Annotated in this window: 203 protein-coding genes and 4 pseudogenes; 91 read left to right on the forward strand and 116 right to left on the reverse strand. The window is 72.1% G+C overall.

The features are described 5' to 3' along the window. On the reverse strand, positions 1-1,058 hold a 1,058-nt coding region (locus tag ACIQPT_RS20760), incomplete at its 3' end, for a heavy metal translocating P-type ATPase (RefSeq protein ID WP_401157353.1). Positions 1,059-1,332: 274 nt separating this feature from the next. On the opposite strand from ACIQPT_RS20760, the gene ACIQPT_RS20765 reads away from it, so the two are divergent. Then, entirely contained in the window at positions 1,333-2,022 is a 690-nt protein-coding gene (locus ACIQPT_RS20765) for a copper homeostasis protein CutC (protein WP_401157354.1), read from the forward strand. Between the two features lie 91 nt (positions 2,023-2,113). Here the strand turns inward: ACIQPT_RS20765 and ACIQPT_RS20770 are convergent, their stop codons facing one another. Continuing rightward, on the reverse strand, positions 2,114-4,240 hold the full coding sequence (locus ACIQPT_RS20770) for a HelD family protein (protein WP_401157355.1): 2,127 nt from the start codon (positions 4,238-4,240) through the stop codon (positions 2,114-2,116). Positions 4,241-4,625: 385 nt separating this feature from the next. On the opposite strand from ACIQPT_RS20770, the gene ACIQPT_RS20775 reads away from it, so the two are divergent. After that, entirely contained in the window at positions 4,626-4,817 is a 192-nt protein-coding gene (locus tag ACIQPT_RS20775; protein WP_401157356.1) for a hypothetical protein, read from the forward strand. A 22-nt stretch (positions 4,818-4,839) separates the two neighbouring features. Here ACIQPT_RS20775 and ACIQPT_RS20780 read toward each other — a convergent pair whose 3' ends face one another. The 3 genes from ACIQPT_RS20780 to ACIQPT_RS20790 form a co-directional block, all read right to left on the reverse strand. Then, complete coding sequence (locus tag ACIQPT_RS20780) at positions 4,840-6,483, reverse strand: DNA repair helicase XPB (RefSeq protein ID WP_401157357.1); 1,644 nt, start codon at positions 6,481-6,483, stop codon at positions 4,840-4,842. A 279-nt stretch (positions 6,484-6,762) separates the two neighbouring features. Further along, positions 6,763-7,101, reverse strand: a complete 339-nt coding sequence (locus ACIQPT_RS20785) for a hypothetical protein (protein WP_401157358.1) — start codon at positions 7,099-7,101, stop codon at positions 6,763-6,765. Between the two features lie 20 nt (positions 7,102-7,121). Further along, positions 7,122-7,361 (reverse strand): hypothetical protein, encoded by a 240-nt coding sequence (locus ACIQPT_RS20790; protein ID WP_401157359.1) that lies wholly within the window; start codon positions 7,359-7,361, stop codon positions 7,122-7,124. A 16-nt stretch (positions 7,362-7,377) separates the two neighbouring features. Here ACIQPT_RS20790 and ACIQPT_RS20795 point away from each other — a divergent pair, with 16 nt between their 5' ends. Then, positions 7,378-7,788, forward strand: a complete 411-nt coding sequence (locus ACIQPT_RS20795) for a hypothetical protein (protein WP_401157360.1) — start codon at positions 7,378-7,380, stop codon at positions 7,786-7,788. A gap of 32 nt (positions 7,789-7,820) precedes the next feature. On the opposite strand, the gene ACIQPT_RS20800 is transcribed toward ACIQPT_RS20795, so the two are convergent. Then, on the reverse strand, positions 7,821-8,588 hold the full coding sequence (locus ACIQPT_RS20800; RefSeq protein WP_401157361.1) for a YqjF family protein: 768 nt from the start codon (positions 8,586-8,588) through the stop codon (positions 7,821-7,823). Positions 8,589-8,745: 157 nt separating this feature from the next. Between ACIQPT_RS20800 and ACIQPT_RS20805 the strand changes: the two genes are divergently transcribed. Further along, positions 8,746-9,855, forward strand: a complete 1,110-nt coding sequence (locus tag ACIQPT_RS20805; protein ID WP_401157362.1) for a hypothetical protein — start codon at positions 8,746-8,748, stop codon at positions 9,853-9,855. 22 nt (positions 9,856-9,877) lie between these two features. Here ACIQPT_RS20805 and ACIQPT_RS20810 read toward each other — a convergent pair whose 3' ends face one another. Then, entirely contained in the window at positions 9,878-12,367 is a 2,490-nt protein-coding gene (locus tag ACIQPT_RS20810; RefSeq protein WP_401157363.1) for a helicase C-terminal domain-containing protein, read from the reverse strand. Between the two features lie 54 nt (positions 12,368-12,421). Between ACIQPT_RS20810 and ACIQPT_RS20815 the strand changes: the two genes are divergently transcribed. Then, positions 12,422-13,681, forward strand: coding sequence for a hypothetical protein (locus tag ACIQPT_RS20815; protein ID WP_401157364.1), 1,260 nt, complete (start codon positions 12,422-12,424; stop codon positions 13,679-13,681). Between the two features lie 10 nt (positions 13,682-13,691). Here the strand turns inward: ACIQPT_RS20815 and ACIQPT_RS20820 are convergent, their stop codons facing one another. From ACIQPT_RS20820 to ACIQPT_RS20840, 5 genes are all read right to left on the reverse strand, one after another. Further along, the gene (locus tag ACIQPT_RS20820; protein ID WP_401157365.1) at positions 13,692-15,947 is read right to left on the reverse strand and encodes a protein kinase; all 2,256 of its coding nucleotides are present in this window, start codon (positions 15,945-15,947) and stop codon (positions 13,692-13,694) included. 105 nt (positions 15,948-16,052) lie between these two features. Further along, on the reverse strand, positions 16,053-17,036 hold the full coding sequence (locus ACIQPT_RS20825; protein ID WP_401157366.1) for an ABC transporter substrate-binding protein: 984 nt from the start codon (positions 17,034-17,036) through the stop codon (positions 16,053-16,055). Positions 17,037-17,039: 3 nt separating this feature from the next. Continuing rightward, the gene (locus ACIQPT_RS20830) at positions 17,040-17,966 is read right to left on the reverse strand and encodes an ABC transporter ATP-binding protein (protein WP_401157367.1); all 927 of its coding nucleotides are present in this window, start codon (positions 17,964-17,966) and stop codon (positions 17,040-17,042) included. Continuing rightward, the gene (locus ACIQPT_RS20835) at positions 17,963-19,057 is read right to left on the reverse strand and encodes a FecCD family ABC transporter permease (RefSeq protein ID WP_401157368.1); all 1,095 of its coding nucleotides are present in this window, start codon (positions 19,055-19,057) and stop codon (positions 17,963-17,965) included. Before ACIQPT_RS20835 ends, ACIQPT_RS20830 begins: the two co-directional genes overlap by 4 nt. Further along, positions 19,054-20,103, reverse strand: a complete 1,050-nt coding sequence (locus ACIQPT_RS20840) for a FecCD family ABC transporter permease (protein WP_401157369.1) — start codon at positions 20,101-20,103, stop codon at positions 19,054-19,056. Before ACIQPT_RS20840 ends, ACIQPT_RS20835 begins: the two co-directional genes overlap by 4 nt. A 151-nt stretch (positions 20,104-20,254) precedes the next feature. Here ACIQPT_RS20840 and ACIQPT_RS20845 point away from each other — a divergent pair, with 151 nt between their 5' ends. Next, positions 20,255-20,902: an HAD family hydrolase gene (locus tag ACIQPT_RS20845; protein WP_401157370.1), complete on the forward strand. Its 648-nt coding sequence runs from the start codon at positions 20,255-20,257 to the stop codon at positions 20,900-20,902. Between the two features lie 24 nt (positions 20,903-20,926). Here the strand turns inward: ACIQPT_RS20845 and ACIQPT_RS20850 are convergent, their stop codons facing one another. Beyond that, complete coding sequence (locus ACIQPT_RS20850) at positions 20,927-21,163, reverse strand: hypothetical protein (RefSeq protein WP_352239484.1); 237 nt, start codon at positions 21,161-21,163, stop codon at positions 20,927-20,929. A gap of 166 nt (positions 21,164-21,329) precedes the next feature. On the opposite strand from ACIQPT_RS20850, the gene ACIQPT_RS20855 reads away from it, so the two are divergent. Beyond that, a complete protein-coding gene (locus ACIQPT_RS20855; protein WP_401157371.1) occupies positions 21,330-21,713 on the forward strand; it encodes a cold-shock protein in 384 nt (127 codons plus the stop codon). Positions 21,714-21,732: 19 nt separating this feature from the next. Here the strand turns inward: ACIQPT_RS20855 and ACIQPT_RS20860 are convergent, their stop codons facing one another. The 4 genes from ACIQPT_RS20860 to ACIQPT_RS20875 form a co-directional block, all read right to left on the reverse strand. Next, positions 21,733-22,605: a 1,4-dihydroxy-6-naphthoate synthase gene (locus tag ACIQPT_RS20860; protein WP_401157372.1), complete on the reverse strand. Its 873-nt coding sequence runs from the start codon at positions 22,603-22,605 to the stop codon at positions 21,733-21,735. Further along, a complete protein-coding gene (locus ACIQPT_RS20865; protein WP_401157373.1) occupies positions 22,595-23,338 on the reverse strand; it encodes a futalosine hydrolase in 744 nt (247 codons plus the stop codon). Before ACIQPT_RS20865 ends, ACIQPT_RS20860 begins: the two co-directional genes overlap by 11 nt. 64 nt (positions 23,339-23,402) lie before the next feature. After that, a complete protein-coding gene (locus tag ACIQPT_RS20870) occupies positions 23,403-23,879 on the reverse strand; it encodes a DUF2771 domain-containing protein (protein WP_401157374.1) in 477 nt (158 codons plus the stop codon). A 27-nt stretch (positions 23,880-23,906) separates the two neighbouring features. Further along, positions 23,907-25,367: an MFS transporter gene (locus ACIQPT_RS20875; RefSeq protein WP_401157375.1), complete on the reverse strand. Its 1,461-nt coding sequence runs from the start codon at positions 25,365-25,367 to the stop codon at positions 23,907-23,909. A gap of 485 nt (positions 25,368-25,852) precedes the next feature. Here ACIQPT_RS20875 and ACIQPT_RS20880 point away from each other — a divergent pair, with 485 nt between their 5' ends. After that, complete coding sequence (locus ACIQPT_RS20880; protein WP_401157376.1) at positions 25,853-26,785, forward strand: DUF3027 domain-containing protein; 933 nt, start codon at positions 25,853-25,855, stop codon at positions 26,783-26,785. 339 nt (positions 26,786-27,124) lie between these two features. After that, complete coding sequence (locus tag ACIQPT_RS20885) at positions 27,125-30,328, forward strand: sacsin N-terminal ATP-binding-like domain-containing protein (RefSeq protein ID WP_401157552.1); 3,204 nt, start codon at positions 27,125-27,127, stop codon at positions 30,326-30,328. A 42-nt stretch (positions 30,329-30,370) separates the two neighbouring features. Here the strand turns inward: ACIQPT_RS20885 and ACIQPT_RS20890 are convergent, their stop codons facing one another. Together ACIQPT_RS20890 and ACIQPT_RS20895 are read right to left on the reverse strand one after the other, a co-directional pair. Further along, positions 30,371-32,839 (reverse strand): HAD-IC family P-type ATPase, encoded by a 2,469-nt coding sequence (locus ACIQPT_RS20890; RefSeq protein ID WP_401157377.1) that lies wholly within the window; start codon positions 32,837-32,839, stop codon positions 30,371-30,373. Positions 32,840-33,013: 174 nt separating this feature from the next. Next, a complete protein-coding gene (locus ACIQPT_RS20895) occupies positions 33,014-33,316 on the reverse strand; it encodes a DUF2530 domain-containing protein (RefSeq protein WP_401157378.1) in 303 nt (100 codons plus the stop codon). Positions 33,317-33,603: 287 nt separating this feature from the next. Here ACIQPT_RS20895 and ACIQPT_RS20900 point away from each other — a divergent pair, with 287 nt between their 5' ends. After that, positions 33,604-35,058, forward strand: coding sequence for an NCS2 family permease (locus ACIQPT_RS20900; protein ID WP_401157379.1), 1,455 nt, complete (start codon positions 33,604-33,606; stop codon positions 35,056-35,058). On the opposite strand, the gene ACIQPT_RS20905 is transcribed toward ACIQPT_RS20900, so the two are convergent. Next, entirely contained in the window at positions 35,051-35,290 is a 240-nt protein-coding gene (locus ACIQPT_RS20905; RefSeq protein ID WP_401157380.1) for a hypothetical protein, read from the reverse strand. The two genes, ACIQPT_RS20900 and ACIQPT_RS20905, sit on opposite strands and share 8 nt — an antisense overlap. A 134-nt stretch (positions 35,291-35,424) precedes the next feature. On the opposite strand from ACIQPT_RS20905, the gene ACIQPT_RS20910 reads away from it, so the two are divergent. After that, positions 35,425-35,865 (forward strand): MarR family winged helix-turn-helix transcriptional regulator, encoded by a 441-nt coding sequence (locus ACIQPT_RS20910; RefSeq protein WP_007452526.1) that lies wholly within the window; start codon positions 35,425-35,427, stop codon positions 35,863-35,865. A 138-nt stretch (positions 35,866-36,003) separates the two neighbouring features. Further along, the gene (locus ACIQPT_RS20915) at positions 36,004-37,338 is read left to right on the forward strand and encodes an MFS transporter (RefSeq protein WP_401157381.1); all 1,335 of its coding nucleotides are present in this window, start codon (positions 36,004-36,006) and stop codon (positions 37,336-37,338) included. Positions 37,339-37,410: 72 nt separating this feature from the next. Here ACIQPT_RS20915 and ACIQPT_RS20920 read toward each other — a convergent pair whose 3' ends face one another. Next, on the reverse strand, positions 37,411-37,995 hold the full coding sequence (locus tag ACIQPT_RS20920) for a Uma2 family endonuclease (protein WP_401157382.1): 585 nt from the start codon (positions 37,993-37,995) through the stop codon (positions 37,411-37,413). A gap of 102 nt (positions 37,996-38,097) precedes the next feature. On the opposite strand from ACIQPT_RS20920, the gene thpR reads away from it, so the two are divergent. Together thpR and ACIQPT_RS20930 are read left to right on the forward strand one after the other, a co-directional pair. Beyond that, complete coding sequence (gene thpR, locus ACIQPT_RS20925) at positions 38,098-38,694, forward strand: RNA 2',3'-cyclic phosphodiesterase (protein ID WP_401157383.1); 597 nt, start codon at positions 38,098-38,100, stop codon at positions 38,692-38,694. Positions 38,695-38,908: 214 nt separating this feature from the next. Next, on the forward strand, positions 38,909-39,898 hold the full coding sequence (locus tag ACIQPT_RS20930; protein ID WP_401157384.1) for an aldo/keto reductase: 990 nt from the start codon (positions 38,909-38,911) through the stop codon (positions 39,896-39,898). A gap of 81 nt (positions 39,899-39,979) precedes the next feature. On the opposite strand, the gene pip is transcribed toward ACIQPT_RS20930, so the two are convergent. Then, positions 39,980-40,954: a prolyl aminopeptidase gene (pip, locus tag ACIQPT_RS20935; RefSeq protein ID WP_401157385.1), complete on the reverse strand. Its 975-nt coding sequence runs from the start codon at positions 40,952-40,954 to the stop codon at positions 39,980-39,982. A 90-nt stretch (positions 40,955-41,044) separates the two neighbouring features. Between pip and ACIQPT_RS20940 the strand changes: the two genes are divergently transcribed. Continuing rightward, complete coding sequence (locus ACIQPT_RS20940) at positions 41,045-41,506, forward strand: VOC family protein (protein WP_401157386.1); 462 nt, start codon at positions 41,045-41,047, stop codon at positions 41,504-41,506. A 66-nt stretch (positions 41,507-41,572) separates the two neighbouring features. On the opposite strand, the gene betT is transcribed toward ACIQPT_RS20940, so the two are convergent. Further along, positions 41,573-43,708 carry a choline BCCT transporter BetT gene (gene betT, locus ACIQPT_RS20945; RefSeq protein ID WP_401157387.1) on the reverse strand — a complete coding sequence of 712 codons (2,136 nt, stop codon included), beginning with the start codon at positions 43,706-43,708 and terminating at the stop codon, positions 41,573-41,575. Positions 43,709-44,107: 399 nt separating this feature from the next. On the opposite strand from betT, the gene ACIQPT_RS20950 reads away from it, so the two are divergent. Continuing rightward, a complete protein-coding gene (locus tag ACIQPT_RS20950) occupies positions 44,108-44,608 on the forward strand; it encodes a hypothetical protein (RefSeq protein ID WP_401157388.1) in 501 nt (166 codons plus the stop codon). A 7-nt stretch (positions 44,609-44,615) separates the two neighbouring features. Here ACIQPT_RS20950 and ACIQPT_RS20955 read toward each other — a convergent pair whose 3' ends face one another. Together ACIQPT_RS20955 and ACIQPT_RS20960 are read right to left on the reverse strand one after the other, a co-directional pair. After that, complete coding sequence (locus ACIQPT_RS20955) at positions 44,616-46,697, reverse strand: serine/threonine-protein kinase (protein ID WP_401157389.1); 2,082 nt, start codon at positions 46,695-46,697, stop codon at positions 44,616-44,618. Between the two features lie 135 nt (positions 46,698-46,832). Beyond that, on the reverse strand, positions 46,833-47,633 hold the full coding sequence (locus tag ACIQPT_RS20960) for an SDR family oxidoreductase (protein WP_401157390.1): 801 nt from the start codon (positions 47,631-47,633) through the stop codon (positions 46,833-46,835). A gap of 225 nt (positions 47,634-47,858) precedes the next feature. Here ACIQPT_RS20960 and ACIQPT_RS20965 point away from each other — a divergent pair, with 225 nt between their 5' ends. The 4 genes from ACIQPT_RS20965 to ACIQPT_RS20980 all read left to right on the forward strand — a co-directional run bounded on the left by ACIQPT_RS20965 (position 47,859) and on the right by ACIQPT_RS20980 (position 51,858). Then, entirely contained in the window at positions 47,859-48,635 is a 777-nt protein-coding gene (locus ACIQPT_RS20965) for an SDR family oxidoreductase (protein ID WP_401157391.1), read from the forward strand. Between the two features lie 40 nt (positions 48,636-48,675). Further along, on the forward strand, positions 48,676-49,584 hold the full coding sequence (locus tag ACIQPT_RS20970) for a LysR substrate-binding domain-containing protein (RefSeq protein WP_401157392.1): 909 nt from the start codon (positions 48,676-48,678) through the stop codon (positions 49,582-49,584). A gap of 207 nt (positions 49,585-49,791) precedes the next feature. After that, the gene (locus ACIQPT_RS20975; protein ID WP_401157393.1) at positions 49,792-51,420 is read left to right on the forward strand and encodes a flavin-containing monooxygenase; all 1,629 of its coding nucleotides are present in this window, start codon (positions 49,792-49,794) and stop codon (positions 51,418-51,420) included. A 108-nt stretch (positions 51,421-51,528) separates the two neighbouring features. Further along, entirely contained in the window at positions 51,529-51,858 is a 330-nt protein-coding gene (locus ACIQPT_RS20980) for a nuclear transport factor 2 family protein (protein ID WP_401157394.1), read from the forward strand. A gap of 59 nt (positions 51,859-51,917) precedes the next feature. On the opposite strand, the gene ACIQPT_RS20985 is transcribed toward ACIQPT_RS20980, so the two are convergent. The 3 genes from ACIQPT_RS20985 to ACIQPT_RS20995 form a co-directional block, all read right to left on the reverse strand. Continuing rightward, a complete protein-coding gene (locus ACIQPT_RS20985) occupies positions 51,918-53,387 on the reverse strand; it encodes a helix-turn-helix domain-containing protein (RefSeq protein ID WP_401157395.1) in 1,470 nt (489 codons plus the stop codon). Positions 53,388-53,460: 73 nt separating this feature from the next. After that, on the reverse strand, positions 53,461-54,267 hold the full coding sequence (locus ACIQPT_RS20990; protein ID WP_401157396.1) for an SAM-dependent methyltransferase: 807 nt from the start codon (positions 54,265-54,267) through the stop codon (positions 53,461-53,463). Continuing rightward, positions 54,242-55,111 (reverse strand): helix-turn-helix domain-containing protein, encoded by an 870-nt coding sequence (locus tag ACIQPT_RS20995; protein WP_401157397.1) that lies wholly within the window; start codon positions 55,109-55,111, stop codon positions 54,242-54,244. Before ACIQPT_RS20995 ends, ACIQPT_RS20990 begins: the two co-directional genes overlap by 26 nt. A gap of 318 nt (positions 55,112-55,429) precedes the next feature. Between ACIQPT_RS20995 and ACIQPT_RS21000 the strand changes: the two genes are divergently transcribed. From ACIQPT_RS21000 to ACIQPT_RS21010, 3 genes are read left to right on the forward strand one after another with little or no spacing between them, the layout of a single operon-like run. Further along, the gene (locus ACIQPT_RS21000) at positions 55,430-55,825 is read left to right on the forward strand and encodes a hypothetical protein (RefSeq protein WP_401157398.1); all 396 of its coding nucleotides are present in this window, start codon (positions 55,430-55,432) and stop codon (positions 55,823-55,825) included. Between the two features lie 29 nt (positions 55,826-55,854). Beyond that, a complete protein-coding gene (locus ACIQPT_RS21005; RefSeq protein WP_401157399.1) occupies positions 55,855-56,487 on the forward strand; it encodes a class I SAM-dependent methyltransferase in 633 nt (210 codons plus the stop codon). 38 nt (positions 56,488-56,525) lie between these two features. Continuing rightward, entirely contained in the window at positions 56,526-56,759 is a 234-nt protein-coding gene (locus ACIQPT_RS21010) for a hypothetical protein (protein WP_401157400.1), read from the forward strand. A 36-nt stretch (positions 56,760-56,795) separates the two neighbouring features. Here ACIQPT_RS21010 and ACIQPT_RS21015 read toward each other — a convergent pair whose 3' ends face one another. The 3 genes from ACIQPT_RS21015 to ACIQPT_RS21025 all read right to left on the reverse strand — a co-directional run bounded on the left by ACIQPT_RS21015 (position 56,796) and on the right by ACIQPT_RS21025 (position 60,640). Beyond that, entirely contained in the window at positions 56,796-58,562 is a 1,767-nt protein-coding gene (locus ACIQPT_RS21015; protein ID WP_401157401.1) for a DUF4157 domain-containing protein, read from the reverse strand. A 138-nt stretch (positions 58,563-58,700) separates the two neighbouring features. Next, a complete protein-coding gene (locus tag ACIQPT_RS21020; protein ID WP_401157402.1) occupies positions 58,701-59,879 on the reverse strand; it encodes an alpha/beta fold hydrolase in 1,179 nt (392 codons plus the stop codon). A gap of 95 nt (positions 59,880-59,974) precedes the next feature. Further along, a complete protein-coding gene (locus ACIQPT_RS21025; protein ID WP_401157403.1) occupies positions 59,975-60,640 on the reverse strand; it encodes a class I SAM-dependent methyltransferase in 666 nt (221 codons plus the stop codon). A 130-nt stretch (positions 60,641-60,770) separates the two neighbouring features. Here ACIQPT_RS21025 and ACIQPT_RS21030 point away from each other — a divergent pair, with 130 nt between their 5' ends. From ACIQPT_RS21030 to ACIQPT_RS21045, 4 genes are all read left to right on the forward strand, one after another. Further along, a complete protein-coding gene (locus ACIQPT_RS21030; protein ID WP_401157404.1) occupies positions 60,771-61,487 on the forward strand; it encodes a DUF6333 family protein in 717 nt (238 codons plus the stop codon). Between the two features lie 281 nt (positions 61,488-61,768). Then, positions 61,769-62,200 carry a hypothetical protein gene (locus ACIQPT_RS21035; RefSeq protein WP_401157405.1) on the forward strand — a complete coding sequence of 144 codons (432 nt, stop codon included), beginning with the start codon at positions 61,769-61,771 and terminating at the stop codon, positions 62,198-62,200. Then, positions 62,197-64,029, forward strand: a complete 1,833-nt coding sequence (locus ACIQPT_RS21040; protein ID WP_401157406.1) for an alpha/beta hydrolase — start codon at positions 62,197-62,199, stop codon at positions 64,027-64,029. The genes ACIQPT_RS21035 and ACIQPT_RS21040 overlap by 4 nt, the downstream gene beginning before the upstream one ends. Then, complete coding sequence (locus ACIQPT_RS21045; RefSeq protein ID WP_401157407.1) at positions 64,026-64,616, forward strand: hypothetical protein; 591 nt, start codon at positions 64,026-64,028, stop codon at positions 64,614-64,616. The genes ACIQPT_RS21040 and ACIQPT_RS21045 overlap by 4 nt, the downstream gene beginning before the upstream one ends. Positions 64,617-64,669: 53 nt before the next feature. Here ACIQPT_RS21045 and ACIQPT_RS21050 read toward each other — a convergent pair whose 3' ends face one another. Together ACIQPT_RS21050 and ACIQPT_RS21055 are read right to left on the reverse strand one after the other, a co-directional pair. After that, a complete protein-coding gene (locus tag ACIQPT_RS21050) occupies positions 64,670-65,086 on the reverse strand; it encodes a DUF6336 family protein (RefSeq protein WP_401157408.1) in 417 nt (138 codons plus the stop codon). 138 nt (positions 65,087-65,224) lie between these two features. Then, the gene (locus ACIQPT_RS21055; RefSeq protein ID WP_401157409.1) at positions 65,225-65,803 is read right to left on the reverse strand and encodes a hypothetical protein; all 579 of its coding nucleotides are present in this window, start codon (positions 65,801-65,803) and stop codon (positions 65,225-65,227) included. Between the two features lie 187 nt (positions 65,804-65,990). Here ACIQPT_RS21055 and ACIQPT_RS21060 point away from each other — a divergent pair, with 187 nt between their 5' ends. After that, positions 65,991-67,094: a sensor histidine kinase gene (locus tag ACIQPT_RS21060; protein WP_401157410.1), complete on the forward strand. Its 1,104-nt coding sequence runs from the start codon at positions 65,991-65,993 to the stop codon at positions 67,092-67,094. Between the two features lie 32 nt (positions 67,095-67,126). Here the strand turns inward: ACIQPT_RS21060 and ACIQPT_RS21065 are convergent, their stop codons facing one another. Both ACIQPT_RS21065 and ACIQPT_RS21070 read right to left on the reverse strand, forming a co-directional pair. Beyond that, positions 67,127-67,366 (reverse strand): DUF397 domain-containing protein, encoded by a 240-nt coding sequence (locus ACIQPT_RS21065; RefSeq protein WP_401157411.1) that lies wholly within the window; start codon positions 67,364-67,366, stop codon positions 67,127-67,129. Then, a complete protein-coding gene (locus tag ACIQPT_RS21070; protein WP_401157412.1) occupies positions 67,363-68,181 on the reverse strand; it encodes a helix-turn-helix domain-containing protein in 819 nt (272 codons plus the stop codon). Before ACIQPT_RS21070 ends, ACIQPT_RS21065 begins: the two co-directional genes overlap by 4 nt. An 82-nt stretch (positions 68,182-68,263) precedes the next feature. Between ACIQPT_RS21070 and ACIQPT_RS21075 the strand changes: the two genes are divergently transcribed. Beyond that, on the forward strand, positions 68,264-68,689 hold the full coding sequence (locus ACIQPT_RS21075) for a hypothetical protein (RefSeq protein WP_401157413.1): 426 nt from the start codon (positions 68,264-68,266) through the stop codon (positions 68,687-68,689). A 118-nt stretch (positions 68,690-68,807) separates the two neighbouring features. Here the strand turns inward: ACIQPT_RS21075 and ACIQPT_RS21080 are convergent, their stop codons facing one another. The 3 genes from ACIQPT_RS21080 to ACIQPT_RS21090 are packed head-to-tail and all read right to left on the reverse strand — an operon-like array spanning position 68,808 to position 69,953. Then, positions 68,808-69,353 (reverse strand): GNAT family N-acetyltransferase, encoded by a 546-nt coding sequence (locus ACIQPT_RS21080; protein WP_401157414.1) that lies wholly within the window; start codon positions 69,351-69,353, stop codon positions 68,808-68,810. A gap of 39 nt (positions 69,354-69,392) precedes the next feature. Further along, entirely contained in the window at positions 69,393-69,671 is a 279-nt protein-coding gene (locus tag ACIQPT_RS21085; protein WP_401157415.1) for a type II toxin-antitoxin system RelE/ParE family toxin, read from the reverse strand. Between the two features lie 3 nt (positions 69,672-69,674). Further along, positions 69,675-69,953 (reverse strand): type II toxin-antitoxin system Phd/YefM family antitoxin, encoded by a 279-nt coding sequence (locus ACIQPT_RS21090; RefSeq protein WP_401157416.1) that lies wholly within the window; start codon positions 69,951-69,953, stop codon positions 69,675-69,677. Positions 69,954-70,150: 197 nt separating this feature from the next. Here ACIQPT_RS21090 and ACIQPT_RS21095 point away from each other — a divergent pair, with 197 nt between their 5' ends. After that, positions 70,151-71,260, forward strand: a complete 1,110-nt coding sequence (locus ACIQPT_RS21095; protein ID WP_401157417.1) for a hypothetical protein — start codon at positions 70,151-70,153, stop codon at positions 71,258-71,260. Here ACIQPT_RS21095 and ACIQPT_RS21100 read toward each other — a convergent pair. Beyond that, the gene (locus ACIQPT_RS21100; protein ID WP_401157418.1) at positions 71,233-72,018 is read right to left on the reverse strand and encodes an SAM-dependent methyltransferase; all 786 of its coding nucleotides are present in this window, start codon (positions 72,016-72,018) and stop codon (positions 71,233-71,235) included. The two genes, ACIQPT_RS21095 and ACIQPT_RS21100, sit on opposite strands and share 28 nt — an antisense overlap. 404 nt (positions 72,019-72,422) lie before the next feature. Between ACIQPT_RS21100 and ACIQPT_RS21105 the strand changes: the two genes are divergently transcribed. Beyond that, a complete protein-coding gene (locus ACIQPT_RS21105) occupies positions 72,423-73,325 on the forward strand; it encodes a lysostaphin resistance A-like protein (RefSeq protein ID WP_401157554.1) in 903 nt (300 codons plus the stop codon). Positions 73,326-73,391: 66 nt separating this feature from the next. On the opposite strand, the gene ACIQPT_RS21110 is transcribed toward ACIQPT_RS21105, so the two are convergent. Next, positions 73,392-74,084, reverse strand: a complete 693-nt coding sequence (locus ACIQPT_RS21110; protein ID WP_401157419.1) for a hypothetical protein — start codon at positions 74,082-74,084, stop codon at positions 73,392-73,394. 402 nt (positions 74,085-74,486) lie between these two features. Here ACIQPT_RS21110 and ACIQPT_RS21115 point away from each other — a divergent pair, with 402 nt between their 5' ends. The 3 genes from ACIQPT_RS21115 to ACIQPT_RS21125 are packed head-to-tail and all read left to right on the forward strand — an operon-like array spanning position 74,487 to position 78,807. After that, positions 74,487-75,938 carry a DUF4331 domain-containing protein gene (locus ACIQPT_RS21115; protein WP_401157420.1) on the forward strand — a complete coding sequence of 484 codons (1,452 nt, stop codon included), beginning with the start codon at positions 74,487-74,489 and terminating at the stop codon, positions 75,936-75,938. Next, positions 75,935-77,233 (forward strand): tetratricopeptide repeat protein, encoded by a 1,299-nt coding sequence (locus ACIQPT_RS21120; RefSeq protein WP_401157421.1) that lies wholly within the window; start codon positions 75,935-75,937, stop codon positions 77,231-77,233. Before ACIQPT_RS21115 ends, ACIQPT_RS21120 begins: the two co-directional genes overlap by 4 nt. Further along, positions 77,230-78,807, forward strand: a complete 1,578-nt coding sequence (locus ACIQPT_RS21125; RefSeq protein WP_401157422.1) for a nickel transporter — start codon at positions 77,230-77,232, stop codon at positions 78,805-78,807. Before ACIQPT_RS21120 ends, ACIQPT_RS21125 begins: the two co-directional genes overlap by 4 nt. 93 nt (positions 78,808-78,900) lie before the next feature. Here the strand turns inward: ACIQPT_RS21125 and ACIQPT_RS21130 are convergent, their stop codons facing one another. After that, positions 78,901-79,500, reverse strand: a complete 600-nt coding sequence (locus ACIQPT_RS21130; RefSeq protein ID WP_401157423.1) for a TetR/AcrR family transcriptional regulator — start codon at positions 79,498-79,500, stop codon at positions 78,901-78,903. Between the two features lie 156 nt (positions 79,501-79,656). Between ACIQPT_RS21130 and ACIQPT_RS21135 the strand changes: the two genes are divergently transcribed. Beyond that, a complete protein-coding gene (locus ACIQPT_RS21135) occupies positions 79,657-81,939 on the forward strand; it encodes a glycoside hydrolase family 3 N-terminal domain-containing protein (RefSeq protein ID WP_401157424.1) in 2,283 nt (760 codons plus the stop codon). Between the two features lie 121 nt (positions 81,940-82,060). Here ACIQPT_RS21135 and ACIQPT_RS21140 read toward each other — a convergent pair whose 3' ends face one another. After that, complete coding sequence (locus ACIQPT_RS21140) at positions 82,061-82,783, reverse strand: hypothetical protein (protein WP_401157425.1); 723 nt, start codon at positions 82,781-82,783, stop codon at positions 82,061-82,063. A gap of 195 nt (positions 82,784-82,978) precedes the next feature. After that, positions 82,979-83,905 carry a hypothetical protein gene (locus ACIQPT_RS21145; protein WP_401157426.1) on the reverse strand — a complete coding sequence of 309 codons (927 nt, stop codon included), beginning with the start codon at positions 83,903-83,905 and terminating at the stop codon, positions 82,979-82,981. Between the two features lie 360 nt (positions 83,906-84,265). Between ACIQPT_RS21145 and ACIQPT_RS21150 the strand changes: the two genes are divergently transcribed. Next, complete coding sequence (locus ACIQPT_RS21150) at positions 84,266-84,919, forward strand: TetR/AcrR family transcriptional regulator (RefSeq protein WP_401157427.1); 654 nt, start codon at positions 84,266-84,268, stop codon at positions 84,917-84,919. Between the two features lie 59 nt (positions 84,920-84,978). Here the strand turns inward: ACIQPT_RS21150 and ACIQPT_RS21155 are convergent, their stop codons facing one another. Next, positions 84,979-85,770 (reverse strand): GDSL-type esterase/lipase family protein, encoded by a 792-nt coding sequence (locus ACIQPT_RS21155; protein WP_401157428.1) that lies wholly within the window; start codon positions 85,768-85,770, stop codon positions 84,979-84,981. Here ACIQPT_RS21155 and ACIQPT_RS21160 point away from each other — a divergent pair. Further along, positions 85,769-86,824, forward strand: a complete 1,056-nt coding sequence (locus ACIQPT_RS21160; protein ID WP_401157429.1) for a WD40 repeat domain-containing protein — start codon at positions 85,769-85,771, stop codon at positions 86,822-86,824. The two genes, ACIQPT_RS21155 and ACIQPT_RS21160, sit on opposite strands and share 2 nt — an antisense overlap. Positions 86,825-86,906: 82 nt before the next feature. On the opposite strand, the gene ACIQPT_RS21165 is transcribed toward ACIQPT_RS21160, so the two are convergent. After that, entirely contained in the window at positions 86,907-87,308 is a 402-nt protein-coding gene (locus tag ACIQPT_RS21165) for a PPOX class F420-dependent oxidoreductase (RefSeq protein WP_401157430.1), read from the reverse strand. Between the two features lie 31 nt (positions 87,309-87,339). Continuing rightward, the gene (locus ACIQPT_RS21170) at positions 87,340-88,176 is read right to left on the reverse strand and encodes a TetR/AcrR family transcriptional regulator (protein WP_401157431.1); all 837 of its coding nucleotides are present in this window, start codon (positions 88,174-88,176) and stop codon (positions 87,340-87,342) included. Positions 88,177-88,334: 158 nt separating this feature from the next. Here ACIQPT_RS21170 and ACIQPT_RS21175 point away from each other — a divergent pair, with 158 nt between their 5' ends. The 3 genes from ACIQPT_RS21175 (at position 88,335) to ACIQPT_RS21185 (ending at position 90,822) form a co-directional block, all read left to right on the forward strand. Further along, positions 88,335-89,366: an ATP-binding cassette domain-containing protein gene (locus ACIQPT_RS21175; RefSeq protein WP_401157432.1), complete on the forward strand. Its 1,032-nt coding sequence runs from the start codon at positions 88,335-88,337 to the stop codon at positions 89,364-89,366. After that, the gene (locus ACIQPT_RS21180; protein WP_401157433.1) at positions 89,363-90,214 is read left to right on the forward strand and encodes an ABC transporter permease; all 852 of its coding nucleotides are present in this window, start codon (positions 89,363-89,365) and stop codon (positions 90,212-90,214) included. Before ACIQPT_RS21175 ends, ACIQPT_RS21180 begins: the two co-directional genes overlap by 4 nt. A gap of 86 nt (positions 90,215-90,300) precedes the next feature. Beyond that, complete coding sequence (locus tag ACIQPT_RS21185) at positions 90,301-90,822, forward strand: GNAT family N-acetyltransferase (RefSeq protein ID WP_401157434.1); 522 nt, start codon at positions 90,301-90,303, stop codon at positions 90,820-90,822. Here ACIQPT_RS21185 and ACIQPT_RS21190 read toward each other — a convergent pair. The 3 genes from ACIQPT_RS21190 to ACIQPT_RS21200 all read right to left on the reverse strand — a co-directional run bounded on the left by ACIQPT_RS21190 (position 90,819) and on the right by ACIQPT_RS21200 (position 94,064). Next, a complete protein-coding gene (locus ACIQPT_RS21190; RefSeq protein ID WP_401157435.1) occupies positions 90,819-91,922 on the reverse strand; it encodes a methyltransferase domain-containing protein in 1,104 nt (367 codons plus the stop codon). The genes ACIQPT_RS21185 and ACIQPT_RS21190 overlap by 4 nt on opposite strands. Positions 91,923-92,481: 559 nt before the next feature. After that, positions 92,482-93,324, reverse strand: a complete 843-nt coding sequence (locus tag ACIQPT_RS21195) for a helix-turn-helix domain-containing protein (RefSeq protein WP_401157436.1) — start codon at positions 93,322-93,324, stop codon at positions 92,482-92,484. Then, positions 93,321-94,064 carry a DUF6879 family protein gene (locus tag ACIQPT_RS21200; protein ID WP_401157437.1) on the reverse strand — a complete coding sequence of 248 codons (744 nt, stop codon included), beginning with the start codon at positions 94,062-94,064 and terminating at the stop codon, positions 93,321-93,323. Before ACIQPT_RS21200 ends, ACIQPT_RS21195 begins: the two co-directional genes overlap by 4 nt. A gap of 605 nt (positions 94,065-94,669) precedes the next feature. Between ACIQPT_RS21200 and ACIQPT_RS21205 the strand changes: the two genes are divergently transcribed. Beyond that, complete coding sequence (locus tag ACIQPT_RS21205; RefSeq protein WP_401157438.1) at positions 94,670-95,815, forward strand: MarR family transcriptional regulator; 1,146 nt, start codon at positions 94,670-94,672, stop codon at positions 95,813-95,815. 48 nt (positions 95,816-95,863) lie between these two features. Here the strand turns inward: ACIQPT_RS21205 and ACIQPT_RS21210 are convergent, their stop codons facing one another. After that, positions 95,864-96,328, reverse strand: a complete 465-nt coding sequence (locus tag ACIQPT_RS21210; RefSeq protein ID WP_401157439.1) for a MarR family winged helix-turn-helix transcriptional regulator — start codon at positions 96,326-96,328, stop codon at positions 95,864-95,866. A gap of 146 nt (positions 96,329-96,474) precedes the next feature. Here ACIQPT_RS21210 and ACIQPT_RS21215 point away from each other — a divergent pair, with 146 nt between their 5' ends. The 3 genes from ACIQPT_RS21215 to ACIQPT_RS21225 all read left to right on the forward strand — a co-directional run bounded on the left by ACIQPT_RS21215 (position 96,475) and on the right by ACIQPT_RS21225 (position 98,321). Then, a complete protein-coding gene (locus ACIQPT_RS21215; RefSeq protein WP_401157440.1) occupies positions 96,475-97,131 on the forward strand; it encodes a hydrolase in 657 nt (218 codons plus the stop codon). Between the two features lie 78 nt (positions 97,132-97,209). After that, positions 97,210-97,881: a class I SAM-dependent methyltransferase gene (locus ACIQPT_RS21220; RefSeq protein ID WP_401157441.1), complete on the forward strand. Its 672-nt coding sequence runs from the start codon at positions 97,210-97,212 to the stop codon at positions 97,879-97,881. Between the two features lie 26 nt (positions 97,882-97,907). Beyond that, complete coding sequence (locus tag ACIQPT_RS21225; RefSeq protein WP_401157442.1) at positions 97,908-98,321, forward strand: DUF4259 domain-containing protein; 414 nt, start codon at positions 97,908-97,910, stop codon at positions 98,319-98,321. A 28-nt stretch (positions 98,322-98,349) separates the two neighbouring features. Here ACIQPT_RS21225 and ACIQPT_RS21230 read toward each other — a convergent pair whose 3' ends face one another. From ACIQPT_RS21230 to ACIQPT_RS21270, 9 genes are all read right to left on the reverse strand, one after another. Further along, positions 98,350-98,874, reverse strand: coding sequence for a DinB family protein (locus ACIQPT_RS21230; protein WP_401157443.1), 525 nt, complete (start codon positions 98,872-98,874; stop codon positions 98,350-98,352). Positions 98,875-98,909: 35 nt separating this feature from the next. Beyond that, a complete protein-coding gene (locus tag ACIQPT_RS21235) occupies positions 98,910-99,527 on the reverse strand; it encodes a Uma2 family endonuclease (RefSeq protein WP_401157444.1) in 618 nt (205 codons plus the stop codon). A gap of 101 nt (positions 99,528-99,628) precedes the next feature. After that, entirely contained in the window at positions 99,629-100,747 is a 1,119-nt protein-coding gene (serC, locus tag ACIQPT_RS21240) for a phosphoserine transaminase (protein WP_401157445.1), read from the reverse strand. Between the two features lie 96 nt (positions 100,748-100,843). Continuing rightward, the gene (locus ACIQPT_RS21245; protein ID WP_401157446.1) at positions 100,844-102,073 is read right to left on the reverse strand and encodes a cytochrome P450; all 1,230 of its coding nucleotides are present in this window, start codon (positions 102,071-102,073) and stop codon (positions 100,844-100,846) included. After that, on the reverse strand, positions 102,070-103,332 hold the full coding sequence (locus tag ACIQPT_RS21250; protein ID WP_401157447.1) for a cytochrome P450: 1,263 nt from the start codon (positions 103,330-103,332) through the stop codon (positions 102,070-102,072). Before ACIQPT_RS21250 ends, ACIQPT_RS21245 begins: the two co-directional genes overlap by 4 nt. Next, complete coding sequence (locus tag ACIQPT_RS21255; RefSeq protein ID WP_401157448.1) at positions 103,329-104,003, reverse strand: GTP-binding protein; 675 nt, start codon at positions 104,001-104,003, stop codon at positions 103,329-103,331. Before ACIQPT_RS21255 ends, ACIQPT_RS21250 begins: the two co-directional genes overlap by 4 nt. Beyond that, on the reverse strand, positions 103,984-104,355 hold the full coding sequence (locus tag ACIQPT_RS21260; protein ID WP_073740608.1) for a DUF742 domain-containing protein: 372 nt from the start codon (positions 104,353-104,355) through the stop codon (positions 103,984-103,986). The genes ACIQPT_RS21255 and ACIQPT_RS21260 overlap by 20 nt, the downstream gene beginning before the upstream one ends. Then, positions 104,352-104,771 (reverse strand): roadblock/LC7 domain-containing protein, encoded by a 420-nt coding sequence (locus ACIQPT_RS21265; protein WP_401157449.1) that lies wholly within the window; start codon positions 104,769-104,771, stop codon positions 104,352-104,354. The genes ACIQPT_RS21260 and ACIQPT_RS21265 overlap by 4 nt, the downstream gene beginning before the upstream one ends. Further along, the gene (locus tag ACIQPT_RS21270) at positions 104,768-106,387 is read right to left on the reverse strand and encodes an ATP-binding protein (RefSeq protein ID WP_401157450.1); all 1,620 of its coding nucleotides are present in this window, start codon (positions 106,385-106,387) and stop codon (positions 104,768-104,770) included. Before ACIQPT_RS21270 ends, ACIQPT_RS21265 begins: the two co-directional genes overlap by 4 nt. A 280-nt stretch (positions 106,388-106,667) precedes the next feature. On the opposite strand from ACIQPT_RS21270, the gene ACIQPT_RS21275 reads away from it, so the two are divergent. Genes ACIQPT_RS21275 through ACIQPT_RS21285 form a run of 3 tightly spaced genes read left to right on the forward strand, consistent with a single transcriptional unit; the run spans position 106,668 to position 111,919 of the window. After that, positions 106,668-109,508, forward strand: a complete 2,841-nt coding sequence (locus ACIQPT_RS21275; RefSeq protein ID WP_401157451.1) for an FAD-binding and (Fe-S)-binding domain-containing protein — start codon at positions 106,668-106,670, stop codon at positions 109,506-109,508. Between the two features lie 48 nt (positions 109,509-109,556). Then, positions 109,557-110,642, forward strand: a complete 1,086-nt coding sequence (locus ACIQPT_RS21280; RefSeq protein ID WP_401157452.1) for a hypothetical protein — start codon at positions 109,557-109,559, stop codon at positions 110,640-110,642. Continuing rightward, positions 110,639-111,919 (forward strand): hypothetical protein, encoded by a 1,281-nt coding sequence (locus tag ACIQPT_RS21285; protein ID WP_401157453.1) that lies wholly within the window; start codon positions 110,639-110,641, stop codon positions 111,917-111,919. Before ACIQPT_RS21280 ends, ACIQPT_RS21285 begins: the two co-directional genes overlap by 4 nt. Before the next feature lie 61 nt (positions 111,920-111,980). Here ACIQPT_RS21285 and ACIQPT_RS21290 read toward each other — a convergent pair whose 3' ends face one another. Both ACIQPT_RS21290 and ACIQPT_RS21295 read right to left on the reverse strand, forming a co-directional pair. Then, positions 111,981-113,141 carry a serine hydrolase domain-containing protein gene (locus ACIQPT_RS21290; RefSeq protein ID WP_401157454.1) on the reverse strand — a complete coding sequence of 387 codons (1,161 nt, stop codon included), beginning with the start codon at positions 113,139-113,141 and terminating at the stop codon, positions 111,981-111,983. A gap of 85 nt (positions 113,142-113,226) precedes the next feature. Then, positions 113,227-114,123: a LysR family transcriptional regulator gene (locus ACIQPT_RS21295; protein WP_401157455.1), complete on the reverse strand. Its 897-nt coding sequence runs from the start codon at positions 114,121-114,123 to the stop codon at positions 113,227-113,229. 184 nt (positions 114,124-114,307) lie between these two features. Here ACIQPT_RS21295 and ACIQPT_RS21300 point away from each other — a divergent pair, with 184 nt between their 5' ends. The 3 genes from ACIQPT_RS21300 (at position 114,308) to ACIQPT_RS21310 (ending at position 117,455) form a co-directional block, all read left to right on the forward strand. Further along, positions 114,308-115,282, forward strand: coding sequence for an EamA family transporter (locus tag ACIQPT_RS21300; RefSeq protein WP_401157456.1), 975 nt, complete (start codon positions 114,308-114,310; stop codon positions 115,280-115,282). A gap of 141 nt (positions 115,283-115,423) precedes the next feature. Then, entirely contained in the window at positions 115,424-116,389 is a 966-nt protein-coding gene (locus ACIQPT_RS21305; protein WP_401157457.1) for a tetratricopeptide repeat protein, read from the forward strand. Positions 116,390-116,399: 10 nt separating this feature from the next. After that, complete coding sequence (locus ACIQPT_RS21310) at positions 116,400-117,455, forward strand: hypothetical protein (RefSeq protein ID WP_401157458.1); 1,056 nt, start codon at positions 116,400-116,402, stop codon at positions 117,453-117,455. A 54-nt stretch (positions 117,456-117,509) separates the two neighbouring features. Here the strand turns inward: ACIQPT_RS21310 and ACIQPT_RS21315 are convergent. After that, a pseudogene (locus ACIQPT_RS21315) lies at positions 117,510-118,430 on the reverse strand (oxidoreductase); the annotation flags it as partial. Positions 118,431-118,486: 56 nt separating this feature from the next. Between ACIQPT_RS21315 and ACIQPT_RS21320 the strand changes: the two are divergent. After that, positions 118,487-119,137 carry a TetR family transcriptional regulator gene (locus ACIQPT_RS21320; RefSeq protein ID WP_401157459.1) on the forward strand — a complete coding sequence of 217 codons (651 nt, stop codon included), beginning with the start codon at positions 118,487-118,489 and terminating at the stop codon, positions 119,135-119,137. A 21-nt stretch (positions 119,138-119,158) separates the two neighbouring features. Here the strand turns inward: ACIQPT_RS21320 and ACIQPT_RS21325 are convergent. After that, positions 119,159-119,868: pseudogene (locus ACIQPT_RS21325) on the reverse strand (NUDIX domain-containing protein). Between the two features lie 122 nt (positions 119,869-119,990). Here ACIQPT_RS21325 and ACIQPT_RS21330 point away from each other — a divergent pair. From ACIQPT_RS21330 to ACIQPT_RS21370, 9 genes are all read left to right on the forward strand, one after another. Then, entirely contained in the window at positions 119,991-120,551 is a 561-nt protein-coding gene (locus ACIQPT_RS21330) for a DinB family protein (RefSeq protein WP_401157460.1), read from the forward strand. A 136-nt stretch (positions 120,552-120,687) separates the two neighbouring features. Continuing rightward, complete coding sequence (locus ACIQPT_RS21335) at positions 120,688-121,509, forward strand: TIGR03084 family metal-binding protein (RefSeq protein WP_401157461.1); 822 nt, start codon at positions 120,688-120,690, stop codon at positions 121,507-121,509. Beyond that, complete coding sequence (locus ACIQPT_RS21340; RefSeq protein WP_401157462.1) at positions 121,506-123,272, forward strand: acyclic terpene utilization AtuA family protein; 1,767 nt, start codon at positions 121,506-121,508, stop codon at positions 123,270-123,272. The genes ACIQPT_RS21335 and ACIQPT_RS21340 overlap by 4 nt, the downstream gene beginning before the upstream one ends. Next, complete coding sequence (locus ACIQPT_RS21345; protein WP_401157463.1) at positions 123,269-124,867, forward strand: acyl-CoA carboxylase subunit beta; 1,599 nt, start codon at positions 123,269-123,271, stop codon at positions 124,865-124,867. The genes ACIQPT_RS21340 and ACIQPT_RS21345 overlap by 4 nt, the downstream gene beginning before the upstream one ends. A 7-nt stretch (positions 124,868-124,874) precedes the next feature. Continuing rightward, a complete protein-coding gene (locus ACIQPT_RS21350; RefSeq protein ID WP_401157464.1) occupies positions 124,875-126,860 on the forward strand; it encodes a biotin carboxylase N-terminal domain-containing protein in 1,986 nt (661 codons plus the stop codon). Beyond that, entirely contained in the window at positions 126,857-128,035 is a 1,179-nt protein-coding gene (locus tag ACIQPT_RS21355; RefSeq protein WP_401157465.1) for an acyl-CoA dehydrogenase family protein, read from the forward strand. The genes ACIQPT_RS21350 and ACIQPT_RS21355 overlap by 4 nt, the downstream gene beginning before the upstream one ends. A gap of 145 nt (positions 128,036-128,180) precedes the next feature. Beyond that, on the forward strand, positions 128,181-129,788 hold the full coding sequence (locus ACIQPT_RS21360; protein ID WP_401157466.1) for a 4-coumarate--CoA ligase family protein: 1,608 nt from the start codon (positions 128,181-128,183) through the stop codon (positions 129,786-129,788). After that, positions 129,785-130,519: an enoyl-CoA hydratase family protein gene (locus ACIQPT_RS21365; protein WP_401157467.1), complete on the forward strand. Its 735-nt coding sequence runs from the start codon at positions 129,785-129,787 to the stop codon at positions 130,517-130,519. Before ACIQPT_RS21360 ends, ACIQPT_RS21365 begins: the two co-directional genes overlap by 4 nt. Next, positions 130,507-131,112: a TetR/AcrR family transcriptional regulator gene (locus ACIQPT_RS21370; protein ID WP_401157468.1), complete on the forward strand. Its 606-nt coding sequence runs from the start codon at positions 130,507-130,509 to the stop codon at positions 131,110-131,112. Before ACIQPT_RS21365 ends, ACIQPT_RS21370 begins: the two co-directional genes overlap by 13 nt. A gap of 28 nt (positions 131,113-131,140) precedes the next feature. Here ACIQPT_RS21370 and ACIQPT_RS21375 read toward each other — a convergent pair whose 3' ends face one another. From ACIQPT_RS21375 to ACIQPT_RS21390, 4 genes are read right to left on the reverse strand one after another with little or no spacing between them, the layout of a single operon-like run. Beyond that, complete coding sequence (locus ACIQPT_RS21375; RefSeq protein WP_401157469.1) at positions 131,141-131,767, reverse strand: CGNR zinc finger domain-containing protein; 627 nt, start codon at positions 131,765-131,767, stop codon at positions 131,141-131,143. Between the two features lie 55 nt (positions 131,768-131,822). Further along, positions 131,823-133,478: an AMP-binding protein gene (locus ACIQPT_RS21380; RefSeq protein WP_401157470.1), complete on the reverse strand. Its 1,656-nt coding sequence runs from the start codon at positions 133,476-133,478 to the stop codon at positions 131,823-131,825. After that, positions 133,475-134,239 (reverse strand): class I SAM-dependent methyltransferase, encoded by a 765-nt coding sequence (locus ACIQPT_RS21385; protein WP_401157471.1) that lies wholly within the window; start codon positions 134,237-134,239, stop codon positions 133,475-133,477. Before ACIQPT_RS21385 ends, ACIQPT_RS21380 begins: the two co-directional genes overlap by 4 nt. A 27-nt stretch (positions 134,240-134,266) precedes the next feature. Continuing rightward, positions 134,267-135,166: a helix-turn-helix domain-containing protein gene (locus tag ACIQPT_RS21390; RefSeq protein ID WP_401157472.1), complete on the reverse strand. Its 900-nt coding sequence runs from the start codon at positions 135,164-135,166 to the stop codon at positions 134,267-134,269. 273 nt (positions 135,167-135,439) lie between these two features. Here ACIQPT_RS21390 and gap point away from each other — a divergent pair, with 273 nt between their 5' ends. From gap to hisC, 3 genes are all read left to right on the forward strand, one after another. Beyond that, positions 135,440-136,450 carry a type I glyceraldehyde-3-phosphate dehydrogenase gene (gap, locus tag ACIQPT_RS21395; protein WP_401157473.1) on the forward strand — a complete coding sequence of 337 codons (1,011 nt, stop codon included), beginning with the start codon at positions 135,440-135,442 and terminating at the stop codon, positions 136,448-136,450. 13 nt (positions 136,451-136,463) lie between these two features. Then, entirely contained in the window at positions 136,464-137,378 is a 915-nt protein-coding gene (locus ACIQPT_RS21400; protein WP_401157474.1) for a pyridoxamine 5'-phosphate oxidase family protein, read from the forward strand. Between the two features lie 142 nt (positions 137,379-137,520). Beyond that, positions 137,521-138,588: a histidinol-phosphate transaminase gene (gene hisC, locus ACIQPT_RS21405; protein WP_401157475.1), complete on the forward strand. Its 1,068-nt coding sequence runs from the start codon at positions 137,521-137,523 to the stop codon at positions 138,586-138,588. A gap of 39 nt (positions 138,589-138,627) precedes the next feature. On the opposite strand, the pseudogene ACIQPT_RS21410 reads toward hisC, so the two are convergent. The 16 genes and pseudogenes from ACIQPT_RS21410 to ACIQPT_RS21485 form a co-directional block, all read right to left on the reverse strand. Next, positions 138,628-138,813: pseudogene (locus tag ACIQPT_RS21410) on the reverse strand (3-phosphoshikimate 1-carboxyvinyltransferase); the annotation flags it as partial. 44 nt (positions 138,814-138,857) lie between these two features. Then, positions 138,858-140,042 (reverse strand): chorismate synthase, encoded by a 1,185-nt coding sequence (aroC, locus tag ACIQPT_RS21415; protein ID WP_401157476.1) that lies wholly within the window; start codon positions 140,040-140,042, stop codon positions 138,858-138,860. Positions 140,043-140,091: 49 nt separating this feature from the next. Next, positions 140,092-141,219 carry a prephenate dehydrogenase gene (locus ACIQPT_RS21420; RefSeq protein WP_401157477.1) on the reverse strand — a complete coding sequence of 376 codons (1,128 nt, stop codon included), beginning with the start codon at positions 141,217-141,219 and terminating at the stop codon, positions 140,092-140,094. After that, a complete protein-coding gene (aroH, locus tag ACIQPT_RS21425; protein ID WP_401157478.1) occupies positions 141,216-141,596 on the reverse strand; it encodes a chorismate mutase in 381 nt (126 codons plus the stop codon). The genes ACIQPT_RS21420 and aroH overlap by 4 nt, the downstream gene beginning before the upstream one ends. Before the next feature lie 41 nt (positions 141,597-141,637). After that, on the reverse strand, positions 141,638-143,047 hold the full coding sequence (locus tag ACIQPT_RS21430; protein ID WP_401157479.1) for a class II 3-deoxy-7-phosphoheptulonate synthase: 1,410 nt from the start codon (positions 143,045-143,047) through the stop codon (positions 141,638-141,640). A gap of 131 nt (positions 143,048-143,178) precedes the next feature. After that, positions 143,179-144,453: a multidrug effflux MFS transporter gene (locus tag ACIQPT_RS21435; RefSeq protein WP_401157480.1), complete on the reverse strand. Its 1,275-nt coding sequence runs from the start codon at positions 144,451-144,453 to the stop codon at positions 143,179-143,181. Between the two features lie 28 nt (positions 144,454-144,481). Beyond that, the gene (locus tag ACIQPT_RS21440) at positions 144,482-145,132 is read right to left on the reverse strand and encodes an NAD(P)-dependent oxidoreductase (protein ID WP_401157481.1); all 651 of its coding nucleotides are present in this window, start codon (positions 145,130-145,132) and stop codon (positions 144,482-144,484) included. Positions 145,133-145,222: 90 nt separating this feature from the next. Further along, on the reverse strand, positions 145,223-146,032 hold the full coding sequence (locus tag ACIQPT_RS21445; RefSeq protein ID WP_401157482.1) for a class II aldolase/adducin family protein: 810 nt from the start codon (positions 146,030-146,032) through the stop codon (positions 145,223-145,225). 63 nt (positions 146,033-146,095) lie between these two features. Beyond that, entirely contained in the window at positions 146,096-147,634 is a 1,539-nt protein-coding gene (locus ACIQPT_RS21450; protein ID WP_401157483.1) for an FAD/NAD(P)-binding protein, read from the reverse strand. A 59-nt stretch (positions 147,635-147,693) separates the two neighbouring features. Continuing rightward, entirely contained in the window at positions 147,694-148,740 is a 1,047-nt protein-coding gene (locus ACIQPT_RS21455; RefSeq protein WP_401157484.1) for a hypothetical protein, read from the reverse strand. Next, the gene (locus ACIQPT_RS21460) at positions 148,737-149,234 is read right to left on the reverse strand and encodes a flavin reductase family protein (RefSeq protein WP_401157485.1); all 498 of its coding nucleotides are present in this window, start codon (positions 149,232-149,234) and stop codon (positions 148,737-148,739) included. Before ACIQPT_RS21460 ends, ACIQPT_RS21455 begins: the two co-directional genes overlap by 4 nt. 80 nt (positions 149,235-149,314) lie before the next feature. Further along, positions 149,315-150,799 carry a 4-hydroxyphenylacetate 3-hydroxylase family protein gene (locus ACIQPT_RS21465; protein ID WP_401157486.1) on the reverse strand — a complete coding sequence of 495 codons (1,485 nt, stop codon included), beginning with the start codon at positions 150,797-150,799 and terminating at the stop codon, positions 149,315-149,317. 399 nt (positions 150,800-151,198) lie between these two features. Further along, entirely contained in the window at positions 151,199-151,483 is a 285-nt protein-coding gene (locus ACIQPT_RS21470) for a LysR family transcriptional regulator (protein ID WP_401157487.1), read from the reverse strand. Between the two features lie 105 nt (positions 151,484-151,588). Continuing rightward, positions 151,589-151,969, reverse strand: a complete 381-nt coding sequence (locus ACIQPT_RS21475; RefSeq protein ID WP_401157488.1) for a hypothetical protein — start codon at positions 151,967-151,969, stop codon at positions 151,589-151,591. After that, positions 151,966-153,579, reverse strand: coding sequence for an AMP-binding protein (locus ACIQPT_RS21480; RefSeq protein ID WP_401157489.1), 1,614 nt, complete (start codon positions 153,577-153,579; stop codon positions 151,966-151,968). Before ACIQPT_RS21480 ends, ACIQPT_RS21475 begins: the two co-directional genes overlap by 4 nt. A gap of 231 nt (positions 153,580-153,810) precedes the next feature. Next, positions 153,811-154,494 (reverse strand): ScbR family autoregulator-binding transcription factor, encoded by a 684-nt coding sequence (locus tag ACIQPT_RS21485; protein ID WP_401157490.1) that lies wholly within the window; start codon positions 154,492-154,494, stop codon positions 153,811-153,813. A gap of 160 nt (positions 154,495-154,654) precedes the next feature. On the opposite strand from ACIQPT_RS21485, the gene ACIQPT_RS21490 reads away from it, so the two are divergent. From ACIQPT_RS21490 to ACIQPT_RS21505, 4 genes are all read left to right on the forward strand, one after another. Then, positions 154,655-155,638 carry a ScbA/BarX family gamma-butyrolactone biosynthesis protein gene (locus ACIQPT_RS21490; RefSeq protein ID WP_401157491.1) on the forward strand — a complete coding sequence of 328 codons (984 nt, stop codon included), beginning with the start codon at positions 154,655-154,657 and terminating at the stop codon, positions 155,636-155,638. A 184-nt stretch (positions 155,639-155,822) separates the two neighbouring features. Then, positions 155,823-156,989 carry a cytochrome P450 gene (locus ACIQPT_RS21495; protein ID WP_401157492.1) on the forward strand — a complete coding sequence of 389 codons (1,167 nt, stop codon included), beginning with the start codon at positions 155,823-155,825 and terminating at the stop codon, positions 156,987-156,989. Positions 156,990-157,115: 126 nt separating this feature from the next. Beyond that, positions 157,116-157,880, forward strand: a complete 765-nt coding sequence (locus ACIQPT_RS21500; protein WP_401157493.1) for an SDR family NAD(P)-dependent oxidoreductase — start codon at positions 157,116-157,118, stop codon at positions 157,878-157,880. 183 nt (positions 157,881-158,063) lie between these two features. Then, positions 158,064-163,268, forward strand: a complete 5,205-nt coding sequence (locus tag ACIQPT_RS21505) for a hypothetical protein (RefSeq protein WP_401157494.1) — start codon at positions 158,064-158,066, stop codon at positions 163,266-163,268. Positions 163,269-163,287: 19 nt separating this feature from the next. Here the strand turns inward: ACIQPT_RS21505 and ACIQPT_RS21510 are convergent, their stop codons facing one another. The 10 genes from ACIQPT_RS21510 to ACIQPT_RS21555 form a co-directional block, all read right to left on the reverse strand. Further along, positions 163,288-164,553: a serine hydrolase domain-containing protein gene (locus ACIQPT_RS21510; protein ID WP_401157495.1), complete on the reverse strand. Its 1,266-nt coding sequence runs from the start codon at positions 164,551-164,553 to the stop codon at positions 163,288-163,290. 148 nt (positions 164,554-164,701) lie between these two features. After that, a complete protein-coding gene (locus ACIQPT_RS21515) occupies positions 164,702-165,100 on the reverse strand; it encodes a DUF4440 domain-containing protein (protein WP_401157496.1) in 399 nt (132 codons plus the stop codon). A gap of 32 nt (positions 165,101-165,132) precedes the next feature. Beyond that, the gene (locus tag ACIQPT_RS21520) at positions 165,133-166,179 is read right to left on the reverse strand and encodes a hypothetical protein (protein WP_401157497.1); all 1,047 of its coding nucleotides are present in this window, start codon (positions 166,177-166,179) and stop codon (positions 165,133-165,135) included. A gap of 107 nt (positions 166,180-166,286) precedes the next feature. Beyond that, positions 166,287-166,670: a VOC family protein gene (locus tag ACIQPT_RS21525; RefSeq protein ID WP_401157498.1), complete on the reverse strand. Its 384-nt coding sequence runs from the start codon at positions 166,668-166,670 to the stop codon at positions 166,287-166,289. Positions 166,671-166,731: 61 nt separating this feature from the next. Further along, on the reverse strand, positions 166,732-167,967 hold the full coding sequence (locus tag ACIQPT_RS21530; protein WP_401157499.1) for a lipase: 1,236 nt from the start codon (positions 167,965-167,967) through the stop codon (positions 166,732-166,734). Positions 167,968-168,106: 139 nt separating this feature from the next. Further along, entirely contained in the window at positions 168,107-169,219 is a 1,113-nt protein-coding gene (locus tag ACIQPT_RS21535) for a MarR family transcriptional regulator (protein WP_401157500.1), read from the reverse strand. 805 nt (positions 169,220-170,024) lie between these two features. Further along, positions 170,025-170,585 carry a GNAT family N-acetyltransferase gene (locus ACIQPT_RS21540; protein ID WP_401157501.1) on the reverse strand — a complete coding sequence of 187 codons (561 nt, stop codon included), beginning with the start codon at positions 170,583-170,585 and terminating at the stop codon, positions 170,025-170,027. A gap of 191 nt (positions 170,586-170,776) precedes the next feature. Next, a complete protein-coding gene (locus ACIQPT_RS21545) occupies positions 170,777-170,947 on the reverse strand; it encodes a hypothetical protein (protein ID WP_401157502.1) in 171 nt (56 codons plus the stop codon). A 160-nt stretch (positions 170,948-171,107) separates the two neighbouring features. Then, on the reverse strand, positions 171,108-171,689 hold the full coding sequence (locus tag ACIQPT_RS21550; RefSeq protein ID WP_401157503.1) for an HD family hydrolase: 582 nt from the start codon (positions 171,687-171,689) through the stop codon (positions 171,108-171,110). A gap of 12 nt (positions 171,690-171,701) precedes the next feature. Further along, positions 171,702-172,823, reverse strand: a complete 1,122-nt coding sequence (locus ACIQPT_RS21555) for a helix-turn-helix domain-containing protein (RefSeq protein WP_401157504.1) — start codon at positions 172,821-172,823, stop codon at positions 171,702-171,704. Positions 172,824-172,954: 131 nt separating this feature from the next. On the opposite strand from ACIQPT_RS21555, the gene ACIQPT_RS21560 reads away from it, so the two are divergent. The 3 genes from ACIQPT_RS21560 to ACIQPT_RS21570 all read left to right on the forward strand — a co-directional run bounded on the left by ACIQPT_RS21560 (position 172,955) and on the right by ACIQPT_RS21570 (position 174,901). Then, positions 172,955-173,107: a hypothetical protein gene (locus tag ACIQPT_RS21560; RefSeq protein WP_401157564.1), complete on the forward strand. Its 153-nt coding sequence runs from the start codon at positions 172,955-172,957 to the stop codon at positions 173,105-173,107. A 562-nt stretch (positions 173,108-173,669) separates the two neighbouring features. After that, positions 173,670-173,801 carry a hypothetical protein gene (locus ACIQPT_RS21565; RefSeq protein ID WP_401157505.1) on the forward strand — a complete coding sequence of 44 codons (132 nt, stop codon included), beginning with the start codon at positions 173,670-173,672 and terminating at the stop codon, positions 173,799-173,801. Further along, positions 173,798-174,901 (forward strand): methyltransferase domain-containing protein, encoded by a 1,104-nt coding sequence (locus tag ACIQPT_RS21570; protein WP_401157506.1) that lies wholly within the window; start codon positions 173,798-173,800, stop codon positions 174,899-174,901. The genes ACIQPT_RS21565 and ACIQPT_RS21570 overlap by 4 nt, the downstream gene beginning before the upstream one ends. A gap of 199 nt (positions 174,902-175,100) precedes the next feature. Here ACIQPT_RS21570 and ACIQPT_RS21575 read toward each other — a convergent pair whose 3' ends face one another. Beyond that, positions 175,101-176,222, reverse strand: a complete 1,122-nt coding sequence (locus ACIQPT_RS21575) for an NADAR domain-containing protein (RefSeq protein WP_401157507.1) — start codon at positions 176,220-176,222, stop codon at positions 175,101-175,103. 146 nt (positions 176,223-176,368) lie between these two features. Here ACIQPT_RS21575 and ACIQPT_RS21580 point away from each other — a divergent pair, with 146 nt between their 5' ends. Further along, entirely contained in the window at positions 176,369-177,244 is an 876-nt protein-coding gene (locus tag ACIQPT_RS21580; protein ID WP_401157555.1) for an aminoglycoside phosphotransferase family protein, read from the forward strand. Positions 177,245-177,319: 75 nt separating this feature from the next. Here ACIQPT_RS21580 and ACIQPT_RS21585 read toward each other — a convergent pair whose 3' ends face one another. The 7 genes and pseudogenes from ACIQPT_RS21585 to ACIQPT_RS21615 all read right to left on the reverse strand — a co-directional run bounded on the left by ACIQPT_RS21585 (position 177,320) and on the right by ACIQPT_RS21615 (position 182,533). Further along, entirely contained in the window at positions 177,320-178,489 is a 1,170-nt protein-coding gene (locus tag ACIQPT_RS21585; protein WP_401157508.1) for an alanine--tRNA ligase-related protein, read from the reverse strand. A 311-nt stretch (positions 178,490-178,800) separates the two neighbouring features. Next, a complete protein-coding gene (locus tag ACIQPT_RS21590) occupies positions 178,801-179,244 on the reverse strand; it encodes a GNAT family N-acetyltransferase (RefSeq protein WP_401157509.1) in 444 nt (147 codons plus the stop codon). 108 nt (positions 179,245-179,352) lie between these two features. Then, the gene (locus ACIQPT_RS21595) at positions 179,353-180,084 is read right to left on the reverse strand and encodes a uridine kinase (protein WP_401157510.1); all 732 of its coding nucleotides are present in this window, start codon (positions 180,082-180,084) and stop codon (positions 179,353-179,355) included. Beyond that, a pseudogene (locus ACIQPT_RS21600) lies at positions 180,071-180,226 on the reverse strand (XRE family transcriptional regulator); the annotation flags it as partial. The pseudogene ACIQPT_RS21600 and the gene ACIQPT_RS21595, both read right to left, overlap by 14 nt. A 69-nt stretch (positions 180,227-180,295) precedes the next feature. After that, positions 180,296-181,150: a hypothetical protein gene (locus ACIQPT_RS21605; protein ID WP_401157511.1), complete on the reverse strand. Its 855-nt coding sequence runs from the start codon at positions 181,148-181,150 to the stop codon at positions 180,296-180,298. A 70-nt stretch (positions 181,151-181,220) separates the two neighbouring features. After that, entirely contained in the window at positions 181,221-181,457 is a 237-nt protein-coding gene (locus ACIQPT_RS21610) for a hypothetical protein (protein WP_401157512.1), read from the reverse strand. 416 nt (positions 181,458-181,873) lie between these two features. Further along, on the reverse strand, positions 181,874-182,533 hold the full coding sequence (locus ACIQPT_RS21615) for a helix-turn-helix domain-containing protein (protein ID WP_401157513.1): 660 nt from the start codon (positions 182,531-182,533) through the stop codon (positions 181,874-181,876). A 122-nt stretch (positions 182,534-182,655) separates the two neighbouring features. Here ACIQPT_RS21615 and ACIQPT_RS21620 point away from each other — a divergent pair, with 122 nt between their 5' ends. The 3 genes from ACIQPT_RS21620 to ACIQPT_RS21630 are packed head-to-tail and all read left to right on the forward strand — an operon-like array spanning position 182,656 to position 184,345. After that, positions 182,656-183,318, forward strand: coding sequence for an SAM-dependent methyltransferase (locus tag ACIQPT_RS21620; protein WP_401157514.1), 663 nt, complete (start codon positions 182,656-182,658; stop codon positions 183,316-183,318). A gap of 21 nt (positions 183,319-183,339) precedes the next feature. Beyond that, entirely contained in the window at positions 183,340-183,957 is a 618-nt protein-coding gene (locus ACIQPT_RS21625; RefSeq protein WP_401157515.1) for a hypothetical protein, read from the forward strand. 34 nt (positions 183,958-183,991) lie between these two features. Further along, entirely contained in the window at positions 183,992-184,345 is a 354-nt protein-coding gene (locus ACIQPT_RS21630) for a hypothetical protein (RefSeq protein WP_401157516.1), read from the forward strand. A 122-nt stretch (positions 184,346-184,467) separates the two neighbouring features. Here the strand turns inward: ACIQPT_RS21630 and ACIQPT_RS21635 are convergent, their stop codons facing one another. Then, positions 184,468-185,571, reverse strand: a complete 1,104-nt coding sequence (locus ACIQPT_RS21635) for a citrate synthase 2 (RefSeq protein ID WP_359144495.1) — start codon at positions 185,569-185,571, stop codon at positions 184,468-184,470. Positions 185,572-185,833: 262 nt separating this feature from the next. On the opposite strand from ACIQPT_RS21635, the gene pdxH reads away from it, so the two are divergent. After that, positions 185,834-186,475: a pyridoxamine 5'-phosphate oxidase gene (pdxH, locus tag ACIQPT_RS21640; RefSeq protein WP_401157557.1), complete on the forward strand. Its 642-nt coding sequence runs from the start codon at positions 185,834-185,836 to the stop codon at positions 186,473-186,475. 679 nt (positions 186,476-187,154) lie between these two features. Here pdxH and ACIQPT_RS21645 read toward each other — a convergent pair. Continuing rightward, positions 187,155-188,537 carry a phytase gene (locus ACIQPT_RS21645; protein ID WP_401157517.1) on the reverse strand — a complete coding sequence of 461 codons (1,383 nt, stop codon included), beginning with the start codon at positions 188,535-188,537 and terminating at the stop codon, positions 187,155-187,157. A 388-nt stretch (positions 188,538-188,925) separates the two neighbouring features. Here ACIQPT_RS21645 and ACIQPT_RS21650 point away from each other — a divergent pair, with 388 nt between their 5' ends. Continuing rightward, positions 188,926-190,347 (forward strand): PAS domain-containing protein, encoded by a 1,422-nt coding sequence (locus ACIQPT_RS21650; protein WP_401157518.1) that lies wholly within the window; start codon positions 188,926-188,928, stop codon positions 190,345-190,347. Positions 190,348-190,441: 94 nt separating this feature from the next. On the opposite strand, the gene ACIQPT_RS21655 is transcribed toward ACIQPT_RS21650, so the two are convergent. Genes ACIQPT_RS21655 through ACIQPT_RS21670 form a run of 4 tightly spaced genes read right to left on the reverse strand, consistent with a single transcriptional unit; the run spans position 190,442 to position 194,011 of the window. After that, a complete protein-coding gene (locus tag ACIQPT_RS21655) occupies positions 190,442-191,662 on the reverse strand; it encodes an ABC transporter permease (RefSeq protein WP_401157519.1) in 1,221 nt (406 codons plus the stop codon). After that, positions 191,659-192,429: an ABC transporter ATP-binding protein gene (locus ACIQPT_RS21660; RefSeq protein WP_401157520.1), complete on the reverse strand. Its 771-nt coding sequence runs from the start codon at positions 192,427-192,429 to the stop codon at positions 191,659-191,661. The genes ACIQPT_RS21655 and ACIQPT_RS21660 overlap by 4 nt, the downstream gene beginning before the upstream one ends. After that, entirely contained in the window at positions 192,426-193,487 is a 1,062-nt protein-coding gene (locus tag ACIQPT_RS21665) for an efflux RND transporter periplasmic adaptor subunit (RefSeq protein ID WP_401157521.1), read from the reverse strand. Before ACIQPT_RS21665 ends, ACIQPT_RS21660 begins: the two co-directional genes overlap by 4 nt. Next, positions 193,484-194,011: a hypothetical protein gene (locus ACIQPT_RS21670; protein WP_401157522.1), complete on the reverse strand. Its 528-nt coding sequence runs from the start codon at positions 194,009-194,011 to the stop codon at positions 193,484-193,486. The genes ACIQPT_RS21665 and ACIQPT_RS21670 overlap by 4 nt, the downstream gene beginning before the upstream one ends. A 128-nt stretch (positions 194,012-194,139) precedes the next feature. Here ACIQPT_RS21670 and ACIQPT_RS21675 point away from each other — a divergent pair, with 128 nt between their 5' ends. Then, positions 194,140-194,829: a response regulator transcription factor gene (locus tag ACIQPT_RS21675; RefSeq protein WP_401157523.1), complete on the forward strand. Its 690-nt coding sequence runs from the start codon at positions 194,140-194,142 to the stop codon at positions 194,827-194,829. Next, positions 194,826-196,022: a sensor histidine kinase gene (locus ACIQPT_RS21680; protein WP_401157524.1), complete on the forward strand. Its 1,197-nt coding sequence runs from the start codon at positions 194,826-194,828 to the stop codon at positions 196,020-196,022. Before ACIQPT_RS21675 ends, ACIQPT_RS21680 begins: the two co-directional genes overlap by 4 nt. 13 nt (positions 196,023-196,035) lie before the next feature. Here the strand turns inward: ACIQPT_RS21680 and ACIQPT_RS21685 are convergent, their stop codons facing one another. Then, a complete protein-coding gene (locus tag ACIQPT_RS21685; protein ID WP_401157525.1) occupies positions 196,036-196,791 on the reverse strand; it encodes an SIS domain-containing protein in 756 nt (251 codons plus the stop codon). A 210-nt stretch (positions 196,792-197,001) separates the two neighbouring features. On the opposite strand from ACIQPT_RS21685, the gene ACIQPT_RS21690 reads away from it, so the two are divergent. Further along, the gene (locus ACIQPT_RS21690; RefSeq protein WP_401157526.1) at positions 197,002-197,694 is read left to right on the forward strand and encodes a metal-dependent transcriptional regulator; all 693 of its coding nucleotides are present in this window, start codon (positions 197,002-197,004) and stop codon (positions 197,692-197,694) included. A gap of 592 nt (positions 197,695-198,286) precedes the next feature. Then, the gene (locus tag ACIQPT_RS21695) at positions 198,287-199,183 is read left to right on the forward strand and encodes an alpha/beta fold hydrolase (RefSeq protein WP_401157527.1); all 897 of its coding nucleotides are present in this window, start codon (positions 198,287-198,289) and stop codon (positions 199,181-199,183) included. A gap of 22 nt (positions 199,184-199,205) precedes the next feature. On the opposite strand, the gene ACIQPT_RS21700 is transcribed toward ACIQPT_RS21695, so the two are convergent. The 3 genes from ACIQPT_RS21700 to ACIQPT_RS21710 form a co-directional block, all read right to left on the reverse strand. Beyond that, the gene (locus tag ACIQPT_RS21700; protein WP_401157528.1) at positions 199,206-200,843 is read right to left on the reverse strand and encodes a transporter; all 1,638 of its coding nucleotides are present in this window, start codon (positions 200,841-200,843) and stop codon (positions 199,206-199,208) included. Beyond that, positions 200,840-201,667, reverse strand: coding sequence for an ABC transporter ATP-binding protein (locus ACIQPT_RS21705; RefSeq protein WP_401157529.1), 828 nt, complete (start codon positions 201,665-201,667; stop codon positions 200,840-200,842). The genes ACIQPT_RS21700 and ACIQPT_RS21705 overlap by 4 nt, the downstream gene beginning before the upstream one ends. Positions 201,668-201,742: 75 nt before the next feature. Further along, a complete protein-coding gene (locus ACIQPT_RS21710) occupies positions 201,743-202,429 on the reverse strand; it encodes a bifunctional DNA primase/polymerase (protein ID WP_401157559.1) in 687 nt (228 codons plus the stop codon). A gap of 253 nt (positions 202,430-202,682) precedes the next feature. On the opposite strand from ACIQPT_RS21710, the gene ACIQPT_RS21715 reads away from it, so the two are divergent. Next, positions 202,683-204,065 (forward strand): transcriptional regulator, encoded by a 1,383-nt coding sequence (locus ACIQPT_RS21715; RefSeq protein WP_401157530.1) that lies wholly within the window; start codon positions 202,683-202,685, stop codon positions 204,063-204,065. Positions 204,066-204,252: 187 nt separating this feature from the next. Next, the gene (locus ACIQPT_RS21720; RefSeq protein ID WP_401157531.1) at positions 204,253-205,869 is read left to right on the forward strand and encodes a hypothetical protein; all 1,617 of its coding nucleotides are present in this window, start codon (positions 204,253-204,255) and stop codon (positions 205,867-205,869) included. A 35-nt stretch (positions 205,870-205,904) separates the two neighbouring features. Here ACIQPT_RS21720 and ACIQPT_RS21725 read toward each other — a convergent pair whose 3' ends face one another. Continuing rightward, entirely contained in the window at positions 205,905-207,176 is a 1,272-nt protein-coding gene (locus ACIQPT_RS21725; RefSeq protein WP_401157532.1) for an ABC transporter substrate-binding protein, read from the reverse strand. Between the two features lie 174 nt (positions 207,177-207,350). Between ACIQPT_RS21725 and ACIQPT_RS21730 the strand changes: the two genes are divergently transcribed. Both ACIQPT_RS21730 and purU read left to right on the forward strand, forming a co-directional pair. Next, on the forward strand, positions 207,351-207,797 hold the full coding sequence (locus ACIQPT_RS21730; protein ID WP_401157561.1) for a hypothetical protein: 447 nt from the start codon (positions 207,351-207,353) through the stop codon (positions 207,795-207,797). Positions 207,798-207,825: 28 nt separating this feature from the next. Next, positions 207,826-208,734, forward strand: a complete 909-nt coding sequence (gene purU, locus ACIQPT_RS21735) for a formyltetrahydrofolate deformylase (RefSeq protein WP_401157533.1) — start codon at positions 207,826-207,828, stop codon at positions 208,732-208,734. A 28-nt stretch (positions 208,735-208,762) separates the two neighbouring features. On the opposite strand, the gene ACIQPT_RS21740 is transcribed toward purU, so the two are convergent. Then, entirely contained in the window at positions 208,763-210,187 is a 1,425-nt protein-coding gene (locus ACIQPT_RS21740; RefSeq protein ID WP_401157534.1) for a zf-HC2 domain-containing protein, read from the reverse strand. Next, positions 210,184-210,777, reverse strand: coding sequence for an RNA polymerase sigma factor (locus ACIQPT_RS21745; protein WP_401157535.1), 594 nt, complete (start codon positions 210,775-210,777; stop codon positions 210,184-210,186). The genes ACIQPT_RS21740 and ACIQPT_RS21745 overlap by 4 nt, the downstream gene beginning before the upstream one ends. 331 nt (positions 210,778-211,108) lie before the next feature. Between ACIQPT_RS21745 and ACIQPT_RS21750 the strand changes: the two genes are divergently transcribed. Beyond that, a complete protein-coding gene (locus tag ACIQPT_RS21750; RefSeq protein ID WP_401157537.1) occupies positions 211,109-211,483 on the forward strand; it encodes an STAS domain-containing protein in 375 nt (124 codons plus the stop codon). An 84-nt stretch (positions 211,484-211,567) separates the two neighbouring features. Continuing rightward, positions 211,568-212,089, forward strand: a complete 522-nt coding sequence (locus ACIQPT_RS21755; RefSeq protein WP_401157539.1) for an EF-hand domain-containing protein — start codon at positions 211,568-211,570, stop codon at positions 212,087-212,089. Between the two features lie 48 nt (positions 212,090-212,137). Here the strand turns inward: ACIQPT_RS21755 and ACIQPT_RS21760 are convergent, their stop codons facing one another. Beyond that, positions 212,138-213,709: a class I adenylate-forming enzyme family protein gene (locus ACIQPT_RS21760; protein WP_401157562.1), complete on the reverse strand. Its 1,572-nt coding sequence runs from the start codon at positions 213,707-213,709 to the stop codon at positions 212,138-212,140. A gap of 179 nt (positions 213,710-213,888) precedes the next feature. Between ACIQPT_RS21760 and ACIQPT_RS21765 the strand changes: the two genes are divergently transcribed. From ACIQPT_RS21765 to ACIQPT_RS21780, 4 genes are all read left to right on the forward strand, one after another. After that, complete coding sequence (locus ACIQPT_RS21765) at positions 213,889-215,100, forward strand: amidohydrolase family protein (protein ID WP_401157541.1); 1,212 nt, start codon at positions 213,889-213,891, stop codon at positions 215,098-215,100. Positions 215,101-215,114: 14 nt separating this feature from the next. Further along, positions 215,115-216,272: an acyl-CoA dehydrogenase family protein gene (locus tag ACIQPT_RS21770; protein ID WP_401157543.1), complete on the forward strand. Its 1,158-nt coding sequence runs from the start codon at positions 215,115-215,117 to the stop codon at positions 216,270-216,272. Positions 216,273-216,279: 7 nt separating this feature from the next. Beyond that, complete coding sequence (locus ACIQPT_RS21775; RefSeq protein WP_401157545.1) at positions 216,280-217,284, forward strand: acyl-CoA dehydrogenase family protein; 1,005 nt, start codon at positions 216,280-216,282, stop codon at positions 217,282-217,284. Positions 217,285-217,691: 407 nt separating this feature from the next. After that, positions 217,692-218,204 (forward strand): ATP-binding protein, encoded by a 513-nt coding sequence (locus ACIQPT_RS21780; protein ID WP_401157547.1) that lies wholly within the window; start codon positions 217,692-217,694, stop codon positions 218,202-218,204. A gap of 38 nt (positions 218,205-218,242) precedes the next feature. Here ACIQPT_RS21780 and ACIQPT_RS21785 read toward each other — a convergent pair whose 3' ends face one another. Then, the gene (locus ACIQPT_RS21785) at positions 218,243-219,169 is read right to left on the reverse strand and encodes a cyclase family protein (RefSeq protein WP_401157549.1); all 927 of its coding nucleotides are present in this window, start codon (positions 219,167-219,169) and stop codon (positions 218,243-218,245) included. 84 nt (positions 219,170-219,253) lie between these two features. Between ACIQPT_RS21785 and ACIQPT_RS21790 the strand changes: the two genes are divergently transcribed. Continuing rightward, on the forward strand, positions 219,254-220,228 hold the full coding sequence (locus ACIQPT_RS21790; protein WP_401157550.1) for an SDR family oxidoreductase: 975 nt from the start codon (positions 219,254-219,256) through the stop codon (positions 220,226-220,228). The last annotated feature ends 121 nt before the right edge of the window (positions 220,229-220,349 follow it).

Below are 220,349 nucleotides of genomic sequence, written 5' to 3' on the forward strand. Positions count from 1 at the left end.
CCGACGCGGGTGGCTTCGACGACGAGGCGGCCGCCGGCGTTGAGGGTGGCTCCGGTGACGGTGTCGCCCACGGCGACCTCCACGGGCACGGACTCGCCCGTGAGCATCGAGGCGTCCACGGCGGACGAGCCCTCGACCACCGTCCCGTCCGTCGCGATCTTCTCCCCGGGACGCACCAGGAAACGGTCCCCGACCTGCAACGCGGCGGTCGGGATCGTCGTTTCGACGCCGTCGCGCAGGACCGTGACCTCCTTCGCGCCCAGCTCCATCAGCGCCTTCAGCGCCGCCCCGGCCTTCCGCTTCGAACGGGCCTCGAAGTACCGCCCGGCGAGGATGAACGCCGTCACCCCGGCTGCGGCCTCCAGATAGATGTTCCCGGCGCCGTCGCTGCGGGCGATGGTCAGCTCGAAGGGGTGCGTCATCCCGACCATGCCCGCGGTCCCGAAGAACAGCGCCCACAACGACCACAGGAACGCGGCCGACGTGCCGACGGAGATCAGCGTGTCCATCGTGGCCGCGCCGTGCTTCGCGTTCGTCCAGGCGGCACGGTGGAACGGCCAGGCGGCATAGGTGACGACCGGTGCGGCCAGGGTCAGCGAGAGCCACTGCCAGTAGTCGAACTGGAGCGCCGGGACCATCGCCATCGCGATCACCGGGACGGACAGGAGGACGGCGGTGACCAGGCGCTGGCGCAGGGTGGTGAGTCCGTCGTCCTCCGCGCCCTCCGCCGCCGCGGCGGTCGTCTCCGTACCGTTGCTGCCGTTGCTGCCGTTGCTGCCGGGGGAGGCGGGCGGTGCGGGTGGCCGGGCGGTGTAGCCGGTGGCCTCGACGGTCGCGATCAGGTCGTCGACGGACACGTCGGTGCCCTGGTAGGTGACCTTCGCCTTCTCGGTGGCGTAGTTCACGGTGGCCTCGACGCCGTCCATCCGGTTGAGCTTCTTCTCGATCCGGGCCGCGCACGAGGCGCAGGTCATCCCGCCGATCGCGAGCTCGACCGCGGCGGTGTCGGCGGCGGAGCCGGCAGCGGTGGTGGCGGTGGTGGCGGAGTGCGCGGACACGGGGTCCTCCCTGAAGCCGTCCGGATACCCCTGGGGGGTATCCCTTTCTCTCCCCATGTATACCCCCCACCCCTATGAAGCGCAAGGCGCGACCGGAAGGGTGCCGAAGGGGGTGCCGCGGGGGGTGCCGCAGGGGTGCGTCACTCGTTCGCGGGGCCGGGTCGCGCGTCAGCGTCGTTGTGCGTTGAGATAGAGGGCTGCGCCGCCCGTCTACCGACCCGTAGGCTGGCCATTGGACTAGACCTATAGCTGTGTATCGGAGGAATGGGGACCCATGAGCAACCGTGCAGTCCTGGAGGTGATCGCTCTTGACGCGGAGGACGCGGTCGCTGCCCAGGCCGGTGGTGCAGACCGCCTCGAACTGGTCACCGACATGGCCGCCGACGGTCTGACCCCGTCGCGGGAGACCTTCGCGGCGATCAGGTCCGCCGTGGACATCCCGCTGCGCGTGATGCTCAGGGTGGCGGACGGCTTCGCCGCCGGTGACATCGATGTACTCGTCGGCAAGGCCCGCGAGATGCGGGAGGCGGGGGCCGACGAGTTCGTGCTCGGCTTCCTCGACGCGGAGGGCCACGCCGACCTCGTCGCCGTCGAGCGGCTCGTCGCCGAGCTGGACGGCTGCCGGTGGACGTTCCACCGGGCGATCGACCGGGCCGCCGACCGCGACGCCCTGCGCAAGCAGCTCGCGGACCTGCCCGGCCTCGACACGTTCCTCACGGCGGGTTCGCCGGCCGGGGTCGACGCCGGCATCCCGGTGCTCCTGGCCGAGGCGGCCCGGGCCGGCGAGCCGGGATACGAGGCGCAGGTCCTGGTCGGCGGTGGCCTCCACCTGCACCACCTGCCGCAGCTGCGGGCGGGCGGGATCGACGCGGTCCACATCGGCGGCGCGGCCCGGCCCCGAGGCTGGTCGGCCCCGGTGGACGCGGCAGCCGTACGGGAGTGGCGCGAGGCGCTCGACGCCTGACGGACCCCGGACCCCGGGCCCCGGGAGCCGGGAGCCGGGAGCCGGGAGAGAGGGGCGGGAACCACCGAGGTTCCCGCCCCTCCCCACGCCCCTACCCCTTCAGCGCCTCCGGCAACGGCGCCGCGTGCAGCACGGTCAGCCCCGACACCGCACGGGTCAGCGCCACGTACAGCCGCCGCAGCCCGGTCCGCTCGTCCGGCTCGCCGTCGACCACGGCCGCCGGTTCGTCGAGCACCACGTAGTCGTACTCCAGGCCCTTGGCGAGCGACGCGGGCACCAGCGTCAGCCGGGACGCGGCGGTCGTCTCCTCACCGGGGGAGAGATACGCGTGGCCCGCCGCCGTCAGGGCCGCGCCCAGCGCCGGGATCCGGGCATCGGCGGCGATCAGCCCGATCGACCCCTCGTGACGCAACGACTCCTCGCAGGCGGCGACGACGGCGGAGTCCAGCGCTTCCGCCTCCGGAACCTCCCGTACGGCCAGCGAACCGGGCGACTCCCGCACCGACTCCACCGCCGCGAGCCCCGGCGAGATCGCGGGCAGCAGCCGGGAGGCGTACGCGATGACCTCGCGCGGCACGCGGAAACCGGCCGTCAGCTCCTCCACCAGCGCGTCCGCCTTTCCCAGATGGAACAGCGCCTCGCTCCAGCTCTCCGTGGACCACGGCGTCGTCCCCTGCGCGAGATCGCCGAGGACGGTCGCGGAACCGGTCGAGCAGCGCCGCCCCACCGCCCGGTACTGCATGGGGGACAGGTCCTGCGCCTCGTCGAGCACGACATGGCCGAGCGAGTGCGTACGGGCGATCAGGTCACCCGCCTCGTCGATCAGCACGGCGTCCGCCGCCGACCACTTGGCGGACTTCACACTGCGGGCGGGCTTCGCCCACAGGAGCCGCTTCTGCTCGTCCTCGCTCAGCAGCCCTTCCGCGTGCGCGGCCAGGAACTCCGCGTCGGAGAGCAGCCGCAGCACCAGCTTCGCCGGGTCCACGGCGGGCCAGACCGCCTTGACGGCCGCCTTCACGGCGGGGTTGCGGGCCACGGCGTTCTGCACCCGGTCGTCGGGCGCCTCCCCGGCCTCCTCCATCCGTACGAGAACGGCGTGCGCGATCCGCTGCGGCAGCGCCTCGTGCGCGGCCCCGTACCGCATGTCGCGGGCCAGCAGCTCGTCGACCATCTCCTGGATCTCGTACGCGGGCACGCGCCAGCGCCGGGACCCGCGCACCACGACGACGGACTCGGCGGGGGCGGTCACATGGGAGCGGATGGCGCGGCGCAGCACCTCGGCCATGCGGGCGTCGCCCTTGACGACGGCGGTGGCCGCCTCGTCCTCGCCCCGGACCTCGACGCCGGTGCGCACCAGGTCGTCGACCGTGGCCTGCTTCACCTCCAGCTCGCCGAGGGCGGGCAGGACCTGCTCGATGTAGTGCAGGAAGGAACGGTTCGGCCCGATGACGAGGGTGCCGGTGCGGGCGAGCCGCTCGCGGTGCGCGTACAGGAGATACGCCACCCGGTGCAGGCCGACGGCGGTCTTCCCGGTGCCGGGCCCGCCCTGCACGCAGACGGTCCCGCCGAGGCCGCTCCGTACGATCTCGTCCTGTTCGGGCTGGATGGTGGCGACGATGTCGCGCATCGGGCCGACGCGCGGCCGCTCGATCTCCGCCTGGAGCAGCCGGCTGGTGTGCTCGGCCCCGGGGCCGGCCTCGGAGCCGTCCTCGCCCGGTTCGGTGAGGTGCTCGTCCTCGTACGCGGTCAGCTCGCCGCTCGTGTAGCCGAAGCGGCGGCGGAGCCCGACGTCCTGGGGGTTGGTGCGGGATGCCTGGTAGTACGGCTGGGAGACCGGCGCACGCCAGTCGATGACCATGGGGTCGCCGGCGGCGTCGTGGACGTGCCGGCGTCCGATGTAGAACCGCTCGCCGTCCGCGCCCTCGGCCAGCTCGCCGCCGACGGCGTGCAGATAGTCGAGGCGGCCGAAGAACAGCGGGGTGTGGGAGAGGTCGGCGAGCGCCTTGATGCGGTCGTCGATCTGGGACTGGAGCACTTCGGCGTTGACCCAGTTCGCGGTGACATCGCGGATGTCGAGGGCCTGGACGTCCTCGCGCATGCCGCGGAGGGCGGCGCGGGACGCGGCGAGATGGGCGCGTTCGCGGGCCAGGGGGTCGCGGGGGTCGAGGGGGTCTGGGGGATCTAGAGGGGAATCGCTTTCTGCTACGTGCGCGGGCACGGTGTTGCCTCCGGCTCATCGACGGCTCTTCAACGCAGGACGGCGGACCGCGCGCCGGTGCCGGCCGGGAGCCGGGGCGGGGCGGTCCGCTCGGAAGGTTGGTTCGCGAAGGTGTCGACCGGTTTCCGTCCGGTCGGCGGCGCTCCCCCGGCTGCCGGCAGCGAAAGGCCGGTACCACGGTGCGGGAGGCGGGCAGACCGGCGATTGTAGCCACAGCGGGCGGCACGGTCGAAACGGAATACGGGCTCCGCCGGAGGTGGCGGTGCCAGGGGGACCCGTAGGGGACGCCGGGCCCCGGCATGGCACCGCAGACCTACCCGCCCGCTCACCGGCTTCCGTCTACGGACCGACGCGGCCGAACGGGTGACGGGAGCACCATGGATACATGAGCACAGCCACCCTGAACCCACGCAGGACCGGCCCCGCGCACGGCGCGACCGCGGCCACCGGTCACCACCGACCCCACCGCGTCGGCAACGCGGTGCGCGCCGTGAAGGTCTTCGTGACGACGGCGTTCGGCGTCGTCGTCCTGGGGGAGTACGCGGAAGAGGCGGGCGTCGTCGGCCGGAGCCGCTGACCGCCCGCCCCTTCCGGAGGAGTCAGTTGCCGGCGAGCAGCTCGTCCGCGTCGACGATGCGGTACGCGTACCCCTGCTCGGCCAGGAACCGCTGGCGGTGCGCCGCGAAGTCCTGGTCGATGGTGTCGCGGGCGACGACCGAGTAGAAGCGGGCCTCGTGCCCGTCGGCCTTCGGCCGCAGGACGCGCCCCAGCCGCTGCGCCTCCTCCTGACGTGACCCGAAGGTCCCCGAGACCTGGATGGCGACGGTCGCCTCGGGCAGGTCGATGGAGAAGTTGGCGACCTTGGACACGACCAGGACGCTGATCTCGCCCTGGCGGAACGCCTCGAAGAGCTTCTCGCGCTGGGCGTTGCTGGTCTCGCCCTTGATGACGGGCGCGTCCAGGTGCTCTCCCAGCTCGTCGAGCTGGTCGATGTACTGCCCGATGACGAGGGTCTGCTCGCCCTGGTGCTTGCGCACCAGCGCCTCGGTCACCTTCCGCTTGGTCGCGGTGGTGGCGCAGAACCGGTACTTCTCCTCCGTCTCGGCGGTCGCGTACGCGAGCCGCTCGGCGTCGGTGAGATTGACCCGGACCTCGACGCAGTCGGCGGGCGCGATGTAGCCCTGCGCCTCGATCTCCTTCCACGGGGCGTCGAACCGCTTGGGCCCGATGAGCGAGAACACGTCGGACTCCCGCCCGTCCTCCCGCACGAGCGTCGCGGTAAGACCCAGCCGCCGCCGGGCCTGGAGGTCGGCGGTGAACTTGAAGACGGGCGCGGGCAGCAGGTGGACCTCGTCGTAGACGACGAGCCCCCAGTCACGGGAGTCGAAGAGCTCCAGGTGCGGGTAGACGCCCTTACGCCGGGTGGTCAGCACCTGGTAGGTGGCGATGGTGACCGGCCGGATCTCCTTGCGGGTCCCGCTGTACTCCCCGATCTCCTCCTCGGTCAGCGAGGTCCGCTTCACCAGCTCGTGCTTCCACTGCCGGGCGGAGACGGTGTTGGTGACGAGGATCAGCGTGGTGGCCTTGGCCTCGGCCATGGCACCGGCCCCGACCAGCGTCTTCCCGGCCCCACAGGGCAGCACCACAACGCCCGACCCACCGTGCCAAAAGCCCTCCACGGCCTGCTTCTGGTACGGCCGCAGCGACCAGCCGTCCTCGGCCAGCTCGATCGGATGGGCCTCGCCGTCGACGTACCCCGCGAGGTCCTCGGCGGGCCACCCCAGCTTGAGCAGGGTCTGCTTGACCTGCCCGCGCTCGGAGGGGTGCACGGCCACGGTGTCCGGGTCGATCCGGGCCCCGACCAGCGGCTGGACCTTCTTCGACCGGAGGATCTCCTCCAGCACGGGCCGGTCGGTGCTGGTGAGGACGAGCCCGTGGACGGGGTGCTTGGACAGGGTGAGCCGCCCGTACCGCGCCATCGTCTCGGCGATGTCGACCAGGAGCGCGTGCGGCACGGGGTAGCGGGAGTACTCGACCAGGGCGTCGACGACCTGCTCGGCGTCGTGCCCGGCGGCGCGGGCGTTCCACAGCCCGAGCGGGGTGACCCGGTACGTGTGGATGTGCTCGGGCGCACGCTCCAGCTCCGCGAACGGCGCGATGGCACGACGGCAGGCGTCCGCCTGGTCGTGGTCGACTTCGAGGAGCAGCGTCTTGTCGCTCTGGACGATGAGGGGTCCGGTCACGCGCTTCGGCCCTTTCTGCGGGGTGCGGCCACGGATGCGGCCAAACGTCCAGTGTGCCGCATCGGGGGGCGGGGCGGGGTGGGCGTGCGTGGAGGTGCCCGGGAGCCCGGCGGCGGAGGACGCGGGGGAGGGCCGGCAGGGGGGGGCGACCGGGAGGCCGACAGGTGGCCGACAGGGAGGCCGGATGTGGCCGCAGGGAGGCCGGAAGTGGCCGGTGGCGGTGGACCGGTGGCTGATACAAAGAAGTGGCGTGCCGGCAGGGCGCCGGTGCGGGGGAGGTCACGCGTGTCCCAGCCGTACGACGAGCAGCAGCCGCCGACGCCATCGGGGGCCCAGCCGCCGGGGCCCTACGGCGCACCACCGCCTCCGCCGCTGCCCCCGCAGCCGGGGTACGGCCCGCCGCAGCCGGGCCCCGGGAGCGGACAGCAGCCGGTCGCCGGAACCGGACAGCAGCCGGGCCCCGGAACCGGGCAGCAGCAGCCGGTCGCCGGGAATCCGTACGCGCAGCCGGTCCAGGACGCGCCCCCGCAGGGATACGGATACGGCGGCGGCGCGCAGCCCGCTCCGTACGGGAGCGGCCAGGCACCCCACGACCCGTACGGGACCGGCCAGGGGCAAAACGGCTCGTACGGAAGCGGTCAACCGCCCCAAGGCCCGTACGGGACTCCCGGGGCCGGGGATTTCCCGCCGCCGCAGCCGGGCCCGCCCGCGCCGCGGAAGAGGGCGGGGCTCATCGCGGTCGCCGCCGTGCTGGCCGTGGCGGTCATCGGCGGCGGGGTCTGGTTCGCCGTGGACCGGGGGAGCGACAGCGGCAGCGATGACGCCAGGCCGCCGACGACCGTGGGGACCCCGAGCGCGTCCGGGTCCGACGGGAGCACCGGGGAGAGCCCGCCCGTGAGTGACCCGACGACGGACCCGGCCGGTGAGCCGTCCGCCTCACCGCCCGCACGCTCGGACAACCCGTTCGTGCCCCAGCCCACCGGCACCGGGCTCCAGGCGGTGTGGAAGAAGCCGGACTCCACGATGCTCGGGCTCGGCGAGGCGTACACCGACGAGCCCGCGAGGATCAACGCGATCCTCAGCATCCGCGACGGGATGGAGTGCAAGGGCCGCTGGCAGAAGGACGAGAGCGGCGACTTCCTGGAGATGGCTCTGCTGTGCGAGGAGGACGGCGTCCGGGTCGAGAGCAAGGACCGGGTCGGCGAACTGCGGCAGAGCGGCGACACGTTGACCGTCACGTGGAAGAAGGGCGCCACGGGGACGGACACGTTCGAGCGGTTCTCGGACATGAGCCCTCCCACCTGACGGTCGCACCGGGGCCGGGGCCCGCTCCGGCCTCAGGCCCCGCGCCGCTGCGGCCCGAAGCGCACGGGAACGCCGGGCGAGTACAGCACGCTCACCGGATCCCCAACCGGCGCGGGCAGCCCCCCGGTCGCCACCAGGTCCTCGTCGCACTCGACCAGCTCCGCCCGGTGCAGGGGCCACCGGGGATGGACGTTGGGCAGATGGACGGTCCGCCCGAAGAACGAGGTGTGCAGGGCCCAGCGGGCGGTCAGGAAGTGCTCCAGCGGCGTGGGTTCGTCGATCACGCCCCCTGTACGCAGCACGATCCTGCTCCGCGCACCGCGCGGACCGGGCCACCGCCGGGTGCTCGTGTACGTGAGGGTGTCGCCGGAGCGCTCGATGTCCATCCGGGACCACACGTACGGCAACCGGACGGCGGCGCGCGCCACGAGGACCGGGATGAGCCGCGAGGCGTCGAGGGACCGGAAGACGACGCCGCGCCGACCGCGTTCGTCCACGGAGTACAGCCGGACGTTGGTCTCGGGGAACGTCCCGAGATACGGAATCCCCGGCAGTCCGAGCCCGCCCACCCGGTACATCCGGAACGCCACGAGCCCCACGTACGTCGTCGTCCCGTCGAAGGTGTCGGGCACGGTGCCGCGCGGCAGCAGCGGTGCCACGTCCGCCGGATCGACGGCCCAGTGCAGGAAGGCCAGATCCAGCCAGGACTGCATGAGCAGCGGCGGCATCGGCGCGGCGGGCGGGGCGGGCGACACGGGCTCGGGCGGCAGCGGCCGGGGGGTGCGGGCGGCGACGGACATGCCCGCAGCATCGCAGACCGGACGTCCCGAGGCCCAGCAGAGCTGCAACTCCGGCCGCGGCATACCATCGACGCGCTCAAGCCGAAGGTCCAGAACAGGAATCCGGCCCGGAAGCAGGATCAAGACAATCAGGATCAAGGCAAGCAGGATCAAGGCAATGAAGAACAAGAAGGCGATCGCCGCCGTCGCGAGCGGCACGGGCCTGTCGGTCCTCGCCGGGCTGTTCCTGTGGTGGGACACGAACGTGTTCGCCGCCACGGAACTGTGCGCGGGAAAGCTGACCGGCGAGCAGGCCGAGTCGCTCCTCGACAGCCGGGGCCGTATCTCGGACGTGACGGAAGGCATCAGCGACGACGTGTCGTTCCGCTGCACGGTGAGCCGCACCAGCAGGATCACGGGGGCCGAGGAGCTGGAGATGGTGATGAACACCGCCGTCTATATACCGGATTTTCCGTTCAGCACGTACACCTGGGACAACTCCTCAAGCAGGTCCTTCCTGTCGGGGGACGTCACCGGGGCGGTCTCCGGGAGCCGCGGCTGGGTCATGCTGCCCGAGAAGTGCCGGTACAAGGTCCGCGGGGTTCTGGACGGCGGCGTGAAGTTGGCCCCGGTACCCGACAACGCTCAGGTCGTCCAGGTGGAACTGAAAAAGGGAACCGTGGACCCCCAGAAGCTCGCGCGCGTGCTCGTGGACGCCGCGCAGAAGGTCGCCGCCGCTGCCGGGTGCTCCAACGACGCCCCGTTGCAGGCACCCAAGGTTCGGCCGCCCACGAGCCCGGAGGCGATCACAGCCGATTCGCTGTGCGGGATCCCCGGATTCCGTCTGCCGGGCACCGCCGTGGCCAAGGGCGATGCCAAGCTCGAAGTGCAGCGCACCAGCGGAGCACCCTCGGACTCCTGGGCCTGTGACCTCTACCGGTCCGGCGGTCAGGACGAACCCCAGTTGTCGTTCGGTTCCAGCTTCGACCCGAACATCGTCGACGAACGTCTCAAGTCAAGCGTCGGCTTCGAGGACCTGGCGGACGGCACGGGTGTGGTGGACGCAAACAGCCGGGCCATCCTGAAGTGCGGAGGCAAGGACCTTTACCTCGGCGTGCACTGGGACTATAGCTACCTGAGGCCGTTGTACCGCAACCGCTCGAATCCGTCGGACTCGGCCACCCGAGACGTCTTCCAGGCCTTCTTCGACGCCGCCGGGAAGCAACACGGCTGCCCCTCCGTGAAGCTTCCGCCCGACTCGTCCGGCCCGTCCGGCCCGTCCGGCTGACCGGTTCCATGCCGCCCCGCGCCTACCCCTTCCCGTCCTCCGCGAGCTCGGCCACTCCCGTGATCCGGTGCAGCGGGTAGGTGCGGACCTCGTCGGCCGTGTGGTCGTACGCCGTGACGAAGCCGCCCTCCACGCGGACCGGGGCGATCACGCGCTGGCTGGCCGCGCCGTCCGCGTTGACGTAGCCGATCCAGACCGCCGAGCCCGTCATCGCGGCCGCCTGGACCGTGGCCAGGGTCTCGGCGGGGGTGGTGCGGGGGAGGGAGCCGGAGGGGGTGGTGGAGGACGCGTCCTCGGACGTTTCCTTGCGGACCACCGTGGCGGCCGTGTCGCCCGCGCGGATCGCCCGTACCGCCGCGCCGAGCAGCGTGGCGTCCGGGACCGGCGGGCCCTCGGGGACCGGGGCGGGCGGGGTGCGGGGCGGGGTGCGGCGGGCGCCGGCGCGGGTGATCAGGACGTCGCCCTCGGCGGACTCGGCGGCCGGTGCGTAGCCCATGTCGCGCAGGGCTTCGAGGAGGGAGCCGGGGTCGGACTGGGAGGCCAGGACCGTGGGGGCGAGGCGGCGCAGGCGCAGGCCGGTCGAACGGCGGTCGGCCAGGATCTCGTTGAGGACCGCCTCGTCGTCGCAGCGTACGTACGCGGACGCCGAGCCGATCCGCAGATGGCCGTGGCGGCGGGCCACGTCGTCGATCAGATAGCTCAGCGGCTGCGGCACCGGCGTACGGCTGTGCGCGGCGAGGAACGCGTGCAGGTCGGTCGCCGCCTGCCCGGCGTCCAGGGCGCGGCGCACCGAACCGGGCGTGAAGCGGTACACCGTCGCCCCGCCCTTCGACTCCACGTCCGCCAGGACCGACAGGGTCTCCGCCAGCGGGCGTTCCAGCGGGCCCGGCGCCACCGCCGTCAGGTCGGCCTGGAGGAGGACGTGGTCCAGGGGGTCGGGGATCAGCGGGGCGAGGAGCGCCGCCGCCGCGTCCGGGCCCTCGTCCAGCAGGGCGCGGGCCTGCGAGGAGAGCGCGCCCCGGCCCGTGATGCCCAGCAGCTCCGCCTCGTTGAGCGTCCACAGGGCCAGGCGGGAGCGGAGGTCCGTCCCCTCCGTCGAGGCCGGGCCCGCACCGGTGGCCGTCGCGGTCGTTCCGCCGCGCAACGGGCGTTCCCAGCGCAGCCGTCGCAGCAGCGTCTCGGCGTCCGGTGCGGTGCCCGGGGGGAGTTCGGCGAAGAGGGTCAGGACCCGGCGGCGTACGTCGGGGGCGGCCGAGCGGTCCAGCTCCGGGCCGAGCGCGGACAGGGCCCGGCCCTTGGCGTCCTGGCCGCCGACCAGGCCCGGGGTGCGGGTGGCGGCGAGCCAGGCGGTGGCGAGGTGCGTCCAGCGGTCCTCGGTGGACAGGTCGAGCCACTCGTCGGACGCGGGCGTCGGCGCGTACCGTTCGTCGGTCTCGCCGTCGGTGGCCAACAGGCCCGCACCGTAGGCCAGTTCGATCCAGAAGGCGGCGATCGGCTCCGACACGTCCAGGGCGTTCGCGGCGCGCTTCAGTTCGCGGACGCTCAGCCCGCCCGCGCGCAGGATCGCGGGGCCGCCGCCGTTCCAGAGCTTCAGCAGCTCCTCGATGGTCGACAGCGCGGTGAACGCCTGGCCCGCCGCCGCTCTGTCCACAGCCTGTGGATCGCGTTCGGCGGCCGCCGCGACGGCCGGGGGGACCGGTTCGGGTACGCGGTGCGCGCGTCCGGCGCGCAGATGGAGGGCCGCCTCGCGCGGCAGGACCACCGTGCGGGTGGAGACCGGCAGCAGTAGGCCCCGGTCGCGCAGCCACTTCACGGGGGGAGTGGGGTTGGGCGTGACCTCCCCGTACGGCGGGCCCCACACCAGCCGGTCCAGGACCGAAAGGGCCTCCACCGGGGCGGTGTCCAGCAGCTCCGCCATCCGCGTCCGGTCCGTGAAGAGGGACGAGAGCGCCGCTACCGCCGAGACCGGGTCGTGCGTGGCGGGCAGGCCCGTCGCCGTCAGGATCTCCTGGAGCCGGCCCGGCGACATGCCCGCCGTCGCCTCGGAGACCGTGGGGCCCAGGCCCGTGGGGGAGGGGTGCTGCGGGGACGGGGCGAGCAGTTCGCGGGCGGTGCGCACCAGCCGCAGCCGGTCGTCCTCGCCCCAGACCAGGGCCTGTTCGCGCAGCGTCGCCAGGGCGCCCGGCAGGGCGGCGGTGATCGCCGCGCCCGCACCGTCGCGCTGTTCGCCGTCGTCGAGCCCGTCGCCGGTGAGCAGGGACAGGAGCGTGTCGTACGGGGCCGGGTCCGGGGCCACCGCCAGCGCCTCGGCGGTCTGCAGCGCGAACCGGTCCAGGTGTTCCAGCGCGCGGACGACGGACGCCCGCGTACCGGCCCGGGTGGCGAGCTGGGTGATGTCGTTCGGCACCGGGTTGAGGAGGTCGGGGCGGGCACGCAGCAGCCCGGCCAGCGATTCGTCGCCCCGGGCGCGCAGGGCTTCGGCGAGCGTGCGCGGTGGTGTGGTCGTCCCCATCCGTCCCACGGTAGCCGCTGGAACGCTACCGTCGGGGCAGGGCCGGTAGAGGGGATGCACCGCGTGGGGATCGAGAGCGACCAGCTCGTCTACGACTACCTGAGCCGGGTCGGCGACCTGGCCCAGCAGCAACAGCTGTCGTCGGGCGCCCGGATGCGCCTGGTTTCGACGCTCCGGGGCGAGATCGACCGGCAGCGCGGCACGGCGGGCGCGGACTCCCCGGCGACCGTGCGGCGCATCATCGGCAGGCTGGGCAGCCCGGACGAACTGGTCGCCGCTGCGGCGGAGTCGGCCGACGGCACGGTCCCGCTGCCGTCCGCACGGGCCGGGACGGGGGCCGGCGAGCAGCAGCGGCGGACCTCCCTTCCCCGGCCCCGGGGCGGGCTGCTGCGCAAGGAGCCCAAGGAGGCGAGGAAGCCGAAGGAGCCTGCCCCGGGGCCGGACACGGGCCGCGAGACCGAGGCCGTCAGGAAGCCGAAAGCCGGTTTCGGGCGGGGCGCGTCGCGCCGCGCTCCCGAGGACACGCCGGAGAGCCGTACGGAAGGCGCCGACGCGGCCGCCGTCCCCCGCCCCGGACCCGCCCCCGACGACGACGTACCGGTCCAGGCCTGGCCCGACCCCTCCGCCCCGCACATGCTCGGCCAGGACCAGCAGGGGGACACGGACGGCGCGACGGACTGGTGGCGCCTGGAGCCGGGCCCCTTCGACGAGGGGACCGCCATCCCCGGGTTCTTCGGCGGCATCGAGGCCCCGGAACTGCTCGGGAGGCGACCGAAGCCCCTGGAGAAGGACGAGAACGGCGAGAAGGAGGACGAGGAGAACGAGGAGAACGGGGAGGCGGACGAGGAGGGCGGGGCCGACGCGGCCGCCGCCGGGACCGCCCGGCGTCGCCGCGCCCTGCGCCTCGTCAAGCTCCGCCGCCGCAAGGCCGCGACCGTCGCGGAGCCCGAGGCCGCCGCCCCCGGCCCCCGCAGCGGCTTCGCGCACCCGCTGCTGCTCCTGGCCGCCGTCCTGCTCGTCGCGGGCGTGGTCACCGGCTCCTGGCTGCCGCTGGCGGGCGGCTGGCTGATCGCGTACAGCTCGCGCACCCTTTCCCGTACGGAGGCGAAGTGGGCGGCGCTGGGGCTGCCGGGCGTGGTCGCGGCCGGGGCCCTCGTATGGATCTGGGGCCGGATGGAGGGGCGCTGGGGCGAGCCGATCCGCGAGGGCGCGATGCGGGACGTCCTGCTGGAGACCTGGCCGGTGGTCGTCCGCGTCGCCGCCGTCGCCTCCGCGCTCTACCTGGTGTGGCGGGCCCGGAGGCGTACGGGGTGAGGGCCGGGCCTCAGCGCTCGATCGGTGCGTTCGGTTCGAGGGGGCTGACGGAGAACGTCAGCCCTCCGGCGTGCGCCACGATGGCGTCGCCCTTCAGGCGGACCGTGGGCGGCCCGGCGTCCGGCTGGAGGCTCGCGCCTTCCCGGGACGGGGTCTTCCACAGGACCCGGCCGTCGGCCTTCGACAGTGCCAGCAGCCGCCCGTGGCCGTTGACGAGGTACAGCGCTCCGTACTTCTCCGACAGCACCGGAGCGGACAGGCCCTCCACTTCCGTGTCGCGCCGCCACCGCGCCTCCCCGGTACGCGCCGAGACCGCGGTGACCGTGCCGTCGGCCCGTACCAGGTAGAGCATCCCGCCGATCAGCGGCGTCCGGTCGTCCGGTGTGACCCGGCCCTGCTTCGGCAGTGCCACGCGGCGGGACTCCCCGGTCGTGGTGTGCACCCTCAGCACGGAGGTGTAGTCGCCGGGTTCGTCCTGGGTGCCGCCGGAGTGTTCCAGCAGGACCAGCTCGGCCCCGTCGACGCCCACCGGGTTCGCGCGCGGCGGGACGGCGCCCACCTCACGCGCCTGGCCGGCCGGGCCGATGCGCCACAGCGTGCCCTCGACGGTCGGGTCGTTCGCCGGGAAGCAGCGGGTGTACAGGGCGCCGCCGCCGGACCACGGTATGCAGCTGTCGCCCTCGGGGATCGTGAAGCGCCAGGCCTCGGCGCCGTCTTCGGCGTTCATGGCGATGAGGTGCCGGCTGTTCACCGACAGGGCCACCACCCACTTCCCGAACGGGACCGCGCGGGAACCGTCGGCGACCGAGTGGGTCCACTCGAACTCGGCGCTGTCCGCGCTCAGGCCGGTCACCCACTGACGCACCTCGGTCGACCAGGAGGGGCCCTTCATGTCGTTGACCACCACGACGCCGTTCCGCACCATCACCGGGGCGGAGGACTCGATCCCCGCCGAGAACCGCCACCGGGTCTTCCCCGTGGCAGGGTCCAGCCGTGCGGCGGTGTAGCCCTGCCCGCCGCAGTACAGCGCCTCGGGTGGGGCCAGGCAGCCGCTGCGGCCGTCACCCCCTCCGGCCATCGGCTCCTGAGCCCGTACGGTGGTCAGCCACGGCCGCCAGCCCTGGGGCAGGGCCGGCGTGGGAGCGCGTGACGTGGTGGGCTCCGCGCGGTCCCCGTCCTCGCCGCCTCCTCCCGGCCGGAGCAGCACGGCCGTCGTCAGACCGGCCGCCGCCACGGCCACGGCCAGTGCGGCCAGCAGCGCCCGCCGCGGCCGTCGTGGTCGCCGTGGTGGGAGGGCGGGCGGCGGTGACGTGTCGCGCGGCAGGACTCCGGTCGGCAGGACTCCGGTCGGCAGGACTCCGGTTGGTACAACTCCGGTCGGCGGGACTCCGGTCGGTACAACTCCGGTCGGCGGGACTCCGGTCGGCACAACTCCGCTCGGAGGGAATCCGCTCGTCCCGAACGACGGCAACGCCTGGAACAGGGGCAGCAGTTCGGCGAGGCCGGGCCGCAGGCCGGGGTCCTTCTCCAGACACCGGGCCAGGATCGGACGCAGCACCTCCGGCACATCGTCCAGCACCGGCGCCGTGTGGACGACGTTGTACGCGGTCGTGTAGGAGCTCTCCGCGTCGAACGGCCCGTACCCGCACGCCGCGAACGTCAGTACGGCGGCCAGCGAGAACACGTCCGACGCGGGGCCGATGTCCCGCGCCGAGGCCAGCTGCTCGGGGGACATGTAGGGCGGGGTGCCCAGGGCCCGCCCGGTCGAGGTCAGCTTCTGGTGGTCCGCGACCCGGGATATGCCGAAGTCGATGACGCGCGGCCCGTCCTCGGCCATCAGGACGTTCGCCGGTTTCAGATCCCGGTGCACCACCCCGGCCCGGTGGATGTCCTGCAACGCCTCGCTCAGCCCGAGTGCCAGCACCCGCAACTCCGCACCGGCGAGGGGCCCTTCCTCCCCGACCCGCTGAGCCAGCGTCCGGCCCGGAACGTACAGCGTCGCCATCCACGGACGTACCGCCTCGGGGTCCGCGTCGACCACCGGCGCGGTGAACGCTCCGCTCACCCGCCGGGCTGCCGCGATCTCCTGCCGGAACCGCATCCGGAACTCTTCGTTCTCGGCGTACTGCTCGTGGACCACCTTCACGGCCACCCGCCGGCCGGACGCGGACCGGGCCAGATAGACCATGCCCATCCCGCCCGAACCGAGGCGGTCCAGCAGTTCGTAGCCGCCCACCATCGCCGGGTCGGCATCACTCAACGGCACCTGCCCCAGCTCCCCCGTCTACGTCCGATCGCACCTGCAACGTGTCCGAGCACACCCTAGAGGAGCGGAAACCGGGCCCGTGCAGGGCCTTCGGGGCGCTCCTGACTACTCCGTCAGGCTCTGGTGGAGTTCGCCGAGGATCTTGTCGGCGGCCGTGTAGCCGATGCCCTGGATCCACAACTGGTCGTCGACCGCGAAGACCTTGCCGTTCTTCACCGCGTCCATGTTCTTCCACAGGCCGCTGCCGGTGGTCTCCGTCTCCTTGGACTTCTTCGGGTCGCCGTACGTCGAGTGGAAGACCACGTCCGCGTCCGCGAGGTCGATCTTCTCGGGGCTGACGTCGTAGGAGAAGCCGTCCTTGGCCTTGTCCGTGATGGCCGGGCGGCCCAGGCCCACGTCGGCCAGGATCGTGGCGATGTAGTTCTGCTTGCCGTAGATGCGGATGTCCGCGCCCTCGACGAAGCGGACCATGTTGACCTCGGTCGCGGCGACCTTGTCCTTGCCGCCGAGCGCCTTCGTCACGTCCGCCACGTGGTTCGCGTAGTCGTCGACGACCATCTTCGCCTCGGTCTTCTTGCCGAGGGCCTCCGCGTGGACCTGGAAGTTCTCCTTCCAGGGGTAGCCGGTGTTCTCCGTCATCACGGTCGGCGCGATCTTGGACAGCTCGGCGTACTTGTCGCCGTGCCGGACCTTGCTCGTGAGGATGAGGTCGGGCTTCAGGGCGGCGATGGCCTCCAGGTTCGGGGTCATCATCTGGCCGACGTCCTTGACGCCGGTGAGCTGGTCCTTCGGCAGGTAGTTCAGGAAGCCCGACTTCACGTCCGCGTGGGTCGCACCGACCGGCTTCACGCCGAGGGTGAGGGCCGAGTCCAGTTCGGCGGTGTCCAGGACGACCACCCGCTCGGGAGCCTCCTTGACCTTCACGTCACCCATCGCCGTCTTGACCGTGCGGGTGGCTCCGGAGGAGGAACCGGAATCGGAGTCGGAGGTGGAGTCGTCGGACGAGCCGCAGGCGGCCAGGGCCAGTGCGGCGACCGTGGTCAGGGACACGGCGGCCAGGGTGCGGGGGCGGAAGCTGCGCGGGGTCATGGTTCAGAGGACCTTTCCGGGAGTCGGGGCAGTGGCGGAGCCGGCGGAGCCAGCGGAGGCGGGGGAGGAAGCGGAAGCGGAAGCGGAAGGGGGTGCGGCGGTCCAGGGGGCGCCCGGGACGACGAGCGGTGAACCCGTCACGGGGTCCGGGACGATCACCGCCTCCAGGCCGAAGACCTCGCGGACGAGCTCGGCGGTGACGACGTCCCCGGGCCGGCCCTCGGCGACGATCCGGCCCTCCTTCATGGCGACCAGCCGGTCCGCGTACCGGGCGGCCTGGTTGAGGTCATGAAGCACGGTGACGACGGTACGGCCCCGGGTGCCGTCCTCGGCCGGGGACGCCAACTGGCGTACCAGGTCCAGGACCTCCACCTGGTGCGCGATGTCGAGATACGTTGTCGGCTCGTCGAGCAGCAGCAGGTCGGTGTCCTGGGCCAGCGCCATCGCGATCCACACCCGCTGGCGCTGCCCGCCCGACAGCTCGTCCACCGACCGGTCGGCCAGCGCCGTCACATCCGTACGGGACATGGCGTCGGTCACCGCCCGCTCGTCCTCGTCCGACCACTGCTGCCACCAGCTCTGGTGCGGCTGGCGGCCCCGCGCGACCAGGTCCGAGACGGTGATCGCCTCGGGCGCCACCGGGGTCTGCGGGAGCAGCCCGATCGACCGGGCGATCTGCTTCGTCGGTATCCGCGCCAGCTCCGTGCCGTCCAGCAGGACCGCCCCGCCGCGCGGCTTCAGCAGGCGGCCGAGCGCCCGCAGGGTGGTGGACTTGCCGCAGGCGTTCGGGCCGACGATGACGGTGACCTGCCCGTCGGGCACGGTGAGGTCCAGCTCGTGGACCACGGTGCGGTCCTCGTACGCGAGGGTCAGGGCGCGTGCGGCGAGGCGGCCGGTCCGCTGTGCTGCGTCGGATGTCGTCGGGCTCATGCGGTGCCTCCACTGCGGCCGCGGTGACCGCGGATGATCAGCCAGATCAGATACGGGGCGCCGACCGCCGCCGTGAGGACGCCCACCGGCAGTTCGGTGGGCGAGAACAGCCTGCGGGCGAGCAGATCGCCGAAGACGACGATCACTGCACCCAGCAGCGCCGAGGACAGCAGGGGGATCTGCGCGGTCCGGGTCATCCGGCGGGCGATCTGCGGGGCGAGCAGCGCCACGAAGTCCACCGGGCCCGCCGTGCCCGTCGCCACGGACGCCAGGACCACGCCGAGGGCGACCAGCCCGAGCCGTACGCGCCCCAGGCGCACACCCAGCGCGGTGGCGGTGTCGTCGTCCATCGTGACGGTGCGCTGCGCGCGGGCCGCCCACGCGATGGCGGGCAGCAGGATCAGCAGCGTCCAGCCGATCGGGGCGGCCTCCGACCAGCCGCGCCCGTTCAGCGAACCGGTCATCCAGATCTGTGCCTGCTGGGCGACCAGGTAGTCGCCCTTGGTCAGGAACAGCGTGGTCACCGACCGCAGCGCGATGGCGAAACCGATGCCGATGAGCACGAAGCGGGTGGCGTGCAGACCGCCGCGCCAGGCGAAGACGTAGACCAGGGCCGCCGCCGCGATGCCGCCGATGACGGAGAGGTAGGGCAGGACGGTGTACGAGGTGATGCCGAAGGTCATCGCGCCGACCGTGAGCGCGCTCGCGCCCTGGCTGATGCCGATGATGTCGGGGCTGGCCAGCGGGTTGCGGGCGACCGTCTGGATCAGCGCCCCGGCGACCCCGAACGCGGCGCCGACCAGCAGCCCGACGACCATGCGCGGCAGCCGAAGCGTGCCCACGACCAGCTCGGCCGAGGACGGCTGCCCGAGGATCACCTTCACGACCTCGCCGGGTGCGACGAAGCTCTCGCCGACGCAGAGGTAGGCGACGCAGACGGCGGCCAGGAGGACGACCAGGACCGCCACGACGACGGAGGCCCGCCGGTGCAGCAGGAACCGGCCCCGCGGACCGGCTTTCACGACGGCGTATCCGGCGGGCCGGACCCGTACGGGCTTCACGGTCTTCTCGGGCGTACGGGTGACGCTCATGCCGGCACCGCCTTCCGGCGTACGAGGGCGACCAGGAACGGCACCCCGATCAGGGCCGTCATCACACCCGCCGGGACCTCGCTCGGCGGGAACACGATCCGGCCGACGACGTCCGAGACCAGCAGCATCACGGGCCCGATCAGCGCCGCCATGGGCAGCACCCAGCGGTGGTCGTTGCCGACGACCGCGCGGGCGATGTGCGGGACGGCGAGCCCGATGAACGCGATCGGCCCGGCGGCGGCGACCCCGACGCCGGTCAGCACGGTCGCCCCGAGGCCGCCGACGATCCGGACCGCCGCGACGTTCTGCCCGAGCCCCTTCGCCACGTCCTCGCCGAGCGCGAGCGCGTCCAGGCCGCGGGCGACGGAGAGCACGAGGACGGTGCCGAGGAGCAGGAACGGCCACACCTGCTGGACGACGTCCGCCTCCCGGCCCGCGATCGAGCCGACCTGCCAGAAGCGGAACTCGTCCAGCGCGGACGCCTTCGTCGTGAGGATCCCCATCGTCACCGAGACCAGCAGCGCGTTGATCGCCGCACCGCCGAGCGCGAGCTTCACCGGGGTCGCGCCGCCGCGCCCGCTGGAGGCGATGGCGTACACCGCGACCGAGGCGACGGCCGCGCCCGCGAAGGCGAACCACACATACCCGGTCAGCGTGTGGACCCCGGCGAACGCGATGGCCATCACCACCGCCACCGAGGCGCCCTGGCTGATGCCGAGGATGCCGGGGTCGGCGATCGGATTCCGGGTGATGCCCTGGAGCACCGTGCCCGCGAGCGCCAGTGCCGCGCCGACCATCAGCCCGATGAGCGTGCGCGGCACCCGCATCGTGCGGATCACCTCGGCGGCGTCGGAGTGCCCGCCGTGCAGCAGGGCGTCGAGGACCTCGCCCGGGGGGATCGAACGCGCGCCCACGGCGAGGCTCAGCAGGACCGCCAGCAGCAGGGCGACGACGGCCGCGGCCGTTGCGGTCGCGCGTCGGGAGAGGCGGGGTGCGCGGGGCACACCGGGTGGCGCGGCGGCCCGCACTGGTGCTGACGCTGACATCTGAACCAATCGAGACGGCCCGGTACGTGAGGGGGGTACGGGGCCGGGGCTGGTAAGGCTTGGCTAAGTACGGGCCTCAGTCTAGGCGGCGGAATTTCCGGTCCGACGGGGGCTTCGGGACCGGACCCGGCCGGTCGGCACAATGGCGGGCATGACGTCCAAGGCTCAGCACCCCCTTCAGCACCCTCTGACGGTCGGCTTCGATCTCGACATGACGCTCGTCGACTCCCGTCCCGGCATCGCCGCCGCCTACCGGGTCCTGGTCGCGGAGACGGGGGTGCCCATCGACATCGACCTGGTGGTGAGCCGCCTCGGGCCGCCGCTGGAGGCGGAGCTGGCCAATTGGTTCCCGGCAGCCGAGGTGCCCGCCGCCGCCGACCTCTACCGGGCGGCCTACCCCGACCACGCGATAGCCCCGAGCACGGCGCTCGCCGGGGCGCGGGAGTCGGTGGCCGCGGTGCGGGCGCTCGGCGGCCGGGCGATCGTCGTCACGGCGAAGAACGAGCCGCACGCGAAGCTGCACCTGTCGTACCTCGGGATCGAGCCGGACACGGTGATCGGCTCGCTGTGGGCGGAGGCGAAGGGCGAGGCGCTGCGCGAGCACGGCGCGCAGGTGTACGTCGGCGACCACACCGGCGACGTGCGCGGGGCACGGGTGGCCGGCGCACTGTCGCTCGGGGTGACGACGGGCCCGTGCGACGCGGCGGAGCTGCGGACGGCGGGCGCGGACGTGGTGCTGGAGGACCTGACGGGCTTCCCGGCCTGGCTGGCGGCCTTCGCCGAGGAACAGGCGGCGTAAGCGGTCGAGGAGCAGCCCGGGAACCTACGGGTTCGCGGCCCGCTTCGGCGAGTTCACCCAGGCCGAACGCACGACGCCCGCCCCGGCGATCAGGAACCCGACGCCCATCAGCATGCAGACGGCGTAGGCGACCGGAGGGAACGGGTCCGTGCCCAGGAACAGGGGGGCGACCGTGACCAGTGTGGCCAGTGCGCCGACGAAAAAGACGATCGCGCCGACCTGAACCAGCCGGTCACCTGCGCCTGAAGGAGTAGTACTCACCCGACCAGGGTAGTTCCCAGCCCGGAGGAACTCTCCGGCGACGTCTTGTCACCGGCCGTAGGGCCATTAGCCTGGAGCGGGCGGGTCACGGTGACCCGCTGTATTGCTATCCGGAGCCGTATCCCGGCTCTTCCGCACACCGACGAGTACGAGGACGAGGACAGACGTGCCCACCGGCAAGGTCAAGTGGTTCAACAACGAGAAGGGCTTCGGCTTTCTCTCCCGCGACGACGGCGGCGACGTCTTCGTCCACTCGTCGGTACTCCCTGCCGGAGTCGACGCACTCAAGCCCGGCCAGCGCGTGGAGTTCGGCGTGGTCGCGGGCCAGCGCGGCGACCAGGCCCTTTCCGTGGTGGTCCTCGACCCCACCCCGTCGGTCGCGGCCGCGCAGCGCCGTAAGCCGGACGAGCTGGCGTCGATCGTGCAGGACCTGACGACGGTGCTGGAGAACATCACGCCGCAGCTGGAGCGGGGCCGCTACCCCGACAAGGCCTCCGGTGCGAAGATCGCGGGCCTGCTGAGGGCGGTCGCCGACCAGCTCGACGTCTGACCCGAAGCGGTCGGCGGGCTCAGGGAAACGCCAGCGCGTCCGGGCCGAGGGGCGGTACGAGCCCCTCGGCGGCCGCGCGGGTCAGCAGGCCGCGGATCGCCGCGTAGCCGTCCTCGCCGAGGTCGGCGGTGAACTCGTTCACGTACAGGCCGATGTGCTGGTCCGCGACGGCCGGGTCCATCTCCTGGGCGTGCTCCTGGACGTACGGCCGGGAGACCTCCGGGTGGTCCCAGGCCATCCTGACCGAGCTGCGGATCGTGTCGGCCAGGTGGCGCAGGGTCTCCTCGCCGAGGGAGCGCTTGGCGATGATCGCGCCGAGGGGGATCGGGAGGCCCGTGGTGTCCTCCCAGTGGCGGCCCATGTCGGCCAGGTTGTGCAGACCGAAGTTCCGGTACGTGAAACGGGCCTCGTGGATGACCAGGCCGGCGTCGACCTTGCCGTCCCGTACGGCGGGCATGATCTCGTCGAACGGCATCACGACGACCTCGCCGACCCCGCCCGGGACCATCTCCGCCGCCCAGAGCCGGAACAGCAGGTACGCCGTCGAGCGCTCGCTCGGCACGGCGACGGTCCGGCCGGTCAGGTCGAGGCCCAGTTCCTTGGTGAGGACCAGCGGGCCGCAACCTCGGCCCAGCGCCCCGCCGCACGGCAGCAGGGCGTAGTCGTCGAGGACCCACGGCAGGACCGCGTACGACACTTTCAGGACGTCCAGCTCGCCGCGCTCGGCCATGCCGTTGGTGATGTCGATGTCGGCGAAGGTCACGGCCGGCGCGGGCGCGCCGGGGATCCTGCCGTGCGCCCAGGCGTCGAAGACGAAGGTGTCGTTGGGGCAGGGCGAGAAGGCGATCTCGATCGCTTCGTCGGCCGGGCCCGGGTTCGCTTCAGTGGTCATGCCGGTTCCAACCTTCCAGTACGGGTGCCGTCTTCCCGAACGCGTCCGTGAGCGCCGCCAGCGCGTCGCCGATGCGCCAGGCGTCCCGGTCGCGGGGGCCGACGGCGTTCGAGACGGCCCGCAGTTCCAGTACAGGCACGTCGGCCCGGGCGGCGGCCTCCGCGACCCCGAAGCCCTCCATCGCCTCGGCCAGCGCCCCCGGGTGCGCGGCGAGCAGGCCGGCGGCGCGTTCGGCGGTGCCGGTCACGGTGGAGACGGTGAGGACGGGGCCGGCGGTGGCGCCCGCGGCGGCCGCCACCTCGCGGACGAGCGCGGGCGGCGGGGCGAAGCGGTCCCGGCCGAAGCCGAGCGCGGTGACGGGACGGAAGCCGTCGGGGGTGTCGGCGCCCAGGTCGGCGGCGACGATGTCGCTCGCCACGACCAGCGAGCCGAGCGGGGTCAGCGGGGTGAACGCACCGCCGATCCCGGCCGAGACGACGAGGCCGTACGGGCCGGGGGCCGGCGGCTCGGCGGCCGTCGGGGCGAAGGCGGAGGCCGGGGCGAGGGCGGCAGCCAGGGCGAAGGCGGTGGCCGCGGCGGCGGCGGCGGGGCCCGCGCCGCCCGCCAGGACGTCGAACGCCCCGCAGCGGTGCACCTCGCCCCCCGGCAGCGCCACGGTCTCCGGGGTGCCCCCGAACGCACGCGTGACCGCGTCCCGTTCCACCGGGACAGCGGTCACGACGAGCACACGCACGGATTCAGCCTCAGGGTCGAGGACGGGGGGAGGAGCGAGGGGGCGCTCTTCGGGCGGCGGCGGTTCAGTCCTTCTTGAACTCGAACTGCCAGATGCCCGTGAGCTTCTTGCCCTTGGTCTCCACGATGGAGATGTTCGTCTTCTCGGCCGGCTTGCCCGTCTGGCTGGCGAAGAAGGCGTTGCCGGGGATCGTCCGGTAGGTCTTCTTGAACGGCTCCTGCTCGGCCTGCTGGCCGTTGATGAAGAGCGTCCAGCCGTTCTCGGCGATCTCGGGGTCGACGCCGAAGCGGACCTGGTCGTCCATGGAGACCTTGATGGTCTTCTCGGCCTTCTTGTTCAGGCAGCCCTGGATCAGGGACTCCTTGATCGCATCGCCGTCGTTGTAGCAGGCGGCCTCGGTGTTCACCGAGTCACTGCCGACCGTCACGGTGGCGAGCGGCGTCGGCTTGTCGCAGGCGGACAGGACAAGGAGTCCCGCGGACACGGCACCAAGAGCGACGCCGATTCGACGGCCCTTACCGGAGAAGAACGCAACGGTCATGGGCCGAAGGCTATCGGTCGCCTCCGCTCATGCCACGCGGGGGTGCGGCGTGCCGCGCCGCGCGGCCCCCAGGAGGCCCCGTACGGACGTGGCCGCGCCGAGCGCGAGAATGCCCGCGGCGACCGACATGCCGAGCACCGCGTTGAGCGGCAGGGCGATGCCGATGCCGCCGCCGACCACCCACGCCATCTGGAGCAATGTCTCGGACCGGGCGAACGCGGAGGTGCGGACCTCCTCGGGCACATCCCGCTGGATCATCGCGTCGAGCGACAGCTTGGAGAGGGCCTGGGTGAAGCCGGCGACCGCGCCGAGCGCGGCGACCAGCAGGGTGGAGAAGAAGACCGCGGCGAGGACCGCCACGCTCAGCGCGAGACCGAGCACCGTCGCGATGATCACCTCGGGCCCGCGGGCCCGGAGCCAGGACCCGACCGCCGTACCGCAGGCGTTGCCGACGCCCGCCGCCACGCCGACGATGCCGAGCGAGACCGCCGCGCTCTGCCCGGCCAGCGGGTGCTCGCGCAGCAGGAACGCCAGGAAGAAGATGAGGAAGCCGGAGAGGGCCCGGTGCGCGGCGTTGGCCTGGAGCCCGTGCAGGACGGACCCGCCGACGGACCGCAGGCCCGGCGGCCGCTCCCTGGCCGGTTTCTCCCCGTTGGATCCCTTGGATCCCTTGGCGCCTCCCTTGCGAAGGCCGGCGCGGGTGCTGCCCTTGCCGGGGGCGGGGCGCGGTACGGCCTCCTCGTCGTGGTGCGGGACGATCAGCCGCGCCCGGCGCTCGCCCTTCGCGGAGTCGACCTTGGGCGGCAGGGTGAAGGCGAGGAAGGTGCCCGCGACGAAAATCGCGCAGGCGCCGTAGAGCGGCCAGGGGGAGCCGATGGTCTGGAGGCCGGCCCCGATCGGGGCCGCCACCCCGGTAGCCAGCAGCCCGGCCAGGGTGACCCGGGAATTGGCCTTCACCAGGGAAAACTTCGGTGGCAGCAGACGTGGCACGACCGCGCTGCGCACCACGCCGTACGCCTTCGAGGAGACCAGGACGCCCAGTGCGGCCGGATACAGCTCCAGACCGCCCGTGGCGACCGCGCCCGACATGGTGATCGCCAGCAGCGCACGGGCCAGCATCGCGCCCGCCATCGCGGCGCGGCGGCCGTGCGGCAGGCGGTCCAGGAGCGGGCCGATCACCGGGGCGAGCAGGGTGAAGGGGGCCATGGTGATGGCGAGGTAGAGGGCCACCCGGCCCCGTGCCTCGTCCGTCGGCACGGAGAAGAAGACGGTGGAGGCGAGCGCGACCGTGATCATGACGTCGCCCGCGCCGTTCACCGCGTGCAGCTCGATGAGTTTGCCGAGGCCGGATTCGCCCGCGCCGTGGGCGTGCGTCGCCTTGCGGATACCGCGCGCCGTGCCGGTGAACGGGGCGCGCAGGGCATGGCCCGTCGCCCGTCCCGCCCTGCGGAGCGGGCCGGGACCGTCGTGCGACCTGGCGGCAGTCACCCCGTCATAGTGCCCCAACCCTGGCCGGAATGAACGGTGATCGGGTGCGGACGCGCGTGTGACGCCCTGTTGGACGCGCCGTCGGACGAGCGGTGCCGGTACCGCGCGCCGCTGTCCCTCCCGCCGCCTCCTGACCGGCGTCGGACCGTTGTCCGACCGATGTCGGACCGGTGTCGGACCGGCGTCGTACGCGCGTCGGCGGGAACCCGGCGGGAACGGATACGGCACGTTTGGGACGGGCAGGTGGGCGCAGAGCGGCGGAGAGGGTAGCGTGCGTAACGCGCCACCGGCGGTTGTTCTTGGCCGCGCGCCTCTCGGCGATCCCGCAGAATGGGTGGCAGAAGGCGCGCCCGAGGCAGGCACAACGGGTGTGGACGTCGACGCGGCCCTCAGGTCCGCTCCGCCCGCACTTGTCTGGCCGAAACGGCAATCGTGCAGCAGCTGGCGCGCTCGTGAGACTGGCGTATGGAGAGAAGCGAAGACCTGTGAGTGCTGCGACGACGACGCGAAGCCGTACGGCCCGTACCCCCGTTCCCGACCGCCTGTGTGCCGAGGCGGTCGGCCTCGCGCGCGCGGCCGCCGAGGAGGCCGCCGCACCCGGTGTGGTCGGTGAGCACATCGGCGTGGTCTCCGAGGGGGACCGGGTCGTCACCCACTACTTCGAGGCCAAGGAGCCCGGCTACCGGGGCTGGCGCTGGGCGGTGACGGTGGCGCGGGCCTCCCGCGCGAAGAACGTCACCCTGGACGAAACGGTGCTGCTGCCCGGCGCCGACGCGCTCCTGGCGCCGGAGTGGGTGCCGTGGAGCGAGCGGCTTCGCCCCGGCGACATGGGCCCGGGCGACCTGCTGCCCACCGAGGCGGAGGACCTGCGCCTGGAGCCCGGCTGGACCGGCGAGGACGAGCCGCCGCCGAACTCCGTGGTCTCCGAGGAGCTGGCGGAGCTGGTCGACTCGGAGGACGCCGAGCTGACCGACCGGCCGGTGGCCGCGACCAGCCGCGGATCCATCGCCGCGGTCGCGGACGAGCTCGGTACGCGCCGGGCGCGGGTGCTGTCGCGGTACGGGCTGTACGCGGCGGCCGACCGCTGGGACGAGGCGTTCGGCCCGAAGACGCCGATGGCCCAGGCGGCCCCGGCGACGTGTGTCAGCTGCGCGTTCCTGATCCCGATGGCGGGCTCGCTGAAGCAGGCCTTCGGGGTGTGCGCGAACGAGTTCGGTCCGGCGGACGGCCATGTGGTGTCGCTGGCGTACGGCTGCGGCGGGCACTCGGAGGCCGCGGTGATGCCGGTGCCGCCGAAGCCGGCGCCGCATGCGATGGACACGATGCGGGTGGACGCGTATTCGCTGCGGCCCGAGCGGGACGGGGGCTCCGTGCCGGATGAGGCGGACGGGGCTTCGGAGGACCTGGGCCACTCCTGAGGGTGCCGCTCACCGATGTCCTCAATCGCCGGACGGGCTTGATTTTCCGCGTGCGGCGGTGACCACGTTTTCAGCCTGTCCGGCGTTTGAGGACGGAACCGTCGACGTGGTGTCGCTTGCCGCTGCGGGGCGCTGTGCCCAAGGTCCCTGTCCTCTGTGCCCGCTCACCTGAGCAAGGGTTCCGTCCTCAAACGCCGGACGGGCTGAGAGTGCCGCCGGACGGGCTGGGGATGGTGCGGTACGGCCGGGGCGGCGGGCGCGGTACCTTCGGGCGCACACTGGGCGGCACGGGCATCCGCGCGCCCGACCGACACAGCGGACGGAGTCGAGACCGTGAGCATGAAGGCGACCGAGGGGGCCGATCCGTTCGGGACGGCACGGCTGCGGCGCGGCGTGCTCGACGCGTGGGGCGCCGGGCCCGCCCGGTTCCGGGAGGACGCCAACGCCGAGGAGGACCTCGCGCTCGGCGGCTACCGCGACCGGCTCGTCGTCGAGCTGGCCCAGAACGCCGCCGACGCCGCCGCCCGCGCGGGCGCCCCCGGCCGGCTCCGCCTCACCCTGCACCCCGCCGCCCCCGGCGACCCGGACGGCCGCTGCGTGCTGGCCGCCGCCAACACCGGCGCACCCCTCGACGCGACCGGCGTCGAGTCGCTCTCCACCCTGCGCGCCTCCGCCAAGCGCGAGGGCCACGAGTCCTCCGTCGGCCGCTTCGGCGTCGGGTTCGCCGCCGTCCTCGCGGTCAGCGACGAGCCCGCGGTGCTCGGCCTCCACGGCGGTGTGCGCTGGTCCCTGGCCGAGGCGCGCGAGCTGGCCCGGGCGGCGTCCGTCGGCAGCCCCGGCCTCGGCGACGAGCTGCGCCGCCGCGACGGACACGTACCGCTGCTGCGCCTGCCGCTGCCCGCCGAGGGCTCCGCGCCCCAGGGGTACGACACCGTCGTCGTGCTGCCGCTGCGCGACGGCACCGCCGAGGACCTGGTGGCCCGGCTGCTGGCGGCCGTGGACGACGCGCTGCTGCTCACGCTGCCCGGCCTGGACGAGGTCGTCATCGAGACCCCGGACGGTACGCGGACCCTGCGCCGTTCGGTCCACGGCCCGTACACGCACATCGACGACTCCGCGCGCGGCCTGGGCCGCTGGCGCACCGTCTTCCACCACGGGCCCGTCGAGCCCGCCCTGCTCGCCGACCGGCCGGTCGAGGAGCGGCTGCGCCCGCACTGGTCGGTCACCTGGGCGGTGCCGGTCGACGAGGCGGGCGCCCCGCTCCACCCCCGTACGGCACCGGTCGTGCACGCCCCGACGCCCACCGACGAACCGCTCGGCATCCCCGCCCTGCTCATCGCCTCGCTCCCGCTGGACACCGCCCGCAGGCACCCCGCGCCGGGGCCGCTGACGGACTTCCTGGTGGAGCGGGCGGCCGACGCGTACGCGGAGCTGCTGGGCGCCTGGCGGCCGGTGTCGACCGGGACCATCGACCTGGTGCCGGGGCCCCTCGGCAAGGGCGGTCTGGACGGGGCCCTGCGCGGAGCGATCCTCGCCCGGCTGCCGCGCGTCGCGTTCCTGGAGCCCGCCGCGCCCCGTGACCCCGAGGCGGAGAACGGCTGGGGCGACGACTGGGACCGTACGGAGAGCGCCGCCTCCGACACCGCCGCCCTGCGGCCCGTCGAGGCCGAGGTCGTCGAGGGGGTCGGGGCCGAGACCGTACGGGTGCTCGCCGAGGTGCTGCCCTGTCTGCTGCCCGCCGGGCTGGAGCGCCGCACCGAACTGCGCACCCTCGGCGTCGCCCGCGTACCGCTGACCGAGGCCATCGACCGGCTCGCCGGTCTGGAGCGCGACCCCGCCTGGTGGTACCGGCTCTACGACAGCCTCGCGGGCACCGACCCCGACCGGCTCACCGGCCTGCCGGTCCCGCTCGCGGGCGACCCGGACGACGAGCGGGCGGGCCGCCCGCCGCGCACCGCGATCGGGCCGCGCCAGATCCTGCTGCCGCTTCCGGACGGGCTCACCGGCCCGGTCCTCGCCCGCCTCTCCCGGCTCGGGCTCAAGGTCGCCCACCCGGACGCCGCGCACCCGCTGCTGGAGAAGCTCGGGGCCCTGCCCGCCACGCCCCGCGCCGTGCTGACGACCCCGCAGGTGCGGGCGGCCGTGGCCGGTTCGCTGGACGCGGGGGAGATCTGGGACGAGGACGCGCTCGACGGCGACGAGCTGGCCGAGACCGTGCTCACCCTCGTCCGGGACGCCGAGCTGGCCCCCGGCGACGAACCGTGGCTCGGCGCGCTCGCCCTCCCCGACGAGGAGGGTGAGCCCGCCCCCGCCGGTGAACTGGTCCTCCCGGGAAGTGCGTTCGCCCAGGTCATGCGGGAAGGGGAACTCGCCCTCGCCGACCAGGAGTTGGCCGACCGCTGGGGCGAGGGCCCGCTCACCGCCTGCGGGGTGCTCGCCACCTTCGCCCTCGTCCGGGCCAACGACGTCGTCCTGGACCCGGACGAACTGGAGCCCCGCGACAGCGACTTCGCCGAACCGGACGACGCCGGGCTGCTGGACGCCGTCGACGTCTGGTGCGAGGACCTCCTCGACCAGCTGCCCGAGACCCCGGTGCCGCCCGTGGCCACCGAGATCGTCGCCGTACGGGATCTCGACCTGGTCGACGACGACGCCTGGCCGCAGGCACTCGCGATGCTCGCGCGGCCGCCGCTGCGCGACGCGCTGACGCAGCCCGTGCGGGTGCTGCTGCCGGACGGGACGACGCAGTCCGTGCGCCCGTACACGGCGTGGTGGCTGCGCGACCACCCCGTGCTCGACGGCCGCCGCCCGGCCGGACTGCGCGCGGCGGGCGGCGACCTCCGGCTGGCCGGGCTCTACGACGCGGTGGACGCCACCGGCTTCGACGACACCGAAGTGCTGCGGGCGCTGGGGGTGCGCACCTCGGTGGCCGCGCTCCTGGACGAGCCGGGCGGTGCGGCCGAGCTGCTGGGCCGGCTCGCCGACGAGGACCGCCCCGTCACCCCCGTACAGCTGCACGCGCTCTACACGGCCCTCGCCGAACTGGACCCGGACCAGGTGACGTTGCCGGACGAACTGCGCGCGGTGGTGGACGGCGAGGTGACGGTGGTCGACGCGGCGGACGCCGTGATCGCGGACGCCCCCGACGTGCTGCCGCTCACGGCGGGCCTGCCCCTGCTCCCCGTAGCGCCTTCCCGGGCCGCCGAGTTGGCCGATCTGCTCCAGGTGCGGCGGCTCGGCGAGACGATCGAGGCGGGTGTGACGAGCGAGGGCGAGGAGCACCGCGTACCGGAGTCGGTCCGGGTCCTGCTCGGCCCCGGCACCCCGGACACGTACATCGAGCACCCCGAACTCCGGGCGGGCGGCGTCGAACTGGACTGGCGCCGCACCCCGGACGGGGTCGTCCACGCCGCGACCCTGGAGGGCGTGGCGGCCGGTCTGGCCTGGGCGGCGGGCCAGTGGCCCCGCCGCTTCGAGGTCGCGGCCCTGCTGGAGGACCCGTCCCGTACGGAGGAGCTGGCCCGGGACCGCTGGTTCGACTGAGTCGCCTCCAGGGGCCTCCGGGCTTCCCCGCTCTCCGCATCCCTACATCCCGAAGCGTCGCCCCACCCAGCGCCAGGTGAACTCCAGCAGCGCGGCCGCCGCCACCGCGATGCCGACCGCCGTCCACGGCATCGGCGCGCCCACCAGCTTCAGCGCGAAGAAGTCCTGGAGCCACGGCACCACGAGCACGATCAGGAAGCCGAGCCCCATCGCCGCCACCAGGCCGATGCGCCACCAGGTGTACGGGCGGGCGATGATCGCCAGGACCCACATGGAGACCAGGAACAGCGTCAGCGTCGCCGCGCTCGTCTCGGCCTCCAGCGCGCCCTCGCCGCTGTAGTAGTGCCGCGCCACGAGGTACGTCGTGAAGGTGGCCGTCGCCGCGATGATGCCCGAGGGGATCGCGTACCGCATCACGCGGCGTACGAAGTGGGGCTGGGCGCGCTCCTTGTTGGGCGCGAGCGCGAGGAAGAACGCCGGGACGCCGATGGTCAGCGTCGACAGCAGGGTCAGATGCCTCGGCAGGAACGGGTACTCCACCTGGGTGCAGACCACCAGGATCGCCAGCAGCACCGAGTAGACCGTCTTGGTCAGGAAGAGGGTGGCGACCCGGGTGATGTTGCCGATCACCCGGCGGCCCTCGGCGACCACCGAGGGCAGCGTCGCGAAGCTGTTGTTCAGCAGCACGATCTGCGCCACCGCGCGCGTCGCCTCCGAGCCCGAGCCCATCGAGACGCCGATGTCGGCGTCCTTGAGGGCCAGCACGTCGTTCACGCCGTCGCCGGTCATCGCGACCGTGTGGCCGCGTGACTGGAGGGCGGCCACCATGTCCCGCTTCTGCTGCGGGGTGACCCGGCCGAAGACCGCGTTCTGCTCCATGGCCGTGGCCATCTCGTCCGGGTCGGTGGGCAGCCGGCGGGCGTCCAGGGTGTTCTCGGCGCCCGCGAGGCCCAGCTTTCCGGCGACCGCGCCGACCGAGACCGCGTTGTCGCCGGAGATGACCTTGGTGGCCACGTTCTGGTCGGCGAAGTAGGCGAGCGTCTCGCCCGCGTCGGGGCGCAGCCGCTGCTCCAGGACCACCAGGGCGGTGGGGGCGGCTCCGGCGGCCGCGCCGGGCGCGTTCAGGTCGCCCCGCACCCGGGCCAGCAGCAGTACCCGCAGGCCCTGCTGGTTGAGGTGCTCGATCTCGGTGAGGGTCGCGTCGTCCTCGGACAGCAGGACGTCGGGGGCGCCGAGCAGCCAGGCGGAGGCCGTTCCGTCGGCCTCCTCGAACGCCGCGCCGCTGTACTTGCGGGCGGAGGAGAACGGCATCGCGTCGGTGACCGTCCAGGCGGCACCGTCCCCCTGCGGGTACGCGTCGATGATGGCCTGGAGGCTGGCGTTGGGCCGGGAGTCCGAGGCGCCGAACGTCCGCAGTACCTCCTTGACGTACGCCTCGTCGCTCCCGTTCAGCGGCCGGACCTCGGTGACGTCCATGCCGCCCTCGGTGAGGGTGCCCGTCTTGTCCAGGCAGACCACGTCGACCCGGGCGAGGCCCTCGATGGCGGGCAGCTCCTGCACCAGGCACTGCTTGCGGCCCAGGCGTACGACGCCGATGGCGAAGGCCACCGAGGTCAGCAGGACGAGCCCCTCGGGGATCATCGGGACGATGCCGCCGACGGTCCGGGCGACGGAGTCCTTGAAGTTGTTGTCCTTCACGACGAGCTGGCTGATGATCAGCCCGATCGCCGTCGGCACCATCATCCAGGTGACGTACTTCAGGATCGTGCTGATGCCGCTGCGCAGCTCGGAGTGGACGAGCGTGAAGCGCGACGCCTCCTCGGCGAGCTGGGCGGCGTACGCCTCGCGGCCCACCTTGGTCGCGGTGAACGCGCCGCCGCCCGCGACGACGAAGCTGCCCGACATCACCGGGTCGCCCGCCCGCTTGAGCACCGGGTCGGCCTCGCCGGTGAGCAGCGACTCGTCGATCTCCAGGCTGTCGGCCTCGGCGACCGTGCCGTCCACGACCACCTTGTCGCCGGGGCCCAGCTCGACCAGGTCGCCGAGGACGATCTCGGAGGTGGAGATCTCGGCGGCGACCCCGTCGCGCCGCACGGTCGGCTTCGCTTCGCCGATCACCGCGAGGCTGTCCAGGGTCTTCTTGGCCCGCCACTCCTGGATGATGCCGATGCCGGTGTTGGCGACGATCACGAAGCCGAAGAGGCTGTCCTGGATCGGCGCGACGAACAGCATGATCACCCAGAGCACGCCGATGATCAGGTTGAACCGGGTGAAGACATTGGCCCGCACGATCTCGGTGACCGAGCGCGAGGACCGCACGGGTACGTCGTTGACCTCACCGCGCGCGACCCGTTCGGCGACCTCGGCGGTGCTCAGACCGTCGGGTCGGTGGGGCGGCGGCGGTGGCTCCATGGGGTGCACGGGATCGAGTTCCGCCCCCGCGTCGATCATGGCCGGCCGGGAGGGTCCGGGGGTCTGCTCCCCGGAGGAATCGAGTGCCCGCTGCGTCATGGGTCAGACGTTACGGGGGTGCGTGTCGGATCACCCACCGGGAGGGGCGAAGATCCGACCAGGGGAGGACCAAGTCGGTCCCGTGGTCGTACGGGTCGGCTCGTGGTCGTACGGGTCGGCCCGTGCTCGTACGGGTCGGTCCCGCCGGCCGGCACCGGAAACGGGCCGGTGGGTTCAGCGGCCCAGCGCGTCGTCCGCCGCCTCGGCCCCGGCGGCGTCCTTGGCCTCGACCCGGGCCGCGTGCCGCTTGAGGGCGGCGTCGCGCCCGCGGACGTACCAGATCCCGATCAGGCCCAGTCCGGCGCCGGCCAGCGGCGTCCACACCCACCAGGTGTGGCCGCGGTCGGCGAACCAGCCGTAGAAGGGGAGCTGGGCGAGGAAGAGGACGAACCAGAGGATCGTGCCGCCGACGACGGTGGCGACGACGGGGCCCTCCAGGGGTTCGGGCGCCTCGTGCTTCGGTGTCCACTTCTCCATGGGTTCAGTCTATGGGGCCGCGTACGGGTCACCCGATCGGTGGGTGGCGGGCCGGTCGGCGCAAGGGTCTACGCGCGGAGATAGCGATCTTCGCTTGATGTATTCATACTGAATCTGCTTTGGGCTGGCTCGAATTGTTCGTCTGAACATCCAATTTCGATCACCTTTTGCTCCTCTGCTCCTCTGCTCCTCTGCTCCTCTGCTCCTCTGCTCCTCTGCTCCTCTGCTCCTCTGCTCCTCTGCTCCGCCCCCGCGCCTTACCTCCCTACGTACGACTGAGGTCACCCATGCCCCCCTCGGCCACCGCTCCGGTCGACTCCCCGCCCCCCTCGGCTCCGCAGTCCCAGGGCAGCCTGGACCGGTTCTTCAAGATTTCCGAGCGGGGGTCGACCGTCGCCCGTGAGTTCCGCGGCGGGTTCGCCACGTTCTTCGCGATGGCGTACATCATCGTGCTCAACCCGATCATCCTGGGCAGCGCGAAGGACATGTACGGCAACCAGCTCGACAACGGGCAGCTGGTCACCGCCACCGTGCTGTCCGCCGCGTTCTCCACGCTGCTGATGGGCGTCATCGGCAATGTGCCGATCGCGCTCGCCGCCGGCCTCGGCGTCAACACCGTCGTCGCGCTCCAGCTCGCCCCCCGGATGAGCTGGCCGGACGCGATGGGCATGGTCGTCCTCGCGGGCATCGTGGTGATGCTGCTGGTCGCGACCGGGCTGCGGGAACGCGTGATGAACGCCGTGCCGAAGTCGCTCCGCAAGGGCATCGCGATCGGTATCGGCCTCTTCATCCTGCTGATCGGCCTCGTCGACTCGGGCTTCGTCTCGCGCATGCCGGACGCCGCCCACACCACCGTGCCGCTCCAACTCGGCGGCGACGGTCACCTCACCGGCTGGCCGATCCTCGTCTTCGTGCTGGGCGCGCTGCTCACGCTCGCGCTGATCGTGCGCAAGGTGCCCGGCGCGATCCTGATCTCGATCGTCGCCATGACGGCCCTCGCCCTGGTCATCGACGCGGTGGCCGGTCTGCCCGACGGGGCGTGGGGTCTGACGACGCCGTCGTGGCCGGGCAACCCGGTCTCCGCGCCCGACTTCGGGCTGCTCGGCGAGGTCAGCCTGTTCGGCGGGTTCGGGAAGGTCGGTCTGCTGACCGGCATCCTGTTCGTCTTCACCGTGTTGCTGTCCTGCTTCTTCGACGCGATGGGCACCATTCTGGGCGTCGGCGACGAGGCGAAGCTGATGGACCAGGACGGCAACTTCCCCGGCATCAACAAGGTGCTGTTCGTGGACGGCATCGCGGTCGCCGCGGGCGGTGCGAGCTCCTCCTCCGCCACCACGTGCTTCGTGGAGTCCACCGCGGGCGTCGGCGAGGGCGCCCGCACCGGACTGGCGAGCGTGGTGACCGGTCTGCTCTTCTCGGTGGCGCTGTTCCTCACACCGCTGGCGACCATGGTCCCGTCGCAGGCGGCCACTCCCGCCCTGCTGGCGGTCGGCTTCCTGATCATCGCGGGCTCGGTGCGGGACATCGACTGGAGCGACTACACGCTCGCGGTCCCGGCGTTCCTCGCGATGGTGATGATGCCGTTCACGTACTCGATCACCAACGGCATCGGCATCGGCTTCGTCGCCTTCTCCGTGCTGCGCCTGGCGGCCGGCCGGGGCCGTGAGGTCCCGATCGCGATGTACGTGGTGTCGGCGGTCTTCGTCTTCTACTACGCGATGCCGGCGCTCGGCCTCACGTGATCGGTGGCGTCACGCTCCTCCTGGAGTCGATCGGGGGCGTCACGCTTCCCCCGGAGTCGCCGTAGAACTTCTCCGTCTCCTCGACGGCCGCCTTGAAGCGTTCGTCGAAGTCGTCGCGAATGAGCGTCCGGACCACATAGTCCTGGACGCTCATTCCGCGTTTCGCGGCGTGCTGCCGGAGCCGGTCGAGCAGCTCACCGTCTATCCGCAGGCTGAGCACTGTCGATCCCATGTCCAGCAGGGTCGCCGCCCCGGAGCGCTCCGTGCGTCACTTTCCGCTTCCAACTCACTCGTTCGGGTGATCGGAATTTACGGGAGGTGTAAGCGAGTGGTATTTAGGTTGGGTAATGAGTTACGCTAACGAACATGCCTGACCTGATCCACGACGGCGACAGTGCCGCCGCCGTGAGCTCCCTCCGCTCCGCCGTGATGCTGCTGGGCCGGCGCCTGAAGCACCAGCGTGTCGACGAGTCGCTGAGCCCCACCGAGATGTCGGTGCTCGGCACCCTTGCCCGCTGCGGATCGGCCACCCCCGGTGAGCTGGCCCGCAAGGAGCATGTGCAGCCCCCGTCGATGACCCGCATCGTCGCGCTGCTGGAAGCGAAGGGGCTGGTCAGGCTGGAACCGCACCCCGATGACCGTCGGCAGAAGAGGGTCAGCCAGACCGAGCAGGCCGAGGCCATGCTCGCGGAGAGCCGCACCAAGCGGAACGCCTGGCTGTCCCACCTCGCCGAGGGCCTGGACGAGGACGAGTGGGAGACGCTTCGGGCCGCCGCGCCCGTGTTGGAGAAGCTCGCCCACCTGTGACCCCCGCGGGCGCGTCGGCGGTGACCCGCCGCCGTACCGGAGCACGCCATCCGGTACGGCGGCGGACCACCGCCGGAGCGCCCGTCGTCACGTCCTCGTCGGACCGAACGCCGCAGACGCCCGAGGAGGCGAACCCTTTTGAGTACGGGATCCGGAGCAGACTCCGCCCCCGCACCGACTTCCACCCACGAGAGCAAGACCGGCGGGACCTTCTCGTCGCTGAAGATCCGTAACTACCGCCTGTTCGCCACGGGCGCCGTGATCTCCAACACCGGTACCTGGATGTCCCGCATCACGCAGGACTGGCTCGTGCTGAGCCTGACGGGTTCGGCAACGGCCGTAGGCATCACCACGGCCCTCCAGTTCCTTCCCATGCTGCTCTTCGGCCTGTACGGCGGCGTCATCGCCGACCGCCTCCCGAAGCGGCAGATCCTGCTCGTCAGCCAGGCCATGCTCGGCCTGTGCGGCATCGCGCTGGCCGTCCTGACCCTGACCGGGGTCGTCGAGGTCTGGCACGTCTACCTGGTCGCCTTCCTCCTCGGCATGGTGACCGTCGTCGACAACCCGGCCCGCCAGTCGTTCGTCTCCGAGATGGTCGGCCCCGCGCAGCTCCGCAACGCGGTCAGCCTGAACTCGGCGAACTTCCAGTCCGCCCGGCTCATCGGCCCCGCCGTCGCGGGCGTCCTGATCACCACGGTCGGCAGCGGCTGGGCGTTCCTGCTCAACGGCCTCTCCTTCCTGGCCCCGCTCGTCGGCCTGCTGATGATGCGGACGAGCGAACTGCACGCCTCGGTACGGGTGCCCCGCGCCAAGGGGCAGCTCCGCGAGGGCCTGCGTTACGTACGCGGCCGCCCCGAGCTGATCTGGCCGATCGTCCTGGTCGGCTTCGTCGGCACGTTCGGCTTCAACTTCCCGATCTGGCTGACCGCCTACGCCGACGAGATCTTCGACGGCGGCGCGGGCATGTACTCGTTCTTCAACATCCTGATGGCGGCCGGCTCGCTGGCCGGCGCGCTGCTGTCGGCCCGCCGCCGCTCCACCCGGCTGCGGATGCTGGTGGCGGCGGGCACGGCGTTCGGGCTGCTGGAGATCGCCGCCTCGCTCTCCCCGAACGTCTGGCTCTTCTCGATCCTGCTGGTCCCGATCGGCATGCTCGGCCTGACGACGAACATCACCGCGAACACGAGCGTCCAGATGGCCGCCGACCCGGAGATGCGGGGCCGGGTGATGAGCCTGTACATGATGGTCTTCGCCGGGGGTACGCCGGTGGGCGCCCCGATCGTCGGCTGGATCAGCGACACGTACGGCGCCCGCGTCGGCTTCGCGGCCGGCGGCGCGATCTCGGTGATCGCCGCCCTGGGCGTCGGCTTCGCCCTCGCCCGCGTCGGCGGCCTCCGCCTGAAGGTCGACCTCCGCCCGGGCCGCCCGCACGTCCGCTTCGTCCCGCGCGAGCAACTGGCGACGGCGGCGTGACACACGGGGAACCGCCCTCCTCCCGGAGTGACCGGGAGGAGGGCGGTTTTCGTATGCGGGGCGGGGGCGGAGTCAGTCGCGGGGGAAGGCGTCGGTCGCGAGGACGAGCCCGACGACGGTCGAGGTGAGGTCGACCGGGGTGCCGAAGTCCAGGCTCAGGACGCTGCGGTACTCGTCCTCCTTCGGGAGCGTGTGCAGGTGCCAGGTCCCGGTGTACGGATCGACGATGAGGTAGACGGGGACACCGGCCACGGCGTAGGTGGCCTTCTTGGAGCCGTAGTCGTTGGCCGCCGTGCTCCTGGAGATCACCTCGGCGACGAACTCGACGTCCTGGTAGCGCCAGCGGCCGTCCTCGCCCTTGACGGCGTCGGAGGCGAGGGCGAGGACGGCGGAGGCGAAGCCGTTGAGGAGACCGGGAAAGTCGATGCGTACGTCGGTCTTCAGCTGCCGGCGTTCGTACGTGGTGCGGAGCTGCTCCAGGATGTCGAAGGTGATTTCCCAGTGCGTGTCCCGCTGCGGCGACATGTGGACGGTCCCCTCGACGATCTCGACCTTGAATCCCTCGGGGACGGGCTCAAGCCACTCGAACATCATGTCCAGAGTGCGCTCGTCGCTGGTGTCGGCCATGTCGATCCTGTCGGTGTCTACGACGGTCATCGTGCCGCTCCTCCCCGCTGCCGCACGGGCGTGCGGGCAGCCGCGTAGTACAACGATAGGCCCGGCACCCCGGACACGCCCGGACCTGCCAGACTCGCGCGCATGAGCAGCCACAGCTCCGGCCGTCCACCCACCCAGCGCCTCTTCGCCGCCGTCCTCCCGCCCGCCTCCGCCGTGGCCGGACTCCGTACGGCCCTGGCCCCGCTCCACGCCCTGCCCGGCGCGCGGGACCTGCGCTGGACGGGCCCCGAGGGCTGGCACTTCACGCTCGCGTTCTACGGCGAGGTGCCGGAGGACGTACGGCCGGAGCTGGAGACCCGCCTGGAGCGGGCCGCCCGCCGCACCGACCCCTTCCCGCTCCGCCTGTACGGCGCGGGGCACTTCGGCGGCCGGGCGCTGTGGGCCGGGGCGGCGGGCGGGCTCGACACGCTGCGGCTGCTCGCCGAGCGCGCTGACGCCGCCGCCCGGCGGGCCGGGCTGCCGATGGAGGAGCACCGCCGCTACACCCCGCACCTCACGCTGGCCCGGAGCCGGGGCGAGGTGGACCTGAGGCCGTTCACGGCGGCGCTGGCGGGGTTCGCGGGGGAGCGCTGGGAGGCAGGGGAGCTGAGTCTCGTACGGAGCGACCTGCCGGTGTCCGGGGTGGCGGGGGAGCGGCCGCGCTACGAGACGGTGCGGGCCTGGCCGCTGGGACGGTGAGCGGTGCGGTTACGCTCGAAGGGTGGATCCGAAGACCAGAAACCGCATCATGGCGGCCGTGCTCGTGCTGATATTCGTCGTCGTCGCCGTGGGGGCCGCTCTCGGCGGCTGAGACCGGCGGGCCGCCGGCCGGTGCCGCACGCCGTCCGGCCGCCCGGCGCGTCCGGGCCCCCTGCTTGCCTGGAGTGGACTCGAAGGAGTTGGCTTGGGCGTCATGAAGTACACACAGCTCGGACGTACGGGACTCAAGGTCAGCCGGCTTGTCCTCGGGACGATGAACTTCGGCCCGCAGACCAATGAGTCGGACAGTCACGCGATCATGGACTCCGCGCTCGGCGCGGGCCTGAACTTCTTCGACACGGCCAACGTCTACGGCTGGGGCGAGAACAAGGGGCGCACCGAGGAGATCCTCGGCACCTGGTTCGCCCAGGGCGGCGGCCGGCGCGACAAGGTGGTCCTGGCCACCAAGATGTACGGGAACATGGCCGCCGACGGCGAGGCCTGGCCGAACCACGACAAGCTCTCCGCCGTGAACATCCGGCGGGCGGTCGACGCCTCGCTCAAGCGCCTCCAGACCGACCACATCGATCTGTACCAGTTCCACCACGTCGACCGGAACACGCCCTTCGACGAGATCTGGCAGGCGATCGACGTCCTGATCCAGCAGGGCAAGATCCTCTACGCCGGATCCTCGAACTTCTCCGGCTACAAGATCGCCCAGGCCAACGAGCAGGCCGCCAGGCGCGGTTCGCTCGGCCTGGTCAGCGAGCAGTGCATCTACAACCTCGTCGAGCGCCGCGCCGAGATGGAGGTCATCCCGGCCGCCCAGGAGTACGGCCTCGGGGTCATCCCCTGGTCGCCGCTGCACGGCGGCCTGCTGGGCGGCGTGATCAGGAAGACGACCGAGGGCGGCCGCCGCGCCTCGGGCCGCGCGGCCGACGCCCTGGCCGACCCGGCGACCCGCGCCCAGCTCCAGGCGTACGAGGACCTGCTCGACAAGCACGGCCTGGAGCCCGGCGAAGCGGCCCTGGCCTGGCTGCTGACCCGCCCCGGCATCACGGGCCCGATCGTCGGCCCGCGCACCGCCGACCAGCTGGACAGCGCCCTGCGCGCCCTGGATCTGGACCTCCCGGAGGCCGTGCTCACGGGCCTGGACGAGATCTTCCCGGGGCCGGGGCCGTCTCCGGAGGCGTTCGCCTGGTAGGCAGCACCTGAGAGCGCCCACGTCCGGCCGCCGCCCCCTCCTGAGGGGACGGCGGCCGGACGCTGCCCATCACCGCCTCCGTCACCGCTTCGCCGCGAACCCGTCCAGCGCTGCCAGCACCGCCCGCCGGGTCTCCGTGCCGCCCATGTGGCCCGCGTTGTCGATGACCGTCAGTTCGGCGTCCGGCCAGGCGCGGTTCAGTTCCCAGGCGGTGATCAGGGGGCCGGCGAGGTCGAAGCGGCCGTGGATCAGGGCGGCGGGGATGCCGGTCAGGCGATGGGCGCGGGTGAGGAGTTGGCCCTCCTCCAGCCAGGCGCCGTGGGAGAAGTAGTGGGAGCAGATCCGGACGAGCGCCTGCTGGTCGCGGTCCGGGCGGCCGCTGTACGGGGGCGGGCCCGCGATCGCCTCCATCGAGACGACCGCGTCCTCCCAGGCGCACCAGTCGGCCGTCGCCCTCTCCCGTACGGCGGCGTCCTCGCTCTCCATGCGGCGGGCGTACGCCGCGACGAGGCCGGCCGGGTCGCTCGTCTCGGGGACGCCGGCGCGGAAGGCGTCCCAGGCCTCGGGGAAGAGCTGGCCGGCGCCCCGGTAGAGCCAGTCGATCTCGCTGCGGCGGGTCGTCGTCACCGAGGGGATCACCGCCTCCGTGACCCGCTCCGGGTGCTCCTCGGCGTACGCCAGGATCAGGGTCGAGCCCCAGGAACCCCCGTACAGGAGCCAGTTGTCGATGTTCAGGTGTTCCCGCAGCCGTTCCATGTCGGCGATCAGGTGGGCTGTCGTGTTGTGCGACATGTCCGTCGCCGGGTCGCTCGCATGGGGCGTCGAGCGGCCGCAGCCCCGCTGGTCGAAGAGCACCACCCGGTAGCGGTCCGGGTCGAAGTACTGGCGGGCGCGGGGCGTGCAGCCGGAGCCGGGGCCGCCGTGGACGACCAGGGCCGGCTTGCCGTCCGGGTTGCCGCACACCTCCCAGTACACGAGGTTGCCGTCGCCGACGTCCAGCATGCCGTCGTCGTACGGTTCGATCGGCGGGTACGGGTCGTCCGGTTCGCGGTGCACGGCGTGGTTCCCCTCGGTACGGCGGGCGGGTGGGCGGTGGGCCACCTTATGCGGATGCGACCGGCGGAGGTGTCCCGTACGGTCCTGCCCATGCCCATACGCATCGATCTGACCCTGGACTGCGCCGACGCCCAACTTCTCGCCGTCTTCTGGAAGTCGGCCCTGGGGTATGTGGACCTGCCCCCGCCGCCGCCGTTCGCGACCCGGGAGGAGTGGCTCGCCCAGTTCGTCCTGCCGGAGGGCGAGACGGTGGACGACGGGGCCTGGCTCTGCGACCCCGACGGCGTCGGTCCGCACCTCGCCATCCTCAAGGTGCCCGAGCCGAAGACCGCGAAGAACCGGCTGCACATCGACGTACGGATCGAGGGCCACGGCACCCCGGCCGAGCGGTGGGACCGCGTCCGGGCGGAGGCCGCGCGGCTCGTGGCGGCGGGCGGGTCCGTGCTGGCGGAGGTCGACGAGCACCATGTGGTGATGGCCGACCCGGAGGGGAACGAGTTCTGCGTGGCGGCGGCCGCTGCGCCGGTCCCGCCTGCCGCACCCGTCCGGTAGGAGTGGCCGGCCGGGGCCGCGTCGGCTCCGAGGCGGCCCCGGCGGCCGAGAGGCCGGCGTCCTCGGTCAGGCGTCGTTGTCGGGCAGGTGCGCGTCGGCCGTGTCCGGGCGGTGGTCGGGCAGAGACGAGCGTGCGGTGGACTCGCGGTGCAGCCGGAGGAACTCCAGGTGCCGCTCGTACTGGTCCAGGATGTTGCCGATGAGCTGGTCCTTGCTGTAGCCCATCACGTCGTAGCCCTGGCTGCCGTCGGCGAGGTGCACTTCGAAGCGTACGTAGGTGTCGTGCTCGGAGACCGCCCGCATGGCGAACGCCGGAGTGGGCACCTCGACCGGCCACAGGCGGTAGACGAAGACCTCGTCCCCGCCCACCGGAACCCGTAGTTCCATGTGCGGGAGGCCGGTCGCCTCGTCGGTCCCCTCCTCGATCGTCGCCTCCGTGTCCTGCCGGTTCAGCTCCGCCGCGACGTCCGCGAAGGCCGGGTGGCAGACCTCGTCGACGAAGCCGACCGCCGCCTGATGGGTGGGGAAGCTCATCGCCCTGGCCAGACGCCGCCGCCAGTTCCACTCCATGCTCCGGCCGCCCTGGACCATACGTCCGGACAGCGACGACGGCAGCGTGCTCGTCAGCGCGTCCTCCCGCAGCCGTTCGATGCGCAACGCCTTGTACAGGCCCCAGATGATCAGGAACATCACGAACGAGAACGGCAGGCCCATGATGATCGTCGCGTCGGTCAGCGCCGTCACACCGCCGACGAGGAGCATCGCCAGGGTCAGCAGGCCCGTGGCTGCCGCCCAGAAGATGCGCACCCAGGAGGGCGCGTCGGTGAGCGGGGTGCGCAGATGCGAGCTGAGGTTGCTCATCACCAGCGCGCCGGAGTCGGCCGATGTGACGTAGAGCAGCAGTCCGACGAAGGTGGCCAGACCGGCGCTGAACGTGGCGCCGGGGAACTGCGCGAGCAGCTCGTAGAAGCCCTGCTCGGGCGTGTTGGCGGCGACCTCGCCGAACTCGGTGTTGCCGCCCCGCACCAGGCCGAGTGCGCTGTTGCCGAAGACGGACAGGAAGGTGAGCGTGAACAGGAACGGGATCACCAGCGTCGCCGTGACGAACTGCCGGATGGTCCGGCCGCGCGAGATCCTCGCCAGGAAGAGCCCGACGAACGGCGCCCAGGCGATCCACCAGGCCCAGAAGAACAGCGTCCAGGCGTTGAGCCAGTCGGTCGGCTGGTCGTAGGCGAACGTGTTCAGCGTCATCGACGGGAAGCGGCTGACGTAGTCGCCGATGTTGAGGATGAGGCTGTTGAGGGTCCGGATCGGGCTGTCGATGAACAGCATGTAGAGCATCAGGACGATGGCGAGCAGGACGTTGAGCTCGGAGAGCCTTTTGATGCCCCGGTCCACACCGGACACGGCGGAGATGATGGCCAGGGCCACGGCCACGGCGATCAGGCCGATCTGCGCGCCGGTTCCCTGGGGGATGTCGAAGAGGAAGGTCAGGCCGTAGTTCAGCTGTACGACGCCGATGCCGAGCGACACGGAGATGCCGAAGACCGTGCCGATGATGGCCGCGAGGTCGACGGCGTCACCGATCCGGCCGTGGATGCGCTTGCCGATGATCGGGTACAGCGCGGACCGGATCGCCAGCGGAAGCCGGTAGCGGAAGGCGAAGTACCCGAGCGCCATGCCCATCAGCGCGTACATCGCCCATCCGGTGATGCCGTAGTGGAACAGCGTCCACACCACCGCCTGCCGGGCCGCCTCGACGGTCTCCGGATCGCCCTCGGGAGGGGCGAGGTAGTGGCTGACCGGTCCGGAGACGGAGAAGAACATCAGGTCGATGCCGATGCCCGCCGCGAACAGCATGGTGGCCCAGGCGAACAGCCCGTAGTCGGGCGTGGAGTGCTGCGGCCCCAGCTTGATGGCCCCGTACCGGGACGCCGCGACGTACACGACGAACAGCAGGTACAGGGTGGCGGCGAGGAAGTAGTACCAGCCGAACACCGAGGAGATCCAGTCCACCACCACGCCGATGGTGTTCTCGGCGCCGGACGGGGTGACGATCGCCCAGATGGAGATGGCGAGGATGAGCGCGGACGCCCCGAAGAAGACGGTGGGTTTGAGCCTGCTCTCCTTGCCCGGTCCGGTGACCGCTGCTGCCGGGTCGTGCGGCTCGGGTGCGCCGCCGTTCTCTCCGTCGATCGACACGGTGTCAGCTCTCCTGTGTGATGCGCCGGCCGAGGCCGGCGGGGTCGGGGGTGAGGCCGGTCCGACTCCTCGCCGAGCGCCCCACCGCGCGTGGATGCTTCCGCGTGTGGTTGCTTCCGCGCGTGGTTGCATCCGAGCGTCGTTGCTTCCGCTTGGGCACGGCATCGCGGACGCGTCGTCTGCGCGCACTCCCTCGACACCGTGCACCCACTCGGGGGCGGGACCCGGCACCGACGTCCCGGCTACGCCCGTTTGGGCGGCACCGGAGGAGTGGTGCGCGGTGGGATCATCAGCCCATCACCGCGCGGCAGCGCGTCATCACCGCGTCATCACCGCGGCATCGCAGCATCGCGTCATCGCCGCGGCACGCCCTCACGTCCGCCGCGTAGCCTGGACGCCGTGAACGCCACTCCCCGGATCCTCGCCGCCCTCGACGAACTCCTCGCCTCCGCCGCGCCCGGCGAGCGCGGCGCGCTGTGGCATCTGGCCGAACCGGGGAGGGAGTTGGACGCCAACCTGGTGCGCCTGCCGCCGGGCGCCGAGGTCGGTGAACATCAGGAGGACGTGCTCGATGTGCTCCTCGTCGTACTGGAGGGTGCGGGGAGCGTCAGGACGGCGGGGGGTGGGGGGAGCCGGGACGCCCTGCCTCTGGGGCCCGGCACCGTCCTCTGGCTGCCCCGTACGTCACGGCGTGCGCTCGCCGCCGGGCCGGACGGGCTCGGGTATCTCACCGTCCACCGCCGCCGCCCGGGCCTCGCGATCAAGCCGCCGGGCGGGGCGTACGAGGGTGGCGAGGGGCCCTGCATGCTGGACCGGGTCTGCCCGGAGTGCGGGCGTCTTTCGCCGGACCCCGCGCCGGTCTTCTGCAGCCGGTGCGGGGAGCGTTTTCCCGAGCGGTGAGCAGGCCTCAGACCCCCTTGCACTCCGTCAGCTCCGGGCGGCCCGGCGGGTTCTTGTTGCCCACCAGGCCGGACAGGTTCTCCTTGTACATGTCCTCCCAGATCCTGCCGTCCAGGATCGTCCGGAGCGCCGAGCACACCTCGCCCTTCAGCACCGGGGTCTCCGGCCGCATCGCCACGCCGTAGCCCTCCGCGCCCTGGATGTTCTCCAGCCGCCGCACCTTGCCCGGGTTGTCCTCGACGTACCCGGCGAGAATGATGTCGTCCGAGGCCACCGCGTACACCTCGGACCTCGGGTCCAGCAGCTTGTCCAGGCAGTCCTGATAGGTGTTGGGCTGCGACTTCGCCATGGTGAAGCCCTGCTTCGGCAGCGCCTTCTCGTACGTCGACTCCCGCGCGGTGCACACCTCGACGCCCAGGTCCCGCAGGTCGCTGGAGTCGTTGATCGTGTACTTGGCCGACTTCTCGCGGACCAGGAAGCCCCGGCTCGCCTCGTAGTACGGGCCCGCGAAGTCGACGCTGTAGCCGCCGGGCGAGGCCGTCTTGCGGTCGTCGGTGATGCTGTACGAGGCGATGACCAGGTCCACCTGCTTGGTCTTCAGCGCGGTGCTCCGGTAGTCCGTGGCGACCGTCGTGAAGGCGACCTCGCCCTTGCCGTACCCCATGCTCTCGGCGATGGCGTACGCCAGGTCGATGTCGTAACCCTTGTACGTACGGGTCTTCTTGTCGAACTTGCTCAGCCCGGGCTGGTCGTCCTTGACGCCGATCTCCAGGGTGGGGTGGGTGTCCTTCCACCGCTCCTGCGAGCCGCTGCCGGCCGAGCCCTCGCCCTGGCCCCGCACCGAGCCCGCCCGGTCGTCGGTCCCGCCGTTCTCGCCGTCGCCCTGCGAGACCAGCCAGCCCGCACCGGCCAGCAGCGTCACGCACACCACCGCCGCGGCCACCTTCCAGCCCCGGTACCGGGCGGGCTGCCTGCCCGCCGCCGGAGGTACGGGCGTGGACGCGGGCGCCACGGCTGCCGGCGGAGGCGGGGCCACCGGTCCGGGCGCGGGCGTCGAGGGGTTCGGTGTGGAGCGGTTCGGGGTGGACGCCGCCGTCGGCGGGTGCGTCGCCGAGGGGGCGCGGGCCGCGTCCGGCACGGCGGGGCCCCCGAGTACCTCGCGGAGCATCGCCTCCGCCGTGGCCGCGTCCAGCCGCTCGCGCGGGTCCGTGATCAACAGCCCCTGGACGACCGGGGCGAGAGGACCGGCGTACCGGAGGGCCGGGTCGGGGGACTGCCGGATGTTCTCCTGGACCTCCCACACCTCGTGGCCGGCGAAGGGCACGCGGCCCTCGACCATCTCGTACAGCATGACGCCGAGCGCCCACAGGTCGGAGGCGGGCGTGGGGCCCGGGGAGGCGGGGGCGAAGAGCTCCGGCGCGAGGTACGGCGGCGTGCCGATGACGCTGCCGGACCGGGTCACCTGCGCCGCGCCGTCGAAGGTGGCGATGCCGAAGTCCACCAGGATCGCGAGGCCGTCGTCCCGGACGAGGACGTTGCCCGGTTTCACGTCGCGGTGGACGACCGAGGCCGCGTGGACCGCCCGCAGGCCCTGGAGGACCTGGAGGCCGATGTTCGCGGCCCTGGGCACGGCGAGCACCTGCTCGCTGCTCAACAGGTCCCCCACGGACCTCGCTTCGAGCAGCTTCATCACGATCCAGACCTGGTGGTCGGTCTCGACCTGGTCGTGGACCGTCACCACGTTCTGGTGCTCGATCTTCGCGATGGCCTCCGCCTCGCGGCGCGCCCGCTGCATCGCCGCCGTCTGCGTGGCCGCGGTCGTGGCGTTCCGGTCGAGCAGGCCCTTCACGGCGACGAACCGGCGCAGCCGCAGGTCGTGCGCCTTCCAGACCTCGCCCATCCCGCCGCTGCCGATCGTCTCCAGCAGCTCGTAGCGGCCGTCGATCACGGTGCGGGGGGCGGGCGGGGCGCCGGGGGCCTCCTGCGGGGCTCCCGCGCCCGGCCACCGGGGGTCGTTGCCCGCCCAGCGGTCCTCGGGACCTCCGGGGACCCCGTCGCTCGCTCTGCCGGACCTGTCTTCGTTGTGCATACAACCCCCTGTGCACTACATGGACCACGCCAGATTAGACGCTCCGTCCTGCTCGGACGCCCTGACCTGACGTGCTGGTTCGCGCCCGTGCGGGCGGCGGCGCGGAACAGGGGTGGAACGGGTGCGGAACGGCGGCTAGGAAGCCGCGCCGCCGTTGCTCTTCAGCAACTGGCCGTTGACCCACTGTCCTTCGGGCGAGCACAGGAAGTCCACCAGATGCGCGGTGTCCCGCGGTGTGCCGAGGCGGCCGAGCGGGGTGCCCGCGGCCAGGGCCTCGCGCAGGTCGTCGGTCATCCAGCCGGTGTCCACCGGGCCGGGGTTGACGACGTTCGCCGTCACTCCGAGGTGGGCCAGCTCGTGCGCGGCGGCCAGCGTGATGCGGTCCAGGGCACCCTTGCTCGCGCCGTAGGGGAGGTTGCCCACGGTGTGGTCGCTGGTGAGCGCGACGATCCGGCCCGTCGCGGTGCCGGGCGCGCAGCGGAAGCGCAGCCCGTATTCGCGGATCAGCAGCCAACTGGCCCGCGAGTTCACCGCGAAGTGCCGGTCGAACGCCTCCACGGTGGTGTCCAGCAGCCCCGAGTCCACCGACTCCGCGTGCGAGAGGACGAGCGCGGTCACCGGTCCGCCGAGGCGCTGCTCCGCCTCGTCGAAGATGCGCGTCGGCGCGTCGGGGTCGGACAGGTCCGCCTCGATCGCCGCCGTACGGGACCCGGCCTCCGCCAGCTCCTTCGCGATGGACGCGGCGGCCCCGGGCTCGGCGCCCCAGTCCATCCGGCGGTCGTACGGCGTCCAGTAGGTGAAGGCGACGTCCCAGCCGGAGGCCGCCAGCCGGCGTGCGATGCCCGCGCCGATGCCGATGCTGCGGCCGACGCCGGTGATCAGGGCGATGGGGCGGGACGGGGCAGGGGCGGGCGAGGACTGTTCGGTGGTCGTCACGCGGTGATCCTTCGTGACCCGTACGCGTACGTCAATGGCCTTTCCGGACACCCGAGCGGCGCTCCTGATCCTGTGCTGACCTGCCCTGACCTGCGGTGACCCATCTTCCTGGTGGGCCGACCCGATCTTTGTGTTTCCCCCGGGCGGGGGCGCGCTCCTAGCGTGGACAGCGGAAACTACGACGAACGCCGCATATCGGAATGCGGCCGGTGGAGAGGATCCGACATGAGTGAGCAGCAGCAGCAACAGCAGCAGAAGCAGCTGGCCGGCAAGACCGCCGTGGTCGCCGGCGGTGCGAAGAACCTCGGTGGCCTGATCAGCCGCACGCTCGGCGAGGCCGGCGCGAACGTCGTCGTCCACTACCACGGCGAGAACACCGCAGCCGATGCCGAGAAGACGGCGGAGGCCGTACGGGGCACGGGCGCGCAGGCCGTCGTCGTCCGCGAGGACCTGACCCGGGTCGAGGGCGTGCGGAGCCTCTTCGACCAGGCGCTGGACGCCTTCGGCGGGGTGGACGTCGCCGTGAACACCACGGGCATGGTGCTGCGGAAGCCGATCGGCGAGACGACCGAGGAGGAGTACGACCGCATGTTCGCGATCAACTCCAAGGCGGCGTACTTCTTCCTCCAAGAGGCCGGTGCGCGCCTCAACGACGGCGGCCGCATCGTCAGCCTGGTCACCTCGCTGCTCGCCGCCTTCACCGACGGGTACGCCACCTACGCGGGCGCGAAGGCCCCGCTGGAGCACTTCACCCGGGCGGCGGCCAAGGAGTTCGCCCCGCGCGGCATCGCCGTGAACAATGTGGCCCCGGGGCCGATGGACACGCCGTTCTTCTACCCGCAGGAGACGCCGGAGCGCGTGGAGTTCCACAAGTCGCAGGCCATGGGCGGCCGGCTGACGGAGATCGAGGACATCGCGCCGCTGGTGAAGTTCCTCGTCACCGAGGGCGGCTGGATCACCGGCCAGACGATCTTCGCCAACGGCGGCTACACAGTCCGCTGATCACCGGCGACCGTCGGCCGATGGCGTCCGGGAGGACCGCGTGAGTCTGGACCTGCGCAAGCTGGAGCATCTCGTCGCCGTCGCCGAGGAGGGCGGGTTCACCCGGGCGGCGGAGCGGCTGCACCTGAGCCAGCAGGCGCTGAGCACCTCCATCCGCACCCTGGAGCGGCACGTCGGCGTCCGGCTTCTGGACCGGGGCCACCAGCACGTCACCCCGACCCCGGCCGGGCAGGCCCTCATCGACGACGCCCGCGCGCTCAGCTCCCAGGCGCTCGCCGCCCTGGACCGCGCCCGCCGCATCGGGCGAGGCCGGGCGGGGCACCTGCGCATCGGCCACACCCCGGCCGTCACCGCCGAGGAGGTCGTGGACCTGCTGACCCGGGCCCGTACGGAGGAGCAGGGCATACAGGCCCATGTCCGCCAGCTCTTCCCCGACGAGCTGCGCGAGCAGCTCCTCACGGGCGCCTGCGATCTGGGCCTGAGCCGCGCCATGCCCGCCGACACGGGTCTGACCCGGGCCCGGATCGCCGAACACCGCCTGCGGGTCGCCGTCCCGGCCGGGCACCCGCTCGCCGCCCGGTCGACGGTGGCCCTGGCCGATCTGCGCGGCCAGGAGCTCACGGTGTGGGGCGAGCCGGGCTCGTCCGCGTACACGGATCTCCTGATCGGCCTGTGCCGGCAGGCGGGCGTGGAGCCGGACACCCGGCGCAACCCGGTCCAGGGCACCCCGCCCATCACGGCCGTCACCGCGACCGGCCGCATCGCCTTCGTCACGACGGCCCCGGGCCCGGCGGCGGGCGGCGCGGCCCACGTCCTCGACCTGGACCCGCCCGTCCAGGTCCCGGTCCACGCGCTGTGGCCGGCGCACACGACGTGCCCGGGGCGGGACGTCTTCCTCAGCCGGACCGGAGGCCGGACCGGAGGCCGGGCCGGGAGCGGAGCGGAGTGACCCGGTCCGGCCGACCCGCGGTCTTCCCCACGGTCTTCTCTGTGGCTTTCTTTGCGGTCTTCCCAAGGGGCTCCCGGTGGAGAAGGATTCCGCTTCGTGAGAGCACGCGCGGGCGGCGCGTCCTCTTGGCCGGGCCGGCCGGACTGCCGTGATCCGCTCCGGGCCGGCGTCACCCCACGGAAGCCGCGACCCAGGAGGACCTCTCCCATGAACGCCACCGCGCAGCCCGCCGCCCCGCCGGTCGACGCCGTAGTCGTCGGAGCCGGGCTCTCCGGTCTCTACCAGCTCCACCGCTTACGTGAACTCGGCCTGCGTACGCGCGTGTTCGAGGCCGGGAGCGATGTCGGCGGAACCTGGTACTGGAACCGCTACCCGGGCGCCCGCTGCGACATCGAGAGCATGTCGTACTCGTTCTCCTTCTCTCCCGAGCTCGACCAGGAGTGGGTGTGGAGCGAGAAGTACGCGACCCAGCCGGAGATCCTGCGCTACATCCACCATGTCGCCGACCGGTTCGGGCTGCGCGGGGACATCGCGCTGAACACCCGGGTCACCCGGGCGGTGTACGACGAGGAGCGGCACCTCTGGCAGCTCTCCACCGACACCGGGGAGCGCGTCACCACCCGGTTCCTCGTGATGGCCTCGGGCTGCTCCTCCACCGCCAAGGACCCGGGCGTCCCCGGGGCTGAGAGCTTCGCCGGTCCGGCGTACCACACAGCTCGCTGGCCGCAGGAGGACCTCGACTTCACCGGCCGTAGGGTCGCGGTGATCGGCACCGGTTCGTCCGGCGTCCAGATCGTCCCGCTCATCGCCGAACAGGCGGCCGGGCTCACGGTCTTCCAGCGGACACCCGCGTACGCGCTCCCGGCCCGGAACCGCCCGCTCACCGATGCCGAGGTCGCCGGGTGGAAGGCGGGCTACCCGGAGTTCCGGGCGGCCCAGCGGCGGTCCAAGGGCGGCAGCGTCTGCGCGATGCCGACCCGGTCCGCGCTGGAGGTGGGCGACGAGGAGCGGACCGCCGCCTACGAGGCCGCCTGGGAGGAGGGCCTGCTCAGCTCGATTCTCCGCTCGTACACCGACATCCTGGTGAACGAGGAGGCCAATGAGACGGTCGCCGCGTTCATCCGGTCCAAGATCGCTGCCGTGGTGACCGATCCGCGGACCGCCGAGCGGCTCTCACCGCGCGGCTTCCCCTTCGGTACCAAGCGGCCCTGTCTGGACACCGGCTACTACGCCACGTTCAACAAGCCGCATGTCACGCTGGTCGATCTGCGCGAGACCCCGATCGAGGAGATCACCCCGAAGGGCGTCCGCACCGCGGACCGGGAACATCTCGTCGATGCGATCGTCTACGCCACCGGCTTCGACGCCATCACCGGCTCCCTGCTCGCCCCGGACATCGTGGGCAAGGGGGGCGTCACCCTCCGCGAGAAGTGGGCGGACGGCCCCCTGAACCATCTGGGCCTGGTCTCGGCGGGCTTCCCCAACCTCTTCACGGTGACCGGGCCGCTGAGCCCGTCGGTGCTCACCAATATGGTCGTCTCCATCGAGCAGCACGTGGAGTGGATCACCGACTGCATCGCCCATCTGCGGAGCCACGGCCACACGGAGATCGACGCCACCCCCGAGGCCGAGGAGACCTGGACCGCACACGTCGCGGAACTCGCCTCCCGCACCCTCTACCCGGCCGCCGACTCCTGGTATCTGGGCGCCAATGTCCCGGGCAAGCCGCGGGTCTTCCTCGCGTACGTCGGGGGCGCCGACCGCTACCGCGAGGAGTGCGACGCCTCGGCCCGTGACGGCTACACCGGCTTCACCCTCTCGGGGCCGCCCGCCTGACGGGCTCACGCGGGCCGGTGCGCCCGACATGCGGTGGCGGGCCCGCCGACAGAGACTCGGTGAGGATCTCCGGGACGTCCGTTCCCGGACGTGCCGAGGAGGAACACGATGACCTCATCGATCAGCGACCCGGTGGTGGAGAAGTTCATCGCCACGGTGAACGCGGGCGACAAGGACGCCTTCTTCGCCGACGTTCTCACCGAGGACGCCACGATGTCCGACGACGGCAGCGAACGGGACCTGGCGGCCTGGACGGAGAAGGAGATCTTCTCCCCGAAGGCCAACGGCCGCATGAAGGTGGTGGACGCCTCCGGCGACGGCCGCACCCTCGTCGTCGACTACACGAACGACACCTGGGGCACGATGCGGACCCGCTGGGTGTTCACGGTGTCCGGCGACCGCGTCAGCCGCTTCGAGACGGGCCAGGCTCCCTCCTGAGGCCCTGAGGCCCTGAGGCCCTGAGGCCCTGAGGAGCGGGGCGGCGGGGCGGGCGCGGGTCACAGGCGGCGGTAGGTGCGGCCGCCGCGCCGGGGCAGGGCCGACGGGTCGTCCGGACCGGTCCGGGTGGCCTTCAGCGCGAGGTGGAGTTCGGCGCGCACGGTGGCGTCGGCGAGGTTCTGCGCGAGGTGGTCGGCGCACTGGGTGAGCCAGATCGCCAGGGTGGTGCGGTGGACGTGCAGTTCGGCCGCCGCGGGGGCGGTGCGGGCGTGGTGCCGCAGCCAGCAGGTCAGGGCGATCCGCAGGTGCGGTTCCAGGCCGCCGACCAGGCCGCTCGCCCAGGCCCGGGCCGCATCGGTGTCCAGGAGGCCGTCCGGCAGTGTGTCCAGCCGGCCCGGCCCGGTCGGCGCGGGCGTGCTGTCGATGTCATCGCTGTCGTTGCCGGGGGCGGGAGCGCGGAGGGCGAGCAGCAGATGCGCCTGCACGGTGGCGTCCTCCAGGTCCGCGCCGAGCAGCCGGGAGAGGTCGCGTATCCGGGCCCGTACCGTACCGGCGGACAGGCCGAGCGCGGTCGCGGCACGGGGCTTGCTGCCGGTACGGAGCCACACCAGGAGCAGGTGCTGGTGGGCCGCGGTCAGCGGACGCAGCACGGACCCCGCCCACCGGACGTACGGGACGGCGGGCAGGAGGGGCGGCAGCCGGGAGGCGCCGACGGCGTCGGCGGGGACGATACGGCGGGCGGGGGTGGCACTGTGCCGGGCCGCGGCGGCGTCGCTGTGGGCGGTGGTCATCTCGGCCAGGGGCAGCGGTCCGGCCATGCCCGCGAGCAGCCGGTGCCGCTCGCTCACCCGGGAGACCAGGCGCAGGATCCGCCCGTCGTCACCGCCCTGGTGGAGCTCGGCGACGACGAGCTCGCCGTCCAGCCGGCCCATCAGGGTGCAGGCGTCGGCGTACGGGGCGAGGGAGGGGCGTACCGCCCGCCAGAGGACCTCGTGGGCGGCGAGGGCGTCGTCGCCGGTGAGCCGGTAGACCGTGACATGCGTGAGCCTGTTCCCGCCCAGCGTCTCGGTGACGGTGGTGGTGTGGCCGGCCAGCAGCAGCCGGATGAGGGTGGTGTGCAGCCGCATCTGCTCGCCCCGCAGCTCCGCCGCCCGCTGCCCGCGCACCTCCAGGAGCGCCGCGGTGGTCGTGGCGACGTGGCCGGTGTGTTCCGGGGGCACGGCGGGCGCCGGGGCCAGGACGAGGACGGCTCCGGCCGCCGGGAGCTGGACGCAGTGCGGGTGTTCCCGCGGGGTGGCGGCCGCGTGTACGCCGTCGGCGGCGGCCGAGGCGGGGGTGCTGTAGACGGCCCCGGCGATCGGGTCGGCGAGGACCGCCCACCCCTGGACCAGGGACGCCGCCTCGGCGATCAGATGCGCGCCGGAGCGGGTCGCCGCCCGCAGCAGCCGGCCCGCCGTCTCCCGCTCCCGCCCGTCCCGGGCTCCCCGCGAGCCGGCGGCCTCGCGGCCGGTCGTACCTGTGGTGCTCATGCGCAACCCTCTGCGGGCCGTGCGCGCCGCACACGGGGAAGGCCCGTGCGCGGCGCGGCAGTTGCGGACATGCCTAAGGAATGCGGGCGACCGCACCCCACCCGGCCCGGGCCGTGGTGGTGCCGGTGTTCGCGTCGGGCCGCCAGTTCGGCCAGGACACCATGCCCGGCTCCACCATCTCCAGCCCGTCGAAGAACGCGATCGTGGTCTCCGGCTCCCGGAAGATGTACGGGATCGCGCCGCTCGCGTTGTACTCGTCCTGGACGGCGCGGTGGGCGTCGTCGGACGCGGTGGAGTGGCTGAGCGAGAGGTAGCTGCCCGAGGGCAGGCGCTCCACCAGCCGCCGTACCAGGGACAGGGCGTCGTCCCAGTCCACGATGTGCCCGAGGACATCGCTGATCACGAGCGCGACGGGCTGCGTCAGGTCCAGGGTCTTGGCCGCGCCGGTGAGCACGGTCTCGGTGTCGCGCATGTCCGCCTCGACGTAGGCGGTCGCCCCCTCGGGGGTGCTGGTCAGCAGCGCGTGGACGTGCAGGAGCACCAGGGGGTCGTGGTCGACGTAGACGATCCGGGACTCCGGGGCGATCCGCTGGGCGACCTCGTGCGTGTTGTTCGCGGTCGGCAGCCCGGCGCCGACGTCCAGGAACTGCCGTATGCCGGCGTCCCGGGCGAGATGGGTGACCGTACGGCGCAGGAAGTCCCGGGACTCCTGCGCGAACGTCTCGATCAGCGGGTACTTCTCCCGGTAGGCGTCGCCGGCCGCCCGGTCCGCCGGGAAGTTGTCCTTGCCGCCGAGCCAGTAGTTCCAGACACGTGCGGAGTGCGCGACGCTCGTGTCGATCTGCGCGGGCAGTTCAGGCCCATTTCCGGTCGTACTCATCCTGTAACACCTCTCCTGTTCGGGCCGGCCGCATCGCCATCACGCACGACACGTCCAGCATTCCCTGATACGTCTGTACGGGGTGGGGGCTGTCCCACACCTCCGCGGTGCCGGGCAGCCCGCCCTCCCGCACCACATGGTCCGCGATCTCCCGGACCTCGACCCGGTAGAGGGTCAGCGCCGGGACACCGGTCAGCGGGTGGGGCGGTGCGTACTCGGGGTGCAGCTGCACCGTCACATCCCCTCGTTCCGCGATCTGTTGGAGCGTCCTGACCTGCTCGCGCATCACCTCGTCGCCGCCCACCCGACAGCGGAGCGCGGTGACGGGCAGCACCGCCCAGAGCCGGGTCTGCTGTTCCTGAAGCCGCTTCTGACGCTCGACCAGGAAGTCCGCCCGGCGCCGCCGCCCGGCCGCGTCCCGGTCGGGGCACATGATCTCGTCGACGGCCATCGCGTAGGCCGGGGTCCGCAGCAGCAGCGGCACCAGCGCCGGGTGCCAGGTGCGTACGACGCTCGCCGCGGACTCCACGCTCATCAGGTCCATCAGCCAGGGGGCCATCGCGTCCCGCCAGGGATGCCACCAGCCGGGCATGTTCGCGGCGTTCAGCCGGCCCATGATGTCGTCGGCCTCCGACGCACCCGCCCCGTAGGCGTCGAGCAGGGCGGACACCTGCCCCACGTCGAGGGAGGTCTGCGCCTGCTCCAGCCGCCGCAGCGTCGTGGGATGCCACCCGAGCTGGGAGGCGGCCTGCGGAACGGACAGCCCGGCGCCCTCGCGCAGGCGCCGCAGACGGGCCACCAGGACCAGGTGCCGCGCCGTCCGCCCCGACCTCTCGCGCGCCACGGCTTGCCCCCTCCCCGATTCCGGCCCTGTTCCGGCTCGATCTATCCGACATTCCGCGCAGTCTGCGCACAGTGCACACAGCGCACCTTGCGACGCTCGCACGGCGCTCTCAAGGTAAGCATGTCCGACTGCGTCGCACGCCAACTCGGTGAGACCGGACCGATCTTGCCCCAGCCCTCCCTGCCGCCTTCCCCGCCCCCCTTCCCCCGGCCTTCCCCCCTCTTCCCCGCCCCCTTCCTCGCCCCCCGCCCCAGCTGTTCCGTGCACTGCCGTTCCACGCACCGTCGTTCCGGCGGCCCGTTCTCTGGAGCCCACCCCATGAACCACGTGACCCACCTGACCCGCCCGAACCTCCGGTCCGTCGTCGCCGCCCCGAGGCCCGCCCCGGCCCCGGCCCGCCCTCTCGACCTGCGCGTCCGCGCCCAGCGGATCCAGATCGACGAACTGATCGTCGACGACCCCCGTCAGGTGCTCGCCCACGCTGGGCAGGCTGTTCTCGACGACCCCGAAGCGGCCGCCCTGCTGGGCCTCAGCCCGGCCGGCCCGCTGCCGCTCCCGGCCGCCGCCGCGCTCCTGTGCGCCCTCTACGACACGGACGTCCTCACGGCCATGGGGCTGCGCCTCACCCGCCACACCACCCGCGTCTCCGCCTCCGACCAGCAGACGGAGCCCGTATCCCTGGTGCGGTCCACCACTCCGGACGAGTCGAACTGACCCAGCTCCCGGGGCGCTAGCCTCCTGCCATGAATGAACATGCGGCTCCCGGGGACGCGACCGCCCCGGCCAGGAGCACTGCCGGGTACGCCGAAGCCGCCGACGAACTGGCCGTCCAGTACGAGCAGGTCACCTTCGAGGAAGTCCACCGCGACGTGCTGGAACTGCTTCCGGCCACACCCGCCCGCATCCTGGACGTGGGCGCGGGCACCGGGCGGGACGCCGCGGCGCTGGCGGCCCGGGGGCACCGCGTCGTGGCGGCGGAGCCGACCGCGGAGCTGCGTGCGCACGGGCAGCGGATCCACGGTGACCGTGCGGGGGTCGACTGGGCCGACGACGCGTTTCCGGACCTGCCGCTGCACGGGCATCCGGGCCGCTTCGACGCCGTCTTCGCCACGGCGGTGTGGATGCACCTGGACGCGGAGGAGCGTCGGCGGGCGATGGCCAGAATCGCCTCGTTGCTTGCGCCGGGCGGCCGGTTCTTCGTCAATCTGCGCCACGGTCCCGTTCCCGAGGGCCGCCGCATGTTCGACGTGTCGGCCGCCGAGACGGTCGGGCTGGGCGGTACGCACGGGCTGCGGGCGGTGCACCGTGGCGAGCGCACCGATCTTCACGGCCGTGACGACGTCCGCTGGAGCCGCCTGGTGCTCGAGTCGGCATGACGTGCCGCACCGCACGGCACCGCAGCGGTTACGGGCGTATGCAGCGTACGAGCTCGTCGGTCTTCCTGGCCGGCTTCCTCGGCCAACGGGACGAGCTGGCCAGGGCCGAGGACGCCTACGCCTCGGGCGGCCTGGACAACCGACACGTCTCCGAGCTGGACGCCTCGGCCGGAGCGCGGGCGGCGGCGACCGACGCGGTGGACGGCGGCGACCTGCGGAGCGTGATCCCCGCCTTGAGCCGCTTGGTCACAGCCACTCATCCGTCGACCTGAGCGACTCCGGCCGGGCTCGGCCCTCGGGATCGGCTCTCACTCGGACATATAGTCACTGTCCGATCCGGAATCATTGCCCAGCTTTATCTGGCTGAACGGAACATTGGCCACGAAGCTGCCGGCCGATCCCATGCTTACGTCGGTGTCACTTCCGCTTCCGCTCTCACTCTCGGTCCCGCTCTCGCTGCTGGAGGAGTAGTCGGCAAAGCTTGGATCATCGATGATGTAGTTGGCACCGGACTTGGTGACCCAGCCGCATTGAATGTATACGTCGATGAGTTTTTCTCGGGTCCCCTTCGGGACGGAGCTCACGTTCACCTTCTGCATCAGCGAATCGAACGTGGAAGGGCCGGGTGTCTGGCCGGAATTCGTCTGGTTCACGTAGTCGTTGTGCGTTTCGGAAACGACCTTGTCGTACATATGCGCAGTCGCCGCGAGGACATGCATCTGACCCTCGTCGACCGTGATGGACCCCTTTCCGTGCCTGGAATCCTTGGCGTACTGATACGACTCGGCCGGGCTCTCGGGATCCTGCCCCGATCGGAACAAGTCATTGAGGTTGGGATCGTTCTGCCAGGTGACTCCGGAGCCCCCCTGGATCTGAACGTCCACGCTCGTCGGGATCATCACAGCCCGGTAGTTTCCGTAATCAGCCGGATAGTGCGGAGTGAAAGTCACCTGTCCGGACCCCAGGGCAACCAGATTCTTCTCGATCTCGCGCCATTCCCCCGACTGCTGGTTCAGTGACCATTGAGGGACAATGTTGTCCGCGACATCACTGCCGCCCACTTCCAGCCCCATGATGTGTCCGCGGTCGTAACCCGCCCCGCCGAAAAGGTCTTTCCAGACGGTGGCGTTGTTCGGGGTGGTGCCCTTCGGGACGCGTGTGCCGGCCGTCGCGTGGTGTTGCTTCAGCGCGTCCTTGTAGGCCGATTGCAGGGATGTCACCGACAAGGGTTCCGGAGCGGACCCCCGACCGCTGGTTCCTGTGGGCTGGATGGCACCTCTGACGGTCAGCGGACGCTTGACGCGAAGATCCCGCAACGACGGGGCGCCCGGTTTCGAGGGCTGATATCTGTTCACCTCGGCGGTTTCCGTCGTCGTGGAACTCGCCCTCTGCACCGCCTTCGTACCGTCCTGGGCGCTGTTCGTGTCCGTGGCGGTCGGGGGAGCCGCCTCCGAGGACCCTGATGCTCTGCGCATGACCCGCGTTGCGTTGGCTTCGGCTTCGCGTTCGAAGCGGTCGGACGGATCGGAGACCTTCAGCCCGTCACCGGTGTCCGTGCCCGCGACCTGCCCCTGGCGCTGCTGGATGACGTGGGTGAGTTCGTGGGCGAGGGTGTGTTTGTCGTTGCCGCCGTTGCCGATGACGACATGGCTGCCGGAGGTGTAGGCGCGGGCGCCGATCTCGGCGGCGGAGGCCTTGGCGGCGGCGTCGTTGTGGATGCGTACGTCGGAGAAGTCCGCGCCGAGACGGCCCTCCATGTCGGTGCGGGTGGCACGGTCCAGCGGCCGGCCCGCGCCCCGCAGCACGCCGTGGACGGCGGAACGCTGCACGGGGGCCGGGGCTGCCTGTCCGGCCTGTCCGGCCTGTTCGTGTCCGCAGCCCTCGCCGTGCTCGTGCCGGTCCTGGGAGGGCAGGTGCCCGGCGGCCCGCAGCATCTGCACGACGGCCGCGTTCCCGGTACTGCGCTGCTGGGCGAGGAGACCGGTGGGCGGCACTCCGCCCGCGGACGGGGGCGTGCGGGTCTGGGCGGTCCTGTCTGCCGCAGGGGTCTTTCCGGAACCGGCCTGGCTGCGCATGGGGGCCTCTTCGTTGCTGAGGGAGGGGCTCTTCCTTCATACCCGTGAGCACGGCACCGGTTCCAGGTCCTCAGGGGCACAGTTGACTGACCGTGCGGTACGGGGCGCGAGGGGCGGCAACCTCGCAGGGGGATGTGTTCAGGGTTCGAGCAGGAGCCCGAGGACGTGGGCGAACTCTTCCGGCTCGGCGCTCGCGCCGAGGTGGTTGCCGGGCATATCGATCAGAGGCAGCTCCAGAAGTTCAGCGAGTGCCTGGGTCGCCCGGCGCGCCATCTGGTGATGGCTCAGCGAGCCGGCGCACAGCGTCAGCGAAACGCGACGGACGGCCTCGATGTCGGGGCGGTAGAAGACGGTCGGTCCGGCCATCCGCCCCAGGAAGTAGCGGTTCTTGGTGAGTTCCTCGACGGGCAGTTCGGGCAGCGCCATAGGGGCGGGAGGCGTCTGATCCGGTCCTGTGCGGTGAGCAGCGCCGCTGAGGTCGAAGAACTCCTGCACGGCCCGCTGAGGATCTGCCTCCGCGGCTTCGAACGCTGCCGCGGCCCGGTCCGCCAGGTCCGCGTCCCCAAGAAGGGACACCAGGGGCGGCTCATGCAGGACGGCCCGGCCGACCAGGTCGGGATGCCGCCTGCCCAGCTCCAGCAGCGTCACGGCACCGCCACTGGTACCGACGAACAGGGCGGGTCCTCCGGTGAACCTGTCGACAAGCGCGGCCAGGTCCTCGGCAAGGACCTCGGGCGTGGGCGCTGCCATCCCCGGGACCGCACGGCTGGCACCGATGCCCCGCGGATCGTGGGTGACGACGGTGAACCGGCCCGCAAGTTCCTGCGCCAGGGCTGCGAAACCGGCCCGGCCGACGGGCGCGCCGACGAGGAACAACAGTGGCCCCTCCCCCTGGACACCGAAGGCGATCGTGCAGTCCGGTCGTTCGAGCAGCTCCACCGAACTCGTGATCCGGTCACTGAAGTCCGCGATCTTCCGAGTGATCACATCGAGCGCACGGTCCAGCTCCTCGCGCCTTTCGCGGACGCGGCGACCATGCGCCGTCAGCAACTCCACTCGGAGCCTGGCCGGATCGGCCACCTTGTCGTCGGCGCCGGTGAACTGCGCGATATCGGCCAGGGGCATCCCCGTCCCACGGAGATGAACCAGCATGCGGATCAGCTCGACGTCGGCCGTCGTGTACTGGCGGCGACCCGCGCTGTCGCGCGATGGCGACGGAACGACTCCCTGACGTTCGAAGTACCGCAACGTGTCGGGCGCCAGGCCGATCCACGCCGAGACCTCCGCGATACCGAACAGCTCATCTGTCTCACCCATGCCGCAAGCCTCGCCCCTGGACCTCGGTCCAGGTCAAGCGACCGTCAGCGGACCGCGGCTTCGGCAAGCCCGGTCAACCGGTCCGCCCCGTACACCTAGGGGGCGACGGCGCGGACGAGCAGCGTCCCGATATGCCCCGGGCGGGGAGCGTCCAGCACCGTGGCCGCGGCCACGGCGAACCCGGCCCGGGTCAGCAGCCGTTCCCACACCGCGGGCCGGTAGCTGTAGCGGTACGTGAACATCGCCCTGCCCGCGAAGCCGCCCTTGTACATGCCCTGCGGCCCGTACGCGCCCGGAATGGCCGGAGGCTGGGAGAAGACGAAGACGCCTCCGGGGGCGAGCCGTTGGCGTACGAGAGGGAGGAGGCGTCCCGGGTCGGTGAACCAGGCAGCCCCGAAGATCGAGTAGACCGCGTCGTAGGTCTCCCGCGTCTCCGGCCGCCCACGCAGGTAGGCAAGAACCTCGGCGCAGACGAACTCCGCCCCGGTGTCGCCCCACTTTGCGGTGGCCTTCTCCACCATGACGGGCGAGAGGTCGACGCCCCGGGCAGCCACGCCCTGCCGGGCCAGGTGCACGAGGGCCCGACCGGTGCCGCAACCGATCTCCAGGACGGACCGCGGATCGCCCAGCAACTCCGGACCGGGGCCGTGACCGGCGTACTGCGTCCAGCAGAAGGCCGGTTCCGCGTCGTCCTTGAAGGCGGACGCGGCGTAGGCGTCCCACAGCTCCGTCTCGGCGGCGATGTCGTGGTGTGCGGGCAAGACAGGTTCCTCTTCGGCCGGTCCGGGCCCTGCCCCCTTCGGGAAGGCTTCTCATCCGGATTGTCGCCGCCGCATCGCCCGGTGGTCCGGAGCGGGCTGCGTGTCGTTGCGGCCCACTACGGTGGCCCGCATGGCCACCCCCGACTACTGGACTTCTGCACGGGACCGGACGGTGCGAGGCTCGATGGGCCTGTGCCAACTGACCGTGTTCCAGTCGCCGTTCCATCTCGATGCGCGCAGTCTGCCGCCCCAGAACCCGGCGCAGGCGCGGGCGTTCGCCGGGTCGTTCGAGGGCATCGAGGAGGTTCTGGAGGACCTCGGTCCACGCTCGGTTCTGACGCCGTTGCCGTCGTCGGTGCGGGCCGATCTGGACGTCGTCCACGCCGCCGCGTGGGGCGGCATGCTGAGCATCGTGAACCCGGCGTTCGCGACCGACGGCAACGACGAGCCGTTGAGGTCGGCGGCCACGGCGCTGCGCGAGCGGTTTCCCGGTGCGCGGATCGTGGGCCGGGTCGCCTACCACGGGGCCATGGAGCACACCGAGGACCTGGTGTGGCTGCCGGACGGGGCGATGTTCCACGCCGCCGGCTGGCCGGGCGACGAGCCGTTCGTCGTCACCGGTGACCCGCACGCGGTGATCGCGTCTCTGGAGCTGAAGGGGTGGCAGCTCGACAACGCCGGCGTCGACCTGCGCGAGGCCGCGAACGAGGTCGAGTGGGCACGGCTGGCGGGGTTGGCGTTGGGGCCGTCGGATCCGTGGGGGTGGGAGGAGATGGAGGCAACGGCTTTCCGGGTGAGGCATCGCGAGGACGCGGTGCGGGGCATGGAGGCCCTGTACTTCGTGTGAGGTCGCGTGTGCTGTGCGGGAGTGGTGCCGGCTTCCGGCAGGCCGACCCGGGCGTTGTGCTCCCGCTGGACGAACGCAGCGATGATCACGCAGGCCGTAGCCCCCGCGCGGTACGCAGTACGTCGCGCCGCACACCATGCGTATGCAAACACAAATGCTAGACCAGCACGTCTGTTCAGCGGTTTCCTTGGCTGGAATCCGTTCCCGATCGCGTACGTGTGCATGGCTTGCGTTAGCCTCTCGAGGCGCAGAAACGGAACGCAGGCAGACGGGGGAGTGGCGTGTCCTATTCGGAGCGCTGGCAGGAGCTGTTCGGGCCGACCGGCAATGGGCCCGCGATGAGGCTCGCCTCGGCATCCAACGACCCCGGGGCCGGCGCGGGCGGAACGGGGAACCTCAAGTACAGCAAGGGTCCTTGGACCAGTGCTTCCGGCACCGCCGGCGATCTGCGGACCAGGACGGAGACGAGCCGGTCGGTGCTCGGGCGCGGCCACGAGGGCGTCGAGGCGGGGGCCGCCGGCCTCAGCTCGGTCACGGCGCTCAAAGCCGTGCTGACGTCCTGGGAGGAACGCCTGAAGACGGTGCGGGACGAATGCGAGCAGCTCAAGGGCACCCTGCGGACCGTCGCCACGGAGATAGGGGAGACGGAGACCGCGATCAAGACGTCCTTCAAGGGGGTCCACGGCCCTGGCGAGGGGGATGAGAAGCGATGACCGGAACCCTCACTTGGCAGCTGCTGCGCGACCTCAAGACCTCCGAGCTCACGCAGGCGGGCGACAAGTGGCACGAGGTATCCGGCCGTTCGGCCTCCGACCGGGCACGAGTCGACCGCGCGATGTCCGCGAAGCTCCGCGAGACCGAGGAGAGCGACACAGCGGAAGCGGCCCTCGGCAGGCTCCGGCGCCTCAGCCGCAACTTCCAGTACGTTCACACCGAGTGCGGCCTCGTCCGTACGGCGCTCAACGGTCTTGCCGGTGATCTCGCTGATCCGCAGCGCCAGTTGAAGCAGGCACTGGAGGATGCCGCCTCCCTGAACTTCACCGTCCACGACGACGGGTCCGTCAGCTACCCGGCCGCCGAGGTCGAAGATGCGACCGGGGCGAAGCAGGATGCGTCGGGCGGCAAGGCCCAGGGCAGTACCCGCCTCCCGCTGGACCCGCCAGGCTTGGGCTCGCAGGGGCAGCAGCCGCTCTACCCCGGCTACTCGCGCTTCAAGCCGATGAACCCGAACGCGGAGAAGGCGCAGGACGTGGCCGACCGTATTGCGCGGGCCGTACGAACCGCGCGGGAGATCGACGCCCGGTACGCGAAGACCCTCAACGGTCTGAGGGCGGAGAAGGGCCTCGATGTCACTGCGGCCACGCTGAAGGATGTCTTCCGGGACACCGCCGACGTCCGCTCCACCGCGGGCATGCACCTCGCCGAAGGCATCCCGCAGGACAAGGAGCCCGCCGAGCGCAAGAAGTGGTGGGACGGTCTGACCGACGAACAGCGGCAGGAGTACTTGAAGGTCGCACCGGATCTCATCGGCGACCTGGATGGCATCCCTGCGGTGGTCCGCGACGAGGCGAACCGGAACTACCTGCCGTTCCTCATGGACGACTTGGCGCGGCAGGGCGGCGACGAGGCGAAGACCAAGCTCGACGCCCTCCGCATGATCCAGGGCAAACTGAATGAGTCGAGCCACCCGCCCATGTTCCTTCTGGGCATCGGGGACGAGGGCAACGGACGCGCGATCGTCTCGTACGGCAACCCTGACACTTCCAGGCATGTCGCGGCGTACGTCCCCGGTCTCGGCACCAAGCTCGACGGCGACTTCGTCAAGGCCACGATGAAGCGGGCCGAGCACACGGCCCTTGGTGCCGAGGAGGTGGACCCGTCCATCGCCTCGATCATTTGGCTGGGCTACGACGCCCCGCAGAGTGCGGATGTGATGTCGAGGGGCGATGCGCAACGGGGCGCCCCGGCGTACAACGAGTTCATGGCTGGCCTGTCCGCGACCAATGCGAACGAGGACCCGCATGTGACGGCGATCGGGCATTCCTACGGCTCGCTCACCGTCGGCACGGCCGCCAAGGAGTCCGGCGGGATCCCGGGCGTCGACGATGTGATCCTGCTCGGCAGCCCTGGCGTGGATGCGCAGAAGGCGACGGAACTCGGCGTGGGCAAGGAGCATGTGTTTGTCGGTGCCGCCGACAACGACCCGGTCACCCATCTGCCCTCGAAAGACGAGGCGGCGCTCGGCTGGGCGTTGGGAAGCCTGGTGGGGGGCCCGCCGGGAGGCCCCGTGGGGGTCGAGGTGGGACGTGACCTCTTCGACAACGGCAACGACGATGTGTACTTCGGCAAGGACCCGGCGAGCAAGGCATTCGGAGCACAGCGCTTCGAGGTCGACGACGGGCCCAGGATGGTCCTCGAGGCCGGACGGTTCAAGGCCCACTCTCAGTACTTCACTCCCGAACTGGACGATGTGTCGGCGGACAACATCGCCAGCATCGTCGGCGGGCGCCCTGAGGACATCGTGAGGGAGAAACATCGATGAGGCGCATCACAGGGACCATTCCACTGGCCTGTGCGATGGCCGTGGTCGGCGCACTGCTCGCCGGGTGTGGGCTGTCGGGCGGCGCCAAGGGCAGAGGAGGGGCATTGGCAGGCATGGACATGCAGGGAGCGGCGGAGCGCGCCGACAGGATGTTTTACGCGACGGTCGGGGCGATCAAGCCGGAGGTCGACTGGGTCCACCGCGCGACGACGACCGGAAGCTGCGACGTAACGCGCTACTGGACCGTGATGACGGTCATCTCCGAGCAGCGCCGCGGCAACCTTCTCGGTGTGGTCGAGCGTTCCTGGAAGGCGAGTGGCTATCGGATCAAGACAGTGAATCCGAGCAAGGACATGCCGGCCATCTACGCCACGTCCCCGGACGGCTTTGGTATCAGAGTTCGCTTCGGCTACAAGGGGCAGGGGTTCGTTCAGGTCACGAGCCCCTGCGTGGACGAGTCGAAGGTGGCCCCGCCCACGAAGACGGCCAACGGCCGCACGTACGAAGGCGAGATCCCCACCCCCAATGTCCGCTCCGACTTCTGGTCCGCCGAGTCTCCGGTACCGCGCCCTGCCCCCTCACCCTGACCGCGAGCGGGCCGATGGGCCCACGGCTGCACAGGATTCGGCAGCCGAGTGCCTCAGGCCCCCCACAGCCAGGATCCGTACGCCGCTGATGCGACGAGTTCGCCCAGGCCGTAGGTGAACGGAACAGGCACCAGCAGGAAGGTGCCGGCGCGGACCAGGGACGGTCCGATGATGGAGACCACGTCATAGGGACCGCTGGTCGTGAAGAAGTCACGCCAGCGCAGGATGTCCCCGGAGCTGCACGCCCAGAAGAACAGTCCGATCAGCAAGAAGACCATGCCGGTCAGCAGTCCCAGAAAGGTGCCGGCCTCCAGCAGGTCGACACGGTCGTCGTGATCCCGCAGGGCGAACGCGGCGACGATCACGCAGACCGCGGCCCCCACGCCGTACGCCGCTCCGCGTGCCATGACGTCGCCCAGTCGCAGACGCGGTTCGAGCACCCCGTCCGCACCTCTGATCATGTGGGCCATGCGCGTGCTCCCTGTCATCGCCGCCGCGTCGGGGATTTTCCCACGTCACCGGCATCAGCTGCGTCTGCGTCTTCGTCTACATCTGCGTCTGCACGGTGTCGTAACCGGGCCGGCGACGCAAGGTGGTGCGGCCTGGCCTCAGCGTCCACGCCCCGGACGCCGACGGCGGTAGTAGGCCGCCGTGACCACCGCGAGCAGCGGGCCCCACGCCAGCAGAGGGAGATAGCAGGCGGTCATCAGCCAGTTGTGGAAGCCGTCGGGGGACTCGGCGGCACCCATGTTGTCCGCGTCGTTCCAGGTGAACGCGCCGGTCACCGTGATGAAGGTGACGAGTACCGCGCCGAGCGACGCGGGAATCACCGCCGCCATCACGGGGATGCTCCGGCCGCCCAGCACCGGAACCCAGTACGGGAGTTCCTCGCCCCACCTGTGGACCAGGCCCAGGGTGAGCAGCCCGAGCGCCTCGGCCAGCAGGCTGAGGCCGATGAGATAGAAGGACCCGGTGCCGGGGAAGTTCTCCGGGCCGAGGGACTCCTCGGTGAAGCCGGAGTCCCAGCCGAACGCGATGGCGATGCGCCACAGCCCGGACGGCACCAGGGTCAGCGCGGCGGCGTGCGCCGCCAGGCGGATGTACCGGGGGACGTGGGGTGCGGCAGCCGGGGTGGGTGTCCCGGTGCCCGCGACGGCCGCCGTGGCGCCGATTGCGGTGTTGCGCATGATGACCTCCGTACTGAAGGGGTTCGTGCCGCCGTGGCCGATGGCACACGTGAAGCCTCGCCCCGGCACCCCGCGATCACATCCGCCGAACGGCACGGAGACCGGCACGGAGTTCGCGCCGCCGCCCGGCCCGTCTATGCCGTTCGGCAGAGAGCCCCGCCCCTCGCGCGCTCGTACGCTGATCACCATGTGGGAATCAACCGGCCCGGCCGCCCAGGCACTCGGCGCCCTGCCGTCGCTCGCGGCCGCGGGCACGCTGGTGTGGGCCGTCGCCCGCCCCCGCCCCGCACTCCGTCAGCGGCTCGGCCGCCTCGCCCACCCGACCACGGTCTGCGCGACCCTCTCCCTGATCACCACCGCCACCATGCCGCAGGCCGGTTTCGGCTCCGCCTGGAAGCTGGTGGAGGTCGCCTTCCTGCTGATCCTCCTGGCCGTGATCACCCGCTGGTCACCCCTGCGCGAACTCGTGCCGGCCCTCCCGTTGGCCGCCCTCGCGGTGACCGTCTGGCCGCTGGTGCTGGTCTCCGGTGAGTCCTTCCTGGAATCCATCGGCATCGCCACCTTCTGGCTTCTCCCCGCAGCCGGCGCGGTGGCGGCAGGCGCCCACCTCCGCCGCCAGGAAGCACGTCGCCGGAACGCGGTGGCCGAGGCCCGCAGCGCCCAGCGTCTACAGCTCTCCCGCGACCTGCACGACTTCGTCGCCCACGACATCAGCGGAATCGTCGTCCAGGCCCAGGCGGCCCGCTTCGTCGCCGCCACCGATCCGACCCAGGCGATGCTCGCCCTGGAACGTATCGAGAAGGCGGGCCTGAGCGCCCTGGCGGCGATGGACCGGACGGTGGAGATGCTGAACGGTCCGGAGGCTCCCGCCGCCACCGAACCGCTCCCCGGCGTCTCCCAACTACAGTCCCTGATAGATGACTTCACCTCGGCGGGAGCCACCGAGGCGTATCTGGAGCTGCCTCCGGTGGTCACGGATCTGCTCTCCCGCGAGGCGGGCACCGCCGCCTACCGCATCGTCGTCGAGGCACTGACCAACGTCCGCCGGCACGCCCCTGACGCCTCCCGCGCCACCGTCGCGTTCGTGCCCACGGCCACCACGGTGGAGATCCGGGTCACCAACGACCGCAGCACCCGAGCCCCGGCCCGCCGCCGCGCTTCCCGGGGCGGCCTCGGCCTCCCCGCGCTCACCGAGCACGCGCAGGCCCTCGGCGGGACTCTCTCGGCGGGGCCGTACGGTGGCGACGGCTGGCGTCTCACCGCCGTGCTGCCTGCCATGCCGCGAGGGTAGGCGGTGCCGGTGACAGCCGCGTCGGCCTGTTGTCAGGCTGCGGCGAACTCCACGAAGGACGTCCAGGAGGTGGGGGAGACGGCGAGCGCGGGGACGGTGAGGTCCTTGGAGTCGCGGATGTGGACGGTGTGGGGGCAGGTGGCTACCTCTACGCAGTCGCCGCCCTGGTTGCCGCTGTAGCTGGACTTGGACCAGGTGAGCGCGATCTCTACGCAGTCGCCGCCCTGGCTGCCGCTGTAGCTGGACTTGAGCCAGTTGAGGTCGGTGCTCATAGTTCCTCAGCCATCTTCTCGATCATCTCCCGGGACCTAGCCGGAGTGTATGCCTGGGCCCGCAGTAGTCCATACTTCCCGAACAGGTTTGCCAGCTCCAACTGTTGGGTGACGAAAAAGCTCCCCCCTTGGCCTTCGATGTAGGCCATCCGTTGACGCTCCGCGTTCTCCAGGAGAACGAACGGTCCGTCCAGAGCGCAGTGGTTTTCCACGTCCACCGGCATTAGCTGGATCTGGACATGTCGCAACTGAGCGAGCGACGCGAGGTGGTGCAGTTGCGCCTTGCGGACCCGTCGACCACCGATGGGCCGAGTGAGTGCTGTCATCTCCAGCACGAAGCTGATATCCGGCAGCGGTCGGCGAGAGAGCAGGCTCTGGCGAGCCAACCGACCGGCTACCTTCTCCTCGATCTCGTTGTCGTCGAATGTCGGGTATTGCCCCGCAAAGACTGCCCGTGCATAGGCTTCGGTCTGGAGCAGCCCAGGCATTACGTGTGTTTCGTAGGCGTGGCGAACGGTGGCTCCAGCCTCCTCTTCCGCGAACGGCTTGAACCAGTCCGGCAGCGGGCTGCCCTTCTTCGGCGGTTTCGGTGCGGCGACGATCAGTGCACCTTGTGCACCCAGCACCTCGTCCGCCCGCTGCACGAAGACGCCCTTCGGCGGCCGCGCACCCCGTTCCACCATCGCCACTTGGGACTTGGAGTAGCCGATCCGCTTGCCCAACTGCTCCTGGGACAGCCCCGTCCGCTCGCGGAAGTGCCTGAGCAGCAGCCCGAACATCTCGGCGGTGCTTTCGGGCTGATCACTGGAGTGCACGGGCTCACCTCGTATGTACACCGCTGTCCACAGCTTGCTTGTGACCCTGGTCACGGTACGTGTCCGCTGCAACGCTGAGCGCATGGAACTCCGAAATTCACCGGATCCGGTGCCGTCCTGGATCCCCGCCGCCGGCCACGCCCTCCGGCACGTCGGCATTCACTTCGACGCCGTCCGTGCCATCGGCCTGCTCGGCGAGGAAATCGCGTACGAGGTCATGCAGTTCACCGGCTTCCGCGCCGGGCCCATCGTCCGCTCCGGCATCGGCGAGCGCAGCATGTACTTCCTGCTCGCCCCCGGGACCGCCGCCGAGCACCGGTGGCCTCCCGGGGTGGAAGCGATGAGCCGGAACGCGCGGGGGGACGCGTTCGTCGGGGTTCCGGCGTTGACCGGGGGTACCTGGCCGCTGGACTGGCGGTCGCGGCCCACGGCCCAGGACCCCTTCGTGGACGGCGGGTTGCTGCACGAGATGGCCTGGCTGCGGGCGGGCTGCACCGTGCGGGAGTGAGTGAGGCCGGGGTACCGCTCGTGGCCCGAGCGTGAACGCGGCGCGGAACCCTGGTCAGGCTCCGCACCGTGGTTTTCATGCCCGGAAGAGTAGTCAGCGCGTAGTTCGTGAAAGACGTCTATGTGGCGGGGCAAAGGTGCACACCGCGGCCTTGCCCCGGCGGGCGCATCATGAAGACGTCGATCGGGTCCTGCGCCTCCATGACGAAGCCGTGGCGCTCGTAGAGCCGACGGGCGGCACTGCCCTGCAAGACGTTGAGGCCAACGGTCATGCCCTGCGCATCCGTTCGCTCCAGGACCGTGCGCAACACGGCGGATCCGAGGCCTCGGCCCTGGCATAGCGGGGCAAGGTAGAAGTGCTCCAGCCACAGCCTGCCTTCGGCGGGCCGGACCGTGACGCACCCCGCGAACTCACCGTCGATCGTGATGATCGAGCTGTGCCGCGGGGAGAACGAGTCCCGCAGCCGCTGCCGTACCCGGTGCTCGTCGTAGCGCCCGAGGCGTTCCAAATCCGCCCGCATGACCGTGGCCCGCAACTCCGCGACCGCCTCGATGTCGGCCGACTCCGCGGAGCGCAGAGCCCAGGCCTCGGCGTGCGCCGGCGTGGCCCATGCGGGCGCCGCTATGTCGGATCGTGTTCCGCTCTCCGTCGTCCCAGCATTCATGGCCGGAGTATTTCAGTCGGCCTGCCTTGAAGGACGAGGTCAGAGGGCTCGGCAAATATCTCGCCGATGGCCGACGGTCAGCACCCAGACGATGAGCCGACTGTCCTCAACGGTGTAGACGGCCCGGTAGTCACCCACTCGGAGACGCCAGCGTGCGTCATGGCCCTGGAGCGGCTTGACGTCGAATGCGGCGAGATCCCCCGCGTCCAGGGCTGTCTGCAGGTCTGCCAGGCGGCCGAGGACACGTCGGGCTTCCGGCAGTGGAATCTTGAGAAGGTCCCGCTGCGCATGAGCCGTGAATCGTGTGACGTGGCCCATGAGTCAGTTGGCCGAACGGAGGAGTGCGGCCATCTCTTCGAGGGATACCGACCCCTCGGTTCCTTCGGCCTCCGCCTTGTCTGCAAGTCGGTTGAGCCATTCGTCTTCGTACCGCTCTGCGGCCTCCCGCAGACGTCGGTACTCGTCGATGTCGACGAGGACCGCTTCACTCTTACCTCGGCGGGTGATGATCGTGGGCGTCTCGTCGCGGCGGGCACGGTCGATGACGTCCGCGAGGTGCTTGCGTACCTCTGCCATGGATTCGGTCACGGGCTCGCTCATGTGAATCAATGTATCAGATGTACATCTGTTGCACCTCGTGGAGGCGGAGGGTGAGGGAATCACCACTCTCTGCGGTACGGTGATCGTGACATCACGCTCCGTGTGCTCGGTTCAACCGGCGCATAGAGCGGCCCCCGGGGGTGTTTGAGCACCTACCCGAGGGCCTTCACCACCAATGGATCTGGAGTCCACCCGCGATGCTTTCGCATGTTATCCCGCCCCCTCGGGGCTACACGAAGGCCCCCAACGGCCTGGTGCGTCATCCGCGTATCGGCAGCGATGCGAAGATCCTCGTCCTGTACGTCCAAGGGCTTCCCGAAGAGCAGCGGGACAAGGCGCTGAGCGAGCATGCCCGTGATCTCCGGATGACCGGTCGCGCCTACCAGAAGGCCAAGGCCGACCTCGTCACGTACGGGTACGTCCACGAGAAGCGGGAGCCCATCGCCGGAGGGCGCTGGCAGACCGTCCAGGTGTTCAGCAATCAGCCGTTGACCGTTGACCAAGTCGCCCGTCTCCGCGCCGGTGTTCCCGCCGATGGGTACGAGCACGTGAACGCGTCCGCAGCCCCGGACGCGTGGCCCGCTCCGACTGCGCACTCTCCGACGGTCGGTGAGCCGACTCCTCGGACCGTCGGTGGTCTTTTACCCGCAGACGAAGAACAGGGCGAAGACACATCCCACCCACCCACCGAAGCGGCCGAGGTGGCAGGAGAGACGGAAGCGGCCGATGAGGAGCCGCAAGCGCCCGTGCAGGCAGAAGTTCTTCTCGCCGAGCGCGTGTTGCTCTCGCTGCGGCATACGACGCGCCAACTCACGCTCGGCGTTCGCGAGGCCCGCAAGCTCGCATCACTCGCCGCCGAGTGGCTGCGGAGAGGCGTCAGCGCCGGGGAACTGAGGCTGGCGCTCTGCAGCGCGCTGCCGGAGGAAGGCGTGCGGACCGCCTTCGGATTCCTGGAGCACCGGCTGGTGGAGAAGCTGCCCGCGCCCCCGGAGGAGACGGCGGACCTGGCGGACCTGGCGGTGGCGGCGGAGTCCGCGCCGCCACCACTGCCACTGCCCCAGTCCTTGCCCCTGCCCCTGATCGCCTGTGACGGGCCCGGCGAGGAGCACCTGTTCCGGCCGCATGAGTCTTGGGTCACCACCTGCGGGCCCTGCCACCGCGAGGAGCAACGCGCCTACTGGGCCGATGTGCGGGCCCGTGCCGAGGCCGACCCCGTACCCCCGCCGCCGTCCTGGCGGGAGCGCGTGGCCGCCGAGGCCCGTGCTGAAGTGGCTTCCGGTTACGGGACCCGGGCCACGGCCACGTAGATGCCGCTGAACTCCTGGGTGGGCGCGGGGCTTCCGTTGAACCACTCCGGGGCCTTCACCAGGCCGGGGGCGGCGATCTCCAGGCCCTCGAAGAACCGGGAGAACTCCTCGCGGGTCCGCAGGGCCAGTTGGATGCCGCCCTTCTTGTACTCGTCCTCGCTCTGCTGCCCGATCTCCTCGTTCACGTCGGACGCGCCGTGGGACAGCACGACGTAACTGCCGGGGGCCATCGCGCTCGTGAACGTACGGATGATGCCGATCGGGTCCTCGGCGTCGGGCAGGAAGTGGAGCAGGCCGAGCAGCGACAGGGCGATCGGGCGGTCGAAGTCCAGGGTCTCGCGGGCCGCGTCGAGGATGATCGCGGGCTCGCGGACGTCGGCGTGCACGTAGTCCGTCACGCCCTCCGGCCGGCTGATCAGCAGCGCTTCCGCGTGGCGCAGGACGATGGGGTCGTTGTCGCAGTAGACGACCCGGGCGGAGGGGCGTATCTCCTGGGCCACCTGGTGCAGGTTCGGCGCGGTGGGGATGCCCGTTCCGATGTCCAGGAACTGCGTCACGCCCTCGCCCGCCAGCCAGGCCGTGGCGCGGTTCATGAAGGAACGCTGCTGGCGAGCGCCGATCTTCGCCTCGATGGGCAGGAGTTCGGCCACTTCCTGGTCCACCGGGTAGTTGTCCTTGCCGCCGAGCAGCGCGTCGTAGACCCGGGCCGAGTGGGGCTTGCTGGTGTCGATCGGGGGGTGAGGAGCCTGTGCCGTCATACCGAACTCCAGATACACGTGGTGTGGACCAGTCAGTTGACGCAGTCTGCCACAGCAACTCATCGCGGACGGATGGGTGTTCGGTCGGTGCGGCGTGGCCGGGAGGGGAAAGTCCGGCCGTGGGTTGCTCCGTGTGCCGCTTCTCGATCCACTCGTGACCGTGGCGTTGCGGGGGTGGTGAATATGTTCACCCCCGCCGGTCCTCGCTTTGACCTCGTACGCCGTGCGCGCCCAGGATCGGCGGTGTGAACCCTGACGTGCCTCAGCCCCCGCCCCAGCCGCAGCCCGAGCCTCCGTCGCCCTGGGCTCCGCCGTCCTCCTCGGGCGAGCCGCCCCGCCCGCCCGAACCGGGTTGGCAGGGCTGGGACAAGCCGCCGCAGTGGAGCCGTCCGCCGTCCGGTCCGGTGCGCGCGCCCTCGGGTTCGCGCTACGACGAGCAGGGGCGCAACGGGCAGGGCGGACGGTTCGGCTGGCTGGGCGAGCTGGCCGTCGTCGTGGCGCTGGTCGTGGTGGGCGTCCTGGTCGTCAGCCTCGTCGGGCTCGTCGTCGCGGCGCTGCTGGACGCGGGGCCCGCCTCGGCGGACAGCGAACTCTTCTTCGAGGACCCGGTCGCGGATCTGGTCGTCCAGCTCCTCGGCATCGCGATCGGCATACCCATCGTCCTGGGGGCCGTCCGGCTCCTGGGCCGGCGGCCCGCCGGGACCGTCTCCTCCGTCGTCGGGCGGCTGCGCTGGGGCTGGCTCTGGCGGTGCGCCGCCGTGGGGTTCCCGCTCATGATCGTGCAGATCGGCCTGCTGATCGCGTGGACCTGGAACGACGAGCCGCTGGGGGAGTCGGGGAGCGGCTTCCCGGGCTGGCCCGTCTTTCTGCTGAGCCTCGCCGTGGTGCTGGCGCTCGTCCCGTTCCAGGCCGCCGCCGAGGAGTACGTCTTCCGGGGCTGGCTGGTCCAGGTGATCGGCCGGGTCGCGCGTTCGCCCTGGCCCGCGATCGTGCTCGCTTCCCTGCTGTTCGCCCTGGCCCATGGGTTCGGTGAACTCTCGGGGTTCCTGCTGCTGTTGTACTCGGCGCTGTGGTGGGGCTGGCTGGTGATCCGTACCGGCGGTCTCGAGGCCGTGATCGTCATGCACGTCGCGAACAACCTGCTGGCCTTCGGCCTGGCGGCGGGCTTCGGTGAACTGGCCAGCACGGAGACCGCCGCCGACGCCCCCTGGCAGGCCATGGTGATCGAGCTGGTCTTCGCCCCGCTGTACTGCCTGACCATGGCCCGGATCGCGGACCGCCGCGGGGTCGAGCGGGTGAGCCCCTGACCCCGGCTGCTGTTGGGGGCCGGTCCGCGTCCCGGGGCCCTGGCCACTGCCCTGATGCCGTGCGTGTTACGGGAAGGTCGGGAACGCCGGCGGCTGCGTGGTGCCCGGGATGTAGTCGAAGTTGGGCGTGAGCGTGCCGAAGAGGCTGCCGGCGCGCGGGGCCGTGGCCCCGATGCCCTCGGAGATGAGGGCTGCGGCGTCCTGTGTGAAGTAGAACGGAACCTGCTTGAGGCGGAAGCCCGTGGGGCTCGGGCGGGCGCCGACCATGACCTCGGCGTAGGTGGACTCGGCGACCACGACCTCCTCGAGGAGCGGCTTGCCGTCGACCGAGACGCCCGCGGAATAGGCGGGCGTCGGCATGACGCGGATGAAGGTGGACTTCAGGGTGATCGTCCTGCCGGATCCGGGGTGGTGGAGCGTGATGCCGCCGGGGTAGAAGATGCGGCCCTTGGTGTCGAGGCCGTCACCGGCCGTTGAACCGATGGGCATGCTGAAGCCGCGGCCGTCGGCGTCCTTCACGAACGGGCCGATGGCCTCCCAGGTGATGCCCTCGCGCTCGATCCAGGCCAGGGTCTCGTCGCTCATCGCCGCGTGGGCGTCGCCCCAGGGGGAGATGTAGGCGCCGGGCAGCGGTTCGGCGGCTGCCGTCGTGGTCGTGTGGGCCGGCTGCTGGGCGGCCGCTCCGGTCGAGGTCAGGCCGAGCGGTACGGAGAGCGCGGCCACGGCGGCGAGGACGGTGAGACGGTGAAGTGCGCGCATACGCATGGAGCGTTTCCAGTCTGTGAGGGGTGGGGCAAGGCTGCGGAGTTCGCCCCGGGAAGGCCCGACAGCCGCGGGACGGGGAGTGGGTTCCGCGTCGGGCAATGACGCTGTCGAAGATCGACTTCACGGGGAGTATGTCCATTGCCGCATGGCTTTGCGAACACGAAGGTCGCTCGTTAGGCCATCAGGGGGGAAAGAGTCACGCGAGGTGTGGTGTGCGGCGCGTGACGATCACTCCAAGATCACTTCGCGCGTTGTCCGGGGTGACTTCCCACCCCGTTGCCCGGGGTGATTTCCCCATCTCCACCCCCACCCCCACCCCCACCCCCACCCCCACCCCCACCCACAGCCCTGGAGACACGCGTGCCGGGAACTTCCAGAACGCCCCGATGCAACTCCGTGCCCCGTCGGCGGCTCGCGCTTCTGGCCGCCACCACCGTGGTGCTCACCGCCGCTGCCCTGTCGGGGCAGTTCACGGGCATCGGCGAGGCGGGCGGGCACGTCGACGCCCCGTCGGCCGTACTCGACTCCCCGACGGACCTGACCGATGTCTATGCCTTCACCAGCCCGGACGACGCGGACATGGTCACCCTCATCGCGAACGTCCGTCCCTTCCAGGTGCCCGGCACCGCGGCCAACGCGCTGGTGGACTACCCGTTCGCGACCGGCGCCCGGTACGAGATCCACACCGACGCCGATGGTGACGGGGCCCCGGACACCACCTACCGCTGGACGTTCAGGGACGAGGACCGCAGGCCGTTCGGGGCAGGGCCGAAGGTCGGGCCGATGCCGGTGAACTCGCTCGACGACGCGTCGCTGCGGGTACGCCAGAAGTACACGCTGGAGAAGGTCGGGGCGGGCGGCGCCGTCCGTACGCTGCTGAAGGACGCGGTCGCCTCCCCGACCCACACCGGCCGGGCCCTGATGCCCGACTACGGCAGGCTGCGGGCACAGGCGGTACGCCAACTGCCCGGCGGCGGCCGTACGGTGGCCACACAGGCGGCGGAGTCGTTCAAGGTGGACACGCAGGTCTTCGGCCTGTACACGGTCGGCACGCGCGGCCCGGTGCCCGGATGGTTGCCCGACGCCCAGCCGCTGTCGGCGCTGAACGTGAACAGCCTGGTCCTCCAGGTCCCCAAGAGCGAAGTCGCCCTCAACGGTGACCCGAAGCGCAACCCGGTCATCGGGGTGTGGGCGTCGGCCTCCCGGCAGGGCGCGGACCTGGAACGCGGTCTCGCGCGTCAGGCCCCGGTCTTCCGGCAGGTCTCCCGGCAGGGCACGCCGCACGTCGCGTTCGCGCTGTTCGGCTCCACCATCGGGCTGGCCGCCCCGGGCGGACCCGAGGACCGGTACCAGGCCCGCGTGCCGAAGGACGACCACCGGGAGGGCGACTTCCTGGCAGCCACCCTGGATCCCGTACCGCCGCACCGGATCGAGAAGGCACAGGGCCGCACAGCGCCGGCGGCTCCGCGCCACGACATCCAGGCCCTGTTCATGAAGGGCATCGGCAAGGACAACGGGGCCGCGTTCGGCTTCGACCTCAACACCCACACGATGAACGCCGACGCCGACGCCGAGCGCATCGTGCTCGCCGAACAGCTGCGGCTGAACCTCCGAACCCCCGTGACCGCCGGCCCGAAGGCGCACGGTGTTCTCGACGGGGATCTGCAGGGCTTCCCCAACGGGCGGCGGCTCAATGACAACATCGACGGGCCGCTGATCCGGATGCTGGAAGGTGAGCCCGCCGGACCGTCCGCGATCGGGCTGCTCCCGAAGCCGGTCATCGGCCTGGAGCCCGCCGACGCGCAGAGCGTCTTCCCCTACCTCAACCTCCCGCACGCGGGCCCGTGAGGCGTCTGCTCATCGCCGCGGGCGCGGCGGCGGCCGTGGCCGGGTGCGTGGCGGGGCTGCTCCAGCTCGGTCCCGACACCTCCCGGCCCCCGGCCCGGCAGGCCGCCGCCCCCACGGCCGCACCCACCGGATCCCGCAGCGCGGGCATCAGCGCTGTCGATACCGCCCGCAGGGCGACAGCGGCGCACCCCGACGACCCGGCCGTCTGGGCCGGCCTGGCGCGCGCCGAGATCGAACAGGCCCGCACCACCCTCGACGCGAGCCGGCTCGACGCCGCCGAGAGGGCGCTGCGCCGCTCCCTCGCCCTGGACGCCGTGGACAACTACGGGGCCGTGACGGGCCAGGGGCTGCTCGCCAACGCCCGGCACGAGTTCGCGAAGGGACGCGCGTACGGGCTGCACGCCACCCGGATGGCACCCGACCGCCCCGACGGGTACGCCGTACTCGCCGACGCCGAGATCCAGCTCGGCAACTACCCGCAAGCGCGCACAGCCGTACAGCGGACGCTCGACATCGCCCCGGGCACCGCCGCCTACAGCAGAGCCGCCTACGACCTGGAGACCCACGGCAGGCCCGAGGACGCCGCCATCGCACTCCAGCGAGCCCTGAACAGCGCGGTCACCGACGACGAACGGGCCTTCACCGAGACCCGGCTCGGCGATCTGGCCTGGTCCCGGGGCGAAGTGGACCGGGCGGGACGGCACTACCGGCGCGCCCTGGCCGCCGTGCCCGACCATCCCTACGGGCAGGCCGGAATCGCCCGGGTGACCGCCGCGCGCGGGAACACCGGTAAGGCGCTCGAGCTGTACGCGCGGCTCGTCGAACGCACGCCACTGCCCCAGTTCCTGCTGGAGACGCTGGAGCTTCGACGCGCGGCCGGGGACGCCCGCCGGGGCGGCGAGCAGACCGCCTTGTCGGCACAGACGCGGATGGCCCACGCGGACGGCGGCCCGGTCGACCCGCACCTCATTCTCCACGCGGCCGACCACGGCGACCCGGAGCTGGCGGTGGAGCTCGGACGCCGGGCGTGGAAGCACGCGCGCAGCGTCATCGTCGCCGACGCACTCGGGTGGGCGCTGCACCGCGCGGGGCAGAATACCGAGGCCCTCGCCTACGCCCGCCGGGCAGCCGCGACCGGCTGGAAGAACGCGCTGTTCCTCCACCACCGCGGCACGATCGAGCAGGCACTCGCGATGCCCGAGGGGTCCCCGCATCTGAGCGAAGCCGCTGCCCTGAACCCGTACCCCTTCCCCTTCCCTTCCTCCACCGTCCTGACGGAGACCGGTAGTCGATGAAGTCCTTACGCCGTGCGGCGGTCGTCGTGGCGCCCTTGTTCGTACTGTTCGGACTGGCCCCGATGCCGACGGCCCACGCTCACCCGCTGGGCAACTTCAGCGTCAACCACTACGACGGCCTGCGCCTTTCGCACGACCGGATCGAGGACACCGCGGTCGTCGACAGCGCGGAGATCCCCACCGCGCAGGACGAGGAAGCCACCGACACCGACCACGACGGCACGATCTCCCCCGCGGAAGCGGCGGACCGGGCAACCGAACGGTGCGCCCGGCTCGCCGACCGCACCACGCTCTCGGTGGGCGGCGAGCGCCTCGCCTGGAAAGTGGGCCGCACCGCCCTGACCTATACGAAAGGGGCCGCGTCGGTTCCCGTCGCCCGCCTGACCTGCACCCTGCGGGCCGACGCCGATCTCTCCCGTCCCACCACCGTCTCCTTCGCCTCCGGGGCGGACGGGGAACGGACCGGGTGGAAGGAGATCACCGCCGTCCCCGGCGACCGCGTACAGCTGGCCGAGGCGTCCGTCCCCGCGACCAGCCCGAGCGATGTACTGCGCCACTACCCCCGAGGCGGCGACGAACCACCACTCGACGTGGCCGGGGCGGAGCTGCGTACGGAGCCGGCGGCGGGCGGCCCCGGGCCTCCCGGAGCCCCGGGACCGCCAACGTCCGGTGAGGAGGCGGCAGTTCAGGCCATGGACCGCGACACCGTGCTCTTCCCGGCACTGGAGCGCCGCCTCACCGTCCTGACCGCGGGCCGGGACCTCACCTGGTCGGTGGGACTCCTCGCCGTCCTGCTGACCCTCCTCCTGGGCGCGGGTCACGCGGCACTGCCCGGCCACGCCAAACTCGCCGTCGCCGCCTGCCTGGCCCGCCGGGAAGGCGGCATCCGCGCCGCCCTCGCGGTCGGAACGACGGTCACCGTCTCCCACACCGCCGGCGTTCTGGCCATGGGCCTGCTCCTCACCGCGGGCGGCGCATTCGTCGGGGAGCGACTGCTCGGATGGCTGGGGGCGGTCAGCGGCGCGGTGATCGCCGTACTCGGAACGGTGCTGTTCGTGACAGCGGCGCGGGCCCTACGGACGGGCCGCGCACCGGCGCTCTGGCACCACGGACACACCCACGCCCACGCGCACGCCCACGCGCACGCCCACACGCATGGACACCACCACGACCACCCTCACACTCATGCACACGGGCACGGGAGCGACTCCCCCGAGGGGACCGGCGAGGAGACCGGGCCACGCCGCCGCACCGGCCTTCCCACCCTCGTCGGCGTCGGTCTCGCGGCCGGCCTGGTGCCCAGCCCGTCGGCCCTTGTCGTCCTGCTCGGCGCGATCGCACTGAGCCGGACAGCCTTCGGCGTCCTGCTCGTCATCGGCTACGGCGCCGGCATGGCCCTCACCCTGACCGCCGCCGGTCTGCTGCTCTCCGGCGGCGGCAACCGGCTCGCCGCCCTGGGCGAACGCCGCCTGCCCTCCCTGCGCCGCTACACCCGCTATGCGAGCCTCCTCACCGCGCTCGCCGTCCTCACCGTAGGCATCAGCCTCACGCTGCGAAGCCTCATCACCCTCTGAAACCCTCCCGCCCACAGAACTGCGGGTCCTGCGGGGCTTCGGGCTACTGCTTCGGGCCGCTGTCCCCTCAGCGCTCAGAAGGCCTCGGCCGTGTCAGAAGGGCACGGTCAACTGCGTCCGGACGTGGGCCCGCAGCACCCCCGCCATGTCCGTCGCGCAGTCGCTGATCAGCCACTGGATCTGGAGCCCGTCCATCAGCGCGATGAGCTGCTGCGCGGCGGCCGACGGGTCGACGTCGTCCCGGAGTTCGCCCGCCTCCCGGGCCTGGAGGTAGGCGCGTTCGGTGTTGGCGACGGACGTACGGTAGCGGGCCTCGAAGTACGCGTGTGCCGGGTGGTCGGGGGCGGTGGCCTCCGCCGCGACCACCGAGAACAGCTCGACGATCCCGCGCCGCTTCGCGTTCAGCTCCGCGAGGTCGGTCAGCCGGCGCAGATGGTCGATGCCCCGCGTCACGCCCAGGGACAGCCACTCGTCGTCCACGTCGTCGCGGCGCTGGAGCACGGCGAGGAGCAGGGCCTCCTTCGTCGGGAAGTGGTGCAGGAGGCCCGGGTGGGAGATGCCGCAGCGGGTGGCGATGACCCGGAGCGACGCGCCCCGGTAGCCGGCCTCGCCGAACAGGGTCATCGCCTGGTCGAGGATCTCGGTCCGCTTGGCCCGGCCCTTGGCGTAGCCGCGCCGGGTTTCCGGAGTCACGCGTATTCACCCGTTGTCATCGGAGGCCTCTCTCGTTCCGCCCCAGATTCTCACAGGGGTGAATACTTACCAAGCGGTCGGGATTGAGCGTACGGTACTGCGAGTGCCGTCGTGGCCGTCGTGGCCCTCGTGGCCGTCGTCGTGAAAGGAAGTCCTGTGGGACCCAAGCCGCCGTACCTCGATCCCGAGCTGCCCGTAGCGGAGCGGGTCGCCGACCTCCTGGGGCGCATGACGCTGCCCGAGAAGGTCGGCCAGATGCTTCAGCTCAACGCCAAGGAGGGGGTGCGGCACCTCGTCGAGGATCTGCACGCCGGCTCGATCCTGCACGCCTCGCCGGAGCGGGTGCGCGAGGCCGCGGCGCTCACCGCGAGGACCCGGCTGCGTATTCCGCTGCTCGTCGCGGAGGACTGCATCCACGGGCACTCCTTCTGGGAGGGGGCCACGATCTACCCGACCCAGCTCGGGATGGCCGCCACCTGGGACCCGGAGCTGGTGGAGCGGATCGCGCGGGCGACGGCGGTCGAGGTCGCGGCGACCGGGGTGCACTGGACGTTCTCGCCGGTGCTCTGCATCACCCGGGACCTGCGGTGGGGCCGGGTGAGCGAGACGTTCGGCGAGGACCCGTTCCTGATCGGCGAGTTGGCGTCCGCGATGGTGCGCGGCTACCAGGGCGACGGCCTCGACGACCCGACGGCGATCCTGGCCTGTGCCAAGCACTTCGCCGGGTACTCGGAGACCCAGGGCGGCCGGGACGCCAGCGAGGCCGACATCTCGCGGCGCAAGCTGCGCTCCTGGTTCCTGCCGCCGTTCGAGCGGGTCGCCAAGGAGGGCTGCCGGACCTTCATGCTCGGCTACCAGTCGATGGACGGCGTGCCGATCACCGTGAACAACTGGCTGCTCAACGAGGTGCTGCGCGGCGAGTGGGGCTACACCGGGACGCTGGTCACCGACTGGGACAACGTCGGCCGCATGGTGTGGGAGCAGAAGGTCTACGCCGACTACGCACAGGCGTCGGCGGCGGCGGTCCGCGCGGGCAACGACATGGTGATGACCACGTCGAACTTCTTCGAGGGGGCCCAGGAGGCGGTCTCCCAGGGCGAGTTGACCGAGGCGGAGATCGACGCCGCCGTACGCCGCATCCTGACGCTCAAGTTCGAGCTGGGCCTCTTCGAGAACCCGCGTCACCCCGACGCCGCCCGGCAGGCCGAGTTCATCGGCAGCGCGGCGCACGCCGAGCTGAACCTGGAGGCGGCCCGCCGCTCGCTGGTCCTGCTGACGAACGACGGCACGCTGCCGTTCGCGGGCGGCCTGGAGGCGGAAGGGGAGGGGCGAGCCACGGGGCCCGGTCCCCGTACGGTCGCGGTCATCGGCCCCAACGCCGATGACGCGCAGACCCAGTTGGGCGACTGGGCGGGCTCCTCCGGCCAGGCCGACTGGCTGCCGGACGGCCAGCCGCGCGCCATGATCCGTACGGTCCTCGACGGCTTCCGCGACCGGGTGCCCGCCGACTGGACCGTCGCGTACGCGCCGGGAGCGCGGATCCTGGATGTCGGGCCCGATCCGGAGGGGGAGTTCTTCCCGGACGGCCAGCCCCGCCCGGAGGTCGTCCACCCGGCCTCTCCGGACGCGGAGTTGATCGCCGAAGCCGTCGCCGCCGCCGAGGCCGCCGACCATGTGGTGGCCGTCGTCGGCGACCGGATCGAGCTGGTCGGTGAGGGCAAGTCCACCGCCACGCTCGAACTCGTGGGCGACCAGGTCGCGTTGCTCGACGCGCTGGCGGCCACGGGCAAGCCGCTCGTCGTCGTGGTCATCAGCTCCAAGCCGCTGGTGCTGCCGCCGTCCGCGCTCGGGGCGGCGGCGATCGTGTACGCGGCCAACCCGGGCATGCTCGGCGGCCGGGCCATCGCCGAGCTGCTCCTCGGGCTGATCGAGCCGACCGGCCGGCTGCCGCTGTCCTTCGCCCGGCACGCGGGCCAGCAGCCGACGTACTACAACCAGGTGCGCGGCCAGCACGGTTCGCGCTACGCGGACCTCACCCAGCGCCCGGCGTTCGCGTTCGGCGAGGGGCTGAGCTACTCGACGGTCGCCTACACGGACCTGGAGGTGCTGACAGCGGTGGTCGACGAGTCGGAGACCGTACGGGCGCGGGTCACGGTGACCAACACGGGGACGCGGCCCGCGCTGGAGACGGTGCAGGTGTACGTGAGCGACACGGTGACGTCGGTGACCTGGGCGGAGAAGGAGCTGAAGGCCTACCGCCAGGTGGAGCTGGCGCCGGGGCGGTCGAGCGAGATCCTCTTCGAGCTCCCGGCGGCCGACTGCACGCTCGTGGACGCGGCGGGCGCCCGCATCGTCGAGCCGGGCCGCTTCGAACTGCTGGTGGGCCCGTCCTCCCGGGACGAGGCGCTGCTGCGGGGGGAGTTCACGGTCAAGGGGTGAGCCCGGGACCGTGACGGCCGAGCCGCCGATCGAGCCGCCGATGGGGCCGCCCCGCGCCTGACCGCGGGAGCGGTCCCATCGGTGATGTCCGGGCCCGCGGACGTCAGCGGACTCAGCGGACTCAGCGGACCTCGTAGAAGTCCACGTTGTGACGGTTGACCTTGATACCGAGCTTGACGAAGCCGCCCTTGCCGTCCTCGCCGCCGTACTTGCCCCAGTACTGGCAGTGCAGCCCGGTGTCGGTCTCCTCGTCCACGGCCTTGGCCACCGGCAGCTCCTCGCAGGAGAGCTTGCTGATGTCGCTGCGGCCCTTGTACGAGGTCCAGAGCCGCTCGTAGGCGGCCTTGGCGACCAGAAGGCTCTGCTTCGGGGTGCTGTTGTAGAACGTGATGAAGCTGCCCGGCTTGTACTTCTCGCTGATCTTGATCTCGTACGGGATCGTCGCGTCCTCGTAGGTCACGTTGCAGATGCTGACCGCGCTGGGCTTCTGCGTCACCCCGTCGGGGCAGTTCGCGCTCGTCTTCCCGGGGACCTTGACCCGCCCGAGCACCTCCTCCTGGAGCTTGTGCTCGACCTGCTCGGTGAACGACGCGCCGTTGGCGGGCTTCGGGGTGACCTTGAGCTTCGGGTCGGAGCTGGACGCGAGGACGTCCGGCTGCGGGCCGGTCACCGGGACCGCGAGGTCCGCCCCGGGCTCGGGGGCCTTGGCCTCCTCGCTGGGAGCCTGGCCGGCGGAGCCGACCGACTCGGCGGAGCGGGGGGAGTCGTCGCTCGACGAGGAGCCGCAACCGGCCGCCAGAATGCCGACGGCGGCCAGCCCGATGAGGTTCTTGGAGATACGCATAAAGGGAGCCTAAGTTGCGCCTGTGACAACCCTGTGTGGCCGATGGGGCTGACGGAGGCCCTGAGTGGAGCGGCCAAAAGGTACGTGAAGTGTGAGAATGGGGCGTTCCGCTTTGCGAAACGTACGTTCCGTGACCTTGATGGTGGCTCAGTCGAGAAGGACCCGTGGCCCGACTGTGACGGTCGGGCTCCGTGTTTAAGCCGCAGGGCCGTCGGCGGAGCTCCTGGCGGACCTCGTCAGCTTGTACAGGTCCCAGGAGTCCGGGTCGCCGATGTACTGGTAGAGGGTGGGCCGGCTCTCCGTGCCGCCGATGTTCCAGGTGTCGTACGAGCACGCGTCGAAGCTCACGTCGACCCCCTGCGACCAGGGGTTCGCACCGGGCTCGAAGGTCCAGGTGCCCTGCCCCGTACAGCTGTTGCGGGAGTCCTGCGCGTCCTCCGGGTCGTCGTCGTACACGTCCATGACGTCGAGTGCCTCGTCGTCGACGTCGGCGGCGGTGACCCGGCCGTCCGCGGTGAAGGTGAGGGTCCCGCCCTTCCCGTCGGACCAGCTGCCGACGATGTCCGCCGAGGTGAGCGCGGGCGGACGGTACTCCTGGAGCAGCCCCGTCGCCAGGCCGGTGCCGCCGAGGACGGCGGTGAGGACCACGGCGGCGACGCCCCACAACGTCACCCGCCCGAAGATCCGTTGCCGGCGCGACCGCCAGAGCAGGGCCGGAACGGTGAGCGCGGCCGTGGTCAGCGACCAGCCCGCAGCGACGGCGGCGGGATCCGCACCGCCGGACAGGGCGACGACGACTCCGACGAGGACGAGGGAGACGGCCCCGGCCACCACCGGAACCCGCCACCACGCCTCGCGCCCGCCGAACCGGTGTCCCAGTACGTCGCTGAGCCAGGCGGTCGGGAAGACGAGGGCCACGGACAGCGCGGCCGCGGCGATGGTCGTGAACACGGCGATGACGGGCAGGAACAGCACGAGCATCGCCGAACCGCCGACGCCCGTGTTCGGAGACTCCCGTGTGATGCCGTACACGGTGCTCACGACGAGCGCGATCGCCGCTTCCAGGTGCAGGACCAGGATCGACAACAGCAGGGACAGTCCCCAGAGTCGCTTCTTCTCCACCGTTCGGTCCCCCTTGCGCACAGTGATGCACGCGGCACGCCCGGGTGGGGCGGCAGCTGTGGTCATCGTGCCAGAGCTGTTTGAACGCGTTCAATGCGGGGTTCGCGGCGCGGGGCGGTGCGTGTGCGGCGCACGGGCGGTGATCCGGCGGTGCGCTCGTCGGGTCGGACAAGGGGTGAGTGCGGGGCGAGCGTGGGGCGCATCCGGGGCGTGCAAAGAAGAAGCGTTTCCGCGTGCGGGTATTCGCCCGTACGGGTGTGGCGCGGCCGTCCGGACGGCGGTGGGGCGAGCACAATGGGGCGGCGGTTCGTGCAGAGGCGCGCAGGCCCCTCTCCCGCACCTTGCGCTCAAGGAGGACCGGTGGCGGAGAGCTGGACGGTTCAGCGGACCGGGCCCGGGGATGCCGCGCGTACACAGGCGCGGGAGCAACTTCTGGAAGCAGCCCGGGAGTTGTACGGCATCAACGGATACCGGGCGACCGCCGAGCACGATGTGTGCGAGGCGGCAGGTGTGCCGGTCGACGTGCTGCGCCAGGAGTACGGCTCCAAGGAGGGCCTGCTCATCGCCCTCCACAACCGGGTCACGACGACCGGGCTGCGGGCGGCGGAGAGCGCCCTGCTGGCCGAGGGCATCGAGGAGTGCTCGATCGCGGAGCGGGTCCGGCGGCTCTTCGACGCGTATGTGGAGGCCGTCACCCGCGATCCGCGCGAGGCCCGCGTGACGTTCGTCGAGGTGCTGGGGGTGAGCGCCGTGGTGGACGAACACTGCAAGCTCTGGCGGGCGTTGTGGACGGAGTTCCTGACCGGGGAGGCCGAGCGGGCGGTGGAGCGCGGCGAGGCGGAGGACCGGGACCACCGGGTCGACGTGATGGTGATGGTCGGCACGGTCCACGAACTGATGGCCCACCACACCCGCCGCTGCCGCCGGGCCCGCCCCGGGGAGGTCTCGGGGGAACTGACCCAGCTGGCGCTGTCGATGCTGGGATCCCGGTCGGCGGAGGAGCCGGCGGGGTGAGCCGGAGCGGCTGGAGTTCCGGGGCGAGGCGGCACGCGCCCGGGTACGAGAGCCGGAAGTCACGAAGGGCGGGCGCCGATCAGGCCGGCAGGGCCTGCGCCGGAACCTGACCCCCCCGCGTACGGCCCGCCCAGCCCCCACGCCTGGTGCATCGCGTCGGCGAAGGCGGCGGCGAGGAGGTGTTCGCCGGTCGGGCCGGGGTGGGTGCCGTCGTACGTGTCCGTGTGGATGTCGTACGCCGTGGGGTGCGAGGCCAGCAGGAGCGGGGAGGACGGTTCGTCGAGGTCGGCTACGGCCTTGGCGAGGAGTTCGTTGAAGTGGGCGCAGGAGGCGGCGAAGGGGGCGTCCGTCTCGGCCCGGATGTTCGGTATCACCGGGAGCAGCACCATCCGGATGTGCGGGTTGGCCGTGCGGGCCGCCGTGACGAACGCGCGGGCGTTGGCCGCCGTCTGTTCGGCGTCCGTGTAGAACCCGAGGTCTATCAGGCCGAGCGAGACCAGCAGGACGTCCGCCTCCGTCCCGCGCACCGCGTCCGCGATCACCGGGGCCATGTGCAGCCAGCCCTCACCCCAGCCGGCCAGGTGCCGACGGGCGGCGGGCGGGAAGGACGGGTCGGCGTACGCGTGGGAGACCGGGGCGTTCGCCCCGATGTCGTACAGCGTCGTGCGCGGGCCGACGATCTCGTACCGGAGGCCGGGGAACGTCTCGAAGTGCTGCCACAGCCGGTAGCGCCAGGTGAAGTCGCCGGTGGCGCCGATGGTCATGGAATCGCCGACCGGGAGAAAACGCATGGCGTCATCATGGCCGATCACGGCTCCGGCCTGCGACGTGACGATGGACACTTGGGTCATGCGCTCGTATCCGACCGGCCCGGCGGGCCGCGCCGCCGCCGCTCTCGCCGCCTGCCTCGCGGTCCTTGTCCCGCTGTTCGCCGGGGCCGGCCCGGCCGTGGCCGACGACGGGCGGCCCGACCGTGACTTCACGATCGAGGACCCCCGCATCACCGAGTCCAGCGGCCTGGCCGCCAGCCGCGCGCACCCCGGCGTCTACTGGACGCACAACGACAGCGACGACGGCCCCTACGTCTTCGCCGTCGACTCGCGCACCGGGAAGACCCTCGCCACCATCACCATGAGCGGGGTGGGGGAGCCGAGGGACGTCGAGGGCATCTCCATCGGGCCGGACGGCGACATCTACGTCGGTGACATCGGGGACAACCTGGACGGCACCTGGAGCCATGTCTGGATCTACCGTTTCCCCGAGCCGAAGACGCTCCGGGACGCCACGGTCAGGGCCACTCAGTACGACGTGCAGTACGCCGACGGGGCCCGCAACGCCGAGGCGCTGATGGTCCACCCGAAGACCGGCCGCGTCTACATCGCCTCCAAGAACGAGGACGGCGGCGGCCTCTACGAAGGGCCTTCCAAGCTCACCGCCGGGTCCATGAACACCTTCCGGCGAGTGGGCGAGGTGCCGTGGGTGACGGACGGGGCCTTCTCGCCCGACGGGACCCGGCTGGCGCTGCGCTCGTACTTCAGCGCCCGCGAGTACGCCTTCGAGAAGGGCCGCCTCGGTGCGGAACGGCCGGTCGCCGCACCGTTTCAGCGGCAGGCGGAGTCGGTGACCTACACGGCGGACGGCTCGGCCCTGATGTTCGGCTCGGAGGGGGCGCGCAGCGGTGTCGTCCGGGTGGAGGTGAAGGGCGGCCCGGGGAACGGTTCGGATTCCGGGTCCGGGTCTGGCTCCGGGGCTCCCTCGAAGGGCGGCGACCAGGGACGCGCCGGCACGGCGGGTGACGGCGACGGCGGGGGCGACGGCAATGTGGCGCTCGGGGCCGCCGTCCTCGTCGGAGTGGGGGCCCTCTGGCTCGCACTGAAGCGGCGGCGCGGACAGGGGAGCGCGTAGCGGGGCCCCGGTGGGGGGCCGGTGGGGGCCGGTGCGTGGGCGGGCTCAGGTGCCGTCCGTCACCGGGCACCCGTGGGCGGGCTCAGCTGTCCTCCGTCACCGGCCACACCTCGTAGTGCAGCGTCTTGTCCCGCTTCAGCCGGTGCGCCAGCGGGACGAGCACGCCCTGCACGACCGGGTACTTCCGCGACAGCATCCGCGCCGCGTGTGTGTTCTCCTTCGTGCCCGGCCGCAGCAGCCGTGCGTGCGCCCTGATCTGCGGTCCGGTGGGTCTGCCCCGGACCGTGCAGGGGGCGATCTCCACCTGCGGGTGGTTGCGCATCCGCTCGACCTTCCAGGCGGAGGAGAACGTGCGGATGAACGCGTGATCGCCCTCGACGACGATGTTGACCGGTGTGCCGACGGGGGTCCCGTCCTGCCGGTGGCTGCTCAGCAGGACGGCGTACTGCTTCACGAAAGGAGCGAGCTCCGGGCTGGCGTCCATATATCCATTGGGGCACGCGCCGGGGTCGCTGTCATGTCCTGGCCGCTGTCCCTTCCGGCGTCCGGTCGGCCGTCCGCTCCGCGACCAGGGCCTCGAAACCGGCGATCAGCCGTTGCAGCCCGAACTCGAAGTGGTCGAACTCGGCGCTGAAGGTGTCCTCGGCCATCCCCGCCATCATCGGGTACGCGCCGCTGAGCATGGCCCGCTCCAGGTAGGGGCGCTGGCTGTCCCAGAACTCCTCGTCGCTCAGCCCGGTCTGCGCCACCGCCTCCGCCGCGTCCCCCTGGGTGCGGGCGAGGCCCTCCACGAAGCTGTTGACCGTGATGATCACGCCGATCAGCTCGGGGTCCCGCAGGCCCATGCCGCGCAGACCGGTGAGCGAGAGTTCCAGGCCGCGCAGGGCGCTGGGGCCGAGCACCGTACGGGCCTGGTTGATCTTCAGCAGCCAGGGATGGCGGCGCAGGTTGTCCAGGTAGGTCCTGGCCATGGCGTTGACCGCCGCCCGCCAGTCCTCGGGGGCGTCGAGGGCGCCGGAGGGACCGGGACGGTCCGGCTCGGCGGACAGCGGTTCGCCCAGCACCCGGTCGAGCATCAGGTCCAGGAGTTCGGCCTTGCCGGGGACGTACCGGTAGAGCGACATCGTGCCCGTGCCGAGCTCGGTGGAGAGCCGGCGCATGGAGACGGCGGCCAGCCCCTCCGCGTCCGCGACGGCAATGGCGGCCGTGACGATCCGGTCCAGTGTGAGGCCCGGTTTGGGGCCTCGGCTGGGGCGCTCCCCGGTGCCCCACAGAAGCTCCAGGCTGCGCGCGATGTCGCCGCTCCCGGTGGCCGTGCCGTCCGTCGCCGCTGTCGATCCGTCTTTCGCCATGGGGTCAGCGTAGTGCTCCGGAAGAAGATTGGGTACACCGTACCCGCATGAGAGTACGCCGTACCCAATCTAGGGTACGGTGTACTCAATTAACTTCCGGCCAGTCGGAGGGACGGCCGGAGAAACGGCCGGAGAAACAGGGGGGTCATGCCATGGCCATGTCTAAAACCGCGTCCGGGTACGCGGTGCTCGCCGAAGGGGTTGTGAAGCGGTACCGGGGGCGGAGGAAGGGGGCCACGGAGAAGCGGGCGCTCGACGGATTCGACCTCGCCGTCCGCCCCGGCACCGTCCACGGCCTGCTCGGCCCGAACGGGGCCGGCAAGACGACCGCCGTGCGGGTCCTCACCACGCTCCTGCGGTACGACGCGGGCCGCGCCGAGGTCGCCGGGCTCGACGTGGCCCGCGAACCCCGCCGCGTACGGAGCCGGATCGGGCTCACCGGCCAGTACGCGGCCGTCGACGAAGGCCTCACCGGGCGGCAGAACCTGGAGATGTTCGGGCGGCTCTTCCACCTCGGGAACCGCCGGGCCCGGCAGCGCGCCGGGGAACTGCTGGACCGGTTCGACCTGACCGAGGCCGCCGACAAGGGCGCCAAGGAATACAGCGGCGGCATGCGGCGACGGCTCGACCTCGCCTCCTCGATGATCCTTTCCCCCGACGTGCTCTTCCTCGACGAGCCGACGACCGGGCTCGACCCGCGCGGCCGGGGCGAGGTCTGGGACGCGGTCCGGGCCCTGGTGGCGGGCGGTACGACGGTGCTGCTGACCACGCAGTACCTCGACGAGGCGGACCGGCTCGCCTCGCACATCACCGTCATCGACCGGGGGCGGGCCATCGCCGACGACACCCCGGACGCGCTGAAGAACCGGATCGGCGGCGACCGGATCGAGGTGGTGGCCGCCGACGCGGGACACCTCGCGGCAGTGGCGAAGGCCGTCGACCGGGTGGCCGGCGGCGGGCTCGTCGTCACGGACGCCCCCGCCCGCCGGGTGCACGCCCAGGTCGCCGACCGGGTGGCCGCACTCACCGAGGTGGCCCGGAGCCTCCAGGACGACGGGATCGCGGTGGAGGACATCGGGCTGCGCCGGCCGAGCCTGGACGACGTGTTCCTGCGCCTGACCGGACACGGCGCGGACGCTGACGAACAACCCGAGCAGCACCACGACGCACGAGAGGCGGCGGCAGCGTGACCACGCTCGAACAGCACCCCGCGGGGACCGACGTACCCGTACCCCGCGACCGGAACCCCGCCTACTGGGCGGTCTCCGACTGCTGGAACATCACCCGCCGTACCCTCACCGGCTATCAGCGCTACCCCATTGCCATCGTCTGGCAGCTCGGCTTCCCGATCCTCTCCGTCCTGCTGTACGGGTACGTCTTCGGCAGCGCGATGAAGGTGCCCGGGGGCGGGGACTACCGGGAGTTCCTGATGCCCGGCATGTTCGCCATGACCATGACCATGGCCATGGGCTTCATGAACACCGCCGTGGCCGTCGTCACCGACGCAGACAAGGGAGTCGTCGACCGCTTCCGGTCCATGCCGATGGCCCCCTCCGCCTTCGCCTCCGGACGCGGGGCGGCCGACCTGGTGGTGGCCGCCGCCGAACTGACCATCCTGGCCGTCACGGCGCTGGTGATCGGTTGGCGCGCGGGCGGCGGAGTGGTGGCGGCCCTCGGCGCGTTCGGACTGCTCCTGCTGCTGCGGTTCAGCCTGATCTGGGTGGGCGTCTGGCTCGGCATGCTGGTTCCCACCCCGGAGGCGGCGGGCGGCCTGTACGCGGTCGCGTTCCCCGTCACGATGATCTCCAGCACCTTCGTGGCCCCATCCCTGATGCCCGGCTGGCTGGGCACCGTCGCGGCCTGGAACCCGATCTCCTCGACCGCGACGGCCACCCGCGAACTGTTCGGCAACCCGGTGGCGGGCGGCGGCACCTGGGTGGAGGAGCACGCGCCGCTGATGGCCGTGGTGTGGCCGATCGTGATCACGCTGGTGTTCCTGCCGCTGGCGGTCCGCCGCTTCCAGCGCCTGAGCCGGTGAAGGCCTGAGCCGGTGGGGTCCTCTGAGCCGGTGAAGGCCTGAGAAACGCGTACGCCGGATCGAGGAGGCGCACGTAGGGTCGGGCCGTGTCCACTGTCGCGCCCCTGCCCTTCACCACCGCCCGCCTCGACGCGCTCCCCCTCGATCCGGCGTACGCCGAGGAGATGGCGGCCGTCCTCGCGGACCCTGCGCTGTACGTGTTCACCGGGGGCGGCCCGCCGGACCCGGCCGCGCTGCGGTCCCGGTACGAGCGCCAGTCCGCCGGTTCGCCGGACCCCGGCGAGCTGTGGTGGAACTGGGTGCTCCGGATCCGCGCCGACGGCCGCCTCGCCGGATACGTCCAGGCGACCGTACGGGGACCCCGGGCGGAGATCGCCTGGGTCGTCGGGCATCCGTGGCAGGGCCGGGGCTACGCGAGCGAGGCGGCCAAGGGCCTCGCGGCGCACCTGGCCTCGGCCGGGGGCGTCCGGACGCTCGTCGCCCATATCCACCCCGACCACGCGGCGTCGGAGTCGGTGGCATCGGCGGCGGGGCTCGCGCCGACGGGGGAGTGGGAGGACGGCGAGCGGCGATGGGCGGGCAACCCGCCCGTTTCGGGGGCCTGTTAGGGCCTGCTGGGGCGAATGATCTCGCTCGGGTCCCGCAGCCAGACCTGCTGGCCCCGGCCGGTCACGGTCAGCCCGAACTGCTCGGCCTCGGGTCGCCCGACCGCCTCGTACTCCCACCAGGCCTGCTCGATCTCCTCCCACAGGAACCCGGGCCCGTACTGCCACACCTCCTCCCCCGTGGCGGCTGTCGCGGCGGCTCCGTTCTCGCGGGTCGCCCAGACCTGGACACCTTCAGCGGTGGCCTGGTGGATGAGCCGCACGCCGGGCAGTCGAGCCCCCGCATACAACGCGAACCCGAGATCGAGGAGCCGGGCGGGATCCAGCCCTGCGGCTCGCGCCCGCCCCTTCCCCCGAGCCTTGTGGAGATCGGGCACGCGGTGGGCTCGCATCGGCATGTATGTGGCCCCGCCGCAGAACGGGCCGGTCGCGGTGCCGTCGTCCCGGACGCGGAGCTGGACCAGAGCACCCGACCAGAACTCCCGGGCGAGCGGAGCCACGACGACCCCGCCGGGACGCATCTGCCGGAGCAGCGTGTACGGGACGTACCGCAATGCGCACGTCGCGATCAGCCGATCCACGGGCCCCAGACCGGGCCAGGGCTGTTCCCCGTCGCCGACGCGCAGGTGCGGCCGGTATCCGGCCTGCGCGAGAGCTTCCTCCGCCTGCCGGGCCACGACCGGGTCCAGCTCGATGCTGTGGACCAGACCGTCACCGAGCCGCTCGCAGAGCAACGCGGCCACGTATCCCGTCCCGGTCCCGATCTCCAACACCCGCTGACCGTCCCCGACATCGAGCAGTCCGAGCATCCGGGCCACCATCGAGGGCATCGAGTTCGACGACGTCGCCACACCGGGCCCGCCCTCGACCCCGTCGTCGAGCTGCGTGACGACCGGCTCGTCACTGTTCACCAACGCCAGCCACGCATCCGTCCCCACGACCGGCTCACACCGATCGGGGAGTTGCCGCCACACATCCGCCGGAACGAACCCACTGCGCGGCACAGCGTCGAACACCCGCCGCCACCGGGCAGTAAGCAGCCCACGATCGGCCAACTCCTGTACCAGGCCCGGGTAGGTAGGCACCTCCTGTGCGGTGCTCACCACTGCGGGAAGAGCTGAGGGCGACTGCCGTCGGGAGACGGCTTCGGCTCCTGGGGCGGCGTCCACGGTTTGTCCGACGGCGGTCCACCATGCTTACCGGCCTCGACAGGTACGGGATTGGTGGTCATCGTCCATCTCCTCTGATCGATGCAAACTGACTGGCTCGCGAGGCGGTGAAGCCGGTAGATGCCGTACGGCGGAAAGAGGTCGCCCCGACGCGGACAGCCGCCCTCGGCACACGCCCGGCACAACAGATTCCCGGCCAGCCTCGGTCCGCCGCACGGCGGTGACCGGCGCGCGCCAACACGCCCCATACGTAAGGACATCCGTTAGCGACAGGTGGCGCAGGTCGTGGTGTGGCCAAGAAGTCTGCGGTAGGTAGCTTCCGGCCAGGGTGACGGCGTGGTCAGCGCGCTCATGGCTCTTCCTTCCGGCAGGTGTGGGCAGGAGCGGCAGGCGTCCGCGTAGCCATGACCAGCACATTAGAGAGCCGAGGAGCGGATGCGGTGGGCGATTGCGCCGGGTTGCGAATCTCGCTCGACACGTTGAGCGCAGTTGATCAATCGAGTTCCAGCGACGCCCGCGCACGACCGATCAGACGCCGCGCCTGCGGCCCCTGGACCGCGGCTTCGGCCATCAGGTCCCATGCCCGCTCATACAGAACGACGTTCTCCTCGTCGTCGAGCCACATCTCGGTGTTGATCGTTTCGACGATCACGCGACGCCGGTCATAGATCCAGAACCCGTGGCCCGGCGCACGCCGCAGCTGTGCGCCGAGGGGAATCACACCGATCTCGACGGTGTCGAGGCCGATCAGCCCGGCGAGGCGGTCCAGCTGTGCGGCCATGACCTCGCGGGGGCAGGTCAGTACGTACAGTGCCGCTTCCCACACCACGAACCGGAAGAGCTTTCCGGCCTCGTACAACGCCTCTTGACGGCGCATACGCGCCCGGACTGCTGACTCGACGTCCCGAGGGATCCTGCGGAACTCGGCGTTTGCCTCGAACGTGTGCCGGGCGTAGTCCGCAGTCTGGAACAGGCCCGGAATGCGGGACACCTCCACACCCCGGATGAGCTGCGTAGCCGCTGTCTCGGTGACGGCCAGCTCTTGGCGCGCCCGATGACCACCGGCGAGTTGCCGTCGCCACGACCGGTACTGCGATTCCAGCCCGACGAGCCGCCCCCGTAACTCGGTTGCCACGTCAGGCCGCCCCACCGCCTGGGACCATTCCGTGAGGTCCCTCGCGGTGGGGGTCTGTTTCCCGGTCTCCAGGCGCGAGACCTTCGAGCGTTGCCAGCCAAGGGCCTCGGCCACGCCCTTGCCGTTGAGACCGGCTTCGCTTCGTAGCTCGCGGAGCCGAGCTCCGAGAGCGACCCGCGCGGTTTGGAAGTCGGTGCTCACCCGGTCGAAGCTACCGCTTTCGCGAAGGCCACGGTGCTTGTCGCGTGGTGCCAGGCCGCGTCTCGCGCCTGGCATGCGAGAGCGACCTCGGCCGGGTCCTCGCTGAGGATGACGCCGAGCGTCGTGTCGTCCTCGTCGAAGACGAACCGGGCGACCAGCCGGGAGTCGAACACCCAGAAGTCGTGGTCCGGCAGACCAAGTCGGGCCGCCTGAGGACGTGGCAGATTCCGGATGTCCTCACCAGCAGCCACGTTGCCGTGGCCGCTTGCCAGAAGGAATCGCTGCCCCTCGGTAAGAGGCTGGTCAACGAGCCGGACCCGCTCGAACCGCTTCCCCTCAGCTGTCTGCGCCCGGACGTTCTCGCGCCATGCGTTGTCCGGTTCAGCCGAGATGTCCGCGCCGCTCTTCCATCGTCCCCACTTCGGACCGTTGCGGTCAGAGGCGTATCCGCGCCGCGTTTCCAGCCGGAACGCGGTGTGCTTGAACTGGTGGAACAGCGGGGCGATCTCGGAGAACGGCACCATCTCGGGATCGGTGGTGCGTGGGGCGAAGCGGACCAGGAGGTCGCGTGGCACCAGCACAAATGTCTCGCTGTCCTTCACATCGCGGAGCTGGGCAAGCTGATCGGGATCGGTCACGCGGTTGCCCTGGACAAGGATGTCGGTGGTGCCCTCGACCTCGTAGAGAGTGGGGCAGTCTCCGTCGTCGCTGGTGGTACCGAGGAACCTGAGGAGCGTCATAGTGCCCTCCGTCGCTGAGTGCGGGCATCCAGGATGCGGCGAAGTGCCCCCGGGCCGCCGTTGGATTGCGCGGAATTGCAGATCGTCATCCAGGGAGGGGAGTTGCCTGCAATTGACGGTAGGTGAGCACTGGATGAGCGTCCCGAGTTTGGCGGGGCACTCCGAGTCGGTCCGGCCAAGTGCCTTACCGACCCCGAAGCTCGGGTCCCAAGCTGCAGGCCTCGGGGCCGGCGGGTCACTCTTCCGGGGGTACGTGAATGGGGCCCGGCCCGAAGCTCGGGTCCCGGGACACGGGCGTCGGGATCCGAGCTTCGGGATCCGAGCTTCGGGGTTCGAGCGCCTTCTTTAACCGGCGGGTAGATACAGGGTGGTTGGGGAAAACCTCCCTACCTCCCTACCCCGTCACGGCGAGCAAGTATGACTAATCGTGACAGCTTGCGGCGGAGCGTCACGACTGCTTACGGTGCGAGAACCAAGCGACCCCGACACGGTGTGTAGGAGCACCAGGCCGGGGTCTCACCGCACGATCGAGAGAAGTCGATCCCGTGGCTACCCAGCACATTAGCTCTGCCCTGCCTGCCCCCGCACGCTCCCCCTCGTACCCGATGGCCAAGCCCGGGTACGGCAAACGCTCCGCCCCGGACCAACGCCCCCGCGCACCCCATGACTTCGTCCTGCTGCCGACGCGTGAGCGGTACGTCGCCGGGTTCGTCGACCACCTCCCCGAAGGTGCCGCGATGAGCGTCAAGCAACTCGCCAAGCAACTCCCGCTCTACGGGCAGCAGGCCATCTCCACCGCCCTCACCGCCCTGTCCGTCGCCGGGCATCTGCGGCGCGTACGGTGCCCCGCCGTCGGCGCGGGCGACGAGACCCGCTGGGTCTTCCGCACCTTCTGGTCCCGCACCGCCCACGACAACGAGTGGTGGAACACCTACCTCGCCACCGAGAAGGCCGCCCGGACCGTCGACTCCGCACCGGACACCCCGGCGTCCGACACCCCGGCGTCCGGCACCCCGGCGTCCGGCACCCCGGCGTCCGACACCCCGGCGTCCGACACGGCGCTCCCGCCCCTCTGGGGCCCGGCCGAGGAGCCACCGCCCGCCCCGGACCCCGGTACGGAACAGACCCCCGAACGCCCCGCCGTACCGCAGCAACGCACCCCGGACCAGGCGCCGGCACCGGAATCCGAGCCCGTGCCGCCCGCCCCGGAAGCAGCCCCGGACGCCGAGCCCGCGCCGCCCGCTCCGCCTGCCCCGGGCGCGGTTCCCGCGACGCTCCGTGCCCCCGAGGACGGCCGGTCTCCCGCCTACCTCGCCCTGGCCCGCCTCGGCCGCGAGGACCACCGCCTGGGCCTCTCCGCCGACGACTGCGCCGCCCTGGAAGCGCAGGCGACGGAATGGCTCGCCCGGGGTGTGAGCGTCGACTACCTGACCGGCGCCCTCACGGCAGGGCTTCCCGCCCAGGTCGACAGCCCCCTCGGCTTCGTCCGCCGCCGTCTCGTCGACAAGATCCCACCCCGGCTGCCCACCACGGAGAGTCCCTCACCCGGCAGCCCTGCCCCAGCTCGCCGCATCCTCATGGAATGCACTGACTGCGGGCGCCCCGGCCGGCCGGAAGCCCTCCCCGACGGACTCTGCCGCCCCTGCCGCGAAGCCCACTCCATGGGCGAGGAGAACGCGATTCGCACCGCCGAGATCGCCGACGTCAAGCTGCGCATGAGCAACCTCCGCGAACTGCTCAAACCCGTCTGAACCTGCCTCGCAAGCCCGTTTGTACGACGCGCCGGTGTCCGGAGCCGGTCAGTCGGGCTGCTTCTCCATGTGTGCGAGGACGCGGCTCGCGATACGGGAGAGGGCGTCCAGCTCTTCCTGCGTGAGCGCGTCGATGAACAGCCGCCGGACATGTTCGACGTGCAGGGGTGCGGCCTCCTCGATCGCCTCCCGGCCGGCCGGGGTGGCGACGATGAACGCTCCTCGCCCGTCGTCGGGGCAGTCCTCCTTGGCCACCAGTCCGCGCTTCGCCATCCGGGCCACCTGGTGGGACATGCGGCTCTTCTCCCACTCCACCAGTTTGGTGAGGTCCATGAAGCGCATGCGTCCGCCGGCCTCGGTGAGTTTGGCCAGCACGATGTAGTCGGCGGGGGACATCCGGGAGTCTGCCTGGACCTGGCGGGAGAGCCGTCCGATGAGCTTCTCCTGCATGCGGATGAAGCTGTCCCAGGCGGCCTGCTGTTCCGGGGTGAGCCAGCTGGGCGTCGCGTTCATGCGAGGAGCGTAGCGAGGCGGTCCGGCGCGTCTCCACCGGAGCCTCGGGGTTCGCACCAAGTCTCCCGCGCAAGGCAGTGGTTGACGCATCAACCACTCATGCCTAATGTGGATGACACGTCAACCATCTGGTGGAGGGGAACCCCATGAGCACCCAGAACAAGGCCGGGCTCGACGCGCTGCTGACGCCCGAGGAGAGCGTCCTGGTGCTGATCGACCATCAGCCGTTCCAGGTCGCCAACCTGAACAGCCACGAGCCGACGATGATCGTCAACAACGTCGTCGGCCTCGCCAAGGCGGCGAAGGCGTACAGCGTCCCGACCATCCTGACGACGGTGCTGGCGGAGCGCGGCGGCCACTTGATCCAGGGTGTCCAGGACGTGTTCCCGGAGCAGAAGCCGATCGACCGGACGCTCATCAACACCTGGCAGGACGAGCGCGTCGTCGACGCCGTCAGAGCGACCGGTCGCAGGAAGCTGATCCTCGCCGGGCTCTGGACGGAGATATGCCTGGCGATGCCGGCCATCCAGGCGGTGGGTGAGGGGTTCGAGGTCTACGCCGTCACCGACGCGTCCGGGGGCGTGTCGGCCGAGGCCCACGACATGGCGGTGCGGCGCATGGTCCAGGCGGGCGTCGTGCCGATCACGTGGCTGGCCGTGATGGCCGAGTGGCAGCGCGACTGGGCCCGCGAGGAGACGATCACGGGGGCCATCGAGGTGCAGGCCCAGCACGGCGGTGCCTCGGGTGTGGCCTTCGCCTGGGAGACGCAGCTCCTGGCCGGCCGCGACCGGAGTGCCGCCTGACGCCGGGGCGGAAGGCCTGACGGGCCCTTGGGGGATGTCCGGCGGACCGGGGCCGGACACCCCCTAGGTTGATGCGTCATGACCACCCCCGATCTGTCGCCCGACTTCCTGAACGCCACCCGGAACTCGTACGACTCCATGGCCCCCGCCTACGTCGATTTCGCCCGTGACGAGTTGGCTGCCAAGCCCTTGGAACGCGCGCTGTTGAGTACGTTCGCGGAACTGGCGGCGGCGGGTGGCGGCGGTCTCCCGGTGGCCGACGTCGGCTGCGGTACGGGCCGGGTGACCGCACATCTGCATGAACGGGGCCTGGGGCTCGACGTGTTCGGGATCGACCTCTCCCCGCAGATGGTCGCCGTGGCCCGGCAGGAGCACCCGGGCCTGCGCTTCGAGGAGGGCTCCATGCTCGGCCTCGACCTGCCGGACGCCTCGCTGGGCGGGCTGCTCGCCTGGTACTCGACGATCCACGTCCCGGACGAGGAACTGCCCCGCGTCTTCGCGGAGTTCCACCGCGTGCTCGCCCCGGGGGCCCACGTACAGCTGGAGGTTTCCCTCGTCTTCCACCGGCGGCAGCCGGAGCGGATCGCCGAGCTGCTGCGGGCGGCGGGCCTGGAAGTGGTGTCCCGGGTGTGGCGGGAGCGGGAGACGGACGGGCCGTTCCCGGAGCGGGCGCCGCAGGGGTTCGTCCTGGCGCGGAGGCCGATTGTCAGTGGTGGCTGTGAGGATGGGGACATCAGCACAACGGACTGACCGGCACACGGATTGAGGGGGATCCCATGGGCGCCTGGGACATCGGCCACTTCGACAACGACACCGCGGCCGACTTCGGCGGCCGGGTCGACGACGCGGAGACCGGGAAGAAGGCGGATGTGCTCCGGGGCGTTCTGACCGCCGTCGCGGACACCGGGCCGACGGACTATGTGGACGGCGGGGAGGAGGCGGTGGCCGCCGCCGCGCTGATCGCCGCCCAGTGCCCCGGCGGTGAGCCCGTCACCACCGCGTACGGTCCGAAGGAGCCCCTCCCGCCGCTCCCGGCCGACCTGCGCCCGCTGGCCGTCCGCGCCCTGGACCGCCTCACCGCGAAGAACGCCGAGCCGCTGGACCTGTGGGCGGATGCCGGTGCGGACCAGGAGTGGCTGGCGGGGATAGCCGCGCTGCGGGTGGTGCTGGCGGGCGCGCCGGGGGAGTGAGGCCCTCCTCACGTGGCGGCCGGAGGACTCAGGTGGTGGTCGGGTAGCTGCCCGTCGCGCCGTCGATCAGCTCGCGCACGATGTCCATGTGTCCGGCGTGCCGCAGCAGGTCCTCCAGCATGTGGATGAGCACCCACCGCATCGACACGACCCGCCCGTCCCACGCGGTGCCCGTCGTCTCCAGATCCGTCTCCCGGATCGCGGCGTCGGCGGCCGCCCGGGCGCGGGCGTAGAAGGCCAGGATGTCGGCGGTCGTCTCGTCCGGGCCGACGGTCATGTCCTCGGTCGCCGTGTCGAACCAGAAGTTCTCGGTCGCCCGGCCGAACGCCGCGCAGAACCAGCCGTATTCGACGGTCGCCAGATGCTTCACCAGGCCGAGCAGATGGGTCCCGGTCGGGGTCATGGGGCGGCGCAGTTGTTCGTCGTCCAGCCCGTGCAACTTCCACAACACGACATCGCGGTGGCGGTCGAGGCTGATGTGCAGGCTTTCCTTCTCGCCGCCGGTGTACGGGACAGGGGGGACCTGGGACACGTGGGTCATGGGGGAACTCATGGGCGCACCCTAGTGGTGGACGCCGGGGCGCGTCCTCAGCGTTTCGGGCTGCCCGCGCGCACGATCTCGTCGACGTCCAGGGCGACTTCGGCGCCGATGGAGGCGGGCAGCGGGGCTTCCTGGCCGGGGGCGTAGACCTCGTGGCGGTCGTAGCCGCCGGGGAGCGGCTCGGTCAGGACGTGGACCCGGCCGTGCTTGCGGTCGACGATGACGTACACCGGGATCTTGGCCTGGGCGTAGGCGGTGACCTTGTGGTGGAAGTCGGTCCGGTAGTTCTCGGAGGTGACCTCCAGGACCAGCCGGAAGCAGGCGGGGGCGTAGCAGTTGTTCTCGATCAGGTGCTCGTCGAAGTCGGCGTCCACGATCGCCAGGTCGGGGATCACGTAGTCCTCGGCGCCGCTGGGGAGCCAGAGGCCGATGCCCTGGAGGACTTCGACTTCGGTGTCGCCGTCGCTGAGGCCCGCGGAAAGGAGCGGGAGCATGACCGTGGTCAGCGCGTCCGCATGGGGACCGTCCCGGAGCGGCGCAACGGTGATCATGCCGTCGATGATCTCGACCCGGTACCCCGGAAGCCGGTCCATGAGCCGGTTCGCCGCTTCGATCAGCGGTTTCGGCTCATCGGCGCAGGGGTGGTCGACTGATGCCGTGGGCATGGCGGGCCTCCTGTGCGAGAGGGTGGCGCAGAAACGGCCCGGCACACCGTGTGGGTGCCGGGCCGTCTCCGTACAGCAGTGGAGCCGTGAGCGGGTAAGGGCTACAGCTTGTCGATCACGTAGTCGATGCACGCCGTCAGCGCCTGCACGTCCGCCGGGTCGATCGCCGGGAACATCGCCACGCGCAGCTGGTTGCGGCCCAGCTTGCGGTACGGCTCGGTGTCCACGATGCCGTTGGCGCGCAGCACCTTGGCGACGGCCGCCGCGTCGATCTCGTCCGCGAAGTCGATCGTGCCGATGACCTGCGAGCGCTTCGCCGGGTCCGTGACGAACGGGGTGGCGTACTTCGACTCGTCGGCCCAGGTGTAGAGGTGGCCGGAGGACGCGGCCGTGCGGCCCGTCGTGAAGTCCAGGCCGCCCTGGGTGTTCATCCACTTCAGCTGCTCGTTCAGCAGGAAGAGGGTGGCCAGCGCCGGGGTGTTGTACGTCTGGTTCTTGAGCGAGTTGTCGATCGCCGTGGGCAGCGAGAAGAACTCCGGGATGTGCCGGCCCGAGGCGTGGATCCTGGCCGCGCGCTCCAGCGCCGCCGGGGAGAACACGCCGATCCACAGGCCGCCGTCGGAGGCGAAGGACTTCTGCGGGGCGAAGTAGTAGACGTCGGTCTCGGTGATGTCGACCGGCAGGCCGCCCGCGCCCGAGGTGGCGTCCACCAGGACCAGCGCGTCCTCGTCGGCGCCCGCGACGCGCTTGATCGGGGCCGCGACACCCGTCGAGGTCTCGTTGTGGGTGAAGGCGTAGACGTCGACGCCCTCCTCGGCCCGCGGGTCCGGGTGGGTGCCCGGGTCGGAGGCGATGACGGTGGGGTCGGACAGCCAGGGCGCGAGCTTCGCGGCCTTGGCGAACTTGGACGAGAACTCGCCGAAGTTCAGGTGCTGGGACTTCGAGTCGATCAGACCGTGCGTCGCGACGTCCCAGAAGGCGGTGGAGCCGCCGTTGCCCAGGATGACCTCGTAACCCTCGGGGAGGGAGAAGAGGCTGCGGACGCCGTCCCGTACCTCGCCGACCAGGTTCTTGACCGGGGCCTGGCGGTGGGACGTACCGAGGAGAGAGGTGCCGGTGGCGGCCAGCGCGTCGACCGCCTCCGTCCGCACCTTGGAAGGACCGGCGCCGAAGCGTCCGTCGGCGGGCTTGATGTCAGCGGGAATCTGGATGTCGGCCACGGGACGGAGCGTAGTCCCTCGGTGGCACGGCTTCGTAACCGTGTCCGTCCGATGAGACGTGCGCTCCGGCCCGTGGACGCCCGTGACATGGACCGCCTACGCGTCGCCGCCGAACGGGCAGCCCAGCTCCACCGGTAGCTCGTACAGGTCGTTCTGCGTCACGATCGGCTTGTTGCGCAGCTCCGAGGCCGGGACCGCCAGGTCCAGTTCCGGGAAGCGCTCGTAGAGGGCGGGGAGCGCGATGCCCGCCTCCAGGCGGGAGAGTGCCGCGCCGGGGCAGACGTGCGGGCCGTGGCCGAAGGCGATGTGGCGGTTCGGGGTGCGGGTGGCGTCGAACTCGCCCGCCGTCGGGCCGTACTGCTCCTCGTCCCGGCCCAGCGCGCCGAACGAGATGATCAGGCCCTCGCCCTTCGGGAGGGTCTTGTCGCCGACCTCGATGTCCTCCGTCGCGAAGCGGATCAGTACGTGCGAGGTGGGGGTGTTCCAGCGGAGCGTCTCCTCGATCACGCCGTCCCAGCCGATCTCGCCGTTGAGGACCTTCTTGCGCTGCTCCGGGTGGGTCTGGAGCGCCTCGACCACGTTGACGATCAGGCTGATCGTGGTCTCGTGTCCGGCGGCGATGATCAGCTGCAGCGTGTTGACGATCTCCTCGTCGGTGAGGTGGTCGCCGTTCTCGGAGGCCGCGATCAGGGCGCTCGTGAGGTCGTCGCCCGGGTTCGCCCGCTTGGAGTCGACGATCTTCGTGAAGAGCGTTCCGAGGTCCGCCATCATCTGCGGGACCTCCTCCGGCGGCGTCTGCGTCGAGAAGAACTTCTCGAACAGCTCCTTCAGTCGCGGATGATCCGCCGCGTCCACACCCATCAGCTCGCTGATCACGTTCATGGGGAGGGGGTAGGCGAACTCCGCCTTCAGGTCTACCGGGTCCCCGGCCGGGAGGGCTGCCAGCTTCTCCAGGCTCGCGTTCGTCAGCGCCTCGATCCCGGCGCGCAGCCGCTCCACCCGGCGCACGGTCAGCGCCTGCGCCACCAGCGTACGGAGCCGGCGGTGGTCCGCCCCGTCGACCGTCAGCATCGAGCGGCCCGGGTTGGCCAGGCCGATCAGCGGCCAGTCCATCGGTATCTCGCCGCGCTGCCAGGCGCCCCAGACGTTGATGTCCTTGACCACCCGGCTGTCGGTGAGCAGCGCGCGGGCCTCCGCGTGGCGGGTGACCGCGTACACGTGTACACCGCCCGGCAGCTCCACCTCGGCCAGCGGGCCGGCCGCTCGCAGCGCGGCGCTCTCGCCGTCGAGGTCGGTGACGAACGGGTCGAGCGCGATGCGGGTCATACGGGGCCTCCGTGGCTTCCGGGTCTGCCGAGGGCGGGCGTGGGCGTGAAGGTCACCGGCAGGTCCGTCAGACCGCGCAGCCACGGTGACGGGCGGCGGGTGAGCTGCTCGGCGGGGACGGCGAGGTCCACGTCGGGCAGCCGGTCGAGCAGGACCTCGATACCGGTACGGGCGATGACCTCGGCGGTCTCCTGGGCCGGGAACGGGCAGCGGTGCTCGCCGTGGCCGAAGGAGAGGAAGGCGTTGTTGCCGCCGGTCAGCGCCGAGGCGTGGGTCCGCACCTGCGGGTCGCCGTTGGCGGCGGCGATCCCCAGGAGCAGCAGGTCGCCGGCGCGGATGTGGCGGCCGCCGATGTGGGTGTCGCGGGCGGCCCAGCGGCCGGCCACGTTCTGCGTCGGGGTGTCCTCCCAGAGGACCTCGTTCATCGCCTCGGCGACACTGTGCCGGCCGCCCGAGAGCGAGGCGGCGAACCGGTCGTCGGTGAGCATCAGGCGCAGCGAGTTGCCCATCCAGTCGGCGGTCGGCTGGTGACCGGCCGCCATCATCACCATGAGGTCCTGGGCGACCTCCTCGTCGGTGAAGCCGCCGGTGTCGCCGAGCATCCGGGTGGCCACGTCGTCTCCGGGCTCGGCGTGCTTGTCCGCCAGGAGCTGGAACATCGAGGTGGCGAGGTGCTGCTGTCCGGCGAGCGCCCGCTCCCGGCCGTCGATCATGTCGTTGATCGAGTCGGCCAGCGGGTGGGCCTCCTCGTCGGAGAAGCCGTAGATCCTGGCCAGGACCAGGGCGGGGAGCAGCTTGGCGTACTCCGCGATGATGTCGACCGAGCCCTTGGTGCAGAACCGGTCGACCAGCTCGTCCGCGAACTCCTCCGCGTACCGCTTCAGGGAGAACGGGTCGACGCCCTCCAGCGCGTTGCTGATCATCATCGCGCGGACGCTGTGGCGTTCGCCGACCGTGTAGAGGATCGAGGGCTGCTTGCGCCCGATCATCGGCAGCAGCGGCCAGTCGTCGGGGATGCGGTCCCACTGGTTCCACAGGTCGGAGTCCCGGCTGAAGAGGACCGGGTCGCCGGTGACCTGGTGCAGTTCGCGGTAGCCGAGGACGAGCCAGGCGGGCACGTCGCCGTCCAGCACGACCGGGGCGATCGCCCCGTGGTCGCGCCGCATGTCGCGGTAGAGCTGGACGGGGTCGCTCTGGAAGCGGGGTCCGGACAGGGGTACGGACCCGTGGGTGACGGGGCAGCCGGAGGCAGTGGTCACGGGGCGGGCTCCGGGGTCGGGCCGGCCGCCGCCAGGGCCGCCTCGGGGGCGGCCGCTGCGGAGGCGGTCGTTCCGGGGGTGTGGAGGCGGGCGGCGGAGAGCGCGGCGAGGTGCTCGACGAGCGTGATGAGCACGTATTTGCTGGACGAGCGGTCGCGGGCGTCGCACTCCACCAGCGGTACGTCCTCCGAGAGGTCCAGGGCCTCCCGGATCTGCTGCTCGCTGTGGAGCGGGCCGCCGAAGTCGTTGCACGCCACGATGAACGGGGTGCCGTGGTGCTCCAGGCGGTCGATGGCGTACCAGGAGTCGGCGAGCCGGCGGGTGTCGACGAGGACGACCGCGCCGAGCGTGCCGGAGAACAGCCGGTCCCACAGGAACCAGAAGCGCTCCTGTCCGGGCGCGCCGAAGAGATACAGCACGGAGCGTTCGTCGAGCGTGATCCGGCCGAAGTCGAACGCCACGGTGGTGGACGTCTTGGCCTGGACGCCGTCGAGGTCGTCGACGGCCTCGCCCGCGCGGGTCATGGTCTCCTCCGTGTTGAGCGGACGGATCTCGCTCACGGATCGGACCATGGTGGTCTTGCCGACCCCGAAGCCGCCGACGACAACGATCTTGAGTCCGTTGTCGGCCGTCGAGCTCAGGGCGGCGCGGTCAGAGGTTGCGGAGTCCAACGAGCACCTGTTCCAGGATGTCGGGGTCGGGGAGCCGGTCCGCGACACGGGCTGTACGGGGGTGGCGGGCGCTGATCCGGCCGGTGTCGAGCAGGTCGCACAGCATGATGCGGACGATGCTGACCGGCAGGTTCAGGGTCGCGGCTATTTCGACGACGGCGGTGGGGCCCTGGCACATCCGCAGGATCGCGACGTGCTCGGACTGCATCCCGGGGGCCGGATCGCACTCGGCGACGACGAGCGTCACCAGGTCGAAGGCGGCGGAGTCGGAACGGCTGCGGCCACCGGTGAGGGTGTACAGCCGGTCCGGATCGTCGTCGCGGCCCGGTCGGGGGCGGGGTGCCGTCGTCATCCGGCCGGAACCTCCGCGGGGGTGCGCGGCGGTGCGACGAGGTGTTCGCCGAGCTGCTCGACGAGCTCGCTCATGTTGTGGCCGACGAGGCCCACGTCGGAGTCCTCGTCGGCGACGACGGCCAGGTGCGCCCCGGCCCCCGCCTCGACGATGAACAGCACGCCGCCGTAGAACTCGGCCATCGCGGACCGTACGCCGCCGGTGCCGTCGCCGAACTCGATGGACGCGCCGTGCGAGAGGCTCTGGATCCCGGCGGAGATCGCGGCCAGCTGGTCCGCCTGGTCGACGGAGAGCTCGGGGGTGCGGCACAGCTTGAGGCCGTCGCGGGACAGGACGAGGGCGTGGCGGGTACCGGGGGTGCGGTCGAGCAGCCCCTCCAGCAGCCAGTTGAGCTTCTCGTCGGTGGTCGCGGTCATCGGGTGTTGCCTTCCGGGTGCGTGGAGTTGGCCCGTACCGCCTTGCTGAAGGTGCTGAAGCGCGCTGCCTGGACCTTCGGGTCGGTGGTACGGGCCCGGGGGGTTTCGGCTCCGCCGGGGGTGGCGTTGCCGGTACGGGCTTCGGCGGCGGCCAGCGTGCGGCCGCGGCGGCGCTTGGGCAGGCCGCTCTCGCCGAACGCGGGCACGGTGCCGGTGGACTCGGACTCCGAATCCACCGAAGAGCCCGAGGGCTCCGAGGACGTCGGCTCCGCCGCCGGGGTCAGGGGCGTGGAGGCGTCGTCCGCGGTGAGGGACCTGGCCGCGGGGGCGGCGTCGGCGGTGTCCGATCCGGCGGCCGAGGCGTGCGAGGGCTCCGGCTCGGCGGGGGCGGTCACCTGGTGCGTGGCTGCTTGGGCGGGGACCGTCGGAGCCGTCGCGGCCGTCGGAGCCGTAGCGGCCGGGACCGGGGCCGGGAGCGTCGGGGCCGGTGCGGTCGCGCGGGAGATGAGGTCCTGAGGGAGCATCATCAGCGCGCCGGTGCCGCCCCGGGCGGACGGCCGGAAGGAGACGGTCAGGCCGTGCTTACGGGCCAGCCGGCCGACGACGGCGAGCCCGAGGCGGGTGCCGGAGAGGTTGGTGAGGTCCTGGTGGTCGGCGGAGACGGCCCGCTCCGCGCGGCGCAGCTGCACCTCGCTCATGACGAGCCCGCTGTCCTCGACGGTGATGACGATGCCCGCCGGGACCTCTTCCACGTACACATGGACCTCGGCGGTGGGCGGCGAGAAGTTGGCCGCGTTGTCGAGGAGTTCGGCGAGCGCGTGCATGACGCCCTCGGCCGCGTGACCGGCGATGGCGACATCGCTGGTGGAGTGCAGACGGACCCGCTGGTAGCTGCCGATCCGGCCCATCGCGCCGCGCAGGATCGACTCCATGACGATCGGCTTCGCCCAGCGCCGGCCGGAACGGGCCCCGGTCAGCACGGCGATGGAGTCGGCGAGGCGGCCCGCCTGGGCGGTGCGGTGGTCCAGGTGGAGCAGGTCCCCGAGCACGGACTCGTCGGAGTGCCGGTGCTCCATCTCACGGAGGTCGGCCAGCATGCTGGTGGCCAGGGCCTGCATCCGCCCGGCCGCGTTGGCGCAGGCGGCGACGGCCGCGGAGCGCTCGGTCTCGGCACGGGTGGCGCGGGCGGCCAGCCGGTCGGCGGTGACGGTGAGGCGGGCCTGCTCGGCGGCGGCGTCCGCGGCGATCCGCTCGTTCTCGGCGCGGGCCTCGGCGGCGACCCGGGCGGTCTCGGCGGAGGCGGCGCCCTTGATCCTGGCCGTCTCCGCGGTGAAGCGCTGGGCCTCCATGGCGGAGGCGGAGACCAGGCGCGAGGTCTCGGAGGTGAACCGCTGGGAGTCGGCGGCCCGCAGGGCGCGCAGCGTCCGCGCCGTCCCCAGGGTGTGGACGGTGACGGCCACGCAGACGCTCAGCAGCACGGCGGCTGCGCCCGCACCCCAGGCCAGCGGGGTCCGTACCGAGTCGGGGGCCGCGGCGACGCCCCACAGGGTCAGCGTGCCGGTTGCGGCTGCCGAGATCAGCAGGGCGAGTGCGGTGGGCCGGTGTGAGGGGCGCAATCGGAGTCCTCGGTGGCGGACGGTGCGGGACGGTGGGGAGGCGGTGCGGGGCTTGCGGGTGGTGCGGTCCGGCGAAACTGGCCAGTCGAATTCCGGACAGTTCGGCACGGGTGTGGGCGATCCTGCACAACTGGAGCTGATAGTTCCTGCGCAAGTCTTGGTCACTATAGGAGACTTGACGGTCTGTTTGGGAAGATCTTGTGGGCTTTTTTGTGCGGCTTACGCACTTTCGTCCGCGCGGATCCCAAGAGTTCACCTGGACCGACGGCATGCTGAAGGAATGGCCGAACAGCATCGACCGCATACCGGCACTCCCTCGGCGACTTCCCCGGCTTTCGTCGCCGCGCTCCGCTCCGCCGTACGCGGCGCGAGCGACTTCGGGGCCGCCGCACGGGCGTTGAACACCATGGACGCCTCCAACTACCGTCGCGTCCCGCTCGGTGTGCTCGCCCCGCGCGACGCCGACGACATCGCCGCCGCCCTGGCCGTCTGCCGGGAGCACGGGGTACCGGTGGTGGCGCGCGGCGGCGGCACGTCCATCGCCGGACAGGCCACCGGCACCGGCCTCGTCCTCGACCTGACCCGCCATCTGCGGACGATCATCGACCTGGACCCGGCCGCCCGCACGGCCGTCGTTCAGCCCGGCGTGATCCTGGACGATCTGCGGGCCGCCGCCGCACCCCACGGTCTGACCTTCGGCCCGGACCCGTCCACCCACAGCCGCTGCACCCTCGGCGGGATGATCGGCAACAACTCCTGCGGCGCGCACTCGGTGGCCTGGGGCACGACGGCCGACAACGTGCGGGGACTGTCGGTGGTCCGGTACGGGGGTGAGGCGCTGCGGCTGGAGCAGGGGAGGGGCGTGGGCCCCCGCGGCGTACGCGAACTGATCGCCTCCCACCTCGCCCTCCTCCGTACCGGCTACCCGGACCTCCCGCGCCGCATCTCCGGCTACGCGCTCGACGCCCTGCTCCCCGAGCACCCCGGCGGCCCCGACCCGGTCCGGGCGTTCTGCGGCAGCGAGGGCACCCTCGGCGTCGTCACCGAGGCCACCGTGCGCCTGGTCGAGGCCCCGCGCGCCCGCGCCCTGGCCGTCCTCGGGTACGCCGACGAGTCCGCCGCCGCCGACGCCGCCCCGGGCCTCCTCCCGTACCGCCCGCTCACCGTCGAGGGCATGGCCGCCGACCTCGTCACCGAGTCCGCCGGGCTGCCGCGCGGGGCCGCCTGGCTGTTCGTCGAGACCGGCGGCGACACCCCGGCCGAGGCCCGCGCGCACGCCGAACGCGTCCTGCGGGCGGCCGACGCCGTGGACGGCGCGATCGTCACCGACCCGGCCGGGCAGCGGGCCCTGTGGCGGATCCGCGAGGACGCCGCCGGCACCGCCACCCGGATGCCCGACGGCAGTGAGGCCTGGCCAGGCTGGGAGGACTGCGCGGTGCCGCCCGCCCGGCTCGGCGCGTATCTCCGCGACTTCCGGGCCCTGCTCACCGAACACGGCCTGCGCGGAACGCCGTACGGCCACTTCGGCGACGGCTGCATCCACGTCCGCATCGACTTCGACCTGATGACCGACGCCGGGGTGGCCCGCTTCCGCCGGTTCTCCGAGGAGACGGCCGGTCTCGTCGTCGCGCACGGCGGCTCCCTCAGCGGCGAGCACGGCGACGGCCAGGCGCGCGCGGAGCTGCTGCCCCGGATGTACGGGGACGAACTCGTCGCCCTCTTCGGCCGGTTCAAGGACCTGTGGGACCCGGACGGCGGGATGAACCCGGGGATGCTGGTCCGCCCGGCCCGCCTCGACGAGAACCTCCGCTTCGCCGTCCTCCCGAAACGCCCGGTCGACGTGGAGTTCGGCTACCCGCAGGACGGCGGGGACTTCGCGGGCGCGGTCCGCCGCTGCGTCGGCGTCGCCAAGTGCCGTACGGAGGAGGCGGGCGGCGCGGGCGTCATGTGCCCGTCCTTCCGGGCGACCGGCGAGGAGGCCCACTCGACCCGGGGCCGGGCCCGACTCCTCCACGAGATGCTCGCGGGCGAGGTCATCACGGACGGCTGGCGGAGTACGGAGGTACGGGACGCGCTCGACCTCTGCCTCTCCTGCAAGGGCTGCCGCAGCGACTGCCCGGTCGGCGTCGACATGGCCACGTACAAGGCGGAGTTCCTGCACCACCACTACCGGGGACGGCTCCGGCCCGCCGCCCACTACGCGATGGGCCGCCTCCCGCGGTGGCTGCGCCTGGCCGCCCCCTTCGCCCGCCCCCTCAACGCCCTGGCCCGGCTGCGCCCGCTCGCCGCCCTCGCGAAACGGCTGGCCGGGATCGCGCCCGAGCGGACGATCCCCGTGCTGGCGACGGAGACGTACAGCCGGTGGCTGCGCCGGAGGCAGGGCGGCGGGACGCACATCCTCTCCACCGACCGGGTGGTGGCCCTCTGGGCCGACACCTTCACCGAGCACCTGTCCCCGCAGGTCGGCCGGGCGGCGGTCCAGGTCCTGGAGGAGGCGACGGGGCGTACGGTGCTGCCGCCCCCGCGCGGGGTGTGCTGCGGCCTCACCTACGTATCGACCGGCCAGCTCGACGCGGCCCGCCGCGTGATGCGCCGCACCCTGGACCGGCTCGACCTCTTCCCCGGCCACCCGCTCGTCGTCCTGGAGCCGAGCTGCGCCGCGACCCTCCGCACCGACCTGCCCGAGCTCCTCCCCGACGACCCGCGCGCCGCCGAACTTGCCTCTTCGGTACGGACATTCGCCCAGTACCTGGAGGAGTACGCCCCCGACTGGGCCCCGCCCCGCCTGGACCGCCCGGCCGTCGGCCAGACGCACTGCCACCAGCACGCGGTCCTCGGCGACGCGGCGGAGCGGAGACTGCGCGAACGGATGGGCCTGACCGGCGAACTCAGCGGCGGCTGCTGCGGGCTCGCCGGGAACTTCGGCTTCGAGAAGGGCCACTGGGAGGTGTCCGCCGCCTGCGCGGAGGAGCAACTGCTCCCCGCCGTGCGGGAAGCGGCACCCGGCACGGAACTCCTCGCGGACGGCTTCTCCTGCCGCACCCAGCTCGACCAGCTCGCCGGACGCCGGGCCCGGCACCTCGCGGAGGTGATCGCGGAGGAGCTGATGAGGACCCCGTAGCATCGACGGGTTTGCAACGGTCGTCGCGGTCAGGCAAGGGGGAACGTCGTGAAGAGCGGTGGCAGGTGGTGGCGGAGGCGTACGGTGCTCGCCTCCGCCCTGGCGGGAGCGGTGCTCATATCGGGCGGCGGGCTCTGGGCGAAGGACAGCGGGCTCTTCCGGGACCGCTACTGCTGGGACGCCTGGCAGCAGGACAGCGGTGCGCGGTTCCTCGGTGACGACGCCCTGGGCAAGTCCGGCTCCGAGCGGTCCGCCGTCGAGTCCGGTACGCCGGGCGCCGACGGGAAGACGGCGACCTGCACCCTCACGGTGGCCTCGTCCGTACCCGACGACGACTCCGACGAGCCGATCCGCTTCGACGACCGGGTGACGCTCAGCTACGGCCCGGTGCCCGAGGCTCCGGGCAAGCGGCGCGACTGGATCGAGCGGTACTTCAGCGGCACGGCTTCCCCGCTCCCCGACGGTCTGGACGGCCTGGTCGCGGAGGACCGGGCGATGCTCATCCTGCCCGAGCCGTGCGATGTGCGGGGCCGGCCGTCCGCGGTGACCCTGTGGGCCGAGAGCTGGGGCGACGGCCACCTCGGCAAGCGGCAGCTGTCCATCGGCATCGGGGACCTGCCCGACGTGGGCCGGATGCTGCTGGGCGCGGCCGAGGCCGGGATGCGGAAGGCGGGGTGCGCGCCGGACGAACCGCTGCGGATGACGTCGCCGATGACCCGCGTCGCCGAACGGCCGGACAGCGCCGGGACCCCGGTGTGCCGGATTCCCGGGGCGACGTTCGACCTGGGGAAGGGCTCGCGGTACGAGGAGCAGGTGGGGGTGGTCGACGACCGGCTCCAGACCTGCTCGGTGGTGTGGAGTCAGCGGGGCGTTCCGGACGAGCCGGCGGCCCAGTTCGTGATGGCCGCGACGCCCCGGACGGTGGCGGTGTTCGACGGTCTTCCCGAGGGCGTCGAGCACGGGCTCGTACGCACCTCCTGCGTCGACCGGGACACCGTGTTCTACGTGCGCATCGGGTCGGCGCTGTCCGGCACGGAGAAGAGCGACCGGCGGGTGGTGGCCGGCTTCGCCGAGGCCGCGGGCCGGCGCATCGGCTGCGAACCCACGACGGAGGGTCGGGGGACGACGCGATGACGGACGGCGGCGGGACGGACGACGGCATGACGGACGGCATAGCGGACGGCGGCGGGACGCACGGCGGCATGGCGGATGGCGGCGGGACGCACGGCATGGCGGACAGCGGCGGGACGGACCCCGATGCGGCAGCCCCGTCCCCGGGTGGGCCGCCGCCGCTGCTGCTGCGGCTCCTCCGCAGCCGGACGGCCCGCGCGGTCACCGCTGCCGGCCTCGTCGGCGCGCTGCTCGGCGCGGGGACGGTCGCCTGGCGGACGGACACCCTGCCGCTGCTCTCCTCCGCACCCTGCTGGGGCGCGTTCGACGACGCTCTGACCACCCAGGTGTTCGGCGACCTGGAGACCTCGGCCGAGACCCAGCGGCTGCGGACCGACCCGCGCGCCCGCGTCGCCTCGTACGGGCAGTGCCGCGTCACGAGCTACCAGGACGACGGCCGCGCGGCGCGCCAACTGACCGTGCGCGTCCACGAGCTGTCCGGAACCAGCCGTACGGCGGCGAAGGCGTGGACCGACGACTTCCTCCAGCCCGGCATGGTGGCGATGGGGAACGGGCTGCCCGGCATGGCGTCCGGGGCCCGGGCCTGGCTGGCGCTTCCGCAGAGCTGTACCGGGGAGCCGGACCTGCTGGCCACGCCGACCGTCGTCGACCTCACCATGGGCGAAGCGGACATCGGCGCCATGCAGGAATACGAACGGAAGGACCGCAGGGCCCTGTCCGCCGCCGCGGTGGCCGTGACCAACAAGGTCCTGCGTGAACGGGGCTGCTCCGGCACGTACTCCGCCCCGGAGCGCACCGACACGGTCGTCGCCTGGGACGACACCGATCCCGCCGCCCTCTGCGGCATCAAGGGGCTGCGCCTGCCCACCGGTTACCGGGAGCGGCTGCCGCGCACCCGGGTGGGGCCGGACGGCGGCGCCGCCCGGGTCTGCGAGGCGGGCTCCTCCTACCCGCCGGGCGAACTGCGCCTGACGACCGTCGTGGATCCGGTACTGGCCCATGTGTTCGCCCTGGAGGCGTCCCACGGCGGTACGCCCCTGCGCGGCGGACAGGGCCCGGGGCCCGGCGGATTCGGTGCGATCGACGTCACCCGTGGGGTGTACGTGGCCTCCTGCCAGACCGGTGACGTGGTGTTCCTGGTGGAGCGGCTGAAGGACATCGGCGACGCGAAGGCCCGGGAGACGAACCTCGTCCGGTCCCTGCTGCCCCGCTATGTGGAGGCGGAGGCGGAGCGTATCGGCTGCGGCCCGATCCGGCTGACGCTCCCGGACCTCGTGTAGCCGGGCCCGCCCGGCCCCGCCCCGCCGTCCCTGTCCTCAGCGCACCGCCGCCGTCCCCTCCTCAGCGCACCGCCGCCGCCGCGCGGATCACGGCCCGCGCCAGGCGGACGTTCTCGGGGGCCGCGCCGCCCGGGTAGGCACAGGTGCGCCGCGTGTACCCGTACGCCACCCCGTTCACCGGGTCCGCGAAGGACTGCGAACCGGCGGCCCCGGCATGGCCGATCGAGCCCTCGCCCAGGAACGGATAGGACTGCCGCGCCCGCTCGAAGCCGAGCCCGAAGCCGTCGACCGAGCCGGTCACCACATCGGTGCCGAGCAGATGGGGCCGTCCGAACTCGGCGAGCGTCTCCGGCTTCAGCAGCGGAGCCCTGCCGTCCAGGCCGCCCACCACTGCCGCGTACATCCCCGCGAGGCCGCGGGCGGAGGCGACGCCGCCCACCGATGCGGGGCTCAGCGCCCGTGTCGTACGGGAGTTGACGAAGGTGACCAGGTCGACCGGAGACCTGGCCCCGGCGTTGAAGGCGATGGCGATCATGCTGTCCGGACCGGCGTCGTTCGCCCGGAGCTCCGCGACCTGCTCGGGCGTGGGGACCATCGGGCGGATCGGAACGTACCGCCCCTCCAGCGCCTCGGGCAGGCCGAGGTGGAAGTCGAGGCCGTACGGGGCGCGGACCCGCTCCTCGAAGAGCTCCTGGACCGAACGGCCCGTCGCCCGGCGCACCACCTCGCCGGTGAGCGCGCCGATCGTCAGCGCGTGGTACCCGAAGGCCGTGCCGGGCTCCCAGTGCGGGCGCTGACCCGCCAGGCGCGCGGCGACCACGCGGTCGTCGGCCAACTCGTCGAGGGTGAACCCGCCGTCGGCGCCGATCAGTCCCGCGCTGTGCGCGAGCACATCGCGCAGGGTCAGCCGCTCCTTGCCGCCGCCGGTGAACTCCGGCCAGTACGCGGTGATGTGCCGGTCCAGGTCCAGGACCCCGTCCTGCACGAGCAGGGCGACCACCAGATGAGCCGCGCCCTTGGTCGAGGAGAAGACGGCGGGCAGCGCGTCGCCCGTGATGCCGTCCCCCGCCCAGAGGTCGACCACCGGCCGGCCGTCCAGGTACGCGGCGAGCTGCGCGCCGGGTTCGCTGTTCTCCTCGGCCAGGACGGCGGCGAACTCCTCCCGTACGCCGTCGAATCCCTCGGCCACCGTCCCGTGGACGGCTATGTCGTACGAGGCCATGTTCTTTCCCCCTGGTGCGTCCCGTCGGCTTGTGTGTCGTCCCAACAGGCCCGGGCGGCCGGGAAATTCCCGTCGGCACATGCGTTCACGTACCCCGCTCGATGATCTCGCGGGCCAGCGCCGCGAGTTCGGGGAGGGCCGGGTGGCCGGGGGCGTCGCGGCGGGCGAGGAGGACCGGGACGCCCGGGGCGTCGTCCAGCGGGACGTACGCGACCCCCGCGTGCGGGTGCAGGGTCGCAGTCGAGGCGGTGGAGACCCCGCTGCCGCGTCCGGCGGCGATGGCGGTGAGCCAGTCGTCGGTGTTCCCGACGGTGAGGGTGGCGGCCGGGCGGGCGTGCTGCGGCCACAGGTCGACGGTGGTGGTGCCGGAGACGGTGTTCAGGACGACGGGGCCGTCCGCGAGATCGGCGAGGGCGAGCGAGGCCCGCCCCGCGAGCGGCCCGTCCGCGGTCACCGCCGCCACCCGGACCTCGGTGAACAGCACCTCCGCGACGAGCCCCGGCGCGTCCACGGGCCCCCGCAGCAGCGCCGCGTCGACCTCGCCCCGGGTCAGGCCGGCGGTGCGGTCGTCGATCCGGAGCAGTTCCAGCGGGGTCCCGGGGTGGCGTTCCTGCCAGGTCCGCAGCAGGGGCGTGGTGTACGGCCCGAACGCGGACCAGGCGTGCCCGAGCCGCAGCGGCCAGGTGCGCAGCCGCCCGGGGGCCAGTGCCTCGTCGAAGGCGGCGACCGCGGCGGCGGCCTTGTCGCGGAAGGCGACGCCGTCGGGGGTCAGGGCGAGGTGGTGGGTGGAACGGTCGACGAGCCGGACCCCCAGGTGCCGCTCCAGCGCCGCGAGGGTGCGGGACACGGCGGGCTGGGTCAGCCGGAGGCGGGAGGCGGCGCGCGTGATGTTCAGCTCGTCGGCGACCGCGAGGAAGGCCCGCAGATGCCGGAGTTCCACCCGGAGTTCCACGGGGCGGCCGGTGGAGGGTCCATCGTTCATGCGTGGGAAGCATAACGAGAGCTTGATCGGTATTTCACGGGACGCGCGGGCGTCCTTACGGTGAGGGGAAACCGTTGGCCGGACAGTGCGGCTTCCCGTACCGTCCAGTCCATTACGGTGTACTGATCCGTCTCGCCCCCGTCTCCCCCTGTTCCCCCCCCCCGTTCCCCCCGGAAGGTCCCCCGTGAACGACCAGCGCAGCGCCGCCGAACCGGCCGCCGCAGCCGTCGCCGTACCCGAAGCGGTGACGGCGCTCGATGGCGCCGGGGACGTGGGTGCGGGCGCGCCGGCCGGGCGGACCGGGGCCGAGCGCCGGGCGGCACTGACACCGATCGTGCTGGTGGTCGCCGGAGGCCTGTCCGTCCAGTTCGGCTCGGCCGTCGCGGCGCTTCTGATGCCGAAGGCGGGCGCGCTGGGCGTCGTCACCCTGCGGCTGGCGGCCGCCGCCCTGATCCTGCTGGTGATCTGCCGCCCGAAGCTGCGCGGCCACTCGCGTGCCGACTGGGGCACGGTGCTCGCCTTCGGCGTCGCGATGGGCGGTATGAACACGCTCTTCTACCAGGCGCTCGACCGGATCCCGCTCGGCATCGCCGTCACGCTGGAGGTGCTCGGCCCGCTGGCCCTCTCGGTGTTCGCCTCCCGCCGTCTGATCAACGTCGTGTGGGCGGGCCTCGCCCTCGTCGGCGTCGTCCTGCTGGGCGGCGGCGGCTTCGACCGCCTCGACCCGGTCGGCGCGGCGTACGCCCTGGGGGCCGGGGCGATGTGGGCGGCGTACATCGTGTTCAGCGCCCGCACCGGCCGCCGCTTCCCGCAGGCGGACGGGCTGGCCCTGGCGATGGTGGTCGCCGCGGTCCTCTCGCTGCCCCTGGGCATCATGGAGTCCGGGGCGAAGCTCACGGTCCCGTCCACCGTGGCGCTCGGCGCGGCGGTGGCGGTCCTGAGCTCGGTCCTCCCGTACACCCTGGAGCTGATGGCCCTGCGGCGGCTGCCCGCGCCCACGTTCGCCGTGATGATGAGCCTGGAACCGGCCATCGCCGCCGGCGCGGGCTTCCTGATCCTGGACCAGGCCCTCTCCACGACGGACGCCCTGGCCATCGCCCTCGTCATCGGCGCCAGCATCGGCGCGGTGCGCAGCCGGACGGGCCGCCGCGAGGCGTGAGCCGACGCGGGCGTCCGGGGTGCGGCGGCTCGCCGCCAACAGCCGGGCGGCCGGGCGGACATGGTGGGAACCCGCGGGCGGGCAGGCGTCGTCCTGAACCTTGGGGGACGGTCACATACCGGTGAGCCCAGGGGGATGTTCATGCGGTGGAGGTCGAAGGAGCAGGGGCCGAGGGGCGGCGGGGTGGAGGCCCTGCGTGAGGCCGCCGAGGCGGGGGACGCCATGGGGATGATCCGGTACGGCGTGTATCTCGGTCATCACCAGGACCAGGACGGCGCCGAGCGGTGGCTGCGCCGGGCGGTGGAGAAGGGGCACCCCGATGCCCCCGTCGCCCTTGGCGCACTGCTCCACCAGTGGGGACGGCGGGCCGAGGCGGAGCAACTGCTGCGGGCGGCGGGCGGCGCGGGGCATGTGCGCGCGATGGAGATGGTCGCCTACGCCCTGCGGTCGCGGGGGGACCACACCGAGGCCTTTCACTGGTACCGGCGCTCGGCCGAGGGAGGCAACGCGTCCGCGATGGCCACCCTCGGGGCCCTGTACGAGGAGCGGGGTGCCGACGCGGAGGCCGAGGACTGGTACCGCCGGGCCGCCGAGGCGGGTCATGCCGACGCCGCGTACACCGTCGGGCGGTTGCTGCACGGGCGGGGTGAGGTCGCGGAGGCCGGGAAATGGGCCCGTCGGGCGGCTGCCGGGGGTTCGACCGCCGCGATGAACGCCCTCGGGGATCTTGCCCTGGAACAGGGCGACAGGGAGGCGGCGAAGTCCTGGTACCGCAAGTCGGTCGACGCGGGCGACCCCGAGGCCGGTCGCCTGCTCGCCGGACTGCTCAGCCGCTCCGAGATTCTCGACCTGATGGAGACCCAGGTGATCAAGGGGGCCCGGAAGGGTGACGTCGACTCCATGATGGCGCTGGGGCGCACCGGGGAACGGAAGGGTGATCTCCACGCGGCGCAGAACTGGTACGAGAAGGCGGCCGAGGCCGGGCACGCAGCGGCGATGACCCGGCTGGCGGAGCTCTCGGAAGAGGCGGGACACTTCCGTCAGGCGCGGGCGTGGCACCGGAAGGCCGCCGCCGCGAGGCTGCGGCCGGGTAAGCCTCCGTCATAGGCTCACCCGGATGACGACCGACGCATACCGTGGCTGGGACTCCGAGACGAGGTTCCAGCGCTTGCTGGACGAGGTACTTCCGCTCGACATGGGCACCTGGCGGCTGCCGGAGGTGCGGGCCGCGCTCGACACACTGGGGTGGCAGGTGCGGCCCGTGACCCCCGGCGGAAGCCCGCCGGACCTGGCACGGGGGCGCCGGCCCGAGGTGGCGTGGGAGCTGAACGGGCATCCCGGGGGCCCCCGCCAGGGCGTCGGGGTGCTGACCGTGGCGGCCGAGGATCCCGAGCAGGTGCTGGGGCTGGAGATCAACCTCTCGTACGGCATCGCCTACGACGACGACCACGCCCACGAGTGCCACTTCGCCCAGACCGCCCGCGAAGTCACCGCGTACGCCCTCGGCGGGCCGCCCACCCGCCTGGCGGGTCCGGGCCTCCGGGCGGTGTGGCACCGGCCGGGAACCAGTGTGGCCGTCATGCTGGACGAGGGCTGCGTGGTCCTCCAGTTGCTCTGCACCGACCGGGGCGCCGAGTTCCGCCCGGGGCGGCCGGATCTGTGGCGCGGCTCGGCCCGTGCGGACCTCTCCCCTCCCGGGCCCTCGAAGCCCGTGCGGGGCTGGGGAGACGCCCAGGCGCGCCTGAACAGCGCACTTCAGGCCCTCTGCGCCGAGGTGCACGACTTTCCCGGCGGCTTCGTGCTGCGCCTGTCCTCCGCCCGCGACCCTCTCCGCTTCGCCGTCGCCGCCGCCACGGCCGACACCGATGTCCTCCGGCTGGAGACCCCCGCCGGCCTCCCGGGCCTTCCCGACCCCGAGCGGCTCGGCCGGCTCGGCTGGCACCGCCGCGACACCCTCTGGCAGCGCATGGTGCCCGGCGCGCTGTCAGGGGGAGATCCCGTCCTCGGGGCGGCGGCCGACCTGGTGGAAGCGGTCCGCACCCTGGAGGTGGACCTCTCCGACCTGGTCCACTCCGGCGAGGTGACCGTCCCCACCGGGCTCCGTCACCTGGAGCTGCCGCAGCTCGGTGTCCCCCGCGCCGCCCTGGAGGAGGCCACGGCGGCGGGGGCGTAGGAGCGTAGGAACGGACGAGGGGGCCTGCGTCACACGGCCGCCGGGAACGGGATGCACGTCGGTCAGCCGCTCCGACACCTCCCACAGCCGCCGCCCGGTCGGTGGGTCGACGGCCGCCGGGGCGAGCGGAACCCGCGTCGGACCGCCGCGCAGTTCCCCGCGGCCGTCCGGACCGATGAGCTCACCGCCCCGCACGTCCGGGGCGGTCGCCGCGTACAGCTGCGGAAGCGCACCCGCGTCGGGGCGCTGGGCGAGGGGCAGGAGGACACGGCCGAACAGCAGCTTCACCAGGCCGGTCGGGCCGGTCGTCTGCAGGTTGGTGGCGGTGTAGCCCGGGTGCGCGAGCAGGCTCAGGACCGGGCTGCCGGATGCGGTCAGCCGGCGGTGCAGCTCGTGCCCGAAGACGGCGTTGGCGAGCTTCGACCGGTCGTAGAAGACCATCGGCCGGTAGCCGCGTTCGCCGTCGAGGTCGTCGAAACGCGGCTCCGCCTTACGGTGGTTGACCGAGGTCACCGTGACGACGCGCGGGTCCCGCCCCCCGGCCAGCAGGTCGAGCAGCAGCCCGGTGAGCGCGAAGTGGCCGAGGTGGTTGGACGCGAACTGCAGCTCGTGTCCCTGTGCGCTCGCCGAGCGGGGCGGCGCCATCACCCCGGCGTTGTTGACCAGCGCGTCCAGCCGGGAATGGTCGCTGCGCAGGGCGGCGGAGAACGCCCGTACGGAGTCGAGGTCGGCCAGGTCCAGGCGGCGCACCTCCAGGGAGGCCTCCGGCCGGCCGGAGGTGATGTCGGCGACGGCCCGGCGGCCCTTCTCCACGTCGCGTACGGCAAGGATCACGTGCCCGCCCCGGTCGGCGAGAGCCCGGGCGGTCGCCAGGCCGAGGCCGCTGTTGGCCCCGGTGACCACGGTGACCCGGCCGGTCTGGTCCGGGATCCGTTCGGCGGTCCAGCGTTCTTTCCGTGAAGCGTTCTGTGTCATGCGGCATACGCTGCCGCTCGTGGCACCAAGTGTCAAGAAGTTACCAGGTGTCATGGATGGCATGGCGCTATCATGGGGGTGTGAGTACCCGCCCCGCAGTGACCATGGCCCAGCGCAAACGTCAGCTCGTCTCGAACGAACTGACCGAATCCGCACTCCAGTTGATGGCCCTGGAGGGATTCGACGCGGTCACGGTCGACGAGATCGTGGCCACGGCCGGTGTGTCCAAGCGGACGTTCTTCCGGTACTTCGCGTCCAAGGAGGATGTGGTCGTCCAGTTCCTGGCCGACATGGGCGCGGGCATGCACGCCGAACTGGCCGCCCGCCCCACGGCCGAACTCCCCTCCACGGCGCTGCGCCACGCCGTCTGGGTCGCCATGGCGGCCTGCGCCGACGGCGCCGAGCACTCCGGCCGGGCCCTGCGGGTCGTCCAGCTGATCCTGCGCACTCCCGCCCTGCGTGCCCGCTTCCTGGAGCACCAGGCCCAGTGGCGCGACGATCTTGCCGCGGCCACGGCCCGCCGCCTGGGGCTCGACGCGGAAGCGGACCTCTACCCCCGCCTCGCCGCCGGGGTCGCGCTCACGGCCTTCGACACCGTGCTGCGGCGCTGGAGCGACAGCGACGGAGCCGAGGATCCCGCCGCGCTGACCGATCGCGCCTTCGCTGTCCTCGCCCCGGCGCTGGACGCCGACCAAGGCCTGTCGTAGGGGCGTCTCGGCGCGCGCCCCTCACCAACGGCACGGCCGGTCCAGCTCGGTGATGGAGTCGGCCAGTTCGGCCGGGCGGTCCGGCCACCCCGTCCGGTGCCAGTGCTCGATGCGCCAGGACAGCCGGCGGGGCCACAACGGGGTGACGGGCAGGCGCTCCACCGGCACCCAGACCGGGGCGCCGCCGTAGGTGTCCAGCGTCTCGGGCCGGCCGACCCCGCCCGTCGCGGACACGAGGAAGTAGTGCTCGTGCCGGCCGTCCTTCCAGACCCGTGCCACCTCGGGCCCGACGGTCCCGGCCAGGCCGGTCTCCTCGTCCAGCTCGCGCACGACGGCCGTCTCCGGCGTCTCGCCCTCCTCGACCCCGCCGCCCGGAATCTCGTAGTGCGATCCGCCGTCCTCCTCGGTGAAGCGGATCAGCAACATGGCCCCGTCACGGATGACGATCGCCCCGGCCCGTACCCGTACCGGCGGCACCGCCGCAGGGTCGACCAGGGCCACCGGGCCGTGCCTTCCGCCCAGGCGCGCAGGACCGTCTCCGCCGTACCGGCCGGCCTGATGCGCGCGTGCAGGGCCTCCGCCAGGGACAGTGCGGCCCGAGCAGCCGTACCGGGACCCCCGGAAGGGCCGTCGGGAAAGACGTAGTGCGGGCCCTCCGCGTCGTGACGGGGCTCCAGGATCAGCTTGTCGGCGTCGAACCGGACGGTCACCGCGCGCGTTTCGGCTGTCATCGACGGAGGCTAACGCGGACCGCCGTCCCGCCGCCGCCGGAATGCCCTCGTCCGTACGGTGCCGGGTCCTACAGTCGCCTGACCGACCCCCGTTCCGCACCGGTCCGCCAGGAGGCCCCGCCATGAAACCGACCGAATCGACCGCGACCGGCAGCCACCCGCAGACCGGTGAGCGCCAGGACCTGCTGGCCCTCGTCGCCGACCAGCGCACCAACTTCCTCTACACGGTCGCCAAAATCACCGACGAGCAGGCCCGCGCCCGGTCGACCGTCAGCGAGCTGACCCTCGGCGGCCTCGTCAAGCACCTGGCGGAGATGCAGCGGAGCTGGCTGTCCGTGATCGACGGCACCGCCGCCCCCAAGGTCGCCTGGGCCGACCTCGACCCGGACGGCAACCGCATGACCGACGACGAGACCCTCGCCGGTCACCTCGACGCGTTCCGGGCTGCGGCGGAGGCCTTCGACCGGGCGGTCCGCGAGGAACCCGACCTCGACCGGGCGATCACGCTGCCGCAGTACCCCTGGTCGCCGCCGGAGCCCGTCGTCTGGACCGTCCGCCACATCCTGCTGCACATCTTCCGCGAGATCGCCCACCACAGCGGTCACGCGGACATCGTGCGCGAGGCCGTCGACGGGGCCAGCACCACCCAGCGGATGGCGCAGGCGGCGATGAACGGCGAGTGACCGGCGGGGCGGGGTGGCGCGGCAGGCGCGCCACCCGGCCCGCCCTCCGGGCAGAAAATCATGCAAGCGTGCTTGATTGTTTCCTGGTGCGCTGCCATGCTCCTGGGCACCACACCCGGTCCCGAGGGGAGCGCACGTGTCCGCTGTCGTAGCCGTGATCGACGATCTGCGCGAAGAGAGCGACGAACTCGACGGGGTGGTCGGGGTGTTGGGCGAACCGGCCTGGCGCAGCCCGACGCCCGCCGAGCGGTGGACCGTTGCCCACCAGATCGCCCACCTCAGCTGGACCGACGAGGTCGCGCTGCTGGCGGCCACCGAGCCGGACCGGTTCGGTGGCGAGGTGACCAAGGCCCTGGCCGCCCCCGAGTCCTTCGTCGACGAAGCCGCCGACGCCCTGGTCGCCGCCCATGCCCCGGACGCCCTGCTCGCCCGGTGGCGGGAGGGGCGGCAGCGGCTCCACCAGGTCCTGCGGGACGCCCCGGCCGGGACCAGGATCCCCTGGTACGGGCCGCCGATGAGCGTGGCGTCCATGGCGACCGCCCGGCTCATGGAGACCTGGGCGCACGGCCAGGACATCGCCGACGCCCTCGGCGTGACCCGGGCCCCCACCGCCCGGCTCCGGCACGTGGCGCGGATCGGCGTACGGGCCCGGGGCTACGCCTACGCGGTCCGTGGGATCACCGCACCCGAGGAGGAGTTCCGCGTCGAACTCCACACCCCGGACGGCGAGTTGATCGCGTACGGTCCTGAGAGCGCCGCCCAGCGCGTCACCGGGCCGCTCCTCGACTTCTGTCTCCTGGTCACCCAGCGCGCCCACCGGTCCGACCTCGCGGTCACCGCCGAGGGGCGCGACGCCGACCAGTGGCTCTCCATCGCCCAGGCCTTCGCCGGACCGCCCGGACTGGGCCGGCTGCCCCGCGCGGAGCGCGCCGAGCAGGGCCGGGGCGGTCACCGGTGAACACCGCACCTGAACCTGCTCCCGGACCCGCTCCCGGACCCGCGCCCCTGCGCATCGGCAACGCCTCCGGCTTCTACGGCGACCGCTTCGACGCCCTGCGCGAGATGCTCACCGGCGGCCCCCTCGACGTCCTCACGGGCGACTACCTGGCCGAGTTGACGATGCTCATCCTCGGCCGCAGCCGCCTCAAGGACCCGGAGAAGGGCTACGCCACCACCTTCCTCCGGCAGTTGGAGGAGGGGCTCGGTCTCGCCCATGAGCGCGGCGTGCGGATCGTCGCCAACGCGGGCGGCCTCAACCCGGCCGGACTCGCCGACGCTGTAAGGAAGTTGGCGGCCAAGGTCGGCGTACCCGTCACCGTCGCGCATGTCGAGGGCGACAGCCTGCCCGTCCCGGACGGGTTCCTCACCGCCAACGCCTACCTCGGCGGCGCCGGGATCGCCGCCTGTCTGCGGGCCGGGGCCGATGTCGTCGTCACCGGCCGGGTCACCGACGCGGCCCTGGTCACCGGGCCCGCCGCCGCCCACTTCGGCTGGGGCCCGGACGACCTGGACGCGCTCGCGGGGGCCGTGGTCGCCGGGCATGTCCTGGAGTGCGGGGCGCAGGCGACCGGCGGGAACCACGCCTTCTTCGGCGAGTACGACGCCCGCCGCCTTCGCCGCCCCGGCTTCCCGCTCGCCGAGATCCACGCCGACGGGTCGTCCGTCATCACCAAGCACGACGGTACGGGCGGGGTCGTCGACCTCTCCACCGTCACCGCCCAACTCCTGTACGAGACCGGCGGAGCCCGGTACGCGGGCCCCGACGTCACCGCCCGCCTCGACACCGTGCGGCTGACTCCGGACGGCCCGGACCGGGTCCGTATCGACGGCGTACGCGGCGAGGCCCCGCCGCCCACCCTCAAGGCCGGGCTGACCCGCCTCGGCGGCTGGCGCAACGAGGTGGTGTTCGTCCTCACCGGCCTCGGCATCGAGGCCAAGGCGGACCTCGTGAAGGACCAGTTCGCCGACGCCCTGGAGCGGGGCGGCGGCCGCCCGCCCGCCGAGGTGCGCTGGGAGCTGGCCCGTACCGACCATCCCGACGCCGACACCGAGGAGCGGGCCAGTGCCCTGCTCCGGCTCGTCGTCCGCGACCAGGACGCCGACGCGGTCGGCCGGACCGTCTCCGGGGCCGCCGTGGAGCTGGCCCTCGGCAGCTACCCCGGCTTCCATGTCACCGCCCCGCCCGGAAAGGGCGCGCCCTACGGGGTGTTCGAGGCGATCCACGTACCGGCGGGCGATGTCGAGCACACCGCCGTGCTGCCGGACGGGAGTCGTGAGATCCTCCAACCACCCTCCCTCACCCTGGAGTTGGCCGAGGTCGAGGAACCGCCGCTGCCCGATCCGTATCCCTCCACCGCCCCCACCCGGAGCGTTCCTCTCGGCCTGGTCGCGGGCGCGCGCAGCGGCGACAAGGGCGGCGACGCCAACGTGGGCGTATGGGTACGCGGCGACGACGCCTGGCCGTGGCTGGCGCACGAGCTGACCGTCGAGCGGTTCAAAGAACTCCTGCCGGAGACCGCCGACTTGCACGTGGTCCGCCATGTCCTGCCCAACCTTCGCGCCCTGAACTTCACCGTCCACGGCCTCCTGGGCGAGGGCGTCGCCGCCCAGGCCCGGTTCGACCCGCAGGCCAAGGCGGTGGGGGAGTGGCTGCGGTCCCGGTGGCTCCCCGTTCCCGTACCGCTGCTGGAAGGCGTCCCCCTCCCGGAGGTGACCGCATGACCGTCCTGCCCACCGCGCTCGACACCAACGGCCCCGACTACGCGGCCAACCGCGCCACCCTGCTGACCAAGCTCGCCGAGCTGGAGACCGAGCACGCCAAGGCGCTCGCGGGCGGCGGCGAGAAGTATGTGACCCGGCACCGCAAGCGCGGCAAGCTTCCGGCGCGGGAGCGGATCGAGCTGCTCGTCGACCCCGACACCCCGTTCCTGGAGCTGTCGCCGCTGGCCGCCTGGGGCAGCGATTACGCGGTCGGGGCCTCGCTCGTCACCGGGATCGGAGTGGTGGAGGGCGTCGAGTGCCTGATCACCGCCAACGACCCGACCGTACGCGGCGGAGCCTCCAACCCGTGGACGCTGAAGAAGGCCCTGCGCGCCAATGAGATCGCCTTCGCCAACCGGCTCCCCGCCATCAGCCTGGTGGAGTCGGGCGGGGCCGATCTGCCGTCCCAGAAGGAGATCTTCATCCCGGGCGGGGCGCTGTTCCGGGACCTCACCCGGCTCTCCGCCGCCGGAATCCCCACCGTGGCCGTCGTGTTCGGCAACTCCACGGCCGGAGGCGCGTACGTCCCCGGCATGTCCGACCACACCGTGATGATCAAGGAGCAGTCCAAGGTCTTCCTCGGCGGACCGCCCCTGGTGAAGATGGCCACCGGCGAGGAGAGCGACGACGAGTCCCTCGGCGGGGCCGAGATGCACGCCCGTACCTCCGGGCTCGCCGACCACTTCGCCGTGGACGAGCACGACGCGATCCGCCAGGCCCGGCGGATCGTCGCCCGGCTCAACTGGCGCAAGGCGCACACCGATCCGGGGCCCGCCGAGCCGCCGAAGTACGACGAGGACGAGCTGCTCGGCATCGTGCCGGGCGATCTGAAGGCGCCGTTCGACCCGCGCGAGGTCATCGCCCGGCTGGTCGACGGCTCGGACTTCGACGCGTTCAAGCCGCTCTACGGGACGAGCCTGGTCACGGGGTGGGCGCGGCTGCACGGCTACCCGGTCGGGATCCTCGCCAACGCGCAAGGGGTGCTGTTCAGCGAGGAGTCGCAGAAGGCGGCCCAGTTCATCCAGTTGGCGAACCAGCGGGACATCCCGCTCCTCTTCCTCCACAACACCACCGGCTACATGGTCGGCAAGGAGTACGAGCAGGGCGGGATCATCAAGCACGGCGCGATGATGATCAACGCGGTCGCCAACTCGAAGGTCCCGCATCTGTCGGTCCTGATGGGCGCGTCCTACGGGGCCGGCCACTACGGCATGTGCGGCCGCGCCTACGACCCGCGCTTCCTCTTCGCCTGGCCCAGCAGCAAGTCCGCCGTCATGGGCCCGCAGCAGCTCGCGGGCGTGCTGTCGATCGTCGCCCGCGCCTCGGCGGCGGCAAAGGGGCAGCCGTACGACGACGAGGCGGACGCCGGGCTGCGCGCCATGGTGGAGCAGCAGATCGAGGCGGAGTCGCTGCCGATGTTCCTGTCCGGGCGGCTGTACGACGACGGGGTCATCGACCCGCGCGACACCCGGACCGTCCTCGGGATGTGCCTGTCCGCGATCCACACCGCACCGGTCGAGGGCGCCCGCGGCGGCTTCGGCGTCTTCCGGATGTGAGGCCCACATGACCATTGCCACGTTGCTCGTCGCCAACCGGGGCGAGATCGCCTGCCGGATCTTCCGCACCTGCCGCGACCTGGGCATCACCACGGTCGCCGTGTACTCCGACGCGGACGCCGACGCCCTGCACGTGCGGGAGGCCGACCTCGCCGTACGCCTCCCGGGGTCGGCCCCCGCCGACACCTATCTGCGCGGCGATCTCGTCGTGGCCGCCGCGCTGGCCGCCGGGGCGGACGCCGTACACCCCGGCTACGGCTTCCTCTCCGAGAACGCCGCCTTCGCCGCCGCCGTGCAGGACGCGGGGCTTGTGTGGGTGGGGCCGCCGGTGAAGGCCATCGAGCTGATGGCGTCCAAGACCCGGGCCAAGGAACTGATGGCCGGGGCGGGGGTGCCGTTGCTGGCCCCCGTGGACCCGGCGGCCGCGACCCCCGACGATCTGCCGCTGCTGCTCAAGGCGGCCTCCGGCGGCGGCGGACGCGGCATGCGGATCGTCCGCGAACTCGACGCACTGCCCGGCGAGTTGCTGGCGGCCGCCGCCGAGGCGACGTCGGCCTTCGGGGACGGCGAGGTCTTCGCCGAGCCGTACGTGGAACGCGGCCGGCACGTCGAGGTCCAGGTGATGGCGGACGAGCACGACACCGTGTGGGCGCTCGGCACCCGGGACTGCTCGCTCCAGCGCCGCCACCAGAAGGTCATCGAGGAGGCCCCCGCCCCCGGCCTGGACGAGGCCCTGCGGACCCGGCTCCACGACGCGGCAGTGGCGGCGGCCCGTGCCGTGGGCTACCGGGGCGCGGGGACCGTGGAGTTCCTGGTCTCCGCCGACGGCCGCCCGTACTTCCTGGAGATGAACACCCGCCTCCAGGTCGAACACCCGGTGACCGAGGCCGTGTTCGGGCTCGACCTCGTCGCCCTGCAACTGCGCGTGGCCGAGGGCGAGCCGCTGCCGGCCCCCGAGCCGCCGCAGCCGTCCGGCCACGCGGTGGAGGCCCGGCTCTACGCCGAGGACCCGGCACGGGACTGGCAGCCGCAGACCGGAGCGCTGTTCACCCTGGAGGTGCCGGAGGGCCCCGGCCTGCGCCTGGACACCGGGTACACCGGCGGCGACACCATCGGCGTGCACTACGACCCGATGCTCGCCAAGGTCATCGCCCACGCCCCGACCCGCGCCGAGGCCCTCCGGCTGCTCGCCCGCGCGCTGGAGAGGGCCCGAATCCACGGCCCGGTCACCAACCGCGAACTGCTCGTACGGTCGCTGCGCCACCCGGACTTCGCGGCGGCGCGCCTGGACACCGGCTTCTACGACCGGCACCTGGCCGCCCTGACCGCTCCGGGAGCCGGAGACCCCGCCACCGCCGCTCTCGCCGCCGCCCTGGCGGAAGCCGTACGCCCGGCCCCGGCCGGAAGCCCCGCCCCGGCCCGCTTCGGGGCCTGGCGCAACGTGCCCTCGCAGCCCCAGCTCAAGCGCTACCGCGGCGAACCCGACGGGACCGGGCACGAGGTCGTCTACCGCACCGGGCGCACCGGCATCCCGGAGCCGTACGAGGCCCCCGGCGTCCGGGTCCTGACCGCCGCCCCCGACCGCGTCACCCTCGAAGTGGACGGCGTGACCCGGCACTTCGCCGTGCGGGTCCACGGTGACCGGGTGTACGTGGACACCGCCGACGCCTCGTACACCTTCACCGCCCTGCCCCGCTTCACCGACCCCGCCACCCACACCGCACCGGGCTCCCTGCTCGCCCCGATGCCCGGGACCGTCGTCCGCCTCGCGGAGGGCCTGGCCGCCGGGGCCGTCGTCGAGGCCGGGCAGCCGCTGATCTGGCTGGAGGCGATGAAGATGGAGCACCGCATCCTCGCCCCCGCCACCGGCACCCTCACCGCCCTGCACGCCGCCCCCGGCCACCAGGTCGAGGTCGGCGCGCTGCTCGCCGTGGTCCAGGAGGACCCGGCCGCCGCCCCCGTACCCGTATCCGTACCGGAGGAGACCGCATGAGCACCGCCCGCACCGCCGGAACTGTCCTCGAAACCGAAGAGCACCAGGCCCTGCGCGCCGCCGTCGCCGCCCTCGGAAAGCGGTACGGGCGCGACTACATGACCACCGTCATCCGCGAGGGCTCCCACACCCACGAGCTGTGGGCCGAGGCCGCCAAGCTCGGCTACCTCGGGGTCAACCTCCCCGAGGAGTACGGCGGCGGAGGCGGCGGCATGGCCGAACTCTCCATCGTGCTGGAGGAGTTGGGTGCGGCGGGCTCGCCACTCCTGATGATGATCGTGTCGCCCGCGATCTGCGGCACGGTCATCGCCCGCTTCGGCACGGACGAACAGAAGCAGAAATGGCTGCCGGGCCTCGCCGACGGAAGCCTCACCATGGCCTTCGGCATCACCGAACCGGACGCCGGCTCCAACTCCCACCGGATCACCACCACCGCCCGCCGCGACGGCGACGACTGGCTCCTCACCGGCCGCAAGGTCTTCGTCTCCGGTGTCGACATAGCCGACGCGACGCTGATCGTCGGCCGCACGGAGGACGCCCGCTCGGGGAAGCTGAAGCCGTGCCTGTTCATCGTCCCGCGTGACGCTCCGGGCTTTGGGCGGAACCAGATCGACATGGAACTCCACGCCCCCGAGAAGCAGTTCGAACTCGTCCTCGACGATGTCCGGCTGCCGGCCGACGCGCTGGTCGGCGACGAGGACGCGGGCCTGCTGCAGCTCTTCGCGGGGCTCAACCCGGAGCGGATCATGACGGCCGCCTTCGGCATCGGGATGGGCCGCTTCGCCCTCGGCAAGGCCGTCGAGTACGCCCGTACGCGCCAGGTCTGGAAGGCCCCCATCGGCTCCCACCAGGCCATCGCGCACCCGCTGGCCACCGCGCACATCGACCTGGAGCTGTCGCGCCTGATGATGCAGAAGGCGGCACGGCTGTACGACGACGGCGACGACATCGGGGCGGGCGAGGCGGCGAACATGGCGAAGTACGCGGCGGGCGAGGCGTGCGTGAAGGCGGTCGACCAGGCCGTGCACACCCTCGGCGGCAACGGCCTGACCCGCGAATACGGCCTCGCCTCCCTGATCACCGCGTCCCGGGTGGCCCGGATCGCCCCGGTCAGCCGCGAGATGATCCTGAACTACGTCTCGCACCAGTCGCTGGGCCTGCCGAAGTCGTACTAGCCGGGGGCCGTGCGTTTTCCCGCTGTCCGACCTCTCCCCATCCCTCCCCCACAGGGGTGATTCTGACCCTCCACACTCCACACCCGCACGGCGTTCCGCGTCTCCGCCCAGGCGGAGCGGGGAGCCGCGACGACAGGGGACCGCCATGGTGTTCCGCAGCGAGTACGCAGACGTACCGGCCCTCGACACGCCCATCCACGAAGCGGTCCTCGGCGAGGCCGCCGGTTTCGGTGACACCGTCGCCCTGATCGACGGGACGAACGGCACCTCCCTCACGTACGCCCAGCTCGACGGGTTCCACCGGCGCATCGCCGCCGCACTCGCCGGGGCGGGGCTCGGGAAGGGCGACGTCCTCGCCCTTCACAGCCCGAACACCATCGCCTACCCGGCGGTCTTCTACGGGGCCACCCGCGCCGGGGCCTCCGTCACCACGGTCCACCCGCTGGCCACGGCCGAGGAGTTCGCCAAGCAGCTCGCCGACAGCGGCGCGAAGTGGATCGTCACGGTCTCCCCGCTCCTGGAGACGGCCCGCCGGGCGGCCGAACTGACCGTTGGCGTACGGGAGATCTACGTCTGCGACCAGGCGGAGGGCCACACCTCCATCCTCGACATGCTGTCGTCCACGGCCCCCGAGCCGGAGATCGCGATCGACCCCGGCGAGGACGTCGCGGCACTCCCGTACAGCTCCGGCACCACGGGCACGCCCAAGGGCGTGATGCTCACGCACCGCTCGATCGCGACCAACCTGGAGCAGCTGAGACCGTTCATCCCCATGGGCGAGGGCGACCGCATCCTGGCCGTCCTCCCCTTCTTCCACATCTACGGGCTCACCGCGCTGATGAACGCCCCGCTGCGCTGCGGTGCGACGGTCGTCGTGCTGCCCCGCTTCGACCTGGCGCAGTTCCTGGAGGCCATCCAGACGCACCGCATCACCGGTCTGTACGTGGCCCCGCCGATCGTGCTGGCGCTGGCGAAGCACCCGCTGGTGGGGGAGTACGACCTGTCCTCGCTCCAGTACATCGTGAGTGCGGCGGCTCCCCTGGACGCCGAGCTGGCGGCGGCGTGTTCGGCCCGGCTCGGGGTCCCTCCGGTGCGGCAGGCGTACGGGATGACGGAGCTGTCGCCCGGTACGCACGTGGTGCCGCTCTCCGTCGAGCAGCCGCCGCCGGGCACGGTCGGCAAGCTGCTGCCGGGCACCGAGATGCGGATCGTGTCGCTGGAGGACCCGGCGAAGGACGCCGAGCCGGGTGCGGAGGGCGAGATCCTCATCCGGGGCCCGCAGGTGATGAAGGGCTACCTGGGCCGCCCCGACGCCACCGCCGACATGATCGACGCGGACGGCTGGGTGCACACGGGCGACGTGGGCCGGGTGGACGCGGACGGCTGGCTGTTCGTCGTCGACCGGGTCAAGGAGCTGATCAAGTACAAGGGCTACCAGGTGGCCCCCGCCGAGCTGGAGGCCCTGCTCCTGACCCACGAGCAGGTGGCGGACGCGGCGGTGATCGGGGTGTACGACGCCGAGGGCAACGAGGTCCCGAAGGCCTTCCTGGTCCGGGGATCGGGAACGGCGGCGGACGGCCTGACGGCGGACGACGTGATGGCGTACGTCGCCGAGCGCGTGTCCCCGTACAAGAAGGTGCGGCAGGCCGAGTTCATCGACGCGGTGCCCCGGGCGGCCTCCGGCAAGATCCTCCGGCGCGAGCTGCGCGACCGCGAGAAGACGGATCGTTCGGCACCATCGGAGGAGAAGTGACCCTGATCGCCACAGCCCGGGACCGGGGCATCACCACGCTGACCCTGGACTCCCCGGCCAACCGCAACGCCCTCTCGGCGGCGCTGGTGGGGGAGTTGCGGGAGTCCCTGGCGGCGTGTGCCGCCGACGACACCGTACGGGCGGTGGTGCTGGCCCACACGGGCACGACGTTCTGTGCCGGGGCGGACCTGAAGGCGCCGCCGGATCCGGCGGCGTTCGTCGGCCTGATGCGGGACATCGTGGCGCTGCCGAAACCGGTGGTCGCCCGGGTCGACGGGCACGTCCGGGCGGGCGGCCTCGGCCTGCTGGCGGCGTGCGACATCGCGGTGGCGGGCGCGGCGTCGTCCTTCGCGCTCACGGAATCGCGCCTGGGGCTGGCCCCGGCGGTCATCTCCCTGACGCTGCTGCCGCGCGTGGACCGTACGGCGGCGAACCGCTACTACCTCACGGGGGAGCGGTTCGACGCGGCGGAGGCGGCGCGGATCGGGCTGGTCACCGTCGCCGCCGAGGACGTGGACCAGGCGCTCGTCCCGGTCCTGGACGGTCTGCGCCGGGCCTCACCGCAGGGGCTGGCCGCATCGAAGGAGCTGGTCACGGCTACGGTGCTGAGGAGCTTCGACCAGTACGCCGAAGACCTCATCGCCCGCTCCGCCGCGCTGTTCGCCTCCGACGAGGCGAGGGAGGGGATGACGGCCTTCCTCGAACGACGGGACCCGGCATGGGTGCGGTGACATCCTCCAGCGTGGCGAAATCCGCTCACGCGCCGAAGCAGGACCGCAGCCGGGCGACCCGGCAGCGGCTCCTGGAGGCGGCGGTGGCCTGCCTGGCCGAACACGGCTGGGCGGGCTCCACCGTCTCCGTCGTCGCCGAGCGCGCCGGCGTCTCGCGCGGCGCGGCCCAGCACCACTTCCCGACCCGCGAGGACCTGTTCACGGGCGCGGTGGAGTACGTCGCCGAGGAACGCTCCGCCGCCCTGCGTGCGCTCCCCGTCCAGGGCCGCGCCGAGGTGGTCGCGGCCCTGGTCGACCTCTACACCGGCCCCCTGTTCCGGGCCGCGCTCCAGCTCTGGGTGGCCGCCTCCAACGAGGCCCAGCTCCACCCGCGCGTCACGGAGCTGGAGGCGCGGGTGGGCCGCGAGACCCACCGCATCGCCGTCGAACTCCTGGGCGCCGACGAGTCCCGCCCCGGGGCCCGCGAAACGGTCCAGGGCCTGCTGGACATGGCCCGCGGCCTCGGCCTCGCCAACCTCCTCACCGACGACACCGCCCGGCGGGCGCGGGTGGTGGCGCAGTGGGCGGCGCTGGTGGAGGAGGGGCTGGGGTGAGGGCCGTCGGGGTCAGGGGCCGTCGGGGTCAGGGTGCTGCCCGGGAGGCCCGCGCCGCATAGTGCCGGGCGACCCGGGCGCGATTTCCGCAGCCCGCACGCGTGCACCACCGACGGGTGCCGTTGCGGCTGGCATCGTAGAAGTAGAGCCCGCATCCCAGGGTGGCGCAGGGCCGTACGCGGTCGGGGGCCTCGGCGAGCAGCCGCAGGTAGTCGGTGCCGGCCAGCCAGCCGAGCCGGTGCTGCTCCTCCTTCACCTCGACGTACTCGGCGGGGCCGTCCGGTGTGAGCGCGCGGCGGATCCGCCCCGGCGCCAGGATGCGGTTGAACGCCGCCAGGCCGGTTGCGTCCGGCCGGCCGCCGACCACCTCGGCCAGTGCCGCCCGGGTCTGCCGGGCGACGTCCAAGGTGGGCCGGTCGGCCCGTAGTTCGCCGTCGTGGAAGGCCGGTGCGGCGTGTGAACCGGCCAGCCAGACGGCGAGTCCGGCGAGGTCCGTGAGCAGATCGTGGCGCCCGTGGCGGTCGTGCCAGCGGGTGTTGAGAAGGTCGAGACAGAGCGGCTCCCGGGTGAGCGGGCGCGGGTCGGGGCCCGGTTCCACGGAGGCGGGCGCCATCACCCCGTCCGTGTGCTCGACAACGCGTTCGTGCTGTGCCATGAGGCTCTCCAGGGGGTGGCTCTCCGCGGTGTGCGGCCCGCACCGTCCGCGGCTGTCACGACGCGCCGGCGGTCACGGCGTTCGCGCCGCGCTCCTCGAAGCTCTGGCGCAGCTGTGCCCTGCGGAGCTTGCCGATGCCGGTCTTGGGAACCTCCGACTTGGCGACCGGCAGGATGTGCCGGACCTCGACGCCGAGCCGCCCGGCCAGCCGGCCGCGGATCTCCTCGGTCTCGGCCCCGGTGACACGGCCGGCCCGGGGGTGGAAGAAGACCGCGATCTCCTCGGGGCCGCCCGGCTCGGAGGAGACGAGCGTGGCCACGGTGTACGAGGGCTCCACAAAGGGGAGTTCCTCGACGGCCGCCTCGATCTCGTGGCCGTGGTAGGCGATGTCGCCGAGCTGGATGACGTCGTCGGTGCGCCCGGTGACGGTGAGGATGCCGTCCTCGACATAGGCGAGGTCGCCCGTCTTGAACCAGCCGTCCTCGGTGAACGACTGCCGGTTCTGCACCGGGTTGTCGTAGTAGCCGGAGGTGACGGTGGCGCCGGTGACCTGGAGCCGGCCGGTGGTTCCCCAGGGCACGGGCTCTCCTTGCCCGTCGACGACCCGGACCCGGGTGCCGGGCTGGGGACGCCCCACCGGCACATAGCGGTCGTCGCCCACGGCGGCCTCGGTGAACTGGCAGTCGGCCACGCCCGCGGTGGTCTCGGACATGCCCCAGCCGGGGAACATGGCCGTGGGGGGCAGCCCGTGGGGGGCCAGCAGATCCAGGAAGCGGCGGACCACGCCGGAGCGGACGGCCTCGCCGCCGTTCATGATGTAGCGCAGCCGGCTCAGGTCCCAGCCGCGGCCGGCGAACCGCTCGGCCCGGTCGTTGACCAGTACGTAGGCGAAGTTGGGCGCCCAGGTGGTATCCGCCCGGTGGGTGGAGACGGTGTCGAGCCAGCGCAGCGGGTCCTCCAGGACCCACTGGATCTTGGCGTGCACCTGGGCGCAGCCGAGGAAGACGTCGCGCGCGTGGAACATGATCAGTCCGCCGACGTGGTCCAGCGGCATCCAGTTGACGGTACGTGTGTCCCGGTCGAGGTGGTTGACCTGGGCGGTGGCGGCGCTGCGGACCAGGACGTTGCGGTGGGTGAGGGTGACCGCCTTGGGCACGCCGGTGCTTCCGGAGGTCAGCAGGAGCACCACCGGGTCGTCCGGGGCCGGCTCGTGCCAGTCGTGGTCCGCCTCGTGCGCGGCGCGCAGCGCCGGTACGTCGCCCAGGTGGGCGGCGCCCCAGTCGGGGGCGGCGGTGACGGCGGGCAGGATCTCCTGGCCGGCGCCGGTCAGTACGCGGGGCCTGCCGTAGCCGGTCCAGACCCGCTCCAGCAGGCCCGGGCCGTTCTCCGGGTCGGCGCTGACGGGCAGCGGCAGGTAGCCGCCGAGGACGCAGGCCCAGAAGGAGGCGACGAGGTCGGGGTCGTACGCGGCCTGGAGGATGATCTTCTCGCCGGGCCGGGCTCCGGCGGCGCGCAGCCCGGCCAGGATGCGGGAGGCGTCCTCCAGCAGGCCGGGGTAGGTCTGGTGGACCTCGGATCCGTCGGGCTGGATGTAGGTCGGGCCGCGGTCCTCGCCGGTACGGGCGGCCCGGACCAGGGCCGCGCCGAGGTGCGGCACTCCGGGGTCGGGCGCGGGCCCGCCGTCGAGCAGCGATATGCCGGTGCTGGTCACGCGTGGTCCTCCTCCTGCCGGGCGGTGGCGACGACGATGAGCGGCCCGCGGCCGTGGAAGGGGGCGGGTTCCTTGCGGAAGCCGCCGTACTCGGCGGTGACGGCCAGGCCGGCCGCCGTGAGCAGGTCGCCGATCTCGGGCCCGGTCAGCACGGACTGGTCGAAGAAGTTGTCGTACAGGGCGACGGTGCCGTCGGCGGCGCGGACGAGCAGGGTCTCCTCGTTGCGCCAGTTCGCCGCGTGCGGGTTGATCATCTGGCGGGCGAGGCGGGTGATGAGGACACCGTCGGGGCCGCGGTGGTGGCCGACGGTGTGCTGCTGGAAGGAGTCGACGAAGTTCAGCAGATGGCCGAATTCCAGGACGACCCGGCCACCGGGGTTCAGCAGTCCGCGGACCCGGCGCAGGGTGGCGGCGAGTTCGGCGCGCGGCAGGTAGTTGAGCGTCATGAAGAGGCTGTAGACGAGGTCGAAGCGTTCGTCGGTGCGGAAGTCCTCGGCGCGGCCGGTGACGTAGGCGATGTGCTCGTCGCCGGCCTCGCGGGCGTACGCGGTGAAGGCGGCGCTCGGGTCGACCCCGGTGCCCCGGTGGCCGCGGTCGCGCAGGGCCCGCAGGTTGGTGCCGGTTCCGCTGCCGAGGTCGAGGACGGTGCCGCCGTCGGGCAGCAGGGAGGCGAGGAACTCGGTCTCGGCCCGGAGGTCGCGGAAGTCGCCCCGCATGATCTCGTAGTACTCGCCGGGGAATTCGAAGCTGGTGCCGGTCAAGGCGTCATCCTCCTCGGATGTCGGTGCTCAGAAGGTGTCGGCCGGCTCGCGCATGGTGCGGTAGCCGCGGGGCGTGACCCCGTACCGCTCGCGGAAGAGGCGGCTGAAGTGCGAGGCCTGGTAGAGGCCGGCCCGTTCGCCGATCAGGCCGACGGGCAGGTGGTCGAGGTGCGGATCGCGCAGCTCGGCCCGGCAGCGGGACAGGCGTTCGTCGCGGATCCAGCGGGCGGGGCTGGTCCCGTGCTCCTGGAAGATCCGCTGCAGGTAGCGCAGGGAGACGTTGTGCTGTTCGGCGACCGCGTGCGGGGTCAGGTCCGGGTCGGCCAGCCGCCCGCGGATGTACTCCTGGATGTGCAGCATGCGGTCGTGCCGGGCGATCTCGTCCTCGGCGGCGAGATGGCGCAGCCGGTCGGCCAGTACGGCGGCGGTCAGGCCCGCGAGGGTGCCGCCGACGCGGTCGACGGCCGAGTGGATCTCGGTGCCGTGCTCGTCGAGGCCGTACAGCAGTTGGGAGAGCAGAGCGCCCGCGCCCTTGCGCCCGCACCAGCTGGTGGCGGTGAGCTTCGCGGTGTCGGCGGGCGGCAGACCGAGGTGGCGGTGGGGCAGCAGGACCTCCACCAGCCGGAAGGACAGCGGCAGATGGAGCCGGTAGGCGCGGGTGGTGTCGCAGCAGATGATCTGCGGTCCGCCCGCGCTGTCCGCGCGGCCGTCCTGATGGACCAGGATCTCGCCCTCCAGTAACCGGAAGACCCGCAGATACCCGGGAGAGTCCCCGATGGAGCGGGCGGTCCGCACGGCCTCGTGGGGTTCCCCGGAGACCAGGACGACCCAGACGTCACCGAACTGCCGGCGAACGGCCGTGCCGCGCACGGCCTCGTCGTGGGCGCGCAGGACGTGTGCCGCAGCGTGGGTACGCGCATCCGGCATGTCCATCGTTCTCCTCGCTCCGCGAAGCAGGTGTGTCAGGTGCCCCTCTCGGACAGCTCATCCATCAGAACATACCTACGCGCACGTATGATTGATCCATCGGAAGTTTCGATCGGGATACCTGCCTCCCGGACCTTTGTGCGCGAACATAGGGAAATCCAGGCGCATTTGAGCAAGTCGCTGCGGTAGGCCGGGGGTAGCGTCGAGGTCCGGACGGCCGCGCCGGGCGAATTTCCGTGCGGTGGCGGATGTTATTTCGACGAGAGGTATGACGTGACGATCAAGGTCGGCATCAACGGATTCGGCCGCATCGGCCGCAGCTTCTTCCGCGCCGCCCTCGAGCGGGGCACCGGCCTGGAGGTGGTCGCGATCAACGACCTCACCGACGCCGCCACGCTCGCCCATCTGCTCAAGTACGACAGCACCCTGGGCCGTCTCGGCCGCGACGTACGCGCCGGCGACGGGTCCCTCGTCGTCGACGGCCGCACCATCCGGGTGACCGCCGAGCGCGACCCGGCCGAGCTGCCCTGGGGCGAGCTGGAGGTGGATGTCGTCATCGAGTCCACGGGTGTCTTCACCGACGCGGTCAAGGCCCGCGCCCACCTGGAGGCCGGCGCCCGCAAGGTGATCATCAGCGCGCCCGCCAGGAACGAGGACCTGACCATCGCCATCGGCATCAACGACCACCTCTACGACCCGGCCGAGCACGACATCGTCTCCAACGCCTCGTGCACGACCAACTGCCTGGCCCCGCTGGCGAAGGTCCTGGACGAGGAACTCGGCATCGAACACGGCCTGATGACCACGGTCCACGCCTACACGCAGGACCAGAACCTCCAGGACGGCCCGCACAACGATCTGCGCCGCGCCCGCTCGGCGGCGACGAACACCGTGCCGACCACGACCGGCGCCGCCAAGGCGATCGGCCTCGTCCTGCCGCAGCTCAAGGGCAAGCTCGACGGATACGCGCTGCGGGTGCCGATCCCGACCGGATCCGCCACCGACCTGACCGTCCGGGTGGGCCGCCCGACCACGGCCGAGGAGGTCAACGAGATCTTCGCGAAGGCCGCCGAGGGGCCCCTGGCGGGCGTTCTCACCTTCACCGACGAGCCGATCGTCTCCAGCGACATCGTCACCGACCCGGCGTCCTGCATCTTCGACTCGGGCCTGACGAAGGTCATCGGCGACGGCCGACAGGTCAAGGTCGTCGGCTGGTACGACAACGAGTGGGGCTTCTCCAACCGCGTGGTCGACACCGCGCTGCTGATCGGCGCCCGCACCTGACCAGGAGGCCATCGTGATCAAGACGACGTACCACGAAGGCGAGCAGGCCGTACAGAAACGGGCCGGCGAGGGCCGGCCCGGCTGGGGCTCGCCCATGTTCGAGGGCGACCTGCTGCCCGGCTTCGGACCGTACCTGCTGCGCCAGCGGATGCTCTTCCTCGGCGCCGCCGACTCCTCCGGGGCCGTCTGGTCCTCGCTGGTCACCGGCGACCCCGGGTTCGCGGCGCCCCTGGACCAGCAGACCATCGCCCTGTCGTCACTGCCGGTGCCGGGCGATCCGCTCGCGGACGCCTTCGGGACCACCACCGACATCGGCCTGCTCGCCCTCGAACCGCACACCACCAGCCGGGTCCGGATCAACGGGGTGGCGCACCGCGAGAACGACACGCTGCGCATCCGCACCGAGCAGGTGCTGGGCAACTGCCCCAAGTACCTTCAGGTCCGCGTTCCGGTCGCGGACGGGCCCGCCACGGAGCCGAAGCCGGCCCGTACGGGCGCGGACCTGACGCCGGAGCAGGAGAGCTGGATCCGCGGCGCGGACACCTTCTTCATCGCCAGCCGGGCGGAGGGCCACGGCGCGGACTCCTCGCACCGCGGTGGCGACCCCGGCTTCGTCTCGGTGGCCGGGCCGCGCAAGCTCGTCTGGCCGGACTACTTCGGCAACTCCTTCTACATGACCCTGGGCAACCTGCAGCTGAACCCCAACTGCGGGCTGCTCTTCCTGGACTGGGAGTCGGGCAGCACCCTCCAGCTGTCGGGGAAGGCCCGGATCGACTGGGACGAGGACCACCGGACCGCCGTGCCCGGCGCCCTGCGGATGTGCGAGTTCGACATCGAACAGGTGGTCCAGATCGACGCGGCCACCCGGCTGCGCTGGTCCTTCGCCGGACCCTCGCCCTACAACCCGCCCGCCGCCGACGGGCCCTGAGCCCCCATCGGGTCCCCCTGGCCCGTACCCCGCATCCCGGGCCGTGCGGGCGCCGTCCGGCCGTGCCGTCACCCCCGTCGGCGCGGCCGGACGGCCTGTCGCACCGCCCTTTCCCGCTGCCCGTTCACCGGAGAGGACACCCATGACCGACGCGGCCTTCCCCCTGCTGCGCGCGGACGTCTCCACGCTGCCCCGCTACGTACCGGGCCGCCCGGCCCCCGACGATCTCGTCGACAAACTCTCCTCCAACGAGAACCCCTATCCGCCGCTCCCGTCGGTGATTCGCGCGGTCGAGGCCGAGCTCGGCCGGCTCAACCGCTACCCCGACCCGGCCGCCACCGTCCTGCGGGACGAGCTCGCCGCGGTCCTGGGCGTGCCCGCCGGGCACCTCGTCCTGGGCACCGGATCCGTGGGCATCACCCAGCACCTGGTCGCGGCCGCCGCCGGACCCGGCGACGAAGTCCTCTTCGGCTGGCGCTCGTTCGAGGCGTACCCGCTGCTGACCTGGGCCGCGGGGGCGACGCCCGTGGAGATCCCGCTGCGCGGAGAGGCGTACGACCTGGACGCGATCGCCGCCGCGGTGACCGACCGCACCCGGGCGGTATTCATCTGCAACCCCAACAACCCGACCGGCACCGCCGTGCGCCGGGCCGCGCTGGAACGGTTCCTGGACCGGGTGCCGCGCCGGGTGCTGGTCGTCGTCGACGAGGCGTACCGGGAGTTCGTCGACGACGCGGAGGTCCCGGACGGCATCGATCTCTACCGCGACCGCCCGAACGTCGCCGTACTGCGTACGTTCTCCAAGGCGTACGGGCTGGCCACGCTGCGCGTCGGCTTCGCCGTGGCGCACCCGCGGGTCGCGGCGGCGCTGCGGGCCTGCGCCGTCCCGTTCGGCGTGAGCGGACCGGCGCAGGCGGCGGCGGTGGCATCGCTGCGGGCCGGGGCGGAGCTGGCCGAGCGGGTGGCGGACCTGGTGGCCGAGCGGGCCCGGGTGACGGCCGGCCTCCGTACGGCGGGCTACGAAGTGCCGGAGAGCCAGGCCAACTTCGTGTGGCTGCGGCTGGGGTCCCGTACGGCCGGCTTCACGGAGGCCTGCGAGGCGGCCGGGCTGATGGTCCGCCCCTTCGGCGACGAGGGCGTACGGATCACCATCGGCGCCCCGGACGCGAACGACCGGCTGCTGAAGACCGCGTCGCACCGGCAGCGCTGACGGCGGCGGCCCGGCGCACAGGCGTTCACCGATGGTCCGTCATCGAGATCCGAAGAGGCGGGCCAGCTCCGCGTGGAACCCCGGGAAGGTCTTGCCGACGCACGCCGGGTCGTCCAGGGCGATGCCCGGGGCTCGCAGGCCCAGCACCGAGAAGGACATGGCGATGCGGTGGTCGCGCCGGCAGTCCACGGTGGCGGGGACGGGCGTGCCCGGGTGCACGGTGACGGGCGCGTCGGCCAGCGGGGCGATGGTGAGGTCGGCCGGGGCGCTCACCGGACGGCCAGGTGGTCGAGGTACGCGCGGTGGTTGTGGGCCGTCTCGGCGAGCGAGTCGCCGCCGAACTTCTCCAGCGCCGCATGGGCCAGCACCAGCGCGGTGACGGCCTCGGCGACCACGGCCGCGGCGGGCACGGCGCAGACGTCCGAGCGCTGGTGGTGCGCCACGGCCGGCCGGCCGGTGGCGACGTCCACGGTGGCCAGGGCCCGTGGGACGGTCGCGATGGGTTTCATCGCGGCCCGTACGCGCAGGGGTTCGCCGGTGCTCATGCCGCCCTCGACGCCGCCGGAGCGGGCGGTGCGGCGGCGCAGTCCGTCGGGGCCGGGCTCGATCTCGTCGTGGGCGAGGGAGCCGGGTACGCGGGCCAGGCCGAAGCCGTCACCGAACTCGACCCCCTTGATGGCCTGGATGCCCATGAGGGCACCGGCCAGGCGGGCGTCGAGCCGCCGGTCACCGTGCACATGGCTGCCCAGGCCCGGCGGCAGCCCGTGGGCGAGGACCTCCACCGTGCCACCGAGGGTGTCGCCGTCCCGGTGGGCCCGGTCGACCGCCGCGGTCATCGCCGCGGAGGCCTCCGGGTCGAGGCAGCGCACCGGGTCGGCGTCGACCCGCTCGACGTCCCCCGGGCCGGGCGCCAGGTCCTCCGGGGCCCGGACGCCGCCGATCCCGACCACATGGCTGACCACGGTGATGCCGTAGGCCTGGAGCAGGAACGCGCGGGCGATCTCGCCGAGGGCGACCCGGGCCGCGGTCTCGCGGGCGCTGGCCCGCTCCAGGACGGGCCGGGCGTCGTCGAACCCGTACTTCTGCATGCCGGCGAGGTCCGCGTGGCCGGGCCGGGGCCGCGACAGCGGGGAGTTGCGGGCCAGCCCGGCCAGGACCTCGTCGGGCACGCTGTCGGCGGCCATGACCGTCTGCCACTTGGGCCACTCGGTGTTGTCGATCCGGAGGGCGATCGGGCCGCCCTGGGTCCGTCCGTGGCGGACGCCCCCGAGGAAGGCGGCCTCGTCGCGCTCGAAGGCCATACGGGCGCCGCGGCCGTGACCGAGCCGGCGGCGCGCCAGAGCGTCGGCGAGGGCCTTGGTGGAGATCTCCACCCCGGCCGGCATGCCTTCGAGGACAGCGGTGAGCGCGGGCCCGTGCGACTCGCCCGCGGTGAGCCATCGCAAAGTGCTCAAGGGAGGTCCTCTTCCGTGGATGTCCGGCCCTGGGCCGGTGGCGCGGCGGTCACACCGCGACGGGGTCCGGGGCGGCGGCCGGCTGCCGCAGCCGCTGGACGCTCCAGCCGGCGGCGGTCAGGCTCTGGGCCATGGAGTGGGCACGGGAGTGCGCCACCATCAGCTCGACCAGGCCGCTCTCCTGGCCGGGCGAGTGGTCGATGGTCATGTCCTCGATGTTCACGCCGAGGTCGGCGGCGTTGACCAACAGCCGGGCCAGCTCACCGGGCTGGTCGCCGATGAGCACCCGGACCGGTGTGCAGGCGGGCACCGGGTGCCCGTGCTTGCCGGGGATACGGTCGCGGCCGGTGATGCCGCGGCCGAGCATGTCGGCCAGCAGCGAGGTGGACCGGGCGCGTTCGTCGGGGTCGCCGGTGGACAGACCCCGCAGGGCGGCCACGGTGACCTGAAGGTCCTCGCCGAGCTCGGCCAGCACCTCGGCGACGGCCGGGGCGTTGGACTCCAGGATGTCGGTCCACAGCCGCAGATCACCCCCCGCGATCCGCACCATGTCGCGCAGACCCTGACCGGCCAGCCGGGAGGCGTCCTGGTTCAGGTGCAGCAGGCGTGCGGCGAGCAAGGAGGAGACCACGTGCGGGGTGTGGGAGACCCGGGCGACGGCGAGGTCATGGGCGCCGCTGTCCATCACCACCGGCACCGCCCCGCACAGGGCCACCATCATCAGGGCCATGTTGAGCGTGTCGCGGCTGGTGAGGGACGTCGGGGTGAGCACCCAGGAACGGCCCTCGAAGAGGGTGGCGCAGGCGGCCAGCGGGCCGGACCGCTCCCGGCCGGCCATCGGATGGCCGCCGATGAAGGCGCCCGCGTCGGCGCCGCTGGCGGCGACGCCGCGCTCCGGCTGGGCCTTCACGCTGGCCACGTCGGTGTAGGCACGGGCGAGCCCGCGGGCCTGGTGGGCGGCGAGGGCCGGCCCGACCTGGGCCGGCGGGACCGCCAGCACCGCCAGGTCCACGGTGTCCGGCGGGGCGCCGACCGTACCCGCCCCGAGCGAGGCGGCCGTGCGGACCGCCGACTCGTTCTGGTCGATCAGGTGGACGACGACGCCGCGCCGGCCGAGGGCCAGGGCGACCGAGGTGCCGATCAGGCCCGTCCCCACCACGGCGGCGGAGCGGATCATCCGGAGACTCCGTCCTGCGGGACGAGGTCCCGGCGCAGCGCGGCCGCGCCGCCCAGGTACACGTGCTTGATCGCGGGTTTGGGCCGGTCGGTCTCGGCATGCGCGAGGATCCGCACCACCCGGGGCAGGGATCCGGCGATGTCCAGTTCCTGGGCACACATCAACGGCACGTCCGACATGCCCAGTTCGCGGGCGGCGAGCGCGGGGAACTCGCTGACCAGGTCCGGAGTCGCGGTGAAGATCACGCTGACCAGGTCGTCCTGGTCGAGCCCATTGGTCCGGAGCATCTCCTGGAACAGTTTCCGTACCTCGTCGAGCAGATGGTGCCGCTCGTCCCGGTCCAGCTGGATGGCACCACGCAGGGCGCGCACGCTCATCGTCTTCCCCCTCAGGTGAGTTGCGCTTCGGTGAGTTGCGGTCAGGCCGCGGCGGCGGCGGCCGGGCGGGACCGGTCCTCGGCGGCGGTGCGCCCGCGGCCCTGGCCCAGCTCCCGGTAGAGCTCCGCGACCTGGAAGGCCAGGTCGAGGGACTGCTTGCGGTTCAGGCGCGGGTCGCAGGCCGACTCGTAGCGCCGGTCGAGATCGGCGAGGCGGACGGCTGCACCGCCGCCGACGCACTCGGTGACGTCGTCGCCGGTCAGCTCGATGTGGATGCCGCCGGGGTGGGTGCCCAGCGCGTGATGGACCTCGAAGAAGCCGTGGACCTCGTCGAGTACGTCCTCGAAGCGGCGGGTCTTGTGGCCGCTGGGCGCCTCGAAGGTGTTGCCGTGCATGGGGTCGCAGATCCAGGCGGGCCGCGCGCCCTCGGCGGTGACCTTGGCCACGAGGCCGGGCAGGGTCTCGCGGACGGCGGCCGAGCCCATGCGGGTGATGAAGGTGAGCCGGCCGGGCTCGCGCTCGGGGTCGAGCTTGTCGATGAGGGCGAGCGCGTCGTCGTGCGTGGTCCCCGGGCCGAGCTTCACGCCGATGGGGTTGCGGACCTGCGATGCGAACTCGACGTGGGCGCCGTCGAGCTGCCGGGTGCGCTCGCCGATCCAGATCATGTGGCCGGAGACGTCGTACGGAAGGCCCGTGCGCGAGTCGGTACGGGTGAGGGCGGCCTCGTAGTCGAGGACGAGCGCCTCGTGGCTGGCGAAGATCTCGGAGGAGTGGAACTCGGCCGGGTCGGCGCCGCAGGCGGCCAGGAAGGCCAGCGCGGCGTCGATGTCGCGGGCCAGGCTCTCGTAACGCTCGCCGACCGGGGAGGCGGCGACGAAGTCCCGGTTCCACTCGTGGACCTGGCGCAGGTCGGCGTAGCCGCCGGTGGTGAAGGCGCGGATGAGGTTCAGGGTGGCGGCGGAGGCGTGGTACATCCGCTTGAGCCGCTCGGGGTCGGGGGTGCGCGCCTCCGGAGTGAAGGCGATGCCGTTGACCGAGTCACCCCGGTAGACGGGCAGTTCGACGCCGTCGCGGGTCTCGGTGGGCCGGGAGCGGGGCTTGGAGTACTGTCCCGCGATCCGGCCGATCTTGACCACCGGCACGGAGGTCGCGTAGGTCAGCACGGCGGCCATCTGGAGCAGCGTGCGGACCTTGGCGCGGATCCGGTCGGCGGAGACGGCGTCGAAGGTCTCGGCACAGTCGCCGCCCTGGAGGACGAACGCCTCACCGCGGGCCACGGCGGCGAGCCGGTCGCGCAGCCGGTCGCACTCCCCGGCGAAGACCAGGGGCGGGTAGGACACCAGGTCGTCCACGGCGGAGCGCAGGGCCTGCGGATCGGGCCAGGTGGGCTGCTGGGCCGCGGGCCGGAACCGCCAGGAGTCGGCTGCCGTGACGTGCTGGGCGAGTGTCATGGTGGCTGTACCTCAATCGGTTTCGGTCGGGAGCAGAGAGCAGAGAGAAGAGAGCAGCGAGAGGTGGGGCGCCGGTCCGGGGACGAACGGGGGGCGGACAGTCCCCGGACCGGCGGCATGGTGGGGCGGTGTCAGCCGCGGACCGGCTCCGGGACCTCCTCGGACCCGGATCCCGCCGGGGCGGCCGGGCCCGGCCCGGACGCCCCGTGCGCGCGGGTGAGCAGGGCGAAGGAGAGGAGCCCGCCGACGCCGAGGACGGCGATGACGATGCCCATGGGCACGGCGGTGTCCTCGCCGGCCAGTCCCACGAGCGGCACGACGGCGGCGCCGATCAGATGCTGGAACAGGCCGAGCAGCGCGGCCGCCGAGCCCGCGACGTCACCGTGGTCCTGGAGGGCCAGGGCGAAGGAGTTGGGCATGATCAGGCCGACGCTGGAGACGACCAGGAACAGCGCGACCAGCAGCGGCGCGAGACCGGCGTCGGTCAGGACGACGGCCAGCAGGCCGAGCCCGCCGACGGCGGAGACCGCGAGGCCCGTCGCCAGCAGGGGGCGCGCCCCGGTGCGGTGCACGATCCGGCCGCTGACCTGGGCCGCGATCACCAGGCCCAGCGCGTTGACCGCGAAGACCAGGCTGAACCGCTGCGGCGACATGCCGTGGAGGGACTGCAGGACGAAGGTGGAGCCGGAGATGTACGCGAACATCGCGGCGAAGCCCAGTCCGCAGGCCAGCATGTAGCCGACGAAGACACGGTCGGTGAGCAGCCGGCGGAACACCGGCCCGGTGGCCCTGAGGCCGCCGCTGATCCGCTTCTCCACCGGGTGCGTCTCGGGCAGGCCCACGGCCACGCCGAGCAGCATCACGGCTCCGGCGATCGCGAGGGCGACGAAGATGCCGCCCCACGAGGTGACCAGCAGGAGCTGGCCGCCGAGGACCGGCGCCAGAATGGGCGCGAGCCCGGTGATCAGCATCAGCATCGCGAAGAAGCGGGCGGCCGCGGCACCGGAGTGCCGGTCGCGCACCACCGCGGAGGCGATCACGATGCCGGTGGCGCCGCCCAGGCCCTGGAGCGCGCGCAGCGCCACCAGGCTCCAGATGTTCGGCGCCACCGCGCAGAGCGCCGCGGTGACGGCGAACAGCGCCAGGCCCGCGATGAGCGGCCGGCGCCGGCCGAGCGCGTCGCTGAGCGGTCCGGCGATCAGCTGGCCGATGCCGAGGCCGAGCAGGCAGGCGGTCAGGGTCAGTTGGGTGGTCGACGCGCTCGCGGCCAGGTTGTCGGCGATCTGCGGCATGGCCGGCAGATAGGCGTCGTTGGCCAGGGGTCCCAGCGCGGTGAGGGCGCCGAGGATGATGACGAGGCGGGCACGCCCGCCACCGCCCCTCGGTGTGGTCTCGGATGAGGACATGGGGTCGAGTCCCTTCGGGGAATCGCGGTCAGTAGGCGACGTTGATACGGGACTGCACGGCGTTGCTCTGCTCCACCTCGTCGGCGAAGGCGACGGCGTAGTCCGCGTAGCTGATGCGGCTGTTGCCCTCGGCGTCGACGACGAGCTGCTCGCCGCCCTTGCGGTAGGAGCCGGTGCGCTCGCCGGCCTCGATGAGCTTGGCCGGGGAGATGAACGTCCAGTCCAGGCCGGTGGTCTCGCGGTAGAGGCCGAGCGCCTCGATCTGGGCGAGGGCGTTGTTCTTCCACATCTCCGGGAAGTGCGGGCTGTCGATGACGCGCACACCCGGGGCGGTTTCGAGGCTGCCGGCGCCGCCGAGGACGACGAGGCGGCGTACGCCGCTGCGGGTCAGGCCCTCGATGAGCGCCTTGGCCGCACCGACGATGATCTTCCGGTCGTCCTCCGCGCCGACCCGGGGGCCGACGGCGGAGGCGACCAGGTCGTAGCCCTGGGCGGACAGCCGGGCCACGGTGGCGGCGTCGGTGGCGTCGCCGGCGACGGCGGTGAAGCCCGCACGGCCCTCGGCCGCTTCGGCCTTGCCGCTGCGGGTGACACCGGTGACGGTGTGGCCGCGGGAGAGCAGTTCGCCGGCGATGGCGCTGCCGATATTGCCGCCGGCGCCAAAGAGCAGGATGTTCATGGGGTTCCTCTTCATTCCGTTTTCGTCGGATGGGCGGTACGGGGTGGGTGGTACGGGTCGGGTGGTACGGGGTGGTGCGGGTCCGGCCCGCTATTCGTCGAGCAGGTCGGGCTGCTCACGCGTGATCTCGTCCCAGAGCAGCTGGAAGCTGAACCAGCCCAGTTGCTCGTTGCCGAAGCCGTCGCCCGCGGCCACGGCCTGTTCGTGCGTGAAGGCCTTCGGGGTGCCCGCCGCCTGTGCGAGCAGTTGCACCTGGGCGCAGCTGTCGTACGTGAAGAACCAGTGCACGGCCTCGTCGAGGGAGCCGCCGACCGTGATCAGGCCGTGGTGGCGCAGCAGGATGGACCGGTTGTCGCCGAGCTTCTCGGCGATGTCGCGGCCCTGCTCGACGGAGACCGAGGGGCCCTCGTACTCCTCGTAGAAGGCCTGCCGGCCGTAGAAGGCGGCGGACTCCTGGTCGATGGGTTCGAGGAGCCGGCCCAGGGAGCCGAGTGCGCGGGAGTGCGCGGTGTGCCCGTGGGCGGCGGCGGTGGCTCCCGGATGCAGCTCGTGGATCGCGGAGTGGATGACGAACGCGCTCGGGTTGACCCGGTGGTTGCCGTGGACGACGCGGCCGGCGGAGTCGACGCAGATCAGATCGGCGACGCGGACCAGGTTGAAGGAGACGCCGAAGGGGTTCACCCAGAACTGGTCGGGGTGCTCCGGGTCACGGACCGATATGTGGCCCGATATGCCTTCTCCGAAGCCGTACTTGCCGAACAGGCGCAGGGCGGCGGCCAGGCGTTGCTTGCGGTGCCGGCGGGTCTCCTCGTGCGTGGCGAAGACCGGCTCGCGGGGGATGGGCAGGCCCGTGTGGGTGTCGGCGAGGTAGGCGGGCCGGTCGGTGTCCGTGATGCTCATGCTCGGGCGTTCCTCATCTCCGGTGACAGGGTCGATATGGGCTTCTGCGTGGGCGGGCGCGGGCTAGACGGTGAGCAGGACGTTCTCGGTGTCCGCGGCGCGGACGGTTTCGGCGTGCTGGAGGACCGTCGAGACGATGTCCTGGCTGCGGTCGACCAGGGACGGGATGCCGAAGGTGAAGAAGAGGGAGCCGGCGGCGATGTTGCCGAGCCCGTACAGGCGGGGGTCGGGCCGGCCGTTGGCCGTCAGCTGGCTGGTGGGCCGGGCTATGTGGAGGCCGCCGTGCGGGTGCCGGCTGGCGACCCGGCTGCGCATCAGGGAGGTCACCAGGGGGGCGGCGCTGGTCGGAATCCGTCCCTCGGACGCGTTGACCGCGTTGACGACCCGGTCGGCGGTGAAGTCGGCGCCTTCGGCGGTCAGGACGTCGAAGCCGCCCTCGGCCCGGGGCGTGATGCTCTGCAGTCCGGCGGCGATGTCGAGCCGGCCCGCATCGACGAGTTCGAGCAGGACCCCGGCGCTGCCCGGCGGCATGGGGCAGCACAGGCTCATGATCGTGCGGTAGTGCGCGCGCAGCAGTTGGACCTTGTCCTGTTCGCGCAGGCGCGGCCAGACGTCCGGGCCCGTCTCGGGGACCGCGCGCTGGAGGATCCGCAGCCCCATGTGGGGTGAGTCGACCTCATGGATCTGACGGCGCAGCCGGTCCACCGGATCTTCCAGATCGACCCGGATGATCTCCGATACGACCGCGTCGAGGTCGGCCCCGGCGTCGCGGAACTCGGCCCGCATGACGGCGGCGATCTCGTCGAGGGTCAGCTCGGGGCGGCCGACGGCGAGGGTCTCCATCCGCTGCGGAGTGAAGTGGCGCAGCTCGAAGGGGACCGCCTTCTGGCGTACGCCGGGCAGCACCCCGCGCCGGGAGAGCAGGCTGATCCGGCCCTGGTGCCCCTGGGCGGCCAGCGACAGGATGATGTCGATGGCCGTCAGACCGCTGCCGATGACCGCGACATGGTCCTGCTCGCCCACATCGGCCAGCCTGCTGACGACGGGGTACGGGTCGGCGACGAAGCCGGGTGTACCGGACAGCCCGTAGACGTCCTTGGGGCTGTCGCCGCCGACGCACAGGATGGCGTAGTCGAAGGCACGGGCCCGGCCGTTGCCGGTGCGCAGCAGGACCCGGTTGGCGGCCCGGCCGGCCGAGGAGACCCCCTCGCCGACCAGGTCGACCCGCCAGCCCCGCCGGCGCAGCTCGCCGAGGGCGGCGTACGCGGTCTGCTCCAGGTACTCCCCGTAGACGGTCCGGGGAGCGAACCGGCTTCCGGACCGGTGGTCGACGCTCGCCCGGATCCCGATGACCCTGTCCCGGGTCTCCAGCCAGTTCTCGAAGTGCTGGAGGTCGCCGTGGCGCACGGACATGTCGTCCGGTGTCGCGTTGACTTTGAGCGTCTCGGTGTCGACCTGGTAGGCACGGCCGCGCCACAGGTGCGGCGACGGCTCGAAGACGGTGAGGCTGCCTGGCTCGCTGTGTGTCCTGGACAACGCGTCGATCAAGCAGACTGCAGCGGCTCCTCCTCCGACGACGCCGATCGAGAATCCTCGGGACATGTGTCAGTCACCAATCAATTCGTGGCAGGCGGGCGCGGGGGCGTGGTGCGGCGGCGGGTTCAGGCGGCGCTGTGCTGGAAGTCCTGCATCGAGACCGTGTAGTCGCCGCGGTTGGCGCGGTAGGTGATGCAGTACTCCTGGGGGTACCAGCCGGCGATCTGCCACTCCTGCGGCTGCTTGACGGGCCAGCAGCGGCTGGGTTCGGCGCCGGTGGCGATGCCCTCGAACCAGGACTTCGTGATCATCGGCTCCAGGAAGGTGATCTTCGCGTCGTAGGCGCCGTAGATGAAGGTCTGGGTGAAGGACTGGTCGTGCCACTCGTCCGAGGTCATGTCGACGAGGTGGTTGCCCATGGCCGCCTCGGCGACGCCGTTGTCCACGTAGTCCTTCGGCAGGTACCGCGGGGCCAGCGGCTTGGTGGCCGTCTCGAAGTCGTCGCAGTTGATGGCCAGGCCGCAGGGGCCGGTCCGGATCGCGTCGCGTTCCGCCTTCGGCTGGGTGTAGAAGTGGAAGTCGAAGTGCGGGGAGTCGTAGATGTGCTCGGGGCCGTGGCCCATGGGGTTGAAGTTCACCAGGGCCCACTTGAGCGGCATGCCGGACAGCCCGGTGAGCCGGGAGGGCAGTTCCAGCGGGCGTTCGTGGCCGCCGACGCACTCGGTGTGCTCGTCGATCGAGCCGTCGTCGTCCATGTCGTAGCAGTGCTTGCCGTCGGTCATGGCGGTCGGCAGGTTGTTCAGCGTGGACTTGGGGAAGACGATGCCGACGGTCTGCGGTGTGTCGCCGGAGATCTGCGCGTACGTGCGCAGGTTTCCGTCGCCGAGGTCGCTGGGCGTTCCGTAGTCGGCGCAGACGCCCTCGTACGAGAGCGTCTCCTTCAGCAGGATGTCGGCGGCCCGCCGGGTGACCCTGATGGTGTATTCGCGGGTGGGGGCGGCCCGGGTGACCAGACAGAGGCTCACGGTGCCGGAGTCGGCGGCGGCGCTCTTCACGGCGCCGGTCGCCGGGGCGGTGGCGACCGGCCACAGCAGTACGGAGATGCCGGCGACGGCCAGCGTGGCGGCGAGGATCCCCCGCAGGATCAGGGACTTCTTGGCTCGTGACCTCATACCTGTTCCAGTTCGAATCTGTGGAATCCGCCTTGCAGGAAGATCAGCGGGGGCTGGGACTCGCGGGCGCCGAGCCCGACCACTTCGCCGATGACCATGACGTGGTCGCCGGCGATGACGTGGTCGCGCAGCCGGCACTCCATCCAGGCCGCCGCCCCGAAGAGCAGCGTCCCGGTGGCCTCGCCCTCCTCGCCGGCCAGCTCGCGCAGTGACCGGTCGCGCTCGGGGCGGCGCCGCGCGAAGGCGCGGGCGGTGCCCTCGCCGTCGGCGCCGAGGATGGAGATGCCGATCACGCCCGACGTCATCAACTCCGCGAAGAACTCTGAGTCCTGACGGAAACTCAGAGAAACCAGCGGCGGGTCCAGCGAGACGGATGTGAGTGAGTTGACGGTGATGGCGTTGTGGCGCCGCTCGCCGTTGTGCTCGGTGTACGTGCTGACGACGCAGACCCCGGTGGCGAAGGTACGCATCACGTCGCGCAGGTCGTGATTCATGAGCAGCCTCTCTGCTGGGCGGCCGGAGGGGTGCCCGGGGCGCGGTGGCCGCGCGCACCCGTCCGGTGGTGGCGGGGCGGTCAGTTGTCCTGGGCCCAGCGGCCGCGGGTCCAGCCGTCGAGGTCGTAGTCGTCCATGGCCTGCTGGACGAGTGCGCCGTAGTTGTCGAGCAGTCCGGCGCCGCGGGACCAGTTGAGGGTGTCCAGCCGCACCTGGTCGGGGCCGCCGGCGTAGTTGAGCTCGTACAGCTCGTGGCGGGCGCCGAACTCGGTGCCGATCGCGTCCCAGGCCAGCTTGAAGAGCTTGGAGCGCTCCTCGGCCGTTCCGCCCGAGCCGCGGTAGTAGCGGTCGAGGAGCGGACGCAGCTCCGGGTTCTGCAGGTCCTTGTGGCTGGAGGGGGTCATCAGCAGGGCGCCGGCCAGGTGCTCCTCGAAGAAGCGGTGCGTGCGCTCCCAGCTGATCGGCGCGAGCGCCCGGTAGCCGGCCGAGTAGTCCATGCGCGGCAGGACGGTGCCGCCGGGGCCCGCCTCCGGGTCGAGCGCCATGGCGGTGGTGACGGCCCAGGTCTGGTGACGCCACGCCAGCAGCTCGCCGAGGCCCGCCTGGACGCCGCGGAACTGGTCCGTGCCGTTGAGCCGGGTGCCCCGGTCGAGCAGGCCGGCCATGAACTCCAGCTTGACCGACATGCGGATGGCGCCCTGGAAGAAGCCGCGGCTGAGCAGTCCCGAGCGCGGGAAGTACTGGTGGATCTTCTCGGTGTCCCGGTAGATCAGGATGTTCTCCCACGGGATGAACGCCTTGTCGAAGACCAGCACCGCGTCGTTCTCGTCGAAGCGGCTCGAGAGCGGGTTGTCGAAGGGGCTGGCGGCCTTGGACTCGTACGACGGGCGGCAGACGACCTTCATGCCCGGGGTGTTCATCGGCGCCAGGAAGGCCAGGGCCATGTCGTCGGCCTTGCCCGCCTCGAGGTTGGCGAGGTGGATCTGGCCGACGAAGGCGACGTTGGACAGCGCCGAGGCGGTGGCCATGAGCTTGGCGCCCTCGACGACGATGCCGTCGTCGCGCTCCTCGACGACCTTGAGGTAGACGTCGCGGATGGCGTGTGCCGGCTTGTTGCGGTCGACCGGCGGGTTGACGATCGCGTGGCTGATCGAGAGGCCCTGGCGGGCGTACTTCTCGTACCAGGCGCGGGCGTTGTCGCCGAACGGCTCGTAGAAGTCGTGGGTGTTGGCGAGGCCGGCCATGAACGACGCCTTGTAGTCGGGCGTGCGGTTCATGAAGCCGTAGCTCAGCCTGGCCCAGTGCTCGATGGCGTCGCGGGCCTTGAGGAGCTCCTCGCCCGAGTGCGCGGGGGTGAAGAAGCGGTGGACGCGGGCACCCGTGTACCGGTCGACCGTCGTCATCAGGTCCTGGGTGTCCGGGTGGTGGAGTGCGTCGTAGAGGTGCGCGGTGGACTTCGCGGCGTTGGCGAAGGCCGGGTGCGTGGTCACGTCCTTGACGAGCTCGCCGTCCAGGAACACCTGACGGCCGTCGCGCAGGCTCTCCAGGTACGTGTCACCTGTCATAAGGTCGTTCGGGGCTTCCGCGGCCGACTGATCGGCTATGGGGACCTGACCCATGTGTTGATCCTCTCCGGGTGTGAAAACAGGCGAACCGTTAATTGGGGCGCAGTTCGATTGATCTGAGATTAGGCAGCCTCGGAGAGGTGTTCTTGCGGGGTCACGCATGAAGAATTGCTCATCCACGCCAACCTGTTGTGACCAGCGGAGACGGCGGAACTGCGCATTCCCCGGCGGCGCGGAAGAGCGACGGCCCGACGGCGCATCGAAGGGAGCACGATGCGCCGTCGGGCCGTTCGGGAGACGGAGAGCGAAATATCGACCGTATATCGACCGCGGATTCGGACGATCATGGATTCGGACGGACGTGGATTCGGGCGGCCGTCAATTCAGGCGGTCAGGAATTCAGGCGGCGGCGGTCCGGGAGCGGCCGCCGGCCAGGGCCGCCTCGCGGAACGCCGTCTCGGCGATCGTGATGATCTGCTCGGCGTGGGGCAGGAGCGTGCGGCCCGCCTCGGTGAGCTCGATGTGGCCGCCCCCGCGATGGAACAGCGGGGTCCCGATGAACTCTTCGAGGTTCTTGATGTGGGCGGTGACGCTCGGCTGCGAGTAGTGGAGGTTCCGCGCGGCACGGGTGAAGCTCAACTCTGCGGCTACCTCGCGGAATGTGCGCAGCTGCTGGAACTGCACGGCGAAGGCTCCCTTCTGCGGAGCCGGAAGCCCCGGAGACTGAAACATACCACGATGCATGTATAAATTGAGTCCCTGTGGAACGTCGTCCGCGGGGTCGCGGCGTCAGTCGGACATCTCCATCGGGGAGAGCAGGTCCCGGGCTATCTGCGGCAGCAGACGGTCGATCAGCAGTCCGGTACGCGCCTCGCCGCCGGCCCTGCGCGGAATGGAGTCGACCGCCACCGCGTGCGAGAGCACCCAGGGCAGCCGCCGCTCACAGGCCGCGAGCGCCGCACGCCGGCCGCCGATCTCCTGGTCCGCCGAGAGCGGTACGTAGACCACGACGAGCGTCTCGCCCACCTCGGGCAGCCGCGTGCGCAGCACCGCGATGTCCTTGACGCAGGGCAGCTCCAGGAGTTCGAGTTCGAGCGCGAAGAACGCCGGCTCGAAGTCCTCCACCGGCTCTTCGTCGTACATCGGGTCGTCGAGGGAGGGCACGGTCATGTGGACATCTCCTGTTGCATCGACTGCTCGAGCTGCAGATTCAGGGTGATGATGGGCAGCACCGCGTCGAGCAGCTCTCCGCTGCGGATGCGGCCCGTCGGGCTGTACGGGATGGTGTCCACGGCGATGACATGCGCGGCCAGCGACGGCACCCGGCGGGCGCAGGCCGCGCTGAGGGCCTCGTATCCGGTGGCCTCGCGGCCGACCGCCACCGCGATGAACGGCACGACGATCGCGTCGCCCAGGACCGGGCTGCTGACCCGCATGACCGCGGTGTCGCGCAGGCACGGCAGGTTCAGCAGGTCCGACTCCAGGCGGAACAGCTCGGCGTCCACGGCCGACCCGCGCTCCTGGACCGGGACTCCGGTGGTGCGCCCGGTGACCCGCAACCTGCCGGTCTCGTCGATGCGCCCGGACTGGCCGGTGACGAGGAAGCGCTCCTCGCCCGGGCCGTGGTCGAGCACGGCGAAGGGGGCGTCCCCGTCGAGGTAGCCGTCCATCACCTGGTGTCCGGCGAAGGCGAGCCTGCCCGTTCCGCCCCGCGGCAGCACCCGGCCGTCCTCGCCGAGGACCACGACGGTCGTGCCGAGGGTGGTGCGACCCGAGTGCGGGGGAGAGACCAGCAGTTCCTCGGGTCCCAGCACGGCCGTGAGGCCCGTCTCGGGGCTGCCGAGCGTGGTGTGCAGGACCGGGCCCAGCCGTTCCCAGGCGGTGTTGACGGCCCAGGTGCCCAGTTGCCGGCCCGGGGCGGCCAGGAAGCGCAGGTGGCCGGTGCGGGGGGAGGGCTCGGCGTCGGCGGGCAGGGCGAGCAGCGCGTGCAGGGCCGCGGGGCCGACGGTGGCGGTGGTGACCCGTTCACCGGCCAGCAACGCGGCCAGGGCCGGGCCGTCGGCGCCGTCGGCGAGCACGACGGTGGCGCCGACGCCGAGCGCGGTGCGGGTCAGCGCGAGCGCGGAGTGCTGCGCCAGCGGGGCCGAGGCCAGATGCACATCGGTGCGGGCGAGACCGAACTCGTCGACCAGGTCCACCAGATGACGGCCCTCGGAGGGAGTACGGCGCACGGCTATCCGGACCGGGCCCGCGTCGTCGTCGCTGATCGCGAAGGACTCGTACGGCAGTGGGGCGGGCAGTTCACGCAGTGGTTCGGCCGAGGTCAGGCGGTCGAAGGGGAGCGGCCGACGGCGGGCGGGAGTGCTGTCGTCACCCGCGCGTGAGGCGCCGTCCAGCAGGATGTGCAGGGCCTCCGGGCCGGTGGGCCGGACGAGGCGGTCGAGCACGGCGCGGCGGTCCGCGTCCGTGAAGACGAAGGTCGGTTCGAGCCGGGTGAGGACCGCTGCGAGGGCATCCGGGTCGGTGTCGGCGTCCAGACCGGTGCAGGACACGCCGAGGGTGGCGCAGGCGCTCATCGCGACGGCGAGCTGCCAGGTGTTGCCGGCCAGGAAGACCGCCCGGACCGGGCCCCCGTCGGGCAGCCGCTGCGCCAGGCCTGCGGCGACGCTCTCCACGGTGTCGCCGAACCGGCCCCAGGTCAGCCGCACCTGTCCGTCGATCAAGGCGTCCCGCGTCGCACCGTGGGCCGCGTGGCGCCGGATGTCATCGAGCTTGATCATGTGGCTTCTCCGTGGTCGGTCAAGAGCCGTCGTCTCTGAGCGCGGGGCCTCCCGCGAAGACAGATCGATAGAAACAAACGTGCATGCAGGTATGCAACTGACATCGGGAATCCTGATGTCGCACATCTGTGCCATGGCGGCCCTGCGCGACGGCGGCCCTGCGCGACGGCGGTGACAGTGGCGGCGGTGACAGCGGCGGCCCGGGCCGTCCTCGGCGCGGGCCGGCCTTCCTCAGCCGTCGCTCGGGTGCTCCTCCGCGGTCTCTTCCTGCTGGAGCTTCTCGAGATCGGCGAGAACGCGCGCGGCCCGGTCGGGGCCCATGTCCACCTGGGACAGCGGACCGGGCAGCGCGATGGTGGGCAGGATGTGCTGGAGCATCACCGAGGTGCGCTCCTCCAGGTCGGCCCAGTCGCTCATCGCCTCCGACAGCATCTGGACCCCGGAGAACGCGCCGACGAGCAGGTGCGCCACGGACTCCGGGTTCACGTGCGCGTGGAGTTCACCGGCATCCTTGGCCAGGGTGAGCGCGTGCCGGTTGTGGGCGATCCAGTTCTCGTACGGCCTGCGCCGGTCCAGGTCGTGCGCCCCGTGCTCCAGGGAGAGCCGGAGACTGCCCTGCACGGCGGTGTCCTTGCGGACCTGGAGGGCGAAGAGCATGCCGGCGTCGACGAGTTCCTGGAGCCGGGTGGTGCGCGGTACGTGCGGGAACGGGACCTGGCCGACCTGGCTGTCCAGCACGGCCCGGGCCAGGTCCTCCTTGCCGGTGAAGTAGTAGTAGAACGCGCCCTTGGTGAGCCCTACCCGCTGGTAGACATCGGAGATGGTGGCCCCGTTGTACCCCTTCTCCGCGAACACCGCGCCCGCGGCCCCGACGATGAGGCCCCGGGTCCTCTTCGATCGCTCGTGCTGAGTCACGCCTGCTCCCGTCGATTGTGTTGTGACACCGCGGGCCTCTGTACCGATCGGGTACAAGGCCCGTGGCTTGCACATGGGTGATTGCGAATCATACCTGGAAGCACGTATCTTCCCACTGGCTCGAACCGTCACTGGCTCGAGATCTGCCATGGGGGGCAACATGTCGATCAGCACAGCCATGCACCAGGAGGGCCCGAGAGTACGTCCGGAGCCCGCATCAACTGCCCGTACGCATCTAAGAGTTGGCGCCGCCGTCCCGCCCCGGCGGGCCGCGCCGGGACAGCTCCTGCAGCGCGCCCGGCCATCCGATGTCCTGATATCGGACTGGGTACGCACGGACACCGACCGCTTCACGCTGACCCTGGGTTGGCCGGATTCCCATCCCTTTCACTCACCACTGCACGGGCGCCACGCCCCGTCGCTCATCGCGGAGACCATCCGTCAGGCCGGCCGGCTGGTGGCCCACGCCGAATTCGACGTCCCGCTGGACCACCACTTCCTGATGCGGGACCTGAACTACACCATCGAGCCGGACCGGGCACGGACCGGCCCCGACGGCCCGCCGCTCCTGCTGGACCTCACCTGCTCCGACATCCGGCGCAGGGGTGCCCGGCTCGCCCGGATGACCTGTCACATGGTCATCACCCGCGGCGGCCGGGTCGTCGCGACCGGCTACGGCAGCCTGACCTCCACCTCTCCGGCCGCCTACCGCAGGCTGCGCGGCGACCGGCTGACCGCCCTGCCGCCGGCCCGGCTGCCGGCTCCCGTGCCGCCGGCCGCCGTCCGGCGCACCGATCCCGCCGACGTCGTCCTCTCCCCCACGGGGGATCCCCTGCGCTGGGTGCTGCGGGCCGACCCGGCGAACCCGGCCCTGTTCGCACGCCCGAACGACCATGTCCCGGGCATGGTGCTCCTGGAGGCGGTCCACCAGGCCGCCCAGGCCGCGGCCGGACCGGCCGGCTTCTATCCCGCCTCGCTGAGCCTGTGCTTCGACCGCTACGCGGAGCTCGACGCGCCCTGCGTGATCGAGGCGCGCCCGACGGCCGACGGGGAGCCGGGAACGGCCTGTCTGCACGTCTCGGGCCACCAGGGCGACCGGCCCGTCTTCAGTGCGCGCATCACCGGAATCGCTGTCTCCGCCTGATTCCGCTCCACACCGGACTTCGGTCCCACCGACTTCGGTCTTCCCACCGACTTCGGTCCCACCATCTTCGGTCTCACGATTTCTCTGGGGGGATATCTCTGTGAGCAAGCACTGCCCGTTCCCTATTGACCCACTCGGTCAGGACATTCACGGCGAAGTCGAGGAGATCCGCTCCCGGGGGCGCGTGACGAGGGTCGTCCTTCCCGGCGGAGTGGAGGCGTGGTCGGTCACCAGCTACGAACTGGTCAAGCGGCTGCTCGTCGACCCACGCGTGTCGAAGGACGCCTACCGGCACTGGCCGGCGTGGAACAGCGGCGAGGTCTCCGAGGAGTGGCCGCTGTCCATCTGGGTCTCGGTCCAGAACATGGTCACCGCCTACGGCGACGACCACACCCGGCTGCGCAAGCCCGTGGCCGGGGAGTTCACCGCCCGCAGGGTGGCAGCCCTGCGCCCGTGGATCGAGCAGATCACCGGGGAGCTGCTGGACCAACTGGAGGCCCGGCCCGCCGGGCGGCCGGTCGACCTGCGCGAGGAGTTCGCGCACGTTCTGCCGCACCAGGTCGTGTGCCAGCTGTTCGGGATTCCCGCGTCGGTGCGTCCGGCGCTCCACCGGATCATCAGGGGATTCTTCGCCACCTCCGCGACGGCGGAGGACGCGAAGGCGAACACCCTCGATCTCTACCGGAACATGACCGAACTCGTCGCGCTCAAGCGGGAGAAGCCGGGCGACGACCTGACCTCGGGGCTCATCGCGGCCCGGGACTCGAGCCCTGCCGACATGAGCGAGAAGGAGCTGCTCGACAACCTCATCCTCCTCTTCACCGCCGGTTACGAGACGACCGTGAACCTCATCGACAACGCGGTCGTCGCCCTGCTGGCCAACCCTGACCAGTTCGCGCACGTCCGCGAGGGCCGGGCCTCCTGGGAGGACGTCGTCGAGGAGACCCTGCGCCTGGAGCCGCCGGGGGCGCACAGCATCCTGCGGTACGCCGTCGAGGACATCGACACCGGCGACGTGACGATCCCCAAGGGCGACCCCATCGTCCTGTGCTTCGTGGGCGCCGGCCGGGATCCGGAGCACCACGGCCCGGACGCGGGCCGCTTCGACGTCACCCGCGCCACGCGCCACGATCACGTCTCGTTCGGCCACGGGCCCCACTACTGCCTGGGTGCGCAACTGGCCCGCATGGAGGTGAACATCGCGCTGCCCGCCCTGTTCGAGCGCTTCCCGGAGCTGGCACTGGCTGTGCCCGCGGAGGAGCTGCCGCCGCAGATGTCGTTCGTCTCGAACGGCCACCGTGAGCTTCCGGTGCTCCTCCGGGCTCCGGTGGGGGCGGGTTCCGGCCAATGAGGTCAACTCGACGACCCAGGTGAGCAAAGCATCCGGGCATGCTGGTATGTGATAGGACGCGGTGGATCAAGCCAGATCCACCGCGCTCGTGTTCCGGCCGGTTCAGGGACGTGGCAGGTTTCTGCCATGGTGAATATCAACAACCTGTTGGCCGGCCGGAAGGCATTGATCACCGGCGCCAGCAGCGGCATCGGAGCCGCTGCGGCCCGGGTGTTCTGCGAGGCCGGGGCCTCGGTGTTCCTGGTGGCCCGACGTGACAATGAACTGGCGGCGCTGGCAGCCGAGTTGAGAAACCTGGGCTTCGACGCCGATCACGCCGTCGCGGATGTCGCCCACCCCGGTGAGGCCAAGGCCGCGGTCGAGGCCGCGGTGGAGCGCCTCGGCGGGCTGGACGCCGCGTTCAACAACGCGGGGACGTCGGTGGTGCCCGTACCGATGCACCTGATGGACGACGCGGACTTCGAGGGCGTCATGGCCGTCAACGTCCGGGGCACGTGGAACTGCATGAAGCACGAGCTCGCCGCGATGCTGCCCGGCGGCGGGGCGATCGTGAACAACAGCAGTGTGGCGGGTCTGGTGGCCACCCCGGCGGCCGCCCCGTACATCGCCTCCAAGCACGCGGTCATCGGCCTGACGAAGGCGGCCGCCGGGTACGCCGCCCAGGGCATCCGGGTCAACGCGATCGCTCCCGGCACCACGCGCAGCGAGATGATGGACCGCTGGTTCGACCTGAACCCGGGCCTGGAGGAGGAGCTGCGCACCATGGCCCCGCTGCCGCGGACGGCGGACCCCCGCGAGATCGCGGCGGCGGCCGCCTGGCTGCTGAGTGACCAGGCCTCGTTCGTCGTGGGTGCGACCGTCCCCGTGGACGGCGGCTGGACAGCCCGCTGAGACGGCCGCCGTCGGCGCGCCCGGGCCACGAGGGTGCGCGCCGTCCGGCAGGGCGCCGTTCACCGGTCCCGCGCGGACCTTTCGGTGTACGGGAGTTGGCGCGCGGATGAGGAGTGGGCGGCGAACGTCCGCCCGGCCGCCCGATCGGCCGTGGGCCGCGGGACCGCTGGCTACGTTGAGGCCGTGCGGAGGCAGCAGCGGTCAGGGAGCGACGGCGGAACCGGCGGAACCGGCGGAACCGGCGGATTCGGCGGCGCGCGGGGCGTGCCCGAGGACGCCGAGCGGACCCGCCGGGGGCGGAGCCCGGCCGCTCCGGCCGGCCCCGGGGTCACCGGCGGCGGTCCGCCCGGTCTGCTGACCATGCAGCGGATGATGGGCAACGAGGCCACCACGCGGGCGCTGCGACGCGGGAAGCGGCCCGTCGCCCCGCCCCCGGTCATCGACGAGCGAGCCGAGCAAGGGCTCGTGCTGCCGCCGTACCTGATGGACCTGGAGGCGGGCGGACTGTCCACGGCGTACGGGCTGACCGGGCAGGAGTTCGTGCGCAACGCGGTCGCGGCCGTCGTGAGCCACGGCGACGGCACGGTGGCCGGAATCGCCGCCGAACTGGCCGGGCGGCCCGAGTCGTTCTTCGGCCGGGGCCGCGCGTTCGCGGTGGAGAGCACGGGGGCCGGTGACGGCTTCGACGTCACGGTCACCATCGCACCCGCCCCCGACGACCGGCCGCCCACGTTCCACCCGGCCGCCGCCCTGCCGACGGCCGCGCCGGACCCGGGCGGTGCGCCGCTCGCCGCGGTGGACGAGGCCGAGGGCAAGGACACCAAGGTCGATGTCCAGCACAACAGCGGGGCCACCGCCGGCACATCGGCGGGCAACTCCAGCAGCACGGGCGTGGGCGGCACGGCGTTCGGGCTCGCCCCCGTGGCGCCGGGGCTGTGGCTGGGCGGCGCGGTGACGGGCAGCGTGCAGCCCTGGCAGTCCTCGCGGGACTCCCGCACTCAGCGCGGCGTGGCCGAACCCCGCGTACTGCGCAGCGACAAGGGCTCGGTGGAGGTGCAGCGCCGGGTGGTGTACGCCGTACGGATCCGGCCCCAGGTGGGCGGGGGCGAGCAGGTCTACCGGGGCTCGGGAGGCCTCACCCAGCGGGTGCCCACCGAGCACCTGATCCCGGCCGGTACCGCGGCCCCGGCCCGCCCGCGGCCGGTGGGCGAGGACCTCGCCCGGCGGGTCGCGCTGGCCGACTCGCTGGCCCCGGTCGGCGTCTCCGACACGGCGGGGCCGCACCGGGGCGGCGGCGGCCTGTTCGACGCGGTCGCCTCGGTCCTGCACCCCTCGCTGACCGCGCCGGGCGCTCCCGGCCGCTCCCGCCTGTACGAGGCGACCGCCACCCCGACCGTGCTGGAGGACCTGCCCCGCCTGCTGGGCAGCGGCGTCACCGGGGACGAGCTGCACTCCAAGGACGGCAGCAGCGCGGGCAGTTACCGCATGAGCGCCACCGTCACCGGGCTGTCCCCGGCCTGGGCCACCGGCGGGACCCAGCTCCGTACCCACCAGCAGGCGCAGCACACGACGACCGAGGCGGCGGGCAAGGGGCGCGCCGTCGCGGGCGGGATCGGCCCGGCGGCCGGACTCGGGGCGGCGGCGAACGCGGCCGTGGTGCGGGCCACCGCGATGCCGGTCGCCGGGGCCCGCTCGTCCCGGTTCAGCGTGAACGAGCAGACCGTCTCCAGCCGGCAGGGTGCGGAGGTGCGGGGCGAGAAGGTGCTGTACCTCGGGACGGTCCGGCTGACCGTGGAGGGCACCGGCCCCCGGTCGGCCGGGATGGTCCTGCGCCCGGAGACAAGGGTCGCCACGCACACGATGCAGGTCTGGGTCGCTCTACGGGCGGACGAGGCACAGGAGTTGGGCCTGCCGCTGCCGCCGGGAGTGACGGCGGGCGAGTTCATCAAGCGCCCGGAGCCACGTCCGGAGCCACGTCCGGATCCGGGTCCGGCGCGGGGAGCGGCGCAGGGCGGGCCATCAGGAGCATCGGAGGCGTCGGAGGCGTCGGAGGCATCGGACGAGCGCCGCCACCTTCCGTTCGGCGCGATGGGTTCGAGCGTCACGCTGGGCCGGCTCGACACCGCGCCCATGCTGAAGGCCGTACGGGAGCTGTTCGCCACCGACCCCCGCCTGGCCGGCTATCTGCCCGCCTTCGGCGCGACCGCGCCCACGGCGGGCGGCAGCCGGGAGGAGGCGGAGGCGCAGCGCGCCAACCACCGGGACCTGATGGCCGCCCTCTCTGAGGCCAACCTGCGGGTGAACAAGGACCAGTTGCTGTCCACCGGCATCCGGGTCCGGCTGCGCCGCAAGACCACGCTGCACTCCCACGATGTGCAGATACGGGTCCATGGCGACCTGGGCGAGGCGACCCACCTCGGCGACATCGACGACTGGCTGGTGCGCAGCCACGCCGGCGTGTCCGCCAACGTCCAGAGCGGGCGCAGCAGTTCACGGTCGATCGGCGGCATGGTGCTGGCCCAGGCCCGGCTGGTCCCGGGCGCGCTCACCGGCTCGGCCCGTTACGAGCGCACCAGCAGCGGCACCCGCCGTAACCAGGGCGGCCCCACGACCCGTACCGACGTCCTCACCAACGGCTCGGAGAAGGCGAGCGCGTTCGGGGCGGCACTGCGCCTGAACGTGGACGTCACGATGACCTCCCGGCAGCGCAAGCTGGCCCGCGCCGTGACCCCGGGTTCCCCCGGCCGGGACGCGCCGGAGGCCAGGCTGCTGTCCGGGTTGCACCTGGAGGAGCAGGACGTACGGCTGTTGACGCCGTCCGAGTTCACCGTGGGCACGGAGGAGAAGGCGCGGCTGGACGCGGGCGGCGAACAGGCCCCCGGCCCCGAGAGCCCCGTGGCGGCGGCGGGCATCGGCGACCTGGCCGCCCTTGCCCCGGCCCCGACGGCTGGACAGCCCGTACGGGACTGGCAGTTGGTGGAGACCGTCGGCGACGGGCAGCCGGTCCGCGATCTCGCCCTCGCGCTGCTGTCCCGGGCCGCCGCCCGGGGCGAGGCGGGCCGTCAGGATCCGGCACTGGCCACGGAGGGGCTCGCGCCCCGGCTGGCGGTCGAGGAGCGCTTCAGCCCGCAGGCGATCACGGCCGCGCTGCGGCAGGCCGCGTCCTCCGGCTGGGTGGTGAAGAACCTGCGCTATCAGCGCCGGCTGGCCGCGCTGAACGGCGCGGTGGGCACCCGGCTGACGCTGGCGGCCCCACGATTGGTGCACGAGGCGGCGGGCCCCGGCACCGAGACGTTTGTGCTGGGCGGCCACCAGGCCGGCGGACAGCGGGGCGGCGGCACGGCGAGCACGGTGCAGTTCGGGGCGACCGGCGTGCAGAACGGCGCGGAGTGGCGGGTCGGCGAGGGCCTGTCGGGGTCCAGGACGACGACCACGGGCGACAGCGAGGCCGCCACCGTGTCGGGGACCGTGGAGCGCAACGCCCACACGCCGAAGAAGGCCCCGCTGTATCTCGTACGGTGCGATCTGCTGGTCACGATGGTGGCGGAGGTCAAGGTCACGGGCGGCGGCCCGTACGTGGCGAACGCGGCGCGGACCCTGCCCGGCGCGGCGGCGGTGTGGCTGACGGCGGAGCAGCTGCGGGCGGCGGGGGTGGAGCTGCCGGAGTCGGCGAGGAGGGCGCTGAAGGTGGAGGCAGAGGCGTCAACGACGGCGACGGCGACGGGAGCAGCGACGGCGACGGCATCAGCTACAGCGTCGGCATCGGCATCGACGTCGGCATCCGGTGGCCCGGCCCGTCGGGGACCGACCCTCGCCCGCGACCTGCCGCTCGGCTTCGGCACGATCGAGGACCTGCCGGACTTCGTGCCCCTGCTGGACGGGCTGCGCGGCACCCTCGCGCGTACGGGGCAGCAGGACGTGGCCGACGACCTGCTGCCGCGCCAACAGCTCCGGGACCGCAACGACAACGTGCAGCGCCTGCTGCGGGTCCTGGACCGGGACGGTTCCGCCGGGCTGCTGGGGAGCGCCATGGACGGCGGGGTCACGGTGGAACTGCTGGACGGCCGCAGGACCCCGTACTGGGCGGTGTTCAAGGTCGACCGCGTCGGCGAGGCGGCCCGGGAGGGGGCGGCGGACGACGGCCGGGACATGGAGTACATCACCTCGGCGGTCGCCCAGCAGGCCACGTCGCACGACGAGGGGGTGACCACCGGGATGGAGGGCATCCTCGCGGCCTCCGGCAAACCGGACGGCGGGGCGGGCCCGGTCAAGAGCGCGGGCGGGGCGGGCGGGCTCGGCGTCTCCTCCGGATCCGGACGCCGCCGGGGCGCAGCCGCGCGGGGCCAGTTGGGGATGAAGACGGTCGCGGAGGCGAAGACGGCCACGTCGGCGAAGATGCGGGTGCCGGTCATCGCCACCCTGGAACTCCACCGGGGAGACCGCCGGCTGGCCCTGGCCGCCACCGGCCGGACGTCGCTGGTCCACCGCATCCTGGAAAGCGACCTCGCGGCGCTGCGCCGGGTGCGGACCCCGCGCCGCGCCCCCGCCCGCAGCGGCCCGGACCGACCGCCGGGCGACCCGGCCGGGCTGGGCGCCTGGCGGTCCGACGGGATCCCGCTGCCGATGGAGGCGCAGGTGAACGGCTTCCAGGGAGCGCCGCGCGTAAGGGAGTTGGTGAACACGGCCGTACGGGCGGCGGGCGGCGGCGACCGCTTCCGGCAGAAGGGCCAGGCCGCCGCCTACACACTCGGCGAGGCGGTCTCCACCGAGTGGCTGATCGCGGCCCTGCCGCTGCTCACCAACGCCGGGGCCGAGCTGCCGCCGGTGCACGCGAGCGGGGCGACGGGCCAGGACCTCCAGGCCTCGGTGCACGCGCGCCTGCGGGCGGGAAGGGTCCTGGGCGCCGGGGACAAGATGACGTTCGAGACGGTCGCCCAGAGCCACTTGGGCGCGCCCCGCCCCACCCAGACGGACGGCCAGAGCGCGGCCGAACAGGGCAGAGGGGCACGCGGACTCGTCGGCGCGGGCGTCCTCAACGCCGACGAGTTCCGGCTCAACCAGCTGATGGGCAACACGGGCGGTGCGGGCTCGGCGAGCGGCGCGGCGGCGCACGGCGCGGGCTCGATGCCGCTGCACAAGCCGAAGTTCGCCTCGGTGCTGGTGCAGTTCACGCTGGACGTCAGGGTGGTGGCCCGGGTGACCGACCGGGTGCGGACATCCCGTACGACGGTGGCGGAGCGCGAACTGACGCTGCCCCGCCCGGTGGTGGTCCGCATGCCGCTGCCGACGGCCACCCGCCTCCTGGCCGCCCACCCGGACGCCATCGCCGACCCGCGCGACCACCTGGGCCTGCACACGCCGGCCGCACCACCGCTGACGGGGCCCTGAACGCGGGGAGCGTTCCGGCTCAGGGAGTGCTGGGCCCCTGGGAGGCGCTGCCGTCGTAGACGTGGTCCGGGGTGGCGATCTGCGTGACCGCGCGGGCGAGCAGCGTGGACGGCTCCTGGCCCCCGCTGAGGGAGTCCGTGTTGATCATGATGACCAGGGTGGCCTTCTGCGCGGGCAGGTAGACGGTCACGGTCTCGTACCCCGGCAGGGAACCGTTGTGCCCGATCCACCCGTCGGCATCGAAGATGCCCAGGCCGTAGCTGAGCCCCGGGAACCCGGTCGGCAGGGTCTTGAGCCGCTGCGCCTGCGTCTCGGGGCTGAGCAGCTCCCCGGTGGCGACGACCTTGGCCCAGCGGCGCAGGTCGTGCAGATCGGAGATCATCGCCCCGGCGGCCCATGCCCAGCTGGGGTTCCAGTCCGTGGCGTCCTCGGTCTCGCCGCTCAGCGTCTGGTCGGTGTAGCCGTGGGCGTGCGGCGCGGGGAACTCGGCGCCGGTCGGGAAGAGCGTGTTGTGCAGGCGGGCGGGGCGGAGCACCCGCTCGTGGATGACGCGGTCGAGCTTCTGCCCGGTGACCTTCTCGATCACCAGGCCGAGCAGGACGAGGTTGGAGTTGGAGTACTGGAACTGTGCGCCCGGCTTGAAGGTGTTCTTGTGCTTCATGCCGTACGCGAGCACGCCCTGCGGGGTGAACGAGCGGTACGGGTCGCTCAGCAGGTCGTGCACGAAGTCCGCGTCGGCGGTGTACGGGAACAGGCCACTGCGCATCCCAGCAAGCTGACGGAGCGTGATCCGGTCGCCGTCGCGCACGCCGGGGATGTACGCGGAGATCGGGTCGTCCAGCTTGACGAGCTTGTCGTCGACGAGTTCGAGGAGTGCGGTGACCGTGAAGGTCTTGGTCTCACTGCCGATCCGGACACGGGTGTCGGCCGACATCGGCTCACGGGTGACCGTGTTGGCGACGCCGCTCGCGTGGACGTAACTCCCCTTCCCCGGCATCCACAGTCCGACGACGGCACCGGGAATGCCTGCCTGCTTCCGGACGTCCTCGATGGTCCTGTCCAGCTTGGCGGTCAGCGCGGGATCGAGACCGCCGGGCGGACAGGAGTCGTCGCCGTGCGGAACGTGCCGATCGTGCCGATCGTGCAGGTCATGTCTGCCGTACTGACCGTGCCCGTCGAGGCCTGCGGCGTGGACCGCCGGGGCGGGAGCCACGGCCATCGGGGCCAGGACGGACGCCGCGAGCAGGGTCGCGGCGAACAGACGTCGGGTGGGGGAGCGTCGCATGGGGGCGTGCCTCTTCCAGGTCGGGAGGGAGGGAGGGGAGGGGAGGGAGGGGAGCGGAACGGACGGCAACGACACCACCCACCCCCCGGCCTCCGCGCCGCATCCCGGCCGCGCCCTGCCAAGTCCACTCGTTCGGAGCCGCGCGGACTCAGGAGTGCTCGGAGCCCTCACCGGCCGGGACGGGCGTCGCCTGGTGGTAGTACATCCGCCACGAGGTCTCCCCGGGCCGCCTGCGCCACAGCGAACTCCGACGGGCCCGGTTGCCGCCGAAGACGGACTCGTACGTCACGTGCACCAGCCCGGGCGCCAGCGCCACCCCGGTCATACCGGAGTGCTCGAAGCGCGGGCCGTCCGCGTCCCCGCCGTCCAGGCCGGGGAGGGCGGCGAGCATCTCCTCGTACGTCCACCGCCGCCCGGAAGCCCCGACCTCGACGAACTCCGGGTCGAGCAGCGTCTCGGCGACCGACCGGGAGAGACGTACGGCGGGGTCCATCAGCCGCAACTCGCCGTCGATCGCCGCGCTCACCTCTGTGGTTTCCTGACTCATCCGGCCATGATCGCCGATGAGTCCCTCACCGGTCATAGTGACGGATCCGTCATGCGGGCAGGCCGTGTCCGAACCCAGTACGAGCGGGCCGCGATGGTCAGGGCGATGCCGTAGACGGCGAAGGCGATCATCCCGATCCAGCCGACCAGCAGCGCGTCACCCGGGGTGGGGAAGTCGCCGCGCCGCACCGTCACGACGCCGGCCGTGGCCAGAGCCACGTACCCGATCCCCACGACGCCGTACGGGGCGAGCGTGGCCGCGCCGAGCAGAGCAGGGGTGAGCGGAAGCCGGCGCGGAACCCGTCGCCCGCGCAGGAACAGCGTCCAGCGCGGGAAGACCTGCCCCCACGGGCGGACCAGACCCCAGAGCAGGAAGACGCCGAGCGCGGCCAGCAGCGCGGTGGGGTCCAGGCCCCAGGACTCCAGGGTGAGGAAGATCCCCGAGGCGCCGTTCCGCTCCGAGACCGCGAGCATCTCCTCGCCGGTGACCCCCGCGAACGTGCCGCCGGACGCCCAGACCAGCTTCATCGCCGCGTACGGGACGAAGGCCAGCGTCCCGGCCCACGCCGCGAGTTGGACGCGGCGCGGCGCGGCGGACGGTGCTCGTACGGCGGTACCGGCAGGCGGGCGGTCGGACCGGGCCGTGGCCGTGGCCGCGAGCAGGACCGCACCGACCGCTGCCAGGGCCTTGTTCGCGGTGGACGCCCGGCTGTCGACGCCCTGGCCGAACATCAGCGTGATCACATCCATCAGCAGGCTGAACGCGGTGATCCCGGCCAGCCCGCAGGCGATCCAGAGCAGCACGCGCAACCCCGGCCGCAGCCCGTACCGCACCACCGCCCCGCTGACCAGTGCCACCAGCACACCCACCGCCAGGACGGCCCACCCCAGCCCGGTGGCCCCTGAGCCACTGCCGTAGTGGAACAAGGGGGTCCCGCGCAGCGCGCACACCAGGCCGAAGCTGGCGTACAGCACCGCCCACAGCATCGTCGCCCAGGCCGCCCAGGCCGCCCAGCCCGGCCATCGCCGCCACCAGGTTCCCCAGATCGCCGTCATCGTCTGTTCAGAAGCACCGGTCATGCTCCGAACGTGGCATCGACCGGGGCGGGACGGCGTCAGCCGCCGGAACGGTTCACCTCCCCCGCTGGGTGAGTGCCTCTGATACGAGGGGAGGAGTCACGTGCGTGTCAGGAAGACATGGCGGCCCGGTCGGACTCGCTCCGCAGAACACAGAATTCGTTGCCTTCGGGATCAGCGAGGATCGCCCAGCCCGCGCCGTCGGGCTTCCGGTGATCAGCGACAAACGTGGCACCGAGGCCCAGCAGCCGCTCCACCTCCTGATCGCGCGAGGTCTCGGGCCGCAGACACAGATGGAGCCTGTTCTTGACCGTCTTGGCCTCGGGCACCTGATTGAAGTACAGCACCGGGCCCTCCGCCAGCATCACCTGGGTCGCCTCGGCGCCCGGTCCGTCCTCCGGATGCAGCGGGCGGCCCGTCACACTGCTCCAGAACCGTGCCAGCTCATAGGCATCCGCACAGTCGATCGCCACGTTCTGCACTACCGAAACCATGCGCGCCAGCCTTCCTGATTTCCCCGCCGATCGCCACCGAGCTGCGGCGCGCGGCGACCCCTCACACCAACTGCCGGAACCAGCGCAGCACGTCCGCCGTGCCCCGCACATTGGACCCCAGGTGTCGCGATCCCTCGTAGTCGACCGCCCCCAGGTCAACGACCTCCCCCTCAACGCCCCGGCCGCGCAGTGACGCCGCGCAGTGCGCCGTATTGGCGGTGGTCGCCTGCTCGTCGCCGCTCGCCATGTACAGCCGGACCGGCACCCGGGGCGTCCAGTCGCGGCACACGCTGTCCGTCTCCCGCAGGGCATCGGCGAGGCCGCCCCGGGGGTGGGCCAACAGGTCGAGGCCGTACGGGGTGAGCAGGTCGTCCAGAGAGTCCGGTGTGCCCTCGAAGAGCTGACGTCCGGTGTGCTCGCCGTCGAAGAGCGCTTCGACGGCGGGGTCCTGGAAGACCGCGCCGGGGCTGTCGTACACGTGATGCACGCGGTTGAAGGCGACCAGTGTGTACGCCGCGTAGATCACGCTCGACTTCGGATCCAGCTCCCCCGCGAGCAGCGCCGGGAGCTCTGCTCCTCCGAAGTCGTAGGCCCCGCTGATGGGCGCGAGCGCGCCGAGCCGGAAGTACCGGTCCTCGCCCGCCTGAAGGGCCCGGCCGAGCCCGAGCGCGGCGGAGGCTCCCTGCGAGAAGCCGGTGACCAGGACCTTCCGGTCGAGCGGGTGGAAGGCGCGGGCCGCCCGGAGCAGGTCCAGGGAGGCGGTCGTCTCGGACGGGACGTGCATCCAGGGGTGCGGTCCGGGCCCCGTGCCCATGCCGAGATAGTCGGGCGCCACGGCGGCGAACCCGGCCGAGGCGTAGCTGACGGGCGGCCCGGTCAGAAACGTGCCGCGCTGCATCGAGGGCGCGTCGCTGCGGTGACTGCCGGTGCCGTGCGCGAACGACACAGCACGCAGTCGGCCTTCCCGCCCGCGCGGCAGGACGACCAGGCCGCTGGCCGTGGTCGGGCGCCCCTGCGGGTCGACCGTCCGGTAGGTGAGGCGGTACGCGTCCACCCCGTGCCGCGCCTGCGAGGCGTCGAACCCCGCCTTCGTCAGCTCGGCGGCGACGGCTTCGCGGGTCTTGAGTGTGTAGAGGTGTTCGGCGTGGAGCAGGGCGCCACGGCCGCTCTGGTGCTGGGAGTGCGCGACGGGGAGGTGGGCCGGTGCTGCTGCGAGCGCACCCGTGGCCCCGGCTGCGGAGCCGATGAGCATGACGGCGCAGGCCACTGCGGTGGTGAGGCGTCGGCGGACGGGCATAAAGGTCTCCTCAAGTCGGCGCAGGGGCTGATGAGTTGACTCTCGCTTCCGTGATCGCCGGGCGCACTGGTGCAGCCCCCCGGAAGTGGGTGGGGGCCAGCCGCCTCTTTCCAGGTCCTCGTCGCCGAGTCAAGCCGAGTCAAGGGGCCTTGAGCGTGTCGCGGAGGCGGGCGATGTAGGCCCCGACGTCGGGTGCGTCGGCAGGTACCCCGGTGGGTCCGGGCGGGTTCGCGACGGCCCCGGGCCGGTGGTCGGCGCGGCAGGGGCGGCAGAGACCGTCGGGGAGGGCTTCGGGCCGGCCGGGGGCACCGCAGTCGGTGCACTCCACCAGGACGCGCGGGGCGGGGGCCCGGGGTGAGCTGTGCTCGGCGGACAGCCGGGGCGGCATCTTGTCGGCGAGGCGGCGGCGGACGAAGTGCACCGGGAAGTCGACTTGGGCCGGAAGCCCTGCGGTGAGCGCGGAGATCAGATACTCGGCGTCCACGCCCCGGGCGAACCACTCGGCCGCCTGCGCCTCCAGCGCGGCGCAGTCCCCGGCGGACAACGTCAGGCGGTTGTCCTTGTGGCCGAGCTGGGCCAGGGAGAGGTAGGCGGGGGAGCGGGGTGCTTCCGGGGCGGTGCTCCGGCCCGGTTTCGGAGGCTTGGTGGTGGCGGCGCGCTGGTCCGGTACGGAGACGGCGGCGGAGGTCGCCCCGGGCTCCGACGGCTCCGATGATTCTGACGGCTCCGGGGCGGTGTCCGGGGCGACGTCCGTGCGCGGGAACTCCGGCATCTCGCGGGCGGCTTCTCCCCGGGGAGCCTCCGGCGGTGCGGGCGGCGGCGGTTCCTCGGCCGGCACACAGGGAGGCGGAGGGGCGGAGCTGCCGGCGGCGGCCGCTTCCGGTACGGGGCCGGTGGCCCGGGCGGCCTTCTCGGTGGCGAGGTAGGTGTTCCACCACTCGTTGTCGTGGGCGGTGCGGGACCAGAAGGTGCGGAAGACCCAGCGGGTCTCGTCGCCCGAGCCGACGACCGGGCACCGCACGCGTCGCAGATGCCCGGCGACGGACAGTGCGGTCAGGGCGGTGGAAATCGCCTGCTGCCCGTAGAGCGGGAGCTGCTTGGCGAGTTGCTTGACGCTCATCGCGGCACCTTCGGGGAGGTGGTCGACGAATCCGGCGACGTACCGCTCGCGTGTCGGCAGGAGGGCGAAGTCGTGGGGTGTGCGGGGGCGTTGGTCCGGGGCGGTGCGTTTGCCGTAGCCGGGCTTGGCCATCGGGTACGGGGCGGAGCGTGCGGGGGCAGGCAGGGCGGAGCTAGTGTTCTGTGTAGCCACGGGATCGACTTTCTGGTGTGTGTCGGTCTTGCGGTGAGACCCCGGCCTGGTGCGACAACACCGAGTCGGGGTCGATTAGTTCTCGCACCGTAAGCAGTGGTGACGCTCCGCCGCAAGCTGTCACGATTAGTCATACTTGCTCGCCGTGACGGGGTAGGGAGGTAGGGAGGTTTTTCCCAACCCCTTGTATCTGCCTGCCGGTTAAAGAAGGCGCTCGAATCCCGGTCCTCGCATCCCGAAGCCCGAAGCTTGGGCCCCGAGCTTCGGGGCGGGACGCTGCCTGCGTACACCCGGACGAGTGACCCGACCGTCCCGAAGCTCGGGGATCGAAGCCCGAAGCCCGGGTCTCGGGTTACTGGGTTCGAGTGCGGGGCGCGGAGGGTGTCGACCTGATCGGCCGCCCTGGTTCCGCACGCCCTGATCATGATGGCGGCCGGAGGAGCCTTCGCGTATACGCACAACCGGCGAGTGCGTGAAATGCACCTACCGTGAACGCGGCGTCAGGATCGTGGTGCGTTTCCATACCCCGGCCGGTGACACCCACCAATGCCTGGGGCCCGCGGCATCCGCTGCCACCGCGGGGCTGGGCGAGCGGGTCGACGTCATCTACGACCCCCGGAACCCCGAGAATGCCGAGCTTCCGCCAGTCGCCTATCGCAGCGCGATCATGCTGCTGTCCATCGCTGTCCATCGCTGGGCTCATGGCGACGGCGGGGGTCGCGGTCCTCGTGTGGATCTTCCTGGCCTAGTGGCCGACCGCCGGGTGCCACTCGCGGCGGAGGAGGCCGAAGACCCAGGAGTCGGAGACGTAGCCGCTGACCACGCAGTCCTCGCGGAGAGTGCCTTCGCGGATGAAGCCGAGCTTTTCCAGGACCCGGGCGGACGCCACGTTGCGGGTGTCGGTCTCGGCCTGGACGCGGTTCAGGTCCAGGGTGTCGAACGCCCACCGCAGGACGGCATGCGCGGTCTCCGTGGCGTATCCGTTGCCCCACGCGGCGGCATCGAAGACGTAGCCGAGGGACGCGCTGCGGAAGTCCGGGTTCCAACTGGTCAGGCCGCACCAGCCGATGAACGATCCGTCGGAGACACGGTCGACGGCCACCCGCGCCCCGGTGCCTTCCTCCTCGATCGTCCGGCAGGTCGCGATGAAGCGCTGGGCGCGGGCCGGATCGGTCCACGGCGGGGAGTCCCAGTAACGCAGCACGTGGGCGCTGCTGTGCAGCGCGTAGAGCGGCGCCGCGTCGGCGACGGTGAACGGCCGCAGTCGCAGGCGGGCGGTGTGCAACTCGGGGGTGGGCAACGTCATGCGGAGGATCCTGCCGCGTCGCGCTTGCCCCGGCCATCCGATTTTCCGGACGGTCGGGCGCGTCCGTCCCCGGTGAGTCCGCAGGACCGTGCCGGCACAGCGAGCGGAACGGCGGTCGTACCAGCGACCGGCGCACCCTCGGGATGCCGACCAAGTGCGCTTCGGCGGCAGGTCTCAGGCACGCCGAGCGGTCAGGCAGCACACCGGGCGCAGGATTCAAGACCCAGCTTCTCCCGCGCTTCCTCTTCCGGTACTGCCGCCCACTTGTCGACGGTATCCCGCTTACCGGTCAGAGCTGGGCACTCACCGTTGACGTGGTAGGCGGTGCGGTGGATGCCTTCGCGGTACATGACGATCCGCATGCTCTGCTGTCCTCTCGGTCGTCGACGTGACCAACGTACGTCAGCCAGCGGCAATCATCGGCTTCCCGAAGCTCGGTGATCGAAGCCCGAAGCCCGAAGCGCGTAGCCCGGGTCTCGGGACTCGGGTTCCGAGTTTCGAGGCCGGAGTCCCGGGCCAGGGCTACTTCGTGCTCTGCCCCAGGGCCGTACGCAACCAGTCGAGGCTTCCTTGCGCCAGGAGTTCGTCGGCCAGGCGGTTCGCAGTCCCGGTGACGAGGCGGCCCCGGCTGTTGTCGATCCAGCGCTGGGCATTCTCGTAACCCCGGGCCTTGTACTCGATGCCCTGGAGCATGCACTCCAGCTTGTCCGCGTCCCGGGCGCAGACCGCCTCCGGTGATTCCTTCGCCTCGTACTCCGCGACCACTGCGCGGACCGCCGAGGCCAGCACCTCGGGCATGCCCGCCGTCTGGTCGGCGGTGACCTCCTGCGGGTCGCCGGCGGGCGCGTACTTCTTCCCGAGGTGGTTAACGTCCCCGGTCCGGGTCTCCTGCGTGTCGTGCCACACGGCGAGGTAGGCGGCCCTGGCGGGGTCGGCGCCCTCCAGCTTCGCGATGATCGTGGCGATCAGTGCCGTACGCCATGAGTGCTCGGCGACGCTTTCGGGGTCACGGACCCCGGCCATCCACCAGCCGGTGCGCCGCGTCTGCTTGAGCGTGCCCGCCTCGTACAGAAAGTGGCCCACCGCAGACAGATCGTCAGTCACGACCCACTCCTCTCACGCCTCGTCGGCGAGGCGGATTGCGTACCGGATGCCCTCCAGCTCCCGGCGTGTCCGCGCCGACAGCTCCCGACTATCCAACATCACGGGTAGGGATGCGCGTAGTTCGTTCCCGATCACGGTTCCGGGGCGCAGCAGGTTCGGACGTGCTGCAAGCAGTGCCCACAAGGTGTGAACGTTCAGATCGAAGAAGCCGTGGTCCGGAGTCAGACCGCGCACCAGGTGGCGCATCAGCTTGTCGCCGGGCCACGGGCCTGGCTTCGCAGCGGCGATGAAGTCGTCGGACAGCTGGACGTGTGGTGCCTCGCCGATCCAGTACGCCCAGTAGTTGAGGTTAGCTGCCTCGCCTGCGTCGTCCTCGGCGAGCGTCACGGTGATGAAGTGCCTCATCCGGTCCCGGTCGCCCTGCCTGGCGGCGACGGCCGCCACCGAACGGGCGTTGAGCCAGCCCGTCAGCCAATCGTCCGGTCGCTCGGTGCGTTGCTGTTGGGCCAGCCAATCGGAGGTATCGGATGCATCGTCGTACCCGGCCAGGTAGAGGGCTTGGCGGCGCAGCAGAAAGCAGTGCCTGCCACGCGCCTGCTCTGCGGCTTGACGCATGTGGGCAAAGAAGCGCCTGCGGTCGGCAGTGGGCAGCTCCGGCCCTTGCGGTACGGGCCCCCTGCGGGGTCGCGGAGGGCCGGGCAGGGCCCGCAACGGCGTCGGAGTCACGCCGTTGAGTGGCCAGGACAGCACTTCCACCAGCTCACGCTGCATGACCCACGCGCCGATCGGGCTGTCTTCGGTGGGTACGTCCTCGTTGAGAGTGGCCGTCAGCAGTACGTCGGCCTCCGTGGCCCGTTCCAGAGCCAGGAGCAGGGCCGGCGCGCTGCCCAGCCGTAAGAGTTGATGGCGGTGTACGAGCATTTGCCCGACCGGTACGGCGGTCAAGGGGCGGCGCCCTGATTCCCAGCCTGCGACAGTGTCGGGCGAAACCCGCAACCACTCCGCAAGAGCCTCCTGGGTGTGGCCCAACTGCTCTCGAACCAGACGGAATACGTACCCGGACACCATGCCGCCGCGGCTTCTGACCGGCATTCCCCGACCGCTGGTCAGGGTTGTGCGTGATTCGCTGCCCATGGCACCCCCCTTTGCCCGTCGACCGCAGTCGGACACCCGTACCGGTGGTCAGTTCAAGCGGCGGCCCCTGCTCCCTACCGTCGTAGTGACAGTGACGACCCCGCGACTGAGGGTAGTGGAAGGCGTTTGTCGTGACGATGACGATCAAGGTGTACGAGGTGGACCGCGACGGCCGTACACAGGTGCTCCGACCGGAATCCGAGGTGACCCCGCTGGAAGAACCGGAGTATTCACACGAGTTCCCCGCCTGCGAGTGCCGCATCTGTGTTGGCGGTGCCTCGTGAAGACCACTACCTCTGGAGACACCGCATACCGAACCTGGCTCGGGCACACCCAGCACTGCGCCACCTGCCGCACTGGAGTCTCCTGTCCGACCGCTGTCCACCTTGGCCGCGCCTGGCGGGAGGCCCGGCGCGGATGAGGTGTTACGGGGCGGGCGACGCGCACGATTTCCCGGTCGAGGACGAGACGGGGGCCCATTGTCCGGAGCACGGGGTGACGCTGTTGTGGTGTGGTGACCCGATCACCGCCGCCGATCTGGCTGAGGGAGCGGGGGCCCAACTCGGTGGGTTGCAGGCCGGGGTGGACGGACCGTACGGCGTCGTCTGTCGCGGTTCCTCGGTGTCGGGCCTGCCCGCCGCGCATGCCCTCTGCCTGCGGCCGGATTGCGCCTGCCCGTGCCATGCGCCGTCTACCGGGCTCCCGGAAGCTGGATGAGCATCAGCCTGTCGGCCGCGGATGTCCTTACTTGCTAGGTGAGTCGCGCACGCCGGTCACCGGCGTGCGGGATTCGCCGACTTCGCCGCCAACTGAATCAGATCCACCGAACAACAGAGGAGATGGACGATGACCACCAATCCCGTACCTGTCGAGGCCGGTAAGCATGGCGGGCCGCCGTCGGACAAGCCGTGGACGCCGCCGCAGGAGCCGAAGCCGTCGCCGGACGGCAGTCGGCCGAAGTTCTCCCCGCAGCCGTGAGCACCGTGCAGAAGGTCCCTACGTATCCGGCACTGGTGAAGGATCTTGCCGATCGAGGTCTGCTTACCGCCCGGTGGCGGCAGGTGTTCGACGCTGTGCCGCGCAGTGGGTTCGTTCCGGCGGATGTGTGGCGGCAACTCCCCGATCGGTGTGAGCCGGTCGTGGGGACGGATGCGTGGCTGGCGTTGGTGAACAGTGACGAGCCGGTCGTCACGCAGCTCGACGACGGGGTCGAGGGCGGGCCCGGTGTGGCGACGTCGTCGAACTCGATGCCGTCGATGGTGGCCCGGATGTTCGGGTTGCTCGATGTCGGGGACGGTCAGCGGGTGTTGGAGATCGGGACCGGGACAGGATACGTGTCCGCGTTGCTCTGCGAGCGGCTCGGTGACGATCTGGTCCATAGTGTCGAGCTGGATCCGGTCGTGGCCCGGCAGGCGGAGGAAGCTCTCGCGCAGGCCGGATACCGGCCGCACCTGCGCGTCGGCGACGGGGAACAGCCCTGGCCCGGTCTGGGGCCCGTGGATCGGCTGATCGCGACGTGCGCATTGCGGTACGTCCCGTACACGCTGCTCCGGCAGGTGCGTCCCGGCGGGGTCGTCGTGGCTCCGCTCGCCCGGGAGTTCTGGTCGGGTGCTCTGGTCCAGCTCCGCGTCCGGGATGACGGCACCGCGACCGGCCCGTTCTGCGGCGGGGCCACGTACATGCCGATGCGAGCCCATCGCGTATCCGATCTCCACGAGGTTCGGGGGAAGGGGCGGGCGCGAGCCGCAGGGCTGGACCCGGCCCGGCTCCTCGATCTTGGGTTCGCGTTGTATGCGGGGGCTCGGCTGCCCGGCGTGCGGCTTATTCACCAGGGCACCGCCGGGGGTGTTCAGGTGTGGGCTACCCGTGAGGACGGGGGTGCTGCGACGGCCGCCACGGGGGAGGAGGTGTGGCAGTACGGGCCCGGGTTCCTGTGGGAGGAGATCGAGCAGGCCTGGTGGGAGTACGAGGCGGTGGGGCGGCCCGAGGCCGGGCAGTTCGGGCTGACCGTGACCGACCGGGGGCAGCGCGTCTGGCTGCGGGACCCGAGCGAGATCATTCGCCCCGCCAGGGGGTAACCCGTGTACGCTCCCCGGCCGTGCGTACGACCTGGGGAGCGCTCGCCCACGCGAGGATCACATCCGACGCGACGGCCACGCCCTGACCCAGGCGGGAACACCCCCGCACGCGCGGGGACGACTCAGCGCCCGACGGGTGCGTCTTGGCGATGCCGACTTCACCAAACACCCCCGCACGCGCGGCACACCCGTGATCCCGTCAGAGGCCGGAGAGCCCGGCTCTCCGCATATGGAGCTCGGAGCGGACGAGTTCGAGGAGACGGCCCGTCCAGTTGCGTCCTCGGCCTGCGTTGTCGCCCCAGTGGATCGAGTCCACGTCTTCGTAGATCAGGGTGGCGTCGTCCGTCGCCAGCAGAATCTCGGCCAGCTCGGGATGCTGGTCGTACTTGGCGCGTAGCAGGCCGGTCATGACGGCGGTGCGGACGTGGGCCCAGTCCTCGCGGCGTGATGCTCTGGCCGCGAGCCTGCGTGCTGCGGCAGAGGTGTCCGCTGCGGCGATGGTGTCGTGGGCCTCCGGCTCGGCGGCCGACAGGGCCGAGTAGGCGTGGGCGACGGAGCGGTAGACGATCTCCTGCACGGTGATCGGGGCCGGGTAGTCGTTGCGCAGGCCGAGCTGACCGGGGTGGGCCTCGGGCTCGCGCGGGAAGGAGTGGTGGAGGTGGATCGCCGGGCTGTGTGGAGCCGTTGGTCCGTCCGCGAGAGCCTGTGTGTCCCGTACGGCCATCCACCGGGCCCGGTCCTCGAAGTACGCGAGAGCCCGGTCGTAGGCGTCCTGAGTGACCGGCGGGTCGCCCGGCAGGTACGTCGTGCCGCCGGGGCCTGCCGCCAGCATGCGGAGCGGCCAGTCCTTGCTGTCCATGTCTCCCAGGGCGTAACGGCGTTTCGATGACGGGATGGACAGGAAGGCGTCGCGGACCGCTTCTCGGTTCTCCTCCGTCCGGTCGGCGAGGAAGACGTCCAGGGCGGCCAGGCAGCGGCCGGTCGAATCGGGGCGGTCGTTCAGCCGGTCGATGGTGTCGCGGACCTCGGCGGCGAACAGTTCGGGGGTGAGGTTGCTCCGGGACTCGCTGAATTTCCAGCGCGCCAGACCGTGTGCGGAGGCCTCGGCGCCCTCCGGGAACGTGGTGGCCACCCAGCCGGTCCGGAGCTTCTCCTCGAATTCCTCCACCGTCACCAGACCCCAGCAGTCGATGAGCCCGTCGGCGTAGATGACGAGGTCGGTGAGGAAGTGGGTGCCTCCGTTGCGGATGAAGGCGTGGCGCCAGGTTCCGGGTATGCGGACGCCGTCCGCTGTGCGATGGGTGATCCGGTTGCCGATCATCCGGTGATTGTGCCGCGCCGGTCGCGGGAGGGCACGGGGCCTGCGCTCGTGTTCAACGTGAGCGGTTGGCGGCGGGAGGTGGAAAAGCGGTGGACAGAGATCACGTGACCGGCACACTGGCCCGAGTGAAAAGACTGCTGGTGGATGTGGAGAGCGTCACTGCACGGCTGGTACCTCGATTCGGTCCCCGGGTTGCCGATTGGTGCGCCGACGCGCCGGATCTCATCGCGCGGCTGGCCTCCCGGTGGGGGCTTTCTCTCGATGGGCCCCTCCCGGACGGCGCTTCGTCGGTCACCTTGCGGTGCCGTTGGCCCGACGGCACGCCTGCGGTGCTCAAGGTCAGCCCCGAGCGGGACCTGATGGCCGAACAGGCCCGGATGCTGGGGTGGTTCGCCGCCTCGGGCCGGGTCCCCTCCGTGCTGGCCGCCGATGAGGAGGCCGGTGCCATGGTGCTGGAGGAGGTCGTGCCCGGGACATTGGCGGAGGACATGCCCGCTGCTTCGCTTCCGGGACAGTGGGCGGACCTGCTCGCCGCATTGCACGGGGTCGCATCGCCTCCGCAGCCGACGCGGGTGCTGCGTGGCCGGTGCGAGGAGTCCTTCGCACGGGTCGGCCGACGGCTGTCCGAGCCCGCGATCAGCGCACGGATGGACGTCGCCGCGTGGGACAGGGCCATCCAGCGGTGCGAGCGGCTGCTGGACACGGAAACGACCACCGTGCTGCTCCACGGCGACCTGCACCTGGGCAACGTCCTCGACGGTGGCGCGGACCGCGGCCTCATGGCCATCGATCCGAAAGCCTGTGCCGGAGATCCATGCTTCGACGCCGTGGACTACGTCGTGGCCGGCGCCGGTCTTGAGGGCGTCGAGGCCCGCTGCGAGCGCGTGGCCACGGCGTGCGGACTCGATGGCGAACGGCTCCATGCCTGGAGCCGAGTCATCGCGCCGTTCGCGGCCGTCGCTCACCTCGGTGACGGTGGTGAGGGACCGGTGATCGACGAACTGCTCGCATTGAGCCGGTGAGTACTCCCGGCCCCGGCAATGACCTGCCCGGCCGGGCAGGTCATTGCCGGGTGAGAGCGCGGTCCGCTTCCCGTCTCACTCCTGGCGCAGGCTCGTGATCAGCTCGCGGGGCAGCCCATGGGTGTCGTGGAGGTAGTGGAAGTCCTCCTCGGTCAGCGGGCCTCGGAACCGGGGCTTGGCGAGCACTCCTCGGCCGCGTTCCAGGAGCTGGCCGAACCGGTGCTCCTCTTCGCGCAGCATCCGGAGCACGTCGCCCGTGCGCATGTCCTGCCGGAAGTGGTCCAGGGTGTGCCGGACCAGCTCTTCCGGGAGGTCGTCGATACCCCGCGAGGGGGCCTCCCCCTTCCGGAGCACGGTGAGTACGCGTCGTAGCAGGCGGCGCAGCACGTAGCCCTGTCCCGTGTTGGCCGGGCGTACGCCGTCGCCGAGCAGCACGACGACCGAGCGCAGGTGGTCGCTGACCAGGCGCAGTGAAGGTTCGTCCAGGGACCACAGGGCCGGTACGAGGCGGCGCCAGGGTGCGAAGACGTCGCACTCGAAGACGGACGGCTTGCCCTGGAGCAGGGAGGCCAGCCGCTCCAGGCCGAGGCCGGTGTCCACGTTGCGCTGGGACAGCGGTACGAGGGTGCCGTCGTCGAGCCGGCGGTGGGTCATCGTCACGTGGTTCCACACCTCCACCCAGCGGTCGTCGCGGGTGGGCGTCGACTGCGGCGGGCCGTCGCCGCTCCACAGGAAGAACTCCGAGTCGGGGCCGCACGGGCCGACCGGTCCGTTGGACCACCAGTTGTCCTCCACGGTGAGTTCCACGGGGACGCCCAGGCCCTGCCACAGCTCGACGGAAGCGGTGTCCGGACCCGTCCGGTCGTCACCGGCGAAGGCGGTGGAGTGCAGCAGGCCGGGATCGATGCCCAGGCCTTCGGTGAGCAGCCCGTACCCCCAGTCGAGGCTGCGCGGGCCCTCGTAATCGCCCAGCGACCAGGTGCCCAGCATCTCGAAGACCGTGAGGTGGGTGGCGTCCCCGACCTCGTCCAGGTCCGTGGTGCGCAGACAGCGCTGTACGTTGACCAGCCGCTTGCCCAGCGGGTGGGGGCGGCCCTCCAGGTAGGGGGTGAGCGGGTGCATGCCGGAGGTGGTGAAGAGTACGGAGTCGCCGGGCGGTGGCAGCAGCGTCGAGCCGGTGATCCGGCGGTGGCCGCGCTCTTCGTAGTACTCGACGAACGTGCTGATCAGCTGGTCCGTTTGCATGGGAGTGGCTCCTTCGCGTTGCAGCGGGGGAGGCACCGGAGAACGGGACCGTTCAGTCACCCGGCCGGGGCCAGAGGCTCCACGGCACTGCCGACGGACCGTTTCCGGTCGCCGGGGGGATGAGGAAGGTCAGGCGGCGGCAACCGGCGAGCTGGTCGCTCGCGCGGTCGCGGTGGTGCTGGGGCCGGTGACGTTCATACGGACGACGATAACGCGGCCCTGCCCGCCGGAGCACACGAATTTGCGGCACCAGGGGATGCAAGCTGGCGCGTCCGCGTCCGCGCCCGCGTGCTCGAAGCCGGCCCATGGCGTCATGACGGGCGAGCGAGGTATGCCGTTTTGGCGTCGGGCGAGAAACCGCACGCCCGGTAGAAGGCGTGCGTGGCGCGTTTGCGCGAACCGGTCTGCAGCATCGCTTTGTAGCACCCCGCGTCCCAGGCGGCCCGGAGCGTGCCGGCCATGATCTGCTTGCCCAGACCCGCGCCCCGCAGAGCCTTCTCGACGACAACGTTCTCGATGACCGCGTACGGCGATGCGGAGCGAGTGAGGTTCGGGATGACATTCAGATACGACGTGGCGACGATGGCCCGGTCGACTTCAAGGACGAACACGTGCAGGCCGGTTGAGCCCAGGATCTGCGCGAACACCGCTGCGTCGGACCCGTCGCGGAGCACCGGATCCTCGGGTTGCAGTTGCCGGTAGAGGCGCATCACGTGTTCGAGGTCGCCGAGCTCGGCCTCGCGGAACAGAGTCATGTCCGCAGGCTAGCGCTGCGACGCGAGATGGTGATCTTCGCGCCCGGGCCGCGGCTTGTCGGCTGACATGGCCGGCCCGGGCGCAGCCGCGACGGACTTGCGGCGGGATCAGCCCGTGATCAGGCGCGGCCGCGCGAAGTCCGTGTTGTCGACCACCGCGTCCATCCTCGGCAGCGGGTTTACCTCGTCGAGGTACAGGCGCTCCGCCACCAGGTAGCGGTCGCGGTGGATCGTCTCCGCGTCCGAGCCCGCCCAGTTCTGGTCGCGTTCCGCGCCCCGGCGTACGGAGAGTTCGGCGTCCACGTCCATCCAGACGCGGAAGTCCCAGTACGCGTCGATCTCGGGGCGGAATGCGAAGACTCCGTCCACGATCAGCACCGAGTCCGGGGCGAGCCGGGTCGTGTCGGCCGCGTGGTTCTGCTGGGTCAGCGGGTCTATGGAGCACAGGGCGCAGGACCCTCCTGCCTCCGGGCTCCGGGCGGGGTCCAGCAGGAGGCGTTTGGCCGCGTCGTAGTCGTACGCGTTGCGGTAGTAGCCCTCGCCCGACTCCCGGTCGTACAGGTGGCGGTCCTTCCACGGGTTCTTGAAGTCGTCCAGCGTGGCCCGGAGCACGGGACGGCCCGACGCCGCGATGCGCGCCGCGAGTTCGTGGCCGAAGCTCGTCTTCCCCGCAGCCGTGAAGCCGTCGATGCCCACGAGCAGCCGGCCCGGGCCGAGGGCCCGTACGCGCTCCGCGAGTGCATCGGTCAGGGCGCTGCGCTCGGCCGACGCCGGTGCGGGGCAGGGCTGTTGCCAGGTCGAGGGCGAGTGGCGTACGGAGGCTGCGTCAGTGGGTCCCATCGGCCGATCCTCGCAAAGGCTCCTGGCGGGCCCGTAGGTGGGCCCGTTCGCCCTGGTGGCCGAAGAGGACCAGCAGTTCCACGGTGCGGTGGTCGTCGGGGCCCACCCAGTGCGGCACATGCGTGTCGAATTCGGCCGCTTCGCGCATTCAGAGAGCTACCGCACCAAGCCTTGATCAGGCATGAAGCCCACGACGTCGAGTCCCCAGCGGTCAGGCCCGTGCGACGGTGAACAGTAGTGGCGACCGAATACCAAGATGGGCGGCCGAGTCGACAACGGTCTCGGCCAGCCAGCCGACTGCGTCACAGGACCACTCTGCCAACTCGCCCGACAGCACGATGCCGTGCATAGGCGGACCGCCCCAGAAACGGTCGTCGAACGGTGGAGCGGGGAAGCTGTCCAGGGGGATGTGTTCGTCAGCCGCACCTACGAACACGCCCTGGTCCAAGCGGCTGAGGTAGCGAGTGAGCTGCGAGGCGACCGCCGGGACCGACGGGGTGCGTCCGCTGTCGATGCGGACACTCACCGATGCGCGCGACCGTGGATCGCACTCGCCGAACCAGTCAGGCGTCTGCATGGACGGCACCACCGCATAAGCCGGGCGAGTCGAGGCGTCGACTCCCTGAACCGGCAGGAGGACCTGCACCGCGCCGAGTTGCACGACACCGATCCGCTCTGTCGTGTCCTGCGCGCACCGCAGGAACGGCTGCACGGGGAGCGGCCTGTCACTGGCCACCTCGCTGGCCTCGACCTGGAACCACGAGATCAGTTTCGACGACGGAGCGGCGAGAGGGTGGCTCCACCCCGCGTCGTTCATGGCCCACAGCCCCGGTGCAACGATCGTGCGCTTCTTGGGGGCGGCTCCTTGCACAGCGCTCGACCGGTCGTCGAGCCAGCCCATGGCGAGCGAACGCTGGAGGAACAACTGGTACGCGTCGTGCTCGGAATCGGGATCGTGCCAGGCGTGCGGAACGAACTCGCCGTAGAGAGCGGCGAACATGGTGCCCGCGGTGCGACAAGACGTTGGTGCGATCCCCGGTCGCGCGACGGCATCCTGCTCTGACATGTGTCCGCCCTTCCCTGTACTCGGCTGCGGCTGCCACTGCCTGCCCCTGAGAGGCAGCAGGCGGTGCACCTCAGTAGACGCGACAGTTGACCTCACTCTGGTTCATCGGCTTCTCGCCGGTGTCGATCTCGCCGATCACGTCTACATCCACGTGATTGCGCCACGACGTCCGCTGGGTACCGCGGCAGTCGCGGCGGGCTGCCGTTCGGTGTGTGCTGCCGCCGCCGGGCTTAAGCGTCTTGGTCTCTGAACATGCCTGCTGGCGCCAGGTGTTGTCCGTGTACCACTCGTACAGGCAGTTGAACACCTTGGCACGGTCGTTGCTGCAGTTGCCCTTCTTCCACCACCCGTGTCCGGACGCCGCTACCCCGGTACCCGACCGGTGAGGATTGTCCCTCCCGCTGACCGGCGTACATCCGAGCGCCATAGGCTGCCGAGTTGTATCTGTTCTCTCTGCCGCATCCATGTCCATCACCCGACCGACGCTGTCCAGGTAGACCGCGGACGCGTCGGAGCCAGATGGTGCGACGCCAGGCACCGCAGCGCCTGGCCGCGCGTCACCATCCCGGTCGGATGCTGTTGTCGTCGCAGCCGACGCGCCCCCGATCGTTGCGGACCATTTTCGAGCCGTTGACCCTGACTCGATCGGGAAGAAGGGGAAACTTACGTCTATAGGGTGACTCCAGATGCCGCCCGGGTACAGCTCGCCACCCAGCTACTGCCTCATAGGGCCCCATCGGCCGATCCTCGCAAAGGCTCCTGGCGGGCCCGCAGATGGGCCCGTTCGCCCTGGTGGCCGAAGAGGACCAGGAGCTCTACGGTGCGGTCGTCGTCGGGGCCGAGCCAGTGCGGAACGTGGGTGTCGAACTCGGCCGCCTCGCCCGGCTTCAGCACCAGCGTCCGTTCGCCCAGGATCAGCCGGAGCCGCCCGGCCAGTACGTACAGCCACTCGAAGCCCTCGTGGGTGCGCAGAGCCGGCTCGGTGCCCGGTCGCGGCGGGATCAGCAGCTTGTGGGCCTGGACCCCGCCGGGGCGGCTCAGCGGTACGTACGTGAGGCCGTCCCGGGTGACCGGGCGGAGGTGGATGCGCGGGTCGCCCGTGCGGGGCGCGCCCACCAGTTCGTCCAGCGGCACCGCGTGGACCTCCGCCAGCGGAAGCAGCAGCTCCAGTGTGGGCTTGCGCGTGCCGCCCTCCAGACGGGACAGGGTGCTCTCGTTGATCCCGGTCCGTTCGGCCAGCTCGGCGAGCGTCATGCCGTGCCGGTGGCGTAGTTCGCGAAGGCGGGGGCCCACCGCTGCCAGGACGCCGTCCTTCGATGCCCTGGGTGCGCGTCCTGCCGCGTCTGTCTCGTCTGCCGTGTCCGATGCCGGGTCCGATGCCATGTCCGACAGGTTGCCGAAACGGCATGGCAGCTTGCAAGGGCGGCAGGCCGCGGCGCACCTTCCTACCCAGCGGGGTGCTCAGCCGGGAGCGGCCCCGCCGAAGTGAAAGGGGACAGCCCGTCATGAGCAGCGACACCACGGATTCCACCGATTCCGCCGGCTTCTGGGAGAGCCATTACGCCGGCATCGACGCGCAGTGGGGCACCAAGCCCAACGTCGTCCTCGCCGAGGTCGTCACCGCCCTGGCCCCCGCGCCGAGCAGCGGTGGCCGGGCGCTGGACCTCGGCTGCGGGCACGGCGGTGACGCGCTCTGGCTCGCCTCGCTCGGCTGGGACGTCACCGCCGTCGACGTCTCGGCGACCGCCCTGGGCCGGGTCGCCGCCGGAGCCGAAGCGGCCGGGCTGACCGACCGGGTCCACCCGAGCCGGCACGATCTGGCCCGGTCCTTCCCCGACGGGGTCTTTGACCTGGTGACCGCCAGTTACTTCCACACCCCTGTGGAGATCCCCCGTGAGCAGGTGCTCCGGCGGGCGGCCCGGGCCGTCGCCCCGGGCGGCCTCCTGGTGCTGGTCGAGCATGCCTCGCTCGCGCCCTGGTCCTGGCGGGACGGCCACGAGGACGTACGGTTCCCCGCCCCCGACGACGTACTCGCGTCCCTGCGGCTCGGCGACGGATGGCGGACCGAGCGCTGCCACGCGCCCCGGCGGACCGCCACCGGGCCCGGCGGCGAGACGGCGACCGTGACCGACAACGTCATCGCCGTCCGCCGGGGCGAACCCGCCTGATTGTCAGAGGCGGGTGGCAGGGTGGAGACCAACAGAATCGGAGGGGGAGTTGTGGGGGACTACTTCCAGAGCGTGGTCGACCGCGATGTCACCGGGGCGGACGCCGCCCCGCTGGCCGCACGCGTCGTCGCCTGGCTCGTGGCCGAGGGGGTTATCGGGCCCGACCGCACCGAACCCGTACTCGGCAGCGGCCCCGGATATCCGCCGGGGCCGCGTATCCGCGAGGTCGTCGACAGCAGCGGCTGGGGCGAGCCCTGGCAGGGCGGGGGGCTCGACGTGGTCGTCACCCGCACCGTGTTCGACGCCGGGCAGTGGGCCGACGCGTCCTCGGCCCAATGTCCGCGCTGCGAGCGGGACATCGAGTTCCACGACGAGGCCTGGGAGGAGATACCCGGTGCCTGGGACCCCTTCTCCGAGGCGATCGCCGACTGGGAGGAGGGCGGCGAGGCCCTCGTGCGGTGCGCGCACTGCGACGTGCCGTCCCCACTCGTCGACTGGACCGGAATGGAGCACTGCTTCGCCTTCGGCCGCCTCGGTTTTACCTTCTGGGGATGGCCCGACCTCACCCCGGCCTTCCTCGCGGAGTTCGGCCGTCGGCTGGACGGCCACCGTACGGCCCTCGTGTGCGGGAAGCTCTGATCCGGGAAGGAGAGCTGGAGATGGAGAGCTGGAGATGGAGAGCTGGTCGGATCAGCATGTGCAGGCCTTGCTGGAGGAGGGCGAACAACTGGAGTCGGCCTTCCCGGTCCGGTATCCGTGGGGCGGGCTGCCCTTCGGATGGCTCCTTCGTGGCTGTGTGATCGCACTGACGGATCACCGGATCGTGGCCTTCGCCCACCACAAGGTCACCAGCAGGCCCGATGGGCAGATCTGGAGCGAACCGAGGTCATCGGGATGCACGGCAGAGCTTTCCGGCAACGCCCGGCGCCTGACGCTGACCAGGCCGGAAGCGGGTCGACTGGAACTCGTTGTGGCACCGAGGCACACCCGGCAGATCCGCCGTCTCATCGACGCTCTGACCGCCTAGGGGTGCCTGAACAATTCCGCGCGGGCGGGCGGGTGGGCCAGGGTGGGGAGGCTGCGGTCCCCGTCCCGGACCGCGACGATGGCCCCCGCCCGCGACGATGGCCCCCCCCCGCGACGATGCCGTCAGCCCGCGACGATGTCCTCGTACCCGCCGATCTCGCGCGGGTCCCGCGTCCCCGGGCCGATGTACGTCGCCGACGGGCGCACCAGGCGGCCCGTGCGCTTCTGCTCCAGGATGTGCGCCGACCAGCCCGCCGTGCGGGCGCACGTGAACATCGACGTGAACATGTGCGCCGGGACCTCCGCGAAGTCCAGGACGATCGCCGCCCAGAACTCCACGTTCGTCGCCAGGACCCGGTCCGGACGCCGCGCGTGCAGCTCCTCCAGCGCGGCCTTCTCCAGCGCCTCCGCCACCTCGAAGCGCGGCGCGGCCAGCTCGCGGGCCGTGCGGCGCAGGACGCGGGCGCGCGGGTCCTCGGCGCGGTAGACGCGGTGGCCGAAGCCCATCAGGCGCTCGCCCCGGTCCAGGGCCTGCTTCACGTACGCGGTCGCGTCGCCCGTGCGCTCGATCTCCTCGATCATGCCGAGGACCCGGGACGGGGCGCCGCCGTGCAGCGGGCCCGACATCGCGCCCACCGCGCCGGACAGCGCGGCGGCCACGTCCGCGCCCGTCGAGGCGATGACCCGGGCGGTGAACGTGGAGGCGTTCATGCCGTGCTCGGCCGCCGACGTCCAGTACGCGTCGACCGCCTTCACATGCTTCGGGTCCGGCTCGCCGCGCCAGCGGATCATGAACCGTTCCACCACCGACTGCGCCTTGTCGATCTCGCTCTGCGGCACCATCGGCCGTCCCTGGCCGCGCGCCGACTGGGCGACGTACGACAGCGCCATCACGGCCGCCCTCGCCAGGTCGTCCCTGGCGGTCGCCTCGTCGATGTCCAGCAGCGGCTTCAGGCCCCAGACGGGGGCGAGCATCGCCAGCGCCGACTGCACGTCGACCCGGATGTCACCGGAGTGCACGGGGATCGGGAACGGTTCGGCGGGCGGCAGACCGGGATCGAACGCCCCGTCCACCAGCAGGCCCCACACGTTCCCGAACGAGACGTGGCCGACGAGATCCTCGATGTCGACCCCGCGGTAACGGAGCGAACCGCCTTCCTTGTCCGGTTCGGCGATCTCCGTTTCGAACGCGACGACTCCCTCAAGACCGGGTACGAAGTCGGACATCAGGCGGCTCCCTCAGTTCGGCGGGCGGATGGGCGACAGACCCTACGGCCCCAGGGCTCCCACGAGGCCTGCCCCAAGATATTGGCGGGTTCCCACGGAGTGGGGAAGCGTGACATCCGGCACAGGACTCCATTTCGGCGGTGCGTGGTTACGGGTCCTCCCCGCCGGGCACACTCGGCCACTGCGGCAGGATGGGTCCGTGCCCACACCAGAAGGTTCTTCGGGACCCCTCCCCGACGATTCCACCACCGATCCGGCGGCCATGCGCGAGCAGTACCGCTCGGAGGACTTCACCGAGCGTGACCTCAGCCCCGACCCGATGGAGCAGTTCGCCCGCTGGTTCCGCCAGGTCGCCGTCGGCGGGGTGCTGCACGAGCCCAACGCGATGATCGTCTCCACCGCCACCCCGGACGGCCGCCCGTCCTCGCGCACCGTGCTGCTCAAGCAGTACGACGACCGCGGCTTCGTCTTCTTCACCAACTACGACTCCCGCAAGGGCCGCGAGCTGGCCGCCAACCCGCACGTCTCGTTGCTCTTCCCCTGGCACCCGATGGCCCGCCAGGTCATCGTCACCGGCACCGCCGCCCGTACCTCCCGCGAGGAGACCGTGGGCTACTTCCGTACCCGCCCGCACGGCTCCCAGCTCGGGGCGTGGGCCAGCGCCCAGTCCAGCGTCGTCGGCTCCCGCGAGGAGCTGATCACGCGGTACGAGGAGCTGGCCGCGCGCTATCCGGAGGGCGAGAAGGTGCCGGCCCCGCCGCACTGGGGCGGCTTCCGGGTGGTGCCCGAGACGATCGAGTTCTGGCAGGGGCACGCGAACCGGCTGCACGACCGGCTGCGGTACGTCAGGGAGGGCGACGGGGCGTCCGGCAGCCCGTGGCGGGTGGAGCGGCTCTGCCCGTAGGCGGACGGCGCCTGCGTCACGTGCGTAGCGTGCTTAGCGTGTGTCACCTGGATAAACGCAGAAACCCGCAGGCTCTGGGTCCTCTGTGCACAGAGGAGCCGGCCGGACTTACCGGCGAGCCTGCGGGTCGGTAACTGCTTGGGATTGGCCGGCGTCCGGCCATGCACTGCAAAAGAGTGCGACGACGGGCGTCAGCCCGCAGTCACCTCACGAGTCCGAGAAGAAATCACTTCCGGAACACCTCCTTTCCTGTGTGCTCCACAGCATAGGAGCGTTCTGGATCGCGGTACAAGCTATTTATTCGATACGGGTGAGACCGAGCGCACCCCGGATCTTCCGCGGGTCCACGAACGTGAAGCCGGTGGCCTCTCGTCCTGCCCGCGCCGGGGTGGCCGTCACCCGGAAGCCGCCCGCGCGGACCGGGAGCGGACCGGGAAACGCAGAAACCCGCAGGCTCTGGGTCCTCTGTGCACAGAGGAGCCGGCCGGACTTACCGGCGAGCCTGCGGGTCGGTAACTGCTTGGGATTGGCCGGCGTCCGGCCATGCACTGCAAAAGAGTGCGACGACGGGCGTCAGCCCGCAGTCACCTCACGAGTCCGAGAAGAAATCACTTCCGGAACACCTCCTTTCCTGTGTGCTCCACAGCATAGGAGTGTCCTGGATCGCGGTACAAGCTATTTATTCGATACGGGTGAGGCCCAGCGCACCCCGGACCTTCCGCAGGTCCACGAACTTGAAGCCCGTGGCCTCCCGTCCCGCCTGCGCCGGGGTGGCGTTGCCGTCCTGGACGACGAGCAGGCCGCCCGGGTACGTGCTGCCGAGCGGTTCGTTCAGCACCGCCGCGCCGTCGCAGGCCTCGGAGCCGTCCAGCGTCGCCGAGGCCGCCGTCACCCGGAAGCCGCCCGCGTACACGGGGACGGTCCGGTTCTCGCGGCCGGTCCGGCGGGCGTACGCGGCGAAGGTGTCGTCGCCCTGGCTGGACGCCAGGAGATACCGGTCGCCGTTCCGCTCGGGGAGCAGGGTCAGCCCCTCCACGTCGGCCGAGATGCGGGTGCCGCCGAAGCCCGGGTCCGTGCCGGGGGCGCACTCCTCGCTCTCCTCGTCGTACGTCCCCGGCACGCCGTACTCGCGGACCTTGTCGACCAGCACCGGCTTTCCCCGCAGGTCGGCGGGCATGCGCCAGATGCCCACGTCCTCCTGGCCGGCGTAGAGCGTGCCGTCGGCCGGGTCGACCACCATCCCCTCGACCTGGGGCAGTTCGCCCGGCTCGCCGCAGGGCGTCCAGTCCGTGCCGTCGGGCAGCCGGAACGCGGAGGGCAGGCCGATGCTCCGGACCTTGCGGTACGTGACGGTGCCGGACCGGGTCGGGAGCAGCTCCAGCAGGGCGATCGACGTGCGGTTGCGTTGGCTGACCAGGGCGTACGAGCGGCCGCTGCGGCGGTCCGTCCAGGTGGCCAGACCGTACGCCGTCGTCTGCTCGTTGACCTCGTCCTGGCCGGCGGAGAACACCCGGGGCGCGGCCGGGTCGGTGACGTCCGTCAGCGGGCGGTCCGGGCGGGACGGGTCGATGCGGTGGATACGCAGCCGGTCGTGACCCCGGTCGGAGGTGACGGCCAGATCCGCCTTCCGGCCCGCCGCCTGCCCCGCCGCCCGGCCCGGGGACAGTCGCAGTCCGTGCACCAGGTCGACGTTGTTGAAGCGGCCCGGGGCGTCGTCGGGGCCGGGCGCGGCGGGTGCGGGCAGCGACTGTACGAGGCGGGCGTCCAGGCCGTAGACCCGCAGCCCGCCCTCCTTGGCGGTGGCGATCACCAGGCTGCGGTCCGGGTCGGCGGGATTGCGCCAGATCGCGGGGTCGTCCGCGTTGGCGTTGCCGCCCTGTTCGTCGTCGTACAGCGTGGCGGTCTCGGCGCGCGGGGTGATGGCGGGGAGCGGCCGGGGGGCGTCCCGCCCGGTGGTGTGTACGGGAGCGGGGGCGGGGGCCGCGGCGGTGAGCGTCGCGAGCGCGGCGCACACGGCCACGGTGGTCGCGGCCGTCGGACGTGCGGTGCGGAAGGGCGTCACGGGAGGGCTCCTGGAGGTCGGCGGTCAGCGGTCGGAGGTCGAGGGGCGGCGAGCTGCCGGGGGGAGAGAGGGAAGCGGACGAAGGCGCCCCAAGGCTGGGTGCGCCCGGTGGACTCCGTGTGTCGTCGTCACCACGCACCGCCGTGCCGCCGGTGAACTCCCCGCACCGGACGGCTCGATGGGGCCCGGCACGTTCGTGGCGCGGTCGCGGCACGGTCGTACGCGTGGCGCGAATCCATCGGGAAGCCGCCGGAAGCCGTCGGCAGGAGAAATGATTTCGGTGAAGTTGATGTGTGCTGGGTCACGTTCGAGTTGAATGGTCTGACGTGCAGCAATACACGCGGCGACGCGTGGGAAAACAGCCGACACGTTCTGCGGGGGGTGCGGAGTGGGTGCTTCCAGGAGCAGCGGGACCACCGACGAGCTCGGGCCGGACGAGGATCCCGGCGGCGGGCCGCCGGGGTGCTCCGCGAACCCCGGGCCCCCGGCCGGCGAGGACGGGATCCCCGGTGTGCCCGCCGGGTCCGAGCTGTTGGCGGCGCTGCTCGACGGCATGGACGCGGCGCTCTGCGCCTTCGACGCCGACGGCACGGTCACCCACTGGAACCGCGAGGCCGAACGCGTCCTCGGCTGGTCGGCGGACGAGGCCGTGGGCCGGGCCGGCTTCGCGGGCTGGGCGGTGCGCCGGGCCGACGCGGACGAGGTGCGGGCGCGGCTGATGTCGGCCATGGACGCGCCGGGGCGGCAGGTGCACGAGTTCGCGCTGCTGCGCAAGGACGGCGGCCGGGTGCTGGTGCGGACCCAGTCCGCCGGGGTGCGCGGCGCGGACGGCAAACCGGCCGGGGTCTACTGCGCGTTCAGCGAGGTGCACGCCCAGATCGACCTGGAGCGGGCCATCGCGCTGAGCGAGGCGCTGCTGGAGGACGCGTCCTGGGGTGTGGTCCTCGTCGACGTCGACCTGCGCCCGACGGTCGTCAACGCCTACGCCTCCCGTGCGCTCGGCGGCGGCCGCACCACGCTCCTCGGCCGCCCGCTCGGTGAGCTGGTGATCCAGGGCGTCGAGGAGCTGGAGGCGGCCCTGCACCATGTGCTCGCCGAGGGCGCCCCGAGCGCCCCGGCCGAGCTGTGGGTGACCCTGCGGACGGCGGAGGGTGAGCGCCGCCGGTGCTGGCGCAGCGGATTCCTGCGGCTGGCCTCGCCGTTGACGGAGGAACCGGTCCCGCTCGGGGTGGGGTGGCTGTTCCGGGACGTCACCGCCGCCAAGCTCGCCGAACAGGAGGCCGACCGGCTGCGCTTCCGGACGAGCCAGCTGCACCGGGCCGCCCGTACGGCCTCCGAGTGCGAGGACCCGATGGAGGCGGCGACCTCCTTGCTGGACTTCGCGCTCGCCGGCTTCGCCGACCACGTCCTGGTCGACCTGGTGGCGGGCGACCGCCTGGTGCGTACGGCCGCCACGCCCTTCGACGCGCCCGGCCCGTGTCTGCCGGTCGCGGGGGGCTCCATCCCGGCCCGCTACGACCCCGGCCACCCGGCCCTCCAGTCCGTCGAGCGCACCGGCACCGTCCGTACGAGCGCGAGCGCCGGGGACGCCGGTGCGGCGGCCTGGGCCACGGAACGCCGCTGGCCCCGGGACGCGGCGCACGCACTCTGCGCGGTGCTCCGCAGCCGGGGCCGGACGCTGGGCGTGCTCACGTTCCTCCGCGCGGCGAACCGGGCCGCCTTCGAACGCCCGGACACGGCGTACGCGGAGACGGTCGCGGCCCGGGTCGCGGGGGCGGTCGACCTGGCGCAGGCGACGGCGGGGCGCTAGCAGGCGAGGCGAGGCGAGGTGGGGCGGGGCGAGGCGGGGCGAGGCGGGACAGTGTGCGTCCGGCGACCGGCCGGAGCCGTCCCCGCCCCGCTCCCTACGCCGCGTGCAGCGCCAGGGTCGGGGAGAGCCGGGACGCCCGGACCGCCGGGTACAGGCCCGCCACCGTGCCGATGGCCAGGGTCGCGCCGAAGCCGCCGCCGACCGCCCACAGCGGGACCACCCACGGCAGCCCGCCGGAGTGCGCGTACACCCCCGTCGCCGCCGCGCCCAGTGCCACGCCCGCCAGGCCGCCCAGGCCCGACAGCATCAGCGACTCCGTGACGAACTGGATGCGGATCTGGCCCCGGGTCGCGCCCAGCGAGCGGCGCAGGCCGATCTCGTACCGCCGTTCCAGGACCGAGATGATCATGGTGTTGGCGACGCCGACACCCCCGACGAGCAGCGCGATGCCGCCCAGGCCCAGCAGCAGACTGCTGAACGCCCCCTCGGTCGCCGCCTTCGCGCGGAGCGCCGACGACGGGTCGGTGACCTTCACGTTCTGCGGGTTCCGCGGGTCGACCGTCGCCGCCATCACCTTGCGTACGTCCTGCACCGCCGCGTCCGTCGAGCGCTCGTATATCGACGTCGGGTGGCCCGCGAAGCCCAGCAGGCGCTTCGCGCCCTCCCAGCCGACCAGGGCCGAGCGCTCGATCTCCGGGGCGAGGGGGAGCGGGGCCAGGATGCCGACGACCGTGAAGTGGCGGTCGCCCAGCCACACCTGCTGTCCCGGCTTCGTGATGCCCAGGCGTTCCGCCGAGACATGGCCGAGCACGACCGAGGGGTAGCGGCCGGTCGCCGCGTTCAGCCAGCTGCCGGCCCCGACCTCGCCGCGCAGGACGCGGAGCAGGTCCGCCGTCGTGGCCTTGACCGTGATCCCGCCCGTATCGCCCTCGTCGACCTTCTCGTTGCGGCGTACGGTCGCGTTCAGATCGGCGGTCGCGCCGACGTCCTGGACGCCCTTGATCCGGCCCACCATCCCGACCGATTCCTCCGGCAGCTTCACCTCCTCCCCGGCGAACATCGACTCGCCGGGGGAGGCGACGAGGAGGTTGGTGCCCAACTTGTCCAGTTCGCGGAGGAGTTGGGCCTGGCTGGAGGCGGAGATGCCGACCACCGAGATCATCGTGGCGATGCCGATGGCGATGCCCAGCGCGGAGAGCACCACCCGCATCGGCCGGCTCCGCAGGCCGGACGAGCCGACGTGCGCCACGTCCCGGGGGCTCAGGCGGGCCGCCTTCAGCCTGCCTCGGCCCCGGCCGCCCGTTCCCCGGTTCACCGGCCCGCTCCTGTCGCCATGGACGGTACGGGAGGAGGATTCCGTACGTCCGCCACCACCTGGCCGTCCCGGATCCGTACCTCGCGCGGCAACTCCCGCGCGATCTCCGTGTCGTGCGTGATGACCGCGATCGTGGCCCCCTCCCGGTTCAGGTCCCGCAGCAGTTCCATCACCGCCGCCCCCGACTCCGAGTCGAGCGCCCCGGTCGGTTCGTCGGCCAGCAGCAGCGCGGGCTCGCCGACCACCGCCCGGGCGATGGCGACCCGTTGCTTCTGGCCGCCGGAGAGCTGGTGCGGCTTGTGGTCGAGGCGGTCCGCGAGGCCGACCCGGTCCAGGGCGTCGGCCGCCCTGCGGCGGCGCGCCGGGCGGGAGAGGCCGGAGTAGAGCAGGCCTTCCGCCACGTTGTCGCGGGCGCTGACGCCCGGCACCAGGTGGAACGCCTGGAAGACGAAGCCCACGTGCTGGGCCCGCAGCGCGGAGAGCCTGCGGTCCGAGAGCGCCGCCACGTCGTGGCCCGCGATGTGGACGGAGCCCGCGGTGGGGCGGTCCAGGGTGCCGATGATGTGCAGCAGCGTGGACTTGCCGGAGCCGGAGGGGCCCACGATGCCGAGGAGTTCGCCCTCCTCGACAGTGAGGTCCACCCCACGCAGCGCGGCCACCGGGCCCGGGTACTCCTTGGTGACGCCGGAGAGGGCGACGACCGTACGGGCTCCGGGGGCGGGGCCCGTGCCCGTGTCCGTACCGGCGTAACCGATGGAACCGCTCATATCTTCGGTACCCCCACCTTCGTGCCCTCGCGCAGCCCGCCGCCGGACACCTCGACCCGGCCCTCCGCGAACATGCCGAGCTCGACCTTCACCTCACGGACCGTGCCGCCCCGGACCACCTGGAGGCCGAAGCCGCCGCCGGGCAGGGCGAGCAGCGCGTTCACCGGGACCGTCAGGACGCCCTCGCGGGTCTCGCCCGTCAGGTTCACCGTGACCGGTGACTGGTCGAAGCCGCCGACCTCGTCCGGATCGTCGAACGAGACGGTCAGGGTGACCTTGGGGCTGTCGTCCTGCGGGTCGTCGCCCTGCTTCGCGGTCCGGCCGACCGATGAGACCTTCCCCGGCGCGGTCGTGCCGTCCGGCAGGTCCACGGTGACCTTCGTGCCCGCCTTCGCCAACTGGCTTTCCGCGACGTCCAGTTGGAACGTCACGATGCGTTCGGATCCGGTCGTCTCCAGGACCGGGGCGCCGGGCTGGGCCCGTTCCCCCACGCCCGCCCCGACGCTCTTGATCCGCACCTTCCCCGGCGCGAACGTGATGTCCGCGGGACCGACCTTCCCGGTCTGCTTCGCGGCGTGGGACTTCTGCCAGCGCTTGACGGCCGCCGCCGTCAGCTCGGTGTACTCCTCGTCCGGGGTGAAGCCCGTGTAGCCCAGCTCCGCGAGATTGCGCTCCAGCTGCTCCACGTCCCGGCCCTTGTCGCCCGCCTTCAGCGTCCGGTACATGGGGCCGGAGCCGTACATCAGGCGCACCGGACGGCCGTCGATCTCGTACAGCCGCTCGTTCCGCTCCACCGTCGAGCCGGTGCGCGGCGTCCAGGTCATGGTGCCCGGCGCGCCCGCGTTGACCTTGCGCTCCTTGTCGTAGCCGAGCGTCCCGTCGGCCTGGGCGCTGTCGCGCAGGTCCCCGCGCTCGACCGGGGCGGTGGCCGGGGGCAGCCCGGTGTTCTTCGACCCGCCGGTCTCCTCGCCGGACCCGAGCCGGGTGACGGCGAGCGAGCCGGCCGCCACGGCGAGCACCACCGTCACCGCTGCCGCCACGGCCCGTCCGCGCCTCATCGGCCGACGCTTTCGCACGCCTTGTTGGCCTTGTCGAACTTCTTCATGTCCTTCGGCTTCATCGCGGGCGCCGCCTGCATCGCCCCGCCGTCGAACTTCGGGTCGGGCATGTCGAAGCCGTTCTTGCGCATGCACCGGGCGAAGGCGACCATCTTGTCCTTCTCCGCCTGGGTCAGCTCCTTGGCCCCGCCGCCGACCGCCTTGTCCTCGCAGGCCTTGAACGCCTTCTCCATCTCCTTCTTGCTCATCGAGCCGCCGTCGATGGTGATGCCGACACCGTCCTGGCCCGGCTTCGGCTCGGGGATGTCCAGGCCCTGGTCGCGCAGGCACTTGCGGTGCTCCAGCGCCTGGTCCTCCTTCGTCTTCTTGGTGCCGGACGCCGATCCGCCGCCCTTCGTGCCGCTGCCGCCGTCGCCGGAGCATGCGGTGGCTGTCAGGGCGAGGGCGGCGGCCAGCGCACAGGCCGCCGCGAGCGAGCGCACGCGTGAGCGCGCGGCGGTCCGGCGGGAAAGGGTCTGGTTCATGGGGGCTCCTCGTCGCTTGCCGACAGGTCCGTACAGGGACGGCCCGAGCGTGCGCGAGGACGCGGTTTCGTTTCTCTCAGCCCGGATGCTTACACCGACGAAACATCGCTTTCGGGTACACAGGGCCCATGCGCGTGCTGGTGGTGGAGGACGAGGAATTCCTGGCGGAGATGATCGCCGAGGGGCTGCGCCGTGACGCCGTCGCCGTGGACATCGCCCCCGACGGGCGGGCGGCGCTGGAGCGGCTGCGGTTCGGCGCGTACGACGTGATGATCCTCGACCGCGATCTGCCGGGGCTGCACGGCGACGAGGTCTGCCGCCGGGTCGTCGACCTGCGCCTGCTGACCCGGATCCTGATGCTCACCGCCGCCGGGACCGTACGGGACCGGGTGGCCGGCCTCGGGCTCGGCGCCGACGACTACCTGACCAAGCCGTTCGCGTACGACGAACTCCTCGCCCGGGTCCTCGCCCTCGGCCGCCGTGCCCGCCCCGCCCTGCCGCCCGTCCTGGAACGGGCCGGGCTGCGGCTGGACACCGCCCGCCGCCAGGTCTGCCGCGACGGCCGCTTCCTCTCCCTCTCCCGCAAGGAGTTCGCCGTGCTGGAAACCCTGCTGCGGGCCGAGGGCGCGGTCGTCAGCGGCGACGACCTGATCGAGGAGGTGTGGGAGGAGGACACCAGCTACCGCACCAACGCCGTCCGCGTCACCCTCTCCAAGCTCCGCGCCAAACTCGGCGCGCCCCCGGTCATCGAGACCGTGCCGGGGGCCGGCTACCGCATCGGGGACGTTCCCGAGGCCCGTACGGGGAGCGCCCGGTGAACAGTGAGCGCACCCGTCTCGCCGCGCTGTACGGCGGACTGCTGGTCATGGCCGGCGTCCTGCTCATGGCCATCGTCTATCTGCTGGTCAGCGAGGGCGTGTACGCCACCATCGGCACCGCCGTCGCCCCGGCCGTCCCCGCCTCCCGGACGGACGGCGTTTCCGCCACCGTCCCCATGCTGCCGTCGTCGGACTGGGCGCGGGCCACCGTGCTCGAACCCGGCCAGATCGCGGTCGCGCAGAAGGTCAGCACCGCCGCCGGGGACGCCGCGCTCAGCCAGTTGCTGACCGTCTCCGGGGTCTCCCTCGCCGTCTACTCCGCGCTCTCCGTCGCCCTCGCCTGGTGGATGGCGGGCCGGGTGCTGCGGCCGGTCGGCGTCATCACCGCCCGCGCCCGCCGGCTCTCCGGCTCCAACCTGCACGAACGCCTCGCGCTGAAGGCCCCGCCCGGCGAGCTGAAGGAGCTGGCCGACACCTTCGACGGGATGCTCGACCGGATCCAGGAGCTGGTCGCCGCCCGGCAGCGGTTCGCCGCCAACGCCGCCCACGAGCTGCGCACCCCGCTCGCCGTGCAGCGGGCCGCCGCCGAGATCGGGCTCGCCGACGACCCGCCGCCCGAGAAGGTCGCCTGGATCCGGGACAAGCTCATCGACACCGCCGCGAGCAGCGAGCGGCTCATCGAGGGGCTGCTGCTCCTCGCGGTCTCCGACGAGGGGCTGAGGCGGCGGGAGAGGGTCGCCCTCGACGAGACCACCGCCACGGTCACCGAGGCGCTGTCCGCCGAGGCGGAGGAGCGGGACATCACCGTGGAGGTGACGGCCCGGCCGGTGACGGTCGAGGGCGACGCGGTCCTCCTCGACCACCTCGTGCACAACCTGGTCGCCAACGCGCTGCGCCACAACCACCCCGGCGGGACCGTGCGGGTCCGGGTCGGGCCGGAGGGTCTGGAGGTCGCCAACACCGGGCCCGTGGTGGACCCGGCGACCGTGCCGCTGCTGTTCGAGCCGTTCCGTCGCGCGCGGGCCCGCCGTCACGCGCCCGGCGAGGGCGCGGGCCTCGGGCTCTCCATCGTGGCGTCGGTGGCGCGGGCGCACGGCGGGGACGCCGGCGCGAGCGCCAACCCGGGCGGCGGGCTGACGGCCCGGGTCACCCTTCCCACGCGCCTCCCGGAGGCCGCGGCTCGGTGGCGGTAGCCGAAGTCCGGGGTCAGTGGCGGTAGAAGATCCGGTCCCGGTACTCCGTCATGACCCGGCCGTTCCACTCGTGGCCGCCGTCGACGTTCCCCGAGCGCAGCATCGGCGGCTCGACGCCCCGGGCCACCAGGTGCTCGACGGCGGCCGCCAGCATCGCCTGCATGATCGCGCTGGTCACCACCGTCGAGGCGGGGGCGAAGGGGGCCTCGACGCCGGGCGCCGTCAGCTCCGCGTCGCCGATCGCGATCTTGCTGTCGAGGACGATGTCGCAGTGGTCCCGCAGGAAGCCGCCCGAGGCGTGCCGGGAGCGGGTGTTCTCCGCGTACGCGACCGAGGTGAGGCCGATGACCTTCAGCCCGAGGGCGCGGGCGTTCTGCGCCATCTCGACCGGCAGGGCGTTGCGCCCGGACAGCGAGACGATCACCAGGAGGTCCCCGGCGGTGGCGGGGCTGGAGTCCAGGACGGCCGAGGCGAGCCCGTCCACCCGCTCCAGCGCCGAGCCGAGCGTGGCGGGCATGACGTCCACGCCGACCACCCCGGGCACGGTGAGCAGGTTCATCAGCGCGAGGCCGCCCGCGCGGTAGACGACGTCCTGGGCGGCCAGCGAGGAGTGGCCCGCACCGAAGGCGAAGAGCCGGCCGCCCGACTCGACGGTGTCCGCGACGGCCTTGCCCGCGGCGGCGATGCTGTCCGCCTCCTCGTCCCGCACCCGCGTCAGCAGGCCGATCGCCGCATCGAAGAACTGACCGGCCAGCTTGCTGTCGCTCATCGGGAAGGGCCCTTTCGGCGGGGTGGGAATGGCTGTGCCGCCGATCACGTTGCGGTCTGGACCAGTGACCTGTCAATAGCGCCCTGCGACCCTGTCCGTACGCACTTCCACCGGTCTTCCACCGAGGCGGCACGGTTGTCGGTGCTATGCGTCAGAATTGGTGCAGGGCCATCGCACGACGTTTTCTAGTCACAGCATCGAGGGGCACGTATGTCCGGACTGATCGACACCACGGAGATGTATCTCCGCACCATCCTCGAACTGGAAGAGGAAGGCGTGGTCCCCATGCGCGCCCGTATCGCTGAACGGCTGGACCAGAGCGGTCCGACCGTCAGCCAGACGGTGGCCCGCATGGAGCGCGACGGACTGGTCCAGGTCGCGGGGGACCGCCACCTGGAGCTGACCGAGGAGGGCCGCCGCCTGGCCACCCGCGTCATGCGCAAGCACCGGCTCGCCGAGTGTCTGCTCGTGGACGTGATCGGCCTGGAGTGGGAGCAGGTCCACGCCGAGGCCTGTCGCTGGGAGCACGTGATGAGCGAAGCGGTGGAGCGGCGGGTGCTGGAGCTGCTGCGCCACCCGACGGAGTCGCCGTACGGGAACCCCATCCCGGGCCTGGAGGAGCTGGGCGAGAAGGCCGAGGCCGACCCGTTCCTGGACGCCTCCATGGTGAGCCTGGCCGACCTGGACCCGGGCTCCGAGGGCAAGACCGTGGTGGTGCGGCGGATCGGGGAGCCGATCCAGACCGACGCCCAGCTGATGTACACGCTGCGCAGGGCCGGGGTGCAGCCCGGGTCCGTCGTCAGCGTCACCGAGTCGCCCGGCGGGGTGCTGGTCGGCTCCAGCGGGGAGGCGGCCGAGCTCGACTCCGAGGTCGCCTCGCACGTCTTCGTCGCCAAGCGCTGACCCGGCCGCCGGGCCGGTCCCGGTCACGGCAACACAACCGTGATGTGCGCTTTCCGATTTCCGTCCGGAACGGCAGCGGCCGGACGCGTCACATGCCAGGCTGAGGCCAGGCAGAGGACCTGGGGGTGTCGGCCGGCCACGGCCGGCACGGTCGGGGAGGGAGCAGGGAATGCACCCGTCGTACCACCACGCGTACCACCACGCGCGCCGCACGGTGCCCGTCGCACGTCGGAAGGGACTGGTCCCGGCCGGTGCGGGGCACCTCGCGCCGTCGCCCGCCATCGTTGTCGGGACACCCTCCGGGTGCCGTCCCCGGACAGGGGGCGGCCCCGGCGTCCGAAGGCGCCGGGGCCGTTCCTCCCCTGTGCTGACCCGGAGCCCCGAGCTCTCAAGGTCAGTTCCCGCGGGCCCCTGTCCCCGAGCGGCCCGCCTCCCGCTGAAGATCTCCCCAGGCCGGCCGACGTCAATCCTTGACGGGTGTCACTCGAACGTGGGGTCTTGGGTGGCGGAACCCCGTTTTCGAATAAGAGTTCGATAGCCTGGCGGGGCGCGACCACACGGTGATCGAGGACCAGAAGGGGGTGCCAGGACTATGGTGCGGCGCATCGATGTGACCGGAACCGACGGCGTACGCCTCGCGGCATGGGAGTTCGCCGACCCGCCCAAGGGGCGCGCGGAAGCGGACGGCGCGCCCGGGGTCTTACTGCTGCACGGGCTGATGGGCCGGGCCTCGCACTGGGCCCCGACCGCCCGCTGGCTCGCCGAACGGCACCGCGCGGTCGGCCTCGACCAACGGGGCCACGGCCGGAGCGACAAGCCCGCCGACGGCCCGTACACCCGCGACGCCTACGTCTCCGACGCCGAGGCCGCGATCGAACAGCTCGGGCTCGGCCCCGTCACCGTCGTCGGCCACGCCATGGGAGCGCTCACAGGCTGGCAGCTCGCCGCCAAGCGCCCCGACCTCGTCCGCGCCCTCGTCGTCTGCGACATGCGGGCCTCCGCCCTCGGCGCGGCCTCCCAGCGCGAGTGGAGCGACTGGTTCGACTCCTGGCCGCTGCCCTTCGCCACCCTCGCCGACGTACGGAAGTGGTTCGGCGAGGACGATCCCTGGGTGGAGCGGCCCAACCCCTCGCGCGGCGAGTTCTACGCCGAGGTGATGGCCGAGCGGGAGGACGGCTGGCGCCCCGTCTTCTCCCGCCGCCAGATGCTCCGCTCCCGCGCCACCTGGGTCTTCGACGCCCACTGGGAGGAGCTGGCCCAGGTCCGGTGCCCCGCGCTGGTGCTGCGCGGCCTCGACGGGGAGCTGGGTCGCGCCGAGGCCCAGGAGATGGTCCGCGTCCTGCCCCGCGGGCAGTACGCGGAAGTGGCGGACGCGGGCCACCTCGTCCACTACGACCAGCCGGAGGGCTGGCGGGCCGCCGTGGAGCCCTTCCTGGAACAGCTCGCCGAGGACAACCACGACGACGACCGCGAACCGGTGTCGCCGTAGGCGCAGCCCTGAAGGCGGCGGCTCAGCCCTTGCTGACCGCCGTCAGGATCTCCGGCAGCCGGTTCGCCGTGCGCACCGCGGCGAACCGCAGCCCCGCCCACCCGATGAGCGCCCCGTAGACCAGCCCGCCCGGCACCATCAGCCACAGCGCGTCGTGGTGGTCCGCGAGGTGCATCCAGATCGTCGCCACGATCACCGGCGCCGACAGCAGCGCGGCGGCCAGCATGCCGCCGAGGATCGAGATCCAGGCCAGACCGCCCTGCCCCGGCACCACGTTCTTGAACGCGCCCTCCTGCGGAATCGAGTACGGGAACAGCGCCGAGGCCACCGCCCCCGTCGCCACCATCGAGCTCAGCAGCGCGAAGGACAGGCCCAGCGCCCCCGGCAGCGACCGCCAGTCACCGATCATCGCCGCCGTCACCGCGCACACGACCAGCGTGAACGGCAGGGTGAGCAGCAGCAGGACCATCGCCCGCGCCCGCAGCTCGACGTACGCGTCCCGGGGCGAGGAGATCGTCAGCGCCACCATCCAGAACGCCGAGGTGTCCTGGCCGAACTGGTTGTACATCTGCATGCCGAGCATCCCGGCGGCGAAGCACGCGAAGTAGACCGAGCCGGTGCCCTGGAGCGCGTTGAGCAGCGGCACGATCGCCCCGACCGCCAGCGCCGTCACCCAGGCCGCCTTGGTCTTCGGGTCCCGTGCCACGTACCGCAGACTGCGCTGCATCACCGTCGCCGTACGGCCCTCCGGCAGCAGCGCCGACAGCCTGCCCCGCCCGGACTCCTCACGGGCCGGCTCCGCCGCCGCCAGGGTCGAACCGTCCGGCGCGGTCATCAGCTTCACCAGGCTCCGCTGCCACATCCACATCAGCGCCACCAGGGCGGCGACCGTGATCAGGAGCTGGGCGACGGCGATCCCGTACGCACCGTCCGACGCCGCGTCCACCGACGCCACCGCCGAAGCCCCGGGCAGCCAGCGGACCACGCCCGCCGCCGGGTCCAGCGCGGAGAGCCCGCCGGACTGGCCGAGCCGCTGCGCCCCGAAGTTGACGAACTGGATGCCCACCGCGATCACCAGCCCGCTGAGCACCGCGAGGTCGCGGCCCTTGCGGGAGTTCAGCAGCCGTACGTTGGCCGTGGCCACCGCCCGGGACAGTGCCACGCACAGCAGCATCGTCAGCGGGACCGCGAGCACCGCGAACACGATCCCCGCCGCCCCGTGCGCCAGCGCCAGGACCGAGCCGACCACCAGGCACAGGGTGAACAGCGGGCCGATCCCGACCATCGAGGACACCAGCAGGGCCCGGATCAGCGGCTCGGGCCGCAACGGCAGCATCACCAGCCGGGTCGGGTCGAGGGTGTCGTCACCGCTCGGGAAGAACAGCGGCAGCACCGCCCAGCCGAGCGCCACGACACCCGTCAGCAGCACCACGACCGTGCCCGCGTGATCGTTGCCGCGCAGCAGGACCAGACCGAGCACCTGGCCCGCCGCGAGCAGCAGGGTGAAGACGAGGGAGACGATGAACGCCGCCGTGCGCCCGGACGACTGCCGCAGCCCGTTGCGCAGGATCGTCAGCTTGAGCCTGACGAAGATGGGGGTCAGGCCCGTCGTCGGCGCCGCCGGGGCGGTCGCGGTGACCGGGGCGTCCAGCACGCTCATCGGGCGCCGCCCAGCCAGTCGAGGGAGTCGCCCGCGTCCCGGCCGCTCGCGCCGACCAGTTCGAGGAAGGCGTTCTGCAGCGAGGGGGCGTCGCCGCGCACCTCGGCCAGCGTGCCCTGCGCCTTGATCCGGCCCGCCGCCATCACGGCGACCCAGTCGCACAGCGACTCGACCAGCTCCATCACATGGCTGGAGAAGACCACGGTCGCCCCGGACCGGGTGTAGCGCTCCAGCACCCCGCGGATGGTCTGCGCCGAGACCGGGTCGACGCCCTCGAACGGCTCGTCCAGGAACAGCACTTCGGGGTTGTGGAGCAGGGCCGCCGCGAGCCCGATCTTCTTCCGCATACCGGTGGAGTAGTCGACGACCAGCTTGTGCTGCGCCCCCGCGAGATCCAGCACGTCCAGCAACTGCGTGGCCCGCTTGTCGACCTCGTCGCCCGGCAGACCGCGCAACCGGCCGTTGTAGGCGAGCAGTTCACGCCCCGAGAGCCGCTCGAAGAGCCGCAGCCCCTCCGGCAGCACCCCGATCCGGGACTTCACCTCGACCGGATCCGTCCACACGTCGTGGCCCGCGACCTCGATCTTCCCCATGTCGGGCCGCAGCAGCCCGGTGACCATCGACAGCGTCGTCGTCTTGCCCGCCCCGTTGGGCCCCACGAGACCGATGAACTTCCCCGCGGGCAGCTCCAGATCGATCCCCGCGACGGCGACCTGTTCCCCGAACCGCTTCCACAGCCCCTGTACGCGGACGGCGGGCCGTGCCTCGTGGGCACCACCCGTCGCCGCGTCTGTTTCCGTACGCGCATCTGCCCGGTCCGGCATGGCACAGCCTTTCGATATCCCCACGTGGTGGGGACCACCCTACGAAAGGCACCCCTATGAGGGGTCTCCGGTGTCCTACGAGGTCCGGGTGCGGGCGTCGGCCGCCTCACGGGCACAGGCGTACGCCAACGGGCTGATCAACTCGTCGACATCGGGCAGCCAGCGGTTGGTCTGGGTGGGCTTGCGGGCCCACTGCACGGCCCCCCGGGCGCCCACCCGGGTGGGCGGGGCGGCGATGTAGTGGCCCTCGCCCCGGCCGGTCAGGTCGATCGCCTCGGCGTTCCAGCCGAGCATGCGCACCAGCTCGGCGGCCTTGCCGGCGGCTCCCGGCAGCACGAAGAACAGCATCCGGCGGTCGGGCGTGCAGGTGACCGGGCCCAGCGTCAGGTCCATCCGCTCCATCCGGGCCAGCGCCAGGAAGCCCGCGGACTCGGGCACCTCCAGCGCGTCGAAGGCCCGGCCCGTCGGCAGCAGCACCGAGGCGCGGGGCTGCCTGCTCCACATGCGCCGGGCCGCCGCCCCGCTGCCGGTCGCCTGTCCCGCCCAGTCGGGCCGGTCCGCATGGGCCCCGGGCAGGGCGCAGCCGGCGTCGCCGCACGAACACCGCTCCCTGCCGCCCACCGCCTCCAGCCAGGTGCCGGGGAACACGTCCCAGTGACGCTCTTCCGCATACCGCACCGCGGCGTCGAGCAGGTGCTCGCCCCGCTGCTGGGGGACCTGTGCGGCTTCCGTGACTCCGATGGGCTCTTCCACGTCCAGCACAACTCCCGCCGTCACCAGGGGTTACGGCCTCCCCTGAACCGGGCCCGGCGCATCGATCCTGCACGCGGGGCGCATCGGTGCATGGGCGGGGGCGCGCGTGCGGCGTCGCACCGAAGGACGGGTAACCACCTCCAGGACCGCCGCAGGGACCGTCGTACCGAATGCCGATGGAATATGCGCATTTCTTGTGTATGTGCCGGGCAGTGATCCCTTCCACCGATCACTGCACATAACCGATGTTTCAGGGGGACATATGGCTGCAAGGCCTCTCGTAGCCCGCCAGCCCAACGAACGGCTCCAGACGCTCATCCAGGAAGCCGCCTGTTCCAACGCGGGCCTCGCCCGCCGCGTGAACATGGTCGGGGCCGAGCGGGGGCTCGATCTGCGCTACGACAAGACCTCCGTGGCCCGGTGGCTGCGCGGCCAGCAGCCCCGGGGCCGCGCCCCGGGGATCATCGCCGAGGCGCTGGGCCGCAAGCTCGGACGTACGGTCACGATCGACGAGATCGGCATGGCCAACGGCAAGAACCTCGCCTCCGGCGTCGGCCTCCAGTACGCCCCGACCGCCGCCGGGGCCGTCGAGCAGGTCTGCGAGCTGTGGCGCAGCGACGTGGGCCGCCGCGATCTGCTCACCGGGTCTGCGGTCGCCGCGTCCGCGCTGGTCGAGCCCAGCCGGGACTGGCTGATCTCGGGCCCGGACGCGCAGGTCGAGCGGGCGGCGGGGGCCCGGGTCGGGATGTCCGACGTCGAGGCGGTGCGGGCGATGACCGCCGCGCTGACCGACCTCGACCACCGGTTCGGCAGCGGCCATGTGCGGCCGGTGCTCGTGCACTACCTCAACAGCGTGGTCTCCGGGCTGCTTTCGGGGGCGTACCGCGAACAGGTGGGGCGGCAGCTGTTCGGCGCGGTGGCCCGGCTCACCGAGCTCGGCGGCTACATGGCGGTCGACACCGGCCAGCCCGGACTCGCCCAGCGCTACTACATCCAGGCGCTGCGGCTCGCCCAGGCGGCGGGCGACCGGGCCTACGGCGGCTATGTGCTCGCCGCGTCGATGAGCCATCTCGCCGCCCAGCTCGGCAACCCCCGCGAGATCGCCCAACTGGCCCGCGCCGCCCAGGAAGGGGCCCGGGGACAGGTCACCCCCCGCGCCCAGGCGATGTTCTACGCGGCGGAGGCCCGGGGACACGCCCTGCTCGGGGACGCCCGGACCTGCCACGCGGTGGCGGGACGGGCGGTCGCCGCGCTGGAGCAGGCCGACCCGGACACCGGCGACGACCCGGTCTGGATCGCGCACTTCGACGCGGGCTACCTCGCGGACGAACTGGCCCACTGCCACCGGGACCTGGGGCAGCCGCACGAGGCCGCCCGGCGGGCCAAGGAGGCGCTGGCCGCGCTGCCGGAGACCCGGGCCAGGCGCCGGGGCATCGCGCTGGTGCTGCTGGCCTCGGCGCAGGTGCAGCAGCGCGAGGTGGAGCGGGCGTGCCACACGGGGACCCGGGCGATGGAGTTGCTGTCGACGGTGCGCTCCAGCCGGGGTGCCGAATATCTCGACGACCTCCAGCAGCGGCTCGCGCCCTACGGGGAGGAGCCCGCGGTACGGGAGTTCGGCGAGCGGATGGAGCTCCAGGCGGCGTGAGGGCGCGCGGTCCTCGGTGCGGTCCGGGCCGCGTCCGGCGCGGTCCGACCGTTAACAGCGTCGCCGGGACGCGGGATGTTACCCGCCCTGTGAAGGGGTCGTGAGGGGCACCACGCGCTTGGCGGAGGCGGGTGACCACCCGATAGCGTGAGCCGACGATTCCGTAGGTTCACATGTAGGAGTCCCGGTGACGCAGAGCGGACAGGGCGGACAGGGCGGCGAGCAACAGCTCCCCGCCGCACGACCCGCGCACGAGGGTGTCGTGCTGCCCGCCGACGGCGGAGCCCCCTGGACCCCGGGGGCGCCCGCGGCCGGACAGGGCGAGCAGGGCGCGCCCGCGGGCGGTCAGCCGTGGGGCCAGCAGTGGGGGCCGCAGTCCGCCGGGCCGCCGCAGCCGGACCAGCAGGTTCAGGGGCAGGGGCAGGGGCACTACGGCTACCCGCCGGCGCAGCCCCTGCCGCCCGCGCAGCAGCAGCCGCCGGGCCCGGAGGCGTACCAGCAGCCCGGGGCGTATCAGCAGCCGCAGCAGTCCCAGCATTCCCAGCTGCAGCCCGGCTCCTACCAGCAGCAGCCGCAGGAGCCGCAGCAGCCCGGCGGGTACCAGCCGCAGTACCCCCAGCAGCACGAGCAGCAGCAGCCTCAGCACCAGCCCCAGCCGTACGCGCAGCCGCTTCCCCCGGAGGCCGGTCAGGCCGGTCCGGGCGGTCAGGCCGGTCAGGGTGCTCCCGGTGGTGACGCGGACGCCACGCAGTTCATCGCGCCCGTCCCGGGCGGCCCCGGTCCCGTGGGGCCCGTGCCGGGCGGCGGGGACGCCGACGCGACCCAGTACATACCCCCGGTGCCCGGAGGGGCCCCGTACGGGATCAGGCCGGGCGCGCCGGGGGACCGGCAGCCGCCCGCGGAGTTCGACAACCTGTTCCGTACGGAGGAACCGGCGGGCGCCACGCAGCAGATGCCGCAGTTCGACGCGGGGCAGCAGCAGCCCCCGCCGTACCAGCAGCAGCCCCCGTCCCCGTACCAGCAGCAGGGCTACCAGCCCCAGCAGCAGCCCCAGGGCGGCCCGTTGCCGCCGCAGGACCCCGGGGGCTACCAGTCCGGCCTCCAGGGCCTCCAGGGCCGCGCCGAGCAGGACGGGCCGGTCCCGCAGCCGGGCGGCGGGGCTCCGCGCCGGCGCTCCGCGCACGTCCCGCTGATCGCCGCGGTCGTCGTCGGCTGCGCGGTCGTCGGGCTCGGCGCGGGCTGGCTGATGAGCGGTGGCGACGACTCCGGCAAGGACGACAAGCAGCCGGTCGCCGCGCAGAGTTCACCGGCCGAGGCCGAGCCCACCACCAAGGCCGCGCCCGACCCGGCGAAGCCGCAGGCCGAGGCGCTGGACAAGCTGCTGGCCGACAGCAACAACAGCCGGGCCGCGGTGATCGGCGCGGTCGAGAAGATCAAGTCCTGCAAGGAACTGGACCAGGCGAACACCGACCTCAAGGGCGCCGCCCAGCAGCGCCGTGACCTGGTGACCCGGCTCGAAGGCCTGACCGTCGACAAGCTCCCGCAGCACGCCGAGCTGGCCGCCTCGCTCAACCGGGCGTGGAAGGCCTCCGCCGCCGCCGACGAGCACTACGCCACCTGGGCGCGGCAGGCCAAGAAGAACAAGTCCGTCTGCAAGGGCGGCCAGGCCCGGTCGACGAGCGCGACGGCCAGGGCCAACCAGCAGAGCGGGGTGGCCACCCAGGCCAAGCGCGAGGCGTCCAAGCTGTGGAACGCGATCGCGGTGAAGTACGGCCTCACCAAGCACACCTACGTCGAGCTCTGACCCGGGCCGGGTCCTGACGGACGGCCCGCCGGGCCCTAGCCGCGCGGGGCGTCCGTCAGGGCGTCCGAGACGTCCACGAAGCCCTTCCTCTGGGCGGTGAGACGGCCCTCGCGGACCACCTGGAACGTCACCTTCGTGTTGACGATGCGCGGGTAGCTCAACGTGCCGACCAGGTCCTTGAAGCGCCAGCGGAGCGTCGGGGTCAGGCCGCCGGTGTCGACCTCGACGCCCCGGTTGAGGGCGGACGCGACCCGCCCCGATGTGACGTCCCCGTCGTCGAGCGCCCGGACGACCGCCCGCAGCACCGTGTACGCGATCCACGTCGTCTGCACGGCGGTGTCGTCCGGGTCGATGCGGTTGTCCCCGAAGGCGTACTTCCCGATCACCTCGCGCATCTCCTTCCAGCGCGCGTTCTTCGCGTCCGGGTACCAGCCGGTGACGTACGCGCCCTCGAAGGGACTGTTCCGGCCGCCCGTGCGGTCGATGAGCGGCTGACTGACACTGCCCAGCACGGAGGAGATCCTGACCCGCTCGCCGTCCGGCTCCAGACGGCGGAAGGAGTCGAAGAACGTCTCCGTCCGGGCGCCGAGCACCGCGGTCACACAGCTGCCATCGGACCGTTCCAGGGCCTTCGCCGCCTGGTCGTCGTAGGACGTGGCGTCCTCGGGGGCCAGGATGTCGGTGGAGGCGGGCCGGTCGGCGGCCAGCAGCCCGTTGTTCAGGAGCGGCGGCATGCCGTCGCCGCTGATCGAGTCGGGGCGCACCAGCGAGACCCGCTCGCAGCTGTCGCCCAACTGCCGCCCGTGACCGGCCAGCAGCGCCGGCTGGCCGCCGTTGACGGGGTACGAGAGGTAGCTGCTGAACTCCTCGGTGGAAGCGCCGTAGCCGCCGATGTACGGGACGCCGCCCGCCTCCAGCGCGGGCATGAAGCTCTGCCCGTGGCGGCTGTACGAACCGACGACGGCGGCCACCTTCTTCCCGACGGCCTCCCGCGCGCACCGCTCGGCGCCGATCGCGGTGTCGGCCTCGTCGCAGACGATCACCCGCAGCTCGCGCCCGTCGATGCCGCCGGTGTCGTTGACCCAGCGGGCGTACGTCTGCGCCATCGCGGGCACCCCGGACATCTTCACCGCGTTGATGTTCTCCGACCGGTCGGGCGCCCAGGTCATGACGGTGACGGGCTCCCTGGATCCCCCCGAGACTCCAGGGAGCACACCGCAGCCGGACAGCAGCACCGCCCCCGCCGCCGCCGCGCTGATGACGCCCGGGAAGGGGCGGGGAAAGGTGGGGCGTAGCCGTCCGGTCATGGACCAGGACCCTTCCGGGCCCGGGGTAACGGCGCGGTGTGCCGCCCTCAACGCTCGGTGACGTCCAGGTGAATTACGGGGGCCCGTGCGGGGGCGGTGTGAAGGAACGTACGATCGAGCACCGTGCAGCAAGGTTCGGAGAACTCTTCCCGTCGCGGCCGTCGCTCCTCCACCATGGGCGGCATGCCGCTCACTGACATGCCGTGGTGGCGCTGGCGCACCAACGTGCGCTCGGCGCTGCACATGCTCTCCGACCCCGCCTTCCACCACGAGTGCTGGCTCGCCGGCCGGGAAGGGTACGGGGACGTCACCGACGCCGTGTACCGCCTGGTCGAGGACACCTGGCTCGACAACTGGTCCGCCGAGAAGTACGTCGGCACCATATTCAGGGACTCCGCCGAGGCCGCCGCCGTGGACGCCGCCGCGCTGCGGGTGCTGCGGATCATGCACCAGGTCGGCGCGGACGCCCCCGTCTCCGCCTATCTGGAGCACCACGGCTGGCCCGAGGCCGTCCAGGCGGCCCGCGAGGCCCATGTGATGCTCGCCACCAACGACGCGGAGGATCCGGACATACCGCCGCGCTCGCTGGACGTCATCCGCATCATGACCAGAGCGGCCTGACGTCGGGCGGGTGTGGCACGCTACGAGGATGACCGCGCCGCAGCCCGCCCCCGCCCCCGCCCCCGCCGCCGCCTCGGACGCCGCCGCGACCGAGCAGTACGTCCTCACGCTCTCCTGTCCCGACAAACAGGGCATCGTGCACGCCGTGTCGAGCTATCTCTTCATGACCGGCTGCAACATCGAGGACAGTCAGCAGTTCGGGGACCACGACACGGGCCTGTTCTTCATGCGCGTCCACTTCTCCGCCGACGCCACCGTGACGGTGGACAAGCTGCGCGCCAGCTTCGCCGCGATCGGGGAGGCCTTCCGGATGGAGTGGCAGATCCACCGGTCCGCGGAGCGCATGCGGATCGTGCTGATGGTCAGCAAGTTCGGCCACTGCCTCAACGACCTGCTGTTCCGCTCCCGCACCGGGGCGCTGCCGGTCGAGATCGCGGCCGTCGTCTCCAACCACACGGACTTCGCCGAGCTCGTCGCCTCGTACGGCATCCCCTTCCGGCACCTCCCGGTGACGAAGGACAACAAGGCGGAGGCCGAGGCGCGGCTCCTGGAGCTGGTCCGCGAGGAGGACGTGGAGCTGGTCGTCCTCGCCCGCTACATGCAGGTCCTCTCCGACGACCTGTGCAAGCAGCTGAGCGGCCGGATCATCAACATCCACCACTCGTTCCTGCCGAGCTTCAAGGGCGCCAAGCCCTACCACCAGGCGCACGCGCGCGGGGTGAAGCTGATCGGCGCGACCGCGCACTACGTCACCGCCGACCTCGACGAGGGCCCGATCATCGAGCAGGAGGTCGAGCGCGTCGGCCACGACGTGACGCCGGACCAGCTCGTCGCCATCGGCCGGGACGTGGAGTGCCAGGCGCTGGCGCGCGCGGTGAAGTGGCACGCGGAGCGGCGCATCCTGCTCAACGGCCGCCGTACGGTGATCTTCGCGTAGGGCCTGCTGCCCTCAAGCCGGCTGCCCTCTAGAGCCGGCTGAGCGAGGCCGTCGCGAACAGCACGTCGCGGATGGCCTCGCGGTCGCCCTCCTGGCCCGCCGCCGCTTCCACCGGCGAGATGTGGCCCGCGACGAGCCGGCAGAACTCGACCCCGTCCAGGGCCACCTGCGCCACCGCGCGCTCGGGCGAGCCGACGGCGGCGGGCGAGTCCAGCGCGATGTACCAGTCGCCCCCGCCGTGGCCCTCGATCTCCAGATGGAGCGAGCGGCCCGGCGCCCCGGCCGCGACCAGGTCCTTCGCCGGTCCGGCCAGTCCGGCGCTGCGGCGCCCCGCGAGGGCGGCCGGAAGCATCCGGGCCGCCAGGTCGATCATCCGGTGCAGATGGGCCGCCGACGGCGACCGGTACGGGTAGTCGACGGCCTCCGCGATATCCCCGCCGTGCACCCAGCACTCGAAGGCCCGGTCCAGAGCCGCGTCCTGGAGCGGCAGGGCGAAGGAGCCGTAGGAGACGGAGGTCTCGGCGACGTTCCGCCCGGCGAAGGACGCCGTACGGATCAGCTCGTGGCTCTGGGCCCGCCAGGGCTCGCGGACGGCCCGGGTGGGCGGCGGACCGGCCGCCGACCAGTACGACTCGGTGCGTTCGGTGGGGTCCAGCGGCACCTCGCCGCCGCCGAGCGGGTCGTCGAGCCCGAGCGCGGCGGACAGCAGCCCGTCCACCGCCATCAGGTGGCCGAGCACACCGGCGACCGTGGTCCTGCGGCTGACCTCGCGCTCCTCCTCGAACCACTGCAGGCGCACCGGCGCGTGCCACTCCGAGTCCCCGATGTCGCGGAGCAGCGCGTCGAGCCGGGCGGTCTCGGCGTCGTACGGGGCGGCCCACTCCGGCACCGGGATCCGGGCCGGGCGGCGCCCCAGGCAGCCGTCCATCACCCGGGACCGCAGCGTCGGGTCGAGGTCCAGGGAGCCGTCGGTGTGCAGCAGCCCCACGGCGTCCCGCAGCCGCAGCGCCTCGTCCGCGCACGGGGCGCACTCGGTGAGGTGCTCCTCCACGGCGGCGGTCTCCTCGGCCGAGCAGGCGGACAGCGCCCAGGCGCCGAGCAGGGCCTTGAGGACCCGGTGGGGGAGGACCGGGACGGCGGCGGAGGAGGAAGAAGAGGAGGAGGAGGCGGCGGCGGAGGAGGAGGAGGAGGAGGAGGAGGTCATGAGCGGCTCCGGTACGGCCTGTTCCGGCGCGGCCTGTTCCGGCGCAGCCTGCTCCGGTACGGCGTGCTCCGGCGTGGCCTGCTCCGGTACGGCCTCGGCGGGGGCGTTCGTCCCGCCGGGCGGCGGCAGCGGAGGCAGCACCACCGACTCCAGGTCGAGGTCGTCCGCCGCCCCGCGCGGGCCCGGTATCCGGCGAGCACCGCGCACCTCCTCCTCGCCGCCCTCGCTCTCCCGTCCGTCGCCGCTCACAGGGCCCGCCCGTAACCGGGTGGCGAGGACCCTTCGAGCGGGCGGGCGTTCGCCGTGGAGAGCAGTTGCAGCCCCAGCCGGAGCCGCCGGCGCGCCTCGTCCTCGGTGACCCCGAGATCGGCGGCGGTCTGCCGGTAGTCCCGGCGCTGGATGTACGCCAGCTCCAGGGCCTGCCGCAGCGGTACGGGCATCGAGGAGACGATGTAGTCGGCGCGGGCGGCGGCCGTGGCGCTGCGCACCCGCCGCTCCAGCTCCTCCGGGTCGGGCACCGCGCCCTCGCCGTGCTCCGCCTCGTACGACGAGGTCGCGGCGCGGCGCAGCCGCTGGACGGACTGGCGGTGGGTGAGGCGGGCCACCCAGGAGCGCATCGAGCCCTGCTTCGGGTCGTACGCCTCGGGGTTCTCCCAGACCTGGGCGAAGACCTCGCGGGTCACCAGATCGGCGGCGTCCTCGTCGTCGAGCATCCGGTGCGCCTGGCTGTGGACGAGGGCCGCGAACCGGTCGTAGAGCTCTCCGAGCGCCGCCGCCTCGCCGCGGGCCAGCCTCTGCTGCATCCTGCGGTCCCAGCGGGGTGCCGTGTCCTTCGCCATGAACCCCCCAAGCCCCCGGCCCTGTCGCCCAGCTCCGTGATCCGCCCTGTGCCCGTGATGACCGAATGTAGTCCGCCGGGTGTGCGGTGCACGCGCCTTTGCGGCAACTCTCTTCTGGCGACGCGTGGCCGACGACGGTAGTCGATTTTCGGCCCGGCTGCCTCCTCGGCCCCTCTGAACAGCGGAAACGGGCCGAAGCGCGTCTTTCCACCGGAAACCTCCTGGGCCTCGATGGGCGCGTCGGTGTTTCATGGGGGTGCGGTTGGGCAGCCGCGTGGAGGAACGGAAACTTCCGGATTGCCGGAAGCCCCGGAACGAGAGGTCCAGTCGCGTGACGCTCAAGGTGGACGAGGCGGAGCAGGGCTCCTGGACCGTGCTGCGCATCAGCGGTGAACTCGATCTGGTGACCTCGCCCGTCGTGCGCCAGTCCGTCCACGAGGCGGTGGCGGAGGGGCAGCACGATGTGGTGCTCGATCTCTCCGAGGTGTTCTTCTGCGACTCCAGCGGCGTCGGCGTGCTGATCGCCTCGCGCCGGCTGATGAAGTCCTGCGGCGGCCGGCTGCGGCTGATTCTCCCGGCCAGGGGCGCGGAGGACGGTTCGCATGTCAACAAAGTGCTCGGTGCGCTCGGGGTGCGCCGGCTCTTCGAGGTCTACCCGGACGCACTGTCCGCGACCGACGAGGAGTGCAGGCCGCTGAGCGCCTGAAGCGGCGGGCTCCGATGCGAGGTTGTCACACAGGAGGAGCTGCGCGGTGACACGTGGGCGCTCCGGGCGTCGTACGCTCCCCGCATGGACAGCGCAGAGTACGAGCGAAAGATCGCGCACCGATTCGCCGCCTTCGACCAGGACGGCAACGGCTACATCGATCGTGCCGATTTCAACGCCGCAGCCGCCCGTCTGCTCACCGAGTTCGGTACGACGGCCCGCTGCGACAAGGGGCAGGCGCTCTACACCGGGGCCGAGGCCTTCTGGCAGGGCATGGCGGGGATCGCCGATGTGGACGGGGACCAGCGGGTCACCCGTGAGGAGTTCGCGGGCGGGGCGGTGAAGCGGCTCCGGGACAACCCCGAGCGGTTCGCCGAGATCGCCCGGCCGTTCCTGCGGGCGGCCATCGCGGTCGCGGACGGCGGGAACGACGGCAGGGCGTCGGTGGCGGAGGTGGAGCGGGCGCTCCGGGTCCTCGGGGCGAGCGCCGAGATCGCGGGCATCGCCGCCCAGAGCCTGGACACGGACCGGGACGGGCGGGTCGCGGAGAGCGATGTGGTGGCGGCGTTCGCCGTGTACTTCACGGTGATCGAGCCGGACGCGTAGGAAGCCCGGGCATTACGGGGTCGGCGCGCCGACCCCGTAACGGCTGTTCTAGCGGCCGAACCGCTCCCGCAGCTTGTACTTGAGCACCTTGCGCAGCGTCTCGTTGCGGGGCAGCTCGGCCAGCACCTCCACCTGCTCCGGCAGCTTGTGCGTGGACAGGCCCGCTCCCCGCAGATGGGCGGTGAGCGCGGCCAGGGTCAGCGGCGGTGCGCCGGGCGGCTGTTCGACCACCGCGCAGACGCGTTCGCCGCGCTCCGGGTCGGGCAGGCCGATCACCGCCGCGTCGGCGACGGCGGGGTGGGTGTGCAGCAGGTCCTCGATCTCCTTGGCGGAGATGTTCTCGCCCTTGCGGATGATGATGTCCTTCAGCCGCCCGGTGAGCGTGAGATGCCCGCTCTCCCGGACCCGGCCCAGGTCCCCGGTGATCAGGAACCCCTCGGCGTCGAAGGCCGCGGCGGAGGCGTCCGCGTCCAGATAGCCCCGGCAGACCGCTTCCCCGCGCAGCCGTACCTCACCTTCCACGCCGTACGGGAGCGGCTTGCCGTGCTCGTCGGTGATCCGGATCTCCATGCCCTCCGGCGGCCGGCCCTCCGTCGTGGCCAGGTTCTCCACCGTGTCGTCCGGGGCGCCCATGGTGATCATCGGGACCTCGGTCATGCCGTACCCGTGGGTGAGCTGGACCCCCATCTCCCGGACCACCGCGTGATAGACCTCCGGCGGCTTCGGCGCCCCGCCGCCCGCGAGGAGGCGGAGGGACGGGATGAGCGGGCGGTCCGGGTCCTTGCGCTGCTCGGCCAGGAACATCGCGTAGAACGCGGTCGATCCGCCCGCCACCGTCACCCCGTGCCGCCGGTACTCCGCCAGCGCGTCCGGCAGCGCGAACTGCTCGAACATCACCGCCGGGAACCCGTACAGCAGCAGCATCACCGTGTAGTCGGGCCCGGCGACATGGGCGTACGGGAACGCCATCGAGCCCACGTCCGCAGCCGTGAGCCTCAGCGCGTGGGCCAGGCAGGAGCCGCCCGCGATGAGGGAACGGTCGGTGTGCAGGACGCCCTTGGGGTCCGAGGTGGTCCCCGAGGTCCAGTAGATCCAGCGGACCTCCTCGCCGGAGGCCGGTTCCGGCGGAGGCGGCAGCACCGCCGGGTCGCCGTCGGGGAGGGCGTCGTACGCCTCGAAGACCTGCGGTGGGTCGGGGAGTTCGGCGGCGATCCGCTCGGCCATCGCGGTGTGGTCGAAGCCGCGCCACACGCCGGGCACGGCGAAGAACGCGGCCCCCGACTCCCGCAGCGCGAACCGCACCTCGCGGTCCCGGTAGAACGGGATGACCGGCGTCTGTACGGCCCCGAGCCGGGTCAGGGCGAAGGAGAGCAGGGCCGTCTCCAGCCGGGTCGGCAGCTGCCAGGCCACCACGCTGCCCGCCCGCACGCCCATCCCGTACAGCCCGGCGGCCACCCGCTCGGCGCGGTCCCGCAGCTCGCCGAAGGTCAGACTCCGGCCCTCCTGGAGCAGGACCGGGCGGTCGGGGGCGAGGGCGGCGCGGCGTTCGATCAGCTCCCAGAAGGTGCGGGAGGCGCCCAGGGCGTGGGCGGTTGCGGTCACGTCGTTCACGTCGTTCACGGCGGTCACAGCGGTCCCTCCGAACTGACGGCCAGTCAGATAATGCGGAGAGCGTAGGGCTCCGCGCCTTGTCGGTCCAGGGGTGCGGGGCTAGCCTGAGTGCCGCACTGCAATCTGACGGGTCATCAGAAACTGCCACCGCCCCGGACACCGCCGGGCGCGCCGGAGGGGACGACACCATGACGGATACGGAACTGCCTCGGATCGTCAGCGTCGACGACCATGTGATCGAGCCCGCGCACCTCTTTTCCACCTGGCTGCCCGCGAAGTACCGAGAGCGGGGACCGCAGCCGCTCACCGCGGGGATCGGCGAGCTGGCGTACACGGGCGGGAAGTACGTCATCACCATGGACCCGGACGGGCCGCCCACCGACTGGTGGATCTACGAGGACCTGAAGTTCCCGTACAAGCGGAACATCGCCGCCGTCGGCTTCGACCGCGACGACATGACCCTGGAGGGCATCACCCGGGCCGAGATGCGGCCCGGCTGCTGGGATCCGGCCGAACGCCTCAAGGACATGGACCTCAACCACGTCGAGGCCTCCCTCTGCTTCCCGACCTTCCCGCGCTTCTGCGGGCAGACCTTCGCCGAGGCGCACGACAAGGAGGTGGCCCTCGCCTGTGTGCGCGCCTACAACGACTGGATGGTCGAGGAGTGGTGCGGCGACAGCGGCGGCCGGCTGATCCCGCTCTGCATCATCCCGCTCTGGGACATCGACCTCGCGGTCGCGGAGATCAGGCGGAACGCGGCCCGGGGCGTCCGCGCGGTCACCTTCTCCGAGATCCCCACCTATCTGGGGCTCCCGTCCATCCACACCGGCTACTGGGACCCGTTCTTCGCGGTCTGCCAGGAGACCGGCACCGTCGTCAACATGCACATCGGCTCCAGCTCCCAGATGCCCGCGGCGTCCCCCGACGCCCCGCCCGCCGTACAGGCCTCGCTCTCCTTCAACAACGCCATGGCCTCGATGATGGACTTCCTCTTCAGCGGGGTCCTGGTGAAGTTCCCGACGCTGAAACTGGCGTACAGCGAGGGCCAGATGGGGTGGATCCCGTACGCCCTGGAGCGCGCCGACGACGTCTGGGAGGAGCACCGGGCCTGGGGCGGGGTGCGTGATCTGATCCCCGAGCCGCCGTCCACGTACTACTACCGGCAGATGTTCTGCTGCTTCTTCCGCGACAAGCACGGCATCGCGTCGCTGGACGTCGTCGGCCGCGACAACGCCACCTTCGAGACCGACTACCCGCACGTGGACTCGACCTTCCCGCACACCAAGGAGGTCGCCCTCGACCACGTCAAGGGACTGGACGACGAGACCGTCTACAAACTGATGCGCGGAAACGCGATCCGGATGCTCGGCCTGGACCTGGACCCGGGCCGGGACAAGTAGGCGGGGACAGGGCGGTGGATCTCGCGTACACGGAGGCCGAGGAGGAGTTCCGGCGGCGGCTGCGGGAGTGGCTGGCCGGTGTCCTTCCCGGGCTGCCCCCGAAGCCCTCGCCCGACGACTGGCCCGCGCGCCGGGCGTACGACACCGCCTGGCAGCAGATGCTGTACGACGCCGGGTACGCGGGCCTGCACTGGCCGGCCGACGCGGGCGGGCGGGGCGCGACCCCGACCCAGCACCTGATCTACCTGGAGGAGACCGAGAAGGCCGGGGCGCCCTACGTCGGGGCGAATTTCGTCGGACTGCTGCACGCGGGCCCGACCATCGCCGCCGAGGGCACGGCCGAACAGCGGGCCCGCTGGCTGCCGCCCGTGCTGCGCGGCGACGAGATCTGGTGCCAGGGGTTCAGCGAGCCCGACGCGGGCTCCGACCTGGCCGCGCTGCGGACCCGGGCGGTGCGCGACGGCGACGCCTACGTGATCAGCGGCAGCAAGATCTGGACCTCGCACGCCGAGGTCGCCGACTGGTGCGAACTGCTCGTGCGGACCGACCCGGACGCGCCGAAACACCGGGGGATCAGCTGGCTGGCGATGCCGATGGACGCACCCGGCATCACGGTCCGGCCGCTGCGGACGCTCGCCGGGTCCACGGAGTTCGCGGAGATGTTCCTGGACGAGGTCCGGGTGCCGGTCTCCCACCGCGTGGGGGCGGAGAACGACGGCTGGCGGGTCACCATGGTCACCCTCTCCTTCGAACGCGGTACGGCCTTCGTCGGCGAGGTCGTCGCCTGCCGCCGCACCCTGGACGCGCTCGCCGACGAGGCCCGGCGCAACGGGCGGTGGGACGATCCGGTGCTGCGCAGGCGACTGGGCCGCCTGAACGCCGAGCTGCGGGCCCTGTGGCGGCTGACCCAGTGGAACGTCAGCGAGTCCCAGCGCACCGGCGGGGTCCCCGGCATCGGCGGCTCCGTCTTCAAGCTGCGCTACTCCGGGGCCCGCCAGGAGCTGTACGAGGCGGCGGCCGAGGTGCTCGGGGGCGGCGGCGCGTTCGACCTGGACCGGGAATGGGTGCTGGACCGGCTCTCCTCCCTCTCCTACACGATCGCCGCGGGCACCTCCCAGATCCAGCGGAACATCGTCGCCGAGCGCATCCTCGGCCTGCCGAAGGGGCGCTGAGGCCACCGTGGACTTCCAGCTCTCGGACGACCAGCGGGCCCTGCGGTCCGGCATGCGCGATCTGCTCGGGGCGGTGTTCGACCGGGACCGGCTGAGGGCGGCCGTGGACCGGGGCGGGGCCCTGGACCGGGCCCTGTGGCGGGAGCTGGGCGCGGCCGGGTTCTTCGCGCTGCGGCTGCCGGAGGAGGCGGGCGGGGTGGGCCTCGGGCTGCCCGAGGCGGTGCTGCTCTTCGAGGAGGCGGGCCGGGCGCTGCTGCCGGGGCCCCTGGTCGCCACCCACCTCGCGGCGGGCCGGGTGAAGGGCGCCGCCGAGGGCGAGGCGGTGGTGACCGCCGTGGACGGAGAGCTGCCGGTGGCGCACCTGGCGGAGGCGGACGCGGTGCTGATGGGCGCCGAGACGCTCACCGGGGAGGCGCTGCGCGCCTTCGTCGCCGCCGCCCGGCCCGTACGGTCGATGGACCCGCTCACCCCGCTGCACCGGGTGGCGGGGCGCGCGGCAGCCACCGAGGCATACCGGGCGTACCCCGGCGCACTTCGCCACGAGGGGGCGCTTCTCACTGCTGCCGAACAGCTCGGCAGCGCCGCCCGGACCACCGAGACGGCCGTTCAACACGCCGGGGACCGCGAGCAGTTCGGATCGCCCATCGGATCGTTCCAGGCGGTCAAACATCTCTGTGCCGACATGCTCGCCCGCACCGAACCGGCCCGCGCCGCCGTGTACGCGGCCGCCGTGACCGGCGACCCGGTGGAGATCGCGGCGGCCAAACTGCTCGCCGACGAGGCCGCCGTGCACAACGCCCGCGACTGCCTCCAGATCCACGGCGGGATGGGCTTCACCTGGGAGGCAGATGTTCACCTCCATCTGAAACGGGCCTGGCTCCGGTCCGCGAGCCTGCTCGACCGGGCCGGGGCGGAGGAGCTCCTGGCCGCCGGCCTGGGGGCCGCGCGGCCGGGGCCCGGCGGCCCGGCGGCGCCCGGGCGGAGGCCGGTGGAAGCCGGGGGTGGAGGGTGACACAGCGCAGCCGTGCGGCACCGATACCGGCTTGTGTCCTTTGCGTGATTCGTCACCGGGTGGAGTCGGGGCCCGGCTCGGGTACGCTCCGTGGGATGCGAGTGGTTCTGGAACCGGGCGATCCGGGGGCGGCCTGTGCGGCGGCCCCGGTCCCGGGCGAGGGCGCTCGCCGGAGATGTGCCGGGCCTGCCCGAAGAGCGTTTCTCGCAGTCTCTGCGCGCTCCTGTTCGACTCCCCGCAGCGTGCGTCGCACAGTATGCACCACGCGTACTCCTTCGCGCTGGAATATGCCCGAAGCGCTTGTTGCGGTGACTGTACGTCAACCATGCTGTCGCGTAAGGGAATCACGTTCCGTGACCCTGAGGAGGCGCGAGGCGATGTGTCCGCCGGTTCGGATGGTGTGAGCGGTGCAGGTGCTTCAGGTTCAGCTGGAGGTCGGTCCGGATCCCGCAGAGGTGGGGCGGGCCCGTAGGTGGGCGCGGTCGCGTCTGGTCGGTTCCGGGATAGGGGATGACGAGCCGCTCGCCGAGACGCTCATCCTGCTGATCTCGGAGCTCGTCACCAACGCCGTCGTCCATACGGGCTGTCCCGCCGTGCTGCGGATGCTCTTCGGCGGGGCCGGGTCCTCCGGCGCGGCCGGGACCGTCCGGGTCGAGGTCGCGGACGCCAGCGACTGCCCCCCGCTCCAGCGGCACGCGGAGGGCGACGAGACGGGCGGCCGGGGCCTGGAGCTGGTGGACGGCCTCGCGGACCGCTGGGGCTGGCTGCCGGAGGGCGCCGGGAAGCAGATCTGGTGCGAGGTCGACCGGAGCGGGCCGGTGCGGGGCCCGGAGAAGCCCCCGGTCCCGGGCACGGGCACGGGCACGGGCGCCGACGCCTGCGAGCCGCCCACCTGCCTCTTCACCAAGAACCTGGCCTGAGAACCGCGGCCCCTCCCCGGCCGGTCACAGGACGCTGTTCACAGGACCGCGACCGGGGCGACCGGTGAACCGGTGGCCCCGGCGAACGGCTCCGGCGTCGCGCTGAGCAGAAAGGCGTGCCGGCCCTCCTCCGCGCAGGCGTCGGACAGCGCCTCCAGGTTCCAGTTCTGGCCCTGGAGCAGGCCCATCTCGACCAGGTGCAGCGCGTGCACCGGCAGCCACAGGTCCTCGATCTCCGGCGGGAAGATCTCGAAGGTCAGGGTGTCGTTGGCGACCGCCGCCACGTCCCGGGCGTGGAACCACTCGGGCGTGCGCACCGAGAGCCCCGGCGACGGATAGCCGTACGCGTTCCGGTCCCCGGCCAGCGCGAGGCGCACCTGCCCGGTCCGTACGAGCACGATGTCCCCGGCCCGTACGGTCACGTTCCCGAACTCCTCCGCCGCCACGAGGTCCTCCGGCGTCACGGCGTGATCGCCCGGCAGCCGGTCCACGCCCCGGGCGCGGGCGACATCCAGCAGCACACCGCGCGAGACGAGGTGCTCCACGTCGGCGATCGAGGAGAACCGGGCCCCGCCGTGGGCGGTGATCGTGTCCGCCGGGCGGCCGTTGTAGATCTTCCCGCTGTGCGAGGCGTGGGTCAGGGCGTCCCAGTGGGTGGCCGCCTGGAGCCCCATGGTGACGGCGTCGTCGCTGGTGGCGACCGTATCGGGGCCGAAGAGCTCCTGGTTGATCTGGACCATCGTGTGCAGCGGATTGATCCGGCCCGGGATGAGCCCGCTCTGCACCCCGTCCTGCTGGAGCGGCAGGGCGAGCGGTATCCGGCGGCCGGTGCGCACGGTCGCGACGGCCTCCCGGACGACGGCGTCGGTGATCAGGTTGAGCGTTCCGAGTTCGTCGTCCTTCCCCCAGCGGCCCCAGTTGTTGACGCGCTTGGCGATCTCGTGGAACTCGGCCGGCAGGGACATGGGGACCTCCTGGGTCTTGTGCCGGAGTATCTGACTGCCCGTAAAATCTAACGGTCCGTCAGAAACCGCGGGAAGGGGCCGGGCATGGGGAACTTCTTGGCAGGCAGGGTGGTCGCCGTGACAGGCGCCGGCCGGGGCATCGGGCGGGCGGTCGCGCTCGCCGCGGCGGCGGAGGGGGCGCGGGTCGTCGTCAACGACTACGGCGTCTCCGTCGAGGGCTCCGAACCGACCAGCGAGATCGCCCGGTCCGTCGTCAAGGAGATCGAGGCGGCGGGCGGCGAGGCGGTCGCGGTCGCCGACGACATCTCCACGATGGCGGGCGGGCAGCGGATCGTGGAGACCGCGCTCGCGGAGTACGGCCGGCTCGACGGGGTGGTCTGCGTGGCCGGGATCCTCCGCGAGCGGATGCTGTTCAACATGTCCGAGGAGGAATGGGACCCGGTCCTCGCCACGCACCTGAAAGGCACGTTCACGGTCTTCCGGGCCGCGTCGGCGGTGATGCGGAAGCAGGAGGGCGGGGGCACGCTGATCGGCTTCACCAGCGGCAACCACCAGGGCAGCGTCTCCCAGGCCAACTACAGCGCGGCGAAGGGCGGGATCATCTCGCTGGTGCGCAGCGCGGCGCTGGGCCTGCACAAGTACGGCGTCACGGCGAACGCGGTCGCGCCCGTCGCCCGGACCCGGATGTCGGCCGGGGTGCCGATGGAGCTGAAGGAGATCGGGGAGCCGGAGGACGTGGCGGCGCTGGTCGTCTACCTGCTGAGCGAGCGGGCGCGGGAGGAACGGATCACCGGGCAGGTGTACACGATCGCCGGGCCCAAGATCGCGGTCTGGGCCCAGCCGAGGGAGTTGCGGGCGGCGTACGGGGAGGGGGCCTGGACCCCGGAACGGATCGCGGACTTCCTGCCGGGGACGGTGGGGGTGGACCCGATGCCGATGCTGGCGCGGCTGGAGGAGATGGCGGCGGCGGCGAAGTCGGGGGACCGCCCGAACATTTCCAGCCCCTCCGGCAGGCCCGCACCGGACGACCGGGGTAACTCAAGCCCCTCCGGCGATTGAGGAGCGGGGGTCTGGGGGCGGAGCCCGGGGGGGGGGGGGGGGGGGGGGGGGGGGGGGGGGGGGGGGGGGGGGGGGGGGGGGGGGGGGGGGGGGGGGGGGGGGGGGGGGGGGGGGGGGGGGG

It is taken from the genome of Streptomyces sp. NPDC091289, assembly GCF_044757365.1.
Taxonomy (GTDB): domain Bacteria; phylum Actinomycetota; class Actinomycetes; order Streptomycetales; family Streptomycetaceae; genus Streptomyces.

Coding starts and splice junctions, on each gene's coding strand:
- ACIQPT_RS20765 (WP_401157354.1), top strand. CDS start 1,333: ATGAGCAACCGTGCAGTCCTGGAGGTGATCGCTCTTGACGCGGAGGAC.
- ACIQPT_RS20775 (WP_401157356.1), top strand. CDS start 4,626: ATGAGCACAGCCACCCTGAACCCACGCAGGACCGGCCCCGCGCACGGC.
- ACIQPT_RS20800 (WP_401157361.1), bottom strand. CDS start 8,588: ATGTCCGTCGCCGCCCGCACCCCCCGGCCGCTGCCGCCCGAGCCCGTG.
- ACIQPT_RS20805 (WP_401157362.1), top strand. CDS start 8,746: ATGAAGAACAAGAAGGCGATCGCCGCCGTCGCGAGCGGCACGGGCCTG.
- ACIQPT_RS20810 (WP_401157363.1), bottom strand. CDS start 12,367: ATGGGGACGACCACACCACCGCGCACGCTCGCCGAAGCCCTGCGCGCC.
- ACIQPT_RS20815 (WP_401157364.1), top strand. CDS start 12,422: ATGCACCGCGTGGGGATCGAGAGCGACCAGCTCGTCTACGACTACCTG.
- ACIQPT_RS20825 (WP_401157366.1), bottom strand. CDS start 17,036: ATGACCCCGCGCAGCTTCCGCCCCCGCACCCTGGCCGCCGTGTCCCTG.
- ACIQPT_RS20830 (WP_401157367.1), bottom strand. CDS start 17,966: ATGAGCCCGACGACATCCGACGCAGCACAGCGGACCGGCCGCCTCGCC.
- ACIQPT_RS20835 (WP_401157368.1), bottom strand. CDS start 19,057: ATGAGCGTCACCCGTACGCCCGAGAAGACCGTGAAGCCCGTACGGGTC.
- ACIQPT_RS20840 (WP_401157369.1), bottom strand. CDS start 20,103: ATGTCAGCGTCAGCACCAGTGCGGGCCGCCGCGCCACCCGGTGTGCCC.
- ACIQPT_RS20845 (WP_401157370.1), top strand. CDS start 20,255: ATGACGTCCAAGGCTCAGCACCCCCTTCAGCACCCTCTGACGGTCGGC.
- ACIQPT_RS20860 (WP_401157372.1), bottom strand. CDS start 22,605: ATGACCACTGAAGCGAACCCGGGCCCGGCCGACGAAGCGATCGAGATC.
- ACIQPT_RS20870 (WP_401157374.1), bottom strand. CDS start 23,879: ATGACCGTTGCGTTCTTCTCCGGTAAGGGCCGTCGAATCGGCGTCGCT.
- ACIQPT_RS20885 (WP_401157552.1), top strand. CDS start 27,125: ATGAAGGCGACCGAGGGGGCCGATCCGTTCGGGACGGCACGGCTGCGG.
- ACIQPT_RS20890 (WP_401157377.1), bottom strand. CDS start 32,839: ATGACGCAGCGGGCACTCGATTCCTCCGGGGAGCAGACCCCCGGACCC.
- ACIQPT_RS20895 (WP_401157378.1), bottom strand. CDS start 33,316: ATGGAGAAGTGGACACCGAAGCACGAGGCGCCCGAACCCCTGGAGGGC.
- ACIQPT_RS20900 (WP_401157379.1), top strand. CDS start 33,604: ATGCCCCCCTCGGCCACCGCTCCGGTCGACTCCCCGCCCCCCTCGGCT.
- ACIQPT_RS20905 (WP_401157380.1), bottom strand. CDS start 35,290: ATGGGATCGACAGTGCTCAGCCTGCGGATAGACGGTGAGCTGCTCGAC.
- ACIQPT_RS20910 (WP_007452526.1), top strand. CDS start 35,425: ATGCCTGACCTGATCCACGACGGCGACAGTGCCGCCGCCGTGAGCTCC.
- ACIQPT_RS20920 (WP_401157382.1), bottom strand. CDS start 37,995: ATGACCGTCGTAGACACCGACAGGATCGACATGGCCGACACCAGCGAC.
- thpR (WP_401157383.1), top strand. CDS start 38,098: ATGAGCAGCCACAGCTCCGGCCGTCCACCCACCCAGCGCCTCTTCGCC.
- ACIQPT_RS20930 (WP_401157384.1), top strand. CDS start 38,909: ATGAAGTACACACAGCTCGGACGTACGGGACTCAAGGTCAGCCGGCTT.
- ACIQPT_RS20940 (WP_401157386.1), top strand. CDS start 41,045: ATGCCCATACGCATCGATCTGACCCTGGACTGCGCCGACGCCCAACTT.
- ACIQPT_RS20955 (WP_401157389.1), bottom strand. CDS start 46,697: ATGCACAACGAAGACAGGTCCGGCAGAGCGAGCGACGGGGTCCCCGGA.
- ACIQPT_RS20965 (WP_401157391.1), top strand. CDS start 47,859: ATGAGTGAGCAGCAGCAGCAACAGCAGCAGAAGCAGCTGGCCGGCAAG.
- ACIQPT_RS20975 (WP_401157393.1), top strand. CDS start 49,792: ATGAACGCCACCGCGCAGCCCGCCGCCCCGCCGGTCGACGCCGTAGTC.
- ACIQPT_RS20980 (WP_401157394.1), top strand. CDS start 51,529: ATGACCTCATCGATCAGCGACCCGGTGGTGGAGAAGTTCATCGCCACG.
- ACIQPT_RS20985 (WP_401157395.1), bottom strand. CDS start 53,387: ATGAGCACCACAGGTACGACCGGCCGCGAGGCCGCCGGCTCGCGGGGA.
- ACIQPT_RS20990 (WP_401157396.1), bottom strand. CDS start 54,267: ATGAGTACGACCGGAAATGGGCCTGAACTGCCCGCGCAGATCGACACG.
- ACIQPT_RS21000 (WP_401157398.1), top strand. CDS start 55,430: ATGAACCACGTGACCCACCTGACCCGCCCGAACCTCCGGTCCGTCGTC.
- ACIQPT_RS21005 (WP_401157399.1), top strand. CDS start 55,855: ATGAATGAACATGCGGCTCCCGGGGACGCGACCGCCCCGGCCAGGAGC.
- ACIQPT_RS21010 (WP_401157400.1), top strand. CDS start 56,526: ATGCAGCGTACGAGCTCGTCGGTCTTCCTGGCCGGCTTCCTCGGCCAA.
- ACIQPT_RS21015 (WP_401157401.1), bottom strand. CDS start 58,562: ATGCGCAGCCAGGCCGGTTCCGGAAAGACCCCTGCGGCAGACAGGACC.
- ACIQPT_RS21020 (WP_401157402.1), bottom strand. CDS start 59,879: ATGGGTGAGACAGATGAGCTGTTCGGTATCGCGGAGGTCTCGGCGTGG.
- ACIQPT_RS21030 (WP_401157404.1), top strand. CDS start 60,771: ATGGCCACCCCCGACTACTGGACTTCTGCACGGGACCGGACGGTGCGA.
- ACIQPT_RS21040 (WP_401157406.1), top strand. CDS start 62,197: ATGACCGGAACCCTCACTTGGCAGCTGCTGCGCGACCTCAAGACCTCC.
- ACIQPT_RS21045 (WP_401157407.1), top strand. CDS start 64,026: ATGAGGCGCATCACAGGGACCATTCCACTGGCCTGTGCGATGGCCGTG.
- ACIQPT_RS21050 (WP_401157408.1), bottom strand. CDS start 65,086: ATGGCCCACATGATCAGAGGTGCGGACGGGGTGCTCGAACCGCGTCTG.
- ACIQPT_RS21055 (WP_401157409.1), bottom strand. CDS start 65,803: ATGCGCAACACCGCAATCGGCGCCACGGCGGCCGTCGCGGGCACCGGG.
- ACIQPT_RS21060 (WP_401157410.1), top strand. CDS start 65,991: ATGTGGGAATCAACCGGCCCGGCCGCCCAGGCACTCGGCGCCCTGCCG.
- ACIQPT_RS21065 (WP_401157411.1), bottom strand. CDS start 67,366: ATGAGCACCGACCTCAACTGGCTCAAGTCCAGCTACAGCGGCAGCCAG.
- ACIQPT_RS21075 (WP_401157413.1), top strand. CDS start 68,264: ATGGAACTCCGAAATTCACCGGATCCGGTGCCGTCCTGGATCCCCGCC.
- ACIQPT_RS21080 (WP_401157414.1), bottom strand. CDS start 69,353: ATGAATGCTGGGACGACGGAGAGCGGAACACGATCCGACATAGCGGCG.
- ACIQPT_RS21085 (WP_401157415.1), bottom strand. CDS start 69,671: ATGGGCCACGTCACACGATTCACGGCTCATGCGCAGCGGGACCTTCTC.
- ACIQPT_RS21090 (WP_401157416.1), bottom strand. CDS start 69,953: ATGAGCGAGCCCGTGACCGAATCCATGGCAGAGGTACGCAAGCACCTC.
- ACIQPT_RS21095 (WP_401157417.1), top strand. CDS start 70,151: ATGCTTTCGCATGTTATCCCGCCCCCTCGGGGCTACACGAAGGCCCCC.
- ACIQPT_RS21100 (WP_401157418.1), bottom strand. CDS start 72,018: ATGACGGCACAGGCTCCTCACCCCCCGATCGACACCAGCAAGCCCCAC.
- ACIQPT_RS21110 (WP_401157419.1), bottom strand. CDS start 74,084: ATGCGCGCACTTCACCGTCTCACCGTCCTCGCCGCCGTGGCCGCGCTC.
- ACIQPT_RS21125 (WP_401157422.1), top strand. CDS start 77,230: ATGAAGTCCTTACGCCGTGCGGCGGTCGTCGTGGCGCCCTTGTTCGTA.
- ACIQPT_RS21140 (WP_401157425.1), bottom strand. CDS start 82,783: ATGCGTATCTCCAAGAACCTCATCGGGCTGGCCGCCGTCGGCATTCTG.
- ACIQPT_RS21160 (WP_401157429.1), top strand. CDS start 85,769: ATGCGCTCGTATCCGACCGGCCCGGCGGGCCGCGCCGCCGCCGCTCTC.
- ACIQPT_RS21155 (WP_401157428.1), bottom strand. CDS start 85,770: ATGACCCAAGTGTCCATCGTCACGTCGCAGGCCGGAGCCGTGATCGGC.
- ACIQPT_RS21165 (WP_401157430.1), bottom strand. CDS start 87,308: ATGGACGCCAGCCCGGAGCTCGCTCCTTTCGTGAAGCAGTACGCCGTC.
- ACIQPT_RS21170 (WP_401157431.1), bottom strand. CDS start 88,176: ATGGCGAAAGACGGATCGACAGCGGCGACGGACGGCACGGCCACCGGG.
- ACIQPT_RS21175 (WP_401157432.1), top strand. CDS start 88,335: ATGTCTAAAACCGCGTCCGGGTACGCGGTGCTCGCCGAAGGGGTTGTG.
- ACIQPT_RS21200 (WP_401157437.1), bottom strand. CDS start 94,064: ATGACGCTCCTCAGGTTCCTCGGTACCACCAGCGACGACGGAGACTGC.
- ACIQPT_RS21205 (WP_401157438.1), top strand. CDS start 94,670: ATGGCCAAGCCCGGGTACGGCAAACGCTCCGCCCCGGACCAACGCCCC.
- ACIQPT_RS21210 (WP_401157439.1), bottom strand. CDS start 96,328: ATGAACGCGACGCCCAGCTGGCTCACCCCGGAACAGCAGGCCGCCTGG.
- ACIQPT_RS21215 (WP_401157440.1), top strand. CDS start 96,475: ATGAGCACCCAGAACAAGGCCGGGCTCGACGCGCTGCTGACGCCCGAG.
- ACIQPT_RS21220 (WP_401157441.1), top strand. CDS start 97,210: ATGACCACCCCCGATCTGTCGCCCGACTTCCTGAACGCCACCCGGAAC.
- ACIQPT_RS21225 (WP_401157442.1), top strand. CDS start 97,908: ATGGGCGCCTGGGACATCGGCCACTTCGACAACGACACCGCGGCCGAC.
- ACIQPT_RS21230 (WP_401157443.1), bottom strand. CDS start 98,874: ATGAGTTCCCCCATGACCCACGTGTCCCAGGTCCCCCCTGTCCCGTAC.
- ACIQPT_RS21235 (WP_401157444.1), bottom strand. CDS start 99,527: ATGCCCACGGCATCAGTCGACCACCCCTGCGCCGATGAGCCGAAACCG.
- ACIQPT_RS21245 (WP_401157446.1), bottom strand. CDS start 102,073: ATGACCCGCATCGCGCTCGACCCGTTCGTCACCGACCTCGACGGCGAG.
- ACIQPT_RS21260 (WP_073740608.1), bottom strand. CDS start 104,355: ATGACGACGGCACCCCGCCCCCGACCGGGCCGCGACGACGATCCGGAC.
- ACIQPT_RS21265 (WP_401157449.1), bottom strand. CDS start 104,771: ATGACCGCGACCACCGACGAGAAGCTCAACTGGCTGCTGGAGGGGCTG.
- ACIQPT_RS21275 (WP_401157451.1), top strand. CDS start 106,668: ATGGCCGAACAGCATCGACCGCATACCGGCACTCCCTCGGCGACTTCC.
- ACIQPT_RS21285 (WP_401157453.1), top strand. CDS start 110,639: ATGACGGACGGCGGCGGGACGGACGACGGCATGACGGACGGCATAGCG.
- ACIQPT_RS21290 (WP_401157454.1), bottom strand. CDS start 113,141: ATGGCCTCGTACGACATAGCCGTCCACGGGACGGTGGCCGAGGGATTC.
- ACIQPT_RS21295 (WP_401157455.1), bottom strand. CDS start 114,123: ATGAACGATGGACCCTCCACCGGCCGCCCCGTGGAACTCCGGGTGGAA.
- ACIQPT_RS21305 (WP_401157457.1), top strand. CDS start 115,424: ATGCGGTGGAGGTCGAAGGAGCAGGGGCCGAGGGGCGGCGGGGTGGAG.
- ACIQPT_RS21310 (WP_401157458.1), top strand. CDS start 116,400: ATGACGACCGACGCATACCGTGGCTGGGACTCCGAGACGAGGTTCCAG.
- ACIQPT_RS21320 (WP_401157459.1), top strand. CDS start 118,487: ATGGCATGGCGCTATCATGGGGGTGTGAGTACCCGCCCCGCAGTGACC.
- ACIQPT_RS21330 (WP_401157460.1), top strand. CDS start 119,991: ATGAAACCGACCGAATCGACCGCGACCGGCAGCCACCCGCAGACCGGT.
- ACIQPT_RS21345 (WP_401157463.1), top strand. CDS start 123,269: ATGACCGTCCTGCCCACCGCGCTCGACACCAACGGCCCCGACTACGCG.
- ACIQPT_RS21350 (WP_401157464.1), top strand. CDS start 124,875: ATGACCATTGCCACGTTGCTCGTCGCCAACCGGGGCGAGATCGCCTGC.
- ACIQPT_RS21355 (WP_401157465.1), top strand. CDS start 126,857: ATGAGCACCGCCCGCACCGCCGGAACTGTCCTCGAAACCGAAGAGCAC.
- ACIQPT_RS21360 (WP_401157466.1), top strand. CDS start 128,181: ATGGTGTTCCGCAGCGAGTACGCAGACGTACCGGCCCTCGACACGCCC.
- ACIQPT_RS21370 (WP_401157468.1), top strand. CDS start 130,507: ATGGGTGCGGTGACATCCTCCAGCGTGGCGAAATCCGCTCACGCGCCG.
- ACIQPT_RS21375 (WP_401157469.1), bottom strand. CDS start 131,767: ATGGCACAGCACGAACGCGTTGTCGAGCACACGGACGGGGTGATGGCG.
- ACIQPT_RS21390 (WP_401157472.1), bottom strand. CDS start 135,166: ATGCCGGATGCGCGTACCCACGCTGCGGCACACGTCCTGCGCGCCCAC.
- hisC (WP_401157475.1), top strand. CDS start 137,521: ATGACCGACGCGGCCTTCCCCCTGCTGCGCGCGGACGTCTCCACGCTG.
- ACIQPT_RS21420 (WP_401157477.1), bottom strand. CDS start 141,219: ATGATCCGCTCCGCCGCCGTGGTGGGGACGGGCCTGATCGGCACCTCG.
- aroH (WP_401157478.1), bottom strand. CDS start 141,596: ATGAGCGTGCGCGCCCTGCGTGGTGCCATCCAGCTGGACCGGGACGAG.
- ACIQPT_RS21430 (WP_401157479.1), bottom strand. CDS start 143,047: ATGACACTCGCCCAGCACGTCACGGCAGCCGACTCCTGGCGGTTCCGG.
- ACIQPT_RS21435 (WP_401157480.1), bottom strand. CDS start 144,453: ATGTCCTCATCCGAGACCACACCGAGGGGCGGTGGCGGGCGTGCCCGC.
- ACIQPT_RS21440 (WP_401157481.1), bottom strand. CDS start 145,132: ATGAACATCCTGCTCTTTGGCGCCGGCGGCAATATCGGCAGCGCCATC.
- ACIQPT_RS21445 (WP_401157482.1), bottom strand. CDS start 146,032: ATGAGCATCACGGACACCGACCGGCCCGCCTACCTCGCCGACACCCAC.
- ACIQPT_RS21450 (WP_401157483.1), bottom strand. CDS start 147,634: ATGTCCCGAGGATTCTCGATCGGCGTCGTCGGAGGAGGAGCCGCTGCA.
- ACIQPT_RS21455 (WP_401157484.1), bottom strand. CDS start 148,740: ATGAGGTCACGAGCCAAGAAGTCCCTGATCCTGCGGGGGATCCTCGCC.
- ACIQPT_RS21460 (WP_401157485.1), bottom strand. CDS start 149,234: ATGAATCACGACCTGCGCGACGTGATGCGTACCTTCGCCACCGGGGTC.
- ACIQPT_RS21465 (WP_401157486.1), bottom strand. CDS start 150,799: ATGACAGGTGACACGTACCTGGAGAGCCTGCGCGACGGCCGTCAGGTG.
- ACIQPT_RS21475 (WP_401157488.1), bottom strand. CDS start 151,969: ATGACCGTGCCCTCCCTCGACGACCCGATGTACGACGAAGAGCCGGTG.
- ACIQPT_RS21480 (WP_401157489.1), bottom strand. CDS start 153,579: ATGATCAAGCTCGATGACATCCGGCGCCACGCGGCCCACGGTGCGACG.
- ACIQPT_RS21490 (WP_401157491.1), top strand. CDS start 154,655: ATGTCGATCAGCACAGCCATGCACCAGGAGGGCCCGAGAGTACGTCCG.
- ACIQPT_RS21500 (WP_401157493.1), top strand. CDS start 157,116: ATGGTGAATATCAACAACCTGTTGGCCGGCCGGAAGGCATTGATCACC.
- ACIQPT_RS21510 (WP_401157495.1), bottom strand. CDS start 164,553: ATGCGACGCTCCCCCACCCGACGTCTGTTCGCCGCGACCCTGCTCGCG.
- ACIQPT_RS21515 (WP_401157496.1), bottom strand. CDS start 165,100: ATGAGTCAGGAAACCACAGAGGTGAGCGCGGCGATCGACGGCGAGTTG.
- ACIQPT_RS21520 (WP_401157497.1), bottom strand. CDS start 166,179: ATGACCGGTGCTTCTGAACAGACGATGACGGCGATCTGGGGAACCTGG.
- ACIQPT_RS21525 (WP_401157498.1), bottom strand. CDS start 166,670: ATGGTTTCGGTAGTGCAGAACGTGGCGATCGACTGTGCGGATGCCTAT.
- ACIQPT_RS21530 (WP_401157499.1), bottom strand. CDS start 167,967: ATGCCCGTCCGCCGACGCCTCACCACCGCAGTGGCCTGCGCCGTCATG.
- ACIQPT_RS21535 (WP_401157500.1), bottom strand. CDS start 169,219: ATGGCCAAGCCCGGCTACGGCAAACGCACCGCCCCGGACCAACGCCCC.
- ACIQPT_RS21540 (WP_401157501.1), bottom strand. CDS start 170,585: ATGACGTTGCCCACCCCCGAGTTGCACACCGCCCGCCTGCGACTGCGG.
- ACIQPT_RS21545 (WP_401157502.1), bottom strand. CDS start 170,947: ATGCGGATCGTCATGTACCGCGAAGGCATCCACCGCACCGCCTACCAC.
- ACIQPT_RS21555 (WP_401157504.1), bottom strand. CDS start 172,823: ATGGGCAGCGAATCACGCACAACCCTGACCAGCGGTCGGGGAATGCCG.
- ACIQPT_RS21565 (WP_401157505.1), top strand. CDS start 173,670: ATGACCACCAATCCCGTACCTGTCGAGGCCGGTAAGCATGGCGGGCCG.
- ACIQPT_RS21575 (WP_401157507.1), bottom strand. CDS start 176,222: ATGATCGGCAACCGGATCACCCATCGCACAGCGGACGGCGTCCGCATA.
- ACIQPT_RS21585 (WP_401157508.1), bottom strand. CDS start 178,489: ATGCAAACGGACCAGCTGATCAGCACGTTCGTCGAGTACTACGAAGAG.
- ACIQPT_RS21590 (WP_401157509.1), bottom strand. CDS start 179,244: ATGACTCTGTTCCGCGAGGCCGAGCTCGGCGACCTCGAACACGTGATG.
- ACIQPT_RS21595 (WP_401157510.1), bottom strand. CDS start 180,084: ATGGGACCCACTGACGCAGCCTCCGTACGCCACTCGCCCTCGACCTGG.
- ACIQPT_RS21605 (WP_401157511.1), bottom strand. CDS start 181,150: ATGTCAGAGCAGGATGCCGTCGCGCGACCGGGGATCGCACCAACGTCT.
- ACIQPT_RS21615 (WP_401157513.1), bottom strand. CDS start 182,533: ATGGCATCGGACCCGGCATCGGACACGGCAGACGAGACAGACGCGGCA.
- ACIQPT_RS21620 (WP_401157514.1), top strand. CDS start 182,656: ATGAGCAGCGACACCACGGATTCCACCGATTCCGCCGGCTTCTGGGAG.
- ACIQPT_RS21630 (WP_401157516.1), top strand. CDS start 183,992: ATGGAGAGCTGGTCGGATCAGCATGTGCAGGCCTTGCTGGAGGAGGGC.
- ACIQPT_RS21635 (WP_359144495.1), bottom strand. CDS start 185,571: ATGTCCGACTTCGTACCCGGTCTTGAGGGAGTCGTCGCGTTCGAAACG.
- pdxH (WP_401157557.1), top strand. CDS start 185,834: ATGCGCGAGCAGTACCGCTCGGAGGACTTCACCGAGCGTGACCTCAGC.
- ACIQPT_RS21660 (WP_401157520.1), bottom strand. CDS start 192,429: ATGAGCGGTTCCATCGGTTACGCCGGTACGGACACGGGCACGGGCCCC.
- ACIQPT_RS21665 (WP_401157521.1), bottom strand. CDS start 193,487: ATGAGGCGCGGACGGGCCGTGGCGGCAGCGGTGACGGTGGTGCTCGCC.
- ACIQPT_RS21670 (WP_401157522.1), bottom strand. CDS start 194,011: ATGAACCAGACCCTTTCCCGCCGGACCGCCGCGCGCTCACGCGTGCGC.
- ACIQPT_RS21675 (WP_401157523.1), top strand. CDS start 194,140: ATGCGCGTGCTGGTGGTGGAGGACGAGGAATTCCTGGCGGAGATGATC.
- ACIQPT_RS21685 (WP_401157525.1), bottom strand. CDS start 196,791: ATGAGCGACAGCAAGCTGGCCGGTCAGTTCTTCGATGCGGCGATCGGC.
- ACIQPT_RS21690 (WP_401157526.1), top strand. CDS start 197,002: ATGTCCGGACTGATCGACACCACGGAGATGTATCTCCGCACCATCCTC.
- ACIQPT_RS21695 (WP_401157527.1), top strand. CDS start 198,287: ATGGTGCGGCGCATCGATGTGACCGGAACCGACGGCGTACGCCTCGCG.
- ACIQPT_RS21700 (WP_401157528.1), bottom strand. CDS start 200,843: ATGAGCGTGCTGGACGCCCCGGTCACCGCGACCGCCCCGGCGGCGCCG.
- ACIQPT_RS21705 (WP_401157529.1), bottom strand. CDS start 201,667: ATGCCGGACCGGGCAGATGCGCGTACGGAAACAGACGCGGCGACGGGT.
- ACIQPT_RS21715 (WP_401157530.1), top strand. CDS start 202,683: ATGGCTGCAAGGCCTCTCGTAGCCCGCCAGCCCAACGAACGGCTCCAG.
- ACIQPT_RS21725 (WP_401157532.1), bottom strand. CDS start 207,176: ATGACCGGACGGCTACGCCCCACCTTTCCCCGCCCCTTCCCGGGCGTC.
- ACIQPT_RS21730 (WP_401157561.1), top strand. CDS start 207,351: ATGGGCGGCATGCCGCTCACTGACATGCCGTGGTGGCGCTGGCGCACC.
- purU (WP_401157533.1), top strand. CDS start 207,826: ATGACCGCGCCGCAGCCCGCCCCCGCCCCCGCCCCCGCCGCCGCCTCG.
- ACIQPT_RS21745 (WP_401157535.1), bottom strand. CDS start 210,777: ATGGCGAAGGACACGGCACCCCGCTGGGACCGCAGGATGCAGCAGAGG.
- ACIQPT_RS21755 (WP_401157539.1), top strand. CDS start 211,568: ATGGACAGCGCAGAGTACGAGCGAAAGATCGCGCACCGATTCGCCGCC.
- ACIQPT_RS21765 (WP_401157541.1), top strand. CDS start 213,889: ATGACGGATACGGAACTGCCTCGGATCGTCAGCGTCGACGACCATGTG.
- ACIQPT_RS21785 (WP_401157549.1), bottom strand. CDS start 219,169: ATGTCCCTGCCGGCCGAGTTCCACGAGATCGCCAAGCGCGTCAACAAC.
- ACIQPT_RS21790 (WP_401157550.1), top strand. CDS start 219,254: ATGGGGAACTTCTTGGCAGGCAGGGTGGTCGCCGTGACAGGCGCCGGC.